This is a genomic window from Streptomyces sp. NBC_01260 (assembly GCF_036226405.1).
Classification (GTDB): Bacteria; Actinomycetota; Actinomycetes; order Streptomycetales; family Streptomycetaceae; genus Streptomyces; species Streptomyces laculatispora.
In genome coordinates, this window is the sequence record NZ_CP108464.1 from 6,000,491 (window position 1) to 6,226,342 (window position 225,852).

At 70.7% G+C, this 225,852-nt stretch carries 212 protein-coding genes, 1 other RNA gene and 7 pseudogenes (2 of these 220 only partly in view); 84 read left to right on the plus strand and 136 right to left on the minus strand.

Annotated features, from left to right (window positions below; translation table 11 throughout):
• Positions 1-244, minus strand: partial view of an HNH endonuclease family protein gene (locus tag OG322_RS26715; RefSeq protein ID WP_123470574.1) — the beginning only. 401 nt of this gene lie to the left of the window's left edge; the window shows 244 of its 645 coding nt (coding positions 1-244); it begins with the start codon at positions 242-244; its stop codon lies off the left edge, out of view.
• Positions 245-546: 302 nt separating this feature from the next.
• On the opposite strand from OG322_RS26715, the gene OG322_RS26720 reads away from it, so the two are divergent.
• Positions 547-1,308 carry an ABC transporter permease gene (locus OG322_RS26720; protein WP_123470572.1) on the plus strand — a complete coding sequence of 254 codons (762 nt, stop codon included), beginning with the start codon at positions 547-549 and terminating at the stop codon, positions 1,306-1,308.
• Here OG322_RS26720 and OG322_RS26725 read toward each other — a convergent pair.
• Together OG322_RS26725 and OG322_RS26730 are read right to left on the minus strand one after the other, a co-directional pair.
• Positions 1,295-1,957 carry an HAD-IA family hydrolase gene (locus OG322_RS26725; RefSeq protein WP_123470570.1) on the minus strand — a complete coding sequence of 221 codons (663 nt, stop codon included), beginning with the start codon at positions 1,955-1,957 and terminating at the stop codon, positions 1,295-1,297. The two genes, OG322_RS26720 and OG322_RS26725, sit on opposite strands and share 14 nt — an antisense overlap.
• A gap of 235 nt (positions 1,958-2,192) precedes the next feature.
• Positions 2,193-3,263 (minus strand): peptidoglycan-binding domain-containing protein, encoded by a 1,071-nt coding sequence (locus tag OG322_RS26730; protein WP_329307053.1) that lies wholly within the window; start codon positions 3,261-3,263, stop codon positions 2,193-2,195.
• A gap of 137 nt (positions 3,264-3,400) precedes the next feature.
• Between OG322_RS26730 and OG322_RS26735 the strand changes: the two genes are divergently transcribed.
• Positions 3,401-5,446 carry an MDR family MFS transporter gene (locus OG322_RS26735; protein ID WP_123470565.1) on the plus strand — a complete coding sequence of 682 codons (2,046 nt, stop codon included), beginning with the start codon at positions 3,401-3,403 and terminating at the stop codon, positions 5,444-5,446.
• 12 nt (positions 5,447-5,458) lie between these two features.
• Here OG322_RS26735 and OG322_RS26740 read toward each other — a convergent pair whose 3' ends face one another.
• Positions 5,459-5,950 (minus strand): GNAT family N-acetyltransferase, encoded by a 492-nt coding sequence (locus tag OG322_RS26740; RefSeq protein WP_123470562.1) that lies wholly within the window; start codon positions 5,948-5,950, stop codon positions 5,459-5,461.
• Positions 5,951-6,010: 60 nt separating this feature from the next.
• Here OG322_RS26740 and OG322_RS26745 point away from each other — a divergent pair, with 60 nt between their 5' ends.
• Positions 6,011-7,111, plus strand: coding sequence for a serpin family protein (locus tag OG322_RS26745; protein ID WP_329307054.1), 1,101 nt, complete (start codon positions 6,011-6,013; stop codon positions 7,109-7,111).
• 30 nt (positions 7,112-7,141) lie between these two features.
• Here OG322_RS26745 and OG322_RS26750 read toward each other — a convergent pair whose 3' ends face one another.
• Positions 7,142-8,233 (minus strand): DUF2330 domain-containing protein, encoded by a 1,092-nt coding sequence (locus OG322_RS26750; protein ID WP_266413198.1) that lies wholly within the window; start codon positions 8,231-8,233, stop codon positions 7,142-7,144.
• Between the two features lie 265 nt (positions 8,234-8,498).
• On the opposite strand from OG322_RS26750, the gene OG322_RS26755 reads away from it, so the two are divergent.
• Positions 8,499-10,607 carry a bifunctional glycosyltransferase 87/phosphatase PAP2 family protein gene (locus OG322_RS26755; RefSeq protein ID WP_329307055.1) on the plus strand — a complete coding sequence of 703 codons (2,109 nt, stop codon included), beginning with the start codon at positions 8,499-8,501 and terminating at the stop codon, positions 10,605-10,607.
• 133 nt (positions 10,608-10,740) lie between these two features.
• Here OG322_RS26755 and OG322_RS26760 read toward each other — a convergent pair whose 3' ends face one another.
• Together OG322_RS26760 and OG322_RS26765 are read right to left on the minus strand one after the other, a co-directional pair.
• Positions 10,741-11,688, minus strand: coding sequence for an AEC family transporter (locus OG322_RS26760; RefSeq protein WP_241199951.1), 948 nt, complete (start codon positions 11,686-11,688; stop codon positions 10,741-10,743).
• 106 nt (positions 11,689-11,794) lie between these two features.
• Positions 11,795-13,045: a cytochrome P450 gene (locus tag OG322_RS26765; protein ID WP_124283923.1), complete on the minus strand. Its 1,251-nt coding sequence runs from the start codon at positions 13,043-13,045 to the stop codon at positions 11,795-11,797.
• Between the two features lie 303 nt (positions 13,046-13,348).
• On the opposite strand from OG322_RS26765, the gene OG322_RS26770 reads away from it, so the two are divergent.
• Positions 13,349-14,518: a steroid 3-ketoacyl-CoA thiolase gene (locus tag OG322_RS26770; RefSeq protein WP_123470550.1), complete on the plus strand. Its 1,170-nt coding sequence runs from the start codon at positions 13,349-13,351 to the stop codon at positions 14,516-14,518.
• Positions 14,519-14,626: 108 nt separating this feature from the next.
• Entirely contained in the window at positions 14,627-15,922 is a 1,296-nt protein-coding gene (locus OG322_RS26775) for an alpha/beta hydrolase (RefSeq protein ID WP_124283922.1), read from the plus strand.
• 136 nt (positions 15,923-16,058) lie between these two features.
• On the opposite strand, the gene OG322_RS26780 is transcribed toward OG322_RS26775, so the two are convergent.
• From OG322_RS26780 to OG322_RS26820, 9 genes are all read right to left on the minus strand, one after another.
• On the minus strand, positions 16,059-16,886 hold the full coding sequence (locus OG322_RS26780) for an ECF transporter S component (protein WP_123470545.1): 828 nt from the start codon (positions 16,884-16,886) through the stop codon (positions 16,059-16,061).
• On the minus strand, positions 16,883-18,607 hold the full coding sequence (locus OG322_RS26785) for an ABC transporter ATP-binding protein (protein ID WP_329307056.1): 1,725 nt from the start codon (positions 18,605-18,607) through the stop codon (positions 16,883-16,885). Before OG322_RS26785 ends, OG322_RS26780 begins: the two co-directional genes overlap by 4 nt.
• On the minus strand, positions 18,604-19,773 hold the full coding sequence (locus tag OG322_RS26790) for an energy-coupling factor transporter transmembrane component T (protein ID WP_123471471.1): 1,170 nt from the start codon (positions 19,771-19,773) through the stop codon (positions 18,604-18,606). The genes OG322_RS26785 and OG322_RS26790 overlap by 4 nt, the downstream gene beginning before the upstream one ends.
• A 32-nt stretch (positions 19,774-19,805) precedes the next feature.
• Positions 19,806-20,495, minus strand: coding sequence for an SCO2322 family protein (locus OG322_RS26795; protein ID WP_123470540.1), 690 nt, complete (start codon positions 20,493-20,495; stop codon positions 19,806-19,808).
• Positions 20,492-21,751 carry a prenyltransferase/squalene oxidase repeat-containing protein gene (locus tag OG322_RS26800; protein WP_124283921.1) on the minus strand — a complete coding sequence of 420 codons (1,260 nt, stop codon included), beginning with the start codon at positions 21,749-21,751 and terminating at the stop codon, positions 20,492-20,494. The genes OG322_RS26795 and OG322_RS26800 overlap by 4 nt, the downstream gene beginning before the upstream one ends.
• A gap of 362 nt (positions 21,752-22,113) precedes the next feature.
• A complete protein-coding gene (locus OG322_RS26805; RefSeq protein WP_329307057.1) occupies positions 22,114-23,160 on the minus strand; it encodes a hypothetical protein in 1,047 nt (348 codons plus the stop codon).
• 275 nt (positions 23,161-23,435) lie between these two features.
• Positions 23,436-25,070, minus strand: a complete 1,635-nt coding sequence (locus OG322_RS26810; protein ID WP_241199947.1) for an MFS transporter — start codon at positions 25,068-25,070, stop codon at positions 23,436-23,438.
• Positions 25,071-25,459: 389 nt separating this feature from the next.
• The gene (locus tag OG322_RS26815) at positions 25,460-25,915 is read right to left on the minus strand and encodes a hypothetical protein (protein ID WP_123470532.1); all 456 of its coding nucleotides are present in this window, start codon (positions 25,913-25,915) and stop codon (positions 25,460-25,462) included.
• Entirely contained in the window at positions 25,912-26,391 is a 480-nt protein-coding gene (locus tag OG322_RS26820; protein ID WP_123470530.1) for a hypothetical protein, read from the minus strand. The genes OG322_RS26815 and OG322_RS26820 overlap by 4 nt, the downstream gene beginning before the upstream one ends.
• A 63-nt stretch (positions 26,392-26,454) precedes the next feature.
• Here OG322_RS26820 and OG322_RS26825 point away from each other — a divergent pair, with 63 nt between their 5' ends.
• Complete coding sequence (locus tag OG322_RS26825) at positions 26,455-27,408, plus strand: helix-turn-helix transcriptional regulator (RefSeq protein WP_123470528.1); 954 nt, start codon at positions 26,455-26,457, stop codon at positions 27,406-27,408.
• 104 nt (positions 27,409-27,512) lie between these two features.
• On the opposite strand, the gene OG322_RS26830 is transcribed toward OG322_RS26825, so the two are convergent.
• Both OG322_RS26830 and OG322_RS26835 read right to left on the minus strand, forming a co-directional pair.
• Complete coding sequence (locus OG322_RS26830) at positions 27,513-28,553, minus strand: MBL fold metallo-hydrolase (RefSeq protein ID WP_123470526.1); 1,041 nt, start codon at positions 28,551-28,553, stop codon at positions 27,513-27,515.
• Between the two features lie 101 nt (positions 28,554-28,654).
• Complete coding sequence (locus OG322_RS26835) at positions 28,655-29,026, minus strand: VOC family protein (protein ID WP_124283919.1); 372 nt, start codon at positions 29,024-29,026, stop codon at positions 28,655-28,657.
• A gap of 211 nt (positions 29,027-29,237) precedes the next feature.
• Between OG322_RS26835 and OG322_RS26840 the strand changes: the two genes are divergently transcribed.
• The 3 genes from OG322_RS26840 to OG322_RS26850 all read left to right on the plus strand — a co-directional run bounded on the left by OG322_RS26840 (position 29,238) and on the right by OG322_RS26850 (position 31,924).
• Complete coding sequence (locus tag OG322_RS26840) at positions 29,238-30,701, plus strand: aldehyde dehydrogenase (RefSeq protein WP_123470522.1); 1,464 nt, start codon at positions 29,238-29,240, stop codon at positions 30,699-30,701.
• Positions 30,701-30,934 (plus strand): ferredoxin, encoded by a 234-nt coding sequence (locus OG322_RS26845; RefSeq protein WP_123470520.1) that lies wholly within the window; start codon positions 30,701-30,703, stop codon positions 30,932-30,934. Before OG322_RS26840 ends, OG322_RS26845 begins: the two co-directional genes overlap by 1 nt.
• A 108-nt stretch (positions 30,935-31,042) precedes the next feature.
• Entirely contained in the window at positions 31,043-31,924 is an 882-nt protein-coding gene (locus OG322_RS26850; protein ID WP_241199946.1) for a hypothetical protein, read from the plus strand.
• A gap of 10 nt (positions 31,925-31,934) precedes the next feature.
• On the opposite strand, the gene OG322_RS26855 is transcribed toward OG322_RS26850, so the two are convergent.
• From OG322_RS26855 to OG322_RS26870, 4 genes are all read right to left on the minus strand, one after another.
• A complete protein-coding gene (locus OG322_RS26855) occupies positions 31,935-32,579 on the minus strand; it encodes a response regulator transcription factor (RefSeq protein ID WP_123471469.1) in 645 nt (214 codons plus the stop codon).
• A gap of 53 nt (positions 32,580-32,632) precedes the next feature.
• Complete coding sequence (locus OG322_RS26860) at positions 32,633-33,970, minus strand: sensor histidine kinase (protein ID WP_123470516.1); 1,338 nt, start codon at positions 33,968-33,970, stop codon at positions 32,633-32,635.
• Positions 33,971-34,106: 136 nt separating this feature from the next.
• Positions 34,107-36,083: a helix-turn-helix domain-containing protein gene (locus tag OG322_RS26865; RefSeq protein WP_123470514.1), complete on the minus strand. Its 1,977-nt coding sequence runs from the start codon at positions 36,081-36,083 to the stop codon at positions 34,107-34,109.
• A 39-nt stretch (positions 36,084-36,122) separates the two neighbouring features.
• Positions 36,123-36,944 carry a 3-hydroxybutyrate dehydrogenase gene (locus tag OG322_RS26870; RefSeq protein ID WP_123470512.1) on the minus strand — a complete coding sequence of 274 codons (822 nt, stop codon included), beginning with the start codon at positions 36,942-36,944 and terminating at the stop codon, positions 36,123-36,125.
• Positions 36,945-37,200: 256 nt separating this feature from the next.
• On the opposite strand from OG322_RS26870, the gene OG322_RS26875 reads away from it, so the two are divergent.
• Positions 37,201-38,703 carry an extracellular catalytic domain type 1 short-chain-length polyhydroxyalkanoate depolymerase gene (locus OG322_RS26875; protein WP_123470508.1) on the plus strand — a complete coding sequence of 501 codons (1,503 nt, stop codon included), beginning with the start codon at positions 37,201-37,203 and terminating at the stop codon, positions 38,701-38,703.
• Positions 38,704-38,760: 57 nt separating this feature from the next.
• Here the strand turns inward: OG322_RS26875 and OG322_RS26880 are convergent, their stop codons facing one another.
• The 7 genes from OG322_RS26880 to OG322_RS26910 form a co-directional block, all read right to left on the minus strand.
• A complete protein-coding gene (locus OG322_RS26880; RefSeq protein WP_329307058.1) occupies positions 38,761-39,645 on the minus strand; it encodes an alpha/beta fold hydrolase in 885 nt (294 codons plus the stop codon).
• Positions 39,642-40,784, minus strand: coding sequence for a branched-chain amino acid ABC transporter permease (locus OG322_RS26885; RefSeq protein ID WP_123470503.1), 1,143 nt, complete (start codon positions 40,782-40,784; stop codon positions 39,642-39,644). Before OG322_RS26885 ends, OG322_RS26880 begins: the two co-directional genes overlap by 4 nt.
• Positions 40,781-41,668: a branched-chain amino acid ABC transporter permease gene (locus OG322_RS26890; RefSeq protein WP_124283915.1), complete on the minus strand. Its 888-nt coding sequence runs from the start codon at positions 41,666-41,668 to the stop codon at positions 40,781-40,783. Before OG322_RS26890 ends, OG322_RS26885 begins: the two co-directional genes overlap by 4 nt.
• Positions 41,668-42,414 (minus strand): ABC transporter ATP-binding protein, encoded by a 747-nt coding sequence (locus OG322_RS26895; RefSeq protein ID WP_123470499.1) that lies wholly within the window; start codon positions 42,412-42,414, stop codon positions 41,668-41,670. Before OG322_RS26895 ends, OG322_RS26890 begins: the two co-directional genes overlap by 1 nt.
• Positions 42,411-43,205: an ABC transporter ATP-binding protein gene (locus OG322_RS26900; RefSeq protein WP_123470497.1), complete on the minus strand. Its 795-nt coding sequence runs from the start codon at positions 43,203-43,205 to the stop codon at positions 42,411-42,413. Before OG322_RS26900 ends, OG322_RS26895 begins: the two co-directional genes overlap by 4 nt.
• 3 nt (positions 43,206-43,208) lie before the next feature.
• Positions 43,209-44,489 carry a substrate-binding domain-containing protein gene (locus OG322_RS26905; protein WP_329307059.1) on the minus strand — a complete coding sequence of 427 codons (1,281 nt, stop codon included), beginning with the start codon at positions 44,487-44,489 and terminating at the stop codon, positions 43,209-43,211.
• A gap of 136 nt (positions 44,490-44,625) precedes the next feature.
• Positions 44,626-45,237 carry a TetR family transcriptional regulator gene (locus tag OG322_RS26910; RefSeq protein WP_123470492.1) on the minus strand — a complete coding sequence of 204 codons (612 nt, stop codon included), beginning with the start codon at positions 45,235-45,237 and terminating at the stop codon, positions 44,626-44,628.
• 229 nt (positions 45,238-45,466) lie between these two features.
• Here OG322_RS26910 and OG322_RS26915 point away from each other — a divergent pair, with 229 nt between their 5' ends.
• The 3 genes from OG322_RS26915 (at position 45,467) to OG322_RS26925 (ending at position 48,730) form a co-directional block, all read left to right on the plus strand.
• A complete protein-coding gene (locus OG322_RS26915) occupies positions 45,467-46,807 on the plus strand; it encodes a glycosyltransferase family 4 protein (RefSeq protein WP_123470490.1) in 1,341 nt (446 codons plus the stop codon).
• A gap of 70 nt (positions 46,808-46,877) precedes the next feature.
• Complete coding sequence (locus OG322_RS26920) at positions 46,878-47,660, plus strand: class I SAM-dependent methyltransferase (RefSeq protein ID WP_123470488.1); 783 nt, start codon at positions 46,878-46,880, stop codon at positions 47,658-47,660.
• Positions 47,657-48,730, plus strand: a complete 1,074-nt coding sequence (locus OG322_RS26925) for a prenyltransferase (protein ID WP_123470485.1) — start codon at positions 47,657-47,659, stop codon at positions 48,728-48,730. Before OG322_RS26920 ends, OG322_RS26925 begins: the two co-directional genes overlap by 4 nt.
• 39 nt (positions 48,731-48,769) lie before the next feature.
• On the opposite strand, the gene OG322_RS26930 is transcribed toward OG322_RS26925, so the two are convergent.
• A complete protein-coding gene (locus OG322_RS26930; protein ID WP_123470483.1) occupies positions 48,770-49,060 on the minus strand; it encodes a hypothetical protein in 291 nt (96 codons plus the stop codon).
• A 140-nt stretch (positions 49,061-49,200) separates the two neighbouring features.
• Between OG322_RS26930 and OG322_RS26935 the strand changes: the two genes are divergently transcribed.
• The 3 genes from OG322_RS26935 (at position 49,201) to OG322_RS26945 (ending at position 51,701) form a co-directional block, all read left to right on the plus strand.
• Positions 49,201-49,755 carry a hypothetical protein gene (locus tag OG322_RS26935; protein WP_329307060.1) on the plus strand — a complete coding sequence of 185 codons (555 nt, stop codon included), beginning with the start codon at positions 49,201-49,203 and terminating at the stop codon, positions 49,753-49,755.
• A gap of 41 nt (positions 49,756-49,796) precedes the next feature.
• The gene (locus tag OG322_RS26940; protein ID WP_329307061.1) at positions 49,797-50,573 is read left to right on the plus strand and encodes a maleylpyruvate isomerase family mycothiol-dependent enzyme; all 777 of its coding nucleotides are present in this window, start codon (positions 49,797-49,799) and stop codon (positions 50,571-50,573) included.
• 87 nt (positions 50,574-50,660) lie between these two features.
• Positions 50,661-51,701 carry a PHP domain-containing protein gene (locus tag OG322_RS26945; RefSeq protein WP_123470476.1) on the plus strand — a complete coding sequence of 347 codons (1,041 nt, stop codon included), beginning with the start codon at positions 50,661-50,663 and terminating at the stop codon, positions 51,699-51,701.
• Here OG322_RS26945 and OG322_RS26950 read toward each other — a convergent pair.
• From OG322_RS26950 to OG322_RS26985, 8 genes are all read right to left on the minus strand, one after another.
• Positions 51,691-52,701, minus strand: coding sequence for an LLM class F420-dependent oxidoreductase (locus tag OG322_RS26950; RefSeq protein ID WP_123470474.1), 1,011 nt, complete (start codon positions 52,699-52,701; stop codon positions 51,691-51,693). The genes OG322_RS26945 and OG322_RS26950 overlap by 11 nt on opposite strands.
• Positions 52,702-52,814: 113 nt before the next feature.
• On the minus strand, positions 52,815-53,606 hold the full coding sequence (locus OG322_RS26955; RefSeq protein WP_123470472.1) for a hypothetical protein: 792 nt from the start codon (positions 53,604-53,606) through the stop codon (positions 52,815-52,817).
• A gap of 220 nt (positions 53,607-53,826) precedes the next feature.
• Positions 53,827-54,774, minus strand: coding sequence for an N-acetylmuramoyl-L-alanine amidase (locus tag OG322_RS26960; protein ID WP_123470470.1), 948 nt, complete (start codon positions 54,772-54,774; stop codon positions 53,827-53,829).
• A 41-nt stretch (positions 54,775-54,815) separates the two neighbouring features.
• A complete protein-coding gene (locus OG322_RS26965; RefSeq protein WP_329307062.1) occupies positions 54,816-55,496 on the minus strand; it encodes a class I SAM-dependent methyltransferase in 681 nt (226 codons plus the stop codon).
• A 99-nt stretch (positions 55,497-55,595) separates the two neighbouring features.
• On the minus strand, positions 55,596-57,212 hold the full coding sequence (locus OG322_RS26970) for a chitobiase/beta-hexosaminidase C-terminal domain-containing protein (RefSeq protein WP_266412118.1): 1,617 nt from the start codon (positions 57,210-57,212) through the stop codon (positions 55,596-55,598).
• Between the two features lie 242 nt (positions 57,213-57,454).
• Complete coding sequence (locus OG322_RS26975; protein WP_123470467.1) at positions 57,455-58,783, minus strand: M20/M25/M40 family metallo-hydrolase; 1,329 nt, start codon at positions 58,781-58,783, stop codon at positions 57,455-57,457.
• On the minus strand, positions 58,780-60,177 hold the full coding sequence (locus OG322_RS26980; RefSeq protein ID WP_123470465.1) for a cytosine permease: 1,398 nt from the start codon (positions 60,175-60,177) through the stop codon (positions 58,780-58,782). Before OG322_RS26980 ends, OG322_RS26975 begins: the two co-directional genes overlap by 4 nt.
• The gene (locus OG322_RS26985) at positions 60,177-61,130 is read right to left on the minus strand and encodes a DUF1177 domain-containing protein (RefSeq protein ID WP_123470463.1); all 954 of its coding nucleotides are present in this window, start codon (positions 61,128-61,130) and stop codon (positions 60,177-60,179) included. Before OG322_RS26985 ends, OG322_RS26980 begins: the two co-directional genes overlap by 1 nt.
• A gap of 152 nt (positions 61,131-61,282) precedes the next feature.
• On the opposite strand from OG322_RS26985, the gene OG322_RS26990 reads away from it, so the two are divergent.
• Together OG322_RS26990 and pepE are read left to right on the plus strand one after the other, a co-directional pair.
• Positions 61,283-62,104, plus strand: a complete 822-nt coding sequence (locus OG322_RS26990; protein WP_123470461.1) for an IclR family transcriptional regulator — start codon at positions 61,283-61,285, stop codon at positions 62,102-62,104.
• A 62-nt stretch (positions 62,105-62,166) separates the two neighbouring features.
• Positions 62,167-62,895, plus strand: a complete 729-nt coding sequence (pepE, locus tag OG322_RS26995; RefSeq protein ID WP_124283909.1) for a dipeptidase PepE — start codon at positions 62,167-62,169, stop codon at positions 62,893-62,895.
• Here the strand turns inward: pepE and OG322_RS27000 are convergent.
• The gene (locus tag OG322_RS27000; RefSeq protein WP_266412123.1) at positions 62,858-64,651 is read right to left on the minus strand and encodes an MFS transporter; all 1,794 of its coding nucleotides are present in this window, start codon (positions 64,649-64,651) and stop codon (positions 62,858-62,860) included. The genes pepE and OG322_RS27000 overlap by 38 nt on opposite strands.
• A 260-nt stretch (positions 64,652-64,911) precedes the next feature.
• Between OG322_RS27000 and OG322_RS27005 the strand changes: the two genes are divergently transcribed.
• The 3 genes from OG322_RS27005 to OG322_RS27015 all read left to right on the plus strand — a co-directional run bounded on the left by OG322_RS27005 (position 64,912) and on the right by OG322_RS27015 (position 69,858).
• Positions 64,912-67,092 carry an acyl-CoA dehydrogenase gene (locus tag OG322_RS27005; RefSeq protein WP_123470455.1) on the plus strand — a complete coding sequence of 727 codons (2,181 nt, stop codon included), beginning with the start codon at positions 64,912-64,914 and terminating at the stop codon, positions 67,090-67,092.
• Positions 67,093-67,127: 35 nt separating this feature from the next.
• Entirely contained in the window at positions 67,128-68,324 is a 1,197-nt protein-coding gene (locus OG322_RS27010; RefSeq protein ID WP_123470453.1) for a lipid-transfer protein, read from the plus strand.
• A 112-nt stretch (positions 68,325-68,436) separates the two neighbouring features.
• Complete coding sequence (locus OG322_RS27015) at positions 68,437-69,858, plus strand: MFS transporter (RefSeq protein ID WP_329307063.1); 1,422 nt, start codon at positions 68,437-68,439, stop codon at positions 69,856-69,858.
• A gap of 22 nt (positions 69,859-69,880) precedes the next feature.
• Here OG322_RS27015 and OG322_RS27020 read toward each other — a convergent pair whose 3' ends face one another.
• A complete protein-coding gene (locus OG322_RS27020; RefSeq protein WP_329307770.1) occupies positions 69,881-70,513 on the minus strand; it encodes a response regulator transcription factor in 633 nt (210 codons plus the stop codon).
• A 303-nt stretch (positions 70,514-70,816) separates the two neighbouring features.
• Between OG322_RS27020 and OG322_RS27025 the strand changes: the two genes are divergently transcribed.
• A complete protein-coding gene (locus tag OG322_RS27025; protein ID WP_329307771.1) occupies positions 70,817-71,533 on the plus strand; it encodes a hypothetical protein in 717 nt (238 codons plus the stop codon).
• A gap of 211 nt (positions 71,534-71,744) precedes the next feature.
• Here the strand turns inward: OG322_RS27025 and OG322_RS27030 are convergent, their stop codons facing one another.
• The 3 genes from OG322_RS27030 to OG322_RS27040 form a co-directional block, all read right to left on the minus strand.
• Positions 71,745-72,074: a hypothetical protein gene (locus OG322_RS27030; RefSeq protein WP_329307064.1), complete on the minus strand. Its 330-nt coding sequence runs from the start codon at positions 72,072-72,074 to the stop codon at positions 71,745-71,747.
• 459 nt (positions 72,075-72,533) lie between these two features.
• The gene (locus OG322_RS27035; protein ID WP_329307065.1) at positions 72,534-72,737 is read right to left on the minus strand and encodes a hypothetical protein; all 204 of its coding nucleotides are present in this window, start codon (positions 72,735-72,737) and stop codon (positions 72,534-72,536) included.
• Positions 72,734-72,994 carry a hypothetical protein gene (locus OG322_RS27040; protein WP_329307066.1) on the minus strand — a complete coding sequence of 87 codons (261 nt, stop codon included), beginning with the start codon at positions 72,992-72,994 and terminating at the stop codon, positions 72,734-72,736. The genes OG322_RS27035 and OG322_RS27040 overlap by 4 nt, the downstream gene beginning before the upstream one ends.
• Before the next feature lie 104 nt (positions 72,995-73,098).
• Here OG322_RS27040 and OG322_RS27045 point away from each other — a divergent pair, with 104 nt between their 5' ends.
• Together OG322_RS27045 and OG322_RS27050 are read left to right on the plus strand one after the other, a co-directional pair.
• A complete protein-coding gene (locus tag OG322_RS27045; RefSeq protein ID WP_266412125.1) occupies positions 73,099-73,929 on the plus strand; it encodes a helix-turn-helix domain-containing protein in 831 nt (276 codons plus the stop codon).
• Positions 73,926-74,135, plus strand: a complete 210-nt coding sequence (locus OG322_RS27050) for a DUF397 domain-containing protein (protein WP_266412126.1) — start codon at positions 73,926-73,928, stop codon at positions 74,133-74,135. The genes OG322_RS27045 and OG322_RS27050 overlap by 4 nt, the downstream gene beginning before the upstream one ends.
• Positions 74,136-74,207: 72 nt before the next feature.
• Here the strand turns inward: OG322_RS27050 and OG322_RS27055 are convergent.
• From OG322_RS27055 to OG322_RS27065, 3 genes and pseudogenes are all read right to left on the minus strand, one after another.
• A pseudogene (locus tag OG322_RS27055) lies at positions 74,208-75,426 on the minus strand (sensor histidine kinase).
• 11 nt (positions 75,427-75,437) lie between these two features.
• Positions 75,438-76,160, minus strand: coding sequence for an ABC transporter permease (locus OG322_RS27060; RefSeq protein ID WP_266412128.1), 723 nt, complete (start codon positions 76,158-76,160; stop codon positions 75,438-75,440).
• Positions 76,160-77,077: an ABC transporter ATP-binding protein gene (locus OG322_RS27065; protein WP_329307772.1), complete on the minus strand. Its 918-nt coding sequence runs from the start codon at positions 77,075-77,077 to the stop codon at positions 76,160-76,162. The genes OG322_RS27060 and OG322_RS27065 overlap by 1 nt, the downstream gene beginning before the upstream one ends.
• Before the next feature lie 326 nt (positions 77,078-77,403).
• On the opposite strand from OG322_RS27065, the gene OG322_RS27070 reads away from it, so the two are divergent.
• From OG322_RS27070 to OG322_RS27080, 3 genes are read left to right on the plus strand one after another with little or no spacing between them, the layout of a single operon-like run.
• Positions 77,404-78,276, plus strand: coding sequence for a MaoC/PaaZ C-terminal domain-containing protein (locus OG322_RS27070; RefSeq protein ID WP_329307067.1), 873 nt, complete (start codon positions 77,404-77,406; stop codon positions 78,274-78,276).
• Between the two features lie 31 nt (positions 78,277-78,307).
• The gene (locus tag OG322_RS27075; protein WP_123470423.1) at positions 78,308-79,384 is read left to right on the plus strand and encodes a Zn-dependent alcohol dehydrogenase; all 1,077 of its coding nucleotides are present in this window, start codon (positions 78,308-78,310) and stop codon (positions 79,382-79,384) included.
• A 48-nt stretch (positions 79,385-79,432) separates the two neighbouring features.
• On the plus strand, positions 79,433-80,374 hold the full coding sequence (locus OG322_RS27080; RefSeq protein WP_124283904.1) for a 3-oxoacyl-ACP reductase: 942 nt from the start codon (positions 79,433-79,435) through the stop codon (positions 80,372-80,374).
• 343 nt (positions 80,375-80,717) lie between these two features.
• On the opposite strand, the gene OG322_RS27085 is transcribed toward OG322_RS27080, so the two are convergent.
• The gene (locus OG322_RS27085; RefSeq protein ID WP_329307068.1) at positions 80,718-82,217 is read right to left on the minus strand and encodes a hypothetical protein; all 1,500 of its coding nucleotides are present in this window, start codon (positions 82,215-82,217) and stop codon (positions 80,718-80,720) included.
• 197 nt (positions 82,218-82,414) lie between these two features.
• Between OG322_RS27085 and OG322_RS27090 the strand changes: the two genes are divergently transcribed.
• From OG322_RS27090 to OG322_RS27105, 4 genes are all read left to right on the plus strand, one after another.
• Complete coding sequence (locus OG322_RS27090) at positions 82,415-83,458, plus strand: ABC transporter substrate-binding protein (protein ID WP_123470419.1); 1,044 nt, start codon at positions 82,415-82,417, stop codon at positions 83,456-83,458.
• Positions 83,459-83,543: 85 nt separating this feature from the next.
• Positions 83,544-84,380 (plus strand): Nif3-like dinuclear metal center hexameric protein, encoded by an 837-nt coding sequence (locus OG322_RS27095; protein WP_123470417.1) that lies wholly within the window; start codon positions 83,544-83,546, stop codon positions 84,378-84,380.
• Positions 84,377-85,120: a zinc ribbon domain-containing protein gene (locus OG322_RS27100; RefSeq protein ID WP_185095738.1), complete on the plus strand. Its 744-nt coding sequence runs from the start codon at positions 84,377-84,379 to the stop codon at positions 85,118-85,120. The genes OG322_RS27095 and OG322_RS27100 overlap by 4 nt, the downstream gene beginning before the upstream one ends.
• A complete protein-coding gene (locus OG322_RS27105) occupies positions 85,120-86,367 on the plus strand; it encodes a bifunctional RNase H/acid phosphatase (RefSeq protein ID WP_123470413.1) in 1,248 nt (415 codons plus the stop codon). The genes OG322_RS27100 and OG322_RS27105 overlap by 1 nt, the downstream gene beginning before the upstream one ends.
• A gap of 219 nt (positions 86,368-86,586) precedes the next feature.
• Here OG322_RS27105 and eda read toward each other — a convergent pair whose 3' ends face one another.
• Together eda and yaaA are read right to left on the minus strand one after the other, a co-directional pair.
• Positions 86,587-87,207, minus strand: a complete 621-nt coding sequence (gene eda, locus OG322_RS27110) for a bifunctional 4-hydroxy-2-oxoglutarate aldolase/2-dehydro-3-deoxy-phosphogluconate aldolase (RefSeq protein ID WP_123470410.1) — start codon at positions 87,205-87,207, stop codon at positions 86,587-86,589.
• Positions 87,208-87,280: 73 nt separating this feature from the next.
• A complete protein-coding gene (gene yaaA / locus OG322_RS27115; protein WP_124283902.1) occupies positions 87,281-88,081 on the minus strand; it encodes a peroxide stress protein YaaA in 801 nt (266 codons plus the stop codon).
• 177 nt (positions 88,082-88,258) lie between these two features.
• Here yaaA and OG322_RS27120 point away from each other — a divergent pair, with 177 nt between their 5' ends.
• A complete protein-coding gene (locus tag OG322_RS27120) occupies positions 88,259-89,701 on the plus strand; it encodes an RNB domain-containing ribonuclease (RefSeq protein WP_329307069.1) in 1,443 nt (480 codons plus the stop codon).
• On the opposite strand, the gene OG322_RS27125 is transcribed toward OG322_RS27120, so the two are convergent.
• Together OG322_RS27125 and OG322_RS27130 are read right to left on the minus strand one after the other, a co-directional pair.
• Entirely contained in the window at positions 89,652-90,512 is an 861-nt protein-coding gene (locus tag OG322_RS27125; RefSeq protein ID WP_329307070.1) for a hypothetical protein, read from the minus strand. The two genes, OG322_RS27120 and OG322_RS27125, sit on opposite strands and share 50 nt — an antisense overlap.
• A complete protein-coding gene (locus OG322_RS27130; protein WP_123470403.1) occupies positions 90,509-91,279 on the minus strand; it encodes a MerR family transcriptional regulator in 771 nt (256 codons plus the stop codon). Before OG322_RS27130 ends, OG322_RS27125 begins: the two co-directional genes overlap by 4 nt.
• Before the next feature lie 175 nt (positions 91,280-91,454).
• Here OG322_RS27130 and OG322_RS27135 point away from each other — a divergent pair, with 175 nt between their 5' ends.
• Both OG322_RS27135 and rnpB read left to right on the plus strand, forming a co-directional pair.
• The gene (locus OG322_RS27135; RefSeq protein ID WP_123470402.1) at positions 91,455-91,982 is read left to right on the plus strand and encodes a TetR/AcrR family transcriptional regulator; all 528 of its coding nucleotides are present in this window, start codon (positions 91,455-91,457) and stop codon (positions 91,980-91,982) included.
• 56 nt (positions 91,983-92,038) lie between these two features.
• Positions 92,039-92,440, plus strand: an RNA gene (gene rnpB, locus OG322_RS27140) — RNase P RNA component class A.
• Between the two features lie 246 nt (positions 92,441-92,686).
• Here the strand turns inward: rnpB and OG322_RS27145 are convergent.
• The 3 genes and pseudogenes from OG322_RS27145 to OG322_RS27155 form a co-directional block, all read right to left on the minus strand.
• Complete coding sequence (locus OG322_RS27145) at positions 92,687-93,880, minus strand: DUF6907 domain-containing protein (protein WP_329307071.1); 1,194 nt, start codon at positions 93,878-93,880, stop codon at positions 92,687-92,689.
• Positions 93,881-94,312: 432 nt separating this feature from the next.
• Positions 94,313-95,499, minus strand: a pseudogene (locus OG322_RS27150) (dihydrofolate reductase family protein).
• Positions 95,500-95,528: 29 nt separating this feature from the next.
• Positions 95,529-96,956 carry a helix-turn-helix domain-containing protein gene (locus tag OG322_RS27155; RefSeq protein ID WP_329307072.1) on the minus strand — a complete coding sequence of 476 codons (1,428 nt, stop codon included), beginning with the start codon at positions 96,954-96,956 and terminating at the stop codon, positions 95,529-95,531.
• Positions 96,957-97,246: 290 nt separating this feature from the next.
• Between OG322_RS27155 and OG322_RS27160 the strand changes: the two genes are divergently transcribed.
• From OG322_RS27160 to OG322_RS27200, 10 genes are all read left to right on the plus strand, one after another.
• Entirely contained in the window at positions 97,247-97,855 is a 609-nt protein-coding gene (locus tag OG322_RS27160; protein WP_329307073.1) for a hypothetical protein, read from the plus strand.
• A 247-nt stretch (positions 97,856-98,102) separates the two neighbouring features.
• Positions 98,103-98,318 (plus strand): DUF6302 family protein, encoded by a 216-nt coding sequence (locus OG322_RS41655; protein WP_443066560.1) that lies wholly within the window; start codon positions 98,103-98,105, stop codon positions 98,316-98,318.
• 44 nt (positions 98,319-98,362) lie between these two features.
• On the plus strand, positions 98,363-98,566 hold the full coding sequence (locus OG322_RS27165; RefSeq protein ID WP_329307074.1) for a DUF5999 family protein: 204 nt from the start codon (positions 98,363-98,365) through the stop codon (positions 98,564-98,566).
• Positions 98,563-99,216, plus strand: coding sequence for a hypothetical protein (locus OG322_RS27170; protein ID WP_329307075.1), 654 nt, complete (start codon positions 98,563-98,565; stop codon positions 99,214-99,216). Before OG322_RS27165 ends, OG322_RS27170 begins: the two co-directional genes overlap by 4 nt.
• A gap of 188 nt (positions 99,217-99,404) precedes the next feature.
• Positions 99,405-99,584, plus strand: coding sequence for an FxLD family lanthipeptide (locus OG322_RS27175; protein ID WP_028444064.1), 180 nt, complete (start codon positions 99,405-99,407; stop codon positions 99,582-99,584).
• A 115-nt stretch (positions 99,585-99,699) separates the two neighbouring features.
• Positions 99,700-102,789, plus strand: a complete 3,090-nt coding sequence (locus OG322_RS27180) for a lantibiotic dehydratase (protein WP_329307773.1) — start codon at positions 99,700-99,702, stop codon at positions 102,787-102,789.
• Complete coding sequence (locus OG322_RS27185) at positions 102,786-104,051, plus strand: lanthionine synthetase C family protein (protein ID WP_329307076.1); 1,266 nt, start codon at positions 102,786-102,788, stop codon at positions 104,049-104,051. Before OG322_RS27180 ends, OG322_RS27185 begins: the two co-directional genes overlap by 4 nt.
• A gap of 21 nt (positions 104,052-104,072) precedes the next feature.
• Positions 104,073-106,142, plus strand: coding sequence for a methyltransferase, FxLD system (gene fxlM, locus OG322_RS27190; RefSeq protein ID WP_329307077.1), 2,070 nt, complete (start codon positions 104,073-104,075; stop codon positions 106,140-106,142).
• 89 nt (positions 106,143-106,231) lie between these two features.
• A complete protein-coding gene (locus tag OG322_RS27195) occupies positions 106,232-107,362 on the plus strand; it encodes a hypothetical protein (protein WP_329307078.1) in 1,131 nt (376 codons plus the stop codon).
• A 196-nt stretch (positions 107,363-107,558) separates the two neighbouring features.
• Positions 107,559-108,068 carry a topology modulation protein gene (locus tag OG322_RS27200; protein WP_329307079.1) on the plus strand — a complete coding sequence of 170 codons (510 nt, stop codon included), beginning with the start codon at positions 107,559-107,561 and terminating at the stop codon, positions 108,066-108,068.
• 82 nt (positions 108,069-108,150) lie between these two features.
• Here OG322_RS27200 and OG322_RS27205 read toward each other — a convergent pair whose 3' ends face one another.
• From OG322_RS27205 to OG322_RS27235, 7 genes are all read right to left on the minus strand, one after another.
• The gene (locus tag OG322_RS27205; protein WP_329307080.1) at positions 108,151-108,654 is read right to left on the minus strand and encodes a DUF6924 domain-containing protein; all 504 of its coding nucleotides are present in this window, start codon (positions 108,652-108,654) and stop codon (positions 108,151-108,153) included.
• A 180-nt stretch (positions 108,655-108,834) separates the two neighbouring features.
• On the minus strand, positions 108,835-109,689 hold the full coding sequence (locus OG322_RS27210; protein ID WP_329307081.1) for a hypothetical protein: 855 nt from the start codon (positions 109,687-109,689) through the stop codon (positions 108,835-108,837).
• On the minus strand, positions 109,686-111,206 hold the full coding sequence (locus OG322_RS27215; protein ID WP_329307082.1) for an ATP-dependent nuclease: 1,521 nt from the start codon (positions 111,204-111,206) through the stop codon (positions 109,686-109,688). The genes OG322_RS27210 and OG322_RS27215 overlap by 4 nt, the downstream gene beginning before the upstream one ends.
• Positions 111,207-112,539: 1,333 nt before the next feature.
• A protein-coding gene (locus OG322_RS27220; RefSeq protein ID WP_266411293.1) for an IS5 family transposase occupies positions 112,540-113,471 on the minus strand; the annotation gives its coding sequence in 2 pieces (ribosomal slippage) (positions 112,540-113,121 and positions 113,124-113,471; 930 coding nt in all).
• Positions 113,472-113,526: 55 nt separating this feature from the next.
• Positions 113,527-114,705: a cytochrome P450 family protein gene (locus OG322_RS27225; RefSeq protein ID WP_329307083.1), complete on the minus strand. Its 1,179-nt coding sequence runs from the start codon at positions 114,703-114,705 to the stop codon at positions 113,527-113,529.
• 19 nt (positions 114,706-114,724) lie between these two features.
• Complete coding sequence (locus OG322_RS27230) at positions 114,725-115,891, minus strand: MAB_1171c family putative transporter (protein ID WP_329307084.1); 1,167 nt, start codon at positions 115,889-115,891, stop codon at positions 114,725-114,727.
• On the minus strand, positions 115,888-116,430 hold the full coding sequence (locus OG322_RS27235; protein ID WP_329307085.1) for a regulator component: 543 nt from the start codon (positions 116,428-116,430) through the stop codon (positions 115,888-115,890). Before OG322_RS27235 ends, OG322_RS27230 begins: the two co-directional genes overlap by 4 nt.
• A gap of 344 nt (positions 116,431-116,774) precedes the next feature.
• On the opposite strand from OG322_RS27235, the gene OG322_RS27240 reads away from it, so the two are divergent.
• Positions 116,775-117,617: an MmyB family transcriptional regulator gene (locus OG322_RS27240; RefSeq protein ID WP_329307086.1), complete on the plus strand. Its 843-nt coding sequence runs from the start codon at positions 116,775-116,777 to the stop codon at positions 117,615-117,617.
• A 42-nt stretch (positions 117,618-117,659) separates the two neighbouring features.
• On the opposite strand, the gene OG322_RS27245 is transcribed toward OG322_RS27240, so the two are convergent.
• Positions 117,660-118,106 (minus strand): Secondary metabolite protein, encoded by a 447-nt coding sequence (locus OG322_RS27245; protein WP_093798523.1) that lies wholly within the window; start codon positions 118,104-118,106, stop codon positions 117,660-117,662.
• A 440-nt stretch (positions 118,107-118,546) separates the two neighbouring features.
• On the opposite strand from OG322_RS27245, the gene OG322_RS27250 reads away from it, so the two are divergent.
• From OG322_RS27250 to OG322_RS27290, 9 genes are all read left to right on the plus strand, one after another.
• Positions 118,547-118,873: a transcriptional regulator gene (locus tag OG322_RS27250; protein WP_329307087.1), complete on the plus strand. Its 327-nt coding sequence runs from the start codon at positions 118,547-118,549 to the stop codon at positions 118,871-118,873.
• Position 118,874: 1 nt separating this feature from the next.
• Entirely contained in the window at positions 118,875-119,861 is a 987-nt protein-coding gene (locus tag OG322_RS27255; RefSeq protein WP_329307088.1) for a hypothetical protein, read from the plus strand.
• Complete coding sequence (locus tag OG322_RS27260; RefSeq protein WP_329307089.1) at positions 119,861-120,565, plus strand: ATP-binding protein; 705 nt, start codon at positions 119,861-119,863, stop codon at positions 120,563-120,565. The genes OG322_RS27255 and OG322_RS27260 overlap by 1 nt, the downstream gene beginning before the upstream one ends.
• Before the next feature lie 116 nt (positions 120,566-120,681).
• Complete coding sequence (locus tag OG322_RS27265; RefSeq protein WP_329307090.1) at positions 120,682-121,248, plus strand: WhiB family transcriptional regulator; 567 nt, start codon at positions 120,682-120,684, stop codon at positions 121,246-121,248.
• The gene (locus OG322_RS27270) at positions 121,245-122,288 is read left to right on the plus strand and encodes a DUF2637 domain-containing protein (protein ID WP_329307091.1); all 1,044 of its coding nucleotides are present in this window, start codon (positions 121,245-121,247) and stop codon (positions 122,286-122,288) included. Before OG322_RS27265 ends, OG322_RS27270 begins: the two co-directional genes overlap by 4 nt.
• Before the next feature lie 102 nt (positions 122,289-122,390).
• Positions 122,391-122,615 carry a hypothetical protein gene (locus tag OG322_RS27275; protein ID WP_329307092.1) on the plus strand — a complete coding sequence of 75 codons (225 nt, stop codon included), beginning with the start codon at positions 122,391-122,393 and terminating at the stop codon, positions 122,613-122,615.
• Positions 122,612-123,268, plus strand: a complete 657-nt coding sequence (locus OG322_RS27280) for a plasmid mobilization protein (RefSeq protein ID WP_329307093.1) — start codon at positions 122,612-122,614, stop codon at positions 123,266-123,268. Before OG322_RS27275 ends, OG322_RS27280 begins: the two co-directional genes overlap by 4 nt.
• Entirely contained in the window at positions 123,268-125,037 is a 1,770-nt protein-coding gene (locus OG322_RS27285) for a relaxase/mobilization nuclease domain-containing protein (RefSeq protein ID WP_329307094.1), read from the plus strand. Before OG322_RS27280 ends, OG322_RS27285 begins: the two co-directional genes overlap by 1 nt.
• A 106-nt stretch (positions 125,038-125,143) precedes the next feature.
• Positions 125,144-125,548: a hypothetical protein gene (locus tag OG322_RS27290; RefSeq protein ID WP_329307095.1), complete on the plus strand. Its 405-nt coding sequence runs from the start codon at positions 125,144-125,146 to the stop codon at positions 125,546-125,548.
• A gap of 71 nt (positions 125,549-125,619) precedes the next feature.
• On the opposite strand, the gene OG322_RS27295 is transcribed toward OG322_RS27290, so the two are convergent.
• From OG322_RS27295 to OG322_RS27325, 7 genes are all read right to left on the minus strand, one after another.
• Positions 125,620-125,853 carry a hypothetical protein gene (locus OG322_RS27295; protein ID WP_329307096.1) on the minus strand — a complete coding sequence of 78 codons (234 nt, stop codon included), beginning with the start codon at positions 125,851-125,853 and terminating at the stop codon, positions 125,620-125,622.
• Positions 125,854-125,889: 36 nt separating this feature from the next.
• On the minus strand, positions 125,890-126,117 hold the full coding sequence (locus tag OG322_RS27300) for a MarR family transcriptional regulator (RefSeq protein ID WP_329307097.1): 228 nt from the start codon (positions 126,115-126,117) through the stop codon (positions 125,890-125,892).
• A gap of 105 nt (positions 126,118-126,222) precedes the next feature.
• On the minus strand, positions 126,223-126,552 hold the full coding sequence (locus OG322_RS27305; RefSeq protein WP_329307098.1) for an esterase: 330 nt from the start codon (positions 126,550-126,552) through the stop codon (positions 126,223-126,225).
• 89 nt (positions 126,553-126,641) lie between these two features.
• Entirely contained in the window at positions 126,642-126,854 is a 213-nt protein-coding gene (locus tag OG322_RS27310) for a hypothetical protein (RefSeq protein WP_329307099.1), read from the minus strand.
• A 51-nt stretch (positions 126,855-126,905) separates the two neighbouring features.
• Complete coding sequence (locus OG322_RS27315; protein WP_329307100.1) at positions 126,906-127,166, minus strand: hypothetical protein; 261 nt, start codon at positions 127,164-127,166, stop codon at positions 126,906-126,908.
• A gap of 37 nt (positions 127,167-127,203) precedes the next feature.
• Positions 127,204-127,374, minus strand: coding sequence for a hypothetical protein (locus OG322_RS27320; protein ID WP_329307101.1), 171 nt, complete (start codon positions 127,372-127,374; stop codon positions 127,204-127,206).
• A 78-nt stretch (positions 127,375-127,452) separates the two neighbouring features.
• The gene (locus OG322_RS27325) at positions 127,453-127,800 is read right to left on the minus strand and encodes a DUF317 domain-containing protein (protein WP_329307102.1); all 348 of its coding nucleotides are present in this window, start codon (positions 127,798-127,800) and stop codon (positions 127,453-127,455) included.
• Positions 127,801-128,018: 218 nt separating this feature from the next.
• On the opposite strand from OG322_RS27325, the gene OG322_RS27330 reads away from it, so the two are divergent.
• Positions 128,019-128,285, plus strand: coding sequence for a hypothetical protein (locus OG322_RS27330; protein WP_329307103.1), 267 nt, complete (start codon positions 128,019-128,021; stop codon positions 128,283-128,285).
• Between the two features lie 4 nt (positions 128,286-128,289).
• Here OG322_RS27330 and OG322_RS27335 read toward each other — a convergent pair whose 3' ends face one another.
• From OG322_RS27335 to OG322_RS27360, 6 genes and pseudogenes are all read right to left on the minus strand, one after another.
• Entirely contained in the window at positions 128,290-128,778 is a 489-nt protein-coding gene (locus tag OG322_RS27335) for a hypothetical protein (protein WP_329307104.1), read from the minus strand.
• 125 nt (positions 128,779-128,903) lie between these two features.
• A complete protein-coding gene (locus OG322_RS27340; RefSeq protein WP_329307105.1) occupies positions 128,904-129,716 on the minus strand; it encodes a hypothetical protein in 813 nt (270 codons plus the stop codon).
• Positions 129,713-130,150 (minus strand): hypothetical protein, encoded by a 438-nt coding sequence (locus tag OG322_RS27345; protein ID WP_329307106.1) that lies wholly within the window; start codon positions 130,148-130,150, stop codon positions 129,713-129,715. Before OG322_RS27345 ends, OG322_RS27340 begins: the two co-directional genes overlap by 4 nt.
• Complete coding sequence (locus OG322_RS27350; protein ID WP_329307107.1) at positions 130,147-131,238, minus strand: hypothetical protein; 1,092 nt, start codon at positions 131,236-131,238, stop codon at positions 130,147-130,149. Before OG322_RS27350 ends, OG322_RS27345 begins: the two co-directional genes overlap by 4 nt.
• A complete protein-coding gene (locus OG322_RS27355; protein ID WP_329307108.1) occupies positions 131,231-131,989 on the minus strand; it encodes an ATP-binding protein in 759 nt (252 codons plus the stop codon). Before OG322_RS27355 ends, OG322_RS27350 begins: the two co-directional genes overlap by 8 nt.
• A 298-nt stretch (positions 131,990-132,287) precedes the next feature.
• Positions 132,288-133,565 (minus strand): annotated as a pseudogene (locus OG322_RS27360) (Mu transposase C-terminal domain-containing protein); the annotation flags it as partial.
• A 154-nt stretch (positions 133,566-133,719) separates the two neighbouring features.
• On the opposite strand from OG322_RS27360, the gene OG322_RS27365 reads away from it, so the two are divergent.
• Positions 133,720-134,535 carry a GIY-YIG nuclease family protein gene (locus OG322_RS27365; RefSeq protein WP_329307109.1) on the plus strand — a complete coding sequence of 272 codons (816 nt, stop codon included), beginning with the start codon at positions 133,720-133,722 and terminating at the stop codon, positions 134,533-134,535.
• A gap of 168 nt (positions 134,536-134,703) precedes the next feature.
• Entirely contained in the window at positions 134,704-135,537 is an 834-nt protein-coding gene (locus OG322_RS27370) for a recombinase family protein (protein ID WP_329307110.1), read from the plus strand.
• Positions 135,538-135,540: 3 nt separating this feature from the next.
• Here the strand turns inward: OG322_RS27370 and OG322_RS27375 are convergent, their stop codons facing one another.
• The 16 genes and pseudogenes from OG322_RS27375 to OG322_RS27450 all read right to left on the minus strand — a co-directional run bounded on the left by OG322_RS27375 (position 135,541) and on the right by OG322_RS27450 (position 148,287).
• Positions 135,541-136,647, minus strand: a complete 1,107-nt coding sequence (locus OG322_RS27375; protein WP_329307111.1) for a hypothetical protein — start codon at positions 136,645-136,647, stop codon at positions 135,541-135,543.
• 149 nt (positions 136,648-136,796) lie between these two features.
• Complete coding sequence (locus OG322_RS27380; RefSeq protein ID WP_329307112.1) at positions 136,797-137,762, minus strand: hypothetical protein; 966 nt, start codon at positions 137,760-137,762, stop codon at positions 136,797-136,799.
• A 167-nt stretch (positions 137,763-137,929) separates the two neighbouring features.
• A complete protein-coding gene (locus OG322_RS27385) occupies positions 137,930-138,874 on the minus strand; it encodes a DUF317 domain-containing protein (protein WP_329307113.1) in 945 nt (314 codons plus the stop codon).
• Between the two features lie 118 nt (positions 138,875-138,992).
• A complete protein-coding gene (locus OG322_RS27390) occupies positions 138,993-139,274 on the minus strand; it encodes a hypothetical protein (protein WP_329307114.1) in 282 nt (93 codons plus the stop codon).
• Positions 139,268-139,834 (minus strand): winged helix-turn-helix transcriptional regulator, encoded by a 567-nt coding sequence (locus OG322_RS27395; RefSeq protein ID WP_329307115.1) that lies wholly within the window; start codon positions 139,832-139,834, stop codon positions 139,268-139,270. The genes OG322_RS27390 and OG322_RS27395 overlap by 7 nt, the downstream gene beginning before the upstream one ends.
• Positions 139,835-139,857: 23 nt before the next feature.
• A complete protein-coding gene (locus OG322_RS27400) occupies positions 139,858-140,685 on the minus strand; it encodes a large ATP-binding protein (RefSeq protein ID WP_329307116.1) in 828 nt (275 codons plus the stop codon).
• A complete protein-coding gene (locus OG322_RS27405) occupies positions 140,682-141,350 on the minus strand; it encodes a hypothetical protein (protein WP_329307117.1) in 669 nt (222 codons plus the stop codon). Before OG322_RS27405 ends, OG322_RS27400 begins: the two co-directional genes overlap by 4 nt.
• The gene (locus OG322_RS27410) at positions 141,347-141,823 is read right to left on the minus strand and encodes a hypothetical protein (protein ID WP_329307118.1); all 477 of its coding nucleotides are present in this window, start codon (positions 141,821-141,823) and stop codon (positions 141,347-141,349) included. Before OG322_RS27410 ends, OG322_RS27405 begins: the two co-directional genes overlap by 4 nt.
• Positions 141,820-142,368, minus strand: coding sequence for a hypothetical protein (locus tag OG322_RS27415; protein ID WP_329307119.1), 549 nt, complete (start codon positions 142,366-142,368; stop codon positions 141,820-141,822). The genes OG322_RS27410 and OG322_RS27415 overlap by 4 nt, the downstream gene beginning before the upstream one ends.
• Before the next feature lie 221 nt (positions 142,369-142,589).
• Positions 142,590-143,198 carry a DUF4913 domain-containing protein gene (locus OG322_RS27420; RefSeq protein WP_329307120.1) on the minus strand — a complete coding sequence of 203 codons (609 nt, stop codon included), beginning with the start codon at positions 143,196-143,198 and terminating at the stop codon, positions 142,590-142,592.
• Positions 143,199-143,291: 93 nt separating this feature from the next.
• Positions 143,292-144,191, minus strand: coding sequence for a DNA cytosine methyltransferase (locus OG322_RS27425; RefSeq protein WP_443066601.1), 900 nt, complete (start codon positions 144,189-144,191; stop codon positions 143,292-143,294).
• A 115-nt stretch (positions 144,192-144,306) separates the two neighbouring features.
• Positions 144,307-144,489, minus strand: a pseudogene (locus OG322_RS27430) (DNA cytosine methyltransferase); the annotation flags it as partial.
• A gap of 1 nt (position 144,490) precedes the next feature.
• Entirely contained in the window at positions 144,491-145,066 is a 576-nt protein-coding gene (locus OG322_RS27435; RefSeq protein ID WP_329307121.1) for a hypothetical protein, read from the minus strand.
• 39 nt (positions 145,067-145,105) lie between these two features.
• Positions 145,106-146,275, minus strand: a complete 1,170-nt coding sequence (locus OG322_RS27440; protein ID WP_329307122.1) for a DnaB-like helicase N-terminal domain-containing protein — start codon at positions 146,273-146,275, stop codon at positions 145,106-145,108.
• Positions 146,272-146,502 (minus strand): hypothetical protein, encoded by a 231-nt coding sequence (locus tag OG322_RS27445; protein ID WP_329307123.1) that lies wholly within the window; start codon positions 146,500-146,502, stop codon positions 146,272-146,274. The genes OG322_RS27440 and OG322_RS27445 overlap by 4 nt, the downstream gene beginning before the upstream one ends.
• Positions 146,499-148,287 (minus strand): annotated as a pseudogene (locus tag OG322_RS27450) (type IV secretory system conjugative DNA transfer family protein). Before OG322_RS27450 ends, OG322_RS27445 begins: the two are co-directional and overlap by 4 nt.
• 647 nt (positions 148,288-148,934) lie before the next feature.
• Between OG322_RS27450 and OG322_RS27455 the strand changes: the two are divergent.
• From OG322_RS27455 to OG322_RS27470, 4 genes are all read left to right on the plus strand, one after another.
• A complete protein-coding gene (locus tag OG322_RS27455) occupies positions 148,935-150,437 on the plus strand; it encodes an ATP-binding protein (RefSeq protein ID WP_329307124.1) in 1,503 nt (500 codons plus the stop codon).
• 62 nt (positions 150,438-150,499) lie between these two features.
• Positions 150,500-153,268 carry a Z1 domain-containing protein gene (locus tag OG322_RS27460; protein WP_329307125.1) on the plus strand — a complete coding sequence of 923 codons (2,769 nt, stop codon included), beginning with the start codon at positions 150,500-150,502 and terminating at the stop codon, positions 153,266-153,268.
• Complete coding sequence (locus OG322_RS27465; protein WP_329307126.1) at positions 153,265-154,284, plus strand: PD-(D/E)XK motif protein; 1,020 nt, start codon at positions 153,265-153,267, stop codon at positions 154,282-154,284. The genes OG322_RS27460 and OG322_RS27465 overlap by 4 nt, the downstream gene beginning before the upstream one ends.
• On the plus strand, positions 154,277-156,286 hold the full coding sequence (locus tag OG322_RS27470; protein WP_329307127.1) for an AIPR family protein: 2,010 nt from the start codon (positions 154,277-154,279) through the stop codon (positions 156,284-156,286). The genes OG322_RS27465 and OG322_RS27470 overlap by 8 nt, the downstream gene beginning before the upstream one ends.
• 48 nt (positions 156,287-156,334) lie before the next feature.
• On the opposite strand, the gene OG322_RS27475 is transcribed toward OG322_RS27470, so the two are convergent.
• Positions 156,335-156,523 (minus strand): AbrB/MazE/SpoVT family DNA-binding domain-containing protein, encoded by a 189-nt coding sequence (locus tag OG322_RS27475; RefSeq protein ID WP_329307128.1) that lies wholly within the window; start codon positions 156,521-156,523, stop codon positions 156,335-156,337.
• A gap of 56 nt (positions 156,524-156,579) precedes the next feature.
• On the opposite strand from OG322_RS27475, the gene OG322_RS27480 reads away from it, so the two are divergent.
• Positions 156,580-157,047, plus strand: coding sequence for a very short patch repair endonuclease (locus OG322_RS27480; RefSeq protein ID WP_329307129.1), 468 nt, complete (start codon positions 156,580-156,582; stop codon positions 157,045-157,047).
• Positions 157,048-157,154: 107 nt separating this feature from the next.
• On the plus strand, positions 157,155-157,784 hold the full coding sequence (locus tag OG322_RS27485) for a hypothetical protein (protein WP_329307130.1): 630 nt from the start codon (positions 157,155-157,157) through the stop codon (positions 157,782-157,784).
• A gap of 8 nt (positions 157,785-157,792) precedes the next feature.
• Here the strand turns inward: OG322_RS27485 and OG322_RS27490 are convergent, their stop codons facing one another.
• The 12 genes from OG322_RS27490 to OG322_RS27545 all read right to left on the minus strand — a co-directional run bounded on the left by OG322_RS27490 (position 157,793) and on the right by OG322_RS27545 (position 170,523).
• Positions 157,793-159,625, minus strand: a complete 1,833-nt coding sequence (locus tag OG322_RS27490; protein ID WP_329307131.1) for a DNA cytosine methyltransferase — start codon at positions 159,623-159,625, stop codon at positions 157,793-157,795.
• Between the two features lie 436 nt (positions 159,626-160,061).
• Entirely contained in the window at positions 160,062-160,559 is a 498-nt protein-coding gene (locus tag OG322_RS27495; protein WP_329307132.1) for a hypothetical protein, read from the minus strand.
• A 73-nt stretch (positions 160,560-160,632) separates the two neighbouring features.
• Positions 160,633-161,349, minus strand: a complete 717-nt coding sequence (locus OG322_RS27500) for a hypothetical protein (RefSeq protein WP_329307133.1) — start codon at positions 161,347-161,349, stop codon at positions 160,633-160,635.
• Positions 161,350-161,446: 97 nt separating this feature from the next.
• Positions 161,447-162,235 carry a hypothetical protein gene (locus tag OG322_RS27505; protein ID WP_329307134.1) on the minus strand — a complete coding sequence of 263 codons (789 nt, stop codon included), beginning with the start codon at positions 162,233-162,235 and terminating at the stop codon, positions 161,447-161,449.
• 127 nt (positions 162,236-162,362) lie between these two features.
• Positions 162,363-163,070, minus strand: coding sequence for a hypothetical protein (locus OG322_RS27510; RefSeq protein WP_443066561.1), 708 nt, complete (start codon positions 163,068-163,070; stop codon positions 162,363-162,365).
• Between the two features lie 32 nt (positions 163,071-163,102).
• Positions 163,103-164,737, minus strand: a complete 1,635-nt coding sequence (locus OG322_RS27515) for an ATP-binding protein (RefSeq protein ID WP_329307135.1) — start codon at positions 164,735-164,737, stop codon at positions 163,103-163,105.
• 27 nt (positions 164,738-164,764) lie between these two features.
• Positions 164,765-165,217 carry a DUF6238 family protein gene (locus OG322_RS27520; protein ID WP_329307136.1) on the minus strand — a complete coding sequence of 151 codons (453 nt, stop codon included), beginning with the start codon at positions 165,215-165,217 and terminating at the stop codon, positions 164,765-164,767.
• 25 nt (positions 165,218-165,242) lie between these two features.
• The gene (locus OG322_RS27525) at positions 165,243-166,709 is read right to left on the minus strand and encodes an SCO6880 family protein (RefSeq protein ID WP_329307137.1); all 1,467 of its coding nucleotides are present in this window, start codon (positions 166,707-166,709) and stop codon (positions 165,243-165,245) included.
• Between the two features lie 132 nt (positions 166,710-166,841).
• Positions 166,842-168,260 (minus strand): SCO6881 family protein, encoded by a 1,419-nt coding sequence (locus tag OG322_RS27530; RefSeq protein ID WP_329307138.1) that lies wholly within the window; start codon positions 168,258-168,260, stop codon positions 166,842-166,844.
• 30 nt (positions 168,261-168,290) lie between these two features.
• Positions 168,291-168,980, minus strand: a complete 690-nt coding sequence (locus OG322_RS27535; protein ID WP_329307139.1) for a hypothetical protein — start codon at positions 168,978-168,980, stop codon at positions 168,291-168,293.
• On the minus strand, positions 168,980-169,288 hold the full coding sequence (locus OG322_RS27540; RefSeq protein WP_329307140.1) for a DUF6112 family protein: 309 nt from the start codon (positions 169,286-169,288) through the stop codon (positions 168,980-168,982). The genes OG322_RS27535 and OG322_RS27540 overlap by 1 nt, the downstream gene beginning before the upstream one ends.
• Before the next feature lie 89 nt (positions 169,289-169,377).
• Positions 169,378-170,523: a C40 family peptidase gene (locus OG322_RS27545; protein WP_329307141.1), complete on the minus strand. Its 1,146-nt coding sequence runs from the start codon at positions 170,521-170,523 to the stop codon at positions 169,378-169,380.
• Positions 170,524-171,101: 578 nt separating this feature from the next.
• On the opposite strand from OG322_RS27545, the gene OG322_RS27550 reads away from it, so the two are divergent.
• On the plus strand, positions 171,102-171,848 hold the full coding sequence (locus tag OG322_RS27550; protein WP_329307142.1) for a DNA-methyltransferase: 747 nt from the start codon (positions 171,102-171,104) through the stop codon (positions 171,846-171,848).
• Positions 171,849-172,057: 209 nt separating this feature from the next.
• Here the strand turns inward: OG322_RS27550 and OG322_RS27555 are convergent, their stop codons facing one another.
• The 10 genes and pseudogenes from OG322_RS27555 to OG322_RS27600 all read right to left on the minus strand — a co-directional run bounded on the left by OG322_RS27555 (position 172,058) and on the right by OG322_RS27600 (position 184,454).
• Complete coding sequence (locus OG322_RS27555) at positions 172,058-172,930, minus strand: IS3 family transposase (RefSeq protein ID WP_329307143.1); 873 nt, start codon at positions 172,928-172,930, stop codon at positions 172,058-172,060.
• Positions 172,927-173,238, minus strand: coding sequence for a transposase (locus OG322_RS27560; RefSeq protein ID WP_443066562.1), 312 nt, complete (start codon positions 173,236-173,238; stop codon positions 172,927-172,929). Before OG322_RS27560 ends, OG322_RS27555 begins: the two co-directional genes overlap by 4 nt.
• A 54-nt stretch (positions 173,239-173,292) precedes the next feature.
• Positions 173,293-173,919 carry a DUF5655 domain-containing protein gene (locus OG322_RS27565; protein ID WP_329307144.1) on the minus strand — a complete coding sequence of 209 codons (627 nt, stop codon included), beginning with the start codon at positions 173,917-173,919 and terminating at the stop codon, positions 173,293-173,295.
• Between the two features lie 235 nt (positions 173,920-174,154).
• A complete protein-coding gene (locus OG322_RS27570) occupies positions 174,155-174,691 on the minus strand; it encodes a hypothetical protein (protein ID WP_329307145.1) in 537 nt (178 codons plus the stop codon).
• 96 nt (positions 174,692-174,787) lie between these two features.
• Complete coding sequence (locus tag OG322_RS27575) at positions 174,788-175,402, minus strand: DUF6262 family protein (protein ID WP_329307146.1); 615 nt, start codon at positions 175,400-175,402, stop codon at positions 174,788-174,790.
• A complete protein-coding gene (locus tag OG322_RS27580) occupies positions 175,399-177,267 on the minus strand; it encodes a tyrosine-type recombinase/integrase (protein WP_329307147.1) in 1,869 nt (622 codons plus the stop codon). Before OG322_RS27580 ends, OG322_RS27575 begins: the two co-directional genes overlap by 4 nt.
• Before the next feature lie 753 nt (positions 177,268-178,020).
• Positions 178,021-179,199: a tyrosine-type recombinase/integrase gene (locus tag OG322_RS27585; RefSeq protein WP_329307148.1), complete on the minus strand. Its 1,179-nt coding sequence runs from the start codon at positions 179,197-179,199 to the stop codon at positions 178,021-178,023.
• Positions 179,200-179,319: 120 nt separating this feature from the next.
• Positions 179,320-179,547 (minus strand): annotated as a pseudogene (locus OG322_RS27590) (DUF5655 domain-containing protein); the annotation flags it as partial.
• Positions 179,548-179,891: 344 nt separating this feature from the next.
• On the minus strand, positions 179,892-180,515 hold the full coding sequence (locus OG322_RS27595) for a hypothetical protein (protein ID WP_329307149.1): 624 nt from the start codon (positions 180,513-180,515) through the stop codon (positions 179,892-179,894).
• Between the two features lie 201 nt (positions 180,516-180,716).
• On the minus strand, positions 180,717-184,454 hold the full coding sequence (locus OG322_RS27600; RefSeq protein WP_329307150.1) for a hypothetical protein: 3,738 nt from the start codon (positions 184,452-184,454) through the stop codon (positions 180,717-180,719).
• 198 nt (positions 184,455-184,652) lie between these two features.
• Between OG322_RS27600 and OG322_RS27605 the strand changes: the two genes are divergently transcribed.
• Positions 184,653-184,847, plus strand: a complete 195-nt coding sequence (locus OG322_RS27605) for a hypothetical protein (protein ID WP_205083772.1) — start codon at positions 184,653-184,655, stop codon at positions 184,845-184,847.
• 414 nt (positions 184,848-185,261) lie between these two features.
• On the opposite strand, the gene OG322_RS27610 is transcribed toward OG322_RS27605, so the two are convergent.
• Entirely contained in the window at positions 185,262-187,307 is a 2,046-nt protein-coding gene (locus OG322_RS27610; protein ID WP_329307151.1) for a hypothetical protein, read from the minus strand.
• Between the two features lie 361 nt (positions 187,308-187,668).
• On the opposite strand from OG322_RS27610, the gene OG322_RS27615 reads away from it, so the two are divergent.
• Both OG322_RS27615 and OG322_RS27620 read left to right on the plus strand, forming a co-directional pair.
• Entirely contained in the window at positions 187,669-187,947 is a 279-nt protein-coding gene (locus OG322_RS27615) for a helix-turn-helix domain-containing protein (RefSeq protein WP_329307152.1), read from the plus strand.
• A gap of 127 nt (positions 187,948-188,074) precedes the next feature.
• Positions 188,075-189,328 carry a tyrosine-type recombinase/integrase gene (locus tag OG322_RS27620; RefSeq protein ID WP_329307153.1) on the plus strand — a complete coding sequence of 418 codons (1,254 nt, stop codon included), beginning with the start codon at positions 188,075-188,077 and terminating at the stop codon, positions 189,326-189,328.
• Positions 189,329-189,567: 239 nt separating this feature from the next.
• Here OG322_RS27620 and OG322_RS27625 read toward each other — a convergent pair.
• A pseudogene (locus OG322_RS27625) lies at positions 189,568-189,824 on the minus strand (ABC transporter permease); the annotation flags it as partial.
• 676 nt (positions 189,825-190,500) lie between these two features.
• Here OG322_RS27625 and OG322_RS27630 point away from each other — a divergent pair.
• From OG322_RS27630 to OG322_RS27645, 4 genes are read left to right on the plus strand one after another with little or no spacing between them, the layout of a single operon-like run.
• Positions 190,501-190,899 carry a peptidase inhibitor family I36 protein gene (locus OG322_RS27630; RefSeq protein ID WP_123470400.1) on the plus strand — a complete coding sequence of 133 codons (399 nt, stop codon included), beginning with the start codon at positions 190,501-190,503 and terminating at the stop codon, positions 190,897-190,899.
• 24 nt (positions 190,900-190,923) lie between these two features.
• The gene (locus OG322_RS27635) at positions 190,924-191,346 is read left to right on the plus strand and encodes a peptidase inhibitor family I36 protein (protein ID WP_185095701.1); all 423 of its coding nucleotides are present in this window, start codon (positions 190,924-190,926) and stop codon (positions 191,344-191,346) included.
• Between the two features lie 25 nt (positions 191,347-191,371).
• The gene (locus OG322_RS27640; protein ID WP_266412139.1) at positions 191,372-191,785 is read left to right on the plus strand and encodes a peptidase inhibitor family I36 protein; all 414 of its coding nucleotides are present in this window, start codon (positions 191,372-191,374) and stop codon (positions 191,783-191,785) included.
• Entirely contained in the window at positions 191,782-192,753 is a 972-nt protein-coding gene (locus tag OG322_RS27645) for a hypothetical protein (protein WP_329307154.1), read from the plus strand. The genes OG322_RS27640 and OG322_RS27645 overlap by 4 nt, the downstream gene beginning before the upstream one ends.
• 193 nt (positions 192,754-192,946) lie before the next feature.
• Here the strand turns inward: OG322_RS27645 and OG322_RS27650 are convergent, their stop codons facing one another.
• From OG322_RS27650 to OG322_RS27660, 3 genes are all read right to left on the minus strand, one after another.
• Positions 192,947-193,708 carry a nucleotidyltransferase domain-containing protein gene (locus tag OG322_RS27650; RefSeq protein ID WP_329307155.1) on the minus strand — a complete coding sequence of 254 codons (762 nt, stop codon included), beginning with the start codon at positions 193,706-193,708 and terminating at the stop codon, positions 192,947-192,949.
• Positions 193,709-193,888: 180 nt separating this feature from the next.
• Positions 193,889-194,278: a VOC family protein gene (locus OG322_RS27655; protein ID WP_123470390.1), complete on the minus strand. Its 390-nt coding sequence runs from the start codon at positions 194,276-194,278 to the stop codon at positions 193,889-193,891.
• 146 nt (positions 194,279-194,424) lie between these two features.
• Positions 194,425-195,087: a ScbR family autoregulator-binding transcription factor gene (locus tag OG322_RS27660; protein WP_123470388.1), complete on the minus strand. Its 663-nt coding sequence runs from the start codon at positions 195,085-195,087 to the stop codon at positions 194,425-194,427.
• Between the two features lie 125 nt (positions 195,088-195,212).
• Here OG322_RS27660 and OG322_RS27665 point away from each other — a divergent pair, with 125 nt between their 5' ends.
• Together OG322_RS27665 and OG322_RS27670 are read left to right on the plus strand one after the other, a co-directional pair.
• Positions 195,213-196,277: a ScbA/BarX family gamma-butyrolactone biosynthesis protein gene (locus OG322_RS27665; RefSeq protein ID WP_329307156.1), complete on the plus strand. Its 1,065-nt coding sequence runs from the start codon at positions 195,213-195,215 to the stop codon at positions 196,275-196,277.
• The gene (locus OG322_RS27670) at positions 196,274-197,206 is read left to right on the plus strand and encodes an NAD-dependent epimerase/dehydratase family protein (protein WP_123470386.1); all 933 of its coding nucleotides are present in this window, start codon (positions 196,274-196,276) and stop codon (positions 197,204-197,206) included. The genes OG322_RS27665 and OG322_RS27670 overlap by 4 nt, the downstream gene beginning before the upstream one ends.
• A 39-nt stretch (positions 197,207-197,245) precedes the next feature.
• On the opposite strand, the gene OG322_RS27675 is transcribed toward OG322_RS27670, so the two are convergent.
• From OG322_RS27675 to OG322_RS27685, 3 genes are all read right to left on the minus strand, one after another.
• Complete coding sequence (locus OG322_RS27675; protein ID WP_123470384.1) at positions 197,246-198,130, minus strand: PhzF family phenazine biosynthesis protein; 885 nt, start codon at positions 198,128-198,130, stop codon at positions 197,246-197,248.
• A 62-nt stretch (positions 198,131-198,192) separates the two neighbouring features.
• The gene (locus OG322_RS27680) at positions 198,193-198,660 is read right to left on the minus strand and encodes a lamin tail domain-containing protein (protein WP_123470382.1); all 468 of its coding nucleotides are present in this window, start codon (positions 198,658-198,660) and stop codon (positions 198,193-198,195) included.
• Between the two features lie 186 nt (positions 198,661-198,846).
• Positions 198,847-199,620: an SDR family oxidoreductase gene (locus OG322_RS27685; RefSeq protein WP_123470380.1), complete on the minus strand. Its 774-nt coding sequence runs from the start codon at positions 199,618-199,620 to the stop codon at positions 198,847-198,849.
• A 371-nt stretch (positions 199,621-199,991) separates the two neighbouring features.
• On the opposite strand from OG322_RS27685, the gene OG322_RS27690 reads away from it, so the two are divergent.
• Positions 199,992-201,626, plus strand: coding sequence for an alkaline phosphatase D family protein (locus tag OG322_RS27690; RefSeq protein WP_124283898.1), 1,635 nt, complete (start codon positions 199,992-199,994; stop codon positions 201,624-201,626).
• Between the two features lie 46 nt (positions 201,627-201,672).
• Here OG322_RS27690 and OG322_RS27695 read toward each other — a convergent pair whose 3' ends face one another.
• Positions 201,673-202,671 (minus strand): Gfo/Idh/MocA family protein, encoded by a 999-nt coding sequence (locus OG322_RS27695; RefSeq protein ID WP_185095699.1) that lies wholly within the window; start codon positions 202,669-202,671, stop codon positions 201,673-201,675.
• Positions 202,672-202,749: 78 nt separating this feature from the next.
• On the opposite strand from OG322_RS27695, the gene OG322_RS27700 reads away from it, so the two are divergent.
• Positions 202,750-204,075 (plus strand): multidrug effflux MFS transporter, encoded by a 1,326-nt coding sequence (locus tag OG322_RS27700; RefSeq protein WP_123470374.1) that lies wholly within the window; start codon positions 202,750-202,752, stop codon positions 204,073-204,075.
• 57 nt (positions 204,076-204,132) lie between these two features.
• On the opposite strand, the gene OG322_RS27705 is transcribed toward OG322_RS27700, so the two are convergent.
• Entirely contained in the window at positions 204,133-205,458 is a 1,326-nt protein-coding gene (locus OG322_RS27705) for a hypothetical protein (RefSeq protein ID WP_123470372.1), read from the minus strand.
• Positions 205,459-205,610: 152 nt separating this feature from the next.
• Between OG322_RS27705 and OG322_RS27710 the strand changes: the two genes are divergently transcribed.
• On the plus strand, positions 205,611-206,612 hold the full coding sequence (locus OG322_RS27710) for a small ribosomal subunit Rsm22 family protein (RefSeq protein WP_329307157.1): 1,002 nt from the start codon (positions 205,611-205,613) through the stop codon (positions 206,610-206,612).
• Here the strand turns inward: OG322_RS27710 and ddaH are convergent.
• Positions 206,609-207,424 carry a dimethylargininase gene (ddaH, locus tag OG322_RS27715; protein ID WP_185095698.1) on the minus strand — a complete coding sequence of 272 codons (816 nt, stop codon included), beginning with the start codon at positions 207,422-207,424 and terminating at the stop codon, positions 206,609-206,611. The genes OG322_RS27710 and ddaH overlap by 4 nt on opposite strands.
• 183 nt (positions 207,425-207,607) lie before the next feature.
• Between ddaH and OG322_RS27720 the strand changes: the two genes are divergently transcribed.
• Together OG322_RS27720 and OG322_RS27725 are read left to right on the plus strand one after the other, a co-directional pair.
• Positions 207,608-208,222, plus strand: a complete 615-nt coding sequence (locus OG322_RS27720) for a TetR/AcrR family transcriptional regulator (RefSeq protein WP_123471464.1) — start codon at positions 207,608-207,610, stop codon at positions 208,220-208,222.
• A 143-nt stretch (positions 208,223-208,365) separates the two neighbouring features.
• Positions 208,366-209,112 carry a bifunctional DNA primase/polymerase gene (locus OG322_RS27725; RefSeq protein ID WP_329307158.1) on the plus strand — a complete coding sequence of 249 codons (747 nt, stop codon included), beginning with the start codon at positions 208,366-208,368 and terminating at the stop codon, positions 209,110-209,112.
• A gap of 133 nt (positions 209,113-209,245) precedes the next feature.
• Here the strand turns inward: OG322_RS27725 and OG322_RS27730 are convergent, their stop codons facing one another.
• From OG322_RS27730 to OG322_RS27760, 7 genes are all read right to left on the minus strand, one after another.
• Entirely contained in the window at positions 209,246-210,178 is a 933-nt protein-coding gene (locus OG322_RS27730; protein ID WP_329307159.1) for a hypothetical protein, read from the minus strand.
• Entirely contained in the window at positions 210,111-211,082 is a 972-nt protein-coding gene (gene efeU / locus OG322_RS27735) for an iron uptake transporter permease EfeU (protein ID WP_123470363.1), read from the minus strand. Before efeU ends, OG322_RS27730 begins: the two co-directional genes overlap by 68 nt.
• Positions 211,083-211,121: 39 nt before the next feature.
• On the minus strand, positions 211,122-212,426 hold the full coding sequence (efeB, locus tag OG322_RS27740) for an iron uptake transporter deferrochelatase/peroxidase subunit (RefSeq protein ID WP_123470362.1): 1,305 nt from the start codon (positions 212,424-212,426) through the stop codon (positions 211,122-211,124).
• 23 nt (positions 212,427-212,449) lie between these two features.
• The gene (efeO, locus tag OG322_RS27745; RefSeq protein ID WP_123470360.1) at positions 212,450-213,586 is read right to left on the minus strand and encodes an iron uptake system protein EfeO; all 1,137 of its coding nucleotides are present in this window, start codon (positions 213,584-213,586) and stop codon (positions 212,450-212,452) included.
• A gap of 190 nt (positions 213,587-213,776) precedes the next feature.
• Complete coding sequence (locus OG322_RS27750; protein WP_329307160.1) at positions 213,777-214,616, minus strand: heme ABC transporter ATP-binding protein; 840 nt, start codon at positions 214,614-214,616, stop codon at positions 213,777-213,779.
• Positions 214,613-215,713 carry a FecCD family ABC transporter permease gene (locus OG322_RS27755; protein ID WP_123470356.1) on the minus strand — a complete coding sequence of 367 codons (1,101 nt, stop codon included), beginning with the start codon at positions 215,711-215,713 and terminating at the stop codon, positions 214,613-214,615. The genes OG322_RS27750 and OG322_RS27755 overlap by 4 nt, the downstream gene beginning before the upstream one ends.
• Positions 215,710-216,789, minus strand: coding sequence for a heme/hemin ABC transporter substrate-binding protein (locus tag OG322_RS27760; protein WP_329307161.1), 1,080 nt, complete (start codon positions 216,787-216,789; stop codon positions 215,710-215,712). Before OG322_RS27760 ends, OG322_RS27755 begins: the two co-directional genes overlap by 4 nt.
• A 135-nt stretch (positions 216,790-216,924) precedes the next feature.
• Between OG322_RS27760 and OG322_RS27765 the strand changes: the two genes are divergently transcribed.
• The 3 genes from OG322_RS27765 to OG322_RS27775 all read left to right on the plus strand — a co-directional run bounded on the left by OG322_RS27765 (position 216,925) and on the right by OG322_RS27775 (position 220,790).
• Positions 216,925-218,346: an HtaA domain-containing protein gene (locus OG322_RS27765; protein ID WP_329307162.1), complete on the plus strand. Its 1,422-nt coding sequence runs from the start codon at positions 216,925-216,927 to the stop codon at positions 218,344-218,346.
• A 96-nt stretch (positions 218,347-218,442) separates the two neighbouring features.
• Positions 218,443-220,038, plus strand: coding sequence for an HtaA domain-containing protein (locus OG322_RS27770; RefSeq protein ID WP_329307163.1), 1,596 nt, complete (start codon positions 218,443-218,445; stop codon positions 220,036-220,038).
• An 80-nt stretch (positions 220,039-220,118) separates the two neighbouring features.
• The gene (locus OG322_RS27775) at positions 220,119-220,790 is read left to right on the plus strand and encodes a PhzF family phenazine biosynthesis protein (RefSeq protein WP_123470348.1); all 672 of its coding nucleotides are present in this window, start codon (positions 220,119-220,121) and stop codon (positions 220,788-220,790) included.
• A gap of 104 nt (positions 220,791-220,894) precedes the next feature.
• On the opposite strand, the gene OG322_RS27780 is transcribed toward OG322_RS27775, so the two are convergent.
• Both OG322_RS27780 and map read right to left on the minus strand, forming a co-directional pair.
• A complete protein-coding gene (locus OG322_RS27780) occupies positions 220,895-221,560 on the minus strand; it encodes a biliverdin-producing heme oxygenase (RefSeq protein WP_329307164.1) in 666 nt (221 codons plus the stop codon).
• 254 nt (positions 221,561-221,814) lie between these two features.
• Complete coding sequence (gene map, locus OG322_RS27785) at positions 221,815-222,672, minus strand: type I methionyl aminopeptidase (protein ID WP_124283892.1); 858 nt, start codon at positions 222,670-222,672, stop codon at positions 221,815-221,817.
• Positions 222,673-222,822: 150 nt separating this feature from the next.
• On the opposite strand from map, the gene OG322_RS27790 reads away from it, so the two are divergent.
• Positions 222,823-223,056, plus strand: coding sequence for a hypothetical protein (locus OG322_RS27790; RefSeq protein WP_123470342.1), 234 nt, complete (start codon positions 222,823-222,825; stop codon positions 223,054-223,056).
• Between the two features lie 39 nt (positions 223,057-223,095).
• Here OG322_RS27790 and OG322_RS27795 read toward each other — a convergent pair whose 3' ends face one another.
• The gene (locus OG322_RS27795) at positions 223,096-224,406 is read right to left on the minus strand and encodes an MFS transporter (RefSeq protein WP_329307165.1); all 1,311 of its coding nucleotides are present in this window, start codon (positions 224,404-224,406) and stop codon (positions 223,096-223,098) included.
• 100 nt (positions 224,407-224,506) lie between these two features.
• The gene (locus OG322_RS27800; RefSeq protein WP_123470338.1) at positions 224,507-225,109 is read right to left on the minus strand and encodes a hypothetical protein; all 603 of its coding nucleotides are present in this window, start codon (positions 225,107-225,109) and stop codon (positions 224,507-224,509) included.
• A gap of 139 nt (positions 225,110-225,248) precedes the next feature.
• Here OG322_RS27800 and npdG point away from each other — a divergent pair, with 139 nt between their 5' ends.
• Positions 225,249-225,852, plus strand: the 5' portion of a protein-coding gene (gene npdG, locus OG322_RS27805) for an NADPH-dependent F420 reductase (protein ID WP_123470336.1). 107 nt of this gene lie beyond the right edge of the window; only the first 604 of its 711 coding nucleotides appear in the window; it begins with the start codon at positions 225,249-225,251; its stop codon lies off the right edge, out of view.

Consider the following 225,852-nt stretch of genomic DNA (forward strand, 5'->3'; position numbering starts at 1 on the left):
CCACCTCGCGGGTGTTGCAAGCGCCCGACTGGGTGATCCAGTGCGGGAACTTGTCCCTGCTGTAACCGGTCGAGGAGCCCTCCGCCTGCACGGTCAGCTGGCTCAGATAGGTGCGGGCGGTGGACGCGGCCACCGGGGTGGGCATGGCTGCCTGGGCGCTGGGAGCGGTGAGCAGCCCGGTGGTTGCGGCGAGGGCGGCGGAGGCGGCGAGGACGGCTATGCGACGCGCGTAGATACCTGACATGCGAACTCCCTTGATGTGGGGGGACCTTGGGCGGGTCGTCCGAAACGGCCCGGCCATCGTGGCGGCGCAAGGTTTCCGTGGGGTGGGCGCCAGGTAACAGAGTGGCGACATGGGCACGTCACATCAAGGGGTCTGACGAAGAGGTTCGGGGTGCGGGGGCGTACGGAAGTGTGTGCGCGGGCGTACGGAACTGATGAGACGGCAGTTCCGCGCTGGGGGGACGGGCCGGAGACCCGGTCGCGCCGGCGCCGGGGATTCCGGTTCGCGGCAGGGGATCGGCCGCGGGGTCTTAGGGTGGCCGCGTGCTGCTACCGGTCAACATCACACTCGGGGTCGTCCTCGCCCTGCTGCTCGCGGCGGCCGCCGGCGTCTCCGCTTTCGCCTCGCTCGGCCGGTCGCGGCAGATCGTGCTGGCCGGGCTGCGGGCGGCGGCGCAACTCGCCGCGGTCTCCTCGCTCATTGGCTGGGTGGTCCACGCCGTCGCGCCGACGCTCGCGTTCATCGCGTTGATGTTCGGCGTGGCGGTGTGGACCGCGGGTCACCGCGTCACCGACAACCGCACCTGGCGGTGGGTGGCCCTGCCGATCGGGGTGGGGGTCGTGCCGGTGGTCGCGATGCTGCTGCTCACCGGGCTGGTGCCGGTCCGGGGCATCGCGCTGATCCCGGTGACCGGCATCCTCATCGGGGGCGCCCTGACCGCGACCGTGCTCGGCGGGCGGCGGGCGCTCGACGAGCTGGCGACCCGGCACGGGGAGGTGGAGGCGGCGATGGCGCTCGGCTTCCCGGACCGTGACGCGCGGCTGGAGATCGCCCGGCCCGCGGCGTCGGACGCGCTGCTGCCTGGGCTCGACCAGACCCGGACGGTGGGGCTCGTCACGCTGCCCGGGGCCTTCGTCGGCATGCTGCTGGGCGGCGCCTCACCGGTGCAGGCGGGCGCCGTACAGCTGTTCGTGCTGGTGGCGCTGATGGCCGTACAGGCGACGGCCGTCGCGACCGTGCTGGAACTGGTGGCGCGGGGACGGCTTCACCGCGACGGGGGAGGGGCCTCGGCTATCGGGCGCTGATGTGGAGCAGGACCGAGCCGTCGGCCGCCGCCTCCACCCGGATCTGCGTCAGGTCCTCGACGTGCGCGTCCGGGGAGAGCGCCGCCGCGCGCGGGCCCACGCCCACGACGCGCATGCCCGCCGCCCGGCCCGCCGCGATGCCCGCTTCGGAGTCCTCGAAGACGATGCAGTCCGCCGGTTCGAAGCCCAGCCCGGCGGCGCCCTTGAGGAAGCCCTCCGGGTCCGGCTTGCTGGCGCCCACGCCCTCGGCGGTGACCCGGAGCTCGGGCATCCGCAGTCCGGCCGCGGCCATCCGGACCTGCGCCAGCGCCCGGTCGGCCGAGGTGACCAGGGCGTGCGGGAGCGCGGCGATCGCGTCCATGAAGACGTCGGCGCCGCCGATCGGGACGACGCCGGCGGTGTCGGCGGTCTCCTCGGCGAGCATCACCCGGTTGTCCGCGTGGTTCTGCTCCATCGGACGGTCCGGGAGGAGCACCGCCATGGTGGCGTACCCCTGCCGGCCGTGGACCACCTTGAGCGCGGCCTCCGGGTCCAGGCCGTTCCGCAGCGCCCAGCGCCGCCAGCAGCGCTCCACGACGGCGTCGGAATTCACCAGGGTCCCGTCCATGTCGAGCAGGAGGGCGCGGGCGGTGAGAACGGTGGCCGGCATGGGCGGGCTCCAGAGCGGGGAGGCGAACTGCGCGGAACGCGGGCGACGCGCGAAGGCGTGCGACGCGGCAGAGCGGGCAGTGCGGTGCGACGCCGTAGGACGGGCAACGCGGGAAAGAGATCAAGCGGCCCCCGCCCGCCGGTCAGGGAGTGCGTTTGGGGGCCACTTTGTTCCATCACGATACAAAAACCTGCCCGGGAAAGCCAATCCCTCCGCGGATCCGGCCCCGTGTGGATCAGCCGCGCCCCCGACCCGTGGTGACCGCCTCCAGCGCACGCCGGGTGTTCGGTCCGTAGACCCCCTCCGCATCGCCCTGGATGTACATCGAGGACTGGAAGTTGCTGACGGCCCGCTCGACCCGGTCGGTGAAGTCGGCGTCGGCGGGGCCGCGGAACAGCCAGACCTCCTGGAGCCGGCGTTGCAGTTCGGCCACCTCCGGGCCGTGGTCGCCGCGGCGCAGCGTGGCACCTTCCTGCGGCTGGGCGGGCGGGGCCACCGACTCCGGACCCCCGGCGTCCGCCGTGGCCGCCGGGGAGGACGCGGCGGCGGAGCCCGACGGGCCGGCGGACGCGGAACGGGACGCCGAGGCGCTGGCCGTCGGCGACGCGGATGCGGACGTGGATGCGGACGCGGAGGCGGACGGTGACGCCGTGACCGACCGGGACGGCGACGCGGAGGCGGATGCCGTCGTGGAGGCCGACGGTGCGGCGCTCTCCTCGGGGAGGCTGGTGACCGTGGAGGGCAGGACCGGATCGAGGTCGGCGTCCCCGTTGCCGTCCCCGTTGAACAGCCCGCCGACGAAGGCCGCGGTGCCCACCACCGCGACGACGGCCGCCCCCACGGCCAGCGCGGCGAAGGGTCTGCGGCGGCGCGGCTGCACGGGGTCCGGTCCCGTCGTGAGGACCGGGGCGCCCGGGTGGCCGTCCGGACCGTCCGGCCCGGCGGCGTCCGACAGCGGGCCCGGCCCCGCCGGGTCCAGGAACAGCGGCATCGTGGTGGCCGCGTCCCCCGCATGGCCGTCCGTCACGTACCCCTTCGGCTCGTCCCGGCCGGCCGCCGTCTCCTCGCCGCCCAGCGTCACGTACGGCCGGATGCGCAGCGGGTCGAAGTCCTCGGCGGCCGCGAACTCGGCCGACCGCTCGGCGTGGTGCTCCTCGACGATGCGGTGCTGCTCGGCGGTCCGCTGCTCCTCGGTGACGTGCTGCTGTCCGGCACTGTGCTGAGCCGCGCCTTGCGCGCAGCCGCAGCCCGGACCGGCGCCAGGTCTGCCGTCCGTACCGCACTCCGGGCATATATGTCCGGTCATTGTGGGTCCCCTCCCCTTGAACTGCCTGCGATTATGCAGCCCGCCGCCGGGAAGCCCAATCATGCGGCCCCTCGGCAGGCCATAACGGTGCAAAACAGACAGGATGGGTGCGTAGAGCGGATCCGAGGAGATGTTTCATGGCCCAGCAGTTGAGCCCTCCGGCCCCGGCCCCCGGCGAAAACCGCTCCACGCGGTCTGTCCTGGTGGCGATCGGCGCCCTGCTTCTCGGCATGCTGCTCGCCGCACTCGACCAGACCATCGTCTCCACCGCACTGCCGACCATCGTCAGTGACCTCGGCGGCCTGGAGCATCTGTCGTGGGTGGTCACGGCCTACCTGCTGGCATCGACCGCCGCGACCCCGCTCTGGGGCAAGCTGGGCGACCAGTACGGGCGCAAGCGGCTCTTCCAGATCGCCATCGTCATCTTCCTGATCGGCTCCGCGCTCTGCGGCATCGCCCAGAACATGCCGCAGCTGATCGGCTTCCGCGCCCTCCAGGGGCTCGGCGGCGGCGGACTGATCGTGCTGTCGATGGCGATCGTCGGCGATATCGTCCCGCCGCGCGAACGAGGCAAGTACCAGGGCCTGTTCGGAGCGGTGTTCGGCGCGACGAGCGTGCTCGGACCGCTCCTGGGCGGCTTCTTCACCGAACAGCTCAGCTGGCGCTGGGTCTTCTACATCAACCTCCCCATCGGTGTCGTCGCCCTCGCCGTGATCGCCGCGGTGCTGCACATCCCGGTCCGCCGGACGAAGCACACCATCGACTACCTCGGCACCTTCCTCATCGCCGCGGTCGCCACCTGTCTGGTCCTGGTCGCCTCGCTCGGCGGCACCACCTGGGCCTGGGGCTCGACGCAGATCGTCGGTCTCGCCGTGGTCAGTGTGCTGCTGCTGATCGCCTTCGTGTACGTGGAGCGGCGCGCCGCCGAACCCGTACTGCCGCTGAAGCTGTTCCGGATCAGGACCTTCAGCCTCGTCGCCGTGATCAGCTTCGTCATCGGCTTCGCGATGTTCGGCGCGATGACCTATCTGCCGACCTTCCTGCAGGTGGTGCACGGCATCACGCCGACGATGTCCGGCGTCCACATGCTCCCGATGGTGTTCGGCCTGCTCATCACCTCGACCGGGTCCGGCCAGATCGTCAGCCGGACGGGCCGCTGGAAGATCTTCCCGATCCTCGGCACCGGCATCACGGCGATCGGCCTGCTGCTCCTGCACCGGCTCACGGAGCACAGCAGCACGCTGGAGATGAGCCTCTACTTCTTCGTCTTCGGTGCCGGACTCGGTCTGGTGATGCAGGTCCTCGTCCTGATCGTGCAGAACGCGGTGAGCTACCAGGACCTCGGCGTCGCCACCTCGGGGGCGACCTTCTTCCGTTCCATCGGCGCCTCGTTCGGTGTCGCCATCTTCGGCACCATCTTCACCAACCGGCTCACCGACAAGCTCGGTGCGGCGCTCGCGGGCCGGACGCTGCCGCCCGGGGTCAGCGCGCACGGACTGGCCTCCGACCCGCGCGCCGTCAGCCGGCTGCCGCCCGCGATCCGCCAGCCGGTGCTCAGCGCGTACTCGACGTCGATCACCGATGTGTTCCTGTACGCGGCCCCCGTCGTCCTGATCGCCTTCGTCTTCGCCTGGCTGCTCAAGGAGGACAAGCTGCGCGGCTCGGTGACCGCCCCCGACACCAGCGAGACCCTGGCGTCGAACCCGGTCGAGCGGTCCTCGTACGACGAATGCGCCCGCGCACTCTCGGTCCTCGCCACCAGGGAGGGCCGCCGCGAGGTCTACGTGAAGATCACCGAGAAGGCCGGACTCGACCTGCTGCCCGCGGCGAGCTGGATGCTGCTGCGCATCAAACGGCACGGCACCGTCGAGCCCGCCCGGCTCGCCGAGGTCGCCCCGGTGCCGCTGCGGGTGATCAGCGAGGCGGGCCGGGAGCTGGAGGAACGCGGCCTGGCCCGCCGGGTGGGGGTGCAACTGGTGCTCACCGAGCCCGGCGCGGAGGCCGTGGTGAAGCTCTCGCACGCCCGGGAGGAGTCGCTGGCGGAGTTGCTCGGCGACTGGTGGGGTCCGGACCGGCCGACCGACCTGGTCGCCCTGGTGTCGGAGCTGACGGCCGAGACGAGCGGATCGAGCAAGGAGCGCCCGCACAGCCCGGAGCCGAAGCGGGACCACCACGCCCCCTGAGGACGGGGCCGGTCAGACGGTGGTGCGGAGCTCCTTGGCGAACCAGTGCTCGGCGTACTGGTTGCGGTGGTGGAACGCCGGGACCTCCCGGTAGCCGTGCTTCGCGTACAGCCCGCGCGCCTCGACCAGGTCGCTGCGGGTGTCGAGGCGCAGCTGCCGGACACCCAGGGCCCGCGCCCGGCCCTCGATCGCCGCGAGCAGCAGCCCGCCGCCTCCCGTGCCGCGCACCTCGGGGCGTACGAACACCCGGGTCAGCTCCGCGACCTCCGGGTCCGTCACGACCAGCCCGGCGCAGGCCGCCGCCCGTCCCCCGAACCGGCCGACGACGAACTCACCGGTCGGCGGGACCAGCAGCTCGGCGCCGTCGTCGGTGAGCCCCTCGTCCAGCTCCTCGACGGTCGCGGGCCGCCCCCAGTAGCGGCTCGCGACCTCGTCGTAGTAGTCCCGGCGCAGCAGGGCGGCGTCGGGGGAGTCGAAGCGTTCGGGGGTCACGGTCCACGTCATTGGTTCATTCTGTCTTGCGCACAGCTGTGCGGAGAAGCGAATTGCTTGCAGGGGGCATCGGTGACGCGGGAGACGGGATCGACGACGAGGGCCGGGGCGGTCCAGCGGCTCGGCGAGAGGTGGATACGGGAGCTGGCCGGGCCGGGCGGCGGGAGCTTCGTGTGCTCGCCGGCCGGGCTCTGGCTGGCCCTGGCGGTGGTCGCGGCAGGGGCGCGCGGGGAGACCGCCGACGAGCTGCGGGCGGTGCTCGGGGTGGCGGAGCGGCAGGCCGCCGACGCGGTGGCGGCCGGGGTGCGCGAGCTGGCGGCCACCGACGCGCTGGGGGTGGCGACCCGGGTGTGGACCCGGGTGCCGGTCTACCGGGAGTACCGGGAGGCGCTGACTGACGTCGGGTTCGGGCCGATGGACGCCACCGGGGTCGACGCCTGGGTGCGGGAGGCCACCGGAGGGCTGATCGAGCGGCTGCCGCTGGACATCAGTGCCGAGATGCTGCTGGTGCTCGTCAACGTGCTGGCGCTGAAGGCACGGTGGGACGAACCGTTCGCACCCGAGGACACCAGGGACCTGCCGTTCACCGACGCGGCCGGAGTGAGCCGTGCGGTGCCGACCATGCACGCCACACGTGGGCCGTGGGACGGCTGGACGGTGCGCGGCGCCCACGTCGTCGAGCTGCGCTGCCGCACCGAGCGGGCCGGCGGGGTCCCGGCCCGGGTCCGGCTGGTGCTGGGGGAGCCGGGCGCGGGAGCGGCGGACGTACTGCCCGCGGCCTGGGCGCCGCAGGCGCTGCGCACCCCGCTGGACGCGGACGTCCTGAGCATCGCGGTCCCGCGATTCACCCTGCGTACGAACGTTCAGGTCACCGATCAGTTGCCGGCGCTCGGGATCCGGGTCGCGACGAGCGCCGCCGCCGACTTCGGGTGGATGTCGCCCGAGCCGCTCCTGATCTCCCAGGTGGTGCAGGAGGCCGTGGTGAAGGTCGCCGAGGAGGGCGTGCAGGCCGCGGCCGTGACCGTCATCGCCGCACCGGGGGGCGCGGCGCCCGTGCAGCAGCGCTTCCGGCGCATCGCCTTCGACCGCCCGTTCGGGATCGTGGTCCTGGACGGCAGCGGCGAGGTCCCGCTCTTCACCGGCTGGCAGGCGGACACCCCGGTGGAGGGCTGAGCCCCGCAGGGCGTCCTGGGGCGCCCGCGCTCACCGCGGCGGTGGCGGCGCGGTGACCGGCGGCGGGGGTGCGACCGGTCGCCGCCGCCTGGTCCGCACCAGCAGCAGCACCGCCGCGACCGCCACCGCCGCGGCGCCGAGCAGCGACAGCACCCAGGCCGGAACGGGCCCCACGCTCAGCAGCTCGTCGTGGTAGTACGTGGTCCGGTACGGGGTGTCGGCGGCCGCCGCCCGGAGCTCATGGTCCCCGTCGATCAGCTCCGGCCGCGGGAACGACTGGTCGATCGCCGTGACGAACACCGGCTTCCCGCCCGTCAGCGCCCCCAGGGCCGGGTACTCGCCCTTCTCCTGCCCGGCGTCGACCCGCCCCGCATAGGTCACCTCGGGCGGCTCGCCGCCGATCGCGCCGCGAGGCTCCATCCGGTCCGCCGCCAGCACGTACAGCCCCAGTGACTGCGGCGTCGTGGCGAGCCGGGACAGCCGCATCGGGTAGACCGGCCGCTCGCTGGCGAAACGCAGCCGCAGCGGGTCGAGCCGGCCGAGCAGCGGACCGCCCTTCTCCCGAGGGGCGAGGCGGATCGCCACGTACTCCCACTTCTGATCGACGTAGGGCCGCAACGCCGTCGACAGCCGGTCCGGGAGCTCGAAGCCGTTGTCCGTCAGCCAGCCCTCCAGGGCCGCGGGGTCGGTCGCGGTCAGCCGGGCCACGTCGAACGGCCCGAGCCGCTCCCGGCCGACCACGCCGACCGGTGCGACCGCCGCGGGGGCCGCGCCGGATCCGGATGCCCGGTCCGAACCGCCGAACGGCCAGTCCTTCGCACGTGGCCAGAAGTAGTGCCGTATCTCGTGGACCGGCGCGGTGAGGGTTTCGAGCTCGGAGAAGAGCGAGGCGTCACCCAGCCCGACCGTGGCCCGGTGCGGCACGGGCATGATCCACGCCGCCGCCGGGGCGTTCCCGCGGACGGTGAGCCGCATCACGATCTGCTCGCTGCCGCCGGACCAGCTGACCACGGAGGTCTCCCGGTCGACCGTGACCCGGCTGTCGCGGTCCACCACCATCGCCCCGCAGCCACAGGCGTACGCCGGTGCGATCAGCGAGCCGAGCTGCAGCGACACCAGCATCATGACCAGGGAGAGCGCGCGCACCGCCCACGTACGCGATCCGGCCCGTTTCCCTTGATCCGTCCCCGCCCACCCCATGCGCCGGCTCCTCCCCCGTTGGCCCTGGTCACGGGCACAGACGTGGCGGCGGCCCGGCCGGTTCCGGCCGCCCGGTCCCGGTCCGATCGAACGGGCGGGCATTCTTTCGGACAAAAGCCGGGTGACAGTCAGGCGAAGAGGGGGTTGATTGTGTCTACCTCATAGCGCAATGCGAAGGTTTCACAGCATGCCCGGATCGAGGGCCGGCACAAGACGGCGGGAGGGTCGGCGCAGCGTGGCGAATGCGGAGCACAGTGTGCGCGGAGATGCGACGGCAGGGACGAGGACCGGGGCGGCCCGGGCGGTTCTCTGGCTGGTTGTGGCCGCGTTGGCCGTACGGCAGATGGCGGTGGTGCTGCGGCAGCCGCCTGGCGAACGGCTCACCGATCTGGAGACCTGGATCGGTGAGAACGGTGTGCTTCATGTGACGGGCTCGCTGTACGACACCGACCGGTTCACCGGCACCCCCTTCGCCGGGATGGTGCTGAAGCCGCTCACCCGGACCGCCGAACAGAGCCTCGGGGTCGCCTGGACCTTCGGTTCGCTGCTGCTCGTCGCCGCGCTCGGCATCATCGCGGCGCGCGCCCTGCCCGGCCCGGTCAACCGGCGTACGGCGCTGCTCGCCGCGCCCGTCGCGATCACCCTGCTGATGCTCTCGCTGCCGGTCCGCAACGCCCTCTACCTGGGCCAGACCAGCATCCTGCCGGTCCTCCTGGTGCTCGTCGGCTGCTTCGTGGTCCGCGGGGAACGCGCCTCGGGCGTCCTGATCGGCGTCGCGGCCGCGCTCCAGCCGACCGTGCTGCTGTTCGCCGCGCTGCTCTGGCTGACCGGGAGACGCCGCGCGGCGCTGACCGGCGGCGCCGCGTTCGCCGCCTGCACGGCACTGGCCTGGGCGGCGATGCCGCACGACTCGTGGACGTACTGGGTGCACCACGTCGCCGGGGCCGGCCTCGGCGATCAGGCGGACAGCCTCGCCAACCAGTCCCTGCACGGCGCGCTGCTCCGGTTCGGGCTGGAGGGCCCGCTGGAGATCGCGCTCTTCCTGGTGCTGGCCGCGGCCGTCTGCTTCCTCGGTCTGCGCCGCGCCGTACGGTACGCGCGCGACGGCCAGCTGCTGCTCGCCGTGGCCGTGACCGGCTGCGTCGCGGTCGCCGTCTCGCCGACCGCCTGGCAGCACCAGCTGCTGTGGGTGCTGCTCGCGGTGGTCGGCCGGGTCGGCGCGCGCGCCTCGGACCGGATGGTGTGGCCGGCCGTCGTGGTCCTCGTGATCACGCTGCCCGGCAAGATGCTGCTGCCGAACATCGAGGCGGTGTTCCCGATACGCGACAACGTGCTGCTGATCGCCGCGCTCGGGGCCGCGTGCGTCGCCCCGTTCCTGCCGCGCACCTCGCCGTACTGGCAGCAGCCGATCCCCACCGACTACGCGGCCCCGGTCCCGGCCCGCTGGAGCAGGGTGCCGCTGCTGCCGTTCTGGCGGCGGGTGCTCAGCCGGCCCAACCTGCTGCTGGAACTCCTGCTGATCAGGGTCGTCTACTCGGCGTACCAGCATGTCAGGCTCGCCGCGACGGCCGGCCGTGCCACCGCCGAGCACCACGGCGGGCAGGTCCACTCGCTGGAGCAGTGGCTGCACATCGACATAGAGCACTGGGTCAACCACGCGGTCGTCGGGGTCGGCTGGCTGCGGGACTTCTTCGACTACTACTACTCGACGTTCCACTTCATCGTGCCGCTGGCCATCCTCGGTGTGCTGTACGTGCGCCGGCCCGCGGACTACCGCTGGGTCCGCAGCTCCATCGGCTTCGCCACAGTGCTGGCCCTGGTCGGCTTCTGGCTCTACCCGCTGGCCCCGCCGCGTTTGATGCCGGGGCTCGGCTTCATCGACACGGTCCACGGCGTCCAGGACTTCGCGAAGCCCGACTACGGCACGCTGACGGGGGTGACCAACCAGTACGCCGCGATGCCCTCGCTGCACTTCGGCTGGTCGCTGTGGTGCGGTGTGGTGATCGTGATGCTCGCGCCGAAGACCTGGATGAAGCTGCTGGGGGTGCTGCACCCGCTGTTCACGGTCTCCGCGATCGTCGCGACGGGCAACCACTGGGTGCTCGACGCGGTGGGCGGTGCGCTGGTGGTCGCGCTCGGCTTCGGCCTGACCTACCTGCTGTCCGGACCCCGCCGGCTCCAGGAGCCCGCGGTGAAGGCCGCGCAGCCCCCGGCGGCCGGGCGGCCGCCGGACAGGGCGGCGGTGCCGGAACGGGTACCGAAGGCGGAGGGTGAAGCGGTGGCCGGCAAGTCGTAGCCGCCGGCGGCCGCCCGCGGACGCGGGCCGAAGGGGTGGCGGGGGCGTCAAGGCGTCCCCGCCACCCCTTCGGCAGGTGGATCGTCGCGCTCCCAGCATCCGCCCGCCGGGCACCGCCCGCCACTCGAACGGCTCAGCGGGCCGGCCCCAGAGCCCACGTGGCGAAGGACAGCGTGAGCATCGACACCACCGTGGAGGCCACCACGGCATTGCGGGCGAGGCCGGTGTCCAGGCCGTACTCCCGGGCGTAGATGAACGCGTTCTGAGCCGTCGGGAGCGCCGAGCAGAGCACCACGGCCAGCACCTGGTGGTCCGGCAGGCCCAGGAGCGGACCGGCGACGAGGAAGGCGGTCAGGGGCTGCGCCAGCGTCTTCAGCGTGACCGCGACCCCGACCTCCGCCCGGCCCCCGACGCGAGCGGTCCCGCCTGCCGGGCCCCCGTGCAGGGACAGGCCCAGCGTGACCAGGGCCGTCGGCACGGCCGCGGCGCCCAGCAGATCGCAGGAGTGGGTGAGGGCGGCCGGCAGCCGCAGCCCGGCGGCGGAGACGGCGACGCCGAGCAGCGAGGCCATGATGACCGGATTGCGGACCGGCATGGTGAGCATCCGCCGCAGCCCGCCGCCGGGACCGCCGGCCGCCCGGGTCCCCGAGTCCAGCAGGGTCAGGATCACCGGTGAGACCAGCAGCACCTGGAACAGGATGACCTGCGCGACGAACGAGGCGTCACCGAGCACCTGCACCGCCACCGGGATGCCCAGGTTGGCGGAGTTGACGTAGCCGGAGGCCATACTGCTGATCGCCCCGTCGGCCCTCCCGCGGCCGAAGAGCCGCCGGGCCACCACGTATCCCAGACCGGACACCAGCGCCGTGGCCGCCGCGAACGCCACCACCGGCAGATGGGCGAAGCCGGCCGGCCGGGACCCCGACACCATGCTGAACAGGGCTGCGGGCATGGCGACATGGAAGACGAAACGGCCGAGCACGGCCTCGGCCTGCGCCCCGAGGAGGCCGCTGCGGCCGACCGCGTACCCGGCGGCCGTCAGCATCCAGATCGGCCCGAAAGCGGAGAGCAGGGCGTGCATACCCGCCATGATCCCGCCACGCCCGCCCGCCATTCGTACAGGGGTGCGGACGGGCGTACCGCAACAGTCGGACAGGTCCTGCCCGGCGTCGCGTTCCGGGCCGTGCTCAGCCGCTCGTCGTGCTCACCTGGAGCTGCTTGATGCCGTTGAGCCAGGCCGACCGCAGCCGCCGCGGATCGCCGACCAGCCGCAGGTCCGGCAGCACGTCCGCGATGGCGTTGAAGATCAGGTCGATCTCCATCACGGCAAGGGACTTGCCCAGGCAGAAGTGCGGACCGCCGCCACCGAAGCCGAGGTGCGGGTTGGGATCGCGGGTGATGTCGAACTTCTCCGGGCTCTCGAAGACCTCGGGGTCGTTATTGGCCGAGGAGTAGAACATCCCGACCCGGTCGCCCTTCTTGATCTGCTGACCGCCCAGTTCGAGGTCCTGGGTGGCGGTCCGCTGGAAGGAGACCACGGGCGTCGCCCAGCGGACGATCTCCTCGGCGGTCGTCTCCGGCCGCTCGCGCTTGTAGAGCTCCCACTGCTCGGGATGGGTGAGGAAGGCGTGCATGCCGTGGCTGATGGCGTTACGGGTGGTCTCGTTTCCGGCCACGGCGAGCAGGATGACGAAGAAGCCGAACTCGTCCGACAGCAGGTTGCCCTCGCCCTCGGCGGCGACCAGCTGGGAGACGATGTCCTTGGCCGGGCACTCCTTGCGCGCCGCCGCGAGGTTCATCGAGTACGAGACGAGCTCCATGGCCGCCTCGGCGCCGATCTCCTCGGTGATCGCGTACTCCGGATCGTCGTACGAGGCCATCTTGTTGGACCAGTCGAAGATCCTGGTCCGGTCCTCCTGCGGTACGCCGATCAGCTCGGCGATGGCCTGGAGCGGCAGCTCGACGGCGATGTTGTTGACGAAGTCGAACGAGCCGTCGGCGTCCGCGGCGGCCAGCGCCGTCTCGACGATCGAGCGCGCCCGGCTGCGCAGCGCCTGTTCCAGGGAACGGATGGCGCGGGGGGTGAAGCCGCGCTGGACGATCTGGCGGACCCGGGTGTGCTCGGGCGGGTCCATGTTCAGCATGATCAGCTTCTGGACGTCGATCTGGTCGCGGCTGATCGTCTCGTTGAAGCGGATCACCGCGGTGTTGGTGTTGGACGAGAACAGCTCGGGACGGGTCGAGACGTACTTGACGTCCGCGTGCCGGGTGACGACCCAGTAGCCCTCGTCGTCGAAGCCGGAGATGCCGGCGGGCTGGGTGCACCACCAGACCGGTGCGGTCTCGCGCATCCGGGCGAACTCCGGGTGCGGTATGCGGGCTTGGAGCAGATCGGGATCGGTGAAGTCGAACCCTTCGGGCAGATGGGGGCAGGGCATCGGCAACTCCAGGTCGGTCCGAGAGCCGCCCGAGCAATGTCTGACGACCCATCAGATGTTGCCCGAAAGGTAGTAACGAGTTCTACAACTGACAAGAGGCGTGGCCGGATCTGTTGCGTGAAGCATCCGTGAACCAGGCCGGATTGTGGTGGGTGCTGACGGTGAAGCATGGGCAAGGTCCGTGCAAGCCCCTTGCGTACCGGGGGTAATCCTCATAAGACTGCACGCAGAACTAGAACGCGTACTAGTTCCTTCCGTGGGCGCCGGGACGCCTCTGCGGAAGTGCGAGGAGAGGACGAGCTCATGGCCGCGGAACCCGTCATCGTCGAAGCCGTACGCACTCCCATCGGCAGGCGCGGAGGCGCGCTCGCCAATCTGCACCCGGCCTATCTGCTGGGTGAGACCTACCGTGAACTTCTCGGCCGGACCGGCATCCAGGCCGACTGCGTCGAACAGATCGTCGGCGGCACCGTCACCCATGCCGGCGAACAGTCCATGAACCCCGCGCGCAACGCCTGGCTCACCGTGGGGCTTCCGTACGAGACCGCCGCGACGACCGTGGACTGCCAGTGCGGCTCCTCGCAGCAGGCCTCCCACATGGTCGCCAACATGGTCGCGGCCGGGGTGATCGACGTCGGCATCAGCTGCGGGGTCGAGGCGATGTCGCGGGTGCCGCTCGGCAGCGGCTCCAAGCACGGGCCGGGCAAGCCGTGGCCCGACGAGTGGAACGTCGACCTGCCCAACCAGTTCGAGGCCGCCGAGCGCATCGCCCGCAAGCGCGGCCTCACCCGCGAACACGTCGACTCGCTCGGTCTGATCTCGCAGCAGCGGGCGGCCGCCGCCTGGGCCGAGGAGCGCTTCAAACGGGAGACGTACGCGGTCCAGGTGCCCACCACCGAGGCGGAACAGGCCGCCGGGCAGGGCATGTGGCGGCTGGTCGACCGCGACGAGGGGCTGCGCGACACCACGATGGAGGGGCTCGCCGGGCTCAAGCCGGTGATGCCCACCGCCATCCACACCGCGGGCAACTCCTCACAGATATCCGACGGCGCCTGCGCGGTCATGTGGGCGTCCAAGCGCATGGCACGGGCGCTCAAACTCAAGCCGCGGGCCCGGATCGTGGCCCAGGCACTGGTCGGCTCCGACCCGCACTTCCACCTCGACGGACCCGTCGACGCCACCCGTGCGGTGCTCGGCAAGGCCGGGATGTCGCTCAAGGACATCGACATCGTGGAGATCAACGAGGCCTTCGCGTCGGTCGTGCTGAGCTGGGCCCAGGTCTTCGAACAGGATCTGGAGAAGGTCAACGTCAACGGCGGTGCGATCGCGCTCGGCCACCCGGTCGGCGCCACCGGGGCCCGGCTGATCACCACGGCGCTGCACGAACTGGAGCGCAGGGACAAGGAGTTCGCGCTGATCACCATGTGCGCGGGCGGAGCGCTGGCCACCGGAACGATCATCCAGCGGCTGTAGCCGCGCAGGGTGGTGGGACGCCCCGGCCCGAGGGTGCTGCCAGGTACACCCCCGGGCGGGGGTGTACGCGGATGTCGGCGCCGGCCGCGGTTGCCTAGCGTCGGGGTCATGGAAAACAACGCGAGCAACTCCACCCGGGCGAACGGGACTCGACGACTCCTGGCCGCCGCCACCGTGGTGGTCCTCGCCGCACTGAGCACGGTTCCGGCCGCGGCGGCCGGGCACTCGGCGCCCGGCCGCCAGGCCTCCGCGCGGCACGCGGCCCTGCCCGCCGCCGCCCAGCGGCACGACGCGCGCGGCGGACTCCTCGCCCTCACCCCCGTCGCCCGCGTCGGCCGGGCCGGCGTCGCGGACTTCCTCGCCACGGCGGGCATGGACACGGCCACCGTCAGACACGGCGTCCGGGCCTACCGCCTCACCTACCGCACCGTCACCCCGCAGGGCGGTCCCACCACCGCCACCGGGCTCCTCGTGCTCCCCGAGGGCGGCGCCCACCGGCTGGACCTGGTGTCCGACACCCACGGCACGATGGTCCACCGCGACTACGCGCCCTCGGTCGGCGAGGACTCCGGCCGCTACGCCGCCTACCTCCACGCCTCGGCGGGGCGGGCGGTCGCCGCCCCGGACTACCTGGGCCTGGGCAGGGGCCCCGGATTCCATCCGTACATGGACACCCGGTCCGCCGTCACCGCATCGCTCGACATGCTCCGCGCCTCGCGCACCGCCGCCCTCCGGCTGGGCCGCCCGCTCACCGGTGACGTGTACGCGAGCGGCTTCTCGCAGGGCGGCCAGGTGGCCATGGCGCTGGGCAGGGCGCTGGAGAGAGGCGCCGACCGGCGCCTCACCCTGCGGGCCCTGGCCCCCGTGTCGGGACCGTACGACATCGAGCACGCCGAGGCCCCCGGCACCTTCGACGGCAGCATCAACCCGACGAGCGCGATCTTCTACATGACGTACTTCCTCACCGCGCAGAACCGGCTCCACCCGCTCTGGAAGGACCCCTCCGAGGCCTTCCGGGAGCCGTACGCGGACATCGTCGACGGTCTCTTCGACACGAACCACACGGAGGAGGAGATCTTCCGGGCCCTCCCCGCGACGCTGAAGGAACTGCTCACCGACGACTACTACCGGCAGATCCAGCACCCGAGCGGCGCCCTGCTCGCCGCGTACCGCGCCCAGGACGGCAACTGCGCCTGGAAGCCGGACGTCCCGGTACGGCTCTACTCCTCGTCGGGCGACACCGACGTGCCGATCGCCAACGCCCGTCACTGCGCGGCCGACCTGGCGAAGCGGGGCGTCGAGGCGCCGGTGACCGACCAGGGGCCGGTCAGTCACAACGAGACGTATCTGAAGTCGGGTCCGCAGATCGTGCGCTGGTTCGACGCCGCGGCGGCGCGACGCTGACCCCGGGCGCGGACGCCGACAACCCCGACCGCACCGCGGTCGGGGTTGTCGGTCACTGCCGGACGGGAGTCCGGGCCGGCTCGGTACCAGCTGTCGGACTGCCGTTTCGTACGGGACGAAGGTCCTGTGGGTGCCCTCACTCGTCCGGGACGTCGAATGTGACCTGGGCCCCGAAGGCGGCGCGCCGGGTGGCCCTGCGCAGCGCCTTCAGGAGCGCCGTCCCGACGGTCAGCGTCAGTACGACGGTGAGCACGGCCCGGCCCAGGTCCCAGCCGGCCGAGGTGGCCGTGCAGTACGCGAGGAAGCGCACCAGGTTCTCCGGCAGCGGGTCTCCGGGATGGAAGGAGATGCCCGAACCGAGGCCCGGCACGATCGTCCACCCGTACAGATTCATGACCGTCCCGTACGCGAACGCCGCCACCGCCCCGTACGCCGCCAGCATCAGCAGCTCGGCGCGCCCGCGCAGCCGGTCCGGCCCCGGCAGCAGCCCCGCGCCCATCGTGAACCAGCCCATCGACAGCATCTGGAACGGCATCCACGGGCCCACCCCGCCGGTCAGCAGCGCGGACGCGAACATCGTCACCGAGCCGAGCACGAAGCCGAAGCCGGGCCCCAGCACCCGCCCGCTCAGCACCATCAGGAAGAACATCGGCTCCAGCCCCGCCGTGCCCGCCCCCAACGGCCGCAGCGCGGCGCCGACCGCGGCCAGCACCCCCAGCATCGCCACCGCCTTCGCGTCGAGCCCGGCGTCCGCGATCATCGCGACCACCACCCCGACCAGCAGCGGCAGCAGCGCGGCGAACAGCCAGGGGGCGTCCTGCGCATGGGCGAGACCCGAGTCGGGCCCGGCCAGCAGCGGCCAGCCGAAGGCGACCACGCCGATCGCGCTGATCAGCACCAGCGCCGCGACGGCCCGCGGCCCGAGCCGCACCGGCCGCGTCCCGCGCCCGGTCGTTCCGCTCATGCGACGCCCCCCAGCGCCTCGCGCACCTGCGTCACGGTCAGCCACTCCTGAGGGGCCAGGACCTTGGCGATCTGCGGGGCGAACGCCGGGGACGACACCACGACCTGCGCGGTCGGCCCGTCCGCCACCACCTCACCGTCGGCGAGGATCACCACCCGGTGCGCCAGCTCGGCGGCCAGCTCCACATCGTGCGTGGCCAGCACGATCGCATGGCCCTCGGCCGCCAGTGCGCGCAGCACCCCGACGAGCCGGGCCTTCGCCGCGTAGTCCAGGCCCCGGGTCGGCTCGTCCAGGAGCAGCAGCGGGGGCCGGGCGGTGAGCACGAGGGCGAGCGCCAGGGCGAGCCGCTGCCCCTCGGAGAGATCACGGGGGTGGGTGCCGTCCGGTACGCCGGGCAGCAGCTCGGACACCAGGGCCCGGCAGCTGCCCGGCGCGGCGCCCGCGTCGGCGTCCGCCGCCGCGCACTCGGCGGCGACCGTGTCCGTGTACAGCAGATCGCGCGGCTCCTGCGGTACCAGGCCGACCCGGCGCACCATCTCGCGCGGCGGCGTGCGGTGCGGGGTCCGGCCGCCGACCAGGACGCTGCCGGAGGTCGGCTCGACCATGCCCACGAGGGCGGCGAGCAGCGTGGACTTGCCCGCGCCGTTACGCCCCATCAGTGCGACGGTCTCGCCGGGCGCGACGGTGAGCGTCACCCGGCGCAGCGCCTCGATCCGGCCGCGCCGCACCCCGAGGCGCTCGATCCGGGTGGTGGCGTCGGTGACGGGCTCGGGCACGGCGCTCTCCCGCGGATCGCGGCCGAACAGTCTGGCCAGGGCGCCCCGCCGAACGGCGGGGCGGGGGGCGGCGACCACCTCGGCCGGCAGCCGCGGCCCGTCCGCACCGGAGACCGGCCCCGGCCGCTCGCCCGCCAGGGACGCGCGCATCCCCGAGGCCCGCCGCCGGGCGTCCCGCACCGAGAGCGGCAGCGGGTCCCAGCCCGCCAGCCGCCCCAGGGCCACGACCGGCGGGTGCACCGGCGACACCGCCATCACGTCGGCGGGCGGCCCCATCACCGGGGCGGCGCCCGGAGCGGGCAGCAGGACGACCTGGTCGGCGTACTGGACCACGCGCTCCAGCCGGTGCTCGGCCATCAGGACCGTCGTCCCCAGGTCGTGGACGAGCCGCTGGAGCACCGCGAGGACCTCCTCGGCCGCTGCGGGGTCCAGCGCGGACGTCGGCTCGTCCAGCACCAGGACCCGGGGATGCGGGGTGAGGACCGAACCGATCGCGACCCGCTGCTGCTGACCGCCGGAGAGCGTGGCGATCGGCCGGTCCCGCAGCCCGGCGAGGCCCAGCAGGTCGAGGGTCTCCTCGACCCGCCGCCGCATCACGTCCGGGGCCAGGCCCAGCGACTCCATGCCGTACGCCAGCTCGTCCTCGACCGTGTCGGTCACGAAGTGGGAGAGCGGGTCCTGACCCACCGTGCCGACCAGATCGGCCAGTTCACGCGGCTTGTGCGTACGGGTGTCGCGCCCGCCGACGGTGACCCGCCCGGTCAGCCGTCCCCCGGTGAAGTGCGGCACCAGCCCCGACACGGCACCCAGCAAAGTCGACTTACCGACCCCCGACGGCCCGACGAGCAGCACCAGTTCACCCTCCGGAACGGTCAGATCGACCCCCGACAGGGTGGGGCGCCCGGTCCCCTCGTACTGCACCGAAACATCGTCGAACCGGATCACACCTGCTCCTCGAAGCCTGTGGGGGAAGGCGGGACGGGCGCGACCAGCGCGGGCAGCAGACCGATCAGCACCGCGGCGGCGGGCCACAGCGGCAGCACCGGCGCGGTCAGCGGTACGACCCCGGGGTGCAGCGCCGCCGGATCGGCGCTGCCCGCCCAGATCATCGCCACCGCGACCGCCGCACCGGAGCCCGCGACCAGCCAGGCCCGTACGCCCCACCGGTCGGGCCGGTAGCGGGTCCGCACCGAACGCGCCCCGCCGAGGCGCAGCCCGGCCATCGCCGCGACCAGACCGGCGATCAGCAGCGGCAGCCCGTACACCGCACCCTGCGCGGCCAGCAGCCCGTACGTACCGGCGCAGACACCGAGCAGCCCGCCGAGGGTGAGGACGTTCGTGGTGTGCCGTACGGCCGCCGGCACCCGCGCGGTGCGCCCGTAGCCGCGCGCGTCCATCGAGGCCGCCACCGCGACCGACCGCTCCAGCGCCCCCTCCAGGACCGGCAGCCCGATCTGGAGCACGGCCCCGACCCCGCCGGTCGCCCGGCCGCGCAGCCGACGGGCGGTGCGCAGCCGCACCACGTCGGTGACCATGTTCGGCGCGAACGTCATCGCGACGACGACGGCCACCCCGGCCTCGTACAGCGCACCGGGCAGCGACTTCAGCAGCCGGGCCGGGTTGGCGAGCGAGTTCGCCGCACCGACGCAGATCAGCAGGGTGGCCAGCTTCGCCCCGTCGTACAGCGCGAAGAGCAGCTGCTCGGCGGTGACCCGGCCACCGATCCGGACGCCCTTCGCCCAGTCCGGCAGCGGCACCTCGGGCAGGGTGAACAGCCCATGCGTGCCGGGGACCGGCGATCCGAGGAAGACCGAGAAGAGCAGCCGCACCCCGATGACGAACAGCCCGATCTTGATGAACGCCCCGTACGACCGGGCCCACGGCGCGTCCGTCCGGCGCGCGGCCACCACATAGCCGGCCACGCCCACCAGCAGCCCGAGCAGCAGCGGGTTCGTGGTCCGGGACGCGGCGGTGGCGAGCCCCAGCGCCCACAGCCACCACGCCCCGGCGGGCAGCGCGTTGCTCCGGGTCGCGGCGGGCGCGCGCCAGGCGGGGGCCGGGGAGGGGCCGGTGCCGCGGCCGGGCGCCGTGCGGCCCGTGGCGCCGGTCACCGGGCTCTCCCCGATGCCGGCCGTCGAGCCGTTCATCCGCGGCGGCGGCGGGCCTGCGCGACTGCGGCGATGCCGAGCAGAAGGACCGCGCCGACCCCGACGAGAACCCCGGCGGACGGCCCGCCGCCGTCGGAACCACCGGTACCGGCGGCAGCGGACGTCGGAGGGGACGCGTCCGCCGTGGCCGGTCGGCCGCTTTCGGCACCGGTGGTTCTGGAGACCTGCTCACCGCACCCCGTGGCCGGGTAGCCGGTGATCGCGCAGAGCAGCGCGTCACTCCCGTAACGCAGCGGCTCGGCCACCGACGCGAGCGCCTCGGCGCTGCTCGCGTCCTTCGGGATCTGCGCGCACGCGGTACGCGGCGGGGGCGGGGTCTCCCCCTCCGGCGCATCGGCGGCGGTGCCGGCGTCGATGACGAGCGCGACCCGCTTGGTGCCGTGCCGGGCCGGGGTGGCCGCGCAGATCTTCGAGAAGTCGGGGGAGCGGCGCGGCTTCGCCGCGTCCTGGGAGTCGGCGCTCACGGCGAACCGGAAGCCCTGCACCGAACCGTCGTCCGGCCGGACCAGGGACGGCCCCTGGGTGGCGTACGCCCACCCGCTGCCGGACCCCTCCCAGAAGGACCAGTAGCGGTAACCCGCCGCCTGGGCCGTGCCCGTGCCGAGCACGGCCAGGACGGCGCCCAGGACCACCAGCAGCGCGGTGGTCCTGCCGGCACGCCTCACAGCTGCTGGTTCTTCCGGCGGCCGCTGATCAGGAATCCGGCGCCCGCGCCGACGGCGAGCCCGATCCCGACGAACCACCAGACACCGCCGATGCCGTCCCCGTCGCCGCTGTCCTTCCGCTCCTCCTCGGTGGCGCTCGCGGTCGGCTTCTTCACGGCGGCGGGCGCGGGCCCGGTCGCGTTCAGCCGGGCGACGAGGTCGGCGCCGCCGAAGTCGTGCACGTCGGCGCCGGTCGAGTGGGCGGCCATGACCAGCTGGGCGTAGGCGGCTGGGCCGCTCTGCTCGGCCCAGCCGGCGGAGTTCTTCGCCAGCCAGTCGACGGACGCGGCGGCCTTGTCCTTGTGCCCGGAGGCGGACAGGGCGACGACCGCGTCGGCGGTGTTGCCGAAGTCGGGCTGCGGGGCGCTGTCCTCGGCCCCCGGCATCGGCGGCTGGTCGAGGTGACCGGTCTTCGCGAGGGCCCCGGCGAGGTAGTAGGCGCCGTTCTGGGCGGCCTGCTCCGGCTTGAGCGGGGTGTCCTTGTGACAGCTGGGGTCCTTGACCGCGGCGTTGTTGCCGACGACGAGCCCCTTGCCGAGCGAGCCGAGCACGCCCGCCGCGGTGGCGTCCCCGTTGGCGACGAGCTTGCCGGCCTTGTCGGGCTGGTAGGCGAAGGCGCCGCCGTCCTTGCCGCCGCAGGGGATGGCGAAGGCCAGCAGGGCGTCGTACGGGGTCTTGCCGCCGTCCGTCGTCACGTCGCCGAGCTTCTCCCCGGCGCGGGCGAGGGCGCCGATCACGATCGAGGTGGAGTTCGCGTCACTGGCCCCGCCGGCGGTGTACCCCCAGCCGCCGTCCTCGTTCTGCACGGACTTCAGCCAGTCGACCCCGGTGGCGACGAGGTCCGCGTGCCCGCCGACCTCGTGGAGCGCCTGCACGGCGGCCGCCGTCGCATTGGTGTCGATCATGGTCTTGGCGTCGCACGGCACGGAGGAGTCGGGGCGGTACGCGGGAAACGCCCCGCTGTCGCACTGCTGCCCGATCAGCCAGTCGACCGCCTTCGCGGCGGGCGTGACACCCACGGCACGCTGCGAGACGAAGGCCAGCGACTGCCGCCACACCCCGTCGTACGTCGGGTCCGTCGTGCCGTACAGCCCCGAGGGCAGCGCCGCGGACGGCGAGGGGGAGGGGGACGGCGCGGCTACCGCGGCCGGGGCTGCGGCCGCACAGAGCACGGTGGCGGTGGCGGCGAGCGCGGCTGCGCTGCGGCGTACGGTCATGGCGGGCGGGGCCTCTCCTGCGGGAAACCGGGCACAGGCACACTCAGGCACCAGGCTCCGGCTCCGTATACCTCGACGGTGCCGGCCACCGGGGTCCCGATGGCGCGAGCCGGTCACGACACGGACAGGGCATTCCGGCTCGCCGCCGGTGACGGCGGTTCACGGGACGGGTCTCCCCCGCTCGAACGGAGTCGAGGGCTTGGGGAAGGGTCAGCGCCGGATTCGCACCGGCTTCCCCCTGAACGGGCGTGATGACGACTCGCACACTCTACCGGGCGGGTACAACGAGAGCCCTGGCCGGTCGCTGTCGCCGGGGCGGGATACGGAGGGGGCGGCCGGGCCGGGCTGTTGGGAATCCGCCGTCACCCCTCAGTGACCGGCCTGTGGCTCGGGACTACCCGGTGGGGGCGGGTCCGCAGCCAGTACGAGCGGGCAGCGGCAGTCAGCGCGGCCCCGTATACGGCGAACGCGGCCATGCCGATCCAGGCGACCAGCAGGGCGTCGCCCGAGGCGTGGAAGTCGCCGCGCCGCATCGTCACCACACCGGCCGTGCACAGGGCCGTGTAGCCGATCCCGAACACCCCGTACGGAGCCAGGGTGGCGGCGCCGACGAACGCCGGGGCCAGGGGGAGCCAGCGAGGGACCCGTCTGCCGCGCAGCCACGGCGTCCAGCGCGGGAAGACCTGGCCCCACGGGCGGACCAGGCCCCACAGCAGGAAGACGCCGAGCGCGGCCAGCAGCACGGTGCCGTCCAGGCCCCAGGACTCCAGAGTGAGCCAGATTCCCGACGCACCGTTGCGCCGGGAGACCGCGAGCATCTCGTCGCCGCTCACCCCCGCGAAGGTGCCGCCGGACACCCAGACGAGCTTCATCCCCGCGTAGGGGAGAAAGGCCGCCGTCCCGGCACGGGCGGCGAGCTGGACCGGCCTGGAGGCCGCGGAAGGGGCCCGCACCGCGGCCGCGGCGGCCGGGCCGCGGCCGGACTGTGCCGTGGCCGCGAGCAGCAGGGCCCCGACGGCTGCCAGCGCGTGGTGCGCGGCGGCCACCGCACTGTCCACCCCCTGGCCGAAGACGAGGGTGATGACGTCCATCAGCAGGCCGAACGCGGCGATCCCGGCGAGCGCGCAGACCACCCGCAGCAGCCCCCGTACCGCGGGCCGCGGGCCGTACCGCACCACCGCTCCACAGGCCAGGACCGCCAGCGCCCCCACCGCCGTGAACCCCCAGTCCAGCGCCGAGGCCCCCGGGGCGCCGCCCAGGTGGAGCAGCGGCGTCCCGGTCAGCGCACATGCCAGGGCGAAGCCGGTGTACGTCACCGCCCACGCCATCGCGGCCCGGTCGGCCCAGTACGGCCACCGCTGCCACCACACGCGCCGAGGCGCCCTCGTCGTTCCTGCCGCACCGGTCATGCACTGAACATCGCAGGGACGCGGTGCCGCGACATCAAGCGCGGGGACGAGCTCCTCCGTCGGTCGGGTGAGTACCTTCTACGACCCAGGTATGCCGCGCACGGCGGCTCGTACATGAATGGCCCGGCGAGAATGGATCAGCGCCCTTCGGCCGGCATCGCATGCGTGGACACCGGAACCGAAAGCACAGGGGCCCGTGATTCCAACCGGAATGGGCGAGGTGTAAGCGAAGACCGGGACAGGGCGTCAGGGAATTGTTTCCCGTTCCCGACGGGTCAGTGGCTGCCCGCGTCATCGCCCTCGTAAGCAAGTTGGCTTTTCGCTCCGGAATGGGGCGCCGCCCCGGTTGTGGAGCGGATGCCTCCCCGGCCGGGGTCCGGCTCCTCGGCCCGTCCCATGGGTTTTCCGGCGGGACGCAGGGAAATCGCCAGCACAGCCGCTCCGAGGAGTGCGATGAGCATGACCCAGACCGCGCCGACGTGCATGGCGTGAACGAACGCGTCATCGGCGGCGTGCGCGAGGGCGGGCCGGTGCATCGCGGTGGCGACATGCCGGGCCTGTTCGGCGGAGATCCGCGCCCGGTCCTGCGCCGGCCCGGGTACCTCGCTCAGCGCGGGTTCGATCGCACGCCGGTACACGATCGACATGATCGTGCCGCCGACCGCGATCCCGATCACGCTGCCGGTCTGTCGCACGGTATTGGTGACGGCCGACCCGGCCCCGGCCCGGTCCAGCGGCAGGGAGCTGATCAACGCCGCCGTCACCGTGCCGATCACCATGCCGATCGAGAGGCCCTGGACGAACAGCAGGATCTCGATCCAGGCGAGTGGGGTGTGCAGTCCGAGGAACCCGTACGCGCCCATGGCGAGCGCCGCCGCGGTGAGCGTCGGCACGGTGACAGGGCGCAGCGACCAGCGGCGGACCAGACCCGCGCCGAGGGGCGCCCCCAGGAGCGCGCCGAGCGCGGTCGGGAGGCTGGCCAAGCCCGCCTCCATCGGCGAGAAGCCGCGTGTGCCCTGCAGGTAGAACGCGCTGTAGAAGGTGACGGCGGCTATGGCGAAGAAGAGCAGTCCGAGCGCCGCGTTGCCGCCGCCGAACGCACGTTGCGCGAGCAGCCGGGGATCGAAGCCGGGCATCCTGCTTCGCAGCTCGACGAGCACGAAAGCGGCCAGCAGGCACAGCCCGACAGCGATCGGCGCCCAGACGTCCGTACGGCTCCAGGCGGCCATCTGACCCGCGCGGATCAGCCCGTAGGCCAACGCCGCGAGCCCGCTGATCGACAGCAGCATCCCGGCCGGGTCCAGCGGCCGCCGGACGGGGCTGCGGAAATTCGGGACCAGTACGGCGATCCCGAGCAGCGCCAGGACCACGACCGGTGCGTTGACCAGAAAGACCGAGCCCCACCAGAAGTGGTCGAGGAGCAGCCCCGCCAGCACCGGGCCCGCAGCCATTCCGACACCGGCGGCTGTCGAGGAGATGGCGATGGCGGTGGCCCGCGCGGGACCGGTGAAGGTCCACATGAGGATGGCCAGGTTGGCGGGCACGATCAGCGCGCTGCCCACACCCATCACGGCCCGGGCGGCGATCAGCTGGCTCGCGTCGCCCGCGTACGCCGCCCACACCGAGGACCCGGCGAAGACCACCAGGCCGGTCGCGAGCACTGTCCGGTGACCGAAGCGGTCACCCAGTGCGCCCGCGGTGAACATCAGGGTGGCGAAGGCCAGGGTGTACGAGCCCGTGGCCCATTGAAGCTCGGCCGGTCCGGCGTCCAGTCCGCGAACCGGGTCGGCGAGGGTCTCCAGGGTGGTGCTCAGGACGGTGTTGTCGAGCCAGATCAGCAGCAAACACAGCATGAGAACGGCAAGGATCAACTGCTGCCTGGACTTCGGCAGCGTCGGGGACGCAGTCATGAATACCCTCGGGTGCGATCGGTAAAGACCTGACGACCGGACCGTAAGTAATCATCACGCCTCTGTCAATTCCCAAGTGCCTTAAAAAACAAAGGTTTTGACGATTGATGGAGGGCACGGCTCCGAGCCCCTGTCAATTCCCGAGTGCCGTGAATGGGATGCCGATTAAAGATAATTCGGTGGGCATGAATTAACGCCTCCTGTCAATTTCCGGGCCCGCTGTTCCGCCTCGCACGTCGTCCGGCCTGCTGAGGCGGCGCTGTCGCCGGGCCGTGTGTCCCTGGCCTGACGCGGGCCCGGCGAGGCCGAGGAGGTCCAGCGGCCGGCGGAAGGGCCCGCAGGAAATCTCGGGCGGCCGGCCGTGGACGGTTTCCGGGCGGAGCCGGGTCTCACGCCCGGCGGGTGAAGTCCATGGTCCAGTTCGTCGTCCAGTTGGCCCCGCCGTCGACGGAGAAGGCCTGCTCCCAGCGGGCGGTCCTGTCGGTGATGCCCGACCACAGGAAGCGCACGCGCACCGCCCTGCCCGCGTAGGTGTCGTCACCGTGGAACTCGCCGACCCCGTCGGCCCGGAAGCGTCCCCGTACCGGAGGGTCCAGGCGCCCGACCGTGCTGTTGGACCAGTTGAGGGACCACTCCTTGGTCTCCCGGTCGAACAGGCGGAGTGTCAGGCCCTTGAAGCCCTGGTCCGGGCAGTCGGCCTCATCGACGTTCGCCGCCCCCGCGAACAGGCTCCAGCAGCGGCTGACCCCGCTGAACCGCTGCCGGCCGCTGTCCGGATCGAGGAAGTCGACCAGCCTGTCGTGGGCCACGTCCCACTCGCCGACGAGGAAGTCGAAGTCGTTCACGCGCGTCCTCCCGTCGTGCCCTCGGCCACCGAGTCGGCGAGGTATCCGTCCAGATCCGGGTGCTCCGGCGCGAGCATGTGCCGGACCCAGGCGTCGCGTTCGTGGGTGAGCGGCGGGAGCTCCCACACACAGCCGATCCACGGCCGGCTCTGTACGGCGAAGTGCGCCGGGTCCAGGTCGGGGCAGTCCAGGGCCGGCTGGCCCGCCGCCGCACCGCGGAAGTGCAGCACGTTGTCCCAGACCCAGCTGTACGCGTTCAGGTACGCGCCGGTGTCGCCGCCCCGGTGCAGCACCACGAAACCTGCCGCCGGGGTGCCGTCCCGCGCGGGCAGCAGCTCGGGCAGGACGGCGTACGCCGCCCTCTCGACCTCGGGAGCGATGCCGGCCGGGTCGGCCGTCACGTGGTAGCGCTTGATGCGGCGGCCGTCCACCTCGATCGGTGGCGGAGTCCTCAGGAACTTCTCTTCGAAAGCCATGCCCGCACGCTAGGACCGGTCCACTGACATCTTCTGTCAGTGAAGTGCGGGAGAATTCTCGTCATGCGCGCCAGCCGACTCGTCTCGATCCTGCTGCTGCTCCAGACCCGGGGCCGGATGACCGCCGCCGAGCTCGCCGGTGAGCTGGAGGTCTCGGTGCGGACCGTCTACCGGGACGTGGACGCGCTGCACGCGGCCGGTGTCCCGTTGTACGGGGACGCGGGCCACCGGGGCGGCTACCGGCTGATCGAGGGCTACCGCACCCGCCTGACCGGTCTCAGTACGCAGGAGGCGGGGGCGCTGTTCCTGTCCGGCATCCCGGGACCGGCGGCGGAGCTCGGGCTCGGCTCGGTGCTGGCCGCGGCGCAGCTGAGGGTGCGCGCGGCCCTGCCGCCCGCACTGCGGGAGCACGCCGGCCGGATCCAGGAGCGGTTCCACCTCGACGCACCCGGCTGGTACGCCGGGGCGGACCCGGTCCCGTTCCTGCCCGCCGTGGCCGACGCGGTGTGGAACGGCCGTGCGCTGCGCCTGCGTTACCGGCGCTGGCGGGAGCCCACGGACGTGGACCGGAGGCTGGAACCCTACGGACTGGTCCTCAAGGCCGGGCGCTGGTACGTGGTCGCGGGCCCCGGACCGCGTACGTACCGGGTGGACCAGATCCTCCGACTGGAGTCCCTGGAGGACGACTTCACCGTTCCCGAGGGGTTCGACCTGGTCGGCTACTGGCAGGCTCGCCAGACGGAGTTCCATGCCTGGCTGCACACCGCGGACGCCGTCGTCCGGGTGTCGCCCGAAGGCGCCGCCCGGTTGACGGGTGCGGCGGCGCGGGCGCTGCACGCCACCGGCGAGGTCCAGCCCGACGGCTGGACCCGGGCCGCTCTCCCGGTGGAGTCCATGGACCGGGCCTGCCGTGAGTTCCTGGCCCTGGGCGCCGAGATCGAGGTCCTCGAACCGGCGGAGCTGCGTGCCCGGATGGCGGCGACGGCTCGCGCGATCGCCGCGCTGAACGGCGGCTGACTCTCCGGTGGGAGGGCCGCTGGGCTCAGCCCGGGTGGGGCGCTGCCCGGTGCTCCAGGAGGGTGGCAGGGCCACGTCGGCCGGCGGGGCGGGCGCGCCCGTCGTCACACCGCCACGAACGTCACCGGCCCGCTGCCCGCGACCGCTTCCGCGCGGCCCAGTTTCACCAGTCGGCGCAGATGTGCCTCGGCCTCGGAGACGGCGATGTTCCGTGACCCGTAAGGGATCTGCTCCCAGGGGCGGTTCCACTCCATCCGCTCTGCCAGCTGCCACGGCGTGAGCGGTTCGGCGAGGAGGCCGAGGAGGCCGGTGAGGCGTTCCTCGTGGTGGTCGAGGAGTTCCCGCACGCGGCCCGCCGCGTCCGGGAACGCGTACTGGTGGGCGGGCAGCACCTCGGCGACCCCCAGGCGGCCGATCCGTTCCAGTGAGGCGAGGTAGTCCCCGAGCGGATCGGTCTCGGTCGCGCTGTCCGGGTCCTCGTAGAGGCCGACATGCGGGCTGATGCCGGGGAGCAGGTGGTCGCCGGAGAAGAGGCGGCCGCGGCCGGGCAGGTTGGCCGGGTGGTCCTCCTCCAGGTGGAGGCAGACATGGCCGGGGGTGTGGCCCGGGGTCCAGATCGCGCGCAGTCTGCGGCCCGCCAGGTCGAGGAGTTCGCCGGGCACGATCTCGCGGTCCGGGAGCGCGGCCCGCAGGCCGGGCAGGGTGCGCATCCGGCCGCCCTTCTCGCGGGCGGCCAGGAGCGGGGCGATGTGGTCCTCGGGGGCGCCGACCGTCGCCAGCTTCGCCGCGAGGTACGACAGCCAGGTGCCCGGTTCGGACTCCCGGGTGCGGCGCACGATCGCCGTGTCGGCGGCGTGCATCGCGATCCAGGCCCCGGACGCCTCGCGCACCTGGCCGGACAGTCCGTGGTGGTCGGGGTGGTGGTGGGTGATGACCACGCCGTGGATGCCGGTGATGTCCACGCCGACCGCCGTGAGACCGGCCGTCAGGGTGTCCCAGGCCTCCGGGTCGTCCCAGCCCGTGTCGATCAGGACCGGACCCCGGCCGGTGTCGAGGACATGGACCAGGGTGTGGCCCAACGGGTTGTCCGGGATGGGGACTTTGATGCTGTGGACGCCTCCACCGTGGTTCATCACCTGCGTCATGGGCTCCCCATCTCTCCGCGGTCTCGGCGGCGTGCGGGGTACGGCCACGACGCGCCGCGTCCACTGTAACGAGAACTTGTTCCAGTGGTAGCCCCGGTCGACTATCCGATCAGGGTGGCCTTCGGCCGCACGACGCAGAACTCATTGCCCTCCGGGTCCGCGAGTACGGTCCACGACTCCTCGCCGGTCTGTCCGATCTCCACCCGGCGCGCGCCCAGCGCGAGGATGCGCTCGATCTCCGCCTCCCCCTCGGAGGGTTGCGTGGTCAGGTCGAGGTGCAGACGGTTCTTCACGGACTTCGTCTCGGGCGCGGGCATGAAGCAGATGCCCACCGGGGCTGCCGCGTCCGGCCCGATCACCACCTCCCGCTCCCGCTCGGACAGGATGCGCCACTTCAGTACGGCCGCCCAGAAGCGGGCCAGGGCGGGCAGGTCGTGGGTGTCGATGACGATGTGGTGCAGGGAGGCGGTCATGGAGGCCAGTCTGCCCGGTGGGCCGCGCCGCGGGAGTGGTCCCGGAGGCGTCCGGCCACGCTTCGGCCATGTCCCGGCCGTGGACTCCTGGAACTGGAACTGGTATCAGTTCTGACATGTAGTCAGCTGTTGTTCGGATGCATGCCGGACGCAGAACGAAGAATTCAGTCAACGAGTCGGGTCACGTGCCGCGTCGCGGGAGGCAGCAGCCATGAGCGAGCTTGTCGAACACGGAAAACTGTTCATCGGCGGGGAGTTGGTCGATCCGCTCGGGCGGGAAGTCATCGAGGTCATCTCCCCGCACACCGAGCAGGTCATCGGCCGGGTGCCGCACGCCGCCGAGGGGGATGTGGACCGGGCGGTCGCCGCCGCCCGGCGGGCGTTCGACGAGGGGCCCTGGCCCCGGATGACGCCGGCCGAGCGGATCGCCGTCGTCACGCGGATCAAGGACGCGTTCGCCGTGCGGTACGAGGAGATCGCCCGGGTCATCAGCTCGGAGAACGGCACCCCGTACAGCTCCAGCGTCATGGTGCAGGCCCTCGCCGCGATGATGGTGTGGGACGCGGCGATCACCGTCGCCCGCACCTTCCCGTACGAGGAGCGCCGGGACGGGGCGCTGGGGCCACTGCTCGTACGCCGGGAGCCCGTCGGGGTGGTCGCCGCCGTGGTGCCGTGGAACGTGCCGCAGTTCACCGCCGCCGCCAAACTCGCGCCCGCGCTGCTCGCCGGGTGCTCGGCCGTCCTGAAGGTGTCGCCCGAATCGCCGCTCGACGCCTACCTCCTGGCCGAGATCGTCGCCGAGGCCGGGCTGCCCGAGGGCGTGCTGTCGATCCTGCCGGCCGACCGCGAGGTGAGTGAGTACCTGGTCGGGCATCCCGGCGTCGACAAGGTCTCGTTCACCGGGTCCGTCGCCGCCGGGCGGCGGGTCATGGAGGTCGCCTCGCGCAACCTCACCCGCGTCACCCTGGAACTGGGCGGGAAGTCCGCCGCCGTGATCCTCCCCGACGCCGATCTGGACGCCGCCGTCGCGGGCATCGTGCCCTTCGCCTGGATGATCAACGGGCAGGCCTGCGTGGCCCAGACCCGGATCCTCGTGCCGCGTTCCCGGTACGAGGAGATGGCCGAGGCGTTCGCCGCCGCCGCCGGCGCGCTCAAGGTCGGCGATCCGCTCGACCCGGCCACCGAACTCGGACCGCTCGTCGCGCAGCGCCAGCAGCAGCGCTCCCTCGACTACATCCGGATCGGGCAGGAGGAGGGGGCCAAGATCCTTACCGGTGGCGGGCGTCCGGCCTCTCAGGAGCGGGGGTGGTACGTCGAGCCGACGCTCTTCGGCGGGGTCGACAACTCCATGCGCATCGCCCGCGAGGAGATCTTCGGTCCGGTCATCTGCCTGCTGCCGTACGGCGACGAGGACGAGGCCGTGAGGATCGCCAACGACTCCGAGTACGGGCTCAGCGGCAGCGTCTGGACCGCCGACACCGAGCGCGGCATCGACATCGCCCGCCGGGTCAGGACCGGCACGTACAGCGTGAACACCTTCAGCCTCGACATGCTCGGGCCGTTCGGCGGCTACAAGAACTCCGGTCTGGGAAGGGAGTTCGGGCCCGAGGGCTACGGGGAGTACTTCGAGCACAAGATGATCCACCTGCCCGCCGGGTACGGGGGAGCGTCCTGATGGGGGACCGGTGGAGCGTCGAGGTCGACCGGAGCGTGTGCATCGGGTCGGGGATGTGCGTGAACCACGCACCGGACGGCTTCCGGCTGGACTCCGCCCGGCAGTCCCGTCCCGTCGACCCCGAGACCGACGCCAACGAGCGGGTCCTCGCCGCGGCCGAGGGGTGTCCGGTCGAGGCGATCACGGTCGCCCTGGCCGACTCGGGGGAAGTGGTGTTCCCCCCGGAGGACTGAGAGCCGTTGCGTGATGCCTGCCGCCCGCTCGGGGTGTGGCCTGCCATACCCCGAGCGGGCGGCGGACCGCAGTGACCGGGCGGGCGGTGGTGCGACAGAGTCACCAGCATGTCCACAACGTCACCACCCACCAGCCCGCCCGGACCGTCCCGTACCGCAGGTGTCCCCGCCCGCGCGGTCACCGTGCTCGCCGCTCTCGCCGTGGCTCTCGTCCCCGCCTTCGTACTCGCCCCCGGCCCGGTGGCGGGGAGCATGTCGGGCGGTGGCTACGGCGACCGGCGCGAGCTCGACGACCGTCTCTCCGCGTCGTTCGTCGACTACTGGGAATCCGGTGGGCGGAGTCTTCCCCCTGGTCTGCAGGGCGTCGTCGACTACTGGTCCCGCTACCACGTGGTCAAGGCCGTGGTCGCCGCGGTCCTGCTGGCCGTGCTCATCGCGCTCGGTGTTCTGCTGCGGAACGCGTTCCTGCGGGCCGGCGCGCTCACCGCGGGAAGGAGGGCCGCTCTCGCGTCCGCCGGGGTGTTCGTCGCGGCGCTCGCACTGTTCTCGCTGGCGATGGTGATGGCCAACATCCAGGGTGCGCTGGCGCCCTTCTCCTCGCTGATGTCGATGCTGCCGGTCCACGCGTCCCACGGAGAGCTCGCCGACGTGCTCGGTCAGATCAGGCGGCAACTGGCCGGCTACCCGGACGCGGGTGGCCCGACCCCGCCTCCCCTCGAGGTGATGGTCGGCGACTTCGGGCGTTACCACGCCGTGCTGGCCGTGGCCGCGACGGTGGTGGCCCTCTCCTTCGTCGCCATCAGCGCGGTGTCGTGGCGGAGGCTCGCCGGAACAGCGGCGTCCGACCGGCGGACCAGGCGCGTGTTCCGGGCGTCCGGCCTTCTCTGGGCCCTGCTGGCGGCGGCCGTCGCCGTGATCGCCGTGGCGAACACGGCCACCACGGCCGACCCGGCCCCGGCGCTCCTGGCCTTCTTCGAAGGCGGCTGGTGAAGGGACGCCGTCAGGCGTTGAGGTGGGCGAGGACGGCGAGCACCCGGCGGTGGCGCGTGTCGTCGGGCGGCAGGCCGAGCTTCGCGAAGACGTTGCCGATGTGCTTCTCCACCGCGCTGCCGGAGAGCACCATGCGCCGGGCGATGGCCGTGTTGGAATGGCCCTCGGCCATCAGCGCCAGCAACTGCCGTTCCCGCGCGGTCAGTTTCTCCAGCGGGTCGTCCCGTCGCTGCCGGGCCAGCAGCTGGGCGACGACCTGCGGGTCGAGCACCGTCGCGCCACCGGCGACGCGGACCAGGGCGTCCAGGAACTCCTCGACCTTGGCGACCCGGTCCTTCAGCAGGTAGCCGACCGCGCCGGCGCCGTCCGCGAGCAGATCGGCGGCGTAGGACACCTCCACGTACTGGCTGAGCACCAGCACGGGGGCGCCGGGCAGCCGGCTGCGGGCGGTGGCCGCCGCCCGCAGCCCCTCGTCCGTATGCGTCGGCGGCATCCGCACATCGACGACCGACACGTCCGGGCGGTGCGCGAGCACCGCCTCGACCAGAGCAGGGCCGTCACCGACCGCCGCCACCACCTCGTGACCGTCCTCGGAGAGCAGCCGGACCAGGCCCTCGCGCAGCAGCACCGCGTCATCGGCGACGACGATCCGCAGCGGCTCCCGGAACGCGGGGACCACCGGTGCTCCCGGCGCCGCGCCGTCCCCGGTCAGTGACATGGCAGCTCCGCCGTGACCGTCGTCGGGCCGTCCTCGGGACTGTCGACCCGCAGCCGGCCGCCGACCGCCCGCGCCCGGTCGGCCAGACCCCGCAGCCCGTGTCCCTCGGCCGGTGCGGCCCCGCCCACCCCGTCGTCCGTCACCCAGACCCGCAGGATCCCCCCGGTGTGGCGCAGCCCGACCGCGCACCGGCGGGCGTGGCTGTGCTTGGCCACGTTCGTCAGCGCCTCGGCGACCACGAAGTACGCGGCCGTCTCGATGCCGGGCTCCAGCCGGCGGCTCAGGGCAACGGCGTCCAGCTCGGCGGGGACGACGCTGCGCGCGGCCAGGGCGCGCAGCGCCTCCCGGAGTCCCCGGTCGGTGAGGACCGGCGGGGCGATGCCCCGTGACAGGGCCCGTAGTTCGTCCAGCGCCTCCTGGGTCCGCAGGACCGCGTCCGCGAGTGCGGCCCTGACCAGTTCCGGCCTGCTGTCGAAGTGGTGCTGGGCGCGGCCCAGTTCCATCGCCAGCCGGACCAGCTGCTGCTGGGGTCCGTCGTGGATGTCGCGCTCCAGCCGCCGCAGCGCGGCGGTCTCCGCCGTCACCGCCGCGACGGCCTGCGCACGGGCGGTGTCACGCTCCCGCTCCAGTCCGCTGATCCTGCGGTGCAGCGCCGACATGTTCGACAGGAGCGCCTGTCCGAGACCGGCCTGGGCGGAGACGCACACCCGGGTGACCAGCGGCAGGGACGACAGCAGCAGCAGGCCGACCGAGAGGGCGAACGCGATCCGCCCGGACGGTGACGTCAGGCCCAGGCTCAGCGCGACATGGGACCGGTCGCTGCCCGCGTACAGGGTCATGGGCCGCAGCGAGCCGGGCGTGACCTGGTTGCGCAGGGGGTACGTGGCGGTCGCGACCCCCACGAACCACCACAGCCCCGTCACCACCGAGGTGACCAGGACGACGGGGAGCACCAGCACCGCGTGCGCCAGGTCGAGCCACAGCTCCGGGTCGGCCGCGCCGTCCGGCTCCTTCGACCTCGGCCGCCGGCCCGCGCCGCGCGCCCCGCCGGTCCGGGAGCGCACCGCGCCGATCCGCCACCACTCCAGATCGCCGGGCCACCGGGCCAGTGCCAGGGCACGGGCCGTGACGGGCGACCCGCTCGGCACCAGCGAACCGGCCGTCGCGGCGCACAGGCCGCCGGCCGCCAGCAGCAGACCGGCGGCCGCGCTCAACGGCGCGGTGAGGAGATACAGGGATTCCACGAGCGTGCGACGCCCGACGCGGACGGCAGGACCGGCACCCGGCCGCCACCGGCCCGCGACCACGGAGGGCAACGACTCAGCCATGTCCTCAGCATAATCGCGCTCCACGGCAGCGCTCCGGCGCGATGGCCCGGCGGCGGGCGGCGGCATCGCCCGTTGCGCGCGGTGCCGGAACGGTCCGGCACGCAACAGCACAGACGGACACGGCGTGGCCGGGCCCTCAGCGGTCCGAGGCTCCCGACAGCAGGTGCAGGCGCAGCGCCAGTTGGAGTTCCAGCGCGCGGTCCGGCTCGTTCCAGTCCCGTCCCAGCAGCACCTGGATCCGGTCCAGCCGCTGCACCACCGTGTTGACGTGCACGTGCAGTTCGTCCTTGGCCCGGATCAGGCTGCCGCCCGCGCCGAAGTACGCGCCCAGCGTGCGCACCAGGTGGGTGCCGCGCTGGGCGTCGTACTCCAGCAGCGGCCCCAGCGCCGCCGACACGAATCCGTCGACGTCCTGCCCGTTGCCCAGCACCACGCCCAGGAAGCCCAGTTCGTCCACGCACGCGCCCTCGCCCGTACGCCCCAGTACCCGCATCGCCCGCAGGCAGCGCGCTGCCTCCGCGTACGCGGCGGCCAGCTCCCGCGCGCCCCGGGCCGGGCCCGTGGCGGCGACGGTGACCGGCGTCTGGGCCAGCTGGCCGAGCTGCGCCGCCGCCGAGCGGGCCGCGGTCCCGGCCGCCGGGCCGGAGCCGTCCGCCTCGATCAACAGCACCACCGCGCCCGCGTGTTCGGCGCTCACACCATGGATCTCCCCGCCGAACAGATAGCGCATCGCGGCCGGGGCCAGCCGTTCCCGGGCGCCGGTCTCCGCGACCAGCAGCAGATGCGGGCGGTCCAGGTCGATGCCGAGGCGCCGGCCGCGCTCGGCGAGGCCCGCCGGGTCGCGGCCGGTGTCCGTCAGCAGGTCGGCGATCAGTTCGCCGCGGATGCGGTTCTCCGTCTCGGCCACCGTGCGCCGCAGCAGCAGGAGGAGTCCGGTGACCACCGCCGACCGCTCGAACAGCCGGCGGTCGGAGTCGTCCAGCCGCCGGCTGCGGTGCAGCACCAGACCGGCGAGGAGCTCCTGTCCGGCGAGCACCGCGCAGACCACCCGCCCGTCGCGGTGCACGGCGCGGGCCCCCGTACGGGACTCCTCGGCCGCCTCCGCCAGCCACCCGGCGTCCATGCTGTCGGCGGCGAAGCCCGTACCGTCCGGGCGGACCGCCGCCAGCGGGCGACCGCCCGGGTCGTGGATGGTCAGGGGGGAGTCGAGCAGTGCGGCGACGGCCGCCGCCACGTCCTTGACGTCCCGGCCGCGCAGCACCAGGTCCGTCAGCCGGTCGTGCGACTCCTCGGCCCGCCGCATGGCCGCCGAGTGGGCCCGTACGGAGGCGTTGGCCTCGGCCAGTTCGGCGTTCGCCTCCGCCAGTTCGGCGAGGGCCGAGGTGGTGTCGGCCAGGGCGCGGGCGGTGTCGATGGCGATCGCGGCATGGGCGGCCAGCGAGCACAGCAGGGCGACCTCGTCGGGGCTGAAGACCCGGGGCGCCCGGTCGGCCGCGAAGAGGACGCCGATCACCTTCCCCGTACCCCCGCGGCTGGAGCCGAGCAGCAGCGGCACGCCCAGAATGGCGACCAGGCCCTCGTCCAGGACCCCGGCATTGATGTTGTGGGTGTGGCGGAAGCGCTCGTCGGTGCGGTAGTCCGGGGTCGCGTACGGGCTCGCCGTCTGCGCCACGAGACCGCCGAGCCCTTCGCCGAGTTCGAGGCGCAGCCGCTGGAAGAGCAGCGACACCGACCCGTCGGTCACCCGCATGTAGGTGTCGCCCGCCTCCTCGTCCGGGAGCGTGAGGTAGGCCGTGTCCGTCCCCAGCAGCATCCTGGCCCGCCGCACGATCGCCTTCAGCACGTCGTCCAGATCGCGGGAGGCCGCCAGGTCGCCCGCCGTGTCGAAGAGCGCGGTGAGCTGGAGCTCGCGGCGCCGGTGCTGGCGCAGGGCGCCCCTGATCCGCAGCGCGGTGGCCGTGGCCCGCTCCACCTCGGCCAGCTCTCCCGCGGGCACCCCGTCGGCCCGCGCCGTCGAGAGGACCGCGCCCAGCGCCTCGGCGGGGGCGTCGTCGGACAGCAGGTCGAAGAGGTGCCGGAGATGGGGCGCGGCGGAGGGGGACGGTTCAGACATGGCGGCCAGCGTTCGTAGGGGTCGGGTTCGGGCGGCCGGTCAGTTGGCGGTCCAGCCGCCGTCCATGGAGAGCGAGGTGCCGGTGATGTGGCCGGTACGCGGACCGCACAGCCACAGGACGGCCTCGGCGACATCCGCCGGCTCGATCAGCCGTTTGATCGCGCTGCGCTCCAGCATCACCCGCCCCACCACTTCCTCCTCCGAGATGCCGTGCGTACGGGCCTGGTCCGCGATCTGGTTCTCCACCAGGGGGGTGCGTACGTAACCGGGGCTGACGCAGTTGCTCGTCACCCCGTGCTCCGCCGCTTCGAGCGCCACCACCTTGCTCAGCCCCTCCAGTGCGTGCTTGGCCGTCACATAGGCCGACTTGTACGGGCTCGCGCGCAGCCCGTGCACCGACGAGATGTTGACCACGCGCCCCCAGCCGCGTTCGTACATGCCCGGCAGGGTCCGGCGCAAGATGCGGAACGGGGTCTCCACCATGACGCGCTGGATCAGCGCGAAGCGCTCCGGCGGGAACGTGTGGACGGGGGCGACGTGCTGGAGCCCCGCGTTGTTGACCACCACGTCCACGTGGGCCGGCAGCGTGTCGACGACTCCGGGGTCGGACAGGTCCACCACCCAGGCCGTCCCGCCGATCTCCCCGGCCAGGCTCCTGGCGGCCTCCCCGGCCTTGTCCACGACGTGCACATGGGCGCCGGCCGCCGCCAGCGCCTGCGCACAGGCCCGCCCGATCCCGCTCGCCGCCCCGGTCACCAGCGCGGTCCGCCCGGCCAGGAGCGGTGCTGCGGGTACCTGCGCCGGTCCGCCGCCGGGGGAGGGGACGGGGGGCTCGTGATCGGGTCTGCGGGAAGTCTCCATGGCCGTCACCGTAGGTACGCGGGGGCCCGTGTCACACGGGGCCGGTGCACACACCCTCCCGCCCCGGCATGGTGGCGGCGTACATGGTGCGGTGCGGCGCCGGGCAGCCCCGCCGCGCGGCCGCCGGCCTGCACAAGGGACCCGCCGCACACACCCCGCACCCGCGGGTGTCCGCCTGCCACATGGGCGCGGGGGGCGGCTGCTCATAGGTTCCCGCAGCAGCCAGTACCCGCATGTCACCACCCGGGAGGAACCCGTGCGCCCATCCGTCCCCCACCACCGCCCGCCCCGGACGCGCCGCGTCCGGCGCCTGTTCCGGCGCATCGCGTTCACCGCCGTCCTCGGCCTCGTCGCCGCGACGCCGATCGCCACGGCGGCCGCCCCGCCGGCCGCCGCTGCCGCCGGGGGCCTCCAGCAGGTCACCGGCTTCGGCTCCAACCCCGGCAACCTCCAGATGTACGAGTACACCCCCGCCGGCCTCCCCGCGAACGCCCCCCTGGTCGTCGCCCTGCACGGCTGCGCCCAGACGGCCGACGCGTACTACACCAACTCCGGCTGGCCGCAGTTCGCCGACCGGTGGGGCTTCGACGTCGTCTTCCCGCAGACCACGTCCGCGAACAACGCGCTTTCCTGCTTCAGCTGGTTCGACGCGGCCGAGGACAGCCGGGGCAAGGGCGAGGCCGCGTCGATCGTGCAGATGGTGGAGCACGCGAAGCAGAGCCGGGGCTCGGACGGCCGCCGGGTGTACGTCACCGGCCTCTCGGCGGGCGGCGGCATGACCGCGGACCTGCTGGCCGCCTACCCGGACGTGTTCGCGGGCGGCTCGGTGGCCTCGGGGCTTCCCGCGCAGTGCGCGACGAGCCAGGCGGCCGCGTCGGGCTGCCAGACGGGCCCGCAGAAGCTCAGCCCCGCGCAGTGGGGCGACAAGGTCCGCGGCGGCTATCCCGGGTACACCGGCCCGTGGCCCCGGGTGGCGATCTGGCAGGGCACCTCCGACTACACGGTGTACCCGGCCAACGCCACGGCGCTGCGCGACCAGTGGACGGACGTCTGGGGCATCGGCCAGACCCCGTCGTCCACCGACACCCTCCCCGGCAACACCACGCGCAGCGTCTACAACGACTCCGCCGGGCAGCCGGCCGTGGAGACGTACACCGTCTCCGGCATGGGCCACGGCCTTGCGGTGAGCCCGGGGCCGGGCGCGGAGCAGTGCGGGAGGGCGGCCGCGTACTTCCTGAACACGATCTGCTCGACGTACTACACGGGCGTGTTCTGGGGCCTGGACGGCGGCGCTCCGGGCGGCGGCGACCGGCTGCCGGCCCCGGCGGGCGTGACGGTCACGGGCGTCACCGATGCCACCGCGTCCCTGTCCTGGAACGCGGTCGCGGGCGCCGCCTCGTACGCCGTGTTCCGCAACGGTACGAAGACCGCGTCCCCGGCGGGCACGACGTACACGGACACCGGCCTGACCGCCGCTACCGCCTACCGCTACACGGTGGCGGCGGTCGACGGATCGGGAACGGCCGGCGCCGCGTCCGTCCAGGTGACGGCCACCACGACGGGCGGCGCACCCGCGCGGTGCTTCACCGCCACCAACTACGCGCAGGTGGCCGCGGGCAGGGCCCACACCACGGGCGGGTACGTCTACGCCAACGGCTCGGAGGCGAACATGGGCCTGTACAACGTCTTCGTCACGCACACCCTCAAGGAGTCACCGGCGGGGTACTTCGTGATCGCGGACAGCGGCTGCACCGGCTGATCCGGACGGCGGACGGGGCCCGGCGGAACTGCCGGGCCCCGCCCCCCCCGTCCGCCGTCAGGCGCGCGCGTACGCCACCAGGCGGTCGGCGATCTCCCGCCCGCCCCGATCGCCCGTGAGCACCGTGTAGTGGTTCACGTCCCGCACCGCCACCGGCTCCAGCCGGGTCCCGTCCAGGCCCGCCGCCGCCAGCCGCTTCTCGTCGTACAGGCCCTGCTCCTCGTCCATCAGGCCGCGTGCCGCCCACAGCAGCGTCGCCTCGACGGGCAGCTTCCGCACCGCCGAGAGCACCTCCTCGTCGAAGAGGCCGATGCCGTCCGTGCGGACCGCCTCGATCCGGCACGTGGAGTGCATGGCCGGTTCAGCGCCCGTCAGGTCGCGCTGGATGTAGGTGTCCACCTCGTCCGACCAGGCGCCCGCGAACGCCGGGTGCGCCTGCCAGAAGGCCCGGTAGGCGGCCCGGTCCGCGAAGGTCATCGACAGCCGGTCCATCGCCGGACCTATCACCGCCGTCATCAGCTCGTCCGGCGACAGGTGCGTGGGCGCCGGGAAGCCGATGCCGCCGTCGACGAGCAGCAGCGGTCCGAAGCGCTCCGGATGGCGTACCGCGGCGAGCACCGCCACGAACGCCCCCATCGAGTGGCCCGCCAGCACCACCCGGTCCAGGCCCAGTGCCTCGGTCAGGGCGGCGATGTCGTCCGCGTGGGCGGCGATGCCGTAGGGGCCGGGGAGCCCCGAACTCCCCGCCCTGCCGCGCAGGTCCGGGGCGACCAGGGTGACGCGTCCGGCCAGCAGCCGGGCCACCGCGCCCCAGGAGAGCGCGTTGGCGGTGATGCCGTGCAGCGCGACCACCACCGGCGCGTCCGGATCGCCGGCCGGCCAGCGCACGGCCGCCAGCTCGCCCCCGGCGACAGGGACCTTGATCTCTTCGTACGGAATCACGGGTTTCCGTTCTCCTTCCGGGGCGGGATCTCTTCGGCGGGCCCGCTTCGGCGCAGCGCGGCCAGTCTGGAGGGCAGCCGGGCCAGACCGCCCGGCAGCAGATGTACCACGGCCACGAACAGCACGCCCAGCAGGAACAGGGGCTGGGAGAGCGGGACGCGGAGCACCGCCGGGAGGCCGGCGACCGCGCCCGAACCGGCCAGGTCGCCGAGCCGGTGGTCCGCCCAGGTGTAGAGGATGCCGCCGGCCATCGGGCCCCAGCGGGTTCCGGAGCCGCCCAGCACCACCATCACCAGCAGCGACAGGGTGAAGTCGGACGTGGTCGTCTGGGGGGTGGAGCCACCGGTCAGGAGCAGGTGCACGATGCCGCCGAGTGCGGCGAGCGCGCCCGCGAGGACGAAGGCCGTCAGCTTGAATCCGTACGGCTTCAGCCCCAGCACCTCCACCCGGCGCTCGTTCTCCTTGATGCCCTCCCAGACGCGTCCGGTGGGGGAGCGGACCGCCCAGTGGACGACGCCGAGGGTGAGGACGAGGTAGGCGAGGGCGATCCAGTAGAGGTTCGCGGTGTTGTCGATGCCGACGAGCCAGGAGGGCAGCAGGTCCGCCGGCGCGGCCCGGCCCTCCTCGCCGCCGGTGACGCCACCGGGGTCGCGGGAGACCAGGATCGAGCCCGCCTGGGCGAAGGCCAGCGTCACCATGGAGAAGCCGATGCCGGTGACGCGCAGGCTCACCGACCCCAGGACCAGGGCCAGCGCGATCCCGAAGCAGAGTCCCAGGAGCGCGGCGGCGGCGAACGGGAGCCCCGCCTCCAGCAGGAACACGTTGGTGGCGTAGCTGCCCGCCGCGAAGTACAGGGCGTGGCCGAAGGAGAGCAGGCCCGTGCGGCCCAGCAGCAGGTCGTAGCCCGTGGCCAGGGCGCCGAACAGCAGGCAGGTGGCGATGAGTTGCAGGCTTCCCGCACTGCCGAGCGGGCCGTCCAGCAGACCCGGCACCGGCAGCGCGCTGTAGGGCGCCACGACCAGGACCAGCAGGACGGCGGCGGGCCACCGGTGCAGCAGTCGCCGGGACCTGCCGGGAGGCGCCGGTGCGGCGGGGGCTGCGCCGTCGGCGCGGTCGTGTGTCTCGGTGGCGGTGCTCACGCGAGCCTCCCCGTCAGTCCGCGCGGGCGGATCAGCAGCAGCGCGGCGAGCAGGACGACGACCGCCAGATCGCCGAGGCCCGCCGCGGTGTAGTAGTTGGCGAACTGCTGGACCAGGCCGATGACCACGGACGCCACGGCGGCGCCGGTCACCGAGCCCATGCCGCCGGTGACCACGACGACGAACGCGAAGATCAGCAGCGAGGTGCCCTGACGGGGGTCGACCGAACCGAAGTACAGCCCGCCGAGCGCCCCGCCGAGTGCGGCGGCGCAGCCCCCGATCGCGAAGACGAGGGTGAACGCCCTGCGGACGTCGATGCCGAGCGCGGTGACCATCGCCCGGTCCTCGACCCCCGCCCGGACGACGAGACCGTGCCGGGTCCGGCCCAGGAAGAGCCGCAGCGCCACCAGGACCACGACCGCGGCCGCCACCAGGACGAGGCGGTTGACCGGGACCCGCGCGCCCAGCAGCCCGAAGGTGCCGGACAGCGCCTGGGGGCCCGGGAAGGTCCGGGCGTCCGGGCCCCAGATCCCCGACAGCAGCGCGGGGACCGCGAGCCCCACCCCGACGGTGGCGAGCACCTGCTCGCGCGGCCGGGTGTAGAGCGGGCGGACGACGGCGAGTTCCAGGAGCACGGCGGCGACGGTGCCCACCGCCGTGCCGAACAGCACCGCGAGGACGAAGCCGGCCCCGCCGGGTCCCGCGCCGGGCAGATGGCCGGACGCCGCCCACCAGGTGCCGTACGCGCCGATGGACAGCAGCGCCCCGTGCGCGAAGTTGAGCACGTCCATCAGGCCGAAGATCAGCGAGAGTCCGGACGCGATGAGGAAGTACAGGGCTCCCAGACCGAGTCCGGTCATGGTGAGCAGCACGATGGTGGACATCAGGAATCCGCCTCCACAGAGGGTGCTTCGGTGGCCGGCCCGTGCCCCACGCCGAGCAGCCGGCGGGCCGCCTCCGCGTCGCCGAGCAGTTCGTCCGCCGGGCCGCGGTAGGCGGTCCGGCCGTCGGCCAGCACCACGCAGTGCTCGGCGAGCCGGCGTACGACGGCGAGGTTCTGCTCCACGAGCAGCACCGGTACCGCCTCGGCGGCCCGCTCCAGCACCTGCGCCACCTCGGTGACGACCTTCGGCGCCAGGCCCTTGGTGGGTTCGTCCGCGATGATCAGCCGGTTGGCGTTGAGCAGGGTGCGGCCGATGGCGACCATCTGCTGCTGGCCGCCGGACAGCGTCCCGGCCAACTGCCGTGCCCGTTGCTTGAGTTCGGGGAAGAGTTCATGGACCAGGGGGTAGTCGGGATCGCCCGCGCCGCGCCGCTCGGCCAGTCGCAGGTTCTCCGCAACGGTCAGCCCGGCGAAGACGCCGCGGTCCTCGGGGGCGTACCCCACACCCTGCCGGACCACGGCGTGGGTGGGCAGGGCCACGGTCTCCTCGCCGTCCAGCAGCACACTGCCGCTGCGTGGGACGAGGCCCAGGATGCCCCGTACGGTCGTGGTCTTCCCGGCGCCGTTGCGGCCCAGCAGCGCGGTCACGCCGTGCGCGGCGACCTCCAGGCCGACGCCGTGCAGGATGTGCCGGCCGCCGATCAGGACCCGCAGGTCCCGTACGGCGAGCAGGGTCCGCGCGCTCACAACCCCTCCCCGAGGTAGGCCTGTTGCACGGTCGGATCGGCGGTGACGGCCTCGGGGGTGTCCAGTGCCAGCAGCCGGCCGTGATGCATCACCGCGAGCCGGTCGGCCAGGCCCAGGAGTACGTCCATGTGGTGCTCGACCATGAGGACGGTGCGCCCCTCGTCCCGGTGCAGGGTGCGGATCAGCTCGGTCAGTGCCGGGACCTCCTCCGCGCTCACCCCGGCCATCGGCTCGTCGAGCAGCATCAGCCGGGGCTCGCCCACCAGCAGCACGGCCAGCTCCAGCTTCCGCTTCTCGCCGTGCGACAGCTCGGACGCGGTCGTGCCGGCCCGGTGGCCGAGACCGGTGCGCTCCAGCACGCCGGCCACCTCGGCGGGGTACGGGTCGGCGCGCCGCCAGAGCCGGTACGAGCCGCCCCGGGCGGCCTGCGCCGCCAGCCGGACGTGGTCGGCCACGGTCATGGCGGGCCAGAGGCTGGACGTCTGGAACGTCCGGCCGATCCCGCGCCGGGCCCGCACGTGCGCGGGCCGGTCCGTCATATCGGTGCCGTCCAGCGCGACCGTGCCCGCGGTCGGCATCACCGTGCCGCTGATGAGGTTGAACAGGGATGTCTTTCCGGCCCCGTTGGGGCCGATGAAGGCGAGGAACTCGCCCTGGCGGACGCCGAGCGTGATGTCCTGGACGATGCTCGCGCCACCGATGCTCCAGCCGAGTCCGTCGAGCCGGAGCACGGGGGCCTCGCTGTCCGGCGGCCGGCCGTCCCGGCGCCCGAGGGGGTGCGGTGCGGTCATGGTTCAGCCCGCCGAGGGCTTCACGGGCGGCGCCACGGCGTCCATCGGCTCGGTGTCCAGCAGTTCCGGCTTCGCGGCGGCGCCCTTGCCGGTCAGCCTGGCCACGAACATCGGCTGCACCAGGGCGTGGTCCTCGGCCCGGACCCGCGCCTTGCCCTTCACCCCGTCGAAGGTCCAGCCCTCCAGGGCCTTCACCATCGCGGCCGGGTCGGTGGCGCTGCCCTCGGCCACGGCGTGCACGATCATCTGGGCCGCGGTGAAGCCGTCCGGGGTGAACAGGTCGGGGGTGCCGCCGGCCTTCGTCACCGAGTCGAGCATGGCCTTCTCCGCCGCGTTGCCGCCGCCCGCGCCGGGGAAGTAGTGGGCGAGGAAGGACACCTTGGCCCCGGCCGTCCCGAAGACCGGGTACGAGGCCGTCCCGGCGAGCCCGGTGACGACCTTGCCCGCGCCCAGCACGCCCTGCTGGTCCAGCGCGGTCCACAGCGCCGGTGCGGTGGAACCGGCCCAGGCCACGAAGACCAGGTCCGGCCCGCCCGACTTCACCTGCCGGGCGAACGGTGTCAGGTCCGTCGCGCTGGGCGGCGCCAGTACCGAACCCACCTCGGCGCCCTTCGCGCCGAGTACCGCTTTCACCGCGGCGACGTTCGCCTGGCCGAACGTGGAGTCCTGGGCCAGCACCGTGACCTTCTTGCCCTTGGCGTCGCCGAGCATCGCCCCGGCCGTGAGGATGTCCTGGTAGGACTGGCGGCCCGAGCGGAAGGTGTAGCCGTTGGTCCCGGTCACCGCGTCGGTGGCCGCAGGCCCGCTGATGTACAGCACCTTGTTCTGGGCGGCGAGCGGCGCCATCTGGAGAGCGACGCCGGAGTCGGTGGTGCCGGCCAGCACCTTGTAACCCTTGCCGATCAGGTTTTTCGCCGCGGAGACCGCCTTGCCGGGGTCGCCCGCGTCGTCCTGCTCGGTGACCTCGATGCGGTGGCCGGCGACCTTGCGGGTGCCGTGGGTCGCGTAGTCCAGGCCCGCCATGAAGCCGTCCCGGTACTGCTTGCCGTAGTCCGCGAGCAGCCCGGTCCGGGAGTAGACCAGGCCCACCTTCACGGCCGCGCCGCTGCCGGACTTCCCGCTTCCGGAATCGGCGCTGCCCGCCTTGCCGGCGGCGCTGCACCCGGTCAGCAGCAGACCGGCGGTGGCCAGTACGGCGACGGCGGACAGGGCTGCGGGCCGGACGGTGCGGGTGGCCCCGCCGGCTCCGCTGGTTCTGCTTGCTCTGCTGGTTCTGCGACGCATGGCGACCGGCTCCTCGGCGTGTTCCTGTGATGTCGCCGAACCGTATGAACACCGTGCCGTCGTCGATATGGTGCAGGGCACCCCACCTGGCCGGGGAGGCGTGTGGGCGCCGCACATGGGCGGCGGCCCGGACGACTCAGCGGGCCTGGTCCTCGGCCGTCAGGTCGATCAGCCGGCACACCGTCTCGATGTCTATCTTCACCTGGGCGATCGACGCCCGGCCGGACAGCCAGGTGATCAGCGCCGAGTGCCAGGTGTGCTCGATGACCCGGACGGCCGAGAGCTGTTCCGGCGTCGGGTGTTCAAGCCCCATCGAGTCCAGGATGATCGTCGTGGTGAGGCGCGAGACGGTGTCCACCTCGGGGCTCACGCTGCGGTCCGCGAAGGTCAGCGCGCGCACCATCGCGTCCGCCAGATGCGGTTCGCGCTGGAGCGCGCGGAACGCCCGCATCAGGGTGTCGGCGACCCGGTCCGCCGCGTCGGCCCCGGCCGGCGGACGTTTGCGCAGCGTGCCGTGCATGTGCTGGAGCTGGTCCTGCATGGTGGCCACCAGCAGATGGACCTTGGACGGGAAGTAGCGGTACAGGGTGCCCAGGGCGACCCCGGCGGCCTCCGCCACCTCACGCATCTGGACGGCCTCGAAACCGCCCCTGCTGGCGAGTTGGGCGCTGGCGTGCAGGATGCGGCGGCGGCGGGCCTCCTGGCGTTCCGTCAGGGGCGGCGATGCCGGTCTGGCTTCCGCTGTCATGTGTCCCATCCCCGTGGCTTCTGTCCGCGACCGCGAGGAGGCGGCGGCCGGTCCGGCGGCGCACAGCATGCCAGGGTGTGTGTCGTGGCGCGAATCACCTGATCCGGCCGTTGCACCGACGCTACCTGCCGGTAGATTCGTAGCTCATTGAACGATCCGGTCTATAACTTGTTCTAGATTAGCGTGAGCGGTTACGCTCCGCGAATACGCAGTGAGAAGGGGGCCGAGTGTGACCGCTGAGGCCATAGAGTCGGGCCCCCGCACGGGCCCCGGTACGTCGGACACGGAGGCGGACCCCGCCGGCGACCGGCCGTTGCGCATCGCGCTCCTCACCTACAAGGGCAACCCCTTCTGCGGCGGTCAGGGCGTCTACGTGCGCCACCTCGCCCGCGAGCTCGCCCGGCTAGGCCACAGCGTCGAGGTGATCGGCGCCCAGCCCTACCCCGTGCTCGACGAGGGCGTCCCGCTCACCGAGCTGCCGAGCCTGGACCTCTACCGGCACCCCGACCCGTTCCGCACCCCGAAGCGTGGCGAGTACCGGGACTGGATCGACGCCACCGAGGTCGCCACCATGTGGACCGGCGGATTCCCCGAGCCACTCACCTTCAGTCTGCGTGCCCGGCGCCATCTCGCCGCCCGGCGAGGCGAGTTCGACGTCATCCACGACAACCAGACACTCGGCTACGGGCTCCTCGCCGACCTCGGCGCCCCCCTCGTCACCACCATCCACCACCCCATCACCGTCGACCGGCAACTCGACCTGGACGCCGCCCCGACCCGCCGCCGCCGCGCCTCCGTACGCCGCTGGTACGCCTTCACCCGTATGCAGAAGCGGGTCGCGCGCAGGCTGCCGTCCGTGCTCACCGTCTCCGGCTCCTCCAAGCAGGAGATCGTCGAGCACCTCGGGGTGAGCCCCGGCCGCGTCCACGTCGTGCACATCGGCGCCGACACCGACCTGTGGTCGCCCGATCCCGCGGTCGCCGAGGTCGAGGGCCGGATCGTCACCACCTCCAGCGCCGACGTACCGCTCAAGGGCCTCGTCCACCTCGTCGAGGCGCTCGCCGAGCTCCGTACCGGCCACCCGGCGGCGCACCTCGTGGTCGTCGGCCGGCGGGCCGAGGACGGACCCGTCGCGCAGGCCATAGAGCGGCACGGGCTCGGGGACGCCGTCGAGTTCGTCAAGGGCATCAGCGACGCCGAACTCGTCGACCTGGTGCGCAGCGCCCGGATCGCCTGCGTCCCCTCGCTGTACGAGGGCTTCTCGCTGCCCGCCGCCGAGGCCATGGCCACCGGCACCCCGCTCGTCGCCACCACCGGCGGTGCGATCCCCGAGGTCGCGGGCCCGGACGGCGAGACCTGTCTCGCGGTTCCGCCCGCGGATGCCGGGGCCCTGGCCGAAGCGCTCGGCCGGCTGCTCGGCGACGCCGAGCTGCGCGAGCGGCTCGGGGCGGCGGGCCGGGCACGGGTGCTCGCACGGTTCACCTGGAAGCAGGCGGCGATCGGTACCGCCGCGCTCTACCGGGAGGCCATCGCCGCCCGCGCCGCCACCGGACCCGACGGCCGTCGGTGACACCGCCCCACCCCTTGACGTCTTCGCTCTCCCGCCCTCTTCGAACCCCCGACCGCGAAAGCAGGCATTCGTGCTGACCGTGGACTTCACCCGCTTCCCGCTCGCCGCAGGCGACCGAGTGCTCGACCTGGGCTGCGGCGCCGGACGCCACGCCTTCGAGTGCTACCGGCGCGGCGCCCAGGTGGTGGCTCTCGACCAGAACGGCGAGGAGATCCGCGAGGTCGCGAAGTGGTTCGCCGCGATGAAGGAGGCGGGAGAGGCCCCGGAGGGCGCCACCGCCACCGCGATGGAGGGGGACGCGCTCAACCTGCCGTTCCCCGACGAGACCTTCGACGTCGTGATCATCTCCGAGGTGATGGAGCACATCCCCGACGACAAGGGCGTGCTCGCCGAGATGGTCCGGGTGCTCAAGCCCGGCGGCCGGATCGCGGTCACGGTGCCGCGCTACGGCCCCGAGAAGGTCTGCTGGACGCTTTCCGACGCCTACCACGAGGTGGAGGGCGGCCACATCCGCATCTACAAGGCCGACGAGCTGCTCGGCCGGATGCGCGGCGCCGGCCTCAAGCCGTACGGCACCCACCACGCGCACGCGCTGCACTCGCCGTACTGGTGGCTGAAGTGCGCCTTTGGAGTGGGCCGCGACGGCAAGGACGCAGCGCTGCCGGTGCGGGCGTACCACAAGCTGCTGGTCTGGGACATCATGAAGAAGCCGATGGCCACCCGGGTCGCCGAGCAGCTGCTCAACCCCGTCGTCGGCAAGAGCTTCGTCGCCTACGCGACCAAGCCGCACCTGCCCGCCGTGACCACCGACGCCCCGGCGAAGGCCGACGACTCCGCCAAGGCCGAGGCGTGACACTTCCCGAGCGGACCGAACACCTTGTGCTGCCCGGAGTGCTCACCGCCGGGCAGGCGACCGAGACCGTCGCCGCGCTGCTCGCCGTGCAGTGCGAGGACGGCGCGCTGCCCTGGTTCCGCGGGCACCACCTGGACCCGTGGGACCACACCGAGGCCGCCATGGCCCTGGACGCCGCCGGCGAGCACGACGCCGCGGAACGCGCGTACCAGTGGCTGGCCCGCAACCAGAACGGCGACGGCTCCTGGTACGCCGCCTACCACGACGGCGACCCGCAGCGGCCCACCGACCGCGGTCTTGAGACCAACTTCTGCGCGTACGTGGCCGTCGGCGTCTGGCACCACTACCTCGCCACCGGCGACGACGCGTTCCTCGACCGGATGTGGCCGACCGTCTTCGCCGCCGTCGAGTTCGTGCTGGGGCTCCAGCAGCCCGGCGGCCAGATCGGCTGGAAGCAGGAGGCCGACGGCACCCCGGTGCGGGACGCGCTGCTGACCGGTTCCTCCTCCATCCACCAGGCGCTGCGCTGCGCGCTCGCCATCGCGGAGTGCCGCGAGGAGCCGCAGCCCGACTGGGAGCTCGCCACCGGCTCGCTCGCCCACGCGATCCGCAGCCACCCGGAACGCTTCCTGGACAAGAGCCAGTACTCGATGGACTGGTACTACCCGGTCCTCGGCGGCGCGCTCGACGGACCGGCGGCCACGAAGCGGATCGAGGAGGGCTGGGACCGCTTCGTCGTCCCGGACCTCGGGGTGCGCTGTGTGCTGCCCAACCCATGGGTGACGGGCGGCGAGAGCTGCGAACTCGCCCTGGCGCTCTGGGTGATGGGCGAGTCCGACCGGGCCCTGGAGGTGCTGCAGTCCATCCAGCACCTGCGGGCCGGGGACGGGCTGTACTGGACGGGGTACGTCTTCGAGGGCAACCGGGCGTTCTGGCCCGAGGAGCGCACGGCCTGGACCGCCGGTTCGCTGCTGCTGGCGGTGGCCGCGCTCGGCGGGGACGAGGCGACCACCGCGGTCTTCAGCGGGGAACGGCTGCCGAAGGGGCTGGAGCCGGACTGCTGCGGCTGAACCGCGGCGGTTCCGGTGTGCCGGCCGGGCCCGTCGGCCTCAGTGGCGGATGCGGCCGGCGACCGCGTGCCCGATGAACAGGTACACGACGGCTGCGAGGCCGTAACCGGCGACGACCCTGGCCCACGCCTCGTCGAAGGTGAACAGGTCGTACGACCAGCCGGCGAGCCAGCGGGCGGTGTGCCGCACGAACTCGACCAGGTCGTTGTCCCGGTTGGCGTCGAGAAGGTACATCAGAATCCACAGGCCGAGGATGAAGGCCATGATGTCGGCCACGACGGCTATGACACGTGCTGCGGTGTTGCTTCCGTTGCCTGTTCTGTAGGACATGCCATCCGGGTTGCCGCATTCCGCCGGGTGAAACCCGGACGGCGTACCCGGGTGGCGAGCCGTCCGGGCCGGGGCAAGCCTTGCGGGGGAGCGCCGGGCCCCGGCGCCCGTCGTGATGTGCCCGGTCAGGGAGGCCCGCCGTGCCCCGTTCCGTACCGCTCCACCGGCTGCTCATGGCGCTGCTGCTGACCTGCGCCGTGCTGGTGGGCGCCACCGCGTGCGGCAGCGACGGCGACAGCGGGCCGAGCAGTAGTTCGGCGTCGCCCACCGGCACCTCGTCGGCCGAGGCGCAGAAGTTCGCCAAGACCCGTTTCGTCACCAACGCGGGGCTGGCCGCGGGCGCCACGTACCAGTGGGTCGTCAAGCCGTACCGGGCCGGCCGGTTCAAGAAGGGCGGGGACGGACGGACCTTCGCGCTCGTCAGGGCCGGGCTCGCGGGCGGCTTCGCCTACAACAGGCTCAAGGCCGCCTCCGAGAACGCCAAGGGCGACCCGCTGCTCTCGAAGGCCGTCGCACCGCTGAGCGCGGGCATCGCCTCGCTCAAGGGCCTCGCCACCAAGCTCCGCAACGGCGAGGCGGGCGACGGCGACATCGGCGCCTTCGAGAGCGTCATCGACAGCGTCAAGGACGCGGGGAAGAGCGCGGGCGCCGAGGTGAAGGACAAGGTGCCGTCCACCTCGCAGCTCGGCGGATAATCCGTGGGGTACGGCTGCGGGACAGGCCTTAGGGTGCGCGCATGAGCCTTCTTCCCCATGAGCGCTACTGCGACGAGATCGTCCTGAGGACCGAGGCGTTGAGGGCCGCGGTGAACGGCGCGGACCTCGACGCGACCGTACCGACCTGCCCCGAGTGGACGCTGCGCGACCTCGCCGTCCATGTCGGCGGCGCCCACCGCTGGGCCGGTGAGATCGTGCGCACCCGGGCCACCGAGGCGCTCCCGGAGGACCGGGTGCCGCACTTCACCCCCGACGGCGACGACCCCGCCGTGCTGGACGCCTGGCTGGCGGACGGCGCGGCCAGGACCGCCGAGGTGCTGCGTGAGGCGGGTCCCGAGCTGAAGGTCTGGTCCTGGTACCGGGACCGCAGCGCGGGATTCTGGGCCCGGCGCATGGCGATCGAGACCGTCGTCCACCAGGCGGACGCGGCCCTGACCGCGAAGGTGCCCTATGCCATGGCGCCCGACCTGGCCGCGGACACCATCGACGAATGGCTGGACATCGTCGCCTTCGCCCAGGCCGAGGGGGAACCGGAGGCCGCTGAGCTGCGCGGCGCCGGGCGCTCCCTCCATCTGCACGCCACCGACGCCCCCGGCGCCGAGTGGCTGATCGAGTTCGGCGAGGACGGCTTCACCTGGCGCCGCGCGCACGACAAGGCGACCGCGGCGCTGCGGGGGCCGCTCACCGATCTGATGCTGGTCTTCAACCGCCGCCTCGCCCCGGACAGCGACCGGGTCGAGGTCCTGGGCGACGCGGAGCTGCTGGACTTCTGGCTGGCGCGGTCGTCCTTCGGCTGACGGGCGGGGGCTCCGGCCGGTGTGCGGGGCGGGCGCCGCTGGGCCAAGCTGGAACGGCAGCCCGTCCCGTCCGGTGAGGAGGTGCCGATGGACCCGGTCCGGGCCCTGGAGCGGATCGCCTTCCTGCTGGAGCGCGGCGGGGCCGGCACCTACCGCGTCCAGGCCTTCCGCACGGCCGCCCGCACCGTCGCCGCGATGGCCGACGGGGAGGCCGTCCAGCGAGTGACGAACGGCTCGCTGGAGCGGGTCAAGGGCATCGGCCCCAGAACCGCACAGGTCGTCCGCGAGGCGGTGGCCGGCGAGGTGCCCGGCTATCTGGAGCGGCTGGAGACCGAGACCGAGGAGAGCGGACCGCTGGCCGAGGGCGGCGAGCGGCTGCTCGCGCTGCTGCGCGGCGACTGCCATCTGCACTCCGACTGGTCGGACGGCGGCAGCCCGATCCAGGAGATGGGCCGCACGGCGGCCGCCCTCGGGCACGACTGGGCGGTGCTCACCGACCACTCGCCCCGGCTGACCGTGGCCAACGGACTGTCGCCCGAACGGTTGCGCCGGCAGCTGGCCGAGATCGCCGGACTCAACGAGCGCTGGGCGCCGTTCAGGCTGCTGACCGGCATCGAGTGCGACATCAACCTCGACGGCTCCCTCGACCAGGAGGACGAACTGCTGGCACAGCTGGACCTGGTGGTCGTCTCCGTCCACTCCAAGCTGCGGATGGACCCCGGCCCGATGACCCGGCGGCTGCTCGCGGCCGTCCGCCATCCGCGGGCGAACGTCCTCGGGCACTGCACCGGGCGGCTGATCACCGGCCGGGGCCGGCCGGAGTCGCGGTTCGACTCGGACGAGGTCTTCGCCGCCTGCGCGCAGGCGGGCACGGCGGTGGAGATCAACAGCAGACCCGAGCGGCTGGACCCGCCCCGGCGGCTGCTGCGCCGTGCCGTCGAGGCGGGCACGCTGTTCGCGGTCGACACCGACGCGCACGCGCCCGGACAGCTGGACTGGCAGATCCGCGGCTGCGCCCGCGCCGAGGAGTGCGGGGTCCCGGCGGAGCGCGTCGTCACGACGTGGACGGCGGACGAGCTGCTGGCCTGGACCCGCGAGGGAAGGCTTCCTGCCGGTTCTACTGGTTGAGCTCCGCCAGCACCCGCAGGGTGTGCGGGTCGGGGGCCGTTACCAGCAGGTCGGTGACCGGCCCCTTGCGCCACAACTCCAGTCGTTCCGCGATGCGTTCACGCGGGCCGACCAGCGAGATCTCATCGGCGAACGCGTCCGGCACGGCGAGGACCGCCTCCTCCTTGCGGCCCTCCAGGAAGAGCTGCTGAATCCGCCGCGCCTCCTCCTCGAACCCCATCCGTGCCATCAGATCCGCATGGAAGTTGCGGGCTGCGGCGCCCATGCCGCCGATGTAGAAGCCGAGCATCGCCTTCACCGGCAGCAGGCCCTCCGCGACATCGTCACAGACCTGTGCGCGGGCCATCGGTGCGATCATGAACCCCTCCCGGAGGCCGGTGAGTGAGGCCTCGTACACATCGGTGCGCAGCGGCGACCAGTACAGCGGCAGCCAGCCGTCCGCGATCCGGGTGGTCTGCGCGATGTTCTTCGGCCCCTCCGCGCCGAGCAGCACCGGGAGCCCGGCCCGCAGCGGATGGGTGATCGGCTTCAGCGGTTTGCCGAGCCCGGTGGCGTCCGGGCCGTTGTACGGATGGGAGTGGAACCGGCCGTCCAGCTCAACGGGCGCCTCACGGCTGAGCACTTGGCGCACCACGTCGACGTACTCGCGGGTGGCGGTGAGCGGGCTGCGGGGGAACGGCCGCCCGTACCAGCCCTCGACGACCTGGGGACCGGAGAGCCCGAGGCCGAGCATCATCCGGCCGCCGGAGAGGTGGTCGAGCGTCAGGGCGTGCATGGCGGTCGCGGTCGGGGTGCGCGCGGCCATCTGCGCGATGGCGGTGCCCAGCCGGATACGGGAGGTGTGGGCGGCGATCCAGGTCAGCGGGGTGAAGGCGTCCGAACCCCAGGCCTCCGCCGTCCACACCGACTCGTAGCCCAGGTCCTCGGCCTCGCGGGCGAGGTCCAGATGGGCCGGGTTCGGGCCGCGGCCCCAGTATCCGAGAGCGAGTCCGAGCCGCATTCCGCTGCCTCCCAGCATTTCTGACGATGCATCAGATATAGCCGGAGGGTACGACAGCGGCCCCCCGCCCGGAAGGGGCGGGGGGCCGCTGTCACGTGTCCGTGCGCCGCGGGTCAGCCGCGCTGGATGCCCGTGGTGTCCTGGAGCACGCCACGACGGCCGTCCTGGGTCTGCGCGATGAGGCCCGGACCGTGCTGCTCGACCGCGAGGTACCAGGTACCCGGAGCCAGTTCGGCGATCGGGGCCGGCGAACCGTCCTCGCCGTACAGCGGACGGGCCACCGGAACCGCGAACCAGAACGGCGTGAAGTCACCGGCCGGCGCACCGCCGGCCGCCGGGGCCTGCTGCGCCGGCGCGCCGGCCTGCTGCGGCTCGGGCTGACCGGGCTGCTGGGCGCCGTACGGCTGCGGCTGGCCCGGCTGCTGGCCGCCGAAGGACTGCTGCGCGCCCGGGTAGCCGTAACCCTGGCCGGGCTGCGGCTGGCCGCCGTACGGCGGGTGCACGGCCTGCGGCTTCGGGGCGCCCGCGAGCGGGGCCTTGAGCGCGGGAACCAGCGGGGAGGCGACCGCACCCGCCGCCAGCACCAGAGAGGCGATCATGCCGAGGACCAGACCGGCACCGGCGTCGATCTGGCCGAGGTCGATGATCGTCCAGAACAGGTGCCACGCGGTGACGACCGTGGCGGCCACGCCGAACTGGGCGAGATCCACACCGGCGACCTTGCGCGGCTGGGGCTGCGAGCGGGAGAACACGATCAGCGCGGCACCGGCCACCCCGACCATGAAGACACCGATCGCGATGCCCAGCGAATCCCAGGAGTTCGACGCGGCAATGTTGGAGTTTCCATAGGAGTAATAGGGGAGGAGAGAGGCGATGAACAGCACGACCGCTGCTCCGATCACCACGCCATCGCCTCGAGTGAGGGAGCGGATATTCACGTGAAGGTCCTTAGTCGGTCGTCTCGTCGGGGCGGTCGTCGCTGCCACCGGTACGGCGGGCACGGCGCGAAGCTCGGGGGCGGCTCCCCATCGTACGGATGAATCTATCGTCTGCCCGGTCGGGTTGTGTCCCCCGTCCGGACGTTGGGTGGGCATCCTCCCGAATTCATCGCAGAACCACCTCCTACTACCCGTTGAGGTAGCTGGTGATGCCGTCGGCGATGCCCTGCGCGGCCTTCTGGCGCCAGCTCGCGCTGGTGAGCAGGGCCGCGTCCTTCGGATCACGCATATTGCCGCATTCGATGAAGACTTTGGGCACCGTGGACAAATTCAGTCCGCCCAGATCCTTGCGGGTGTCCAGTCCGGTATTGCCGCCGATGTAATTGGAAGGGGCACTTCCGGTAGCGCGGACGAAGAGTCCGGCGATACGCGTACCGAGATCGCGCGACGGGCCGACGATCTTCGAGGTGTCCGCGTCACCGCCGCGCACCGACGCGGGAAGAATCACATGGAAGCCCCGGTTGCCGGCCGCCGATCCGTCCGCGTGGACCGAGACGACCGCATCGGCCCCGGCCTTGTTGCCGATCCGGGCCCGTTCGTCGACACACGGGCCGAACGGCCGGTCGTTGTCGTGCGTCAGCACCACCTTCGCGCCCCGCGCCCGCAGCAGCGTGCGCATCCGGTGCGACACGTCGAGGGTGAACTCAGCTTCCGCGTAACCGGAGTTGGTGGAGGTGCCGGTGGTGTCGCACTCCTTGTGCGTGGTGCCGATGTCCACCTGCCGGCCGATCTCGGCGGTGTGCAGGTGGTTGCGCGGATTGTGCCCGGGGTCGATGACGACCGTCTTGCCCGACAGGGGCCCGGACCTGGTGCCCGGCGCGGACGGCGGGGAGGAGGCCGGCCGCTCGGAGGGGGCCGGGCTGCTGTGCACCGCCGACGGAGCGGCCGGGGCCGATGGGGAGGCCGTCGCGGGCTCCGGCGACGTGGCCGTGCCGCCGTCCGGGCCGGGCCTGGCCTGCGCGGTGCCACTGCCGCCGCCGCAGCCGGCGGCGCCCAGGCACAGCACGGTCAGCGTCGCGGCGGCGAACAGGGCCGGGCGGCGCGGGGTGGGGGGAACGCTCTCGTCGTCACGCACCCGGCGATGCTATCCGGGAGCCCGCCCGGTGTCCGGAGGCCTCAGATCCCGGGCCCGGTGCGCCGCAGGACCCGCAGCGAGTCGGTGACCGCGATCTCGGTGAACGCCCCGGAGGCCAGCGCCCGCAGATAGATCCGGTACGGGGCCTGGCCGCCGTGCGCCGGGTCCGGGAACACGTCGTGGATCACCAGCAGCCCGCCCTCGGCGACATGCGGCGCCCAGCCCTCGTAGTCGCCGTTCGCGTGCTCGTCGGTGTGACCGCCGTCGATGAAGACCAGGCCGAGCGGCCCGCCCCAGACGGCCGCGACCTGCGGGGAGCGCCCCACGAGCGCCACCACGTGCTCCTCCAGACCGGCCGCGTGCAGCGTCCGGCGGAAGGTGGGCAGCGTGTCCATCCGGCCGACCTCCGGGTCCACCACGGTCGGATCGTGGTACTCCCAGCCGGGCTGCTGCTCCTCGCTGCCCCGGTGGTGGTCGACGGTGAGGGCCGTCGCTCCCGCGCCGCGGGCGGCGTCGGCGAGCAGGATGGTGGAGCGCCCGCAGTACGTGCCCACCTCCAGCAGCGGCAGCCCGAGCGCGGCGGCCTCGGCGGCGGCCGCGTACAGGGCCAGCCCCTCCACCACCGGCATGAAGCCCTTGGCGGCCTGGAACGCGGCAAGAATCTCCGGCTTGGGCTCGGCGGCCACGGGGTTCCTCCTGGTGGGGATGCGGGGACGGGGCATGTCGACGGCGCCCCATCGTGCCGCACGCCCGGGCCGGGGCCGCGCGCGGGGGTGTGTCCGGCCGCGGGGGCGGCGAGCGCCTCCCCCGCGGCCGTCGGGTCAGCCGGTGAAGGCCAGCGACACGGGCCGGGAGGCGTTCCCGTACGCGTCGACGGCGACGACCTCCGCCCGGTAGCGGTGACCCGCCACCGCGCCCGTGACCGGGATGTCCAGGGAGTTGGGGCGCGGCATGAAGTAGAAGTCGGACAGCACCTTGGACGAGACCGCCTTCGTGCCGGTCGTCGTGTCCGTGATGTCGACCGTGTAGTGGTGGACCAGTTGGTCGTCCTTCGCCTGCGCGACCCGCAGCGCCGTGGCGCCCCCGGCGCCGCGCACCGTCGTCAGCGGCTTGCGGGTGGTGAACTTCGGGGCCACCGTGTTGCGCCGGTCGGCGGTGTAGCGGAAGTTGTCCTTGATCTGCTGGTTCGTCGAGCCCTTCAGCCGCACGGTCCAGCCGGGACCGCTCAGCGTGCCGGCGCTCGCGTACGGCGGCTGCCAGCTCGCCGACCACTGGCCGCCGGTGTAGATGTCGTGCTTGTCGGCGGCCATGTTGATCCGGTCGATCTCGGTGCGGTCCTTGTAGACCTCCACGAACAGCGCCTGCGCGGTGGGTGCCTCGAAGCGGTCCGCGAGACCGTTCTCGGTGACCATCCGGTAGCCGTGGTCGACCTCCACGTACGACATCGAACCGTCGTTGACGGAGGTGAAGTCGCCCTGGTACATGGACCGGTCGTCGTTGTTGTTGAGGTGCGAGTGGCCGGAGAAGAGGATCGCCTGCGGGAAGGCGCTCAGGTCCGCGGCCAGCCCCGGGTTGCCGGCCTGCTGGCCGTCCATCGTGGTGCCGGTCGTGGGCCGGTGGCCCTGGACCAGGACCGGCTTGCGGGAGGCTCCCGGGGCGGTGGTGAGCGCGGTCAGCCGGCTCTTCAGCCAGGCGCGCTGCGCGGTGTCGCGGTCGTACGTCTCGGTGTTCACCGTGAGCAGGTGGACGCCCCTGACGTCGGACTCGTAGTAGCCGCCGCCCGAGTCGGGGAACCAGGCCTTCGGATAGCCGGCCCGGATCGCGGCGAGGCTGTCGTCGTGGTTGCCGTTGGACATCAGCACCTGGGTGCCGGTCATGCCCTTGCGCTTCAGGTTCGCCTGGAAGATGTCGGAGACGATGCGGTGGTCCGGGCCCTTGCCGTCACCGTTGTCGTTGATCATGTCGCCGTTCGACAGGATCGCGTCCGGGTGCGGGAAGACCGAGCCGATGGTGTCGAAGAAGCTCTCGTACTTCTTGTCGTTGTTCGCGTGGTCCCCGACATGGACGTCCGACATGACGACGAAGCGGGCGAGCGGCTTCTCCTTCGTCTTGATCAGATAGCCGTACGCGACCGGCACACTGGACCGCTCGCCCCGGAAGGCGACGGCCGTGACGTTGGTGTCCTCGGCGATCCGCAGCGGCCGGCCGGGGGAGTAGGCGCGGCTCTCCCGGGTCGGGGCCGAACCGTCCAGCGTGTAGCGGACGGTGGTGCCGCGCTCGGCACGGAACTTCAGCGTCACCGCGTGGTCGTACCGGCCGCCGGGGACGCTGACACCGGGCGCGGCCGGCGGGGCGGAGGGCTGCGGCCGGGCCTGGGCCGCGGCCGGGGCGGCGAGCGCCAGGCAGGACGCGGCGATCACGAGCGGGGTGAGTCTCACGGGGGGTTCCTTGTCTGCGCGATGTCGTGGTAACGGACCGGTAACCGGTCTGAACCATCGACGTTAGGCAGTGCGAACCAGGCGGAGGGGCGCCCTGGTTGGCCTTCCGGTGAAGTGCCCGTGAATGTCCGTGGGGCGGCACTGCCGGACGCCGTACGCCCCCGCCGACGGTATCGGCGGGGGCGTACGGGAGGGGTGAGCCCGGGTCGGGGCGGGCCCCTGGCGGAGCCGTGACGCAGCGGTCAGCAGCTCTGCCAGAGTCGGGTCATGACGCGGACGCCGAAGCGCAGGCCCTCCAGCGGGACGCGCTCGTCCACGCCGTGGAACAGGCGGCCGTAGTCCAGGTCGTGCGGGAGCTTCAGGCCCTTGAAGCCGAAGCAGCGGATGCCCAGGTGGGTGAAGGCCTTGGCGTCCGTACCGCCGGGGTTGCAGTACGGCACGGGGTGGCCGTCCGGGTCCTCTGCGCGCACCGCGTCGCACATGGCGTCGACGAGCGGGCCGTCGAAGGTGGTCTCCATCGCGATGTCGTGGTTGACCCACTCGCGGCTGACCGAGGGGAGCAGCAGCTTGTCGATCGTGTCGATCAGCTCCTGCTCGTGGCCGGGCAGGAAGCGGCCGTCGACGCGGGCGGTGGCCTTGCCGGGGATGACGTTGGTCTGGTAACCGGCGTTGAACATGGTGGGGTTCGCCGAGTTCCGGAGCACCACCTGCATGAAGTCGGAGACCGGGCCCAGCTTGGCGAGGCTGCCCTCGATGTCGTTCTCGTCGAACTCCACGCCGTAGAGGCGGGCGGCCTCTTCGAGCAGGGCGCGCACCGGCTCGATCAGCCGGATCGGGAAGGTCTCGCGGCCGATCCGGGTCAGCGACTCGGCAAGGTCGGTGACCGCGTTCTCGTCGTTGGGCGACGAGCCGTGGCCGGCCCGGCCGGTGGCGGTGAGCTCCATCCAGGCCATGCCGCGCTGGGCGTTCTCGATCGGGTAGAGGCGCCGGGTGTCGTCGATCGCGAAGGAGAACCCGCCGCCCTCACCGATCGCCTCGGTGACCCCGGCGAACAGCTCCGGGCGGTGCTCGACCAGCCAGTGGGCGCCGAACTTGCCGCCCGCCTCCTCGTCGGCGAGGAAGGCCAGGACCAGATCGCGCGAGGGCCGGGTGCCGGTGCGGGCGAAGTGCCGGGCGGTGGCCAGCATGACGGCCACCGTGTCCTTCATGTCGATCGCCCCGCGGCCCCACAGATAGCCGTCCCGGATCTCGCCGGAGAACGGCGGCACCTGCCACTCGGAGGCGTCGGCGGGGACCACGTCCAGATGGCCGTGGACCATCAGGGCGCCGCGCTCCGGATCGCGGCCGGCGATCCGGGCGATGACGCTGGCCCGGCCCGGGGCGGACTCGATCAGCTCCGAGTCGATGCCCACCTCGGCGAGACGGCCCACCACCCAGTCGGCACTGGCACGCTCGTTGCTGGTGGGGTTGGAGGTGTCGAACCTGATCAGTTCGGCGCAGAGGTCGACAACCTCCGCCTGGGCCTCGTCGGAGGCCGGTACCAGGGGTGCGGTGGGTTCGGTGGTGCTCATGCTGCTCCCACGGGGGTGCTGGTGCGGGCGTCGGGGGCTGCGTTGTCCTCGCCGCCCTCGTCGTCCAGGGCGGAGGTGCCGTACGGCTTCACCCAGCCCAGCAGGCCGAGCACGCTGTACAGGACGAAGGCGGTGGCCAGCGAGTTCAGGGCCGGTATGCCGCCGTCGTAGAACTTGCCGACGCAGAAGGCCGCGATCCAGATGGCGATCGACATCGGCACCCAGGTCGGAGAGGACTTCGGCAGGGTCTCGGATTCCCGGGTGTCGTCCAGCGGCTTGCGCATCTTCTTCACGACCCAGTACTCGGCCACGATGATGCCGCCGATCGGCGGGATGGCGACGCCGAGGATCGTGAGGAACTCGGTGAAGTGGGTCATGATCCCGACCGCGGACAGGAGCGTGCCGGCGATGCCGAGGACGATCGTGACCGCGCCGCGGTGGACGCGCTTGCCGAAGACGACCTGGAAGAAGTTGACGACGCCGAGCGAGGAGCCGTACAGGTTCCAGTCGTTGATCTTGGCGGTGGACATCAGGACCACGATCACACCGAAGGCACCGGAGGTGGAGAGCACGATGTGCGAGACCTCGTTGCTCTTCACCAGGTGGCCCAGGAGCACGCCGGTCAGTCCGACGATGTACTCGGAGAGGATCATCGAGGAGGCGCTCTGCAGGAAGACGTGCGAGCCCTTGCGGTTGTAGCGGGTCATCTCGGGGGAGACGATCGCACCCGTCATGTAGCCGCCCGCGATGGCGGTGGCGGCGACGGCCAGCGGGATCGTGTCGCCGGGCGGCGGCGAGTGGATCAGGTCGCTGAACGAGTGGTCCTTGAGCGTGTTGATGACGGACCAGGCGACCATCGCGAAGAAGAGCGGCGTGACGATCTTCGCGAAGTTCGCCATGTACTTGAAGCCGAAGATCACCAGGGCGGTGATGGCGATGCCCGCTATCACGCACCACATCCAGGACGGTCCGCCGACCAGCGCCGAGACGCTGTTGCCGAAGATCGTGTTCTGGACGCCGAACCAGCCGACCAGGCTGACCGCGATGACGAAGCTGACCAGCGCGGAGCCGTTGCGGCCGAAGCCCACCCAGCGGGTCAGCATCGGGGTCGCGAGGCCCTCGCGCATACCGGCCAGGCCGATCGCGAAGATCACGATCTCCAGGATCACGGCACCGAGCGTGAAAGCGAGGAAGGCGTTGCCGAAGGTCATGCCGACGCCGATGGTGGCGCCGAGCGTGAACTGCGAGATCGAGCCGGACTGGGCCAGCCACTGGAGCAGCATGGACCAGAAGCCGAACCGCTTGTCGCGCGGGACGCGCGAGAGCGAGTAGTCGTCGCTGCCGATGCTCTTGGTCTCGTGGACCGCGGCGTCGGCCGGAGGTGCGGCAGCCATCAGGACTCCTGGGGTGTGCGGCCGAAGGTCTGCAGGTGGGACAGCGACCCGTAGCGGTTGACGAGGTTGTCGAACTCCACGGCGTCGTGGAATTCCAGGTGGCCCGCGCCGTAGGCCTTGGCGACCTCCACGGCGTAGCGGGCGGCGGACGCGATGTCGCTCTCGTGACTCGCGCCCGTGCCGCAGCCGGGCACCGCGGCGGCCGAGGTGATGGCCAGACCGATGACGGGGGCGGCCGTCGCGGTGGAGGGCTGGAGGATCGAATTGATGTGATGTGCACCGTTACCGTACGGCGTAATGTCCTGAGTCGTCACGGGGTACGTGACCAACGGCTCACCGGTCACCACGGCCAGCAGCTCGCCGAGCTGCTCGCTGACCCGGAGCACCCAGCCCTCCTTGACGGTGGGCGACAGGGCCAGGCCCTTGTGGTTGATGATCCGGTTGCCCTTGGTGGTGTCGATGGAGAGCACGGCCTCCATGGCGTCGGTCACCTCGTGGCGGTTCATGGTGGCGATGTCCACGGGCGAGCCCATGAACGGCACCGGGTCGTGCGGCTCGGTCGGTGCGTCCGGGCAGATGTGGGTGGCGACGATCACATCACCGGGCAGCACATCGCCGCGGCGGCGCATGTCGAGCAGTTTCGCGGCGGTGGCGACGGCGGAGACGGCTCCGTCGGCGTCGGAGACCAGTCCGGTCACCTCGGGCCGGGCGCCGATGCCGCCGAGCCGGCCGACCACACCGAGGGTGCGGGCGGTGCCGCCGGCGGTGCGTCCCCGTGAGCCCGGGATGCGGACCATCACGAAGTCCGTCGAGCCCCGCTCGCCGGCGACCGTGGTGACCTCCGCGGACGAGCCCTCGGCCCCAGCCACGGAGTCGAGGTACTCGACGACCGTCTTCCCATTGGCCTGCGGGTCGTCGAGGAGGTCGACGATGTCCAGTACGTACTTCAACATGGGGGGCCTTTCTCGCGCATCCATCACACCCGTCCGGCGCCCGGCAGGGAGTGGGACGCCGGACGGGGTGCTGAGAGCAGATTCGGGATCGGATAGCGTTGAGCGCAACCATTTCCCGTTATTTGCAACTCAGGTCTGAATGGTGAGATCACATGGCGGACTTCGATCTGGACCGGCGCACACCCGCCGGAGCCCTGCAAACCGTCGACCGGGCGCTCCTCGTGCTGCTCGCGTTCGAGCGGACCAGACCCGACTGGGGCGTCACCGAGGTCGCGGAGGAGTTCGGCTGGGACACCTCGGTGGCCCAGCGGCTGCTCGCCACCCTCGCGGGTCGCGGCTTCCTGGTCTCGGACCCGGCCACCCGCCGTTACCGCATCGGCCCCGCCGTGCTGCGCCTGGGCAGGCTCTGGGAGCGCTCCGGATCGCTGGAGCTGCTCGCCGGACCGGTCCTGGAGGAGTTGCGCCGGGTCACCGGCGACACCGTGCTGTTCTGCCTCCCGGACAGCTTCCACATGCGGTGCGTGGCGGCCGAGGAGGGCGAGACCGGGCCGCTGCGCTACTACCCCCTGGTCGGCGAGCTCTACCCGGCTCATGCCGGGGCGACCAGTAAGTCGTTCTACGCCTACCTGCCGGACGAGCAGCGCCACCGGCTCTTCCGGGGGCGCCCGATGGCCCGGTTCACCGAGCGGACGGTGACCGATCCGGATCTGCTGGAGCGGGAGCTGCTGAAGGTGCGCGCCCAGGGGTACGCCTGGACGGTCGGTGAGTACGACGCCGGCGTCGCGACCGTCGCCGTACCGGTCTTCCTCGGGCGCGAACCGTACGGAAGCCTCAGCCTGGGCGGCGCGGCGGAACGGTTTGAGGGGGCGCCGGAGAACCGGCTCGAAGCGTTGCGCAAGGCGGCCGAACTGCTGGAGAGGCGCCTCACTCATCCGCCGCAGCGCCCGAAACCCCGGTCCCGCCGCACCACCTGACCGGCTGCCGGGCCCCGCTCCACCCGCACGACCTGCCCCGAAGAGAACCCAAGAGGAACCCCGTGAATCTGCTCCTGCTCTCCAACTCCACCCAGCACGGCTGCGGTTACCTGGAACACGCCCTCGACACGGTCAGCGCGTTCCTGCCCTCCGGCGCCCGCCTCGCCTTCGTGCCGTACGCGCTCGCCGACTACACGACGTACACCGCACGGGTCCGCGACGCCCTGGAGCCGGCCGGCATCAGCGTCCGCGGCGTCCACGAGAACGCCGACCCGGTCGCCGAACTCGCCGCTTCCGACGCCGTGTTCATCGGTGGCGGCAACTCCTTCCGGCTGCTGAGCGCGCTCTACCGGACCGGCCTGCGCGACGCCGTGATCGAGGCGGTGCGCGACGGACTGCCGTACATGGGAGCCAGCGCGGGGACGAACATGGCCTCGCCCACCCTGCGCACCACCAACGACATGCCGATCGTGCAGCCGCCGTCCTTCGAGACGCTCGGCCTCGTCCCGTTCCAGATCAACCCGCACTACCTGGACCCGGACCCGGACAGCACCCACAAGGGCGAGACCCGCGAGGAACGGCTCACCGAGTTCCTGGAGGAGAACGACGTGCCGGTGCTCGGCCTGCGCGAGGGCTCATGGCTGCGGGTCAACGGGCGCCAGGCCCGGGTCCAGGGTGCCCGCCCCGCGCGGCTGTTCACCCGCGGCGCACAGCCGCAGGAGCTCCCGGCGGGGACGGACGTCTCTCATCTGCTCACGACCGCACCGAGGTTCGACGCGCCGGTGCGCTGACGGTCAGCACCAGATCGGTCTCGGCGGGCCGGCCGCTCGCCGGGTGCGCCGCCGGGTAGGCGCGCGGCGCGTATCCGGCGGCCGATCCGGCCAGGACGAAGCTGCCGCCGGGCGGGGCGGCGAGCGCGTACCGGCCCTCCGCGTCCGTCGTGGTGAGCCCGGCCTGCCGGCCCTGCCGGTCGATCAGGGTGACATTGGCGCCGGCCACCGGGGTCCCGTCCGCTTCGAGGACCCGGCCGCGGAAGCCGGAGCCGGGGAGCGGGAGCGGGAGGCCGGACATCCGGGCCGTCGCGTCGCCCGCGCTGCTCGCCAGCAGGACCGGCGCGGCGGCCGCCCGCTGCGACGGCAGGAACGCGGCCAGTACCAGACCGACCAGCACCGCACCCGTAGCGATCATGAACGAGGTGCGGAACCCCTGCATGCTGGGCACCGCGACCGACCCCATCTGCGTCGAGGTGTGCGCCAGCACCATGCCGATCACCGCGCTGGACACCGAGGTGCCGATCGAGCGCATCAGGGTGTTGAGCCCGGTGGCCGCGCCCGTCTCCGAGGCGTCGACGGCCCCGATGATCAGTGCGGGCAGCGAGGAGTAGGCGAGCCCGATGCCGGCGCCGAGGACCACCGAGATCACGATGGTCTGCCAGGCGGCGCTCATCAGGCCGAGCCCGGCCCCGTACCCGATCGCGATGACCGCCATGCCGAGCATCAGTGACACCTTGGGGCCGTACCGGGCGGACAGCCGGGCGTACAGCGGGGCGACGAGCATCATCGTCAGGCCCAGCGGCGCCACGCACAGCCCGGCGACCACCATCGACTGGCCGAGGCCGTATCCGGTGGACCGCGGCAGCTGGAGCAGCTGCGGCAGGACCAGCGAGACGGCGTAGAAGGCCACCCCGACCATGATCGAGGCGAGGTTGGTGAGCAGCACCTCGCGGCGGGCGGTGGTCCGCAGGTCGACCAGCGGCGCGTCGCTGCGCAGCTCGAACACGCCCCACAGCAGCAGCACCACCAGGGCGGCGGCGATCAGCCCGAGCGTGGTGGGGGAGGTCCAGCCCCAGTCGCTGCCCTTGGTGACGGGCAGCAGCAGGAGGATCAGTCCGGCCGAGAGGCCGAGCGCTCCGGTGACGTCGAACCGGCCGGGGGCCCGCAGCGAGGTCTCCGGCACGGCGAGCACGATCAGCCCCATGGCCAGCACGCCGAGGCCGGCCGAGCCGAAGAAGAGGGTGTGCCAGTCGGTGTGCTGGGCGACCAGGGCGGCGGCGGGCAGCGCGAGTCCGCCGCCCACCCCGATCGAGGAGCTCATCAGGGCCATGGCCGAGCCGAGCTTCTCGCGCGGCAGCTCGTCGCGCATGATGCCGATGCCCAGCGGGATGGCGCCCATGGCGAAGCCCTGGAGCGCACGGCCCACGATCATGATCACGAGGTCGTCGGTGAAGGCGCATATCAGGGAGCCGACCACCATGACGGCGAGGCTGGCCAGCAGCATCTTCCGCTTGCCGTTGAGGTCTCCGAGCCGCCCCATGATCGGCGTGGAGACGGCTCCGGCGAGCAGCGTCGCCGTCATCACCCAGGTGGCGTTGGACGGGTCGGTGTGGAGAAGGACGGGCAGGTCCTTGATGACGGGGACGAGCAGGGTCTGCATCACCGCCACGGTGATACCCGCGAAGGCGAGCACGGGGACGATCCCCTTGCCCGCCTTCGACGTCCGCGGATCGGGAAGCTCCGCGGGCTGCTGTTCGTGCGTCGTCTGTGGCATACGTGCGGCCTCCGGGCAGCGGAAGAGGAAAGAGCGGGAAGGCGTGCGGGCGGTGCGGCGGCCGGCACCGGCCACCAAGTGTGTGCAGGGTGAAACCTTCCGCATGTCCGAGGTATTCCGGTGAACGCGGTACGAACAGGACACGGTCACGGCCCGGAACGTCCGTCCGGCCGGAAACAGATGCCCATCTGACCTTCCGTCAGATTGGAACGTGTTCTACTCTTGCGCCGTTCCAGTGGCTGCGACCGGCGAGGATCCGCATGGGCATCGGAATCACCGAAGAACACAGGGAGCTCGCGCAGGCCGTACGAGGGTGGCTCGCGCGGGCCGTACCGCCCGGGGAAATACGCAAACTCCTCGACGCGGACGCCCCCACTGCCACCGGCGCACGCCCCGAATACTGGGACGGGCTGGCGGAACAGGGCCTGCTCGGCATCCATTTGCCCGAGGAGTACGGGGGAGGAGGCGGCGGACTGCTCGATCTCGCCGTCGTCCTCGAAGAGGCGGGACGGGCCGCACTCCCCGGCCCCTACCTGGCGAGCGCCCTCGCCTCGGCGGTGCTGCACGCGTCGGCGCCGGAGGCGTCCGGGCTGGCGCGGGACCTCGCCGCCGGCCGGCGCATCGGCGCCGTCGCCCTCGGCCCCGGCAGCCTCACCGCCGTCGAGCAGGAGGACGGCCATCTGCTCGACGGCGAACTCCCGCCGGTGCTCTGCGCCGACGGGGCGGATCTGCTGCTGCTCCCCGCCGCCTCGGTCACCGGCACCCGCTGGTTCGCCGTCGACACCGCCGCGCGGGGACTGTCCGTCCGCCCGCACCGCAGCGCCGACCCGACCCGCCCCACCGCCGAGGTCCGGGCCGAGGGGGTCCTGGTCCCCGCCGGGCGGCTGCTGCCCACCGACTCGGGACTCGTCCGCGACCTCGCCGCCGTCCTGTTCGCCGCCGAGGCGTGCGGCACCGCGGCCCGTTCGCTGGACACCGCCACCGAACACGCCAAGGTGCGCGAGCAGTTCGGCCGCCCCATCGGACAGTTCCAGGGCGTCAAGCACCTCTGCGCGGACATGCTCGTCCGGGTCGAACAGGCCCGCGCGCTGGTCTGGGACGCCGCCCGCGCGGCCGACGAGGCACCGGAGGTGCGGGGCATGGCCGCGGCCCTCGCCGCGTCGAGCGCCCTGGACGCCGCGTACGGCTGTGCCAAGGACGCCATCCAGATCCTCGGCGGAATCGGCTTCACCTGGGAGCACGACGCCCATCTGTACCTGCGCCGGGCCCTGGTGGCACGGCAGTTGCTGGGCTCCGGGGACGTCCACCGGCAGCGCGCCGTCCGGCTGGCCGCGGCCGGGGCGCGCCGCGGGCTCACCCTGGAGCTCCCGGCGGAGGCCGCCGCGCACCGGGCGGCTGCCCGCGAGGCCGTCGCCGCCGCCCGGGGCCTGGACCCGAAGGCAGCCCGCCGTGCCCTCGCACCCACCGGCTACGCCGCCCCGCATCTGCCCGCGCCCTACGGCCTGGACGCCGGCCCCGTACAACAGCTAGCCGTGCAACAGGAGTTGCGCGAACAGGGGGTGAAGCTGAGCGACCTCCAGATCGCCACCTGGGTGGTGCCGTCCCTCATCGCCCACGGCACTCCCGAGCAGCAGGACCGCTACCTCCTGCCGACCCTGCGCGGCGAACTCCTGTGGTGCCAGCTGTTCTCCGAACCCGGCGCGGGCTCCGACCTCGCCTCGCTGCGCACCCGGGCCGAACGGACCTCCGAGGGCTGGCGGATCAACGGCCAGAAGGTGTGGACGAGCGCCGCCCAGTGGGCCGACCACGGCATCCTGCTCGCCAGGACCGACCCGGACGCCCCCAAGCACCGGGGGCTCGGCTACTTCCTCGTCGACATGAAGAACACCGAAGGCATCGACATCCGCCCGCTCAAGGAGATCACCGGCGACTCCCTCTTCAACGAGGTGTACTTCGACGACGTGATCCTGCCCGCCGACGCACTGGTCGGCGAGGCCGACGGCGGCTGGCAGGTCGCCCGCAACACCCTGGGTAACGAACGCGTCCACATGGCCGACCAGATGACCTTCGACACCGGTCTGGAAGCCCTGATCGAGCGCTCCGCCGGACTCGACGGCGCCTGCCGGGCCCGGATCGGCGCACTCGCCGCCGAGGCCCACGCACTGGCCTGCATCGGGCTGCGCACCACCCTGCAACAGGTCTCCGGCCTCGAACCGGGCGCGGGCGCCTCCGTACGCAAGCTCGTCCAGACCGCCCACCAGCAGAAGGTCGCCGAACTCACCCTCGAACTGCTCGGCCCCGCCGGTGCGGTGGCCGAGGGGGCCGGGGAGCGGGCCGTGCACGGATTCCTGATGTCCCGCTGCCTGACCATCGCGGGCGGCACCACCCAGGTTCAGCTCAATGTCGTCGCCGAGCGCATCCTCGGCCTGCCGAGGGACTGAGAGGGCCCCATCAGCCCCCTCCGAAAGGACACACCATGAAGGCATACATCGTCGGCGTCGGGATGACGAGGTTCGAGAAGCCCGAGACCCGCGACTGGCAGTACTGGGACATGGCGAAGGAGGCCGGCACGGCGGCGCTCGCCGATGCCCGCGTCGCGTACGAGGACGTTCAGCAGGCGGCCGTCGGCTACTGCTTCCAGCCCTCCACCGCCGGACAGCGCGCCGTGTACGAACTCGGCCTGACCGGGGTACCCGTCTACAACGTCAACAACAACTGCGCCACCGGCTCCACCGCGCTGATGATGGCCCGGCAGTTCGTCGAGGGCGGCGGCAGCGACTGCGTCCTGGCGCTCGGCTTCGAGAAGATGGCGCGCGGATCGCTCGGCGGCGGCGGATCCGACGGCGGCGCGGGTGATTTCAAGACGTCCCCGGTCGCCCGGCACTACGGGATCATGGCCGCCGCCCACGGCTTCGAGATGACCCCGCCCACCGCCCAGATCTTCGGCAACGCGGCCCGTGAGCACATGCAGAAGTACGGCACGACCGAGGCGCAGCTCGCCGCCGTCGCGGCCAAGAACCACCGCCACTCGGCCGGCAACCCGTACGCCCAGTTCCAGGACACCTACACGGTCGACGAGGTCCTCGCCGCCAAATCCGTTCACCGCCCCCTGACCCGGCTCCAGTGCTCGCCGACCTCCGACGGGGCGGCAGCAGCGGTCGTCGTGTCGGAGCGCTTCGTCGACCGGCACGGGCTCGGCGAGCGGGCCGTCGAGATCGCCGCCCAGGCCATGACGACCGACACCGAGGCCTCCTTCGCCTCCGGCACCTGCATCGACGCGGTCGGACTGCCCATGTCGCGGGCCGCCGCCCAGCAGGTGTACGCGGCCTCCGGTCTCACCGCGGCCGACCTCGACGTCATCGAACTCCACGACTGCTTCTCCATCAACGAACTCCTCACCTACGAGGCGCTCGGGCTGTGCGGCGAGGGCGAGTCCGGGGCACTCGTCGAGTCCGGCGCCACCACCCACGGCGGCCGCTGGGTGGTCAATCCCTCCGGCGGCCTGATCTCCAAGGGGCACCCGCTCGGCGCCACCGGAATCGCCCAGGCCGCCGAACTCACCTGGCAGCTCAGGGGCGAGGCCGGTGCCCGCCAGGTGCCGGACGCCCGCACCGCACTCGCCCACAACATCGGGCTCGGCGGCGCGGCCGTGGTGACACTCCTGCGCCGCTGAGGACGGGCGGGTCCGCGGGGCCCGGTGGGGCGCCGGTCCTGCGCGCCGGACCGCACCCCGCACGGTCCGGAAACCGATGTACGGGGCGCGGGGCGGCTGCGAGTATGACGCCATGGTTGACGTCTCGACGCCCACACGCCGCAGCGCCCGGCCCCGTACCCGCACGTGGGCGGTGGTGCTCGCCGCCTGCGTCGGCCAGTTCCTCGTCGTCCTCGACGTGTCCGTCGTCAACGTGGCCCTCCCGTCCATGCGCACCGACCTGGGGCTGAGCGCCGCCGGACTCCAGTGGGTGCTCAACGCCTACTCGATCGCGTTCGCCGGATTCATGCTGCTCGGCGGGCGGGCCGCCGACATCTACGGCCGCAAGCGGATGTTCCTGGTCGGCCTCGGACTGTTCACTGCCGCCTCCCTGGGCGGCGGACTCGCCCAGGAGGGCTGGCAGTTGCTCGCCGCGCGCGCCGCGCAGGGGCTCGGCGCCGCCGTGCTCGCCCCCGCGACCCTCACCCTGCTCACCGCGGCCGTTCCCGAAGGGCCCGCCAGGACGAAGGCCATCGGCACCTGGATGGCGGTCGGTGCGGGCGGCGGCGCGGCCGGCGGACTGATCGGCGGGGCGCTCACCGATGCACTCTCCTGGCGGTGGGTGCTGCTGATCAACGTGCCGGTCGGCGTCCTCGCCCTCACCGGCGCCGCGATCTGGCTCGCCGAGGGGCGCACGGCCGAGCGGAGCCGTATCGACTTCCCGGGCGCACTGCTCGTCACGGCGGGCCTGGCCTCCGTCGCGTACGGCATCGTGCAGACCGAGGAGTCGGGCTGGACCGCGGCCGCGACCCTGCTGCCGCTGCTGGGCGGACTGGCGCTGCTCGCCCTGTTCGTCCTGGTGGAGGCCCGCACGGCGAAGCCGCTGATGCCGCTGAGGGTGCTCGGCGCGCGGGCGGTGGCCTCGGCGAACGTGGCGATGTTCGTGATGGGCTCGGCGACGTTCTCCATGTGGTACTTCATGACCGTGTACGCGCAGAACGTGCTGGGTTACACCGCGCTGGAGGCCGGACTCGCCCTGATGCCCACCTCGGTGGCCGTCGTGGTCGGCTCCACGTGCGCCCCGCGGCTGATGGCCCGGGTCGGAGCGAAGAACCTGGCGCTCGTCGGCACGGTGGTCGCCGCCGCGGGCTTCGGCTGGCAGTCCACGATGACCGCCGACGGCGGCTACCTCACCTCAATCTGCCTGCCCGGCGTCCTGATGATGGCCGGCACCGGCCTCGCGGCCACCCCGCTCGCCTCGCTGGCCACATCGGGCGCGGCCCACGGCGAGGCCGGGCTGGTCTCCGGACTCGTCAACACCTCCCGCACGATGGGCGGCGCGCTCGGCCTGGCCGTGCTCTCCACGGTCGCCGCCGCCCGCACGGACGGCGGAGCGGGCCCGGCCGACCTCACGGCCGGCTACGCCCTGGCCTTCCGGACGTCGGGCTCGGTACTGCTGGCCGGCCTGCTGCTGATGATCTTCTGGCTGCCGCGCCACCGGCCAGTACAGCACTGAGCCGGCCCCACGGGTCCGGCCCTCAGAGCCAGCCCTGCTGCCGTGCGGCCCGGACCGCCTCCATCCGGTTACGGGTGGAGGTCTTGCCGATGGCCGACGACAGGTAGTTGCGTACCGTCGACTCCGACAGATGCAGCTTCAGCGCGATGTCCGCGACCGTCGCCCCGTCCACCGAGGCCATCAGTGCATCACGCTCCCGGGCGGTCAGCGGACTGGGGCCCGCGCTCAGCGCGGCGGCGGCCAGCGCCGGGTCGATGACGGTCTCCCCGGCCAGCACTCGCCGGATCGCCACCGCGAGCTCCTCGACCGGCCCGTCCTTCACCAGGAACCCCGCCGCCCCGGCCTCCATCGCCCGCCGCAGATACCCGGGCCGCCCGAACGTGGTGAGGATCAGCACCCGGCAGTCCGGCACCTCGTCCCGCAGATCGGCGGCCGCGTCCAGACCGCTGCGCCCCGGAAGTTCGATGTCCAGCAACGCCACATCGGGCCGCGCCGACACGGCCGCCGTCACGATCTCGTCCCCGGCCCCCACCTGGGCCACCACCTCGATGTCCGGCTCAAGACCGAGCAGCAGGGCGAGCGCGCCCCGCATCATCCCCTGGTCCTCGGCGAGCAGCACTCGTACGGACTTGGACGGCCGGTGATCCTGCGGCATCTCGTTCACGGGGGACAGGGTATGGCCGGTGGCCTGTCGGGGTGATGCGACGCGGGTCCGGGGCACGCGAAAGCCCGGTGATCGCGAAGCCCGCCGGCCCCACGGCGGCCGACCTGTGATCGCCATGATGGTCCGTCACCGACAGGCCGCCTGAGCTGCTGTTGATGCGATTCGTCGCCGCCTGATGGAACCGATTCGCTGCAACAGAACCTGGACATTCACGCGATCATTTCAGGATCGACGCGGCCCTAATGTCGTCGGTGTCAGCAGGAAACACCGCACCGACACTCGCTGGAGTTCATGATGCGCTCGCGTCTCGCCGCCCGTTCCGCCCGTCTCGTCCTGGCCGCCGCCGCGGTCACGGCACTCGCCGCCACCGCCACCGCCTGCGGACCCGAGGACATCACGGGCTCCGGCAGCACCGCGGCCCCCTCCGCCGCGGCCTCCGAGGGAAGCGGTGGGAGCCAGAGCCCCTCCAACAACAGCCCCTCCGTCAACGGCAACAACGCCTCCAAGGTCACCGAGGACTCCGACCCCGGCGAGTCCGGCAGCGAGTCCAGCGGTGAGTCCGGCAGCGAGTCCACCTCCGACAGCGGCGACAAGAGCGGTTACGGACAGTCCTGCGGCACCAACGATCTGGACTTCACGGTCACCTGGGAGGCCCAGCCGATCAGCTACTACCTCGTCACCGCCAAGGCCAAGCCCGGCATCACCTGCTACCTCGACGTCAACACCCCCAGCGTGTCCTTCGGCTCCGGCGCCGACGGCGTCGCCTCCCCCGTCGGACAGGGCGGCGAAGACCCCATCAAGCTCTCCGGCTCATCCGTCGCCTTCGCCGGCATCAACCCCAAGACCACCGACGGCGACGGCGGCAAGGAGTTCGACCACGTCATCATCGCCACCACCGAGGACGACCCCAACCCCGCCGATGTCGAACTCCCCGACATGGCCACCGTCGACAAGCCCATCGTCACCAACTGGTCCACCAAGCGCGACGAGACCATCCCCCGGGTCATCTGACCAACCGGACCGTGACCGGCGACGTCGCACTCCGCACCACGCCACCGGTCGACGCGTCGCCCCGGCGCCACCGCTGTGCTCGGAACGAGGGCTGGGCCCGGCCCGTGCATCGTGCAGGCCCGCCTGCCGTCCGAGCCGAACAGGAACGAGCCCCTTCCGCAGCGTGCCCGGCAGCGACCCGCGTCGGCAACCGCTGCTCCTGACGCGGTCCCTAGTCGTGCAAGAGGTCTTCGAACTCCCAGGAGTGTCCAGGCGCGTGGCCGACGAACAGCGTGCAGGCCTGCTGCCGTTGAGCGGCAAGTGCAGGGTCGACCCTTTCGCACGGTTCGGCACAGACGTACGTGAAGTGGTCGCCGTCCCAGCGCACCCATACGTCAAAGGTGCCGCGCCCCATGTCCTCCAGATGGCCGGCGTGCTCGTCGGTATGCCCCTGGGCCAGTTCGCAGACGAGCCAGTGGGGCAGCCCCGGACTACCCGCTTGCTGATGAGCTTGCGCGGTCTCGGACCAGGGCGGACAGGCGCGGGAATTGCAGTGGATCACCGTTGGGCCTCCGGTTGAGGGGACGTGGCACCCGGTCCGTGCGGCGAGCGGCAGCACACGGACGGGGAGGGGGCTCGGGAGCGCCGTACCCGGCCACGGCACGGCGTGACTGGACGGGCCACCCGGCGAGTGTCAACAGCAGGCCGGCAGTCGGGTCGAGCACGGTGAGCACGTCAGGTCCCCCGCCCTCCAGCCGCGCCATCGCGTGGTCCTGCTGGTCCGGGTCGTGTGCCCACGCCCGTAGCCCGTTCGGGACGGCGGGGCTCTGAAAGCCGATCGGCCGGACGTCCCGCGTGCCGGACGGTTGGGGCTCGGGCGCGCCGAGCCCGTCCGCGAGCCGATGCGCCTGCCGTCGCAGCCACCGGAGCGCGAGCCGGCGGTTCGGCAGGGTCGCCCTGCCGAGCGAGACGGCCCTCCCACCGGTCGTCGCGGTGATCTCCGCCAGATAGCGCACGCCGTTCACGCGGCGTGCTCCCCGGCCGGGAGCTGGACCACCGCTCGCAGCGCTTCGGCTGCCGCTTCCGTGAACGCCGCCGACTCGGCCGATTCCGCGAGGTGTTCGGCAAGCGCGCGGTCCAACTCGGCGCGGAACAGCACGCGGGTTTCGGGGTCCGACGCGATGCGGTCCAACTCGGCGTCCAGGCCGTGCTCCGGGACTCTCACAGCACCTCACCCCGACTCCGCGCGTTGCACCGCGCGTTCTGGGCTCGCAGCCGCTCTGTGGCATCCGCGGGACGTACGTGCTCGGGCTCGGCCTCCCACTCCTGCCCGCCGCACATCGGTCGCAGTGACCAGTACGGGCCGGCGAGCCCTCGGAACTCCCCGATCCTGTTCGCGTGGGCCGTGTCCACCATGAGTGTGCCGGGGGCGGGTACGTGGGCGGGTTCCTGTCCATCCGTGGGAACGATTTGCGCACTCATCGCCGCTCCTCTCCGTAGCGGTTTCGCTACTCAGGGCGTTCAGAGTGACCTAGAGTTGGAGTGTCCTCAACTTGGCTGTTTTGCTTGATGAGTTAGGAACTCACGTGGTCAACCGGAAGGCATTGGACCCCGAGACTTCGCCGGCGCAGGCGTTTGGTCAGCGCTTACGGCAAGCGCGGGACGAGCGCGGGTGGACGCAGGACGAGCTGGCCGTACGCATGGGCCTGACCGGGTCGCATGTTTCCGCCGTCGAAACTGGCCGCCGCCCACCAACTAACCGCTTCGCGCGTAGTGCTGACAGGGCACTCGGCACCGGAGACAAGTTCGAGCGAATGACCCGCGCGCTCAAGAACACCTCGCTCCTGGAGGGGTTCACGGACTTCGTCACCCACGAGGTACGAGCCGTAGAGATCAGGCTGTTCGAGCTCGGGATCGTTCCGGGTCTTCTCCAGACTCCGGAGTACGCGGCAGCGATCACTACGGGTGCCGTGCGGCGCGGAGCGATCACGGAGCAGCAGGCGGAAGAACGGCTGACGCTCCTCACGAAGAGGCAGGCATCCCTGGAGCGGACGCCCCCACCGCTTGTGTACGTCGTCCTTGACGAGAGCTGCATTCGGCGGGTGGTGGGCGGCCCCCGTGTCATGGCGGAACAGCTTGACCGGCTCGCCGCGTTCGCCGAGCTGCCGTCCACCGTCGTGCAAGTCGCTCCGTTCGATCTTGGTGAGCGGCGGTCGTTCGACCTGCCGGTAACACTGGTCGCCCTCCCCGACCGATCGCACATGGCATACGCGGAGTCTGCGCAGCAAGGGCGGCTGGAGCGCGATATGCGGTTCGTGCAGCCCCTGTTGACGGCATACCATCAACTACAGGCCGAAGCGCTGTCCCAAGCGGCATCCGTGGCCATGATCGAGAAGGTAAGAAAGGGCACCCCGTGATGACCGAATCCCCCCGCTGGTTCAAGTCCTCCTACAGCAGCAATGGTGGCCAGTGCATCGAGGTCGCGGCCAACTTTGCCGTCTCACGCGGCGTGGTACCCGTCCGCGACTCCAAGGATCTGAGCGGTCCCACGCTGTCCTTCCCCTTCGCCTCCTTCGTCTCCTTCGTGGCGGGCGTCAAGGCCGGAGGCTTCGGCACCGTCTGAGCAATCGATTCAGCGTCGCCCCATCGTGCCCGGCAGGGTGGGGCTTCGCTGCGGCGCGAGTCCTACGACCGTTCAGTGGTTCTCGGCTGCACCGGCCCAGTCGTCCGACGTGCCCGACGCGTCCGCCGGGAGCTTCGCCGTCACCACGAAGCCGCCGGACGGCCCCGGGCCCGCCTCCAGGGAGCCGCCCGCCGCCGCCAGGCGTTCGGTGAGGCCTTTCAGGCCGGTGCCGCCGATGCCCGGGGTGGGCGGTGCGGCCGGGTTCCGGCCGTCGTCGGTGACCGTCAGCCGGACCCGGTCCGAGGTTCCGTCGATCACGAACGCGCAAGCGGTGGCGGCGGAGTGGCGCAGGACATTGGTGACGGCCTCCCGAGCCACCCAGCCGAGCAGCGCCTCCGTCTGCGGCGAGAGCGGCGGCCCGGAGCGGCGGACGGTCGGCTCTATGCCGGCGGCGGTAAGCGCGGACCTGGCGCGGTCGAGCTCGGTGGCCAGGCTCCCCTCGCGGTAGCCGGTGACCGCCTCACGGATCTCGGTGAGCGCCTGCCGCCCGACCGACTCGATATCGGTGACCTGCCGGAGCGCCTCGTCCATGTCGTGCGGCGCGATCCTGCGCGCGGCCTCCGACTTGACGACGATCACGGAGATGGTGTGGCCCAGCAGATCGTGCAGATCACGGGAGAAGCGCAGCCGCTCCTTCTCGACGGCGGCGCGGGCCAGTTCCTGCCGGGTGGAGCGCAGTTCCATCACCGTCTCCGACAGGGTGAGCAGCGCGGCCGTCACCGCACCGGAGATGAACGTGCCGTAGGCCAGCGTCCACGGCGTCGACGCGCTGTCCCCCCCGCCACACCGCGACGACGCACGCGGCCACGGCGAGCACGAGCAGACCGACCGCCAGCCACTGTTTGCGCAGGACCGTCCCACAGGCCAGCGAGAGCAGCGGGAAGAACAGCAGCCAGCTGCCGCCGTACCCGGCCGCGAGCCCCAGCGTGACGGCTGTCAGCGCGGCCAGCAGCACGTACGTCAACGGACTCTCGCGCGCCCGCTTGTTGAAGCCCCGGACCACCACCGAGATGTAGAGGGAGTTGAAGGCGAACAGGCCGATGCCGCCGATCCAGGGATTGGGGGTGTCGCCCTGGAACAGATTGGAGAAGGCGCCCAGGCCCAGCAGCAGCCAGGGGAGCAGGACGTAGGGTCCGGGAGGTCCCGGACGCCGGTGCTCCTTGCGCCACTGCCGTCGCTCCGCACGCCGCCTGCGCCGTACCTCGCGCGCTTGCGATCCGCTCCCGAACATGTTCACTCCCGTCACACGGTCCTCGCGGACCGACGGTACGAGACCACGGCGTACGTGCCGAACAGCAGCAGCCACCCTGCGAGTACGCCGACGGTCGTGGCGCTGGGTGCGCGGCCGTCGGTGGCCGCCCAGCCCAGTTCCGCGAACCGGTTGGCGGGGGTGAACCCGCCGAGGGAGCGCAGCCAGCCGGGGAGCAGCTCCAGTGGGAACCACAGCCCGCCGACGATCGCGAAGCCCATCAGGCACGCGACGTTGACCACGCCGGTGCCCTGCGGGGTCAGCCGGTAGCCGTTGCCGATTCCGAGCAGGGTGAAGGGCAGGGCGCCGATCCACAGGAGCAGGACGAGTGCGGCCCACTGCCAGGCCGCCAGGCGTACTCCGTTGAGCAGCCCCCCGGCCAGCAGTACGGTGAGGATCGTCGGGAGCACCGTCACCGAACCGCTGATCGCGCGGCCCACGACCGCCTGCGACGAGGAGAGCGGGGTGACCCGCAACTGCTGGAGCCAGCCCAGCGACTTGTCGGAGGCGACCCCCGTACCGATCGACATCGCGGAGCCCAGTGCCCCGTACGCGGCCATGCCGACCATCGCGGTGGTCTTCCAGCCGTCGACGCCCTCGCCGCCGCCGATGTTGGTGAACAGCAGATACATCATCACCGGCATCCCGGTGCCGAAGATCAGGAAGAAGCCGTCGCGCAGGGTCCGGCGGATTTCGAGCACGATGTACTGGAACATCAGACGGTCTCCTTGCGGTCGGTCCGGCTCTCCGGAGCAGCCGTAGAGGTGAGGGAGAGGAACGCGGCCTCCAGCGTGGCGGGGGAGACCTGGAGGCCCCGGATCAGGCCGAGGCGGGCGAGCTCCACGACGGTGGCGTCCGAGTCGTCCGTGTGCAGCAGCGCCCGGTCCCCGGTCACCTCGACGACGGCGACGCCGGGCAGCAGATCGAGGCCCTCGGTGGGCCGGCCCGCCAGGTCGAAGGAGACCAGGTGGTGGCCGGCCGAGCCCTTGATGGATTCGCCGCTGCCGTCCGCGACGATCCGGCCCCGGTCGATGACGACGATCCGGTCGGCGTTCTCGTCGGCCTCCTCCAGGTAGTGGGTGGAGAAGATCACCGTGTTGCCGCGCCGGGCGTAGGCCCGCATGGAGTCCCAGAAGGCGCGGCGTCCGTCCACGTCCAGGGCCGCGGTCGGCTCGTCCAGCACGATCAGCTCCGGGTTGCCGGCCAGCGCGACGGCGAACCGGACCCGCTGGATCTGGCCGCCGGAGAGCTTGTCGATCCGCCGGTTCGCGTACTGCGCGACCCCCGCCAGCTCCAGCGCCTCGACGATCGGCATCGGGCGCGGATAGGTGGAGGCGACGAAGGCGATCAGTTCGCGGACGGTCACTCGCTGGATGGGCCGCCCGTCCTGGAGCATCGCGCCGACCAGGCCGGCCCGGACCGCCTGTTCCGGGGAGCGGTCCAGTACCCGCACACTCCCGTCGTCGGGCTCGTTCAGGCCGAGCAGCAGGCTGATGGCCGTGGACTTCCCCGCGCCGTTGCGGCCGAGCAGAGCGACGGTCTCGCCCCGCTGGACGGTCAGGCCGATCCCGTCCACGGCCCGCACGCTCTGTCCGGCCCGGCCGAAGGTCTTCACCGCCCCGGTGAAGACCACCGCGGCCCCGTTCCCCGTTGTCTGTTTCATGGACATGACGCTACGGAGCCGGGGCCCCGTCCCGGCAGAGGCGCATGTACGGACTCCGTGATGACAAATGTCACCGCGCGGCCGGACGGGAACCGGGTGGCCGGATCGCGATCCGCCGAGTGATCTGACACAACGTCAGGAGTCTTCACAACTGCTGGGCGCTGCGTTATACATAGGGCCACCGGCTAGAACGCGTTCTAGAACGGACGCGGCTTCCGGTCCCGCACGACCTCGGTGCGGCCGACGGTGCGGACGGCCGCGCCGAGGTCTTCCCACCATCAAGGAGCAGCTTTCCCATGCCCATTGATGCCGCAGAGGCGGTTGCCGCCGAACCCCGCTCGACCTCGGTCAGCTGGGACCACAAGGACATCCAGCTCTACCATCTGGGCCTCGGAGCGGGGACGGCCCCCGGCCGGCCCGACGACGCCACCGATCCGGACGAGCTCCGCTACACGCTGGAGTCCCGGCTCCACGTCCTGCCGAGCTTCGCCACCGTCGCGGGCGCCGGCCTCGCGACGGGCGGCGGCCTCGCGGCGCCCGGGGTCGACGTCGACCTCGCCGCCGTGCTGCACGGCGGTCAGTCCGTACGCCTGCACCGGCCGATCCCCGTACGGGGCAACGCCGTTCAGAGCTCGAAGGTCGCCGCCGTGTACGACAAGGGCAAGGCGGCGGTCCTCGTGCTGCGCACCGAGGCCACCGACGACGACGGCCCGCTGTGGACCAACGACGCTCAGATCTTCGTACGCGGCGAGGGCGGCTTCGGCGGCGAGCGCGGCCCCTCCGAACGGCTCGCCCTGCCCGACCGCGCCCCGGACCGGGTGGTGGAACGGCCGGTCCGGCCGGACCAGGCGTTGCTCTACCGGCTCTCCGGGGACTGGAACCCACTGCACGCCGACCCGGAGTTCGCCAAGCTGGCCGGCTTCGACCGGCCGATCCTGCACGGGCTCTGCACCTACGGGATGACGCTCAAGGCGGTGGCCGACACCCTGCTGGACGGCGAGGTGTCCCGCATCGGCTCGTACCGCACCCGGTTCGCCGGGATCGTCTTCCCGGGCGAGACCCTCCGTATCCGGATGTGGGCCGGTGACGGCCGGGTCCAGGTGGTGGTGACCGCCGTCGAACGCGACGACGCCCCGGTCCTCGCCGACACGCTCGTCGAACACTCCTGAAGCACGTACCGACCCCGAGGGGAGCCGCACCATGCGCGCAGCCGTACTGCACGAGATAGGCCAGGACAAGCTCGAAGTCCTCGACGACGTCGAGGCGGTGGGCTTCGGCCCCGGCAAGGTCAGGCTCCGCATCCGGGCCACCGGACTGTGCCACTCCGATGTCTCCGCGATGAGCGGGGTGCTGCCGCAGCCCGCCCCCTTCATCCCCGGCCACGAGGGCGCCGGTGAGGTGCTCGACGTCGGCGACGGGGTGAGCGGGCTGAGCGCGGGGGACCGGGTGCTGGTCTGCTGGCTGCCCGCGTGCGGGGAGTGTCCTTCCTGCAAGCGCGGCCAGACCCAGCTCTGCCTCGCCGGGTTCATGAACGCGGGCACCCCCAACTTCAAGCGCCCCGGCGGCGATGTGTTCGGCTTCGCCGGTACCGGCACTTTCACCGAGGAGGTCGTCGTCGGCGCGGGCTGCGCGGTGCCGATCCCCGACGACGTGCCGTTCGAGATCGCCGCGCTGATCGGCTGCGGGGTCACCACCGGCCTCGGCGCGGCCATCAACACCGCCAAGGTGGAAGCCGGTTCGTCGGTCGCCGTGATCGGCTGCGGCGGCGTCGGCATCTCCACCATCCAGGGCGCCAGGGTGCAGGGCGCCGCCCAGATCATCGCCGTGGACCCGGTGGCCTCCCGGCGCGAGGCGGCGCTGCGGTTCGGTGCGACCGAGGCCGTCTCGCCCGACGAGTTCGCCGACGCCAAGCAGCGGATCACCGCGGGCGAGGGCTTCGACTACGTCTTCGAGGTCGTCGGCAAGTCGGTCACGGCCCGCACGGCGTACGAGAACACCCGGCGCGGCGGCACCCTCTGCATCGTCGGCGCAGGCGCCATGGACGACAACTTCCAGGTCAACATGTTCGAGCTGTTCTTCGACGAGAAGCGGATCCTGCCCTCCATGTACGGGGGAGGGGACGTGCTCCGGTCGTACGAGCGGGCCATCGCGCTCTGGCGGGCCGGCCGCATCGACCTCGAATCGATGATCACCCACCGGGTGCGGCTCGACGGCATCAACGACGCCCTCGACCAGATGCGGACCGGCGAGTCGCTGCGTACCTGCATCGAACTCTGACCCCCCGCGGCACCGCCCCGCCCCCTCCCGAGAGGACCCCGAGATCCGATGTCACTCCCCCTGGACGGACTGTCCGCGATCGTCACCGGCGCCGGCCGCGGCCTCGGGCGCGCCGAAGCGCTGGAACTGGCGCGGCTCGGCGCGGCCGTCGTCGTCAACGACTACGGGCAGCCGGGCCGCGACGGCTCCGGCGAGGCGTCCGCCGCGCCCGCCGAGCAGGTCGCCGAGGAGATCCGGGCGGCCGGTGGCCGGGCGGTCGCGCACCTCGGCGACGTGTCCGACCACGAGCAGGCCCGCGCCCTGGTGGAACTGGCCGTCGAGACGTACGGACAGCTCGACGTCCTGGTCAACAACGCGGGCATCCTGCGCGACCGGATGATCTTCTCGATGACCGAGGACGAGTGGGACTCGGTGATACGGGTCCACCTCAAGGGCCACTTCAACACCACGCACTTCGCCGCCGCCCACTGGCGGTCCCGGTCCAAGGCCTCCGGCGGCCCGGTCTACGGCCGGATCGTCAACACCTCCTCGGAGGCGTTCCTGGCCGGCTCGGCGGGCCAGCCCAACTACGCGGCGGCCAAGGGCGGCATCGTCGGGCTGACCACCTCCACCGCGCTGGCCCTGGCCAAGTACGGAGTCACCGCCAACGTCATCTGCCCGCGCGCCCGGACCCGGATGACCGAGGACGTCTTCGCGGGCTTCCAGGAACCGCAGGACGGGCGGCTCGACGCGCTCGCCCCCGAGCATGTCTCGCCGCTCGTCGGCTATCTGGCGTCCCCGGCGGCCGCCAAGGTCAACGGGCAGCTGCTCGTGGTGCACGGCGGGATGGTCGCGATCGTCGAACGCCCCAGGGTGGCGGCGAAGTTCGACGCGGAGAAGGAGACGTTCTCCTTCGACGAGCTGGACGAGCTGATCTCCCCGTACTACGCGGACCGCCCGCCGAACGAGACCTTCGCGGCGGCGGAGGTGCTCGGCCTGAAGCGGGGCTGAGCGGCCGACCCGCACGGGGGAGGGCCCCGAAGCCGGTCGGCCGCGGGGATCAGTACATGGGGATCAGTACATGGAGAGGGCCCCCGCGGCGGTCGGCCGCGGGGGCCCTCCCTTCCCCGTTTCCCTCGTTGATGTCCAGGCGGTCAGGCCGCCCTGCTGCCCCCTTCGGAGGTGCGGCGGTGGCGGCCGAGCGGTTGTGCTGCCGAGTCGTCCGGCGCCACACCCCCTCGGTGCTTTCCGGAGCCGCCGGCGTCGGCCCGTTCCGCGTCCGCCCCCGGCGGACGCGGCTGGGTCGTGTCGGTTCGGGCTTCAGGCATGTGGGAAGTCACCCCGTTGTGATCGCTTACGTGTTTGTCTCCGGGGCCATCACGCCACCGTCAACCGGGAAACGGTCACCGTCGGCGACCTCGGTGCGCGAATGCGTGAGCCCCCGGTCCAACTTTAGACCGGCCGGCACCTGGAGGGCGGTACGCCCCACGAGAGGCGCCTGCCCCAATGGAACCGGCTTGCACACAGAAGGAGGCGCCGCGGCCGCGGACGGTTGCATACCGCTTCCCGGGTATCCGGCCGGGTACCGTCCCGCGGCCGGTTCCACATCGGCCGGTGCCTCCAGGAGCGCGACCGCGCAGGCCGTCTCCCCGTTCGCGTACGGAAGCCGGAGTACGCCCTCGCGGGACCAGACACCACTGCCCGCCAGCCATCCCCCGGGCACCGGGAGCTGGTGCAGCATGCGGCCCGCGGGACGCCACACCCCCACCCAGCTGCCCGCCGCCCCGTCGATCCGCAGGGCGACCGCGCAGCTCTCCGGCATCAGCATCTGCCCCGGCTGCACGGCGAACGGCGTCATCGCGGCGTCCGGCAGCCGCAGGCACTCCGGGAAGCGCACCGGCAGACAACTGCCCAGCACCCCCCAGCCCAGCCGGTCGTGCCCGGGTGCGTCCGAGCGGATCAGCAGGAGACCGCTGTCCGGATCGGCGAGCAGCAGCCGGTCGTTGCTGTCCGGTGCGATCTGGAGCAGCGGTGTCATCTCGGCGCCCCGCCCCAGGTCCACCGCGACCGCCTTCACCGGGCCGCCCCCGGCCGGCTCCCGGTCCAGGGCCAGCAGCCGGCCGGCCCGGTCCAGCCAGACCCCGCCGGAGCAGCGCCCCGGCAGTTCCGCGATCTGCTGCGGCCCGGACGGACCGCCCGCCACCAGCCAGAGCCCGGTGGAGTACGCGCCGGCCGACAGGGCGTACGCGCTGACGCCGTCCGGTGAGGGCGGCAGCAGGGTCAGCTCCGCGCACTCGACCGCGCCCAGCGGCAGTTCACCGGTGCCGGGGCCGGTCGGGTAGAGCAGCGAGAGGGTGTGCCGGTCCGCGACCCGGCGCCGGATGAGCACCCGCCCGTCGGCGAGCGGCAGCACCTGCGAGTCGGCCTCCTCCGGCTGGTTGAGGGGGAGCGGCACGGCGTACGGCTCGGGCCCGTCCAGCGTCCAGCGCTCCGGGTACCAGGCCGTGTCGGTGGTGGCGTCGGCGCCCGCCTCGCCGGTTCGGTGCGCCTGGACGCGGGCGGCCGTGAGCCGGGCCGCGTACGCGCCGTCCGCCGTGATCGTGAACGCGGGTGTCGGCAGGACCGTTTCGGCAGGGACTCGCGCCGGTGCGGGCAGGGCCACCGGTACGGGTGGAACCACCGGCTCCCGCGGATCAGCTGCGTCCGCCGGTGGATCCTTCGCGGGATCCTCCGTCGCGTCCGCCGCCGGATCCGGGGGCTCCGCGGCCCCGTCCGGCTCGTCGGACCCCGGCTCCACCGGCTCACCGGCTTCGACCGCCACCGCGGTCCCGTCCTCGATGGCACAGGCAGTCATCGACTCGTCACCTCCGGCCATCGAAGCTAGTTTTCGCACTTCCTGCCGAACAACACGAGACCCGCCACTTCACACATATGGGTGGCGATGCCCGTATTCACCTGAGAGAGAGGGGGTGGTTGTGCTTCGCGACAGACGCGTGGCTAAGGTAAGGCATTCCTAAGTGTTGCCTGTGTGATCCACAACTGGAGCAAGTGATGTCCCTTCGACGCCGCGGCACCGCCGCAGTCGGCCTGGCCGTAGTCGCCGCCCTGTCCCTCTCGGCCTGCGGGAGCGACGACGGTTCGTCGGGCGGCTCGGCCAAGTCCGAGGCCGGTGGCGAGAAGAAGGCCGCGGTCGCGACGGGCGGCAAGGACTTCGGCGACGCGGCGAAGAAGACGGCGGAGTACGGGACCGACGCCCCGGCGGGTCAGTTCCCGCGCACACTCACCCACGCCATGGGCAAGACCGAGCTCAAGGCCGCTCCGAAGCGCGTCGTCGTGCTCGACGTCGGCGAGTTCGACAACGTGGTGTCGCTGGGTGTGAAGCCGGTCGGCTACGCCCCCTCCGAGGGCGACGCGGCCATCCCCTCGTACCTGAAGAAGCGCGCCGGCGACCCATCGAGCGTCGGCACGATCAACAACCTCAACCTTGAGGCGATCGCCGGGCTGAAGCCCGACCTGATCCTCGGCAGCCAGCTGCGCGCGGCCGACAAGTACGACGAGCTGTCCAAGATCGCGCCGACCGTGTTCTCCATCCGTCCGGGGTTCACGTGGAAGGAGAACTACCTCCTCAACGCCGCGGCGCTGGACAAGACGGCCAAGGCCGAGTCGGAGCTGGGTGCCTACGAGGCGAACGCGAAGAAGCTGGGCGAGGACGTCGGCCCGAAGAAGCCGACCATCTCCATGGTCCGCTACCTGCCGGACAAGATCCGCCTCTACGCCAAGGCCTCCTTCATCGGCACGATCCTCGACGACGCCGGCCTGCCGCGGCCCAAGAACCAGCAGATCAACGAGCTGGCCGCGGAGATCAGCCCGGAGAAGATCGACGAGGCGGACGCCGACTGGATCTTCACCGGTGTGTACGGCGACGTGAAGGCCACCAAGCGCGACACCGCCCAGTCCAACCCGCTGTGGAAGAACCTCACGGCGGTCAAGGAGGGGCGGGCCAAGAACGTCTCCGACGAGACCTGGTACCTCGGCCTCGGCGTCACGGCCGCGAACCTGGTCCTCGACGACCTCCGCGCCGACCTGGTGAAGTAACGATTCATGACCGGCCGCCGGTCCGTCCCCACGGGCCGCGGCGGCCATGGACCACGGGGCACGGAGGACAGGTAGCCTTTCCTCCGTGCCCCGTCTGTCTGAAGTCATCGCCGAGCTCGACGCCCTCTGGCCGCCCGAGTGGGCCGAAGGATGGGACGCGGTCGGCACCGTCTGCGGTGATCCGGACGCCGAGGTCGACCGGGTGCTCTTCGCCGTCGATCCCGTCCAGGACATCGTCGACGAGGCGCTGAAACTCGGCGCCCAGCTGATCGTCACCCACCACCCGCTCTATCTGCGCGGCACGACGACGGTCGCGGCCGGCACCTTCAAGGGCCGGGTCGTGCACACGCTGATCAAGCACGACATCGCGCTGCACGTGGCCCACACCAACGCCGACTCCGCGGATCCCGGCGTCTCGGACGCCCTCGCCGGCGCCCTCGACCTGCGCGTCGAGCGGCCCCTCGTACCGGACCCGACGGACCCCACGGGCCGCCGGGGCCTCGGCCGGATCTGCACGCTCGACCACCCGCAGACCCTCGGCGAATTCGCCGCCCGGGCCGCCGCCCGGCTGCCCGCCACCGTGCAGGGCATCCGGCTGGCCGGCGACCCGGACGCCCTCGTGCGCACCGTCGCGGTGAGCGGCGGATCGGGCGACGGCCTCTTCGACGCGGTGCGCGCCGCGGGTGTGGACGCCTTCCTCACCGCGGACCTGCGCCACCACCCGGCCTCCGAGGCCGTCCAGCACTCGTCGCTCGGCCTGGTCGATGCCGCACACTGGGCCACCGAATGGCCGTGGTGCGAACAGGCCGCTGCCCAGCTCGACGCGATTTCCGACCGCCACGGATGGGACCTGCGGGTCCATGTCTCGAAGCAGGTCACCGACCCCTGGACCACCCACCACTCTTCTGGAGCCCCCAACTGAACGCCGCGCCCGCCGACCAGATCCGACTCCTCGACGTCCAGGCCCTCGACCAGCGCCTCTCTCAGATCGCGCACAAGCGCGACACCCTCCCCGAGCACGCCGAGATCGAGTCCCTCACGACCGACCTCGCCCAGCTCCGCGACCTCCTCGTCGCCTCCACGACCGAGGAGAGCGACACCGCCCGCGAGCAGATCAAGGCCGAGCAGGACGTGGACCAGGTGCGCCAGCGCGCCGCCCGCGACCAGCAGCGGATGGACTCCGGCAGTGTCACCTCGTCCAAGGACCTTGAGAGCCTGCAGCGGGAGATCGTCTCGCTGGCCAAGCGCCAGGGCGACCTGGAGGACGTCGTCCTCGAGGTGATGGAGCGCAGGGAGTCCGCGCAGGAGCGGGTCACCGAGCTGACCGACCGGGTCTCCGCCGTCCAGGCCAAGGCCGACGACGCGACCGCCCGCCGGGACGCCGCGACGAACGAGCTCGACGAGGAGACCGCGACGCTCACCAAGGAGCGCGAGGTCGTCGCCGGTTCCGTCCCCGCGGACCTGCTCAAGCTGTACGACAAGCTCCGCGCCCAGCAGGGCGGGGTGGGCGCCGCCCGCCTCTACCAGCGCCGCTGCGAGGGCTGCCGGCTGGAGCTCAACATCACCGAGGTCAACGACGTGAAGGCCGCGTCCCGCGACACGGTGCTGCGCTGCGAGAACTGCCACCGCATCCTGGTCCGCACCGCGGACTCGGGTCTGTAGTGACCCCGCCGCGCCAGTTCGTCATCGAGGCCGACGGCGGCTCCCGGGGCAACCCGGGGCCCGCCGGGTACGGTGCGGTCGTCATCGACCCGGTGACGGGGGAGACGCTGGCCGAGGCGGCCGAGTACATCGGCGTCGCGACGAACAACGTCGCCGAGTACAAGGGCCTCATCGCCGGTCTGCGGGCGGCGAAGGCACTCGTGCCGGACGCCTCGGCCGACGGCGGTCCGCGGGTGCACGTCCGGATGGACTCCAAGCTGGTCGTGGAGCAGATGTCGGGCCGCTGGAAGATCAAGCACCCGGACATGAAGCCGCTCGCGGCCGAGGCCGCCCGGATCCTTCCGGCGTCCGCCGTCTCCTACGAGTGGATCCCGCGCGAGAGGAACAAGCACGCGGACCGGCTCGCGAACGAGGCGATGGACGCGGGCAAGCGGGGCGAGCAGTGGGAGCCGTCGTCCTCGACGGCCGTCCTCGACACCCCGAAGTCCTCGGTGGCCGCCGCCCTGCCGCCGGTCTCCGGTCCGCCGGGCGACGCGGCGGCCGGTGCGGCGAGGGCCAGGGCCGCACTGAACCGGCCCGCCGCCGGGACCCCGCAGGTCGGCTGGGGTGCCGCCCCCGACCTGGGCGCGCCCGCCACCTTCCTCCTGCTGCGGCACGGTGAGACCGCCCTCACCCCTGAGAAGCGGTTCTCCGGCAGCGGCGGCACCGACCCCGAGCTCTCCGCCGCCGGCCGCAGGCAGGCCGAGTGCGCCGCCGAGGCCTTCGCCGCCCGCGGCACGGTGCAGGAGATCGTCAGCTCCCCGCTGCTCCGCTGCCGCGAGACGGCCGACGCGGTGGCGGCCCGGCTGGGCCTGGAGGTCCGGATCGAGGACGGCCTGCGCGAGACGGACTTCGGCGCCTGGGAGGGGCTGACGTTCGGCGAGGTCAGGGAGCGTCACCGCGCGGACCTGGACGCCTGGCTCGCCTCCGCGAAGGCGGCGCCCACCGGTGGCGGCGAGAGCTTCGCCGAGGTCGCCCGCCGCGTCGCGGCCGCCCGCGACCGCCTCATCACCCGCTACGCGGGCCGCACCGTGCTCGTGGTCACGCATGTCACGCCCATCAAGACCCTGGTCCGGCTGGCGCTGGGCGCACCGCCGGAGTCGCTCTTCCGGATGGAGCTCTCGGCGGCGTCCCTGTCGACCGTGGCCTACTACGCGGACGGCAACGCCTCCGTACGGCTGCTGAACGACACGTCCCACCTGCGGTAAACCCACCCGGGCGCACCGGCCCCGGACAGCACAGGGCCCCATCGGCGGGGGGAGGCCGATGGGGCCCTGGCGGTTCCGGCGAGGCGGGGGATACCTGCCGGAACCCGGGTCACCCGGAGTCCGGGTTCACGTCCCTGAAGGGTCTCGTGCCCCGGTTGCCGGGAAGCATGCACGCAAGCCGCGGGAGTTCGCCGCGATCCGCCGCGCGGTCCCCGGGGATCAGCCGCGCAGCGCCGCGGCTTCGGCCGCCAGCCGCTCCACCCGCGCCCAGTCCCCGGCCGCCACCGCGTCGGCGGGCACCATCCAGCTGCCGCCCACGCAGCCGACGTTCGGCAGGGCCAGGTAGGAGGGTGCCGAGGCGAGCGAGATGCCACCGGTCGGGCAGAACCGGGCCTGGGGGAGCGGGGCGGAAAGGGCCTTCAGACAGGCCGTGCCGCCCGCCGCCTCGGCCGGGAAGAACTTCATCTCGGTGACCCCGCGCTCCAGCAGCGCGACCACCTCGGACGTCGTGGAGACGCCCGGCAGGAACGGCACCCCCGACGCCTTCATCGCGTCCAGGAGGGTGTCCGTCCAGCCGGGGCTGACCAGGAACCGGGCCCCTGCGGCCACGGTGTCGGAGACGTTCCGCACGGAGATCACCGTGCCGGCGCCGACCACCGCGTCCGGCACCTCCGCCGCGATGGCCTTGATCGCGTCCAGGGCCGCGGCGGTCCGCAGGGTCACCTCGATCGCCGGGAGCCCGCCCGCGACCAGGGCACGGGCGAGCGGCACCGCGTCGGCGGCGTCCTCCAGGACGACGACGGGCACGACGGGGGCAAGGTCCAGCACGGATGAGGTCATGACCTCATCCTGCCGCGAAGACCGCACTCCACGCAACGAGCGTTGCGTATGTTGCAACGCGAGTGCTCCGGGGTCAGTGAATCTCCGTCACCACGACATCGAGCTCCCACGCCCGCCCGGCCCGCGCGGGCGCCCCGGCCTCCACCACGTACCCGAGATCACGCAGGACCGTCACCAGCTCCGCGGGCCCCTTCGGCGCGGCGCCCGACCGCAGCAGATCGCGGACCATCCGGCCCTTCGTCGCCTTGTTGAAGTGGCTCACCACCGACCGCTTCTCCACCCCGTCCACCAGCTGGGAGTGCAGCACCCGCACGCTCGCCGTGCGTTCCGCGACCGCGCCCTTCGGCCGCCACGCCGCCGCGTACGCGGACGACCGCAGATCCAGCACCAGGCCGTCCCCGGCCGCCTCCGGCATGACCTGCGCCATCGGCTCGCGCCAGAACGCGCCGAGAGCCCCCAGCCCCGGCAGCTTCACCCCCATCGAGCAGCGGTACGAAGGAATCCGGTCGCCCACCCGCACCGCGCCCCACAGCCCGGAGAACACCAGCAGCGACTTCCCGGCCCGGCGGCGGGCGGCGGTGTCCAGGGAGGCCAGATCCAGCGCGTCGTACAGCACCCCGGTGTAGATCTCGCCGGCCGGGCGCGTGCCCGCCGTCCGGAGCTCGACGTTCTTCGCGATCTCGCCGCGCAGGCCCTCGCTCAGCCCCAGTACCACGCGGGCCTTCTCCTCGTCCGCCACGGACAGCTCCACGAGCCCGTCCAGCACGGCGGCCCGCGCCGCGGCCAGGCCCGGAAGCGACAGCGACTCGGGCTTCAGAGGTGCTCCCCGGCCCGAGGCAGCCTTTCCTTCGGAGGGCGGCAACAGCACGAGCACGGCGGTTCTCCTTCGTACGTACGGAAAGGGGGCGACCGGCGGTGCGGACCGGTCCACGGTCCCCGGCGGTGTCGCCCGGGTCCGCGAAAACCCCTCGCGCCAGCGTACGGGGCAGTCCCGCCCCGCCCCTCCGCCACCCGGGATGCCGCCCGCCCCGCCCGGCCATACGCTCGGTCCATGCCCCGCCGCCATCTCCACCTGACCGGCGCAGCCGGCTCCCCGCTGCGGGCGGCCCTGCGCGGGCTGCGCACCGAACTCGGGCTCCCCGACGGCTTCCCGTCCGACGTACTCGCCGAAGCGGCCGACGCGGCGAGGAACCCGGCGGTCGCCGGACACGAGGACGCCACGGAACTGCCGTTCCTCACCATCGACCCGCCCGCCTCCACCGACCTCGACCAGGCGATGCACCTCGAACGCCGCGCCCACGGCTACCGCGTGCACTACGCCATCGCCGATGTCGCCGCCTTCGTCCGCCCCGGCGGCGCACTCGACACCGAGGCGCACCGCCGGGTGACGACCCTCTACTTCCCCGACGGCAGGGTGCCGCTGCACCCCGCATCGCTCTCCGAGGGCGCCGCCAGCCTTTTCCCCGGGCAGACCCGCCCCGCCGTGCTGTGGGAGATCGACCTCGACACCGAGGGCCGTGCCGTCGCCACCCGGGTGCGCAGGGCCCTCGTACGCAGTCGCGCCAAGCTCGACTACACGGGTGTGCAGCAGCGGATCGACGCGGGCACCGCCGAGGAGTCCCTCGCGCTGCTCAGGGACATCGGCACCCTCCGCGAGGAACAGGAGGTCGCCCGCGGCGGTATCTCCCTCAACGTGCCCGAGCAGGAGGTCGTCGAGCGCGACGGCGGTTACGGGCTGGAGTACCGCGCCCCGCTGCCCGCCGACGGCTGGAACGCCCAGATCTCACTGCTCACCGGCATGGCCGCGGCCCGGCTGATGACCGAGGCCGGCACCGGCATCCTGCGGACGCTGCCGGTCGCCCCGGACGGCGCCGTCGCCCGCCTCCGGCGCTCGGCCGAAGCCCTGCACATCGACTGGCCGCACCACGTGCCGTACGCGCAGATCGTGCGTTCGCTCGACCCGAGGATGACCAGCCACGCCGCCTTCCTCCAGGACTGCACCACGCTGCTGCGCGGCGCCGGGTACACCGTCTTCGAGAACGGCGAACTGCCCACACCGGCCGTCCACGCCGCCGTCGCCGACCTCTACACGCACTGCACCGCGCCGTTGCGCCGCCTCGTCGACCGGTACGCCGCCGAACTGTGCGTCGCCGCCGCGGCGGACCGTGAGCCGCCCGAGTGGGTCCTGGCCGCGCTGCCCGCCCTGCCGAAGGAGATGGCGGACGGCACCCGGCGGGCCAACACGGTGGAACGCGAGTGCGTGGACCTGGTCGAGGCGGCGCTGCTCAAGGACCGGATCGGTGCGGTCTTCGACGCGTACGTGGTGGACGTGAAGGAGCAGGATCCGACCACCGGCACCATCCACATCGACGACCCGGCGGTAGTCGGCCGGATCGAGGGCGGCAGCGCGTCGCTCCCTCTCGGGGAACGGCTGCGGGTGCGGCTCACGCAGGCAGATCCCGGCTCGGCGAAGGTGCTGTTCGCACCGGCGTGAGTGCGGCGACGACGGACCGCGGGTCATCGGCGTGGAAGCGGACCGTGTGCGCCTGCCCGCGTCCACCGAGCGGCCGCACGAATCCGGCCGGTGCGGTCAGCTCCACGGTCACCGTCGTCTGGCCGCCCACGGCGAGGTCCAGTACGCCGTCAGGGTGCAGCCGCAGCGACTTCCCTTCGGGGTAACGCCGTTCGACCCGGACCGAGGCGATCGCGGCAGCCGGGACCCGCAGATCGAACAGCGCCCCGTAGCGAATCCGCAGGGAGCCGTCCGCGCCCACCACATGCGGCCGGACCACACACGAGGCGTGCAGGGCGAGCACCAGCAGCACCCCGTACACATCCACCACGAGCAGAATCCGGTGCACGACCGGCCAGGGAATCAGCAGCGCGAGCATCACCGTCTCCACCACGGAGACGAAGAGCAGCCCGTACATCATCGCCGTCTGCGGCCCGGTGTACGGGGCGGCCAGCGCACCCTCCGGCACGGCGTGCCGCCGCCGCAGCAGCCACAGCCCGAGGCTGTGCAGGGCGCGCATCTCGTGCCCGACGAGCCGGTGCACCCCCTCCGGTACGACGGTACGCAGCGCCGCACCCATCGCCTCCCGCCGCCCGGCACCCGCCCGCCGGCCCGCGCGCCAGAGCCGCCCCAGCACGACTGCCTCCAGGACCAACGCGGCCAGGACCGCCGCCTCGGCGCCGATCAGCACGGCGGCCGGTATCCGTACCCCGGCCAACAGGCAGATCCCCAGAGCCAGTTCGGCGGGCACCACCCCCGCGACCACCAGCCGCGCACCTCGCACCCCGCTCATTCCGTCCCCCGCCCGTTGCCGTCCCCGTCCCTGCTCCTGCTCCTGCTCCGTCCGGTCAACGCGACCATCACCCGGCGCACCACCTCGGCCTGTGCGGGCGGGTAGTCCGCCAGCAGGGCCTCCCCGAACCCGGTCATCACCGGTCCGCCGGCCGGGATCGCGTCCAGCACCTCGTCGGGCGCGAGGGCGGCCATCCGCTCGGCCAGCGGTCCGATCCGGGGATCGTCGGGGGACGCCGCCGCGAGCGCGTCCAGCTCTTCGTACAGCGCGAGCACGGCCGGATCGCCCGCCAGCGGCCGCAGCACGGCATAGATCTCGCTGCCGCCACCGATCGTGTCCAGCAGCATCAGATGCTCCCGGTCCTTGGCGGCGGACGGGGAAGCGGTGACCGGTGCGGCGGCCAGCAGTTCGGCCAGCGCGGGCGACACGGACTCCGCACCCTCCACCGGCCCGTCCAGCAGGCCGGCCAGCCGCAGCCGCCGCTCCCGGATCTCCCGCTCCTGCCGGGCCAGGTCGGTATCCAGCTCACGCAGTACGTCACCGAGTTCGCGCCCGGCGTCACCGGCGAGCACCTCCCGCACCTCGTCCAGACCGAGCCCCAGCTCGGTGAGCCGCCGGATGCGCGCCAGCAGCACGGCGTCGCGCACGCCGTAGGAGCGGTAGCCGTTGGCCCGGCGCGCGGGCTCGGCCAGCAGGCCGATGTGGTGGTAGTGCCGAACGGTCCGGGGGGTGACCCCGACGAGCGCGGCGATCTCTCCGATGCGCATGGCGCCAAGTAGAAACCCTGACGCTGCGGCAAGGTCAAGCCGCCCGGCCATCCGCCCCTGCTCGTCCGCGCACCTGGCCGCATCTCGTACGATCGCGCCTTCGGCCCGGTGCTCGTGCGCTGTGCCCGTGCCACCCGTGTCCGTGCCCCGCGCCTCGTACGAAGGAAGGACCGGCGTGACTGACCTCGCGGCCCCGCCCGCCACCGACCGCCCCCGGCAGATCGTCACCGCCGCGCGCACGCTGCTGGAGCAGGAGGGCCCGGAGGCGCTCACCATGCGCCGCCTCGCCGCACGCGTGGGCATCACGGCGCCCTCGCTCTACAAGCACTTCCCGGACAAGTCGTCCGTGGTGAACGCTCTGGTCGAGGTGATGCTGCGGGAGACGGCCGAGGCCCTCGAAGCGGCCGAGTCCCGCGCCCCGGGCTCCTTCCCGGCCCTGGCCGCCGCCTACCGCACCCACGCCCTCGCCCACCCCCACCTCTACCGCCTCACCACCGGCCGCCGCCTCCCCCCGGACCTGGAGGAACGCGCCGCGGCCCCGCTCTTCCGCGCCCTCGCGGGCGATGAGAACCGCGCACGTGCGGCCTGGGCCTTCGCCCACGGCATGGTCACGATGGAGCTGAACGGCCGCTTTCCCGCGGGCTCCGATGTGCCGGGGGCCTGGGCGGCCGGGATCGCGGCCTTCGGCGCGGCCCGCGCCTGACGCCTCCGCGCGGTTCCGCGCCACCACGGGGCAGGTAGCATGGGCGCCACGGCAGACGAGCCGGGCGGACGGCCGCGTGAGGATCTTCGGACCCTCCCGAGGAACGTCCGGGCTCCACAGGGCAGGGTGATGGCTAACGGCCACCCGGGGTGACCCGCGGGACAGTGCCACAGAAAACAGACCGCCTTGGACTTCGGTCCTCGGTAAGGGTGAAACGGTGGTGTAAGAGACCACCAGCGCCTGGGGCGACCCAGGCGGCTAGGTAAACCCCACCCGGAGCAAGGTCAAGAGGGGCCGTCGCAAGAGGGCCCTGCGCGAACGTTCGAGGGCTGCCCGCCCGAGTTCGCGGGTAGACCGCACGAGACCGGCAGCAATGCCGGTCCTAGATGGATGGCCGTCTCCCCGGCCGCCGCGAGGCGACCGGGAGACAGAACCCGGCGTACAGCCCGACTCGTCTGCCGCCACCTGCGGCTATGCCTGGGAAAGGGCCTCCGACCTGCGTCGGAGGCCCTTTCCGATCTTTCGGGGGCTTACCGCGTTAGGCGGCGGAATGTCCCCCGGAAGTCCCTCAGACAGCGCTGAAAGTCCCTGAAAAGTCCCTGGGGCAGGTGGGTGGCGGGGGGTCCTCGGCATAGCGATTGCGACGCTCGTCGGAGTGTGACGTTGGCACTGTAGGACTTGCGGTGACTCCTGAGGAGGCGGGATTACGCGGTCTCGGTGCTGGTCGTCGGATCGGTCCGCGTGGCCCATTCGGCGCGGGCTTCGGTGAGCCGAGAGTGCATCACACGCAGCTCATCCAACTGCCCGGCCACCGTTTGGATGAACTCGGCCAGCTGGTCCGGATCCATTGGGCGGGTGTACGTATCGGCGGCCACTTCGACCAGAACGTGCGGGGCCCGGTAGGCCGGGCTGACCGTCGAGTTCGGGCTCACGCCGAGGGTTGCGCAGAGCAGCGGCCAGGACTCGTACTCCTCGTAAGCCTCGCTGTATTCGGCGCTGGCCTCAGCGCCGTAGAGCTGGTGGTAGACGTCGGCCGGGTGGCGATTGCGGTCCAGGTCGTCGGTGTGGGTATTCGAACACCAGGACGGGCAGGTGACGGTGTGCTGGGTGCCGTGCCTGTCGTCGTACGTCCAACTGCGCTGGGGTGTTGCGCACACTCGGCTGGTCCTCCGCCTGGACATCAGACCTGCGAGTTGCGCACGCGCCGCCCACAGGTTCGTCAGGTGCAAGCTCATGTCGCTGATCAGTTCATCTACTTCTTCGAGGGGCAGCGTCGGCCAGCCACCGTCGGCGACGAAGTCCAGTCCGGGTGTCTCATCGTTGATCTGGGACAAGTGGAAGGCCATGATGCCGTTCCCGTGCTGGCCGGCATAGGAGCGGCGAGCGCCCATGGCGGTGAGCGGGCCGTGGTGGTAGTGCTCGTTCGGATACTTGTGGTCCTCTGAGTCCCCTGTGCAGAAGGAGACGCCGCCGGGGCAGGAGGCAACGTCCGGGATACTTGGCTGCTCGCTGCTGGTGGTGGCGTCCATCATGTCCGCGAGGGTCTCAAGGTCGTCGGCGAACTTGCGGAAGTCCTGAGCCTTCGCGCGGGCCTCGGCCGCGTCCGTATCCGTTTCGCCCAGACCGATGACCGGCTGCGAATCGGAGAAGTCCAGCAGGCGCGCGTCAAGAAGTTCACGGCCGTCGTTGCCCATGACGACATGCCTGGCTCCGAGGTGTGCGTCGTGAACACCGGCCTCAGTGCACCAGTCAGGATGGGCCGTGCACGGTTGCTGGCGGTCGTCTTCACGTCTGCCGCCGGGTGGGAGCGCCGAAGGGGTGCCAGCAGGATGGGAGGTCAGGGTGGTGAGGCTCTTGGTGACGGTACTGCCTGCGGTGGTCGCTACGGTGATGCTCACGCTGATGCTCCTCGTCGCAGATCGAGCGGGTCGGAGGCTGCGCCTGGTGGGCGTAACAACTGCTGGTCTCGCGACCCGTGGTGCTTGGACCCCCGTTGTTGTTCAGCCTTGCTCAGTGGGAGCAACCCGTTCGCTGTTCGAACAGCACTGGCTCAGGGCTGGCCGCTCAGCGGTATACTCCGCGCTTTGCTGCCGGGTGGTGTTATTGGCAGCGCTTGAGGCGGGTTGTACACCCGGTGAGCGATGGCACGGAATACTTGGATGACGGCTTTTCGTGCCCGCCGAACGGTGCGACGTGTCTTGCCGTTGCGGCCCTGGGCGGTATGCCGAGCATGTATTCCATGTCGAGATGTCCGCCGGAACGCTGCTCGGGCCCGTCTTCCCACACGATGAGGTCCCCGGGGACGATCAAGGGGGTCCAGCCTTGGGTTGTCAGAGCAGGTGCAGGTTAGGGGCCTGTGCTGCGCTCGCGTACTCAGGCAGTGCGACGACCGTGACGCCGGCGTCTTCAAGGGTCTCGACGCCATCGGCGCCGACGACGAACGTATCCGGTTCGCGCCAAGCGGTGACGACGCGGCGGAGGCCCACGTCGCGGATGAGCTGGGCGCAGGGGCGAGGTCGGGATGCCCGTCTGGCGCACGGCTCCAGGGAGCTGTAGATCGTGGCGGTCGCGAGCCGGGCGTCCTCGGCGGGGAGCTTGGCGAGGGCCCCTTCCTCGGCATGGTCGTGGGGATCGTTCTCGCGGGAGTAGCCGCGGGCGAGCTCGGTCCCGTCGGCCGCGACGACGACGGCCCCCACGCTGAAGGCGGTCTGCGAAGGTGGGCAGAGGGCGGCCAGCTCACAGGCGAGGGTGAGCCAGTTCCGGTCTGCGGTGTTGGGCTCGCGGCCGGTGCCGGGGGCGCCGGCTGAAGAGGTGGTGCTCATCGAGGCTCCGTGGAGGTGTCCTTGGGGGCGTACCTCAGGAGTACCACGTCACCGATCTGGTGGGTCTCCAGGAGCCGGAGGCGGGCGGCGGGGCCGCCAGGGTAGCTCGCGGAGCCGAGCATCCTTACCGCATCGAACTGGCCGACCAGGAGCGGGGCGATGACGAGTTGGAGTTCGTCGGCAAGAGCGGCTTGGAGGAGCTGTGTGTGAACGGTGCCACCCCCTTCGACCATGAGCCGCTTGACGGCGTACTCGTGGCCGAGGATGTCGAGCGCGGCCGGCCATACGGCCTCCTCGGGGACGCTCTGAACGGTAGCCAGGTCGCCGAGGTTGGCGCGAGCTTTCGTGGTGGCCTCGTGGCCCACGGCGAGGACGAGCTTGTCTCCGCCGTGGTGCCAGAACTTCCAGTCGGGATCAAGGTTGCCCGTTCCTGTGATGGTGACCTTCAGCGGGTACTCCGGCTGGCCAGCGGCGACCCGGGACGCCCTGCGTTCCGTCGAGTTGACGAGGAGGCGGGGGTTGTCGGCGCGGAGTGTGCCGGCGCCGACAAGGATCGCGTCGACACTGGCTCGTACGGAGTCGACGCGTTCGAAGTCCTCCTTGTTGGAGAGCAGGAGCCGGTTCTCGCCCGGGCGGGTGTCGAGGTGGCCGTCGATCGATACAGCTGCGGACAGCAGGACGTACGGGCGGGGCACGGTATCTCCAGGCGGTGTGCGCGGGTGAGTCAGGCGGGATGAAGAACGATGCGGTCGAGTGAGGCGCGGAACTCGGCGACGCCGTCCTCGCCGGTTGCGGGGGCCAGTGCCTGGTCGAGCCGGTCGAGCTGTCCGAAGATGCGCGCGGATCCGGTCTCGGCGGCGATCCCGACGGCCTGCCCGCCGATTCGGGCAGCGAGGGTCACGTTGCCTGTGCCAGCGTGGGCGCGTGCAGCGCGAGCGAGGTAAACGCCGCGGTCCCGGCGATATGTGGGCGGGAGTAATGCGAGGGCGCTGTCGAAGCCTGCTGCGGCCTGCGCATACTCGCCGAGTGCGGCGAGGGAGCGGGCTCGGGCGGTGCTGATGTACGCCGCATCGAGCCAGGAGCCCCAGACGCCATCGGAGCCCGCGCGAACGAGAAGAGTCAGCGCGGTCTCGTACGCCCTGTGGGCTTCGCCGCCTTCACCGAGTACGGCATGCGCGTGGGCCTCGTGCAGAACGGCGATGACTTCGAGACGGCTTCCGGGCCGGGCGGTGCGTCGGGCAGCTGCGGCGAGGCCGAGAGCGTCGACAGGATGACCGGTGTCGACGGCGAGCTGGGCCTTACGGCCGAGGATGTACGCGGTGAGATCGGTGTCGCCGGTGATGTGGGAAGCGTCCAGTGCTTTCGCAGTGTGGCCGTGGGCGGTGCGCTCGTCGCCGATGTCCTGGGCGAACCAGCCTGCCAGCTCTTCGTATCGCGTTTCCAGGGCGAGAAGCTTGATGGCGTCGGTGCCACGAGCGGCTCGGCGTCTTGTAGCAAGGGAGACGAGGTGTTGTTGCAGGGCGGGCAACACGTGCCGGGGGCCGATGAGGTTGTCGGTCTGGATCATGACCCGGCGGAGTTGCGCGAAGTGCTCGAAGGGAGACCCCATGTCGGCGAGTTCGGTGGCAGCCGCCGGCGTCGCGGCCGGCATGGCTGTCGCAGCCAGGCCGGCGATCCCTGATGCGAGAACAACGCGGCGGGGCACGGGCACGAAGAGGATCCTTCCATCGATGCGGGCGGGGACGACGACCGTGTCCGTGTCGTCTCCAAGCGAGCCTGCCCGCACGACCGTGTTCATGGCCAGGGTCTCCGGGGAGCTGGCTCCATGGCCCCGTGCGCTGGCCCCATGAGTCGCTGTCCCGGCTCTGGACACCGGGGCGGAGCAGTCCTGGGGAGCCTCGCGCTCCGCGCTGTCCCAGCCACGAACCAATGCACCGGCGGCATCGAGGATGTCGTCGAGAGTGATGGCCGCATGTTTCGGGACGGGACGTTCAGCGCGCTCGAAGCGCCCGAGATGTGAACGGTCGATCAACGCCCTGCGAGCCAGAGCCTGCTGCGACAGCAGACGGGCCTCGCGGAACTGGCGTAGCTCGTAACCCCAGCGGTGCCATGGGCCGGCGTCCGGAGTCAGCTCGTTCGGCTGCTGCCCCACGCTTCCTCCTCCACCGTGGACTTTCGTTCACCCGCGGTCGATGTCAGCGACAGGGGCGGCTCTCCATGGGGCCTGCGGAGCCAGCGTGTGAGGCTCCATCCAGGGCCTGCCCACCGGGGTTCCGTACCGCTTTCATCGTCGGTACGAGCTGATCACACGGTATCCGAACGGCGCCTGGCACGGACCTGATTCACGTCAGTAGCGAACGTAGTGGTCGGTCGGACCGAACGCATTGCGCAACCGTCGGATGAGCCCTGCGCGGGCTGAGCGCGATCTAGGGGAAGGCGACCATGAAGACACGTAGAAGCCTGGGCGACATGATCGCCGTCTCCAGTCCACGGATCAGCCTGATGGGATCCCGGGACCGAACGGACACCGACACTGCTCGAACCCAGGAGTGGCACCGCAAACCCGCCCCGCTGGAGCGTCCGGCGCGCAGCGGCGAGCTCGTCCGGCTCCGTCAGCAGTTCCGTCGCGAGGCGACCGAAAGGTGCGACCGCCGCTCCGGTGATCGCCGTCTCCGGGTGTTGGCGTACAGCTTGGTGCTTAGCAGGAGTGCCAGGCCGGATGAGGACTGGAACACCCTCCAGACCGAGGCTGAGCAGCGTGGCTACGCAATGGGAGCGAGGTTTCACGACGTAGCCGTTCCCGTGACCACGACGTGCCTCCCCAGCTCGGGTGCCGGCTGTGGCGTCTACACGCCGCCCTGGAAGCGCCCTGGCTGGGGGGAGGTCGAGCGACTGATCCGAGGCGGCTTCGCGGACGGCGTGATCGTCCTCGACCGGCACAACATCAGCTCCGATGACGACGAGTATCGCGCTGTGATCAAGGAGCTGGGTGAGCGGTACCAGGCATTCATTCACCTCGTGATCCCCGAGGAGCTGTCCGGTCCGACTTGAAGGCGACCGTTGCGGTGGATGGATGCGAAGGGCTGGGGCTGGAGACAGGCCAGCGCTCAGGTTCTCCTCGTCGTCACCGTGTTCGCAGTGCTCGTCACCGTCTCCCAATCCGCCTGATCGGAGGGCCGTTTTGACGTTCGAGGGATACACCAACCAGACAACACATTTCCTGCCGCTCCGTGAGGTGGGACTCGACCTTTGCATCGTGCCTGCAGGTGACCCGCAGGGCGCGGCATGACCGCGATCAATGAGACCTGCGCGTGCAGTGGTCATCTCACCCGGATCCCCGCTTCGTTGTCGAGTGGGGGGAGAGAGACCACTCACGCTCGAGGGCGACCGCACTGCCACCACCCTGGGGCGCTTCTACGGCTACAGCGAAGCAGCCATAGCGGCCTTCATGGGGCGGTGCCACAAGTCCCCCTCTTCGGCCGTGCCCGAACCGTGTTCCCCCACGGCACCGTAGCTGGCCGAAGAGGGCCCAACTTCCCACCCGAGAGGACGAGCACCATGTGTGCGCACAACCCGCCGTGCCCCACGGCCATGGCTCCCGACAGGGAGGCCGCGCGACCCGTCGCGCACCGCCCTGAGCAGGGCTGGAGCCTGCTGTGCAACGGAGTGCTTGTCTGCGAGGACACCGGAGAACTCCTCCCCGACGGCCGTGTCGTCGCCCCCCACCGGCCGCTCGCGCTCACGGTCGGAAGCGCGGCATGACGATCACCGCAGCCGACCTGGTCGTTCCGTACATCACCGCCCGTGAAGGCGAAGAGGCGGACTCCCTCCTCAACCTGAACGTACGCATCGGTCCTGACCGGCGCCCGCGGCTCGGGTACAAGGACGAGGCAGGGCCCGACCGAGATCTCCGCGGCGTGCTGTGGGCCCGGTACTCCATGTCACTCGGCTTCGCGGGACAGCCCACCGGGAACCCGAGGTGGCGGCTGGTGCACCCGCTCCGCCAGCGCATCACGATGGCGCTCCTGCGCTGCCAGGTGTGCACGGTCCCGCTGAAGCGTAGCGACGGCATCCTCTTCGTAGAGACGGCCGACGACGGCGACGACCACACCGGGCCGGTGAAGACCGCGCAGCCGCCGGTGTGTCTGGAGCACGCCCGGATGGCGGCCCGGCGGTGCCCCCGGCTCAGGGGCAAGGGACACGTCGCCCTGCTGGCCACGCGGTTCCCGCTCTACGGCGTCATCGGCACCCCGTACCAGTACACCGCCGACGGCATCCAACCCCTCGCCGCCTCGGATGCTCCCCTGCCCTACAACCACCCTCAGATCGGCTGGTTCCTCGCCTCTCAGCTCGTACGCGAGCTGCGGGACTACGAGGTCGTCAGCCTGGACGATGTTGTGCCCGCCGCATAGACGGCTGCTCGACGGTCCTGGGCAAAGGACCGGACCGTCGAGCGGCACCCCAGAGCTTCCCGGCCCGACCATCGGACCGGGATGGCCAGAACCTGAACCCATGGCGCAGCCCCGTCGCTACGCCACGGTCCTCAGTGCGCTGGCAAGCACCACCTGTCCTACACACCAACGAATCACCTGGAGTTGTCATGACGCGAATCGTCACCAAGAGCACCACCCAGGTCCAGGAGCCGACGGCCGGCGGCCAGTCGGACGGGTTCGACCTGAACGTCTCCCTCCTGGAGGTGTCCGACGCGGCCGGGCTGACCGTCCTGACCGACGACGGGTGCGGCAGCTCCTGCGGTGCCTGCGTCACCTTCACCGACTGACCCTGACCGTCTGAACCCGTCATCAGGTCATGAACCGCGGTCGGTGCTGTCGCGCTACTCGGCGCGTCGGCTCCGACCGCCCCTCCAGACGCACGAAGGGACACGTCACGTGGCTATGCCCCCAGCGTTCAAGGCGGGCACGACCGCCCTGGTGCGCGCAGCCGCTCGACCGTCGGTGACCGAGCTTCCCCTACCGGACTTCGACGACCGGTCCTTCCGAGCCGAGGAGTTGGAGGAGGTCACCACCGGACGCCTCGCCTGGATTCGCAGCATCTGGCACGACCCGGGCATCGCACAGGCCCTCCGCCATGCCAGCCCGGTTCTCGCCGCCGAAGTCGAGGCCCTGGAGAGTGCTAACTCCCCTTCTGCTCGCGAAGTCCGCCGCGTTGGAGTGTCGGTGGCGCGCTACCTCCTGCGCGCGCTGCACCGGCCCACACCGTTCGGACTGTTCGCCGGAGTCACCACGGCCACCTTCGACGCCGAGCCCCACTCCCGCTGGGGCCAGAACCACGAGGTCGTGGCCCGCGCCGGTGCGGAGTGGGCGGGGAGGCTGATCGAGCAGTTAGAAAGGAGCGGAGAGCTGCTGCCGCTCCTGTCGGTCGTCGTCAACAACACCACCTTCGAGCGCGACGGCAGTCTCGTCGTCCCCTACCAGGACGACGGGCCGACTGGTCAGCGGCGAGCGGTCGAGGCGTCCGTCGAGCTGTCGGCGCCGGTCCGGCGTATCCTCCGCGCGGCTGACGCGCCGATCCGGATCGGGGAACTCGCCGAGAAGCTGATGGCCGAGTTCCCGGCCGTGGCCCCGGAGCGCGTCAAGCGGCTCCTCGCAGGCCTGGTGCGGCGGCGCGTGCTGATCACCAACCTCCACGCGCCGGCGACCGAGACCGACGCGCTCGGTCACCTCGTCACTCAGCTCGACGCGGTCCATGCCGAGGACATTCGTCTCCTGGCTCCCGTCGTCCGGGAGCTACGCGCCGTCCACGCCGGGCTGGAGCAGTGCGGCACCACAGAGGGCCGGGACGCCGTAGCGACCCGGATGCGCGATCTGGTGCCGGGCCTCCGGCGTCACCCGCTCGCCCTGGACCTGTGCCTGGACGCCACCGTGGTGCTCCCCGATCTGGTCGCCCGCGAGGTCGAGCGCGCCGCCACGATCCTCACCCGTCTCTGCGCCCGCCCGTACGGTACCGAGCCGTGGAACGAGTACCACCAGCGGTTCTATGAGCGGTTCGGCGTCGGCACCATGGTGCCGCTTATGGAAGTTGTCGCAGACAGCGGCGTCGGCTACCCGGACGGGTACCCGGGCAGGCCGACCGGCGAAGGCCGCCGGCGCCTGTCGCCGCGGGACGATGTGCTGCTCCGCCTCGCCCAGGCCGCGGCGCTCGACGGCCGCGACGAGGTCGTGCTGACCGACGAGATCGTGGCCGCCCTGGACCGAGGCCCGCAGGAGCCGCGGATACCGTGCCACCTGGAGGTGGGCGTGCGGCTGCACGCGGCCACCCTCGCCGAAGTCCGCCGCGGGCGGTTCACCGTGGAGTTGACCAGCGTGTCACGCGGAGCCGGGGTTACCGCCGGACGCTTCCTCAGCGTCCTCCCGGCCACACAACGCGATTGCCTGCAAGCGGAGTTGGCTGACCTACCCACGGCCGACGACGGCACGGTGGCGGCGCAGCTATCCTTCCCCGCGCTGTTGCCCGACACCGCACACGTCACCCGAACCCCGCGCGTGCTGCCGCTGGTGGTCAGCCTGCAAGAGCACCGCGCCCCCGACGCCGCAGTGCTCACGCCGACGGACCTGGCACTGGCGTGCGACGGCCGCCGGATGTACCTGGCGGCCCCGAGCCGCGGCGTGCGCGTCGAGGCCGTCGGCATGAACGCGCTGAACCTCGCCGAGCACACTCTGCCCCTGGCGCGGTTGATCACCGAGGTGTCCCGGGCGCAGAACGCTCAGGTCACCCGGTTCGACTGGGGTGCCGCCGCAGCAATGCCGTTCCTCCCCCGCCTGCGGTACGGCCGCATCGTGCTGGTCGCGGCCCGATGGCGGCTGGAGGCCGGCGACCTCCCCGACCGCCACCGCCCCGGCTCGGACTGGGACGCGGCGCTGTCCGGCTGGCGGGAGCACCGGCGCCTGCCGCAGCACGTGTACCTCGTCCAAGACGACCGGCGCCTGCCGCTCGACCTCGATGAGCCCGGCCACCGGAGCCTGCTGCGCCAGCACCTCGACCGCGCCGGTACGGCTCTGCTGACGGAAGCCGCTCCTCCCGGGGCGGACGGCTGGACCGGGGGCCGGGCCCACGAGATCGCGGTGCCCCTCAAAGCGGTCCGGCCTCCGGCCTGGCCTGCCCTTCCCACGCCGACCACCGCCCGCGCGCTGTCCCCAGCCCAGATCCAGACCCCGTCCACCTCCCCAATGCTCCTCGTGGCCCTGTACGGTGACCCGCGGCGTCAAGACGCCCTGCTGGCCCGGCACGTGCCCGACCTGATGCGGCGCCTCTGCTCTCCTCCCTGGTGGTACGTCCGCTTCCGCGACCCCCGGCAGCACCTTCGCCTGCGGATCGCGCTGCCCGACCCGGGCGACTTCGCCGACACCACCCACGCGGTCAGCGCCTGGGCCGACGAGTTGCGGACCGCCGGGCTGCTGGCGGACCTGCGCTATCCCACCTCCTACCGCGAGACGGGCCGGTGGGGCTCGGGAACGGCGTGGGACGCGGCCGAGGCCGTGTTCCGCGCGGACTCCCTGGCCACGGTGGCGCAGCTCGCCCAGCCCGTCCGGCCCGCGCAGCGCACGCTCGTGGCCGCGCACTTCTTCGCCATCGCCTCCGCCCTTCTCGGCGGCCCGGACACCGGCGCGCGCTGGCTGATCGACCACATCGAGCCGACCGCGCCCAATCCGGTCCCACGCTCGCAGTTCACCGACGCCGTGCGGCTGGCAGATCCACGCGATGACTGGGCGGCCCTGCGGTCAGAGCCCGGCGGCGCCGCGATCGTGGACGCCTGGGCCGAGCGCACCGCTGCGCTCGCCACGTACAGGCCGCACCTGTCCGGCCCGCACGCCGATGGCATCGTCGTGGACGGGGTGCTGACCTCCCTGCTGCACGTCCACTTCGTACGGCACATCGCGGTGGACTTCCCCGAGGAAGAGGTCTGCCTATATCTGGCCCGCGCCGCCGCCCTGGCCTTCACCGCCCGCGCCAGGAGGCGACCGTGACCCACACAGCAGCCGCGGTGGCCGCCGCCATCGCCGACCGGCTCGCCCACCCCGACCAGGCGCCGACGGCGGCCACTGACGACGCCAACCGGCAGCACCTCGCCTACGGCCCGACAGGCATCGCCCTGTTGCACATCGAACGCGCCGCGGCCGGGCTTGCCCCCTGGCAGCGCGCCCACGACTGGCTGGCCGCCTCGACCCGCGAGCCCTTCACCGGCGGCCCGGACAGCCACCCCTTCTACGGCGCCCCGGCGCTCGCCCATGCCGTGGCGTGCGCCGCCGACCAGCTTCCGGACTCCTACCGGCGCGGCCTCGATGTGCTGGACCGGCAGGTGACGGCAGACGCCCGGCGGCGCCTTGACGCCGCGCACCGCCGGATCGAAGCAGGGCAGCTTCCGGCACTCGCCGAGTTCGACGCCATCCGGGGCTTGAGCGGGTACGGCGCCTACCTGCTGCGCCGCGACCCTGCGGGCCCGGTGACCCGGGCCGTTCTCGACTACTGTGTGCGCCTGACCGACCCGGTCACCGACAGCGGCGAACGCCTGCCGGGCTGGTGGGTTCCGACCGGGCCGTCCGGCAGGCCGGACGACCGCTTCCCCGGTGGGCACGCCAACCACGGCATGGCACACGGCGTCGGCGCGGTCCTCGCGCTGCTGGCGCTTGCCGCCCGCCGCGGCACCACCGTCACCGGCCACCATCAGGCGATGCGCACCATCCTTGCCTGGCTGGAGCAGTGGAAGGCGCCCACCGGGCGCGGCACGGCTTGGCCGTACTGGATCAGCCGTGAGGAACTGCGCAGCGGCCGGCCCGCGGCCGCGGCACCACGGCGGCCGAGCTGGTGCTACGGCACCGCGGGCTTGGCCCGTGCCCAGCAGCTCGCCGCGCTCGCCCTCGGCGACAGCGACCTCCAGGTCGAGGCCGAGGCCGCCCTGCTGGACGCGCTGAGCGACCGCGTGCAGCTTCGCGTCACCACGGACAGCGGCCTGTGCCACGGCATCGCCGGTTTGATCCACATCGCGGCGCGTGCCGCCGCCGACGCCGACCGGGCCACCGCCGGCCAGCTCCGCGCCATCATCCCCGCCCTTCTCACCATGCTGGTCCTGCCCGGCACCGCCCCGGACGACGCCGCTGCCCTGTTGCTGAAGGACGCGGCGGGCGCCGGTCTCCTCGACGGCGCCGCCGGAACCGCGCTGGGACTGCTCACCGCGGACAGCACGGACCCGCCCCGCACTGCCTGGGACGCCTGCCTACTCACCGCCTGAATCCGACCGAAGGACTTCTCGATGCGCCCCGACCGCTGGCAGCAGCACAGCATCACCTTCCCCGACCGGGACACGGGACAGCGCGCCGTCACCGAACGCCTCGCCCCGGCGCTGCTTGCCGCCGAGGCCGACGGGCAGCTCAGCGGCTGGTGGTTCATGAACAAGCAGCCCTGGCGCCTGCGGTACGTCGCCGACGAGCCCGCCCCGATCGTGCTGGCCCGGCTGGACGATTGGGTGGCCGACGGCACCGCGCAGTCCCACACGACCGGGATCTACGAGCCGGAGACCGAGGCGTTCGGCGGGGCGGACGCCATGACGGCCGCGCACGCCCTCTTCCACGAGGACAGCCGCCACCTCCTCACCTACCCCGTCCACAACGAGCACCTGGGGCGACGCGAGACCGCCATCCTGCTGATGAGCAGCCTGATGCGCGCCTCGGGTCTCGACTGGTTCGAGCAGGGCGACGTGTGGGCGAAGGTCTCCGTACTGCGCCCCGGTACCGGCACGCCCGGGTCCCCGCGCCAGACCTCGGCAATGCGGACCCTGATGACCACCGAAGCCCGCAGCCTGTGCCGCGAGCGCGGGCCGCTGGACGGCCACGGCGACTGGATCGCCGCCTTCGAGCGTGTCGGCACCACGCTCGCCTACCTTGCCGCCCAGGGCGACCTGACCCGCGGACTGCGCGCCGTCATCGCGCACCACGCCATCTTCCACGCCAACCGTGCCGGTCTGCCGTCCGCCGACCAGCACACCCTGTTCAACATCGCACGAGAGGCAATCATGGGTTCGAGTGAAAACACCGCGTCAGCAACAGAATCAGGCTTTGCGGCCCATAGCGTCAGCACGGTGAACACCGACACACTCACCGCCCCCGGGGCCAACGCCGAACAGCTCCGCAACGCCCTGGTCGACCAGATCAAGGCCGACGGCCACGCCCGCACCCCCGCGGTCGAAGCCGCCCTGCGCACCGTGCCCCGGCACCTGTTCGTCCCTGACACCTCGCTGGCCGACGCCTATGACAACAGCCCGGTCAACGTGAAGTACGACCCCGAGGGCACCTCGATCTCCTGCGCCTCCCAGCCAGCCGTCGTCGCCCTCATGCTGGACCAGCTCGAAGCCCAGCCGGGCGAGCACATCCTCGAACTCGGCGCCGGCACCGGCTACAACGCCGCCCTGATCGGCCACCTCGTCGGCCCGAGCGGACACGTCACCACCATCGACGTCGATGACGACCTGGTCGAAGGCGCCCGAGCCCACCTCGCCGCCGCTGGAGCCACCAACGTCGAGGCCCTGACGCGCGACGGCGCCCTCGGCCACGCCGAAGGTGCCCCGTACGACCGGATCATCGCCACCGTCGGCGCGCACGGCATCCCCCACGCCTGGCTCGACCAGCTCGCCGAGGGCGGCCGACTCGTCACCCCGCAGCGAATCACGGGCAGCGTCTCGCGCTCCATCATCTACGTGGCGCGCGAAGGCCGGTGGCATTCGGTCGGCTCGGAGATGAACACCTTCATGCCGCTGCGCCGGGGCATCGCCGACGACGACCGCCGCGCCGTGCCGCTCAGCACGGACGGCGCCGTGCGCCTCCAGGCCCCGGCCAGCCTGGCGCTCGACGCCGACGCCCTTGCCGGTGTCCTTGATGAGCCGCGCGTCGAGGAGTGGACCGGGATGACAGTCCGCGCGGGGGAGTCCCCGGAATGGATGGAGCTGTTCGTCTCCTGCGTCCTGCCATCCGGGCTGATCCGGATGCTCTTCCCTCAGTCCGTCAAGGGCACGGTGCTGACCGATGACCCCTACCCCTCGGCCACGGCCGCCGTCGAGAAGGGCGCCGTCACCTATCTCGCACGGCGTCCCTCGGAGCAGAAGACCCCCGAGGGCGACAAGCTCTGGGAGTTCGGCGTCATCGGCCACGGCCCCGGGAGCGACGAGCTGGCCGCCAAGGTCGCCGAGGCCGTCCGCGCCTGGGACCGCGAGTACCGCGGCCGGGTCGCCACCTTCGAGATCCTGCCGCTCGACGCGCCCGCGGACGAGCAGCCCGGTGTCTTCGTCCTCGGCACCCCGCTGAACCGCGTCCGCGTCACCTGGCAGTAGCTGATCCGCCTGCGTGGTGCCCGCCGACCGGCTGGCGGGCACCACGCGGCCCTTCCCGCTCCTCGTCGTCTTCACCCCCGGGGGACCTCATGGACCTGAACGGACCCATAGCGCAGCGCTTCCCGCTCATCTACCGATTCCGACCCGCCTGTCTGCCCCTGCCCCGGCGCGTGCACGGCTTGGCCGAACTCGCCGACGCCGCAGCCGCAAAGGCTGACCAGGGCCTCGCCTCGGCCGTCTACAACCAGGCCGCCCTCATCGCCTCCGACCTAGAGCTGCCCGACCTCGCGCGGAAGATGTGCCACCAGCACGCCGCCGCCTACCTCCACGCCACCCCCCTGCCCGGCATGACCGCGATCCGCGCCCTCGAACCCGTGGTGAACCTCGCCCGCCTCCAGATCCGCGCGGGCGCCGCCGACGACGGGCGCCACCGTCTGCTGCACCTCTTCGACGCCGTCACCAAAGGCACCAGCGCTCAGTTCGAAGGGGTCCACGTCCCGGCCGACCTCACCCTCACCGACAGCGACCGCCACGAGGTGCGCACCTGGCTGTGGAAGGTAGTCCTGGCCGACGGCACCCGCACCCTGACCACGGCCGGCCGCTGGGCGGAGGCGCTGGCCCACATCGAGGAACACCGGGGCATCGGGCAGCGCATGCTGGACGGCCGCCAGGTCGCCGTCCTGGCCGCACTCAGCCACACCCCCACCGACGCCGCAGCGCTCATCACCATGACCACACCCGGAGAACGCTGGGAGAACGCCGTCACCGGCTGCCTCGACGTGATGTGCAGAAAGGCCCTTCGCGGCCCGGCCGTACCCCTCCTCGACACGCTGGTCGAGGACTACGTCGCGCACCAACCCGACCAGGGCATGACCGTCTTCGATACGCGCCTCGGCCTGACGATCCTGGGCCTGCTGGAGCCGCACGAGGAAGACGCAGCGCACCGGATGGTTGCAGAGCTCCACCGCCGGGCCGCCGCGGCGACCGACGGCTACGCCGCCCGTGAGTGTTTGGCTGACCACCGGTTCACCAGCCTCGCCGAGCCGCGCCAGCTCGAGGCGGCCCAACGGCTTGTCCGTGCATGCGCGCTGGGCAGCGGCAGCCTCCCCGAGTCCTGGCTCGCGAGGATGACAGAGGCATTGCGGGGCAGCGACGAGGTGATCCGCGCCAGCGTCGGGCGCTCCCACCCTCAGCAGGAAGGGACTGGTGCACAGGTTTGAGGTGTAGCGCTTGGGCAACCAGAGCAGCCCACCCTGCACGGCGTCGAGAAGCAGGGGAGCCAGGGGCGCGTGGCAACGCTCATCGTCGGTAGAGGGCTTTCTGAGCGCCGAACTGAACAGGCAGGAGAGAGGCCAGACACAGCATGTCCTGCGAGTTGGCTCGCCGATCACCTCAACCTCTCTACGCTGGAGCACCATGAGGAAGGTCGCCGTCGTCGGCTGCGGAGGCAGTGGCAAGTCCCACGTGGCCCGCGAGCTGGGAAGGATCCTCGACGCCCCGGTGACGCACCTGGACGCCGCGTTCTACGACGACGAGTGGAACGCGTTGCCCATGGACAAGTTCAACGACGTGCAGCGCGAGCTGGTCTCGCAGCCGCGGTGGGTGATCGACGGCAACTACAACTCGACGCTGCAGGTACGGCTCGAAGCCTGCGACACGGTGGTCCTGATGGACGTGTCGACCGTGGCGGCCCTGTACGGGATCTTCTCCCGCCAGCTCCGGCACGGGGCCGGGCACAAGGGCAACGGAGTGCACAACCGCATCCACTGGGGCGTGATCAAGTACGTCGCCACGTACCGGCGCAAGATGCGACCCCGCGTGATGGCGAAAATCGAGGAGTTCGGCGCCGGCGCCGACGTGGTGCTGCTGGCCAACCGGCGCCAGACGCTCCGCTGGCTGCGGAAGGTGGCCGCCGAGCAGACCTGACCGGCTCGCGCCCCGGTCAGGGGGTGCGGGATGAACGAGCCCAACCCGTCCTCTGCCGAGGAAACGGCCACCGCTGTTGCCGTCAGATGGGCCGCAGTACCTGATCAGGCTCTGCGGAAGCAGCCGCAGCGTACTCTGCGAAGTCCACGTTGCCGAGCGCCAGGTCAGCCTGGACGCCGTGTACCGCGGCGGGCACGGCTCGAAACTCACGGGGCTCCGGCGACTCGATGAGTTCCTGGTAATAGACGGGGTCGAGGCCACTCACGTCCTCCCAGAGTGTCGACAGAGCCAGCAACGCCTGCTCCGGCGACTTCATCGTGTCGCGGTCAGCGAGGAAGACGAAAATCAGGTCCCCATCCACCACGGCGGCAAGAACCTCGTCGGGCGTTGCTCCTGACCAAGCGGGCGCTTCGACCAACTGCACTGTTGCGGCAGTCTCACCGCTTGGCCCCCACGGGCGGCGCAACTCCCCAACCACCGCATTCCACGCCTCGTCGTCGCTGAAGTCGGTCCTGATGACGAGAACGTCGAACAAGTCGCGTCCAATCTCAGGCAGCATTCGCGCAGGGCCCTCCGGCATCGTCATGCCCAGCACTCTCACACGCCGCACTGATCCAGACCCTGGCAAGGAGCCACAGCCAAGTGTCGGGATCGGGAAGGCATCTTCTGACCCGCTGGCTGGCGGGCAACCGGCCCTGGAGATCGAGTCGATGCATCCGCACAGGTGCCGATAGGCCGATGCGTCGCGACGCACAAGCGTGGCGTGTTATGGGTTCTGGTTGACTCCGTGGTGGAGGTACCAGTTGCTGTCGGCAAGGCCGTAACGCAGCGCTGTGTCCCAGGTGTTGAGTCCATGGGTGCTGGCGTGCTGCTCAGCGTCCTCTTGCAGGTGTGCAGTCAGGGCCGAGAGGCCACTCTCGCGTCGGATCTTTTGGTGGAGCCACTGGTTGGCGGTCAGCACGGATATGCAGAACTCGGCATAGCGCTGTGCCAGGTTGAACGTGACGAAATGGTGCTCGACACGAGCACGCAGCTCAGCGTCCCATACAGGTAGGGCCTGAATGCGGAACTGCACGGGCCAGCTTGTGATGTCGGCGAAGAGGTAGCGTCCGGCCTGGCCGGGGCGGTCGTAGTAGGGATGGAGAGTGCGCTGGCCGGCTGTGGCGCCGATCCGGTCGCCTTTGGCCTGGTTGCACTTGCTGCATGCCGGCACCAGGTTGACCGGGCAAATCGTGAAGAGAGGCAGCGTGTCCTTGGGCAGGTGATGGTCGAGCGAGCCGATCTCACTGTTGCCGCACAGCAGGCAACGCCCGAACGGCGCGCGGGCCTTAAGTTCGTCGTACTTCTCTCTCCCGTGCTTGCGCCCGACAAGCCCAGCACTGTAAAGATTCCTGAGGTGCTCCCCGTCGCGGTCGGGTATCTGCTCCTCAGCATCCCGCGCAGTCACGGCTAGCGCGTAGAGGGCGTTGTGCTCGGCAGCGTCGGTATAGGTCTTCTCGGCAGCAGACAGGTCCTTCTCACGGGCCAGGAGCCGTAACCTCAAGACGGAGTTCTGCATCCGCCCGCAGGCAGCGGTCAGTGTGTCTTTGACCTTCATCGCGGGGGGATCGAGCGGAATCATGAGGCGTTCCCGTCCCGGCTGAGAGTGAGGACGCGCAGCAGGCCGCGGGCTTCGCTGCCCAGGGATTCGAAGTCCGCCAGGATCTCTCTATAGCTGCGCCCCTCGGCGACCTCCTTGGCCAGGGCCGCATAGAAGCCGGTGGCAGTGGACTCCAAGCCGAAAGCTTCGTGGGTGAGTGCGCTGACGTTCTCACCGTAGGTCTCCATCAGCGGCCGCTCGGCTGTCACGACGTCGCCATAGCGGCGCAACTTGTAGACGCACGCCTTCGGTACTTCCTGCAGGACCACCGGTGAGTGCGTGGCCACGACCGCCATCCCGTTGACGTCGGAAAGGAAGTCAGACAGCGCACGGATGAACGCTGACAACAGGGGGGGCTGTAGATGCGCTTCGGGCTCGTCCATGAAGACGACCGTGCGCTCGGTTACCTCCTGGACCAGTCGTGTCAAGGTCAGCAAGGCGATCTTGTGGCCAGAACTCAGCGGTGCAAAGAGCCGCCCTGCAGCGGCCTTGAACCGACGGTCAGAGCCCTCGGACAACAGATCTTCGAGATCGCCTGCATAGTCATCCAAGAATCCGGACTCCGGATAACTGAGCGTGCTCAGAATCTGCTCCCACCGGCTACGCCGGGAACCGATTCGAGCCGTAGCAAGACTGTCGGCGAATTCTGCGGACAGGTCTTCGCTCGTCTTCAAACGCTCTGGCTCCTCACCGTCACGCAGCCCGATGTAGGCGAACCCCGCAGGAGCATCAGGATGATGAAGGAGTTCGTCAAAGGCACTGAAGGACACCAATACCACGTTCGGTGTGCTCGTGGCTGTGCGTTCAGCGAGCTGGGTGACCTCGATACTCCCCGACGCCACGCCGCTAGCCATGGCGCGCATCATGCTGGTCTTGCCCACTCCATTGCGGCCGATCAGAGCATGCACGTTGCTCGGCGGCAGCGAGGCAGGACTGGCACGGAAGCCCAGTGTAGGTGGTTCGTACGCTGAGCCATGAGACTTGGGAGGCACATAGTCCCACTGGAAATCAACAACGCGATCGCGGCCGCGGGCAATGAGGTGGAGACGCTCCAGCTCCGTGCGCGGATGGCGGACATCGCGCATCAGAGATTTTTTGAAGACTCTCAGGTCCCAAACACGTTCCACTACATCCATGCTGTAGTCGTAAGCCACATCCCGCAACGCAGCCAGAACGTCGACTCTGGCGCGAGCACCCAGTTCGCTTAGTGACTCGTAGTATGTGTCCTGGACTCCCAGGCTAAAGAATCCTTCAGGGAGAGTCTCGAAGCGGCGTGGCAGGCGTTGCTCTGTCCGAAAGAACTCATCCTGGCGACTTGACCCCATCTCAAGATGCCCAATCCGAACGCCGCCAATGGACTTCGGTCGTCGCCCACGGCGCTTGATGCCCAACTCGTACATCGTCACGTAGCCGTAGTCATTCCAGTTATCTGGAATGAGGTAAGCGCCCCTGTAATCCTCAGGCAGATCCTGCGCCCCCTCCACCACGATGAACTGCATGATGTCACCTCACCCCTCCCCGGGAAGCCGGAGGCCATACCAGCACGAGATCACACTGTAGTTCCAGTGCCGCGATCTGCGACGAGAACCATGGAACGTGAGAAGCGCAGTCGTGCGCGGGCCAGCGCGACAGTGCCCCGTAAGATCCGGTCCCTCCGAAGCGCACTGCCAGGAGGGCCGGCCCGCTGACCGTCGTTAAGAACGCCGTGGCCATCCGTGCAGGCCGAGGATGCGAAGTTCACCGGCACGACGCTGGCAGAGCGACTCGGCTGCTCCGTACGGTCCGGGTATCGGTACCTCGGCGGAGTCCAGGGCTGCCTGACCCGCTGAACGCGCGAGCCCCGTCGCCGACAGACGGCAACGGGGCTCGCAGGATTGCGGCGGCGTACGTGTGGCTCGTGAGGGAATCGTCAGTGCCCCCTCTCTAGCATCCGAAGGATGCGTTCAGCGAGAAGGCGGGCATCGCGGCGTCGGGCGGGCCTCTTGGACCAGACGGCCGGCATGAAAATGCCGACGAGCACAAGCAGAGGCATGCCGACTGCGGCGACGGCAATCCAGGGGCTGACTGCGACCGAGGCTGAGGTAGCGGCAAGCGCACTCAGGGCGATCGGCAGCCTGCGACTCACGGGTCAAGGTTGCTGGCCATCGCAAAATCCTTCCGATTGGAACCGGGTTTGGCGGGAACCCCGGTTCGGGTGGGTAGTGCCTCGCTCCCGTTTGGCGCCGGGGGTGAGGGACAGGCCAGGGACCAATAGCCAGAGACAGCGCAGCGCCGAAGGTGGGGGACTGGCCTGTCCTCCGGGCCCGCAGCGATGCGTCCGACACTCTAATTGCGGCCGCTCTGCGTGGGGGTAGGGATGTTGGAGATGGAGAACGCGCGCGGGCCTCTGCCGTTAGGTGTAAGCACTTCGCTGCACATTCTGGCACGCCCGGAAGGCCCACGGAGGGGGTGCAACCGCCCGCTGTGACAATGGTGTTGCTGACACGAGGTGCGCGCTGATCGACCTCGGAATCGTGGCAAGTCCGAGCGGCTAACGTGGCGGTGTGGCTTCTGGTACGCCGGGGGACCCCCCACGCCCCCTATGTCCACCCGTGTTCGGTTTGCCTGCACGGAGGCAGGCCACGGTGGCGCTTCTGGTCGAGGGCGACGAGTGCAGCCGTCCTCACCAGGCCCGGAGCCCGTACCGCTGCGGCAAGGCCTCCCACCCTGGAATGGCAGGCGCTGATCGCTTGAGCCGACGTCCAGCCCTGCGTCGGAGCGCAGAGTGGCGTCTCCGCAGGCCGACGAGAGGTAGCGCTACTTGACGACACGACTTAGGTCCTGTTTCTCGGATCATGTACGGAGCCAGATCATGAGTGCTGCGAGTGTGACGGTGCCGAGGTAGATGTAGGCGCGTTTCTCGTAGCGGGTCGCGACGGCGCGGAAGCCTTTGAGGCGGTTGATGGTGCGTTCGACGGTGTTGCGCTTCTTGTAGAGCTCGCTGTCGAAACCGGTAGGCCGACCGCCGCGTGAACCTCGGTTCTTGCGGTGTCTCTGCTGGTCGAGACGTTCGGGGATGGTGTGCCGGATTCCGCGTCGTCGCAGGTAGCGGCGGTTCTTCCGGGACGTGTAGGCCTTGTCCGCCAAGACATGGTCGGGCCGGGTGCGTGGCCGGCCGACTCCGGCTCGCGGCACCAGAACCTGTTCCAGCACCCGCTCGAGCTGGGGTCCGTCTCCGTAGTGTCCGGGTGTCAGGACGAAGGCGAGGGGCCGGCATCGTCCCTCGGCAACGAGGTGGATCTTGGTGGTGAATCCTCCGCGGGAACGTCCCAGACATTCGCCGACCTGACCACCTCCTCCAGGCGGATGGTCAGTCTCCGCAGTACCGGATCGACCTGGTTCGTCCCCCACTTGGCCCCCCTTTGAGGGACGGCGGCCGGGGGCGCTTTCCTCGCACCGGCGGCGTGCTGGTGGGCTCGCACGGCTGTCGAGTCCACCGACACGTCCCAGTCGATGCCGCCCTCGGCGTCCTCGGCTACCTGGATGCGAGACAGCAGCATCTGCCAGGTTCCATCGGCTGACCAGCGACGATGTCGTTTATAGACCGTCTCCCATGGCCCGAATCGCTCCGGCAGATCCCGCCACTGCACGCCGGTCCGCACCCGGTAGAGAACCCCGTTGATCACCCGGCGGTGATCGCTCCACCGACCTCCACGCGTACCACCAGGAGGTAGGAACGACTCCAGCCGATCCCACTCCGCATTCGTCAGATCCCCACGGCCCATGAACCCAGCCTGGCCCCAACACCCCTCGCAGGTCAGGAGATCCGAGAAACAGGACCTAGTACAGGACAGGAAGCGAGGTCAGACCGCGTACAAGACGGGCGTGCCGCCACTGAAGCTGGTCGGGCGGTACGGCGAGCCGGAGGCCCGGGAACCGTGTCAGTACCGCGCGCAGCGCGATTTCGGCCTCGGCCTTGGCCAGGGGAGCGCCGACGCAGCGGTGGATACCGTGCCCGAAGGCGAGGTGGCCGGCAGCGTCCCGGTTCGCATCGAGCTGGTCCGGTGACGGGAACCGTTCCGGGTCGCGGTTGGCGGCTCCGAGGGCGACCAGCACCGGTGCGCCTGCCGGGATGTCGGTGCCGCCGAGCGTGATGGCCTCCGTGGTGTACCGGAAGGTGGCCGTGCTGACGGGGGAGTCGAATCGAAGCAGCTCGTCCAGCACCGTAGGGATGTCGTCCGGGTTCTGGCGGAGGCGGTCGAGTTCGGCCGGGTGCTGGAGCAGGGAGAGGGTCGCGTTGCCGAGGAAGTTGGTGGTGGTCTCGTGGCCGGCCACGAGTAGGAGCACCGCGAGGGAGACCAGTTCCTCCTCACTGAGCCGGTCGTGGCCGTCGCGGGCCGAGATCAGGCGGTCGAGGAGCGATTTGCCGGGGTGTCGGCGCTTGGCGGCGATAAGGTCTGTCATGTAGTCGGCCAGGGAGTGCGAGGCCGCGTCGATGACCTCTGGCTGTCCGGCCGCGAACAGTTCGCCGGACCAGCGCCGGATGTCGGGCCGGTCTTCCTCCGGTACTCCGAGCAGTTCGCAGATCACGATGACGGGTAGCGGGACGGCCAAGCCGGTCACGAAGTCGAAGGGCTCACCGACAGGCCACTGGTCCAGCAGGTCTTCGGTGACCCTGGCGATGAACGGGCGCAGTTCCGCGACCGCCCCGGTCGTGAACGCCTTGGTGACCAGCTTGCGCAGCCGGGTGTGCTCGGGCGGGTCGCTCGACAGCATGTTGTGCGCCACCGCGGGGTGGAGGCGCCGCTTTGATTCCTTGCCCGCGAAGAACCCGGCGGTGTCCTTCGAGAGCCGGGCGTCGGCGAGCGCTTCCCGGGCTTCGGCGTATCCGGTGACCAGGTAGCTCAGGCGCCCGCCGGACCCGCTGGGTACGGCCTGTACGGGGCATGCCGAGCGCATGGCCGCGTAAGTGGGGTAGGGGTCTTGGAGAAAGCGGGGGTCCTGAGTCGGGTCGGTCATGTCTTCAGGTTCCAATCGTTCATGGCCGGCCGTCGACGCCGACACGCCCGACGTGGGCGTAGGCGTCGGCCACCAGGAGGAGCCACTGTGTGTCGGCCCGAAGATCCTCGCGGGCGGCGGCGTCTACCGACGGAGGTGCGACGTCGTCCGCGTACCGGCCAGCCTTCGAGTCCGCCAGTGCAGCTCGTACGACAGCTGCCTCCACGGCGGCAGCGCCCTGCTCGGTAGCGGTGTGGAGGTTCGACGCCGCGCTCTCCTGCACCCTGCGCGACCGGTACGGCCGGAGGGCGAGGATGCCGTCGCTGATCTCGATGACGCGCCGCTGCAGTCGGAAGTCGGAGTCGTCGGAGATGCCTTCGACGTCCTCGGCCGGCGACAGGACGATCTGCGGCATCGCGGCTGACAGGTCCTGCCAGAGGGGGCGGAGCGTCTCGAAGGACCGGGTTTCCCAGCGACGACGACGGGCTTGGTTGATCGGGTAGAGGACAGCAGGCCACGTGAGGCCGAGACAGATCAGCAGGACGGCGAGCGCCGGCGAGGTGACGCTGAAGGCGCACGTCGAGGTCACGAGCGATGAGCACTGCGCGTGCGTTTCGTCGCCCAGCCCCAGACCAAGGCCTACGGTGCGCGTCAGCTTGTAGACGACGTAGACGAGAGCGAACACGCAGCCTGCCGCTGCCACCCGCAACCCGCCCCGGATGCTGTCGCGCCGAGTCGCCTTCGACTGGCGTACGGCTTGCCTCAGGAAGTCGACCACGGAGAACCCGAGGAAGGAGGTATAGGGGAGTAGGTAGAGCGCGTAGACCTGCGGAGAACGAGCTGTCAGCTGCTCGTAGGCGAACAGCGCGGTCATGGTGACGACCGACGCGGTGAGCAGGGCGAGACGGACCCTGATGCGTTGCCGCGCCTCGTAGGGTTCGAGGTTGAGCTGGAAGGAAACGGCCAGGACCGCTGTGGCGGCACCCAGAGAAGCGCAGTTACTCAGCAGTCGGCCGACGTGCGGCACGATCGACTCCGCGACGTTCCTGAACAGCGGCGCATAGGAGGCGAAGGCCATGGCGAAGGAGCCGAGAAGCGTGCCCATGGCCGACGTACCGGTCGGCCGGGGCGTTCCGCGTCCGAGCACCCAGTAGCTGGCTATGGACGCGAGCAGCAACGCCATCCCGAGGAAGACAGCATTCGTCATGCGCGGAGGCGACCTCTCCTGATGGGCTGGGCGAAGAGAGCTTCCCAGCTGTCCGGGCCCCTCTCGGGGCGGTGCGGAGGGGCCTCACGTTCGCGGTAGATGCGTTGGCGGACGACCGTCGCCATCATCTCCGCCTCGCGCTCATCAGCAGTCGAGTAACTCGTCCGCCCGGACATACGCATCACCAGCGTCGGGTTGACCCCCAGGGAGCGGGCCGTGTCCGCGTTGACCTCCAGGCTTCCCGGATGGTCGCAGTACACGTGGCACAGCTCGTGCGTGAGGATGTGCCGCTGGTGGTGGACGGACGTGCCCTCCTCGTAGAAGAGGAGATCGGCGTCCGGGGTCTCGATTCTCATTCCGCACGGCGCTTCGACCGCGCCGAGCGTGCTCAGCGGCTGCAGGACGATGGGCTTCCCGCGAAGCCCGGCTATGGCCTCGCTCAACTGGCGGGTGGTGAATCGGTGCGGCAGACGTAGGAGGTCGATCTGCTCTTCGCACGATGCGCGCAGTCGACGCGTGTCGACTTCTGGCAAGGACACGGTGCTCCCCTTCGGCCTCGGCGGTGCGTCAACTTGTGGGTGGACGGAAGCCCCGAGGATGCCAAGAGAAGGCAGGAACTCACTCTTCCTGGAAGTGGCGGTTCCGATTACGCATGGTGATTGACGGAGGGGGGTGAGCCTTCCCGGTCGCACCTCCTCACCGTTTGCCGGAAACGCAGGGGGCCGGTGATTCGGGCGCGAGGCGGTCCGCACTCTGAGTAGTTGATTACTTGATTATCCGTTATGTCTGACTACGCTGAATGACTGAACCATGATCGACCGGATGGGAGGTTGGACTCCCTATGGCGCATGTCACCCGGTGAGCGCATCCTAGGCTCGCCCTTATGGACGTGCGGGGCGGGCGGGTCGCGGGTGGCGAAGGTGGCGGCGAGTCGCTGCCTGAGCTGCTGCGATCGTGGCGGCGGCGGGTGAATCCCGATGAGATCCCCGGGTTGGCCTCTCCGGGCCGTAGGGCGAAGGGTCTGACGCAGCGTGACGTGGCTCGACTGACCGGGGTGAGTGAACGCTGGTACGGGGCGCTGGAGCGGGGCATGGAGGCCAAGTACTCCGCTGACTTTCTCGATCGACTCTCGTCGGTGCTGGGGCTGAGTCGCGCTGAGCGCGATGCCCTGTACCTGATGGCGGTGGGCCATCCGCCGGTGGTCGCCGCGGTTCCGGAGGCTGGTGCGGCGGCGGAAATGGACGAGGTGCTGCAGCGGTTTCTGGACGGCCAGGCCCCCGATCCCGCCTTCGTGACGGACCTCGCCTGGAACGTGATCGGCTACAACGAGCCGCTGCTGGACTGGTTTCCGTGGGCGGCTCACCAGGCGAATCAGATGCGGTGGGCGTTCCTGAGCCCGGAGGCCCGCGAGCAGCTCGTGAACTGGGAGCAGGACTGGGCCCGCTCCTACCTAGGGCAGATCCGCTACGAGCGCGCCCGCCATCCGGACCACGAAGCGCTGCAACAGCTGGAGCGCGACATCCTCACGAGTTCCCCGGCCGCACGGCAGATGTGGGACCGCCGCGAGGTGGTCGAACACGCCGACGGAGACCTGCGCAAGCTTCGACTTCCCCACCATCGGGGTCGAGTAGTCGGCGTGCGGATCATGGCCCTGCGGCCCATGCGCAGCGACCTCCTCCGGGTGATCGTGCTGATGGAAACCGACTCTGAACCTGCCGAGACGTGATCGACGGGAGCGGCACGCGCTGCTCTGTGTGCGGCCAAACCCTTACTTGTCGTCGAGCAGTCCCGACGCTTCCGACTCGTCGGGCATTCCTTCCAGTCTTCGGGCCTGGTCGATCACGGTGTTCACCATGTTCAGGCTCGAAGCGCTGAGACCGTTCGCGCGCAGAGCGACCCGACGCACCCCCTGGTCGCGCATGGCGGCGACCAACTGGATCTCGGCACGCTGGCGCTCCGCCTCCTCCTCGTCGAAGAAATAGCCCGGGTTCACGCCGAAGAAGCCGGCCAAGGCACGGATGGTCTGCATCTTCGGGTTCGAGTTGGTGCCGGTGCGAAGCTGCTGGATGGCGCTCGCGGAGATGGTGACGCCAGAGGTGTCACGGATGCCCTGTGAGACCTCCGCGTAGGTGTACGGGCCGCGGCCCTTCGGGTGCACCTCTCGGAACAGGTAGTCGAGCAACTCCGAGAAGGTGCGCTCGCGCGATTCGGTCATCTCCAGATCTCCGTCATGGCGGCCATCATATCCACCTCAGTGGTGATCAGGGTCAGCCAGGTCCAGCGTCTCGCCATTGCAGTTGACGAGATGACGTAACTGCAATGTACGTTGTCCATCGAAAACATCCATTGCAGTGTTCCACTGCTGGTGGGGGCTGGTCTATAGAAGCTGGACTTGAGCCGAGGGTCGCCATATGGTCCTGGTGCCCACAGGCGGAGATCACTGGCCGACGGAACAGTCAGGAGGGGAGGGAGACGAGCACGCGCGGCTCATGAAGACCGCAGGGTGCACAGGGATGGATGAGACCGGCGCCCGGGAGCTACCAACTCCCGAGCACCGGGCCGGCACCCCGAGGGGTACCGATCCACATCTCGCGGGCGGCGGGGCTTTTGCACGAGAACCGCCGCACCGCGTTCCTACGAACAACGGAGTATCACATGCTCGCCACGCCGAGCGTCAACCCAGCCTGCCCGGATGCCCAACGACAGCACCGTCTCGCTGCTCAGCTCGCAGAGATGATCCCGGGCGCGGTCACGATCCGAGTCAGCCTCACCGACCCGAGCCGGGCGTGGCCCCACCCGAGTGCCGCTATCCGGGACGAGGGCGGGAAGGCCCTGGAGGTGAGCCGGACGACGGCGACGGTCGCCGCCCGCTGGATCCTGCGGGTCTGGCCGGAGGCGGACTGGACCCGGCCGCACACCTTCGACATCCAGCGCGCCGCCCTCACATGCAGCGACCTGGTCGCCGCTGGCCGGAGCCGCTGACATGGCCCGGATACGCACCATCAAGCCGGAGGCGTTCTTCTCCGAGTCGCTCGCCGAAGTGAGCGTCGAGGCCGAGCGGACCTTCTTCGGCCTCCTCACGCAGGCCGACGACCACGGACGGCACCGCGACAACGCCGCGATCATCGCTGGGCTCCTGTGGCCCCTGCGCGCCGAGCACACCTCGGTCCACGTCGAGGACGATCTCCACCAGCTCGCGAGCGCCGGCCTGATCTGCCGGTACACCGGCTGCGACGGCCGTCGCTACCTCCACATCGTGACCTGGGCCGAGCACCAGAAGATCGACAAGCCAAGCCAGTCCCGCCTGCCATCGTGCCCGCAGCACCAGGCTGCCGGCCGGTGCGGCCCCTGCAAGGGCACCTGCGCCAAGCGGGCCGAGGCTTCTCCGAACGCTCCCCGAGCCCTCGATCTGCCCGCGCAGCCCGCCGCGACCCTTCGCGACCACGCAGGCGGGGCTCCCGAGGCCCAGCAGGATGCCTTCGACGAAATGGCCGGCACCCATAGCCGCGCAAGCGCAAAAGCCCCAGGTCAGGACGCATTCTCGGAGAGCTCTCCGAACCTTCCCCGAAACCCCGGGGAGGGCTCGGCGCCTGGATCTAGGATCTTGGATCCTGGATCTTCTTCTCCTACGGGGCGCACGGCGCCCGCAGCCAGTGTCTCGGCCAGCCAGCTTGTCGGCGAGTACGTCGCTGCCTGCGAGGAGCGTCCGCCCAGCGATGTGATCGGGCACCTCGGGCGGATCACCAAGAAGCTCCTGGGCGAGGGCATCGCCCCCGAGCACATCCGGGCCGGGCTGGCGAACTTCGCGGCCCACCCCAAGCACCCCAGCGTGCTGACCAGCATGGTCAACGAGGCCATGAACGCGCGCTGCGGCGGTTTGGCGCGGCCGGGGAACCGGCCTAACGTGCCCGCCCACCAGGCGTGGACCAACCCGGCCAACGCTGCCACCGCCTACGCCGAGGAGCTGTGATGCGCCCCCGTACCCGCGAACCGCAGACCCTCGGCGAGGGCACCCTGGAGCGGATGGCCCGGATTCTGGCCGCTCGCAACATCGACCCGGCCGCCGTCGCCGCACTGGCCGACGAGACCGAGCCGTTCTCCCCGCTGGACGCCTTGTCGGCCGGCATGCCCCCGCGCTACCAGGCCGCCGTCGCCGACCACCCCCAGGTCCTCGCCTGGGCCCGCGACGTCGCCGAAGCGGCCGTCGCCCCCAGCCAGGGAGCCCGGCGACAGGTCACCACCGGCCCCAGCCTGCTGATGGCCGGGATCGTTGGCGCGGGCAAGACGCACCAGGCGTACGGCGCGGTCCGGCAGCTGGTGCAGGACGGCGTCGGCGTGCGCTGGCGCGCGACCACCGCCGCCGACCTGTACGCCGACCTGCGCCCCCGGCCCGGGGCCGACAACGAGCGGGAGCTCGCGGCCGTCAGCCGCTGCCCGCTGCTGATCATCGACGACCTCGGCGCGGCCAAGGCCAGCGACTGGACCGAGGAGATCACGTACCGGCTGATCAACCGCCGGTACAACCACATGCTCCCGACCCTGATCACCACCAACCTGCGCATCAGCGACCTCCGGGCCTACCTCGGCGACCGCGTCACCAGCAGGCTCGCGCAGATGACCACCCGCGTCGAGTTCGAGCCGGTCGACCGCAGACGCCACCGCACCGCAGCCTGATTTACCGCAGACCGCCACGCCGGGCCGCGCCCCAGCGCGCCGCCCCGTGTGCCCCCTAAACCAGCGCATCTCTCCGCCGACGCCCCTGCGCGCGGAGAGCGATCGGAGCACCCCGCATGACCAACACGACGATCAGCCCTGCCCGCCACCGTCAGCTCGGCGACCACACCTGGCAAGCCGACGCCGTCTGCCAGGGCACCGAGTACAACCCGGTGGACCCCGAAATCTTCTTCCCCGAGCCCGACGAGACCGACAAGATCGCCACCGCGAAGGCCCTGTGCGGCCAGTGCCCGGTCCGCCGGACCTGCCTGGACGCCGCCCTGGAGAGCGGCACCACCGACGGCATCCGAGGCGGACTAACCGACGAGGAGCGCCGTCCACTGCACGAGAAGATCGCCCACCGCCTCGACTACAGCCGCGTCAACGACACCATCGACGGACGCGACGTCCACCTCACCAAGGCCGAGCGCCGCGCAGTCGTCTATGCCGCCTTCCGCCACGGGGTGAGCGAGCAGCGCCTGGCCTGGCTCCTGAAGATCACCGAGGAACACGCCCAAAAACTTTACCGCGAGACCCGCCGTGCCCTGCGCAACCGAGACCTGAACCAGACGGCGAAGGCCCCTTCGCCACCCGTGAACAGCGGCGAGCGCCTAGTCCGTGACGACTTCGGGACGGCGGCATGACCACCACGAGCCTGGCGAAGCCGGCGCACATATCCGGTTGGGACCGCGCGGTCGTCATCGCCCTGGGCAGCGCGGGATGCGCGTTGTCGTACGACGCCCTCCAGCAAATGGCCGGCGCCATCCACGTCCGCGGTTTCCTGACCTACCTCTTCCCCCTGGTGATCGACGGGTTCATCGCCTACGGCGTACGGGCCCTCCTGGTCCTGCGCGAGGCACCCCTGCGCGCCCGGCTCTACGTCTGGACGCTCTTCGGCACGGCCACCGCGGCCAGCATCTGGGCCAACGCCCTCCACGCGGTCCGGCTCAACGAAGAGACGGTCGCCGGCACCGGGCTCCGGCTCGGAGACACGGTGGTCGCCGTGCTGTCCACCATCGCCCCGCTCGCGTTGGCCGGGGCGGTCCACCTCTACATTCTGATCGCCCGGGGGCCGGTCAAGGCCAGTGCCCAGGAGAACCTCGGTCAGGCCGGTCACCCCGGTCAGGCGGACCGGAGCGAAGCCACCGCGGTCACCCGGGCTGACCGAGTCGGTCAGCAGCGGCTGGCGGCCGGTCAGGTCAAGCCCGGTCAGCCGGTCGTCACCCCGACCGACAGGCTGTCGCTGACCAGGCAGGCCACCACCCGGTCACTGACCGGGGACACGAACCCGGCGGAGAGCGGCCTGCCGGTCACCGGCGACCGCGACCGGGCGCCCGGAACCCCTGGCCTGCCGGGACAGACGGACAGGGCACGGCCGGTCACTGACCGCCCCGACGACGCAGCCTCGGTCGTTGGTGACGAGGACAGCCCGGCGGCGGTCACCGCCCCGCCGGTCACTGACCGGGACACCCGGACAGCCGGTGACCGGCGGTCTGACCCGGGCACCGAGGAGCTGCTGAAGATCGCCCGGTCGGCGGTCAGGGCCGAGGACAAGCTGACCCGCAAGGTGGTTGCCCAAGCGATTCGAGGTCAGCAGATCCCGCTGTCCAGCGACACCCTGACCGCGCTGATGGCCCAGCTCCGCGAGCAGCACCGCCAGCCGGTCACCTCCTCCCGGCCCTGACCGAACCTCCACGGAGCGGGGTGACCGAGCCGGTCACCCCGCCGGTGGCCCGCTCCCTACGCCCGCCCGGCGTCCCGCCACAGCAGAAGCGGAGAACACCCGATGCGTACCCACCCGGCCACGACCGCCGAAGTCGACTCCTGGCTGACCGTCCTGCATCAGCACGGACACCTCCACCGGGCCCAGTCCGGCCCTGACACCACCTGGATCGTGCAGCGCGAGCAGCACGACCGGCCCTGGACCCTGCACCACCCGGTCCTGGCCATGGACTGGATCGAGAAACTCGTCCGCGAACTGCGGCAGGAAAACCCGGAGACGAGCCGGTGACCACCAACGATCAGGTGGTTACCACGGCCGGACAGCAGCGTGACCCCACGACGGCTCCTGGCGGAGCAAGTTGTCGCGTACGACGGTCCTACGGCCCGTCGTACGCACTTGCCCCCGCCCAGGAGGGCGGGGGAAGTCCGGCTGGTCCCCGAGCGAGGGCGCTCGGGGACCAGCCGGGCAACCGGCACCAGGGGGCGCCGGTCACTGGAGGAGAAGCCGACCACCGCGAGCAGCCGAGCCCGAGCACGCCCGCCTTCCCGGGCCGCACACCGCGCCGCCGCAGCCGCAACCCGAGCCAGCGCACCAGCAAGACGACCACTCGCCTCTCCGACACCGAGAAAGCCGAGATCGCCGCAGCCGCCACGCAGCGCGGTATCACCGTCGCCCGCTTCCTTGCCACCGCCGGCCTCACCGCCGCCCGCGGTTCGACCATCCTGCACACCGACGAACGACTCGACACCGCCATCGATGAACTCGTCGCCCTGCGCACCGCGCTGGCCCGCATCGGCAACAACATCAACCAGATTGCCTACATCCACAACGCCGGCGGACAGCCCCGCCCCGGCGAACTCGACCACGCGCTCACCGTCCTGACCCGGCTCATGGCCCGTGTCGACGACGCAGCCGACGACCTAGTGAGGCGGCGAAGCTGATGGTTCCCAAGATCCGGCGCGGCTCGCGAACCCACGGCCTGATCGTCTACCTGTACGGCCCCGGCAGGCGTGATGAGCACGTCGAGCCCCACCTCGTCGGTAGCTGGGACGGCTTCGCCCCCGACCCCGGCCGCGACACCAGCCCCGACCCCGATCCGAAGGTCACCCTCGCCCGGCTGGCTGCCGCGCTGGACCTGCGCGTCAAGCAGGCCGGCACCAAGGCCCCGGCCGAGCACGTCTGGCACTGCTCGGTCCGCACCGACCCCGGCGACCGGACCCTGACCGACGCCGAGTGGAACACGGTTGCCCGCCGCCTAGTCCACGCCGTAAACCTCGCCCCCCAAGGCGACTTGGACGGCTGCCGCTGGGTCGCTGTACGCCACGCCGACGACCACATCCACATCCTGGCCACCATGGTCCGAGGCGACCTGCGCCGCCCCCGGATGAACTACGACTTCAAAAAGGCCCAGGCCGAATGCCGACGCATCGAGAAGGAGATGGGCCTGCGCCGGCTCAAGCCCGGCGACGGCACCGGAGCCAAGACCCCCACCAGCGCCGAACGCTTCAAGGCCGAACGCACCGGCCGACCCGAAGCCCCCCGCGAGACGCTCCGCGAAGCCGTACGCCAAGCCCTCGCCGGCGCCGCCACCGAAGAGGAGTTCTTCACCCGGCTACGCGAGGCGGGCCTGCGGGTCAAAATGCGCCACGCCCCGTCCGGCGACGCCCTCGGCTACAACGTGGCCCTGCCCGGCGACCGCAACCGCCACGGCGAACCTGTCTGGTACCCGGGTTCCAAACTGGCCCCCGACCTCTCCCTCCCGAAGATTTGCCTCCGGCTGGCCGACGGCACTGCCGAGCAGGCCGGGCCTCCGGCCGCCGACGGGCGGGCGGACTGGCCCCTGCCCGCCCGAGAGCGACGCAGCGCCACCGGCATCGCCGAGCGTGCTGCCGACCTACTCGACGGCGGCGATCACGAAGCCGCCGCCCAGCTCGTGGGAGTCGGAGAACTCCTGGACGCGGTCGCCCAGACCTCCCCGGCCGCCACCCGCGCCGAGCTGGCTGCCGCAGCCCGCGCCTTCGAGCGGGCAACCCGCAGCCACGTCCGCGCCGAACGCACCGACACCCGGGCGCTGCGCTCGGCCGCCCGGGGCATCGTCCAGGCCGGCGGCGCGCTCGGCAGGGGAGAGGACGGCGGCACCACCGCCATGCTCCTCTCCACTCTGGTTCTGGTCGCCCTCGCCGCCGCCCACTGGCACTCCGCCCGCGGCCACGCCCAGCAGGCCCACGCCTCCCGCCAGGCCGCCGCGCACCTGCGTACCGCCTACCAACAGGCCGCCGCCACGCCGATGCGCGTGCTGCATGACCAGGGCCGTGCGCTCCCCGAGGCCCAACGCCGGACACACCAGGCCACCCTCCATGCGGTTCTGCCGAAGCAGGGCGTACGAGCAGACGGCACACCGACGAGGACCGACGCCTTGGTCGCCACCCTCGCCCAGGCCGAGCAGAAGGGCCACGACCCCGAGGCGCTCCTGCGGCAGGCCGCCGCCATGCGCGAACTCGACACAGCCGAGGACGTGAACGACGTCCTGGTGTGGCGCCTGCGCCGCCTCGCCCAGCTCCCCGCCCACCCGGGCGAAGCTACGCGCCGCCCGCAGGCCGGCACCCGCCCGACCAAGACCCCGGCCAACTGCACCAGTGAACGCAACGCCCCCGAGGGGACGGTCCGCCCTGCCGTCCCCGACCCGCGCAGCCGCGCACCGCGCCGCTGATCGGTTCATCCGGAGGCCGATCACTGGCTGCCCGGACTCCATGAAACCCCCTGGACAGCCGGTTCAACCTGCTGTTAGGGATGGATACAGGACCTTCGACCGGGAGATGACGCTCGTGCCCAGAACCACCGACCGCATCACGGAGCCGGCACCCGCGCTGCCCGTCCTTCCCACCGGCGCCGACCCCCTGCTGCAGCTCCAGTACGAGACGCAGCCGGCCGACGGGCCCGGCGCGACACGCTGCGTCGGCCACCCACACGAGCTGGCCCTCGGCGGCATACCCGCGATGTGCTCGGCCTGCCGGGCCCGGCGCGACTGGCTGCTCATCAACCATGGCCGCAACGTCTGGATCCGCTGCCGGTGCGGCAACCAGTGGCTCGAGCCCGAGATCAGCCGCGCCGACTTCGACGCCCTGATCGGCGGCCCGAACGGGACGACCTATCCGAGCGTGGAGGAGGGCCTAGCCGCACTCGGCTTCGACGGCGTCTTCGCCGGCACCTACCTGGAGTAGGTGAGCAACAGACCAAACGCCGAGGGGTGCCACCGATGCGTCGGGTGGCACCCCTCGGCGTTCTGAAATGGTCAGCCGCGCTTGATGCCCTTTGGCAGCTCGCCCCGGAAGTCGCGTCCGGGGCACTCGTCCTCACCGTGGATGTGTCCCTCGTACCAGCTGTGGACCGCCGCGTGCAGGATGGCGCCCTCGACGGAGACCTCACCGCTGTGGACCGCCTTGATGGCGTTGCTGACGATCAACCGGAGCACGGCGTTGTCGGTTGAGGGGAACGGCGGGGAGGGCATCGGCGAGTCGGTCGTCATGGCCGAACCCTACGGGCGACTAAGGGTGTTGGTCAGTCAGACGGAGTGGTCTCCAGAGGAGCCGTGCAGGTCGCTGCGAAATCCCCGGCCGACCGGCTTCCAGCCCTGGAAGGTGGCCGGCTTCCAGCGGGGCCGGTCCGGCACGCTGTCGTCGTCGGGTACAGGCAGATTGCCCCGGCTCTTCCGGCTGCGAGCGGCGCCGACGCTGATACCCAGGTGAGCGGCGACCTCGGTGTAGCCCCAGAGCTGCTGGTCGTCGGCCATGGCGTCCTCCTCGTTCGTCGGGATGAGCGTACGCAACGCGCGGGCGGGCCCATGGCAAGGCCGCCCCTGGCTGATCGGCGTAGGGCGGCCTTCTGTGGTCCTGGGTCAGACTCCGGCGAGGCGGTTCGAGAGGTCGAGGGCGTTGGTGGCGAACGCGAGGGCGGAGCACAGACCGGTCACCTCATGGAGGGTCGGACGGACCAGGCGCGGCCAGTTGTCCGGGGCGGCGGGCCAGGAGGCGAGGTGCACCTCGGCAGTGGCCAGGCCCAGGTGGGCTGTGACGTTCCACCCGGTGAGGGAGCCGGGCTCCCAGTGCAGGCGGATGCGGCCGAGGGGGAGTCTGGACTCCCTGGTGGCGAGCCACGTGACGTCGAGCGGGCCGTCGGGCCGGGCGGTTACACGCTGGACCAGCGCGCCGCGCACGCCGTCCGGCATGGGGCGCACGGCGAGGCTGCGCAGCGGAAGGACGGGCGAGGGGTGGGATCGCGACGAGATGGAAGCCTCCGTGGTGTTGAGGGAATTGGTCAGGCCCAGGCGAGGGCGGCGCGCGCCTCCGGCGGGAGGTAGCCCTCCTGGCCGTCCTCGGCGATGAACGCCGTGCCCTCCCGGACGACGACGTCGGCCCTGACGTAGTGGGCGAAGGGGAAGTCAGGGTTGATGGCGAGGCGGACTGGCAGGTCGGGGTCGAGTCCTTGGAGCTGGCGGAGCACGTGGCCGACGGTCAGGGACTGGGGCATGGGACCTCCGAGAGCGGTACGGGAAGACGGGCTTGGGCTGGTGGCGGTGCGTCAGCAGGAGTCGAGGCGGAGCGGATCACGGAGGACCTTCGGCTCTCGGGCGTGGTCGGCGAGATGCCGCCTGCGGCACTCGTTGACGTATCCCTTGCCACAGTCCTTCTTCTCCCAGTCGCCGCATGAGCAGACGGCCTTCGTGTACGCACGGCCGGGGCGGTCGGGGTGGAGCGGCTTGCCGGAGCTGGTGTGCTTGTGGTCCGCCGGGCAGAGCGTGTCGTCGGCGTGGTGGTTGGTGAGCGGGGCGCGGAAAGACATGGTGGGCAGCTCCTTGCGGGTGGGGTGGGGCACACGGTCATTCAGTGAGGTCGCGCCGCCACAGGCGCGCTTCGGCGCGGCGGGCGGCACGGCGGCGGATGGTCTTGGCGCGGCGGCCGTACTGACCGGGCAGGTAGTAGCAGGTGCAGCGGCGGGCGTAAGCGCAGGTGCGGCGGTAGCCGGGGCGGGTGGCCAGGAGCATGCGCATAGGTGGGAACTCCCCGGTGGGCGGACGAGCGCGGGTTAACGGGGCGAGCCATCACCGGCCCGCCCAGTGGTTCGGCGGTCAGCGCGAGGAGTGGGTGACGAGGGCGGTGAGGAATCCGGCGACGGTCTCGGAGGGGGTGTGGATGCCGAACTCCTGGACCCACGCGTCACCGTGGGCGGGCTGTACCCGGACGTGCCAGACGATGCCGTGCTTCCAGGCGGTGGTGTCCTCCGGGAGCCAGCCGACGTAGACGCGGCCGTCCGGGCTGGCCGCGTGGACGTTGGCCTCCGGGGTATCGACGATCACCCAGCCGAGGCCGTCGAGGAGGTCGAGCACCGGGGCGGCGCAGTGGTCGGAGGAGAGCCAGTGGCGGTCTTCCACGGCGGGGCGGACGACGGCGGGCAGGAGGGTGGCGGAGGTGTTCACGGTTGGACGATCCCTTCGTTGACCTGCGGTTTTCCCGATACCCGTACTTTGACATGGGACATGCCGAAGTACGTAGTCGTTTCCCCGGGGGAGACGACTGCCGTGGGCGAACTGGAGATCGCCAGCGGGTGGCCGCAGGCCGGGGGAATGGATGGGTGAACGCGGTTGTTGTACCTGGGTTGCGGCGACGGGCCGCACAGGGCCGAAGGGGAGCGGGGATGGTTGAGGCGAGCAGACACTGGGACGGAGCCGGGCTGGAGCGCAAGATCCGTGCTGCCGGGCGGCCGTGGACCGTGGGCGACATCGCGATGGTCGCCGACGGCCAGTGGGGCGTCGGCGCACAGTCCGACAGGTGGCTGGAGGAGGAGACGGTGGTGGAGCGCCGGGCAACGGACGGCCTGCGTGTCGAGCTGACGCTGGAGGAGCTGGCCCGTGCCGTGGGCCCCCGTACCGAGGACGCCCACCGCGACGAGGACCTCGCCTGACCGTTCAGCGACGCCGCCCCGCAGCGGGCGTCGGCGGCCCGACGACGGCCGAAGGAGCGGGCGGGTCGGGTATCTGGACCGGGGCGTTGGGCGCGTGCCCGGAGCGGGCGACAGCGGCCTGGGCCAAGCGGTCCGCCGACGCCCGGCTCGCCGGCGCGGCGGCCTCACGGGCTTCGACCACGCCCCTGATCGCGTGCAGGTAGGTATGGCTTTCCGAGTGGGCGACGCGCAGTTTGACTGCCGAGTCGGTGATCCGGTCCAGTTCGTAGAAGGCCGGTACGTACCCGCGCCGGGTCAGGGCGTGCAGACGGTCCTGGTGGACGGCCACCGTGTTGTCGGTGACAGCCAGGGCTGTACGGGTGTGCACGGCCGCGCGCAGAAGCGAGTCCTCGCAAGGCCGGCGGACCGCGATGACTTCCAGGACTGCGATGGGCTGGCCCCAGGCTTTCTCGATCATGGCTGTGGCCTGGTCGAGCAGGGTGGCGGTGGGCATGGCGGAACTCCCTTTGTGCAAGGACGGTTTCGAGTGGGTGCGGTATCCCGGAGAGGTCCGGGGCGGAGTCAGCGGCCATGCCGTGGATGCCGTGCGCAGAGTAGATGTCAGCGGGATGCGCAGGGTTATGACAGTGGGATCGCAGAGTCCGTGTCAGTAGGCGGTGGCGGGTCGGAGAGCATCCGCAGGCTGTAGAGCACGTTGTCGTGGAAGCGGTCGATGATGTCGCCGCGCGTGACCATGTCGACGGCTGCGAGGTCTTCGAGGGCTTGACGCTGGGCGGCGTCGCCGGGGCCGATACCGCCGTCGACCCAGACGCGCAGGAGGACCTCGGCCTCGGCGGGCTGGATGGGGCCGCGGATATCGGGGCGGGGGTTCTTCCGCCCCGAGAGCGCGTCGACCTGGTGTGGGGCGAGGACGTCGAGGCGCGGGGTGGCGGTGTACGCCTCGGGCGGGACGTGGCGAAGGACGAGCGCACCGCCGGTGTCGGGGTGGGTGCGGGCGTGGTCGAGAGCGGCGTCGGTGCGGTGGCGGGTCCAGGACAGTGCAGCGGCGAGGCCGTCGTCGGTGAGGGGGCCGCCCGCGTGCGCGAGCGCGGTGATGACGGTGAGCGCGTCGTGTTCGGCGCCGGCCGGGCGGCGGTCGAGGACCTGGCGGTGGCGGGGCAGTTCGAAGAGGTCGTCGGCGCCGGGCATCAGGTCGGCCGGGTGCATGTCGAGGCGGCGGGCGAGTTCGAGCAGGACGCGGACGGGCAGGTCGAGGAGTTCGTCCAGGTCGATCTGGTGCTCGTGGACACCGAGGAGGTCTGCGAGCTGCCAGCCGGTCATGCCCGCGGCCAAGAGCCGGCGTTTGATGACGTGGGAGCGCTGTACCGACTCGCGGCGCCGCTGGGGGCCCTCGCGGCGGAGGGGGCGGCTGGAGGACGTCGGCGCGGTCACAGACGGCTGCGTACGTCGTCGCTGAGGGGGACGAGGTCCAGGCCCCGGTAGTGCATCCACCCGGCGGCCGCGGCGTCATGGCCGGTCTCGTCGCCGTGGCGGCAGTGGGAGCGGTGGAGCCAGGCCGGGTTGAAGTGGATGCGGTGGCAGGTGCGGATGACTGCTTCGCGCAGGTGGAGTTCCGGGCTCTTGTTGCCCGGGTCCTTGTCGTGGATGAACAGGGGGTCGGTGTCGGTGGCGCCCTGGCTGCGCCGGTAGGCGAGGTGGGCGGCCAGGAGCGGGGCGGCGTGCGCCGGCAGGAGGACGGGGTCGTCGGATTCGAGGTGGAGGACCTGGAGGGCGTTGAGCTCGTGCGGCATGTGGTGGTGGGACTTCCACCACCAGGGGACGCGGAGGTAGCGGGTCTCCTCGGCTTCGTACGGGCTGCCGGTCACCGGGAGGCGGATGCTGCTGCCGTCGGGGCGGTGTTGCCGCAGGTGATCAGGCCGAATCCGGTGGGTCCGTGGGAGAGGTGGATGGACAGGGCGGTCGCAGCGGCGGCTTCGGGGTTGGCGACGGTGCGGATCTTGTGGCAGAGGCGTTCGGTGAGCTGGCTGAGCAGGCGGGTGGTGGGGTCGGTGCCGAGGGTTTCGTACTGCCAGCGCAGGAGGTAGCCGCGCAGGAACAGGCCGACCTGGACGGCGCGGAGCCGTACGAGGGCGTGGGCCTGGTCGGGGGCGGGGCCGATGCGGTGGTCGCGCAGGTAGAAGGTGAGGCGGGCGCCGAGGGCACGGGTGTGCCGGACGCTGCCGGGTGCGTGGTGGTGTTCGGTCAGGCCGCAGCGGGCCAGCCACTGGTCGGCGAGGTGGACCTCGCGGCCGTAGACCTCGTGCAGGGCGGTGAAGGTGTTGCCGGGCAGCTTCGCGCGGCAGTGGGCGAGGAAGACGGGGAAGTCCTGCATGGGCAGGACGGGGCCGACGCCTTCGGCCCACGGGGTCTTCGCGTCGGCGCGCAGGGGGTTGGTGAGGGCGCGGGGCGAGGGCGGCAGTTCGCGGGCGAAGGCGGTGAGGTCGATCGCCTGGAAGCGGTAGCCGGCGTGGTGGAAGGCGTGCACGGGCGGTTTCAGGTACGCGTCGTCGTCGGTGTCGGGCCAGATGAGCCACACGGTGGCGTCCGCGCGGGTGCCGAGTTCGGCGAGCTGGTCGAGGGCGCCGTCGGGGAGCCGGTGGGCGCGCTCGATGACGAGGTGGCGTATCTGGTCGGCGGCGAGCTGGGCGGCGGCCTGACGCCATGCGTCGGGGGCCGGGGTGCGGTCGGCGAGCAGGGTGGTGGGGCTGCGGCCGGTGGCGGTGAGGATGTCGAGGGCGAGGTCGCTGGTACGGCCGGCGGGGGTGGGGCGGACGACGAGACGGCCGGGGCCTTCGATGGCGACCAGGCGGCGCACGATGCGGTGGTCGTCGCCGGGGTTGCGGACCATCACCAGGCGGGGGCCGGGTGGCAGGTCGCGGTTGACGACGTGGGCCGCGGGCTTGGTGTCAGGCATACACGCCGCCGCCGAGGAGGGTGAGGGCGTTGTCGATGACCTCGACGTCGATGCGGGGCCGTCCGGCGGCCTGGCACAGTCCGGCGGCGGTGTGGGTGAAGGCGGCCCAGTCGCGCATGGTGCCCTGTCCGTACAGCTCGTCGATCTGCCGCAGCAGGGCGTCGTCCGCGCCCGCGTAGATGGGGTGGTAGTCCCGCATGAGGGCGGGGATCTCGTCGGCGGACAGCGGGCGGAAGGGCAGGCGGCGGAAGACGCGGGAGCGGAGCATCGGTTCGCGGGAGAGGACTTCCCCGCAGCCGTCACCGCCGACGTAGAGGAGGGCGAACTTCGTCTTCGGGTCGTCGTGCAGGTGCCGCAGCAGTTCGATGCAGTCGCTGTTGAGGCGCTGGGCCTCATCCACGACGACCAGGCGTTTGGGGTGGGAGAGCAGGTCCAGGAGCCGGTTGGTGATGTGGAACCGGTTGCGGGACTTGGGGGCGACGGTGCCGGTGAGCGCGGCCAGGAGGTGGTCGGCGTCCAGGCGCATGGTGGGGCGGGCGGCGAAGGACAGCGCGCAGACGGCGGGGCCGCCGCGGTGTGCCTGGTCTTCCAGGGCGGCCTCGACCGAGTACGTCTTGCCGGTGCCGGCCGGGCCGTGGATGACGCCGGTGGCGTTGTTGGCGACTAGGTCGTCCACGACGCGATGGGCCAGCTGGAAAGTGCCGGTCGGCAGCGTCGCGGCGTCGGTCAGGTCGGCGAAGTGCCGGGGCATCGTCAGTTCTCCTCGTTCGTGGTGATCGGGGTGATGCCGAGCAGGGAGGTGGAGGCGCGGGCGCGCAGGGCGGCGTCGAGTGCCTGGCGGGAGGAGCCGCGGCGACCTTGTCCGCCACGAGCCGGGATTCGGTGGCCGGGGCGCCGTCGCCGGTCATCGGCGCGAGCTCACGGCGGGCCCGGCGCGATGCCCGGCGGCGTTCGCGGCCGAGCCGGGCGGCTTCGTCGCGCTGCTGGAGGCGGAAGGCGTCGGTCTGCTCGGCGGTGAGCGTTCCGGTCGGCAGCGCGGTGCACAGATGCTTGCCGCCCAGGTAGACCTCGATGGACCGGTCGTCGTGCGGCATGTAGCGGATCTGGACGACCTGGCCGACCCGGCCGTGGATCTCGGACGCGACGTAGGCGTGGCCGCCCAGGTGGATGCCGTCCTTCTGGATCGTGCGTTCGTCGCCGGCCAGCAGCAGGTGGCGCAGCTTGTCCGCGTCGATCCGGTGCAGGGGTGCCTCGTCCTCCTGCCAGGCGGCCAGCGGGGTGCGGCCGTCCAGCATCCGGTCGGGGCGCTCGGTGTTGTACCAGCGCACCCAGGCGGCGAGCCGCTCCACGAAGTCGTCGAGGAGCATCGGCCCGCCGGTCTTTTCGGCGGCGCGCTTGGCGGCCGGGCTGTCGCCGACCGGCCCGTACAGGCGGCCTGAGGCGTCGCGGGGGCCGCCGGTGAAGCCGGGCATCAGAGAGATGAGGGTCTGCTCGATGGTCAGGTTGACCCGCTCGACCTTGCCCTTGCGGTGCGGGGTGAACGCTGGGAGGCGGTGGACGGTGACGCACAGCGCGGCCATCACGTCCTTAACGGCGGCGGCGAACTCCAGGCCGCGGTCGATCCGTACGCGGGCCGGTACCGCGCCGAACGGCGAGACGTCGGGGTCGTGGACCAGCGCCATGCGCATCGCGGTCAGGACCGTACCCGCGTGCGGGCTCACCGCCAGCGACCAGCCCAGCAGGGCGCGGGTGCCGTCGTCGACGATCGTGGTCATCCACGGGGAGAGCGGCTTGCCCTTGGGCGGGTGCACGAGGATCGGCAGCTGCTTGTGGTCCATCTCCCACACCCGGCCCCGGGCCTCGTCCGGGCGCCGCAGGTACACCGACTTCGCCCGGCGACCGGACTCGCCGACCTTCCACGCGGCCCGCTCGGCCGGGGTCAGCTCGCGGTTGAACGCCACCTGCATCGTGCGCAGCGCGACCGGCGCGGCGCCCGCCCAGCCCTCACGCAGGAAGTCGGGGACCGGGGCGCCGGCGGTGGTGCCGTCGCCCTCGACCACGGCCTGGCGGGCGCGGTGCACGGCGGCGACGTTCCCCCGGTACAGGGCGTACGCCTCCCGGTCCGTCTCGCTCAGCACGTACGGCTCGGGCCCGCGGTGTTCGGGGACCCGAGCGGGCGCGGCCAGCCACCGCCACACCGTGCGCTCGCTGACACCCAGGCCCTCGGCGGCCAGGCGCACGTGTGCGGCCGACAGCTGCTCGGCGTCGCGCGGCTGGTTCAGCCGGGCCACCGCCGCAGCCCGTTTCGACTCGCCCGCCCCCTCCATGATCGGAAGTCTCCGGCAGCGTCCCGAAACTTGTTCGGGACACCTCTCCCGTTCACCCGTGCGAGTGAACGGGAGAGGAACGGCGGGCAGGCTTCCTCATCACGTTCACGCTGATCACGGCAACCGCCGTATCGGTAGAAAGGAAACCGGCGACATGGGTAGCGAAGAGTTGCGGTACCTGCTGGGTGGTCCTCATGAGGCGGGCGAGGAGGTGGTGTACCTCCTGCGTGCTCATGATGTCGATGAGTTCAGGACGCCAGGTCGAGGGCGCAGCAAGTGCAAGATCGGCACAACGAGCGACCTGGGCACCCGCCTGCCGAAGATCTACAACGGATCGTCGGATCCGCTGGAGCTGATGGCGACTTACCCGGGAGGCGAGGAACTGGAGCGGGCGCTACACGTCTGGTTCGACCTCTTTCGAAAGCACCTGGAGTGGTTTTACTTCTTCGACGTGGAGCCGAAGCCGCTGGTGGACCGCGCGGTGGAAGTGATCCGCGAGCACGGCCTGGAGTGGAAGAGCGTGCCACAGCGGAAGAAGGAGATCGCTCAGGCTGTCCGGAGCACGAGAAAGGCTGGGCAGCACCTGGGGTCCCTCGGTTCGGAGATCCGACGTATCCAGGATCTGGGGCAACGAGTCCGCGCCGAGGCCGAACGAGTGCTCACGTGGGATTTCGTCCCACGCACAGAAGAGGACGAGGCATTGGCCGACCGCGCCCGCCAAGAGCACGTCCACCTCCTCCACCTCCTGTCAGACCACCTCGGACGGCTGCTGGAGGACATGAAGAGTTCCATCACCTCCGCTGCTCGGACTGGCGTCCTACCGATGACCGATGCCAAGGCCGCGTCCGAACTGGACAGCGAGACGGTGGAACAGATCATGCACAAGCCGAAGGCGCCGAATCGAGGCCCGTGGAAGCTGATTGAGCAGTGGCAGGCGCCGCTGAACAACTCGAACGCCTTGAGGCCCTGACCTCTTTCGGCCGTCCCGGAAACGGTCGATTCCGGGACGGCGGCCCGCTGCGGCGCCGAGGTCGGCGGAGGCGTCCCGAAAGGCGTCCCGGAACTCGCGGACGCGCTGGAGAAACGGGAGGGACATTCGGGATTGTCCGTGTCGAGCGGACAAGCGGGAGGAGAACACATGGACGGCGACCTGGACGAGATCACCCGAGCCGAGCTGATCGAGCGCGAGCCGTGCCCGCGGTGCGGGGCACCGCCCGGCTCCGGTGTCGTCGCCGTCGACTACCACACCGGGCGCTACGCGAAGATCCCCATGCTGAAGTCCAGGCCCGCCGCCCGCGGCCCCGGCCGCACCTGGCAGCCCGGCCCCGAGCCCGACCTCGACACCGAGCTCCTCGCGAGGGCCGGCGACCGCATCGGGTACGCCCGCGTCTCCAGCAAGGGCCAGGACCTCGCCGGACAGGTCCGCCTCCTGAAGAACGCCGGCTGCGTACGCATCTACGTCGAGAAGATCGGCACCCGGGAGAGGGTCCGCCCCGAGTACAACGCCGCCCTCGCCGACCTCCGACCGGCCGACACCCTCACCGTCACCATGCTCGACCGCCTCGGCCGCAACATGGTCGAGCTCATCACCTCCGCGCAGGATCTCGCCGAACGCGACCACCGCCTGGAGATTCTCGGCGGCCCGCTCGCTGGGATGTACGACCCGCAGGGCGCGGGCAAGGTCCTCTTCGTCGTGTTCGCCGCGATGGCGGAGGTCGAGCGGGAGTTCATCCACGAACGGACCCTTGTCGGCCTGGACAGCGCCGCCGCCAACGGCAACCACGGCGGACGCCCGCCGGCCGTCGACGGCGACATGCTCGCCGTCGCGCTACGGCGCCGAGACGCCAACGAACCCGTCACCTCGATCGCCCGGCACCTCGGCGTCGGCCGCTCCACCCTCTACCGGACCCTGGCTGCGTACGACGAAGCCACTGAGACGGCTGCCAACCGCAGGGACAGCGGCGGCCACTGACAACTATTCCTCGCCCGACAACTTAGGCAGTCGGTCAAGGTAGCTGCGCACTGCATCGGCGATCAGGTCATAAGGGCCGATACCCAGGGACTTGGCGGCCATGATGAGCTTCTGATCCACCTCCGCACCCCATGCCTTCCGCATGTGCTCAATGTTCTTACGCTTGGTGATCCACCGACAGTTGTCAGGGCCGTACCCACGGTCGGGGTCGATACGGTCGCACTCCAGATCATCGGCGTATCCGTGATCCAGCGCCCATGTTCTGAACGTCTCGAAGTCAGCAGCCCACTCAGCACAGACAGTGATACCTCTGCCGCCGTAACGGCGATAAGCGGGGTTACCGGGCCGAGTGCATCGGTCCACCATGCCGCGAAAGATGCGATAAAGACGTGCCGTGACCGGATCATCCACCTTCCCTCGGAGAGCCCTCGTTGCTCCATGGGTCGTAAGCATCTCCGACATCATGTCGCGCTGGAGGCACCCGCAAGACTTCGAGTTTCCGTTCCTCAGGTTGGCTGCAGCCACCGTGCGTTCGGTTCCGCAGTCGCAGTGGCAATCCACTACCGACCATCGCCGCCCGTTTCCCCGGACCTCCATGTACGTCTCGCTGATCGTGACGAAACGGCCGAAGCGGGTTCCGATCGGTATCTGGGTGGTGGGGTAGTTCCCGGTCCTGGTGGTGCCGGCCAGTGCTGCAATGCTCTCGTCCCGGGCACAGCCACAGGAGCGGCTGCGATAGACGAGGTTGCGCTCCAACAGCATGCGTCGCGTGCCGCAGTCACACACGCACTCGTACAGGGCGCGCTCGGCGTAACGTGCTCCCAGCGTCGGTTCCCATACGGGGGCGCTAGCAACGGTCCACCGGCCGAAGCGGGTTCCGACAGCGATGACGCTCCGCTCCTTCCCCCCGCTGGACATCGCGCAGCCGCACGAGTTCGTGTGGCCGCTAGTCAGGTTGTTGAGCGATACGTCCTTCACCGTTCCGCAGTCACAGCGAACCGATATGTACCGCCGGGCCTTGCCGCTGCTGGAGGCTCGACTAACTGGCTCAGCCACGGTGGTGAGCTTTCCGTAGCGCGTCCCAACCGGGACCTTGAGGGGAGCTGGCATGAGCTCAAGCTATGTGCGCCAAGGTGTGACTGGAGGCACTTTTGGCTTAAGTCGTAAGGGCGGTACTGGGCAGGCCCAGGACACCACAACTCACTGACACACATCGTGTCGCCGAGCACTGACACTCTCGTGTCGTCCGACAGGATCCGTCAGCCTGCCGGGTGCGGCGGTGTGGACGGCAACGGAGCCCCGAACCAGCGGACGGGGCCGTCGGTGAGCCAGGAGCCGTCACCCAGGGGCTCCAGGTCGTAAGGGTGGGCCGCCTCGACGGCCATCTCGCCGCTGATCGTGCCCGTGTGCACGTCGATCAGGTGGTAGCGGAACCACTCCTCCCCGTCCTCGGTCTCACTGCCGAGGGTGACCACAGCCGTGTCCGCGGTCAGGTAGCCGCCGCTCCATTCCACGAAGGTCTCCTCCGCGTCGTACCCAAAGGCCACGACGGGGAGAGTGAAGAGCACGTCCCCGGTGGGGTGGCGGTGGAAGGCGATGTCCGCCTGCCCATGGTCGACGGTCATGAACTGCTCCCCGCTCGGCGCCAAGTTGATCAGGCAGCGGTCCGACCAGGGGTACGTCACGAACTCCACTTCGCCGTCGGCCCTGGCCATACCCCGGAGAATGACAGAGCCGTCCTGGCCCTCACCGATGTCCAGGTAGATGCTGCCGTCCACGGGGTGCAGGTGGTGGCCGGCGCCGTGCCCGACCGTCTCCAACTCCCGGCGGGCGAGGACCGCCCCGCTGGCGGCGTCATACACAACCCACTGGTCTTCGCCCCCGCGCCCCGCCATCGCGTCCGGCCGGTAGACCCACACAGTCCGCCCGTCCAGAGACAACGCACAGCCAGGCCGGTGGCCATGGCGCACCTCGGAGTGCGGCTCGAAGTCCGACGCCCACACCAGGTCACCGGCGCGCGTGAGGCAGACGACCCCGTTCAGAGTCGTATACACGACGCGCTCCAGATCGGGCCGAACCACCGACGCCACGACCTCGTCGCCGGACCGCGGCTGGAACACCGCGGCGGACTTCAGCGTCCCGAAAGCGCCGGAGTCGATCACGTAGGCATGGATCCGCCCGTCGCGGTGACGGGTGATGGCCTTCAGAGGCTGGGCAGGAATCATTAGCCGAGGCTAACGCCCAGCTCAGGCACCCGACGGGCGGGGCCGTCATGCACGATCCCGCCCATGACGGCTGCTTCCAACAGGGCGGGGAGGACGGTGTCAGCCATCGCGCTCAAGTGACAACAAGCGTGATCCGGCACTGACAAAACCCTGCGCTGCACTGACATCTACTCTGCGCACGACAGTGGAGCCAGCGAGTTGGCCGGGGGCCGGACGGTGGCTGCGGGCGCGAGGCTGCTCGGCCCGCTCTGTGCCGAAGAGGTGGTGCGGCTGCGCGCGGCCATGACCCGGAGGTCGGCTGCGGTGCGCGGGGCGCGCGTGGCGCGGTGGACGGCCTGGATGACCGCCGTGCGGCGCACGTCGAGAGGGGTCGGAGCGGGGGATACCTGGGGACCGGCGGTCGGGCCGACCGGGGCCAGCGTGACCAGGTGCTCCAACCTGCGGTCGATCTGGTGGCGTTCACGGATCACCGGGGCCGAATCGGCCATGACGGCCGCCGTCGCGGCGATCAGGTGGGACGGGATGTGAGCTGTGAAGACCGCCTGCGCCCGCGTGCCCCAGCCCGGTGGACCGGCCCATAGAGTGACGGTCTCCTCGTCCCAGCCGGAGAGACGGTTGTCGATCACGACACCCGCCTGCCTGTCAGGGGCGACGATCTCGACGGTGCCACGCTCGGCGCCGCCGTCGCGTGTCCAGCCGGCGTCGGTCAGCGGCCGGACGGCGTCGGCCCAGTAGAGCGAGGGATCGGCCAGGAAAGGGGCGTTGTCGTCGTAGGCGTCGGCTTCGGCGTAGTCGCGGGCCAGAGCGGTGGTGAGGCCGGCGACGATCTCGGGCGGGGTGACGTGGTTGAAGGTGGCCGTCCAGCGGGGTGCGGCGAGGGCGTCCTCAGAGGCGTTGATCTTCCACAGTTCGAAGTCGTCGCCGAACCAGCCGATCCGGATGCGGTGGTCGGGGCTGGTGACGAGAAGTTGGCATGGAGTGTCGCCGAGAGCGTGGTGCGGCCAGTGAGCAACCGGTGCGAAGCCGGCGTCTCCGGCCCCGCCGGTCCCAGCCAGGTACAGGGGACTGACCAGTACCTCCTGGTAGAGGTACGGGGCATCAGGGGCGTGCATGGTCGAGGCTCCGGGAGTGAGGGAGGGGGAGGCGCCCGCGTGCGCAGGAGGACGAGCGGTCGGAGCGCACGCGGACGTCGGGGCAGCAGTGAAACGGTTCCGGCTCTCACCACCCCGGTCACCGGCCCTGGCCCGGTGCCGACTGGATGGTTACGGCCACCGGCACCCGAGGTTGTGGCTGCGGCGCGTGGCTGAACAGGGCGTTCGGCGCGGCAGCGCTGCGGCGCAGGGCCGCCGCGGTCCGGGCACCGTCCGCCGACAGTGAGACGTTGGGGTGGGTGCGCGTGGCCGCCGCGACGGGGCGCGGAGACGATGAGGTCCTCCGCTCGGTGATGGGGCTGCTCCAGTGCTCGACGCTCGCGTAGACGGCTCCCAGCGCCTGGCCGGCGTCGGTCAGCACGTAGGGGTCGCCGTGGCGCGGGCCTGCGCGGGTGACCAGGCCGTCGGCCTGAAGCCGCAGGAGCCGCTGCCGGGCGTAGCTGTTGTCCAGTCGGCCTCCTCGGCGATGTGGACGAACCGCATCGGACCGCCCGCGTCAAGGACCTGGATCACGGCGGTCGAGTGCCGAAGATGCAGGCGGCACAGGGCGTCCTCGACGCATTCGGCTTCGGCCATTTGTCCGAGCGACAGGTGAGCATGGGACCAGTCCGACATGGTGCGGTGGACAGGAGCCAGCGATGTGCCGAGGGCGCTGAGCTGGTACGGGGCTCCGCGACGGTCGTCGGGCCGGATGACCAGCCCGTCAGCGTGCATCGTGGCCAGTCGCTTGCTGACGAACTGCTCGCTGATGAACGGGAGCCGGGCGGCGACGTCGCGTACCCGCATGGGGCGGTTCTCCTGGGCCAGGGTCATCGCCGACCAGGCGGTCCACTTCGGCCCGATCAGGGAAAGCGCGTCTTCGACCCGCTGAGCATCGATCGAGCCGATGGAGAAGACGGGAGGCTGTACGGGGGCAGGCATGGGAGTGTTCTTTCTGGAAGGGGTCAGCGGGAGCGGGAAGGCTTGCCGACCGCCGTGGTGACGGGGACGGCAGCCGGGTCGGTGAGAGGGCCGGGGCCCGCGGGGGCGTTGCTGCGGCGGAGGGCGGCGGACACGCGCGGCGTCGCCGTACGCGCGTCGCGGAGGGCGGCTTCGCCCTGCGGCGTGAGCGAGAGGAGCTGTCCGGGCCGGTACGGGTTCTCGCTGGTGTCCTGGCGCAGTAGCCCGTCGGCGACCAGCCGCTGCACGGTCTGTGGGAAGACCGTCGGGTCCTGCCGCTGGGCCTTCTCCCGTGAGATGAACGGGTCGTCGCCGATCGCGTTGCGACGAGAGCGAACGTCTCCGGCCGCAACGGCTTCGAGGGCTACCAGCCCGCGCTCCCCGGCGACGGCCCAGTCGTCGTCCCGGTCGGGCCTCGTCTTCTGGCTCTGCCCGTAGCTCTTGTTGGTCGCGCGTTGAGCAGGCTCGGGCGAGGAAAGAAGCCGGCGGTAGGCGGATAGGGACTCGACGAGCTGGCTGTACGCCCGGTCTTGCTGCGCCAGAACGTCTCCGAGTTCGGGGAGTGCGGTCCGCAGCAGCGCGTACGACACCTGGGCGCGGCCGACTTCACCGCGACCGATGCCTTCGAGCAGCTGCTGAGCCCGCTGGACCGCGTTGAGCACGCTCTCGTGTCGCTCGTCCAACACCGCTGCGGCTCCGATGACGCGCGTAGCGGCCTGGTGCAGCGGCTCCCCCGGACCATGCGCCAGGGCGGGCACGCTGACATCCCCGACACCGAGCACTTCGACGACGAGATGAGTCCCAGGGTGTGTGCCTGCGTCGTACGGGTTCACCGCGCCGCCTCCATCCGGGCAAGCAGGGAGCGGACCAGGGTGGGCAGGCTGTCCGGCCCGTCGCCGATCCAGGCATGGTCGGTTGCATCGTCGAGGACGTACGCGGCGTCTTCGAGCAGACCGCTGGAGATCTCCATGCAGGCGTCGGTGATCCGGGAGGCGGCGAGCAGCGACTGGGAGAAGACCTCGACGTAGTCGTCCGGGGCGAGGCCGGCGGCCTGGGCCGCGGTGCGGATCGCCGCCAGCTCCAGCGCGCTGAACGCGAAGTCGAACGTGTCGTCCTGCTCGGCGCCATGGGAGGCGGCGACGACCGGGCCGGGGGACTCGGTGGGGATGCCCACCCGGGTGCAGATCTGGTCGACAGAGGCGGTCAGCTCGGCGAAGGACTCGGCGAGCCACCCCAGTGCGGAGGCGTAGGAGGCCAGGGCGAACAGGCCCGCCGGTGTGGCGGGGCGTGGCTCGGCGGCCACGAACCCTTCGAGCCGGTCGTTCAGTTCGCCGAGCACCCGGGGCCCGGCGGACAGCGGGCCCAATACGGGGTGCAGGTAGGAGCGGCCGACGGTTGTCGGGTACTCGGCGGTGAGGATGCCGGAGACGATCTGCGCGGCATCGGTGAGGAGATCCGCCAGCTCGGTACGGGTCAGGGGAGCGCGGTCAGCGGTCATCGCTGGGGAACCTTTCGGGGAGCGGCGGCTGGGGGTGGGGCTGCTGTTGGAGCAGTTGCCGGGCCTGCTGTTGGCCGGTCGACGCTGAGCGTCGACCGGGACCGGGCGGCCCGCACGCGTGCCTGGGCTGCGGAGTCGGTCTCGGCGTCCTGCTGGGGGCCGGTGCGCAGGTGGGCCACGTGGTAGACCGCGTAGTCCTTCTGGCTTCCGGCGGCGACGAGGTAGACCTCGCGCTTGTGGGTTGAGGTCGGCGGGGCCGGGCGGAACTGGATGACCATCCGGTAGGCGACGGAGGGGTCGACGTAGACCTTGTGGAAGCCGGCGAGGCGGCCCTTCAACGGCAGGCAGTCGTCGCTGCCGTGCACCAGGTTCTGCAGTTCCAGCAGCGCCAGGTCACGGATGCTGTCGGGAAGCTCTCGCAGGTCGGCGATGGCGTCTGGATGTGCGGCGAAGGCGAAGCGGGCGCGGCTCACAGCAGCCGCCCCTGCTGTGCCGGGCGCTGGACCGGTCCCGGCGGCGGCGTGCAGTGGGCGTCGGGGCCGCCCTTCGGTACTGCGGCGAGACCGGCCGACCGGGCAAGGGCGACTCGGGCCCGGACGTCGGCGCTGTCGTGAGCGCTGTACTCAGGCGGTTCGGGCAATGGGCCGCTGCGGTCGTCCAGCCAGGAGCGTGCGGCGCCCACGTCGGCGAAGGCGCCCTCGCGCATCGTGTACGTGTGGGTGCTGAAGTTTCCCTCTTCGAGGAAGACACGGATCGGTGTCTGGCAGGCGCTGGAGTCCCAGGTCAACGTCCATGCCTCACACGGGTCGAAGTCCGAGGTCTGGCTGTCGAGGACCTCGTACCGAGGTCCCGACTCACGGATCTGCTGTTCGACCTGGAGGGTGAGGTCGTCGGCGGGCTTCATGAGGTCCCCGCCGGACTGGGTGATCCGCTCGGGCGGGCACCCGCGCTCGATCAGCCAGTTCTGGGCGAAGGACACGGTGGCGTGATAGGTCAGCTCGAAAGTGAACGTATTCACACTGAGGTCTCGCGCGACCTTGATCGCTGCTACCTGTGGTTCCCCCGGTGCACCCCACGTGGCTGATCCGTCGTGAGCGACGACGTAGCTGTGGGGGCCATCGGGAGGGGAGTGGTGTTCAGCCAGGACCGTAACGTCACCGGCCCAGAACTGTCGCTCCGCGGACTCGGAATCTGCGTCGGACGGGGCCAGATCGTCAAGGCGAAAGTCGAGTATGTCGCTCACGAGCCCGCCCCCGTCTGCTCGGGCGCGGGGTTGGCCAGCACGCGGTGGTTGGGCCGCGTGGGGCTCGTCGTACAGGCCGCGAAGGGCCCGTCGGGGGCGCGCAGATGCGCCAGCGTCTGGTCGAGGTGGTCGCGGTGCCAGGTCGACGGGCCGGACAGTCCGGCCTCCGTGTCGGTGAACTGCTGCCAGGCGAGCCAGAGCGCGTGGAGCCGGGCAACGGCCTCCGGGTGCTTGTGCCACTGCGCGCACCACGGACGATTCGTACTGATCTCCCGGCCGTAGATCGGGAGGAAGAGGTAGTTCACCCAGTCGCTGAGGGCGGCGAGTTCGGTGGCGTACGTCTCGCCGCCCAGGGCGACGATGAACACCGAGGTGGGGCCGTCGGCCTGCTCGGGGCCGGCCGCCCCGGCTGCCGGAGCGCCGTCCGCCTGCTGGTCGGCTGCGGGTAGGGGAACGGGTTCGGAGCCGAGGCGGTCCAGGGCGACGCCGTGCTGCCTGACCTCGGCGATGGTCTTGGCGAGGGTGCTGGCGAGGTCGTCGAGGTTTTCGTCGGGGAGGCGGAACAGCTCGGGGCCGGGGGTGGTGGTCGGGCTGGTGTCGGACATGAGGGCGTGCTCCATCTGTGAGACGGCGACATGCCCGAGAGGATCCGGAGAAACAGCGGTTTGGTCCCGCCGGGAAGATCCGGTAGTGGGGCGCTACCTGCCTGCGCAGCGAGGGCAGCGCGGGAAGGGCGGTGCCAGCAACTGCAGGGCCCGAGCCGCCTGTTGCGGGACGACGCCGTTGCCGAGCGCGGTGAGCTGCGCCGGCCGCCCGAGTCCCGGGGTGGCGGTGACCCAGCCCGGGGCGAGGCCCTGCATCCACTCGACGAAAGCGGGACGGAGCCGCCCGGCCGCGTCGGTGGGCTCGGGCGCGGGACGGGTGGACCTCTCCCATCGGGTGATGGCGGCTGCGTACGGCCCCCATCGCCGGTCCGCTCCTCGGCCTCCGATGATTCCTCCGTCCAGAGCGGCAGGACCACTGCCGACAAGGGAGGCCGCCACTCCTTCCCCGGGCGGCGGCCCGGGGTGCCCGTGTCGCTGGCCCTGGGCGTGGGCAACAGCGACGCCGCCGCACTGGGCAGGGTCATGTCGCCATTGCCGTGCCGTTGATTCGGCGAGCCCTTGGTCCCGTCCGACGCCTTCGGGGTCGGCAGGAGCCACTCGACCTCGTCGGCCAGATTCGGGCCGTGGCCCCCGCTCTTCCTCTTGGAAGGGTGTTGCGAGCCGCCGTTCTTGCCGATGTTGCTGGTCGGGGTCTTGAGCAGGGTGTCCGGTGGGCCAGGCTGTGAGGAAGGTGCGCTCGCGACGGTGCGGGGCCTCGATGTCGGAGGCGCGAAGCACGAGCCACTTCGCGTCGTACCCGAGGTCGGCCAGGGATCCGAGTACGGCACCGAGTGCCCGCAGAGGAGGCTGGCCTGGGGTGTCTCCCAGACACCGCGGGCAGGGTTCCACGTCGCCAGGGGAACCGGCGGGGGAGGTGAGGAGGCCGCGAACATTTTCGATCACTACCAGGCGAGGTCGGAGGGCTTCGACCGCACGGGCGACGTGCAGCCACAGCCCGGAGCGGGTCTGGGCGTTGAGTCCGGCCCGGCGGCCGGCGACCGAGACGTCTTTGACAGGGGAAGCCCGCCGTCAAGACGCACACCCGGGGGACAGCGGACCAGTCGACGGTGGTGATGTCGCCCAGGTTGGGGACGCCGGGCCAGTGGCGGGCCAGGATGCGCGAAGCGTTCGGGTCGACCTCGGCGTGCCAGGCCAGCGTGCCGCCGAAGACGGACTGCACCCCCAGGTCGAGCCCGCCGTACCCGGAACAGAGCGAGCCGATCAGCGGAGGGCGCATGACGTGAGTGGGCATGTCACCGGCTCCGTCGGACCACGCCCGCAGGAACTGCTGCCGTCTGAGCAGCGGGAGGCGGTGCCGCGGCAGAAGGGGCAGCCGCAGACCGGCTGAGAGCAGCCCGGAGCCGCACGGACGGAGGCGAAACGGTCGCCGACGCGGCACGAAGCGAGTCGGTGGCTTCACGCAGCGCCGTATCCGCCGTGCTGAGCGAGTCATCGATCACCTGCACAGCGGTCTCCCGCGCATCGTCGGCGCCGGGCTCATCGCGCAGGTGCTCGGTCCGGTCCAGGAAGGAGAGCTGGTGGGCGACCTCGCCGAGGGCGGATGCCGCCTGACCGGTGGGCCGCACCGTGGTAGCGAAGCCGGTGATGACCCTGGCGGTGTGGGCCTCGGGCTCCTGGGAGGCGCTGAAGCGCACCTCGTTGCCCAGGTCGGTGATCAGCTCACCGAGTGCCGAGATATGCCTGGCGACGTCGGCCACGTTGGGCGAGCGACGAGGATCTCCGAGAACGGGGAGCTTGCGACGCTGAGCGTCGAGGGCCGACGCCGTGGCGCGCATGGCACGGATGTCAGAGCTGGGGGTGCTGTTCATGTGATGTCCAGGAGGAGGGCAACGGGGGCCGGGGAGGGGTCAGATGTGGCCGCGCGAGGGCGGCTTGGAGGCGGAGGGGGCGGGCGCGGAGCCGGGACGGACCGAGGCCGGTGGGACGGGGCGCGGCGTGCTCCGGGCGAGGGCTACGTGCACCCTGGCCGGAGGCGGCCCGTCCGGCACGGGCGTCGGAGGCGGCGGGTTCGGGGCTGGGGTGCCGTTCGCGGTCTCCCAGCGGGCGCGCACCTCGTCGAGCGGGCCGAGGGCGTGCAGGGCGTAGTTGATCAACCGGCCAGGAACCAGGGCTTCGTCCTCGGCCAGAGCACGCACCGCACGCGCGGAGGCGGCTGCGGTATGAGCGAGGGAGGAGCGCATCACCCGTTCCCCGAGCCATTCGGCGCTGCCGGAACCCACGCCGTCGCAGAGGGCGGTCAGATGCTCGCCCGACAGGGTGCCGTCGGCCAGCAGGCCGCGCCGCTGGGTTTCCCAGAGCAGGGTGATCCGGTCGATAGGTTCGCCCCGGTGGTGCAGCGCACCGAGGCACCGGTAGAGCCCCCCGTGGGCCGGATCGGCGAAATCCCCCGGCCGCAGCCAGTCCACCACCTCCTCCACGGCCCTCGGCTGCTCGGCGAGGACGGCCAGCAGGAACCGCTCGTCCTCGGCGACCTGGTCGGCCCGGACTGGCGGCATGGCCGGGGCAGCAACCGGCGCAGTGGTGCGCGCGACCGGACGCGGTTCGGTCCCCCAGCGCCGTGCAAGATCCCTGAGCACCCCGGCCAGGACGTCTGCGGAGCGCAGCGCTCCCTTGACCTCACCCCGTAGGGCGTCGGCCCGAGCCACCTGGTGAAGACGGATCGCGTGCTGGGCGACGGTGCGATGGATCGCCCCCTCCAGCACCATGCGGCCGTACACCGGAGCGTGCGCGGAACGCGGGCAGGCCGAGATCAGGGTGTGGGCGTACACCACAGTCAGCCCTCGGACATGGCGGCCGGCCTCGTCGACCGCGTCGGTCACCCACGACAGCGGCACCGGCCCATCGGCTGAGAGCGCGGGGTGATCGTCGCTTCGGAGCTTGCGCAGCGCGGCGAACAGCGACCGATGAACGGGCCGGTCGAAGTGATCCGGCGCGAGCCAGTCCAGGTGCGCGAGCTGGCCCGGGTCGAGAAGCACGGCGCCGAGGACCGCCTGCTCCGCACCCAGCAGCGGGTTCATCGCACACCCCCTGCGCCGGAGCCGGAGGGGGTGTTCTGCCGGGCATGGAGGTCGGCGACCGCTTGGTCGGCAGCGGCTACCGCCGTGGCGAAGTCGTCCAGCGTGCTGGTGAATGCGGGATCGGTGGCGAGTATCGACCCGGCCCCGCTGACCAGCCACCACTGGCCGTCACGCAGCACGACCGGCGAGCGCGGCAGCCGCCCGGGACGCAGGGTGGGCGCGCTCATGCCGACAGCCCGAAGTCGTCGTGGCCGATGGTCTTCGCGAGGGCCCGTTCGGTGATCGCCTTCGTGGCGCGGGCCGAGGCCGGACCGACCACCTTGGCAAAGGGCTCCTTGTACCAGGGCTTGAGGTTGAGCATGGCGACCCGGATGCCGGTGGCCAGCAGCAGCACCTTGTTCTTGGGCAGGGCGCGGATCGCGTCGGGCGGCAGGATGCGTTCGGTGCGCATGCTCACCGAGGTGGACTTGCCGCTCTCGCTGGTGGAGACCGAGGTGGTCTGGACGTCGTGGTCACCGACCTGCCTGCTGAGACGGTCGGCGAAGTCCGCGTCGTCGATGCCCGATCCGATGATCTTGACGGTGGCGGCGGAGTACAGGGCGTCCATGCCGGCCTCGCCCCAGCACCGCTGGCCCTGTCGGTAGGACTGCAGGATCGTCATGGGGATGACGCCCCGGCTGCCCAGGTGGCTGTACAGGTCCGGGAGATCCGAGATGCGGCACACGTTCGCGGCCTCGTCGAGGACGCACAGGGCGGGCGGGTCGAGCCGCCCGCCGGAGCGCTCGGCGACGATCACGGCCGCGCGCATCACGGCGTCGGCCGCCGCCGCGATGATCGCGCTCGCGCTGCCGCCGCCGTCCTTGCTCAGCAGATACAGGGTGTCGCGGGAGGTGGCGAAGGCGAACGGCTGGAACTCGGGGAGGCCCTCGTTCGGGGTGACCCAGGCGGCGACATCGGGGTCGAGCAGGCAGCTCGCGTACTGCCGCGCCGTCTCGTAGATGCCGTCGCGGGTCTCGGTCGCACCGGAGACGGTGCCCTGGAGCTGGGCGGCGACCGCGTCGTGGCCGGCATCGGTGAGCAGGTCCACCGGGGTGCGGTCGGCCGGCATGGCGAGCCAGGCCAGGACGTCGGTGATCGGCCGTCGGTGGCTGGCGGCGGCAAGGAACAGGGCGCCGAGGGTGTTGCTGGCGGCGGTGGACCAGAAGTCGGAGCCGCTGGACTCGTCCACACTCGCGGTGACGAAGTGCCCAGCCAGACGTTTCGCACCGGCCAGGTCGCGGGCGTCGGCCAGGATGTCCCACCACATCTCGCGCGGCTGGTGGGCGATCTGCTGGGGGTCGAGGGTCCAGATGGTGCCGACCTCGGCGCGGGCGTCCACTGTCGCGGTGAAGGCGTCGTTCGCGGCCTTGTTACTGGTCAGCAGGACCGGACCAGGGGCCGAGAGGATCGCGGGTATCGCGAGCCCGGAGGTCTTCCCGCTTCGGGGAGCCATGATCGCGACGATCACGTCCTCCCATGACGCGCGGACCTCCGCACGACCGGGGTCGAGGGTGCCGAGCAGGATGCCGCGGTCAGCCGGAGCGACCTCTTTTCCCCTCCCGGCCGCCCAGGGACGGCCGCAGGCTCTTCGCCTTCGCGGTGATCTCCTTCTCCAGCAGCGGCGCCAGGTCGGCCTTGCGGGCGAGACTCGACTTGGAGCCGGCACGCCAGCGCATCCACAGCACCACGCCGGTGGTGGCCAGGGCCAGGGTGAGCAGGCCGGGCACGACGCGGGCGCCGACCAGCAGCGCGACGGTGCTCAGGGCCGGCCACAGCACCTCGGGGTGCAGCAGCGCGTCGGTGGCGTGGAACGGGGCCCAGGGCCCGGCGCCGAAGAAGGAATTACTGATGTTGCCGGTCAGCCAAGTCAGCGAGCCGAAGGCAAGCGCGATGCCGAGCAGACCGAAGAGGAGGTAGAGAAGAGCGTCCGAACTGGTGGTGGTCGAGGGTGCGCTGGTGCGGGGTGCAAGCATGGTGAATCCTGGGAGTGAGCGCAGGTGAGGGATAGAGGGCGGGGCGTGTGCGGCTCTTCTGCTGGTCATCGAGACGCTTCCTGTTCGGGAAGGGAGCTGGCGGCCGCGCTATCGGGGAGCTTGGGGCGGCTGGGCTCGTTGATGCCTCTACGGATCTGGCGTGCCGGTGGTGGTCGATCACGGCCTCTGCCTTGAAGGGGGAGTAGCGAACGGCAACCCGGTGCTCGGGCTGGCAGAAAGACGATCCACAGGATCCGCGATTTGGCCTGGCCGGAATCCGCTGGTAAGAGCCCGGGGCAACACCGTTGCGTCAGCTTCGTGAGCGGCTGTCGGGGCAGTGGTCGAGAACTTCCAAGGGGTGGCAGCAGGCCATAAGCCCAAGGAAGAACCGGCAGAGAGAGCCGTTTGCGGCATCTGGGACGGATCGGTTTATACCCAGCCCATCTGGCTTGAGAACATCCCACCGTCACCGCCGCGAGTCCGGTGAAACCCTGTCAACGTGTGTTGTTACTCCCGTAGCATTCGTCCCAGGTGGGGCGTGCTGTCCGGAGCGGGTGAGCGCACGTAGTGGTCCCTCTGAGTCGGGGAGCGCGTCCGCCCGGTTTCACCGAGGCGTCGGGACGGTCACGTTCCGGAGGAACGTCGTCTTGGGGAAGCAGAGCCGGGCACACATGAAGTACGACATCGCCGCCCCCGAACCTGCCGGAATGGTGGCCTCGCTCAGCTCTCTGGGTTACTCGTTGCCGGCCGCCGTAGCCGACCTTGTGGACAACAGCATCGCGGTCGAGGCCCGGACCATCGACGTGGAGTTCACCTGGGCCGGAGCCGACTCGTGGATGGCGGTGGTCGACGATGGCTGGGGCATGACCGTCAAGGAACTTGTCACCGCCATGACGGTGGCCGCCCGCGGTCCCGCGACTCCACGGTCAGCCACCGATCTGGGTCGGTTCGGCGTCGGCCTCAAGTCCGCCTCGTTCTCCCAGGCCAGACAGCTCACCGTGAGTTCGTCCAAAGCCGGCGGACAGTGGCACACGCGAACCTGGGACCTGGACGTCGTCGAACAGTCCGGACAGTGGCGGCTGCTCCACGGCGCGGACACCGACACCGCTGTCGTGCTGGACCGGCTCCGCAGGGATGCCGACCACGGCACGATCGTCCTCTGGCGGAGGCTCAACGGATACCACGCCGCCGACGTCAGCACCGGTGACGAGCGAACCCAGAGACAGTTCTACGCCGAGGCGGCGCGCACCGAGTCGCACCTCGGTATGGTCTTCGCCCGGTTCCTCACCGGTGCCCGGCGTCGTGACCTGAGGATCCGAGGCAACGCGGTGAGACCGTGGGACCCCTTCCTGCGTCACCACCCGTCGGTGCAACCCCTCCAGCCGGAGGAACTCCCACTGAGCGGCGGTCTGGTGAGGGTCGAGGCGTTCATCCTCCCAGGTGCCCACCGCCTCACTTCGGAGGAGTACGACCAGGCTGCCGGCCCTGAAGGGTGGCTTGATCAGCAGGGCTTCTACGTGTATCGACGTAACCGACTGATCCTGGCCGGTGACTGGCTGGGGCAACGTGGGATGCGCCGTGAGGAGAAATACAACCTTGCACGTATCGCCGTCGACATCCCGGCCGAGACGGACGCCGAGTGGAGCGTCGACGTGAGGAAGTCGAGCGTCGTCCCGCCCGTCGCGCTCCGGACGCATCTCAACCGCATCGCGCGTAAGGCCCGGGCGACCGCGGCGGACGTGCTCCGGTACCGGGGGCAGGTTGCCGCGCGCACTCACGGCGACCCTCTCTCGTACGCGTGGCTCGTACGCCGCTCCGAGGACAAGGTCACCTGCAAGATCAACCGTAGCCACCCACTGGTTCAGGCTGCCATACGGCCGGGTGGAAACAGCAGTACGGACGTGCGCGCCTTGATCCGTCTCCTCGAGGAGACGATCCCCGTCACCGCGCTGCGGGTGATGCACGAGACCGACAGCAGCGACGATCCGGAACCGTTCGGAGGCCCGGGCCCGGCCGACGACTCGGCGGTCGAGGTCGCGCAGCGCATCTACGAGTCCCTGGTCACGGGCGGCCGTTCGCCGGCCGCGGCCAAGGAACGTCTTCGGACCATGCCGCCCTTCGATCAACTGCAAGGCTTCTGGAGTAGGTGACAGGTTGTCAGTGACCATCCATAAGCTCTCAGTCACCGACTTCGCCCGACCGGAGGTTTTACATGAGCGACTTTCCCGACGACCCGATGGCCAAGGCCAGGCGCCTGGTTCTCAGTTTCCTGCCCCAGGATCGGCAGCCCAAGTCCGAGGAGATCCACAACGCGGTCAACAGCATCTACGGCATGCTGGCTGCGCAGGGTGCGCCCGTTGACCGGGATCAGCTGGTCAAGGAGATCGAGGCCCTGACAGTGGTGTTCCAGGAGCGTTCCCTCGCCCTCACCGAGCACGAGGGGCACGAACCCTGGCTGCCCGAAGCGAAGAACGATCGAGACTGGGACTTCTGGGAGCGCTACCGCAGGTACCTCGAGGACGTCGTCAGCCTTCCACCCGGGGTCGTACGTCGGCTGGACCAGAGCTCGGACGACGTACTGAGCCAGCTGGAGGATCCACGCCGTACCGGACCGTGGCGTCGCAGAGGCCTGGTCATCGGCCAGGTGCAGTCCGGAAAGACCGGGCAGTACATCGGGCTCACGGCGAAGGCGGTGGACGCCGGATACCGTTTTGTCGTGGTGCTCGCGGGTATCCACAACGACCTCCGAAGCCAGACACAGCTACGGATCGACGAGGGGCTCTTGGGCTTCGACACCCAGAACCAGAGCCGATCGGACGAGAACGGGCGGTCTCGCGCCATAGGCGTGGGCAGGATGCCGTTGGTGAAGAAACTCAAAATCGCCTCACCCACCAACAGCGGTGAGAAGGGGGACTTCGGTCTGGCGACGGCGAAGGCGATCAACTTTCCCCTTGGGGACTTCCCCGTAGTTCTCGTCGTCAAGAAGCACTACAAGATCCTCGAATACGTACGCCAGTGGGTGCTGGACGTGCACGGCGTCGAGGACGAGAACGGCGCCAAGGTCATCAGCGACCTGCCTCTGTTCGTCATCGACGACGAAGCCGACAACGCCTCCATCAACACCGTGCGTGACCCGGAGGCTGACCCGACCAAGACCAACGCGGCCATCCGGAAGCTCATGAAGAGCTTCGACAAGTCGGCCTACGTGGGCTACACGGCCACGCCGTTCGCCAACATCTACATCGACCCCGAGGCAGACAACTCGGAGGCGGGCGAGGACCTCTTCCCCGCCAGCTTCATCCGCAGCCTGCCGTCCCCGTCGAACTACCTCGGTCCCGAGCGGGTTTTCGGACTCCAGGTGGAGGACGAGGACGAGGCCGACGTTCAGGCCCTCCCGCTCGTTCGGCACGTGGACGACAGTGACGCCTGGCTCCCCTCCAGTCACAAGTCGGGCGACGCTCCCACCGGAGACCTCCCTGACTCCCTACGTGAAGCGATCCTCTCGTTCGTGCTCACCTGCGCCGCTCGCCGGGCCCGGGCGCAGACGAAGGTCCACAACTCGATGCTGGTGCACGTAACCCGTTTCACCGCCGTCCAGCACCTGGTGCAGGAGCAGGTGCTGGACTACCGGCACCTCATCGAGGACATGATGCGAGATCGCTACGGAAAGGGGCCGCAGATCCGTGAGGAGTTCCGCGCCCTCTGGGAGCGGGACTTCATCCCCACCACGGGCTGCTTCGAACCCGAGCAGGCCGAGCGCCTGACCTGGGAGCAGGTTTCCGACCAGATCCTTCCGGCTCTTCGGAAGATCCAGGTCAAGACCGTGAACGGTTCCTCCAAAGACGCACTCGACTACTACGACAACCGCAGGAGCGGCCTTTCGGTGATCGCCATCGGAGGGCAGAAACTCTCCCGAGGTCTCACTCTGGAGGGCCTGACGGTCAGCTACTACCTGCGGCCGTCGAAGACGTACGACACGCTGTTGCAGATGGGCCGGTGGTTCGGGTACCGCCCCGGTTACGAGGACCTGTGCCGCCTCTACACCATGCCGTCCCTCGAGGACGCCTACGTGGAGGTCACGGCCGCCACGGACGAACTACGCAGGGAGGTCGAGGAGATGGCGACGCTCGGACTCACTCCGACGCAGTTCGGCCTGAAGGTGCGGTCCTCCTCTCTCAAACTTACCGTGACCGCACGCAACAAGATGCGGAACAGCACGAAGGTCACACTGAGTTACTCCGGTGAGGGGCCGGAAACCGTGATCTTCAAGCTCGCCAAGAGCACCGTCGAGCACAACTTCCAGGCCCTGGAAACGCTCATTCACCGCATGGACGCGATTGCCGAGCCAGTTCCGGCTGAGACGCCGAACGGCAAGGTCAGGTGGAACGGTGTGCCGGCAGAGATCATCTCCGAGTTCCTGAGCACCTACGAGACCGACCGTATGGCCCAGCGCGTCCGGCCGAGGCTGATCGCGAAGTACGTGGATCAGTGCACGAAGGTCGGAGAGCTCGGCAGTTGGACGGTCTGTCTGGTCGGCAGCACGAGGTCAGAGCTGCCACCTCACGAAATCGCCGGGCACACGGTCGGCCTCGTTAAGCGTGGGTCGCTCAACCCCAAGTACAGGGCCGAGGGCCGTTACACGATCCGCAGGGTACTCAGCCCGCCGGACGAGATGATCGGCCTCGACCCCGACCAGAAGGATGCGGCCCGCAAAGCCGCTGAGCGGGCGGCGAAGGAGAAAGAGACGCCCAAGACGCCAGCCGGGCCGTACATCCGACGACAGCGGCGCACCGACCAGGGGCTGCTGCTCGTCTACCCCATCGCGGTGCCGGACGCCTCCGAGGCCGGCCAGCCGACGCCGCTCGTGGGATTCCAGCTGAGCTTTCCGCACTCCGAGTACCAGTCCAAGACCGAGTACGAGGCCAACTCCGTCTGGCTGCAGGAGGACATCTACACCAAGGACGAGGAGGACGACGCGTGACGATCACCGGGGTCACCGAGGACGAATGGCGGGAGCTGGAGAGTCCGCAGGACACCCCGGGTCGCTCCAGTATCCGCATGTACCCGGACTCCCCCCTCGACATCTTCCTCTCGGTCGCCCACCCAGGTCGACAGCGCATGCTGGTACTCCGTACGGACGCGCGTTCCGCGGATCCCGTGGTGCGGTCGGTCGGCCGCCTGCCCCGGGCCGCCGGGATCGAGATGAGCCTGAGCGCGGTGTCCCGCCTGGAGTACGAGCTGCAGGTGATCCTGACCGAGAAGGCCCTGCGGGAGGTGTTCAACCCGCTGGTGGCCGACGTGGCCGCCACCGCCCAGGCGGCGTCAGGAGCCGCTGACGCCCTGGGCGCCGCCGTGGCACGCTTCGGCAGGTGGCAGGACCTGTTGCGTGCCGTTGGGACGGACGGCCTCGGTGTCGAGGCACGGCGCGGGTTGTACGGTGAACTCCTTCTGCTTGGGGACACCCTGATCGCGGAGCTCTCCCAGTCCGAGGCGGTCGACGCCTGGACCGGCCCCGCAGGGGCGAACCAGGACTTCCAGCTGTCGGGCGTGGCCATCGAGACCAAGGCCAGCACAGCCAAGCGGCCCCGGAACATCGCGATCGCGAGTGAGCGACAGCTGGATGACACCGGCACCCCGGCCCTGCTTCTCGCCCTCGCACAGCTGGACGAGCGGCGGGGAGGTTCTGGCGAGAGTCTGAACCGACGCGTCGAGCACATCCGGCAACAGCTCACCAACTCCGCAGCTCGTGTCCGGTTCGACGGCCTGCTCATCCAGGCCGGATACCTGCCGGCGCACCGGGACCACTACGACGAGCCCCGGTACACCGTGCGGGACCTGCGCTTCTGGCACGTGCGGGAGGGTTTCCCCAGACTGACCGAGTCCGACCTTCCCGAGGGAGTCGGTGACTGCTCGTACCACGTGAGTACCTCGGGACTGGACGCCTTCCGTGCCCAGATCGACGAGGTACGTGAGCTGATCGGTGGGACCGATGCCTGAGCTGGACCTGGAGGGGTTCTCCCGCAGCCTGGTCGCCGACGTCCAGGCGACGGCGGACGCCGAGGGGACGACGACCCCCGAGGCGTTCACTCGGCAGGTCTTCGAAGACCTCGAGCAAGCCGGTGTCGTGTCCAACACCTTCACCGCCTATCACAAGGCGCACGGACATGAGGTCCACGGCTACGGAACCGGGGAGTCGGGCGCGTCCCTGGACCTGTTCGTCACGGACTTCCATCTGGCACCGCTGGAGAGCAAGCTCACCAAAGCGCAGACCGAGGCGTTCTTCAGACGACTGCTGACCTTCGCGGTCCGGTGCGGTGACGGGCTGCAGCAGCACATCGACGAGTCGTTCGACGTGTACGACATGTGCGTGGCGGTGGAGAAGTCGCTCACCGAGGTACAGCGGATCAGGCTCTTCCTGCTCAGCAACCGTGTCGGCACCTTCACCGAGGTACCGGCGTCGGAGCTTGACGGCCTTCCGGTGACCCACGAGGTGTGGGATCTGGCCCGCCTGCACCGCCACGCGACGTCGGGCTCGCTCGGTGAGCCCATCGTGGTTCCCTTCCTCCCGCCTCTTCCCTGCGTCTCCGCGCCCTCCTCGGAGGAGGACCACTCCGTTGCTCTGGCCGTGGTACCCGGGCAGATGCTCGCGGAGCTGTACGCAGAGCACGGCACACGGCTCCTGGAGCTGAACGTCCGTTCCTTCCTCCAGACCCGCGGCTCGGTCAACAGAGGAATCCGGGAGACCCTCCTGCACGCCCCTGGCCGGTTCCTGGCTTACAACAACGGGATAACCGCGACGGCGTCACAGGTCGACTTCGTGACCGGCCCGAACGGTGTGCCCACCCACATCTCAGGGATCCACGGTCTGCAGATCGTCAACGGGGGCCAGACGACCGCTTCGCTCCACTACGCGCTCACCCGCGACAAGGTCGATCTGTCCGACGTGCGGGTGCAGATGAAGCTGACGGAGGTGGCCCCTGACCGCCTCGCCGAGATCGTTCCGAAGATCTCGGAGTACTCCAACACACAGAACCGGGTGACCCAGGTCGACTTCAGCTCCAATCACGACTACCACGTGGAGGTTCAGCGGATCACCCGATCGCTGTGGGCCCCGGTGGCGGGCGGCAGTGGTCAGGAGACCCACTGGTTCTACGAACGCGCACGTGGCCAGTACACGGACGAGCTGGCCAAGGCCCGGACTCCCGCGCGCCAGCGCCAGTTCAAGAAGCTCAACCCGACGAGACAGAAGTTCACCAAGGCAGACCTCGCCAAGTTCGTCCACTCCTGGCACCGGCTCCCGTACCTGGTCAGCCGTGGCGCCCAGAAGAACTTCGTGGAGTTCATGCTGCGCATCGAGGAGGCTCCACCCCGCGTGGACCTCCAGTACTGCCAGAGGGTGATCGCCATGGCGATCCTGTTCAAGGCAATTGACCGCATCGCCGCGATCCAGGGGGCCGGCAGCCACAAGAGCATGATCACCACTTACACAGCGGCGCGCCTCTCCCTGGCTACGGACCGCCGGATCGATCTGGACCGGATCTGGCGCGACCAAGCGATCACTCCCGTCCTGGAGGCCGCCATCCACGACCTGTGCCCTCGGGTCATACGGGCGGTCACGACCCCCCGGGAGGGGAACCACGTCGGGGAATGGGCCAAGAAAGCGGTCTGCTGGGACGCGGTCTCCACAGTCCGCTGGACGGTGCCACGTGCTCTGTCGGCGGAGCTGCTCGACAGCCCTCTGGACGAAGCCGCACTCTCCGGGGGTACCGGAACCGAAACGGGAGCAGCCGAGGAGGCGGCGCTGGTTCCGGCCGACGAGTGGTACGCGATCGAACGCTGGGCCAAGGAGACACGCGCACTCGAACCGTGGCAGCGTCAGCTGGCACAGTTCGTAGGCAGGCGACTCGAACTGGAACAGGAGATCCCCGAGGCTCATGCGGCCCAAGCGATGCACACCCGTACCGAGGCGCTGCGCCTGGGCTTCAATCCCGTCCCGTAGACGTCGGGTTCGGGTGCGACGCTGCCCCGAACCCGACATATCACGGGTTCAGAGCGTCCCCTTCTCGACCAGGTCCCGGATCGCGTCCTCGGCCCGCCTCAGCACGATGCGCCCGTCACCGTCGCTGAAGGCGACCAGCCCGGTCCCCGGCGAGAGGCCGGCCTCTGCCAGCAGCCCCAGCGGCAGCTCGACACGTCCCTGGTCATCAACACTGACTTCGACTGGTTCACGGAGCATGGGGAGAGTGTGGCACTCTCGCCACCGAAGGACGCCAACAGGCTGGGGATCGGATCATGGCCAGAGAGGCTGGAGGACGGTCGACGGGCCATTGGGTCTCGACCACGAAGAGCGAACACCTTCGCGGTCGACGGACAAGGGACACCGGGCCCGAAGTAACTCTCAGGAAGGCCGTGCACCGGCTGGGCCTGCGATTCCGTCTTCAGCGCCGGGTCGCGCCACGTTGCACCGCCGACTTCGTGCTCCCTCGGTACCGAGTCGCCGTCTTCGTCGACGGCTGCTACTGGCACGGCTGTCCGGAGCACTGTCCCGACGAGTTCCGGGGTCCCAACGCCGCGCTGTGGCAGCAGAAGATCGCGGCGAACAGAGAGCGGGACAGGCGTAACACTGCAGAAGCCGCCGCAGCCGGTTGGACCGTGGTGCGTGTCTGGGAGTGCGAGATCCGTCGTGACCCCGCCGCCGCCGCTCGACGAGTGATGGCCGCGGCTCACGAACACCACGGCTCCCTCAAGTTACTCCCTTGACAGTGTGCCTCGACAGCGTGTTCTGGAACGCCAGGGTTCCGGACCTCGCCGACCGCCGAATTCGCCGACGACGCCCGCGCGAGAGCCCCGTCCGACATCATTGCTCCATGGTTCCCGAATTCGACGTGGAGATCCGCCACCGTCACGAACTGAGCGACCTGCTCAGCGGTCTGACGGCTGCAGACGTGGCCGGCGGATTCACAGAGCACCACGACTACCACTGCCTCGGCCTGCCAAGTTGGGCGGAAGTAGAGGAGTGCCTTGCCAGGGAAGCCGCGGTCCTTGAGGAGGCGACCTCGTCGGACGCACCTGACGGTGTAGAGGTGTTCCTGGAAGCGATCCTCGAGAGTGACGACCTGGGGTACTTCGACCTCATGTGCGTACTGCAAGGAAACGATGTCGGAGTCGCCGGCCTGAGCCTTGCCCTGAGCGCAGCGCGGACAGCTACCTTCTACTCGTGTTCCGGGGGAGTCGACAACAACCACCACGCCAGCTATCCGATGGTGGGTGTGGTTCCCGACGCACTGCGCGGCGCGCTGATCACCGAACTTGTGAAACTCGCCCACTGCGGCATTGACCAACAGCGGGGTCGCTGGTATCTGTACGGCCGCTCAGTGACTGCTCTCCACGCCTTGGGACAGGCGATCGTGAAACACCGAAGTGCCTTCGACGCCATGCCGGACCCAGCGTGGGTCGGCGGCCTCGACGAGGAACTCAAGAGGCTCAACGACTCCTGACCGAGGAGTCACTCCCCTGCGACGGCCAGCGTCAGCAGATCGTCGGACAGCTCTCCGCGACGGGCACAGTGGGCGACGAGCGGGCAGTCCGAGCAGACGGGTTGAGTGTCCCGGCACAGGTCGCTACCGATGAGACGGATCGCTGCCATACGCAGCGGTGCGTCCTTTCCGGCACCCACCAGTTTCACCAGGTTGACACGCCCCTCACTGAGACGGTTCACGTGACTGTCGTCGGCTCCGTTCACCCTTGCCGCGACCCGCAGGTTTCCCGTGCCGACGAGCATGAGGTCCTCCCCGATCAGCAGCAGGTACAGGGCCTCTTCGGACGGCTTCATGGACAGCTTGGCGGGTACCTTGAGCTTCTGGTCCGCCCGCCAGGCGTTCGGCTTGTCGACCAGTGGCAGCAGACGGTCCACTCGCGCGCGGGCGGGCTTTGTGGGTGCCGCGTCGATCAGCTTCTCGAACAGTGTCGAAGACAGCGTTCTGGACTTCCTGACCGTCTCCATGATCTCCGCCATGGCCTCCGGCCTCACCTTGGTGCCGGACAGTACGGCCACGACTGCGGCGTGGAGTGGCACGGGCTCCTCGCTCGGGAGCTGGAACCAGTTCCCGCCGGCGCGTCGTCGCTCCGCCCAGTCGGTGAGCTCCTGCCGGACCTCTCGCCATCTGGGCTGGAGGCCGGGGGTGTCGTCAGAACCCTCCACGGGCTTCAGTACCTCTGCGGCAGCCTCGCCCAGCAGCGGCGGTACGGCGTTACCGATCTGCCGAAACGCGTCACTCCGTGTACCTGCGAACCGGAAACGGTCCGGGAAGGTCTGTACGCGCGCGGCCTCGCGCACGGTCAGGGTCCGCAACTGCTCCGGATGGATGTACCAGTAGCCGTCCTTGGCGATGTGCGCCGTGATGGTTCGGCTGAGTTCGTTCCAGGCCAGCTTCTTGTACTTGTCGGTGTACTTGTCCGGGCTGTACCGCTGGTACTGCTTCTCGTCGTCGCCCAGCTTTTCCTGCAGTTCGGAGTACTTTGTGGAGGAGTCCATTACCTGGAAGATCCGGTGGTCGTCCGAACGGACCCGTCGGGTCATGTGGTCCCAGATGACACCGCGTGTCGCTCCCTTCCGCATCTCCTCCGCGAACTCCGAGATCCCGCGGGGCTTGCGGTACGTGAGCTTGCGCTGCCCGACTCGCTCGGTGGCGACGACCTCCAGCTCCGGGAGGTCCCCGATCGCGTCACGCAGCGTGGTGCGCTGCGGGTCTGGCTCGCGCCAGGTGAAGTCGTCGACATCCCGTCTGGCCAGGAGAATGAGGCGCTTCCGGTGCTGCGGGACTCCGTAGTTCCACGCGTCGACGAGCCGCACCTGGGTCGCGTAACCGAGCTCCTCGAGCTCCTCCTCGATCGTGCGGATCACGAAGAAGTCGTCGTGAAGCCCCATGTCGGGAACGTTCTCCATGAGAACCACCCGCGGCCTGATCCGCTTGACCATGTCCAGATAGGCGCTCCACAGCTCCTTCCGGCGGTCCTCCGGGTCCCGGCCGTGGTTCTTCACGAGGTCACGGATCTTGTTGCGCCCAGCTCTGCTGAAGGGCTGACACGGGGGGCCTCCCGCTACGAGGTCGATGTCTGCAGGCGCCAGGATCGCCTCCAGCCTGTCCCGCTCCTCGGGGTCACCAAGATCTATGCGCAGGCTCAGGCCCGGGAAGTTCGCTCTGTGGGTCTCGAGTGCACGCTCGTCGGCGTCCACGGCGGCAGCCGTAGTCCACCCGGCCCGCTCGACTCCGGCGCTCAGCCCGCCGGCACCGGAGAAGAGGTCGACCGCAAGGCGTTTCCCCTTACCAAAGCCCACCAGCCAGTCCTGGAAGGACTCCGTGGTGCAGCTGTGAGGGTGAGACGGCAGCTCAAGGCGGTCACTGCGTTCGAGAGGTACGCCATAGTGCCCCTGACTCACAGCGCAACCTCCGTAATGCATGACATGAACGAGCACCAGGAGAACACAGACGCGCTGGTGGAAGCAAGGTTTTCGGTAGATCGCCCAACCAGTTCAGCAGAGCTGACCGCCAGCGTCTCCCCAGCGTGAGTCATAGCCTGGTAGGTTCTCCGACCTGCGACTTCGAACCGCTGTTCTGTGTCCCAAGACGATCGATCATAGTGGAATCCACTGCCATCGCGTGCGTCTCGGGCGAGTGCAATGCGCCAGGTCCCGCCCGGCACCTTGACGAAGAGCTTAGTGGCCTGGAAACGCCGTTCGAACCAGTGCCTCGCCGTAGCGGGACACCGGACGGTCAGAAATAAGGATTCTCGCTGGGCCGGTCGGCCTCGGTGGCGGCCTGGAGCAGCTCGGGGAGGTCGTCCGGCTGGGAAGAGCGTTGCTCGATCCACCACCCGGCGCGGGTAACGGCACGAGCGCTCTCCTCGATGCCCTCCCACTCCGCCTCGCTGGTTTTGCCTTCGGTGACCAGGGCGGTATACGCAGCGGCCAGGACTTGGTGGCGACAGCGCACACCCCAGGCGACGGCCCGCTCGGTTCCCTCAAGAGGCGGCATCAGGTATTGCTCGGACCAGGCTTCGGACTCGGCCTGCTCCTCGGCCCGCTTGGCCTTGAGCCAGGCGGCCTTGTCCTGCTCGTCGTCCTCTTTGGAGGCACGCCAGCAATCGGTGCACGACTGTTTGGCGAGCCACTCGGCGAAGCCCGCCCGGCGGTCGGCGGTCCGGCCGAACAGATCGCGGTCGGCCTGGTGACCGCAAGCGAAGGTAATCGACCAGAGGGTCTTCACGGCCATGGAATTGGCTCCTTAGGGGAGTTAGATCAACGAGGGCGGGAGAACGCGATGCGGGGGTCGACCGGCCGGGCCGTCACAGACGGAGTGACGGGGTCGGGGGCCGGTGGCTTGCCCGGGAGGCCGGCGCGGGCCGGGCTGGCGGCGAGCGCGGCGGCGCTGACCGGGGATGCACGGCGGGCGTCCTGGCCGCGTACAGGGATGCGGTCGTTGCGGCGGCAGGTCGGGGGCGTGCTGCTACGTCCTGAGCGAGGCGAGGGTGCACTGCGACCTGAACGCCGGACCGGTGCAGGGCGAGTGTGGCGTCGGCGACTGTCCCCAGCGCCTCGCCACGGCCGGTGGTAGCGGGCAACGTGTAGACATCCAGGATCGGGTTGTGCCGCCAGCCGTGCTCCACCAGGGCAAGTCCGGTGAGGCCGGAGGCACGGTCGTCGATGGCCGCGACGATGCCAAGCTGCGGATGTTCGGCGAAGGCAACATCGGGCTCGCCGAGCGGGCCCCGGTCGCGGGCAGGTGCTGCGTCGGATGCCACGGAGGGATCGAGCGTGGCGTCTACGTCGACCCGGTAGCCGGCCTTGCGCAGCAGTTCGACTGCTCGGCTCGCACGGCCTTGCCCGTCACGTTCCTGGTTGGCCAGCGCGTACAGCGTCGGCTGGTCCGGAACGGGGTGGAAATCGAACCCTTTCAACATCCACGTGCTGGCCGCGAGGTTCTTCGGGTTCGCGGCGACGATGCCGTAGAGGGGGTGGTGGCCGAAGGCGAGATCGGGCAACACGTCGTAGTGGCTGGGCATGACGGATCCATCCGGGGTGGGCTCGGGTGCAGTGGTGGGCGGGGGACGGTTCGCTTCTGCCGGTGCGGTACACGAAGGTCTCCGAAATGGTGGATGGTCAGCGACCGGGGGTGGACGAGGGACGTGTGGGTGGCAGTGCGGCGCGTGCGGACGACTCCGTCGGCGGACCGTCCGGGAGTGCGTGCTGTCCGGCCGACGGCGAGGGGGCGAGAGCGGCGCTCACGCGTGGTGAGGCTGAGGTCGGAGGGGAGGTCCTGCCCGTCTGTGTCTGGGCCGGGAAGCCCTCGGCCTGCAGCATGTCGAAGGCCCGGGTCACCGCCAGTCGCTGTTCGGCCGGGTCGGTCATGGCCGAGGGCAGCCGGTAATAGTGCGCACCGCCGAACGCCACCGCGGGGACGAAGCCGGCGCGGTGGAGCACGGCGCCGGCGGTGTGCTCCTCGGCGGTTGGCCCCCGCTCCTGGCGCGGCGGCACGCCGAGCCGGTCCAGGCGGGCGTCGACGGCGGAGAGGAGATGAGGGACGCTGCCGCCGTTCCGGGCGTCGGGGCCGTCGGGCTCGGAGTCGTAGATCACTTCGTACACCGCGGGGTCGGCGGACCGGTGACGGGTCGCCATCCAGCTCTCGGGGGTCTCGGGGTTCTCGGAGGGCGGTTCCTGGGGTGGCGAGATGATCAGTGAACTGCCGTCGGGGAGTTCGGCGTGGACGATGTAGTCGCTGAGCCCGTACTCGACGGTGCACTCCAGGCCGCGCTGCCGTAGGGCAGAGGTGAGGGTGGCGTACCGGTGGTCCTGTTCGGAAGCCGCAGGCGGGGAGGACGATGCGCTGATCCACGCGCGGACGTGCGAGCCCTCCCGCTCGAAGGTGACGAGGACGTTGTCGGAGTGCATGGGATTTCTCCGTGGCCGGATGCCCCGGGCCGTGGCGTGAGCCGCAGGCCCGGGGCTGGAAAAAAAGAGGGGCGGTGGTCCATGAGGTTCCGGCGATGGGCCGGTTTGGCACTGCCGTAACTCGGTGCTAGGAGCGTTCGCGGTGGCGAGCGGGGGCCACCGGATTCGCCACCGGGGGAGCGGATGGCGAAGCAGGCGGAATACCGCGGGCGCCGGGCGTGGACCGGGTCAGGGCCACGCGCGCCCGTTCGGTCTGCGCGGGCCGTTCCGCCTCCGCCCGGCCGACCAGGTACTCACCAGCCCGTACGAGTGCCGGGCCCTGGTAGGACAGCTCGTGCGCGTAGTGCCAGCCCTCGGAGTTGCGGTGCTCCTCCGCGCGCTCCTGGTAGAGCTGGAGCGAGCCTGGTTGCGAGCCGTCCATGAGCGCCATGACCCGGTCCCACTCATGCCGAAGCTGATGCGCTCGGGCCAGAGTGGTGTCGATCCCGCGCAGTCGGCGCAGGTCGTCGCTGATCGGTCCCTCGACATGGTCGGGGCCGTCGGCGGCGGCGCGGACCCCGGCCAGCACCTCGGGCCCGTGGTCGAGGAACACCTCGGCGTGCTTCCACGCTGCGGCGTCTCGCTTGACCTTGCCGTCCGCGTACACCTCGTCGTCCAGCGGCCAGCCGTCCGCGTCGCAGAGGGAGTCCGAGACCGCCTCCCAGGCGTCGCACGCCTCATTGATGCCGGCGGCGGCCGAGGCCAGTGCCGGGAGATGCCGCCGCCACGCCAGGGGATCGTTGGCCGTGGGCGGCTGGTCCTCGCCGGAGGCGGGAGAAGCGGAGGAAGCAGACATGATCGATCCTTGTTCCTGTGCCGGTCGTTGGGCTAGGCCTCTACTCCCGCGGGTTCGATCCCCGCGGGCACGCTGAGGTGACCTGCAGGTGCAGGTCGGCAGGGGCCCACCACCCTTGGGTTCACGGGGATCGGGGCGTCGGTATTCGTGAACTCACGGACCTTGGCCGACATGCGGGCGTCGGTGTCGAACAGTTCGCGTTCGGCCGGGTGCAGGATGTGCTGGGTGATGAAGGAGCGGCCGGCGACCTTCCACAGGCCACGGCCCTTGGTCAGGGCGGACACCGCCTGGGTCTCCACGCCGGTCAGGCCGAGCAGGGAAGCGGCGGCGGCGAGCTGATCGGGCTCCTGGCGGTAGATGATGCGGGTGGAGCAGTCGGCCAGGAGTCCCTCGGCCAGCACCCGGCCGCGCGAGCCGGCATCACCCGCGCTGAGCAGGTCGCTGAGGCGGTGGATGACCATGAGGTTCGCGATGCCGAGTCCTCGGGAGAGCTTCCACTGGCTTTGCATGCGTTCCAGCAGGCCGACGTGCCGCATCAGCCGCCAGGCTTCGTCGTAGATCACCCAGCGCCGGCCGCCGTCGGGGTCGGCGAGGGCGGACTCCATCCACGCTGAAGCGCAGGTCATCGCGAGGACCAGGGCGGTGTCGTCGCCGCTCCCTCCGAGCCGGGAGAGGTCGATGGACAGCATGGGGGTGGAGGGGTCGAAGGCCACTGTGGAGGGGGCGTCGAACATGCCGCTGAGGTCGCCGTGCACCAGGCGGCGCAGGGCGTGTGCGAGGTCCTGAGCGGCAGAGCCGAGGCGTCCGGTTTGGGGGCCGAGGGCCCGGTTGAGGTGTTCCGGAGAGCCGAGGGCGTGGGCGATCTCGCCGAGCAGGGGCACCGTGCCACGGTCGGCAGCGTCAGCGACGATCAGGTCGAGGGCGAGATCCAGGGCGGTGTGCTCCATCGGCAGCAGGTCGCGCTTCAGTACGGTGCGGGCCAGGCCGGCCAGGAGGAGCAGGCGGCGCTTTCGGATTTCGGTCGACCAGTCGTCCTTGCTGACGGAGGCGGGCCGGGCCGGGGCGTCCAGCGGGTTCAACCGGCCGGGGAGTCCCGGGCCCAGGGCGATGCTGTAGCCGCCGAGGGCTTGCGCGACGCCGGTCCACTCTCCTTTGGGGTCGCACGGGATGTAGATGCGGTAGCCGTGGGCGATCGACCGGGTGGCGATGGACTTTGCCAATGCTGACTTGCCCATGCCGATGATTCCGGCCAGGACGGCGTTCGGGTTCGTGAAGCCCTCGATCCGTCCGCTGTTGTACAGCGAGAAGGGGTCGAAGCAGAAGGCGGCCTCGGCGTGGACATCGCGGCCGATGAACACTCCCTCCGCGCCCAAGCCGCCCTCGGCCACGAAGGGGTAGGCGCCGCTGGCTGTGGCGGTGGTCATCCGGTGGGCAGGCAGGCGGAGCTTGCTGCCCCGGGCCGAGGCCGGGCCGGGGCGACCGGCCGGCGGGTAGGTGGGCCGCAGTTCCGGGTCGAGGGTCTGCTCGGCGCGGTGCTTGGGCGGTGTGCCGGCGAGGCGGGCCTTGTGGCGGGCCTCGGTGAAGCCGGCTCGGGCGGCCCGCTGCTCGGCGCGCGAGGTCTTGCTGGGCACGAACAGGAGGGAGGCGCTGGCGCGGGTGCGGGGCATGAACGTTTCTCCAGACAGGGGGACGGGTCAGCGGCGGACGAGGCCGGTGAACGGCGCGTGCAGGTCGGCCCGGGTGGTGCGGCGCCGTACCAGGTGCGCGGTGCGCTGGTGGCGTTGGCAGATGGTCAGCTCCGGTACCCCTTCGGGCAGCCCGGCCTGGCATGCCTCGGGTTCGGGCACCTCGCCCGAGTCGGGCCTGGGTGCCGCGTGGTAGGCGGCGTGGAGGTGGTCAGCGGCCTGCCAGATGCGGATGCGGGCGGTGCGGAGCTGGTCACCCTCGGCCGCAACGAGCTGACAGGTGCGGGCGGCGTGGGCGTCGAGCAGCCCGTACAGCGAGACGAGGTGCGCGTGCAGGGCGTCCAACTCGGCGCGGCTGGTGACGAGCGGGCCGCCGGGGATGTTGAGTGCGCGGTGGAAATCGAGCGCCGCGGTGGCGAAGGGCACGAAGTCCTGCGCGGTCGGGCTGGCGGTGCGGGACATAAGGGTGCTCTTCCGAAGTGGGAGGTCAGGCTGCGAGGGCGAGCGGCAGGGCGGCGGCGGTGAACGCCTCGGCCTGCTGCCAGGTCAGCGGCCGGAGGTCGAGCTGGGCGCCGACGGCGGCGGTCTCCACCACTGCGCAGGCGGTGCGCAGTTCGTCCTCGGAGTCGGCCGAGACGGTCAGCAACCCGGTCAGGGCGACGTCCGCGTGCCCGGCGATGAGCTGGCGCTCGCGGGACTTGATGTCCTGGTACTCGATCGAGTCGGCCTCGGAGTCGACCTGGCCGCGCCTGGCACGCTCGGCGGCATCGGCGATCACGCTGGACTTCTTGCGCTGGACGTCGCGCAGGGCGGCGTCCAGGCCCTTCGGCTCGTAGGACAGCGACAGCGTGCGCCTCACCCCGCCGGTGAACAGGAGCTGGTGCAGGAAGCCGGCCGACGTCTCGGTGCGCGGCCAGTTCTCCACCCAGTACGTGGCGTGGACCGCGGAGTCGGTCGCGATGTGGTCCGCCTTCTCGACGACCACGACCGGTCCGGCAGCGGCGGGCTCGACTTCGGGGCGGCCGGTGGTGGACCACCGGTCCAGCGTCGGAAGGGCCTTGGGGTCGTAGGCGGTGCGCACGACGGCGGCGATTTCGCGGGCGGTGAGCCAGCCGGCCGGGGAGAGTCCGGCGGTCCGCGCGGCCTGGTCGAAGGTAGAGGTGAGCTGCGCCAAGACACTGAAGGCCCCGGTCAGGCCGCCGCCGGCCTGGTTGATCAGCCGTCGAGCCGCCTTGGCGTCCAGGGACACCGCGACGTACGCCTCGTGCGGGGCGGCTGCGGGGCCGGCGCTCTGAATCAGCTCGTTGTAGACCGCTCCGGCCATGGGGGCGCCCGGCCGGCCGTGCTCTTCCCAGTAGCGGCGCAACGCGTCGCCGGAGTCGGGGACGGTGCGCTCGATCACCTGGATGCGGGCGATCTGCCCGGTGCGGGCGAGCGCGGCCAGCGCGCGGCCCCACCCGCCCACGTTGGCCTGCTGGGTGCCCGGGTCGAGCAACGCGTAAGCACGGGAGGAGACCTTGACCACTGCGGTCAGCGTGCCGCTGTGCGGATCGTGGACGGCACCGTACCGGCCGTCGGGAGCGGTGACCACGCGCAGACTGGCAGCGGTGCCGGGCAGGTGAAGCAGCCCTTCGGGGGTAGGCCGGCGGGAAGGCCGGGTGAGCCAGAGGAGCTGGCCGCGCATCCGGCGCAGGGCGTACTGGCCGACGATCGGAGCCCAGTCAGCCAGGGCGCGGCCCCGGTGGCGGACGAAGATGAGCAGGGCGACGACGGCCCACAGCGGAATGAGCTGCAGGGCGCCGACCACGCCGCGGGTCAGAATCACGCCGAGAAGGAGCAGGCCGGTGAGGCCGACGACGGTCAACTGCGGGACGGTCAAACCGAGCAGAACGCCGCGCCTGCTGCGGTGGGGGAACTTCACGGTGGCTGTAGGGGCTTGGTGCTTGCCGGACATGGTGGCTCCAGACGGTGGGAGCGGTTGGAGGACGGGGCGTGCTGCGCTCTTCTGGAGGTCATGACGGAACCTCTCTGCTGGCGGGGGCGGGGGCGGGTTGAAGAGTGCAGCCCGCCCCCTGGGTGTGGTGGGTCAGGAACCCGACGGAGGCTGGGTGGGGAACACCCAGTTGGTCGGCGTTGAAGAACCGGCAGCCGCCGGTCCGGCGGGGGACGGCGGCACGGCCGGGGGGCCGGAGGCCGAGGGCGCCGGACCGACAAACGGCATGGAGGACAGGTTGCCGCCGGTAGCCGATGCGCCGGCGAGGTGATCGGATCCGCCCGTGACGCTTTGGGCAGTCACCCCGGCCCCTTCCGGTTCGTCCTCGCCGGGGTGGGTGATCAGCGGCGGAATCCCCGGGCGCTGGATCAGGGCCCGACCCTTGTCGCCAGCGCCGTTCGGGTCCTCGCCGTAGCGGAAGCTGGTCTGCGGCTTGGGCGGACCGGCGTCTATGCCCTCCTTGCTGAGGTTGCCCCCAGTGGGGTCGATGCCGGAGCCGACCCCGTCGGCATCCGCCCCGGGAACCTGGCCCGGACCCTGCGGGGCGGGGCTTCCGGTGCCGACGCGCATCGCCATGCTGCCCGCGGTCTTCGCCGCTCCTGCGGCGACCGCCATACCGGCGACGCTGGTGCGGTGCAGGTCGTCGTGGCCACCGCCGTCACTGGCCCAGTGCACGAACTTGTACGTCGCGTACGGGCACAGCAGGACGAGCACCATCACGACGATGCCCGCCATCGCGTCGGACAGGGCCGACATGCCGTCCGTGGCATCCGACTTGCCCATCGCCGAGACGCCGATCAGGAACACGACGGTCATCAGGAGCTTGGATACGACCAGGGTCGCGGTGGCCTCGATCCACCCGCGCCGCCAACGCTTCGCCACCTCCCAGCCGCCGCCGGCCCCGGCGAAGACCGCGAGAGCGACCATGACCAGGACGCCGACCTTCCGCGCGACCATCACACCCCAGTACAGGAACGAGCCGATCGCGCACCCGAAGGCGACCAGAGCCGGAACACCCCAGCCCAGGCCGTACATCGCCCCGATCTGGTTGACCTTCACCACACGGCGGATCGCGTCGTCGACCGAGGTGTTGGCCGCTTGGAACAGACCGTCGGACAACGCGTCGACCACGGTGATGGCGACGGACGTGAACGCGATGGCACAGAAGCTGAACAGGACACCGGTCATGGTGCCGATCACTGCTTGCGCCAGGGCGCGTTCGTCCCGCCGCCAGGCCGCGAACATCAACTGGATGCAGAACGTGCCGACGGTCAGGATGAGCCCGATGGGCAGCAGCAGCTCGTAGTTGTCCCGGAACCACCCGGCATCGAGGTCGATGGCAGTGGTTGCGTTGACGGCCTTGGCGGCGAGATCCGCCGCACTCGCGGCCAGTTCGCCCGCCGACTTCGCGATCCACGCGCCGATGCCGTCGGTGACAGCTCCAGCAGGGTTGGTGGCGAAATCGACGGTGCCGCACACCTTGTCCATCAGCGGGAAGTCACAGACGCCCATGGCGGTACCTCCTTCCTTCTTATGAGGGGGTCAGGGCGCGACGGACGGCAGGACACCGACCAAGGCGCAGGGATGGTCGGGCCGGCACTGCACGGCCAGGGTGGTGGAACGGCTCTCCGCACCGCCGGCGGGCGAGCCCTTCCAGGAGATCGACTGCCTCCCGGAGACTGTGACCGCGTACACGTACGCCTGGGTGATCGCGCCGGGGTCTTCCTGAAGGGCCCGGGTGAACGCGTGCGGGAAGTGCCCCTCGTTCACCGTGGCGGTGGCGAACTGGCCGTTGGCGGCCATCTCCTTCCACAGCACGGGCGAGGGAACGACCTTGTCGACCGAGGCCGGATCGGCGTACTTCGACTCCGTGGTCAGCCACCCACGCAGAGCCTTATGCAGCTCGCTCTGCGAATACGCACGGGTGTCGTAGGACCACAGCGCTGCCGCGGCTGCCTTCCCGAACTCGACCGGATCGCTGGTCTTCGGCGGGACCGGGAGAGCACCGGAATGGGCGCCGGGCGTGGGCGGCCCAGGGGGTACCGCGGCGGAGGAGGATGCCGTGGGGGAACTCGATGGTGGAGCAGGGGTTTCGGAGGGACTCCTGCTATCGCGGGTGAGGTAGGCGGCCAGGCCGGCGAGGGCGATGAGGACCACCAGGACGGCGGTGCCGAGCAGCGCCCGGCGGCGCCCGCGAGATGCGCCGCCGGGACGGGTGGAGTGCTGAGCCATTAGTGAACCTGCGTTCCCAGCGTGCTGAAGAACGCCACCACGCCGTTGGCCGCGCCGAGCAGGAGGGCCGCGCCGGCACTGACCAGTACGCCCTTCTTGCCGTTCGCCTCGGCCTGGTGACCGCCGGAGTGGTGGCCCCAGGCCCACACGCCCGCGCTGACGGCCAGGGCGCCGACCACGGCGACGAGTCCGAACAGGTTGATGGAGCCCATCACCTGCTTGAGGACGGACAGGCCCGGCAGGCCGCCCTCGTTCGGCTTGATCCCGGGATCGTAGGCGAGCTGGATGACATGGTCAGCGAGATACATTCACGAACTCCAGTTCGGTTGAAAGCACGCCGAAGCCCGCTGGGGCGTAGCGACGGTGCGAAAAAGGGGATGGGGAGGAGAAGCGCCGGTCAGACGACTCGACGGGCCGCGAGAATCCGCGGCTTCCAGGACGCGAGGGTCGTGATGCGGACCACGTCGCCGGTGTGCGGGGCGTGGACGATCAGGCCCTGCCCGATGGCCATTCCGACGTGCTCGGGCACGGCGGCCGTCCCCTCGGTGAAGAGGAGGTCGCCCGGCTGCAGGGCGTCGACCGACACGGCTTTGCCCACCTTGACCTGCGTGTACGTGGTGCGCGTCAGAGAGACCCCGGCGGCCTTGTACGCCTGTTGCATCAAGGACGAGCAGTCACACCGGCCCATGGGGTTCTTACCGTGGGAGCCGGTGCAGCTCCCGCCCCACTGGTACGGCGTACCGAGCTGGCCGAGCGCCCACCGGATCGCCGTCTGCACCTCTCGCGGAGCATCGGCGGGGATCTTGTACTCGTCCGGCAGCGCGCCGGCCGGGATGGTGCCGAAGTCCGTCCCGTCCCCGTCCGCCGAACAGCCGCCCGCGGTACCGGATGAAGGGCTGCTGGTTCCGGCCGAGCCGGACGGCGAAGGACTCGGCGACTCGTCGCCAGCCTTCTGCAGCAGGGGGTCGATGGCCTCCTGCAGAGCGGTGGCCAGTGGCTCCCACTTGGCGTACGCATCGGGGAAGCCCGACCGTTGTACCGCCTGGGCGGCCTGGGTGACGGACAGGGACTGCCAGCCGGAGACCTTCTTGAGCTCCTCGTAGAATTTGGTCGAGGCATGCACCGGGTCGAGGATCTGGTTCGCCGTGCCCCAGCCCTGTGAAGGCCGCTGCTGGAACAAGCCCAGCGAGTCGCGGTCGCCGTAGGTCAGGTTCCGCAGACCGCTCTCCTGCAGGGCGGTCGCCAGGGCCACGACCTGCCCTCGGGCCGGGATGTTCATCGCGACGCCGGTGGCCTGGATCGTCTTGGCGTTGGGCACCTGATCGGCCGGGTCGTCCAGGCCCGGCACGGAGACCGAGCCCTTGTCGCCGCCGTCCAGGATGGCCTTCACCTGCGTGGCGACGGCGGCGCTGCCCACACCCTGTGCACCGTCGGTCGAGCAGGAAGCCGAGGCGGTCCCGGCGCCGATGGCGAGGATCGGAACGGCCAGCAGCAGCGGTCCGGTCGCGCACAGACCGACGAGGGCTCCAGTGGTCTTCTTCATCGCCGTCGCCATTCACCGGGGCGGCGGTGCCCGCCGGACGACGGCGACGGAGGATCAGGGCGTGGGCGTTTCAGGGCATGCTGCATCGCAGCGGCTCCTCGGTGTTCGTAGGAGACGCGGTGCCGACTTCTCGTGCAAAGCCGTCGGCACCGCGCCGATGTGCATCCGCCCTCGGGCGGGCCCGATCAGGGGAGTTGGTAGCTCCCGGACGCCGGTTTCAAGACATGCGCGGCAGCCAGCCGCGCTCGTAATCTCAGGCAGTGCACGGGGCCCCCGGATGTCAGGGAAATCGTTGTGGGCGACATGCCCCCCGTACTGCTCGCCTGGACGAGACAGCACGGATAAGCACAGGTCAGCGGGGGTGGAGTGAGGCTCCTGCCCGGTGACACGGCGAGACAGTAGACCGGGATTCCGGCCGCACCAAACGACTCCTGCCCCGGGCCCCCAGCGGGCGTCACCTCGTTAGGTGCGGCCGGAAAACGCCGTTAACCTCCGGTGCAACCTCGCCCGAGACGAACGCCGTTGAGCACGGTCCGGAGCAGGTCCAGATCCGACGTGCCCTGAAAGAGGCCCTTCCTATGAGCTACACGCTGCACCGAGGCGACGCCCTGACCGTGCTGAAGTCCCTTCCCGACGAGAGCGTCCAGGCCGTGATCACCGATCCGCCGTACAACTCCGGCGGACGCACCAGCGCGGACCGCACCGGCCGCACCGCGCGAGCCAAGTACGTCACCAGTAATTCGGCGCACGACCTCGCCAACTTCCCAGGAGAGAACCGCGACCAGCGCTCCTACCGCTCCTGGCTCACCGAACTGCTCACCGAGTCCTACCGGGCCTCGACCGAACACGCGGTCGTCATGGTCTTCGCCGACTGGCGACAGGAGCCGACCACCTCCGATGCCCTGCAGATGGCGGGGTGGACCTGGAGTGGCACCATCCCGTGGATCAAGCCTTCCAGCCGGCCTCGGAAGGGCGGACCGAAGCAGGACTCGGAGTTCATCCTGTGGGGAGTCAAGGGCTCCCTCGACAACACCCGCGACCTCTACCTGCCCGGCCACTACATCGCCTCCCAGCCCCGCAAGGGCCGGGTTCACATCACCCAGAAGCCGGTCGAGGTCATGCAGCAGCTCGTCCAGGTCTGCCCCGAGGGCGGCACCGTCCTCGATCCATTCGCCGGCAGCGGCTCCACCGGGGTCGCGGCCCTGCGCGAGGGACGTCGCTTCGTGGGCGTCGAGCTGTCCGCGCACTACGCCGACGTCGCCGAGCAGCGGCTGCGCGCCGAACTGACGAATGACGACTTCGAGCTGGCCGGACCGGAGGCATGAGCATGAGAACGGGGAGTCCGGAACCGACCGGACACAGAACGCCGAAGGGCGGCTGGCGCATCGAATGGTCGATACACCAGCCGCCCTTCTCATTGCCTCAAGCTGCTTCGAAAGCCCGCCGGATGAGCGGCGCCGCCTTCTCCAGGCTGGCAGCCGAGACCACGCGCACTGAGCTTGTTCCGCTTTGACGGACACCATTGGTGTGGTGGTCAGGCTGTGAGTGCGGTCTCGTACTCGGCTGGGCTGAGGTAGCCGAGGCTGCTGTGCAGTCGGTGCAAGTTGTACCAGCCTTCGATGAAATCGAAGATCGCGGTGTGGGCGGCGGCCCGGCTGGGCCAGGCGGAGGTGCCGAGCAGTTCGCGTTTGATGGTCGAGAAGAACGACTCGGCGAGCGCGTTGTCCCAGCACTGGCCGGTGCGACCGACCGAAAGTCGGACCCCGAACTGGGCTGCCAGGGAAGCGAATTGCTGGCTGGTGTATTGACAGCCGCGATCCGAATGGAAGATCACGGGGTGGGTGGGGCGACGCTGCCGGCAGGCGGCTGTCAGCGCCTCGGCCACCAGCTCGGTCCGCAGGTGATCTGCGGTTGCCCAGCCGACTACGCGCCGGGAGGCGATGTCGATGACCGTGGCCAGATAGAGCCAGCCCTCCTCGGTCGGGACGTACGTGATGTCGCCGCACCAGCGGGCATCGAGCCCGGCGCGGTCGGGCTGGAAGTCCCGGACGATGAGGTCGGGACGGAAGGCAGCCCTGGGATCGGGGATCGTGGTCACGTGCCGTCGTCTGCGGTGCCGGCCCTGCAGCCCGGCGGCCCGCATCAGTCGTGCGACACGACGACGGCCACACCCGGCACCCTCGCGCTTGAGCACGGCATGCACGCGCGGGGACCCGTAGGTTCCGCGGGACTTCGCATGGGCCTCGAGAATCTGCTCGGTCAGCTCGGCATCCCGCAACGCGCGGGGTCCGGGCAGGCCGGAGCGACGGGCATAGAAGGCGGTCCGGGAGACCTTCATCAGCTCACACGCCCGTTTGACGCTGTGACCTGCGCGTTTCTCCGCCTCGATGAACGGGTGCACCGTCACCGGGTCTCCATCGCGAAGAAAGCTGTGGCCCGCTTGAGGACGTCGACATCCTCACGCAGCCGGCGGTTCTCCCGCCGCAACGCGGCCAGTTCCTCGCGCTCACTGCTGGTCAGCCCGTTGCGCTCGCCCGCGTCGACCTCGGCCTGCTTCACCCAGTCCCGCACCGCCGTCTCGGTCAGTTCGAAGTCTCTGGCGACCTGCCCGACCGAGCGGTCACCTCGTCGGCACAGACCGACGATCTCGGCCTTGAACTCCGGCGTGAACGAACGACGAGGGCGGCGAGGCTTCTTCTTCCCCATGCTCTCCATGATGGACATCCTCCCGGGGCAGAACCCCAGATCTCGAATGTCCGTCAAAGCGGATCAAGCCCACACCTCTAGGTCCCCGGTTCCCAGGTGCCCGATGCCGCGCATGTCCCGGGTGAAGCCTTCCTCCAGCTCGACCGAGTCTGGGTCGAGTCTGAGATAGACCAGGATCGCCTGGTGCTTCGGGCGGAAGATCACCGATGCCACGTTCACCAGCCGCCGGTAGGCGATGTAGTGCCGCAGGGCCGCGACCTCGACCTCGCCCCACGCCGTGAGCGCCTCGTCCAACTCCCCGTACAGGTCCCGCAAGCACTCCGGAACCAGGCCGCCACCCGTCGGCAAAGGAACCACCGGTGCCGCCAACCTACTGCCGACCACAGCGTCCCGACCCCGACTCGGCCGGGACGACGCAACGCTCGGCGAGCCGGGCGAGGAGTCCACGAGCAGCAGACTCAGCAAGCCGCCCTCGAAGACCCGGTAGCGCACCAGGTCGATCCGCTCGGGCAGCCGCTGCACGGCCACACGGTCGTGGTGCGAGAAGCCAGCCGCGATACAGATCATCCGCGGACGCCGCCAGTCGATCGAATCGGCCACATCCACGCCCAGCACCGTCCGCACGAGCGCCTCGAACTCGTGCTGCGCCGAGCGCAGCCAGGTCAGATACGAAACGGCCTGCGACAGCACCCCGCTGTCGGAGCCCTTCTTGAACTCAACTTTACCGACCGCCGGAGCTCGTGAACCGGCTCTGAACTGGGACGATACATAGACTACATGTTCGCGACGGCGGGCTGGGGCCGTTTCTGTAGCTCTTCCTGGTTGTCTTATGGGACGGCCCGTCCACCGGGACGGTGGACGGGCCGTGGAACTGAGACGGAGCGTCAGTTCTCTGACCCCGCGCCGATCGAAGGCGATTGGGCTTTCAACGCGCTTCGGCCCAGGTCTTGTCGAACCAGACGAGGAAATCGGTCACGCTGCCGACCTTCGCGATCCGCTCGTGGATGGCGCGCTGATCGTGTCCAGCAAGGAAGTCACGCCGGACGGGAACAGGTTCGCCGCACCCGCATCCACAAGTGCGCGAGTCGAGTGGCGAGTCGAAGTAACTGATGGGGTTTCGGTTGCCGGTCACCGGGGAGTTGTGGCCCACATGCGTGTCATGCACGGGGTGTCCGCAGGTCAGAACCGTCCCCTGGAGGGTGCGACGGCCATCGTCGTCTCGCTCGTCTCTGCCGTTCGAGGCGCGGATCGCGCTGATCTCGACGGCGAGCCGCACCTGGCCTCCAGCGCTGAACAGGACATAGCGTTCACGGTCGGCCCGCTCTCCGAGAACCCATCGGCCGCGATTGATGTTATAGATCTGCTCTTCGCTCATCCCTTCGCGCCAGCCGTTGTAACTGCGCCCCATGGGGCAGGTCTCCGGGTCGAGTTGATTGATCGGCCCGAGCGTGATGTGCAGCAAGATTCCCCCAAGCATCTCCCGGGATAGTCTATTATCCCGGCCTGTACATGTATCTTAAGCGCAGTGATTCGATAACCGCAACCCCGGGATGTATGACTATCCGGGCGGTGTTCGGGAGTCGATCACAGTTGGTGGCCCTAGATCGGCGATGCACGCTTCGAGGTCGGCGACGCGCCGGTCCTGGAAGCGTAGGTTCGAGCGAGCGGCCTTGAGTCGTTCGTCGAGGGTGCGGTTGTCGGTGGTGAGCTGGCGGACGCGCTTTTTGAGGTTGGTGTTCTCGGCGGTGATCCGCTGGATGGTTTCCTCGGTCCACTCAACTTCCAAGTCGCGTATGTGGCCCAGTAGTTCGCCGATGCGGGTGCGTTGGGTGAGTATCTCGGTGTGAGCGGCTTTGAGGGCGTCCTCGGCATTCAGGGCGCGCTCGCGCCAGGTCGCCTCGCGTTCGTCGTTTTGTTCAGCGAGCGTGCGGGCTGGGTGTTCGCCTGCCTGCGTCATCGCCGCGGCGACTGCGGCTCTGGCCTCGACGTTGTCGTAGAGAAAGGTGCGTGAGACGTCGGCTCGGCGGGCGACAGCGGCGACGCTGATCTGGGCTTTCTCGCGTCGGATCCGGGCGATCGCCTGGTGGATGCGCTCAAGGGCGGCTTGGGTCTTGCGGCGTCGGGCGGCCAGGGCCGCCGCGGTGCGGGGCTTGGGAGTGGTGGCGGTGTTCATGCGGCATCCTGTTCGGGGTCATCGCCGTCAGCTGTGCACATATCGCTGTACTCGTCAGGCTCGTCGCTGCCCCCGTCGGCGAGGTCGGCGGCGCGGAAGGCGGTGGACCACACCCGGTGGAAGTAGTCCTGGGGTTTGCGCAGGTCCAGAGCGAGGGCGTCGTCGAGAAGGCCGAGGCCGGCGAGGGCCTTCTCCAGGCCGTCGATGGCGCGGGCGGTGGGCTCGAAGTAGCGGTGGAGGTAGTCGGCGGTGGCGTCGTCGGGGGCGCCTTCGGCCAGCAGTTGCCACTGCTCACGTTTGCGGCGCCAGTAGAGGAGGTCGGCGCCGGACAGGACGAACTTGTCGCAGTTGTGGCAGTCAAGGTTGAAGGGGCAGGCGCCGCCGTTCACGACGGGCTGGAAGGTGCAGAACCCGCCCTCGGCGGGGGTGCTGCGGCGAGAGAGGTCGATTGCCAGTGCCTGGGCCTGCTCGTGGCTGAGCGGGGTGGTGTCGCTGGTGAGGACTTGGCCGGGGTGGGCGGTGCCGGGGCCGGCGACCCACACGTGCTGGAGGACGTCGTCCAGGTCCGACTGGGTCAGGTGGACGTAGTGCTCGGCCATGCGGTCGGAGATGTGGCCGAGGTAGCGGCGGATGTGTGTCAGGGTCGCGCCGTGCCGCAGCAGCCGGGTGGCCAGCGTGTGTCGGGCCTGGTGGGCGACGTAGCGACCGCCGAGGTCAAGCCCGGCGAGCCAGCTACGGAAGCCGGTGTGGAACCAGGTGTAGGACAAAGCGCGGCAGCCGTCGGGATTGACGATGTCGGTGGGGAACAGCGCCAGGTGGGCGCGCTCGGCAGCAGTGGGTGGGCGGCCGGCGTGCCGGTCGGCGAAGTGGGCCAGGGTCTTTTGGCGGCGTTCTTCGAGCCGGTTCAGGAGATGGTCAGGGATGCGGACGGCCGCGTTCAGGTTGCCGACCTTGGTCTGGTCGTGCCAGAGCAAGGGCAGTCCGCCGTAGCGGCCGACGCAGTCCAGGCGGAGCTGGATGACCTCGCTGGCGCGTCGGCCGGTGACGATGATGGTCTCCCACATGTCCCTCAGGCCGCGGTCGTGCGGATCGTAGCCGTCTGCGAGTTGCTGCAGGTTGGCCTCGTCCGCAAGCGCCTGGGCAACGTCGTCGGGGAAGGGGTTGCGGCTGCGGGGCGTGCCCGGGCCGCCGACCGGCATGGCGGCGATGAAGGCGCGGTCCAAGCCGATTCTCTCGGCGCTGCCGCTGTCCAGCGCGCCACGCAGCAGGGACCGGCCGTAGTTGAACACCATCCGGCGCGAGTTCTCGGTGACCTTCGCTCTTTTGCCGTCCAGGCGGGCCTGGCCACGGAAGGCCAGGCCGAGACGTTCGCGGTTGCGCAGGTCCGCGACGAAGCGGTGGACGTGCTCGCCGCGCAGAGCGGACGGGTCGTGGCCGCCACCCGGCGCCTCCGCCTCCAAAAACGCGGACAGTTCGGCGCCGGCGCGGCGCACGAAGTCCACCGGCTGGGCGCTGCGCGGGCAGGTGGGTGAGCGCAGAACGTCCGCGATGTGGTCCCACAACAGGTTGCGCAGCCACCGCTGGGTGATGCAGGTCAGGTCGACGTAGCTGGAGCGGCCCGGGAAGCGGACACCGAAGTGCTCGGTCTCGATGTAGCCGGCATCCCGGGTGTCGGAGGGGGTGAAGTAGATCTTCCGCAGGGCCTGTTGGATTTCCTGGACCATGCGCTGGTGGTAGGCGCGGCGGAAGACGGACGCCTCCAGGCCGGCCAGGGAGTCCACGTCGCGGCGTTGGCACTCGTCCGCGAGCGACTGCACCCACGTCAGGTTCCACACGGCGACGGGCTGCAGGCCGTGGACATACATGCCCCACTGCAACTCCGCCCTCAGCAGGGGCCGCAGCCCGCGCAGGGTTGACCGTTCCGGTGCGGTGCACCGGCAGCTGTGCGCGGCACCAGGAGCGGAAGGCGACTTCGTCCTGGCAGGTCACCGGGACAGGGCGATCACGGCGCTCGTAGGTGGCGAAGAAGTTCTTCGGCGGCTTCGCCCCGCCCGGCCGCGCGGCCCGGATGTACCCGCGCTCGTGCGCGCCGCACAACCCCAGCGGTGAGGCGGCCAGTTCGTCACAGACGTCCGCGCGGCACTCACCGTAGCCCGGCAGCGACGGCTGGTCGGCCAGCCACCGTTCGAACTCCGTCTCGCCCCCGCCGGGGTGCCGTTTCAGGTGGCTCAGCCACCGGTTGCGGTGCCGGAAGCACAGCACCAGCTGCAGGCTGAACGCCGGCCGCTGCGGGCAGATCCGGCACAGCAACGCCTCCGGCATTTCCGTGGCCGGCAGCGGCTCCGCGGTCCGCAGGAACTGAGCCCGGTTCATGCCGCGCGCCCCCGCCTCCTGCCACTGCCCGGCGTGCACCGAGCACATCGCGTAGCGCCGCCAGCGGGGCCGCTCGCAGTCGACGATCGTGCAGCTCCACGGATAGACCGGGTGCATCGGCGGGATCTTCAGCACACCGCCGCGCAGCACCTGGTCGAACTCGGGCCCGTTGATCAGCGCGGTGAGTACCTCCAGCCGGTCCCGTCGCGTGCGGGCATCTTGCTGCGGCAGCAGCGACAGTGCCGTCACTTCGTCTCACCCCAGACCGAGCGCAGGGCGGCGTCGAACACCGGGCCGTGGACATCGACGTGTCCGTAGACCTCATCCACCATCGCTGCCGACGCCCAGCCGCCGGCGTCCCGGGCGATCAACACGTTGCCGTCGGCGGCGTCGAGAACCGCGGAAGTGAACGAGTGCCGGAAGGCATGGGGTTTCACGGTCCCGAGCCCGGCGCGCTTCCCGGCCCGGCCGAGCATCCGCCGGGCCCCGACCGGCGCCCACGGCTGCCCGGAATCGGCGCCGTGCAGCTGGACCATGAGCATGCCGTGCCCAGCCCCGCGCGGGTACTCGGCGGTGACGTACTCGAAGTAGGTGTGCACCATCGCGGGGCTGACCCGTTTGATCAGCCCGCCGGTCACGATGCCGTGCTCGACCCGCCAGGGGTGCTTGCTTTTGGCTTCGGCGCGGTTCGGATTACCGGGCCGGTGGCAGATGTGCAGGTGAGGGGCGCGGCACTCGCCGCAGGCCGCGTTCTCGCGCAGGTGCAGGTCGACCAGGTGGAGTCCGCAGAGCTCGCCGATGCGAAGCCCGCCGTCGGCGAGCCAGGTGACAACCAGCCGGTCGCGGGCGGCGTTCACCGTTTCCAGTAGCCTCTCCCGTGCGCCGTCCGGAAGCATCTTCGGATGCCGGCGGTGCGGCCCCTTCGGTGCCAGCGGGTTGGTGGGCAGCGACGACTTCACATGCCCGAGGAACGAACGGCGCCGGTCCACCCGCGATGGCAGCCGCGACTTATCGAGCTTCTTGCCGAGTTCGCCGTTGATGCCAAGGGAGGACTGGTGCAGGTAGAAGCCCTTCAGGCAAGCCGCCGCGGTCGACAACGCGGGGCGGCCGTAGGGGCGCTTGCCGACCCGCCACGGCTCGCCGAGCGGCATGCGGACCTCGGCACCGAGGATGCCCATGTACCGTTCCAGGTCCCGCAATTGGACCTCGGCGAAGGCCAGGCACTCCCGCTCCAGCCACCGCAGATGGTCCACCAGCAGATACGCGTACGTCCTCTGCGTTCCCGAACCGTCATGCAGACGCAGGAACCGGTCCGCCTCCGTGTGCACCGTCCCCTCGGGCCACACGATCGTCCACGACCGCCGCCCATCCTTCCGCTCGATCCGCTGGACCCTCAGGTCCCCGACCACCACGTGCCGTGCCACTCGTCCTCCGTACCGACTCCAGAACATGACAGACGTCCCGGACACGGTCGGTAAACAAGTCAGGGACGTGCTGGTCACAGTCCCAGACGGACATCACGGACAGCACAACTGGCGGTCGGTAAACTCGATCACCACCGGGCTGCCGTTCTCGTCCAACCCCAGCGTGTCGATCCGCCCCCGGTGCCACGGGCCGGTCGCGTACTCCGACGCCACGAACCGGATGCCCAGCATCTGCTCCAGCCCGGCCTCGACCCGCCGCTGCAGCTCCACCTCCAGCGCCACCGTCGAACCCGGCAGCTCCACGTCCCGCCCGTCCGCATCCCGCCGGAACAACATCAGCTCAGCCACCGCACCCCCACCCACGATCTATGCAAGGAGACCAATCGAACGGACGCGCTGGATATTCCTTCTGGGGATAGCAGGGAGCCGTGGCCAGTGTGAAGGCCCCGGAACATTACCCCGGATAGCGGATCGACGTGTGCCATGAATCCTCGCGAACGCCGGACCCACGGCTGCGGTCCTGGCCTTGGCACGGAACTGTCGTGGTGATACTCGGCAGGCAGCGCGGAGGGGCATCCTCCGTGAATCGGCCCCAGTCTCCTGTCTCTGACTCACGGTGCAACGTGGCTGTGAGGGCATCGGCGATGTGAGTCCGGCTACAGCTTCTTCCGAGTGCGTGCCGGTACCGAGATTTAGCCTGGCTGGTGCCCCACTTCCTGACCGGCGGTTACTTCTGACCTCGGCTTGCGTCGGGGGACAAAGCGGCGCCACCCGCGCTGGGCGCGTCGCCTGGCTTCCCACTCCGTTCGTTCTGTGAGCAACGTGTCGACTTCCGGATCGCTTCTAAGTGCCTCAAGCAGGGAGTCCAAGCTGGCCGACACGCCCTTCGACGCACGCTGAGTGAGGAAGAGCTGGTCGTTGAAGTCGTCGCTCCGCTGGGGCAGCCGCCCGCCTCGTGCGATAGCCGCCAGAGCGTCGAGGGCATCCTGTATCCACACGTTTTGCCTGTCGCGCGCCGAGCCGCCTCCCAATGGGAGGAACCAGATAGTGCCCAGGTCGTGCAGGTCTTCCGTTACGCGCATCCGAAGCTTGGCGTGCTGTAGGAAGGCCGCCTCGCTCTCCAGTGCGGTGGCGGCCCTTGCAACTTCGCGACCCTCTAGCTCCGAATCTCTAAGCTCGACGAGCCTCATATGCAAGTCCTTCATGAGTGCTCTGTCGTCATCTTGTCGTTGCTTCTTGCGGGTGTACGTCTCCTGGAGGACGTGCGCGTAGTAGCCGCCCACCAAGGTCACCAACCCCACCCAAATTTCATTCATGAGACCGCAGTATCGCGTAGTTGCTACTCCCGAAGGAGGCGTGTCGGGGCCCCGCCATGCCCGAGCGCAGACATCGCGTCGACCACCCGACAGGAGCCCATCAGCGACGCCTCATTGCCTCAACCGAAACGGTGAGGCTGGTCGGCTACCCATAGGCGGACGATGTGGTCGTCCACCAGGCTTTCTCACGGCCGCGTGGTCTCAGCCCGCCTTGAGTTGACGGTGGGCGAAGACAATGTCTCGTACCCGCAACACGGCTGTCGGGGCGATTAGTGACAGGACAGGTAGGGCGTAATGCCAGCCGTCGCCTGCGAGCACGTCCGTGCTGAGACGCATGGCTGCCTCTGTTGTTTGTGCGGCGTCGGGGGGCAGTTGCGCCAAGGCCAGGGTGTGGAACGTCTGGATGAAGGCGGTGCTGGCGGATTCGTTCACCATGCGCAGGCTGGGCGGCGTGCCGGTCAGGTAACCGGCCACGGCCGCGAACGCCTCTGCTCGGTCGTACGGGGCACTGAAGCCGTCCGCTGACGCCCGGGCTGCGGCCAGAGCTCCGAACGCCGCGTGGGCGACGGCGATGGCTGCGGTGGGCAGTTCCCAGGGCGGGATGCCCTGCCAGCTGCTCTCCCGTGCCAGTAATACCCTCTCAGCGTCCGCCTGTCGTCCAGGGGCTCTAAGGAGGAGCAGGACTAAGAGGTCTTCAACTCTCCACTGCCTTTCTGATGCTTTGAGTGTCTTCCACGCCTGCTCTACGGCCTCGCGAACCCGCTCGGCGCACTGCTGGTCTGCGTCCCCAATGGCCGCTAGAAGTTCAGCAAGATCGGCAATGTGTTCTCTCAGCTGTAGGGGTGAAGTGTCCGCGGTCCTCAGGTGCTCAAGCTGACGGTCGATGATGCTTGCGGCTTCGGCAGGGTCATGGGCGCGTAGGCCCGCCGCGACCGCTACGAGTGCGCGGCGCCTTCTGTCACTGTTCTCGTCGTCCGTCTCCTTCGCGAGCATCACGGCTCGCTCGCGCTCGCCGGCGAAGGCCAAGGCTTGGGCTGCGGCACCTTTGGCATTGCTCACGATGATGCCGGGAGCGCCGGCGAAGAGGGAGAAGTCAAGGGCTCCTTCAAAGCTGCTGGTGGCATCGGCGGCCTCGTGCGCCAGCCGTCGTGCGTCGGGGAGATGTCCTGCTGCGGCAGCTTCAACAGCGGTTGCTGCAAGGGCTTGAATCCGATCGGCCGGATCTCGGAGGCTGCGGGCCAGCAGCGCACCATCCGGATGCCGCCCCATGGCCGCCAGTGCCGTGCAGAGGGTGATCAGCCACCCTTCGCGAAGCGCGGCGGCACCCTGGGATGATCCGACCGCTTGCAGGGCCTGGTGCAGCCGTCGGTGCGCCTCATCGGGGTGGTTCTGCTCGGCTAGGTGGCATGCCTGCCTGGCCAGCACCTCGGCGGACTGTTCCTCCTTCGCGGGCTCGTGCGCGTGAGTGAGTACGGCACGGGCCTCGGCTCGGACGTCCCAGCCGAAGGCGGTGTGTCTGTCCTCAGGCACACTGGTCTCAAGGTCGCGGGCTTCGTTCGCGCAGCCGACGTCTACCAACGCGCGTGTGACTTGAGTGAGCATGGGGCCCAGGAGCATCGTCAGATCGCCGGCGTCTCTCTCCGGCAATGCTTCAGGATGGGTCAGGGCAGCCTTGAGATGTTGTGCCGCTTGCTGGGCCAGAGCATGTGCTTGTTCGGGCCATTGTGTGGACAGGGCCGAAGCTGCCGCGGCGTCGACGACGCAGGTGGTGAGCCCGGGGGGAAAGCTTCGTGCGTAGTCAGTGATGCGTTCATACAGCCGGGTCGCGCGCGGTGGGTCGGCCACGGAGGCGACGAAGGCCCATGCCCTTACGGGCGCGCCGGGGTCGGCCGGGTCTCTGGATGCCACGTCGTGAGCGTGCTGTTCGGCCTCCGCCAACAGTTCCTCTGCCAGCATGGCACTGTGAGGACGAGCTGCGGCGGCTGCTCGCGCCGTCGTCTCGGCGAGCAGTGCGACATCCTCGTACGACGACACTGAGCGCAGCGACTCAAGAAGTGCGCGCCCTTGCCCGCATTGGCCGATGGTGAACAGCGCGACGGCGGCCTCTGCGACCGCCGCTTCAGCCTCATACTCGTCCCCGTTCGGCGGAGATGATTCCGCACGAGCGCGGTCGGCCCACCACACCGCGTTCTTCGCCACATCGGCCGCCTGACTGGCGTACTGGTCACCGGCACCGGCCAAGGCCCGCGCCACGCTTGCCAGACGAACCGCCTTTTCAGCAGCATGCGGTGCCAGCAGGGCGAACTGCCGTGCTCGCTGCGAATGTCCCAGCCAGGCGAACGCCACAGCGAAACTTGCCGGCAGGGACCTGGCCTGCTCAGTCAGCAGGGTCCGAGAAGCAGCGAGCCCGGCCAGGGCCACCACGTCGACCGGACGGCGTTGGCGGATCATGTGGGCGCTTAACTCGATGTCGGACAGCGCCACATCAGGTGACGCACGCCCAAGCAGGGCTTGTTGGCGTTGCGGGTCGAGGGCTATGGCGGTCAGCCGCTCCCCATTCTTGTTGCCCGCCAGCATGTGTGGATAGTCGTACAGCAGGTAAGTGGGGGTGTCGGCCGGCCAGCCCCGAGCCTGGTACTCATCCGCCCAGGCATATAGCCGGTCCTCGAACTCGCTCACGTCCCCGAGGCGGTTAAGGGCGCGATTACGTAGTTCGGTATGTCCCAGCGCGAGGGGATGAACGCCCACCGGCGTATCCGGAAGGCGCATCTCGCCATGGGCGCCGGGGACGAGACTGCGACCGGTGACCCCACGCAACTGCCGTTCGACGTTGAAGGGCCGCACTCCGACAAGCTGGGTCAGGTCTGCTGCCGTCAGACTGCCTCGCGCCGCTACCAGAAGTCCAAGGAGAGGGACCCCAACCTGCTCATTCTGCAACAACTGGTCGACCTCACGCCCGGCCATGCGGCTGATGTCAGCTGCATGTGGCGAGGGGGCGAGGGAGCGGACGATATGCCGAAGGCGCAGCGGGTGGTCGCCGGGCACGTCGTCAGGGATTAGCGGATAGGGCCGACCGGTGACCACCACGCGCATGCCTGCCGGAGGGTTCCGCGGCAGCAGCGCGGCAATGCTCGGTTGGCCAGCTCCTGCGGCGTCCTCGTCCAGGCCATCCACTACGAGCACTAGGCGCCGACCGCGGTCCCGGCAGGCCTGCGCGGCTGCCTGACACAGACTAGGGAAGTCTTCCGGGCGCGCACCGGCGGCTGAGGGATCCTGCTCCCCAAGCGACGCCAGCTGCCGCATTACCGATTCCAGGAAACCCTTTTGATCGTTGCGCCCCAAGTAGTCGGCGATGAAGTACGCCACCAAGTCCACATCGTCTGGCCGGTGCCTTAGGACGAACTCTGACAGCAGCGCCGATTTCCCCGCCCAGGGGCCCGCCTGCCACCACATGTACCCGGTAGCACCCGGCAAATCCTCGCCGCCGCAGAACGCGGCCAACTCCCGAAGCTCACTGTCCCTGTCCAATAGGCGAGCAGGCAGAATCCTCTGCTCAATCCAAGCGCCGTACCCGGAGGCCTTGACCGGCTCCAGCACCGTCGCTGTCTGGCGCCGCGGCCGGGCAGGTTGAGCCTGCTCCAGCTTGGTCCGCCACCAACGCTCATCGCATGGCTCTCTGGCCCACTCGCTCCACACCTGCACGACGGCGATCAACCGCTCGTCGCTACCTTCATAAGGGACCTTTGCTTTGCTGAAGTCGTCGTGCAGCCAATCCCTGAGACGCCGGTCAAGCGACGAGCCGTGCCCCTCGGCCGTCTTGGCTGCTATGCGACGCGAATACTTCTGTCCACCCTGGGCGTCATAGGCTGTTTTCGCCCTTCCTTCCAGTGCCCGCAGGGCGTCGTACAGCTCACGGGCAGCCTTGGACGTCTTCCCCATCCCCGCTCCATCCCCATCTGCCCGCCGCGCCGGGCTGCCCGCACTGGGCCCGGCGGGCACGCCCATGACCAGCAGCGTAGAGCCAGTTTTCCCGCTGTACCCGCTCTTTCGGACACCTGCCTCCCGAGCCCGGCACTGTCGTCCTGTCCGGCAGACGAGCCGGCAACGACAACATCGCATCACTCGCCGGAGGCCGCTATGACCATTACCCTCGCACTCTCCATCGCGCTCATCGTCGCCCTGGCAGTGCTGGCCGCCACCGCAGCCGCCGTTCTCGCCCGCGTCGACGGAGCCACCTTTCCCATCGCTCTCAAGGCCGCCGCCACCGTGTTCGCCGCAACCATCACCCTCGCCTGTGCCACAACCGCAGCCCTAGCCTCCGTGCTCCGCTGAATCGGATCCAGAGAGCAGGACTGACCGCGATGGCCGCCGGAAGAGGGCAAAGATCGTCACGGGTTACCCATGTCTGCGCGAGGCAGGTCTCCGCATGAAACCCCATCGAAGAGGACCTGAGGTCCGACGACTCGATGCCCTCCCCGTCGAGCCAGGTCAGCTCGCGCGAGGAGTCCGCGGTCTGTCCGCCTCCCCGGTGATCTGAAGCGCTGCCACTGATCAGGGCTGTCCAGGCGCGAGCCGCCTTACCGTCCTGGGACCCGAGCCGTGCCCGCGATGCCGAACCGACCACCGGCACGTTCACCAGGAACACCGACCGCCAGCCCGCGCTCTCGCCGAACACCGACGACAGCGGGGCGGCGGAGACGAGGACGCCACCAGCGCCAGACGGAATGATGTCCACCTGTGGTGGCCTCAGACGGCAGAGTTCTCGAGCCCTGTAACCCAAGGTAGGCGAACTGGCATGTGCCGCCGTAGGGTCCGCTCCGCCGGCACGAACTCGTGGACGAGTTCGTAGGGGGGAGAGTCCCTCAGCCGGTGGCAGTCTCCGGCAAGAACTGCAGCGAAGGCCAGCAATCTGCGGTCGGCCGGGCTCTTCAGCAGGCGTGCTGCAGCCCTGGCGCCTTCGCTGACCAGCCGCGCGGTCTTAACCAACTCGTCCTTGGCGGCTGGATCACCGTGTGCAAGGGCAGGCGACAGGCGGTCTCGTTCACCGACTGCATGAGCAGCTGCCAGGACGAGAACCGTTGATGCTGCTGTCGCGGCGAGTTCGCCCGCATTGGTCATGGCGTTTGCCAGCAAGGGGAGAGAAGCGAAGGGGAGGGGGTCGGCGATCTCCCAGAGAGACTCCGCGACTTGGAGCCCGGCATTTACTCCCGTACGGTCCACGCGCAGCGGCGGCCGGTCAGGAGAAGTCTGACGCAGTTCCCAGCGCTCGACGCTGGGGTCCGCGATGCCGGCTCTCAGGATTGCCCGAAACGCCTCTCTCAGGCTCTCAACGGTGATGTCGGGCACGTCCAGCCGCACGAGACTGCCCTGGCGTCTGATGTCCAGCACCGGGAATCTAGCTTCTCCGGCTGCCTGAACTATCGAGAGGTCTCGGCCGACGTAGTTCGAGTCCTCCGCGTCCGAGACGACCAGCGATGCGTTCTGCGCGTAGGCCACGGCGACTCCGTGCTCGAATCCACGGCAAATGGCGCGCGCGCGGATTGCTGCGTCCAGTACCTCCTCCAGATCGGCCGACTGTCCGCCCAAGAGGAGTGTGCTGTTGACAGGATCCCAGCGGAAGTCCTCGTGTGCGTTCGCGTTACGCCACTCAGAGCGGATGGTTGAAGCAAGGATCTTGCACAGGGGGTGACTGACTTCGGCTGCAAGCAGATCCCGGATGGTGGAGAGCGAGGGCCCCTGCGGAATCGGCTTGCCCAGCAGTTGCATGACCACAACAGCGGTGCGCTTGACGTCTGCTTCCAGCACGGCCCGGTGCAGGTCCATGACTGCACGCGCCCTTTCCTCCTGGTATTCCGCACGGTTGTAAGCGTCAAGGTAGGCGACCTGTCCGCGATGGGAGGACAGCAGCTCCGGTTCTCGGGCGACGTGTCGTGCGATCACTGAGCACGCCAGCTCCGGTTCGGACTTCAGAAGGGACGCCACCAGGTCGCGTGCCTGGAGGGCAGCCCGGTGAGTCACCAAGGGCCGATCGGACAACGCGAGAACGGCAAGGTGATGGAGGAGTGTCGCCGTCAGTGGCAGCGAGTCATCAATCAGATGTCTCATGCTTCGACGCAGCCGACGATCGAGCGCATCCGGGGCTTCCGCCCACGCGGCAAGAAGACGGGCCCGTGACGCCACCCCCGAGCCGGGACGCAGTTGTTCGGCTGATACCCCGAGCGTTCGACGGTAGATGTCCTCGTCGGTATGGCCGGCGTGATCAGACCAGGCGGCAGCCTCCAGAGCTCGCCCGGCTGCCTGGGCCGCGAGGGCGTACCTCCGTACTGCAGACCAAGCGGACTCCGCCCAGCCCTGTTCCAAACAGGCGAACAGCGCGTGGACCTCGCTCCGATTCGCTCGTGCCAGATCAGTCGCCAAACGTCGCTCGGCAGCGCTGGTCCGGGACGGACGGAACCAGGACACTTCCTCCGCGGCGGCACTCATGGCGACAACCGACGCGCGAAGACACCGCAACAGCTCCGGGAGCTGTTTCCCGACGGCCCGGCCAGAAGCGGTCCGTAAGCGCAGGATCTCCGCGGCGATCTCGTCGGTCTCCTGCTGAAGCCCGGGCAGGTCGGCGTCCCTCAACACGGACTTCCACTGAGCGCGGGTCACTGGCACGAAGGCGACGTCCTGCTGGCCTGTGATCTTCTCAGGAGGCGCGGAGAGATTCAGTTTTCGGACCACCGCTGGCGCCGCGGCACTGGACTCTCGGCCGACTGCGCCCAGTTGGTCGGGCAGGGATACGTCCATCAGCACAGGATGGCACCAGTGGCCTGCCCGAAGCCCGTCGTCTCACCGTATTCACCCGTGCCTGCGGACGCTGACAGTGCGGGCGTGGTGACTTCCCTCTAATCGGCAGGTCTGTGTGCGAGGGGCGAGGACTTGGTGCGACGCAGGCCGCCACGGGACGGATCGGCTATCAGGTGATGCCTCGCTGAGCAGGGAATAGCCGTCTACCTCCCCCGCTACCACGACAAGGCAGCTGCACCAAATCGCTGATTCTCCGGATTCTGATCCCGCTCGCCAGCATTTTGGCTGTGCGGCTTCGCCGCGTGGTAGGCGAAAGAACGGAAATCCGCTACTTCAGCGGTGATCACCCAGGAGACACGCGATGTGTAACCAGTCCAAGCCTGCCGTCGAGGCTGCCTTCCTGAACGTCCAGGGCGCCGCGAAGTACATGGGCATCTCGGTGAACACTCTCTACGTCTGGCGCCATCGCCGGCAGGGGCCGCCCAGCTTCCGGATGGGGCCCGGGGGGCGGGTGATGTACCGCCGAGAACTGCTCGATGCGTGGCTCAACGACCAGCAGCAGGCGGACTCGCGGTCGAATCCGGCTCTCAACCCCCTGAACGCAGCGCCGCGGCAGCGCGAACGGCGCCGTGCTGCTTGACCTGGAGAAACGGTTCCGGAGGGAAAAGCAGTATCCGGAATTTCATGCACGCGGAGATCGTCTGTGTGTCTGATCGCGACGCGACTCGCGCCGCGCGAACCGTGACCAGGCCAAGGAGAAGGTGCGCATGGCGGGCTACATCGAGGACCGGTGGCTCAAGAAGCGGCCGAACAAGGAGACGGGCAAGCGCGAACGCACGGGACTGTGGGGTAAGTGCACGCGGTACCGCGTCAAGGGGATACCGGGCGTCCGGGACCGTTCGTTTGACACGGTCACGGATGCCAAGGCGTGGCTGGCCGAGACGCAGACCGACGCACGACGAGGGGACTTCGTCGACGCGCGCGACGGCGCGATCAGCCTTCGTGAATATGTCGAGAAGCACTGGTGGCCGTCCCAGGTGCATCCCGCTCAGACGATGGAAAGCATGCGGCACCGGATTTGGGGACACGTGCTGCCGCAGCTCGGAGAGCTGGCGCTCAAGGACATCGGCGTCGCGGAGCTGCGTAGGTGGTCGGCCGATGTGCAGCGGTCACTGGCCTCAAGCACGGCGTATGTCGCATGGGTGTACCTCAAGGCGATCATGCAGGCTGCGGTCGAGGACAAGCGTCTGTTCCGCAACCCGTGCAAGGGCAGCAGCTCGATCAAGCCGCCGAAGAAGCCGGAGCGCAAGGCTCGCGCCTGGCAGCAGGATCGCGTTGATGCCGTACGCGAGGCGCTGGCCGACCGGTACCAGATCGCACTTGACCTCGGGGTCGGGTGTGGGCTCCGACAGGGTGAGGCGTTCGGGTTCAGCCCAGGCGACGTTCGTGGTGACTCGGTGCACGTAGAGCGGCAGATTCTCATGCATAAGTCGCAGCTCTACTTCGGTCCGCCCAAGGGCGGCAAAGAGCGCGACGCGCCCCTGCCGAAGGTTCTCGCGAAGCGGCTCCTCACGCACCAGGAGCGTTTCGAGTCGATCGACGTGACACTGCCTTGGCTGGATCCCGAGGAGCCCGACCTCGCACGCGGGGACCGGCGCAAGGTGACCGTCCCGCTGCTCGTCTACACCGGGCGTTGCGGTGCGATCAACCGCACCACCTGGAACACCAAGGCGTGGAAGCCCGCGCTCGCCGGCGCCGGAGTCATCCCGCCGCTGCCCAAGCAGCAGCCCGGCGAGAAGCCGTCGCGAGTCTGGGAACCCAGCCGCGAGCACGGCTTTCACGTCCTTCGTCATACATATGCTTCGGTGATGCTCGAAGCCGGAGAGTCGATCGTGTCGCTCGCGAAGTGGCTGGGGCACTCCGATCCGGCGTTCACACTCCGGACCTACACTCACTTCATGCCGCAGGCCGGCGCTCGTGGGCTGTCCGCGATCGAGGCGTGGTTCACGGATCTTGGCTGAAAGTCCCTGAGAAGTCCCAGAGGGCGAAAGAAGCCAGCCGGGTGCCGGTATATATGCAGGTCAGAGCGCGATCGCTCCGTGAGCAGGACAGAACCCGGCGTACAGCCCGACTCGTCTGCCGTTTCTTGCGGCTTTGCTTGTGGAAGGGCCTCTGACCTGCGTCGGAGGCCCTTTGCGGTCTTTGTGTCGTCGCCACGCAGCGCCGCCTGCGGGGACTTCGGCCGGGTTCCGGTCGAGCTTCAGCGCCGCAGCGCTTCCACCGGCTGGATACGGCTGGCCCGCCAGGCCGGATAGAGCCCGGCGACACCCCGGTCAGCAGACCGATGACGGGGGCCGCCACGACGGTGGCGGGGTGAATGACCGGGGTCCACTCGCGCGCTGTCGCGGTGCCGATGACGGCGAAGGTGCCGAGACTGGTGCCGACCGGCCCGCCGAGGGTGCCCAGCGCTCCCGACTCGGCCAGGAACTGGAAGGTGATGCGGAGGCCACGGGCACCCCTGACTGTCGCCGCCTGCGCTGTGTCCGAGACCGGCGAGGGCCTTCTGCGGCTGCCGTACGTCTTCCCCGTGGGCGCCGGGCTTGAGATTCCGGTACACCGGCAGTGTTCCGGTCAGTACGAACACCGGCCGGCCGGATATCTCCATGAGGACCCGGCCGGCCTTGAAGGTCTTGCCGGCCTGGACCAGAACCTTGGTGACGACCGGCTTGCCACCCTCGGCCGCGGACGCTGCGGGGGCGATGTCAACGGTCTGCGAGGCGGAGACCGTTCCCCGGGTCACCACGGTGTCGGAGAGGACCCGGCGCTCGACGGGCGCGGTCAGGACGTCGGGTTCGGGAGGTGCGGCTTCCACCGCAGCCTGCGCCGGTGACTGCACGAGGGTGGCGCCCCACAGACCGGCCCCGGAGAGCGCGAAGCCGCCCACCGCGAGGACGGCCACTGCTCTGTGCCGACGCGCGATGCCGCCCTTCCGGACTTCGTCCAACACGCCGACTCCCTCCCGTTCGAACGTAGTTGAGCTACCTGTAGGCGGCATGAGCGCCCATCAGTTGAACACCCCTCCTGACGATCGTCAACAAACTTTCACTTCCCGCCACGTTGACTCAAAGTGGCCCTTGAGCAGTGGGATTGTCGACTGATCTACTCGATCGCCGATCCATAAGGAGATGAGTTCATGCCAAGAATGCGGAGTGTCGGCCTCGTCGCAGCAGCCGTGGGTGCACTGCTTTTCGGCGGCGCTAGCGCGGCCGGCGCGGGCAGCTACAACGGCTCCTGCGAGAGCGCCGGCGGCGAGATCTGCCTGTACCGCAACTACGAGTTCGCCGGCGGGCTGTACGACACGGTCTACAGCAAGACGAACTACGACGGCTCGACCTACTACGGCACTTCCACGCTGATCGACAACACCCTGTCGTCAGCCAAGAACATGGACATGGTCAACAACGTCGGGTTCTACGCCGGCAAGAACTACACGGGAACCCTGGAGTACCTCCCGGCCGGCCTGTGGCTCCGCTCCGGCGACGACACCGCGTCGTCGCACTGCTTCAGCAGCAACGCCTACTGCCCGATCTGACCGATCCGACTGAAGGAGTCCACTGTGAGGAACTTCAAGAGAACCGCGGCGGTCCTGGCTGCCGCGGGTGCGCTGCTCGCCGGTGCCGCCGGGACCGCCAGTGCCGGTAGCTACAACGGCTCCTGCGAGAGCGCGGGCGGCGAGATCTGTCTGTACCGCTACGCGAACTTCGGCGGCAGTCTCTACGACACGGTCTACAGCAAGACGAACTACAGCGGCTCCACTTACTACGGCACCTCGGTGCTGATCGACAACACGATCTCCTCGGTCAAGAACCGCGACTACATCAACTCCATCGATGTCTTCACCGGCCAGAACTACACCGGCCTGCAGGTGCACGCCGACCCGGGCCTGGACCTGTGGGACATGGCGGTCTTCTGGGACGGCGCCACGGACGACGCGATCTCCTCCCACTGCTTCAGCAGCAACGCCTACTGCCCGTCCTGACCCGTCTGACGAGGAGGAATCCACTGTGAGGAACTTCAAGAGAACCGCGGCGGTCCTGGCTGCCGCGGGTGCGCTGCTCGCCGGTGCCGCCGGGACCGCCAGTGCCGGTAGCTACAACGGCTCCTGCGAGAGCGCGGGCGGCGAGATCTGTCTGTACCGCAACGCGAACTTCGGCGGCAGTCTCTACGACACGGTCTACAGCAAGACGAACTACAGCGGCTCCACTTACTACGGCACCTCGGTGCTGATCGACAACACGATCTCCTCGGTCAAGAACCGCGACTACGTCAACTCCATCGATGTCTACACCGGCCAGAACTACACGGGCGCCCGGACGCACGCCGGCCCGGGCCTGGATCTGTGGGACATGGCGGTCTTCGGGGACGACAACGCGGTCTCCTCCCACTGCTTCGAGAACAACGCCTACTGCCCCGGATGATGATCACACGGAACAGAACGGGCGGGCTGCTGCTCGTCGCCGCTCTCGTCTGGACGGCCGCGGGGTGTTCGTCCGGCGACAACCCCGGGGTTTCCGCCGCCAACGCGCAGGCGTACACGTCGCAGCCGTCGAAGACCTGGGGCGGCGTGGCGATCAGCCTGCCCGTGAACTCGTACACGGTTACCGCCCAGGAACGGGAGGTGCTCAGCCAGGCCGTCGCCACTCTGGCGAACGACTGCATGAAGGAGTACGGCTTCGACTGGCCGGCTCCGCTGCCGCCGTCGCCCCGGAACCTGAACGCCAACGCCCGTCTCTACGGGGTGACCGACCCCCAGTCGGTGGCCGTCTTCGGCTACCATCCCCCGCTTCCGAAGGGGATGACGGCCCGCCAGGCCGAGCAGGAGACCGTCAAGCAGCGCGCACACTACGCGAACGTCTCGCCAGCCGCGATGACGCTCTACAAGGGCGACGGCCCGTCGTCGGTGAAGGGCAAGAACGTCCCCAAGGGCGGCTGCCTCGGTGAGACGCGCCGGAAGCTGGGCCTGAGCGATGCTGCCACCATCGACGCCACTTTCAACAAGGTGAACCTCCAGGCCTCGCAGCAGGCGGCCAACAGCGCCCGGGTCAGCAGCCTCAACCGGCGCTGGGCCGCGTGCATGAAGGAGTCGGGGTACCACTACGAGGACCCGCTGGCGGCCGCCGGTGATCCGGCGTGGACGGCGGGCGAGGGGGGCGAGGGAAGCCAGGACAGCGACGCCGCGGGAACGGCGAAGCCGCGGGAGATCACCGTCGCCTCCAAGGATGTGAAGTGCAAGCAGCGGGTGGACTACGTCCGCGTCCACTCGGCGGTGGAGGCCGAGTTCCAGAACAAGCTGATCGAGAAGAACGTCACGGCGCTGTCCGCGGCCCGTGACACCTGGAAGTCGGCGCTCACCAAGGCGAACGAGCTCATGGGCAAGAGGGGCTGACGGCCCTGGGGTGAGAACCGCGCCCCAGACCGTTTCGCTCACCGGCCTCTGCGCACGACCGACCAGCCACGTCGGATCGTCCGGAGCACCGTGCCGGTGAGCGGCCCCCGTCGACGCATCGGGCCTTCGCGGTCCGCACCGCGCTACGGCGGCCCGCGATGACCTTCGTCGCGGACACACCCTCGGCCAGGGCTCAGGCGGAGCCTTCGTCCATCGCGAGCGTGCTCCGGATGCCGTGCCGCACGAAAGCGCGTGCCTGTTCCCCCCGCCGGACGCGCTCCGCCTGGCTGATCGGCACGGGAACCGCGTACCGGCGCTCGCGGATGTCGCGGACCAGGTCCGTGGGCGCACCGAGGTCCAGCAGTTCCGTCAGTGCCTCGCCCTTCGTGATCATCCGCCCGTCGCGCAGCGTGACCGCGGCGCGGGCCAGGACCAGCGGGCCGAGGTCCACCCAGATGTCCTGGAGCCAGAGGTGCGGTCTGCCGGTGGCCGCGAGCCAGTACTCCCGCAGGTCGCGCCGGATGTAGTCCTCCAACTGCCCGGGGAGGAGCGGCGGGAGCAGCTGAGCGGGTGGCGGTCCGTGGAGGGCGAGTCCGCCGTCGAGCAACTCCCGGCGGGTGACCGGGGTGACCGGGCGCTCCAGGATCATGCCGTGTGCCCAGGTGACATGGTCCGCCTCGGCCTCGGCGAGCGATGTCCTGGGCATGTACGAGCAGTGCAGCCTGGCCGCGGCCGGCTCCTCGTCCAGCAGCCGCTGGTGAACCTCCGCCAGCCGCTCCCGCTGCGCCGCCTCCAGCGGGCTCTCGACCACGGCGATGAGGTCGAGATCGCTCCGCCCCTCCTGGAAGTCGCCGAGCGCGAGCGAGCCGTGCGCCCAGACGGCCACCGCCGCCACCACCGGCCGTACATCGGCGACGAACCGCTTGAGCACCTGATCCGTTTCGGTCGCCGTCATGACCGGGATTCTCGCAGGGCGCCCTGCCGGACGCCACGGTTCCGCGCGATCACGACCCGCTGCCGGAAGGTCCCTGACGTACCGTCCGGACGCGGCCCCGTTGCCCGTAACCGTGTTGCGCCGCTGTGCCCGGTTCCGCGACAGCTGCGGACCCAGCGCCTTTTCCCACTGCCGCCGGGGTCAGCGACGGTTCGGGCCATGGCTCAGGACATTGATGACGCGGCCGTTCGGATCACGTACGAAGAAGCGGCGCACGCCCCATTCCTCGTCGTGCGGGCCGTACACGATCTCCGCTCCGGCGCTCACCAGCGCTGTGTGCGCCGCGTCCACGTCCGTCACCTCCACGCTCATGTCCGGGGTGACCGGTGCGGTCTTGTCGGCGGTCATGACACTGACCTGGGCGGCGGGTTGCGAGGGTGAGGCGAGCGTCATGATCCAGCCCTGGTTCATGACCTCCTCGAACCCCAGCAGCCCGTAGAACGCGGCATTGGCCCGCATGGCGTCGGCCTCGCCGTCGGGACCCGGGCCCGCTTCGACGGGGATGTTGGGGACGACACGCTGGACGGCCATCGGCTGCTCCTGTCACGTAACTGACTTCGTGTCACCGACAGTACGGGCGGCGTGGACGGGCTGTGTACCTCCGCACCAGCAGGGCCGCACGGCCCATTCCCGACCGCCCGGTCTGCTTTCGGCCGCCAAGCAGCCGGTTCAGGCGTTCAGTTGAGGGTGCCGACCTGGCTGGGTACGGTTTCGAGGGTGCGAAGCAGACGCTCACCGCGATCTTCGGCCATATCCAGAGTGGCCAGAACGGCCGGTGTCGAGATGCTCGGCAGGACGTAGTGCAGCAGGACCGAGATGCGCCGGCCGAGGTCCTCGCGGTTGGACAGGACCTGGGACATCACCTGGATCCCCGAGAAGGAACCGGCCAGCATCTCGGCGGTTTCGCCCGGGTCGACGTGCGGCAGCAGCTCGCCCTGGCCCTTCGCGGCCCGCAGCAGATGTTCGAGCCGGTCTATCCAGGCACGGAAGGGCGTGCCCCGGTCGAGCCCCTCCACGGCCTGGTCCATGGCCAGGCCGACACTGGCCCGTACCAGCGGCTCATGGCGCAGACGGTGGGCGAGGATCATTCCCTGGTCCACCAGCTCCTGGAGCTTGGTCAGCTGCGCGGGCAGCGGGTCGCTGTGCAGCTGTATGTCCATCACCCCGAGCGCGAGATCCTCCTTCGAGGCGAAGTGGAAGTAGAGCGCGCCCTTGGTCACCCCCGCCCGCGCGAGGATCTCGCTGATGGTGGCGCTGCTGTAGCCCCGCTCGTCGAACACCTCGGCGGCCGCCACCAGGATCGACCGTCGGGTCTGGATCGCGCGCGCCTGTTGTGCCATCAGCTTCTCTCTAGTGGTGGCGGGGTCGGTGTCTCATGGGGTTGGCTGGAAAGTAAAACCGGGCTGTCAGTATCTTACTGCGGGGCGGCTCGGCTCTATGACTCGGATCCTCCTGGGGGAACTTCATGGTTCAGATCACCTCACGCAGTGCTTCGGTGCCGGCCGGGATCGTCGGGGCCGAGGGGACCACTGGTCACGCCGAGGCCCCCGGCGGAGCTCCGGACTCCGCCACCGCCGCCGGAATGGAGCAACCGGTGCGAAGAGGGAGCTCCCAGGAACGCCTGAGACAGCTGGTCCACCGGCCCGACGCGCAGGACGTCTTTCCCACCGGACTGACCAGGCTGACCGACTCCCAGTTCTCGGTGTCGGCCCACTGGCCGCGGTCCCACCGCTTCTTCGCCCCGGTCGCGGGCCGCCACCAGGACCCCCTCCTGATCGCGGAGACCATGCGGCAGACCACCATGCTGATCGCGCACGCCGAGTTCGGTGTACCCCTCGGAGACGCCTTCGTGATGTGGGAACTGCGCTACGTCTCCGAGGCCGAGCGCCTCGTTCTGGGCGAGGAACCCTGGGACATCACGGTGGACGTGTCCTGCTCCCGGATACAGCGCCGCGGCCGGAGCCTGGGCTCCATGCACCTGGAACTCCTCCTGCACCGCCGCGGCACCGTACTGGCCTCCGGCGGCGGGCGGATCAGCTGCACCTCGGCGAGGGCGTACCAGCGGGTGCGCGGTGACCGCGGCGCCATGCTCGGCGCGCGCATACCCCTCCTGCCCGCCGTCGCTCCCCGCACGGTGGGCAGGACCTCCGAGCAGGACGTCGTTCTCGCGCCCGCGGCGGCCCCCGGCACCTGGGCGCTGCGGCTCGACACCCGGCATCCGACACTGTTCAGTCACGCCAACGACCACGTGCCGGGCATTTTGCTGCTGGAGGCCGCCCGGCAGGCCGCCCAGGCCGCCTCTCCCGGCCGCACCTTCCTCCCGACATCGATACAGGCCGACTTCCTCCAGTACGTGGAACTCGACCGTCCCTGCTGGATCGAGGCCCTGCCCGTCCCCGCCGACGGCACCTCGCCCGCCGGGGTACGCATACGGGCCGTCCAGAACGACGAACCCGCCTTCATCTGCACCCTCCGCACGCCGGATCTCCTTCAGGCCGGCCTCAGCGACACCCGGAGCCGCCGCCCATGACCACGCGCATCCTCATCACCGGCGCGGCCGGATTCGTCGGCAGCCGGGTGGCCGCCGCCGCTCGCGCCACACCCGGTGTCAGCCTCCGGCTGATGACCCACCGGACCGAGCTCGACGCCTCGGCCGCCGGCCCCGGCGTCGAGACGGTCCACGGGGATCTCGCCGATCCCGGGACGCTGCGCGGCAGCTGCGAGGGCGTCGATGCCGTGATCCACTGCGCGTCACACATCGGCTCCGGTGAGCAGACCGCCCGGACCGTCAACGAACACGGCACCCGGGCCCTGGTCGACGAGGCCGTCCGCAGCGGCGTCGGCCGGATCGTCCAGCTGAGCACCGCGTCCGTCTACGGCCGGGGCCCCTTCACGGCGCTGCTCCCCGGTATGGCCGAACCGGCCCCCGCCTCGGCCACCAGCCTGACCCGGGCCGCCGCCGAACAGCACGTCCTCGCGGCCGGGGGGGCCGTCCTGCGCCCGCACATCGTCCACGGGGCGGGGGACCGGTGGGCGATCCCCGGACTGGTCGCCCTGCTGCGTTACCTGTCGGCCGGGCCCGTCGGCTGCGACGCCCGTCATTCGATGATCGACGTGGGGACGCTGGGCCGTGCGCTGCTCGGGGCGGCGCTCTCCCCGAAGCAGCCGGCCGGCGTCTACCACGTGAACCATCCGCAGCCGGTGACCTGTTCGGAGCTGCTGTCGGAGGTCCTCACCGGACTCGCGCTGCCGTGGGCGCGGACGGAGATCGGACTGGACGAGGCCCGCGCCCGGCTGGCCGGTGTCCCGTACGCCAAGCACCATTTCGAGATGCTCACCGTGGACCACTGGTTCGCCGACGAGCGGGTCTGGGGGGACTTCGACTGCGCACCAGGTCCGGACTTCCGTACGTCCTTCGCCGAACACGCCCCCTGGTACCGGAAGTTCCTCAGCCGCTGAAGGGCCGCCGGTGGGCGGGCACGCACCCCGGCCGGTGCCTCACGCCCCGGCCGGTGCCGGGATCCTGGTGCCCGTCCCGCTCACCCGTACCCGGGTGTCGCCCGCCCGCAGGGTGACGGTGAGCGTGCCGGGCCGGCCCATGTCCTCGCCCTGGTGGAGGGTCAGCCCGGCGGCGTCCGGGACCAGGGACAGGGCGCGCAGATACGCGCCGAAGGCGGCGGCCGCCGCACCCGTCGCCGGGTCCTCGACCACCCCGCCGACCGGGAACGGGTCGCGGACGTGGAAGACGCTGTCCGAGGCCCGCCACACCAGTTGCAGCGTGATCAGGTCCAGCCGGTGCATGAGGGATTCGAGGCGCGCGAAGTCGTAGTCGAGCGCGGCCAGCCGCTCACGGGTCGCGGCGGCCAGCACCAGATGCCGGGCACCCGCGTAGGCGATACGGGGCGGCAGGGCCGGGTCGAGATCGGCGGCCGGCCAGTCCAGGGCGGCCAGCGCCTCCGTCAGATCGTCCGGGGCGATGTCCGTGACATGCGGTTCCACGCTGGTGAGGGTGGCCCGCAGCTCGGTGCCCTCGCGGACGACGGTGACCGGCACCGGTCCGGCGGCGGTGGCGAACTCCAGGTCCCCGGGGCCGTCCCGTTCGGCGAGGGCCAGGGCTGTCGCGACGGTGGCGTGCCCGCAGAAGGGGACCTCGGCCTTCGGGCTGAAGTAGCGGATCGCGTAGCCGCGTGCGCCCGGCGCCGCCGCCTCGGTCCGCCCGGTCAGGAAAGCCGACTCGCTGTAACCGAGATCCGCCGCCACGGCGAGCATCGCCGTCTCGTCGAGACCGGACGCGTCCAGCACGACGCCGGCCGGATTGCCGCCCTCCGGGTCGGCGGAGAAGGCGGTGTAGCGCAGGACCGGGGAGTGGGAGGGCTCGCTCATGTGCCGCACAACCGTGGCGCGGTCCGGGGTATTCCCACAGGTCCCGGACCGCGCCGGCCGGCTCAGTGGCAGTTCTTGGTGCCCTTGCCCGACTTCGTCCAGGAGCAGGAGTCCAGCAGCTTGCCGTTCGGCTTGATCAGCCGCGCCTTGTCACCGGTGTTGTTCCAGACGTACGAACCGCGGTTCCAGTACACATGGCCGGAGCTGACCTTGCCCCTGCCGGTGTGGACCTTGACGGTCTTGCCCGCGCTGACGTTGTAGCTGCCGAAGGTGAAGGTGTAGCCGGTGTTGTCCTTGAGCTTGTAGCCCTTGAGCTGCACCTTCGACTTGGTGTTGTTGTGGATCTCGACCCATTCGGCGTTGAGCGAGCTGTTGGAGCGGGTGTCCTTGCCGGGGCTGTCGTACTGGATCTTGCCGAGGTGCACTCCGCCCTGGTGCGCGGCGGCCGAGGCCGGCGCCGCGACGAGCAGCGAGCCGGCGAGGGCGGTGGTTGCGGCCAGAGCGAGAGGCGCCGCGGTGCGTATGCGCATTCCGTGTTCCTTATGTGGAGTTCCGGTGAAGAGCAGTGAGCATAAGGGCAGCGCGCGCTTGCCGGACCGGCTGGGGAGTCTTTCCAGCCGATTTTGGTCGCTTCGACGTGATGGTTGATCAGTTCTGTTTCTTTTGAGGGCTGTTCTCGACCGGTTCAGCTGAGTCTGGCCGGCTCCGGTCGACGGTCAGCCTCGGCCCACGTACGGCATGGCCGTCGCCAGTACCGTTGCGAACTGGACGTTCGCCTCCAGCGGCAGCTCCGCCATGTGGACCACGGTCCGCGCCACGTCCGCGGCCGCCATCACCGGCTCCACGGCCAGCTCGCCGTTGGCCTGGAGGATTCCGGTCCGCATCCGCTCGGTCATCTCGGTCGCCGCGTTGCCGATGTCGATCTGCCCGCAGGCGATCCGGTACGGGCGCCCGTCCAGCGACAGCGACTTCGTGAGGCCGGTCAGCGCGTGCTTGGTCGCGGTGTAGGCGACCGAGTGCGGGCGCGGCGCGTGCGCGGAGACCGAGCCGTTGTTGATGATCCGTCCGCCCTGCGGGTCCTGCTCCTTCATCTGGCGGTACGCCGCCTGCGCGCACAGGAACGCCCCCGTCAGGTTCACGTCGACCACCGTGCGCCAGTCGTCGTACGCGAGGTCCTCGACCGGCACGCCGCCCGGACCGAAGGTGCCCGCGTTGTTGAAGAGCAGATCGAGACGGCCGAAGGACTCGCGCACCGAGGAGAAGAGCGCGTCCACCTCCCCGGGGTGCGAGACGTCGGTGGGAACGGTGATCACCCGGGCGTGCTCACCGGCCAGTTCGGCGGTCCCGGTGAGCGGTTCGGGGCGGCGGCCCGCCAGCGCCACCGACCAGCCGGCGCCGGTCAGGGCGAGGGCCACCGCACGGCCGATCCCGGAGCCCGCGCCCGTGACCACGGCCGTCTTCGTCTCGGAGTTCAACAGTTTGTTGCTCATGGTGCGGCAGCGTACGCCCGGGGTCCGGGCCGGGCGAAGGGTCCCGGCCGTCCTCCCTTCCGGCGGCCGTCCCCTCGTCCGGCGGCCGTCCGGCCGCCGGACGGCCGCCGGTGCGGTCCGGTCGAACGGTGCCTCCGGATGGCTGGTTCGCGCTCCCCGGAGTGATTCCGGCACGGGCACCGGCGATTCCCCGGCCGTCCGGCCCGGAGTTAATGATCATGGTCCTGGGTGCATATGCGGAGTTTGCCCCCGGGGACCCATTCCTGCCGCATTCCTCATCCCGGCGACGCCCGCACGACGCGAGCACGACAACCGCTGGATGTGCTGGGCCGGTGGACTTCCCCTCACATCACCAGTCAGGGGAGGGACAGATGACGCACTCATCGCACCAGCAGGAGCAGGAGCTGCGCGACGCCGCCCGGCACACGGGCCGCCGTCGTTTTCTCACCGTCACCGGTGCCGCCGCCGCGCTCGCCTTCTCGGTCGGGCTGCCGACCGCGGGGGCCGCGGGCGCCGCCGAGCTGGACGCCCGGCAGATCGGCGAGGACCCGTTCACCCTCGGCGTCGCCTCCGGCGACCCGCTGCCCGACTCCGTCCTGCTGTGGACGAGGCTCGCCCCCCGACCGTACGAGCCCGACAGCGGACTGCCCCGCGCCCGCGTCGAGGTGCGCTGGGAGCTGGCCCGCGACGAGCGCTTCACCCGTGTCGTCCGGCGCGGTTCCGCCACCGCCCACCCGGAGTTCCACCACAGTGTCCACGTGGCGGTCAGGGGCCTGGACGCCGACCGCGTGCTCTACTACCGCTTCCGCGCCGGCAAGTGGACCAGCCCGGTGGGCCGGACCCGCACCGCGCCCGCCCACGGGGCCCGCAACAGCGAACTGCGCCTGGCCGCCGTGTCCTGCCAGGCCTACCACGACGGCTACTTCACCGCCTACAAGCACCTCGCCCAGGAGGACGTCGACGTCGTCTTCCACCTCGGTGACTACCTCTACGAGTACGCCGTGACCGCGACCGGCGGGGCCCGCAACTACACCGACCGCACGCTGCCCGCCCTCTTCAACCGGGAGACGGCCACGCTGGAGGACTACCGGCTGCGGTACGCCCTCTACAAGTCCGACCCCGATCTGCGCGCCGCCCACGCCGCGCACCCCTTCGTCGTCACCTGGGACGACCACGAGACCGAGAACAACTACGCCGGGGACATCCCCGAGAACGACGTGCCGCCGGAGGAGTTCCTGATCCGCCGGGCCGCCGCCTACCGCGCGTACTGGGAGAACCAGCCGCTGCGCGCCCCGCAGCGGCCGACCGGCCCGGACATGAGGCTCTACCGGCGCCTGCAGTTCGGCAGGCTCGCCCAGTTCGACATCCTCGACACCCGCCAGTACCGCAGCGACCAGGCGTACGGCGACGGCTGGCAGACCCCCGGACCCGAGTCCGAGGACCCGGCGCGCACCCTGACCGGCGCCGCCCAGGAACGCTGGCTGATCGACGGCTGGCGCCACTCGCGGGCCACCTGGAACGTCGTGCCGCAGCAGGTCACCTTCGCCCAGCGGCGCGACGTACCGACCGACGCCTACAAGCTCTCGATGGACTCCTGGGACGGATACCCGGCGTCCCGGGACCGGATTCTCAAGGGCGCCGAGTCCGCCGGGGTGGACAACCTGATGGTGCTGACCGGCGATGTCCACGTCGGCTACGCCTTCGACCTGAAGCGGGACTTCGACGACCCCTCGTCCCGCACCGTCGGCACCGAGATCGTCGCCACGTCCATCACCAGCGGCAAGGACGGCTCGGAGAAGCCGGCCAACTGGAACAACCTGACGCAGGCCAACCCGCACCTGAAGTTCTACAACGGACGCCGCGGGTACGCCGTCGTCACGCTCCAGGAGCGGCAGGCGCGGGCCGACTACCGCACGGTGGCCGCCGTCACCAAGCCCGGTTCCCCCGTCACGACGGCCGCCTCCCTCGTCACGGAGGTCGGGAACCAGGGCCTCACCCCGGCCTGATCCGCACGAGCGGCCCTGGAGCGCGACCGCCGCCCAGGGCCTCTCGTCAGAGCGCGTCCACCGGGTAGCGGACGCCGATGCGCTCACGTACCGCATCGAGCGTCCGCATCACCGCGAGCGACCCGTCCAGCGGTACCAGCGGGGACTCCGTCTCGCCCGCCCGGATCGCCCGCATCACCTCGGCCGCCTCGAACTGCATCCCCGACAGGCCCTGCGGGCCCGGCCCGGAGGTGATCTCCTCGGGCTCGCGGTCCGCCCGGTGCAGCACGAAACGCTGCGGGTAGAAGAAGCTGTCCGGGAAGTCGATCCGCCCGGCCGTCCCGATGACCGTGGCGGCCGTCGGGTGGTGCCCGACGATCGAGCAGGCGAGCAGGGCGGTGGCGCCCGAGTCCCAGCCCAGCAGCATCCCGGTGTTCAGGTCGACGCCCTCCGGCGACAGCAGCGCGTCCGCCTGCACCCGGTCCGGCTCACCCAGCAGCAGCTGCGCGAACGACACCGGGTAGACCCCGAGGTCCAGCAGCGCACCGCCGCCCAGCGCGGGATCGCGCAGCCGGTGCCCGGCGCCGAAGTCACCGGTGAAGCCGAAGTCGGCCTGCACGGTACGGATCTCGCCGATCGCCCCGTCCCGCACCAGCTCGGTCATCCGCCGGATGACCGGGTTGCAGTACGTCCACATGGCCTCCATCAGGAAGAGGCCGCGGTCCCGGGCGAGCTTCACCAGGTCCAGCGCCTCGGACTCGTTGAGCGTGAACGCCTTCTCGCACAGCACGTGCTTCCCGGCCTCCAGCGCGAGCGTGGCCGCCTCCCGGTGCGCCGAGTGCGGCGTGGCCACGTACACCACGTCGACCTCGTCGTCGGCGACGAGTCCGGCCCAGCTTCCGTACGCCCTGGGTATCGCGAACCGCTCGGCGAACGCCTTCGCCGAGGTGTCCGTACGGGAGGCGACGGCCACCACCTCCGCATCGGGCATCGCCAGCAGGTCAGCGGTGAAAGCCGCCGCGATGCCACCGGTCGCCAGCACGCCCCAACGGACAGTCCTGCTCATGCACGCTCCCAAAAAGGTATCGACCATTCCCGCTGAGCTGAGAGCATAGAGGCGGATTCAACAACAATGGAGATGAGAATGCCGGAGAGCGGCGTCAGCCGGGCCCAGCACGCACACATAGCCGACACCGGCGCCGGGACCGGACTTCCCGGCGGGCCCGTCACCTCTCCATCCCGGCAGGCCGCCACGGCGGCGGCCCGGCGCACCGGACTTCTCGTCACCCTGGTCCTCGGCGGTCTGACCGCGCTGCCGCCGCTGTCCATGGACATGTACCTCCCGGCGCTGCCCGCCGTCACCGACGCGCTGCACGCACCCGCCTCGACCGTCCAGCTCACCCTCACCGCCTGCCTCACCGGGATGGCGCTCGGCCAGGTCGTCGTCGGACCGATGAGCGACCGCTGGGGCAGGCGCCGTCCGCTGCTCATCGGCATGATCGTCTACGTCTTCGCCACCGCGATCTGTGTCTTCGCCCCGACCGTCGAACTCCTCATCGGCTTCCGGCTGCTCCAGGGCCTCGCGGGCGCGGCCGGTATCGTCATCGCCCGTGCGGTGGTGCGTGACATGTACGACGGCATGGAGATGGCCAGGTTCTTCTCCACACTCATGCTGATCTCCGGCGTCGCCCCGGTCATCGCCCCCGTCATCGGCGGACAGGTCCTGCGGATCACCGACTGGCGGGGCATCTTCGCCGTCCTCACCGTGATCGGCATCCTCCTCACCCTGGTCGTCTGGAAGTGGCTGCAGGAGACCCTGCCGGCCGGGGAACGGCACACCGGCGGCATCGGCGACGCGCTGCGCACCATGCGCGGGCTGCTCGCCGACCGCGTCTTCACCGGCTACATGATCGCGGGCAGCCTGGCCTTCGCCGCCCTCTTCGCGTACGTGAGCGCCTCGCCGTTCGTCGTGCAGGAGATCTATGGCGCCTCGCCGCAGACCTTCAGCCTGCTCTTCGGCGTCAACTCGGTCGGCCTGATCGTCGTGGGCCAGATCAACGGCAAGATCCTCGTCGGGCGGATCAGCCTCGACAAGGCACTCGGCTTCGGGCTCGGTGTCATCGTGCTGGCCGCGACGGCGCTGCTGCTGATGACGTCCGGGGTCTTCGGCGACGTCGGACTCCTCCCGGTGGCGTCCGCACTCTTCGTCCTGATGTCCGCGATGGGTCTCGCGATGCCGAACACCAACGCGCAGGCCCTGATGCGCACCAAGCACGCCGCCGGGTCCGCCTCCGCGCTGCTCGGTACGTCGTCGTTCCTGATCGGCGCCATCGCCTCGCCGCTCGTCGGGATCGCGGGGGAGGCGACGGCCGTACCGATGGCCGTCGTGCAGCTCGTGTGCGCGGTGGGCGCGATGACGTGCTTCCTGGTGCTGTGCCGGCCCTGGCAGCAGGTGGCCGCGAGGCCGTGACGGGCAGCGGGCCGGGCCGTGGCGCGTGAGGCGTACGGCCCACCCGCGGGCCGGCCGTCAGTCCGCCGGGACCGACTCCGCCCGCGGATAGCCGATCAGGTGGAGCCGCTCCTTCTCGTCCGTCCAGCGGAACAGGCCGACCCCCTGTGCCCCCTCCGCGGAGGGCACCCGCACATTCGAGGACAGCGCGTCCGTCGTGCCGGCGGTGACCTCGACCTTGACCGGGAAGCCGACACCGGCCAGTACGTCCGCCGCGTTGCGCACGCTCGTCGCCCCGTACGCCGTGCCGTCGTCGGTCACCGACGCCAGCGTCAGCGCCTTCGCGCCCGCGCCGTTCTCGAAGCAGTAGCCCTTCCTGGCGCTCAGGTCGAACGCGAGGTTCCCGGCCACCAGATAGCTGCCCGAGGGCGAGACGACGGCCTGCGGGTACTGGCCCGGCTCTATCGCCGGTTTGTGGCACTCCACCGAGACCAGCGGCCTGCCCGTCTCCGAGTTGTGCACCGTCCACAGATCATGGGTCGCGGCGCTCTTCGACTTCTTGTCCAGCTGCCACTTCGCCAGCACCACGCCGCGGGCCACCGATGTCGGGATGCCGCTCTGCCGGTCGGTGCCCTTGGGCGCGACGTTCCGGCTGAACCAGCCGTTCTGCACCCAGAACTCCCGCGCACCGCTCACCAGCAGGCCCTTCGAGGTGAGCCCGCGCACCTCGGTGAGCTGCTTGCAGGACCCGCAGCCCTTCGGGTACTTCAGCGACTGGGCCGGGACCTTGCTGATCCTGCCGGTCTTCGGGGACACCACCACGCTGTTGCTCCGGCCGTCGGTGATCAGGATGCCGGGACCGGTCGCGGTGATGGTCGGAACCGTGTTCCACGGCACCTCGACGCGCTGCCGGGCGCCGTCCTCCACGCTGTACACATCGAGGGAGACGATCGTGTCGGGCGGGGTGAGCGCGTTCTCGCCGATCTCCCCGTACGCCCAGGTCACGAAGTACTCGTGATCGTCCGCGGTGACCGTGAGCAGCTTCGGGAAGTGGTTCGCGGCCGGCGGCCGCCACTTCTCGCCGCTCCAGCCGGCCCGCCCGGTATCCGCGTCGATGGTCCGTATCCGGTACTGGCCCCCGGCGGCCCGCACCAGGTACGCCAGCCGCCCCGTCGTCCTGGAGAGCGCGTAGTCGGGTGAGGTGCCGACGAGCTCCCAGCCGCGCTGTGTCGTGTACGCGGACGGGACGGGCAGCCGCGTCGCCGGACCGGTGCTCTTCTTCACCGGCTTCTTCGCCTTGCCGTCGTCCTTGCCGCCACCGCCACCGCAGGTGGCCAGCAGAAGCAGCAGAGCGAGCACCAGCACTCCGGCGACCAGGGTCAGGCGCACGATCTTCTGTCTCATGGTCCCCCCGATGAGCAATTCCCGACGTCGCGCCGGTCAGCGTAGCAACTGGCCGGTGACTGTCCGAAGTTCGGTTCTGCGGACGTTCTGTCCCCGTTCTCACGGAGTACGGGAGTGGGTGGAGCCCGGCCCGCTCCACCTACAATTCGTCGGTGAACGTCACCCTCCCCACCGCGGACGCCCTGCGTGCGGCACTGGCCGGACTCCTCGACGGGCTGCCGCCCAAGCAGGCCGCCCAGGCCGTCGACCGGCTCATCGCCAGCTACCGGGGGACCACTCCCACCGACGCCCCGGTGCTCCGCGACCGCTCGGATGTCGCCGCGTACGCCGCCTACCGGATGCCCGCCACCTTCGAGGCGGTCCGGTCCGCCCTCCACGCCCTGCGCGAGGCCGCCCCGGACTGGGTGCCCGCCACCCACACCGACGTCGGCGGCGGCACCGGAGCGGCGAGCTGGGCGGTCGCCGGGGCCTGGGAGGGGCCGCGGACCACCGTCCTGGACTGGGCCGAACCCGCGCTCGCGCTCGGCCGCGAACTGGCCGGCGCCTCCGGCGTCCCGGCGCTGGACTCCGTCGAGTGGCAGCGGGCCCGGATCGGCGAGGACCTCGATCTCGCCGTCACGGACCTGGTGACCGTCTCCTACGTACTCAACGAGCTGACGCCGCAGGCCCGCACCGCACTCGTCGACGCCGCGGGCCGGGCGGCGCAGGCCGTGGTGATCGTCGAGCCCGGCACCCCCGACGGCTACGCCCGCGTCATCGAGGCCCGGGACCGGCTGATCGCCGCCGGGTTCACCGTCGCCGCGCCCTGCCCGCACAGCGACGCCTGCCCCATCGTGCCGGGCACGGACTGGTGCCACTTCTCGGCCCGGGTGAGCCGCTCCTCGCTGCACCGGAAGGTGAAGGGCGGCTCACTGCCGTACGAGGACGAGAAGTTCAGCTACGTGGCGGCCACCCGCTTCACCACGTCGCCGGTGGAAGCCCGGGTCACCCGCAGACCGCAGATCCGCAAGGGCCAGGTGCTGCTGGAGCTGTGCACCCGGGACGAGGCCCTCCAGCGGGCCACGGTCACCAAGCGGCACGGCGAGCTGTACCGGGCCGCCCGGGACACCGACTGGGGCGACGCCTGGCCGCCCCCCGCGCAGGATGCCGGCTAGCCGCGCAACTCCTGGGTGCAGCACTTCACGCTGCCGCCGCCCTTGAGCAGCTCGCTCAGGTCCATCGGCACCGGCTCGAAACCGCGCGCCCGCAGCGGGTCGAACAGGCCGCCGGCGGCCTGCGGCAGCAGCACGTGGCGCCCGTCGCTCACCGCGTTCAGCCCGAGCGCGGCGGCGTCCGCCTCGTCCGCGATCAGCGCGTCGGGGAAGAGCCGGGCCAGCACCGCGAGGCTGCCCGGTGAGAAGGCGGCCGGGTAGTACATGATCTCGTCGGTCGCGTCGTCGAGCACGCTCAGTGCCGTATCCAGGTGGTAGTAGCGCGGATCGACCAGGTCCAGGCCGATCACCGGCCGCCCGAAGAACTCCTGGGCCTCGTTGTGCGAGAGCGGGCTCGACCGGAAGCCGCGCCCGGCCAGCAGATACGAGGAGGTCACCGCGAAGTCGCCCTCGCCCTCGTTGACATGGGCCGGCTCGTGGATCTCGGTGAATCCGTTGTCGCGGAACCAGTCGCGGTGGGCGGCCGCCTCGGCGAACCGCTCCTGGTACGCGAACCGGGCGCCCAGCACCCGGCCGTCGACCACGGTGGCCCCGTTGGCGGCGAAGACCATGTCGGGCAGCTCGGGGTGGGGGGCGAGCAGTTCGACGGTGTGGCCCAGCGCGCGGTAGCGGTCGCGCAGATCCTCCCACTGGGTCTGCGCCAGCGGGAGGTCCACGGGTTTGGTGGGGTCCATCCACGGGTTGATGGAATACGTCACCCTGAAATGTGCCGGGGCGCACATCAGGTAGCGGCGGGGTGTGGCTTCACGAGGCAACTAGGGCTCCTCACGAATCGTCGCGGCGGCATTGGTGGCCGCTGCGGCCGGTGCGTCGCACGGGTGTGTGCGTGAGCCCATGGTGCGCCGTCCGGGGCCCGGCGCACAGTGAACCGATCGGGTTGTTCCCGAGGAGTAATGAGACGATACGTATCGGCTCGTACCGCTGTTAGATTGGCCGGCATGGCAGAGAACCGGCCCCCCGACTCCAGTCGCCGCAGCGAGCGGTCCCGCCGAGCGATCCACGACGCGGCGCTCGGCCTGGTCGGCGAGGTGGGGTACGGGCGGACGACCATCGAGGCCATCGCCGCCCGCGCGGGTGTCGGGAAGCAGACGATCTACCGCTGGTGGCCCTCCAAGGCGGCCGTGCTCCTGGAGGCGTTCATCGACCTCGGGAACCGGGCGGCGCAGGACGCGGGGGAGCAGGCCGCCGGATTCCCCGACACCGGGGACCTCGCGGCCGACCTCAAGCTCGTCCTGCGGGCCACCGTGGACGAGCTGAACGAGCCGGCCTTCGAGGCGCCGACACGGGCCCTCGCCGCCGCCGGAATCGTCGATCCGCAGCTGGGCGCCGAATTCGTGCAGAAGCTGCTGGACCCCGGGCTCCAGCTCTACGCCACCCGGCTGCGGGCCGCGCAGGAGGCGGGGCGGGTACGGGCCGACATCGACCCGCGGATCGCCCTGGAGCTCCTCGTCGGCCCACTCACCCACCGCTGGCTGCTGCGGACCCTGCCGCTCACCCACGCGTACACGGACGCCGTCGTCGACTACGCCCTGCACGGACTCGCGACCCCCTGAACCGCATCCGTCATTTCATGACAAGAGGTGTGATAGTGCTCACCTCATGCCGTCGATCTCCGCACCTCGCTTCGGGACTCTGGCCACCCGAGGCGCAGGATGGTGGGACCATGGGCAGGAGCAACGCTGAGGTAAGGGGATAGATGGGCGCCGATTTCGGCCGTGGTCGCGGCTCAGAGAGCAAGTTTTCCCACTGGCTGCGCCGACGACCCAAACCGCAGCAGAGCGAGGTCGACGGCACCGCACGGGAGGCACTGCTCCTGGCTGTCGCCGAGGCCGGAATGCCGATTGCGCCCGCCGCCCATCCGGTCGGCTACCGGTGTTCGTGCGAACGCATGGGCTGTCCCACTCCCGCCAGGCATCCGATCTCGTTCGCCTGGCAGACGCAGTCCACCACCGACCGGTCCCAGATCGAGCGCTGGGCCGGCAGCCAGCCGCAGGCCAACTTCATCACGGCGACCGGCATGATCCACGATGTTCTCGACGTCCCGCTGTCGGCCGGTGCGCAGGCGCTGGAACGGCTGCTCGCCGCCGGTATCGAGGTGGGCCCGGTGGCCCGGTCCGGCGACGACCGGATGCTCTTCTTCACGGCGACGCGGGGTACGCCGGAGGACGAGGACGAGTGGTGGCCGTGCGAGCTGGACTGCCACCCCGAGACGATGGACGAGCACCCCGGGCTGCGATGGCACTGCCGTGGCAGCTATGTGCTGCTGCCGCCCGCGCGGCTTCCGGGTGAGCTGGATGTGCGGTGGCTGCGGGGGCCGGAGAATCCGCTGCCGGATCCGCTCACGCTGCTGGAGACGCTGACCGATGCGTGTGCGCGGTTCGTCGGCTCCGCGGAGCAGAGTGATGTCGACCATGAGTCGGTGGCCTGGCCGCTGAGCCGGTAGGCGGTGGCCTGGGCGGGGACCGGGTGCCGGGCGTCCGGCGGTCGGCTTCGTCCTCAATCGCCGGACGGGCTGACGGATGCCCTCAATCGCCGGGTGGGCTTGGTTTGCCGGTGGGCTCGGTTTGGTTCGGGGGTTATGAGCCCTTGGCCGATGTCAGGCCCGGCAGGCGGTTCAGGACGGTCACCTTGCCCGTTTTCGCACCCTTCTTCGGGACGTACACCAGCTGGCCGGAGACCCGCTCCTTCGTGAGGGTGCTCTTCACCTCGCCGGACAGCAGCGCCCGCACGTCCGGGGTGACCGCCGGGCGCAGCCCCTTCGCCGCGGTCTGCCGTTCGAAGTGCTTGCTGCTGAAGAAGACCAGCGCCCCGCCGTCTTCCGTCTTCAGGCCGAGCGGGCCGAACGCGCCGCTGTCCAGCGGCTGGTCGATGTACTGGTACGAGAACCCCGCCCGCCGGGTGTTCTGGCGTGTGGTGCGCCACAGCGAGGTGGACGGCCCGGGGGCGAACACATCGGGCGTGCCCTTTTGCAGGTAGCCCGTGTACTGCTCGCTCAGCTTCTCCGGGGCCACCGCCAGCTCGGCGCTGTCCGCCTTCACCGGCTCGGCCCGGCCGTCGCCGTCCTTCGCGAATCCGGGCAGCTGCGACGGGGCGACGACCGACAGATAGACGGCCTTCCACCCGGCGCCGGGACCGGACTTGACGAAGACGATCAGCCAGCGGGTGTCCTGCTTGCCGTTGTCCTGATCCCGGTTGGAGTCGGTGTCCGCGACGAACCACCGCGGCCAGCCCGCCTTCTTGGGGATGACGTAGGTCGCGTCGGTCAGCTCCAGCGTCCGGTGGTTCGCATTGCCGTTCGGGCTGTTCTTCTGCCGGGCCGTCAGACCCGCCTGATTGATCGCACCGAGCGAGCCGCCGACCTGGTCCTCGTCCAGCGCCGGATCGTAGGCCTTGTCCGCCGCGTTGTAGGCGGCGGTGAACTCCTTCAGGGCCTGCCCGGCCTCAGATCTCGTCGCCGCCGGCACGACTTCCAGCTCGCCGTGCACCGTCACGCACCCGCTCGCCGTCATGCTCAGGACCGTCGCCGCCGCGAGTCCCGTCGCCAGCCGAACCGGCCTCAGACTTCTCATCCGTTGCTTTCTGCGCCTTCTGATCCGTCGCCCCCACTGACCGTGCGAACCCTACCGGGGCGAGGAACAGTGCGAGTGTGGGGATCAGATACAGCGCCCACACCGTGATCTGAAGAACAGTCGGATCGGGCTGGAAGTTGAAGGTGCCCTTCAGCAGCGTGCCGTACCAGCTGTCCGGCGGAATCGTGGCGCTGATGTCGAACGCCCGGTTCTGCAGACCGCCGAGGAACTCGGCCTCCTGGAGATCGTGCACACCGTAGGCGAGCACACCCGCCGCGACGACCACCAGCATGCCGCCGGTCCAGGTGAAGAACTTCGCCAGGTTGATCTTCAGCGCACCGCGGTAGAACAGCCAGCCCAGCACCACCGCGGCGGCGATGCCCAGCACCGCACCGATCATCGGATGCCAGCCGTCGTCCGCCGCGTGCACCGCGCGCCACACGAACAGCGAGGTCTCCAGGCCCTCCCGGCCCACCGCGAGGAGCGCCGTGGCGACGAGTGCGCCGGTACCCATCGCGAGCGCCGCGTCGAGCTTGCCGTGCAGCTCCGACTTCAGGTGCCGGGCGGTGCGCCGCATCCAGAAGACCATCCAGGTGACCAGGCCGACCGAGAGGATCGACAGCGAACCGCCGAGCGCCTCCTGCGCCTTGAACGTCATCTCCTGGGAGCCGAATTCGAGCCCCGCGCCGAACGCCAGGCTGACGACGATCGCGATGCCGACACCGACCCAGATCGGCAGCAGCTTGTTCCGGTTGCCCGTCTTCACCAGATACGCGATGAGAATGCAGACGACCAGGCTGGCCTCAAGGCCCTCGCGCAGGCCGATCAGGAAGTTACTGAACACGATTCGGATCCCTTTCCGCTTCGGGGTACTTGAGAACGACTACGAGAACAGCGCACGGCCCCACCAGTCGTCCTTGTCGCGGACGCCCGGCGGGACGGCGAAGTGCGCCGAACCCACGTGCTGGATGTACTCGTTGAGCGCGTCGTGTGCCGCCAGCCGCCGCTGGAGCGGTACGAACGCTTTTCGGGTGTCGCGCTGGTAGGCGAGGAAGAACAGCCCGGCGTCGAGGCGGCCCAGGCCGTCCGTGCCGTCGGTGAAGGAGTAGCCGCGCCGCAGGATCGTCGCCCCGGCGTTGCTGTCCGGGTGCGCGAGCCGTACGTGGGCGGTCGGCAGCATCGCCTTCAGGAACGGCTCGTCGCGCTCCTTGGCCTTGCCGACCGGGGCGCCCTCGCCCTTGTCGCGGCCGAAGACGTCCTCCTGCTCCTGGAGCGGGGCGCGGTCCCAGGTCTCGATGTGCATCCGGATGCGCCGGGCCACCAGGTAGGAGCCCCCGGTCATCCACCCCGCCCGGTCCTTCCCGCCGACCCAGACGTGCTCGTCCAGGGCCGCGGTGTCGGTGCCGGCGATGTTCCGGGTGCCGTCCTTGAAGCCCATCATGTTGCGGGGGGTCTGTGCGCCGGGCGTCGTCGAGGACGTCTTGCCGAAGCCCAGCTGCGACCAGCGGATCGCGGTGCGGCCCATGCCGATCCTGGCCAGGTTGCGGATGGCGTGCACCGCCACCTGCGGGTCGTCCGCGCAGGCCTGGACGCACAGGTCGCCGCCGCTGCGGGCCGCGTCCAGGTTGTCGCCGGGGAACCTGGGCAGATCGACGAGCGCGTCGGGCCGCTTGTCCTCCAGGCCGAACCGCCCCTTGGCGAACAGCGAGGGACCGAAGCCGATCGTCAGCGTCAGCCGGGACGGTTTGAGACCCAGCGCCTCGCCCGTGTCGTCCGGCGGGGCCTCGGCCAGGCCGCCGTACGCCCCGTCGCCGACCGCGTGACCGGCCGTCATCCGCTCGGCGGCCCGGGTCCACTCCTTGAGCAGCGCGACGAGTTCGGCCCGGTCCTTCGTGGTCACGTCGAACGCGGCGAAGTGCAGCCGGTCCTGGACGGCGGTGGCGATTCCGGCCTGGTGCGCACCGTGGAACGGCACCGCCGCGCCACTGTCCGCGGCCGGGACCTGTGTGTCGTCGGAACGGACCGCGGCGACGGCACCTCCGGCCGCCACCGCGCCCAGTGCGAGTCCGGCGCCGCCCCAGCCGAGCAGCGCCCGCCTGGAGGGTGCGCCGCCGGGGCCCTGCGCCGCCGGGGCCCCGGAATCCGGGCCCTCGGCGTCGGCGGCCGTGTTCTGCGTCTCCTCGGACATGCCCGGATCCCCTCGCCGACTCGTTACTTGGTCACCGCGGCGGCGAGCCGGGACAGCGGCTCGGCCAGTGCGTTGACCGCGTCCGACAGTTCCTTGCGGTCCGCCTTGCCGACCTTCTCGTACGAGGTGAACTCGTAGGAGGTCTTGTCCTTGCGGTACGTGTCCAGCAGCTTGTTCAGCTCCGCGAACCGCTTGTCCAGGGTGGCCGACAGCGCCGCGTCGTTCTTCGAGGCGATCGGCTTCAGCAGCTCGTAGGACTTCTCGGCGCCCTCGACGTTGCCCTTGAAGTCGATCAGGTCGGTATGGCTGTAGCGCTCTTCCTCGCCGGTGACCTTGCCGGTCGCGACCTCGTCGAGGAGCTCCTTGGCGCCGTTGGCCATCGAGGTCGGGGTGATCTCCGCCGTGCCGACCCGCTTCTGCCAGTCGAGCAGGTCCTTGTAGAGGGTCGGCGCGAGGGCCTTCTCCTCGGCACCCAGCTTCTTGTCCTGCCACAGCGCCTTCTCCAGGCGGTGCCAGCCGGTCCACTTCTGGCCGTCCTCCAGGCCGTCCTCGCGGACATCGACCTTCGGGTCGATGTCACCGAAGGACTCGGCGACGGGCTCGGTCCGCTCCCAGCCGAGCCGCGAGTCGGCGTAGATCTTCTTGGCGGCCTCGACGTCCCCGGCGGCGACGGCGTCCGTGAAGAGCTTGGCCTTCGGCAGCGTCTCGTCGGCCTGGTCCTGGACGTAGGTGCGGTAGGCGGCGACGGCCTTGTCCATCTCGGGGCTGCGCTTGGCCGCGGTGCCTCCGCTGACCTCCAGCTTCTGCCGGATGCCGTGGCCCTTCATACCGGGCTTGCAGGCGATCTCGTACGAACCGGCCTTGATCTCCGCCGTGATGGTGGCCTTGGTGCCGGGGCCGATGTTCTCGCGCTCGGCGACGATGCGGTCGTCCGGGAACAGGACGTAGACCTCGGTGACCTTGGAACCCTTGTTCTGCACGGCCAGTTCGACGTGCCCGGCCGGCAGCTTCTTCTTCGACACCTCGCAGGCGTCGTCCTTCGCGACGACCTGGACGGCGCCGTCACCCTTGCCGTCGCTCTTCTCGGCGCAGCCCGTGACGGCGGTCAGAGCGGCCACGGTGGCGGCAGCGGTGACGACGGAGAAACGAACGGCTCGCATACGGGCTCCACGTGAGGACGAAGGAGAAGAAGGGAAAGGCTGGACAAAAGCAGGTGAGGCGGACCTAACTTAACCGAGCCTTACCTGACCGATACCCACCTGTGCAGTGATTCAGCTCTCACTGCACGGGTGCGGGAACGGAGTGATCACGACCGACCCATGAGCGAGCCAGGCAATGGCAAAGCAATGGTCAAGAGCTCCGGTCCGGTATGACGAGCGGCACTCCGGTCCGCGGATGCGGGAACACCTCGACCGGCTGCCGGTAGACCTCGCCGAGCAACGCACTCGTGAACACCTCGGCGGGCGGCCCCGCGACCGCGATCCGCCCGTCGTGCAGCACGGCGGCCCGGTCCGCGTACGCGGCGGCCAGCCCCAGATCGTGCAGTACCACGACGACCGCGTCACCGGCGGCGGCCCGCTCCCGGCAGATCCGCAGCACCAGTTCCTGATGGCGCAGGTCGAGCGCGGCGGTCGGCTCGTCGAGCAGCAGCAGCGGGGCGCGCTGCGCGAGCACCCGGGCCAGGGCGACCCGGGCCCGCTCGCCGCCGGAGAGTGCGGAGAACGGGCGCGCGGCGAATCCGGTCACCTCGGTGGCCGCCATCGCCGCGCGGACCGCCGGATCGTCCTCGTCCTCGCGTTCCGTACCGGCCCAGGGCGCACGCCCCATCCGTACGACGTCCTCCACCGGGAACGGGAAGGAGAGCGCCGCGGACTGCGGCAGCACGGCCCGGCGCAGGGCGAGTTCGGGCGCCGACCAGTCGGTGACGGGCCGCCCGTCGATCCGCACCGCACCGCTCCCGGCGGGCAGATCGGCGGCGAGCGCGGCCAGCAGCGTCGACTTCCCGGCCCCGTTCGGGCCGACGAGCGCCAGCACCTCGCCCGCGTGCACCGTCAGCTCGATGGAGTCGAGTACCTGGCGCCCGCCCAGCCGGACCCGCAGCCCGCGCACCTCGGCGATCGGGGCGCCGGGGGCGACCGGTGCCGGGAGCCGCCGGTCGCGTACCGCGAAGAGATTCCGCAGCGTCCTCATGCCCAACCACCTTGCTTGCGACGGGTCCTGCGCAGCAGCCAGAAGAAGAACGGGCTGCCGAAGAGTGCGGTCAGTACGCCGAGCGGCAGTTCGGCCGGATCGGCGACGGTACGGGCCGCGAGATCGCCCGCGACCAGCACCAGCGCACCGCCGAGCGCACTGCCGGGGACGAGGAAGCGGTGTCCGGGACCGTTCGCCATCCGCAGCAGGTGCGGCACCAGCAGCCCCACGAACGAGATGATCCCGGCGACCGCCACCGCGGCGGCGGTCAGCAGCGCCACGACGAGCACCAGCACGACGCGGAGCCGCTCCACATCGACGCCCAGGTGCCGGGCGGGCCGTTCGCCGAGCGCGAGCAGGTCCAGCTTCCGTGCGTAGAACGGCGCGAGGACGAGCCCGAGCACCGCGCACGGCAGCACGGCCAGCACCTTGGGCCAGGTGGCCTGGGCCAGCGAACCGAGTTGCCAGAAGGTGATCTGGGTGATCTGCGCGTTGTCGGCGAAGAAGATGAACAGCCCGATCAGCGCGCCCGCGAAGGCGTTGACGGCGATGCCGGTGAGGATCAGCGTCACCACCTCCGTCCGGCCGCCCGACCGCGACAACGCGTAGACGAGCAGCACGGTCAGCAGGCCTGCGGCGAACGCGCAGACGGTGATGGTCCAGTTGCCGAAGAAGCTCAGCCCGAGGGCGATCGAGGCGACCGCGCCGACCGCCGCGCCCGCCGAGATCCCGATGACGCCCGGCTCCGCGAGCGGATTGCCGAACACCCCCTGCATCAGGGCGCCCGCGCAGCCGAGGGACGCCCCGACCAGAACCGCCAGGACGACCCTCGGCAGCCGTACGTTCCACAGGACGCTCTCGCCGACCCGGTCCAGGGCGTGCCCGCCGAGTCCGATCCGGTGCTGCACGGAGGTCAGTACGTCGCCCAGCGGAATGCGGTAGGCGCCCAGTCCGGCGGAGAGCAGACAGCAGACGACCAGGGCCGCGACCAGCCCGACGGTCAGGGTGACGGCGGTGGAGCGCCGGGCGGGGGGCGCGCTCGCTTCCGGGGCCTCTGCCCCGGCCGGCCGGGTGCGTTCGTCGTACGGGGCGGTCACTTGGCCGCTCCGTCCTTCGGGTGGAGCTGGGCCACCAGATCGCTCAGCACCCGGTCGGTGCGCGGCCCGTAGTTCAGCAGCACCCCGTCGTCGATGGAGAGGATCCGGCGGTCCATGCCGGCCGGGGTCTCGGCGACGCCCGGGATCTTCACCAGGCCGTCGACACCGCCGACCGAGTCGAGCCCCTTGGACATCACCAGGATCGCGTCGGGGGCCGCCTTGGCCAGCGCCTCGCTGGTGATGGCGGTGAAGTCCCGCTTCAGCCCGGATGCCTTGCCGGCGTCGACGGCGCCCGCCGCTTCGAGCAGTGAACTCGCTCCCGACTCACGGCCGCCCAGCAGATAGACGGAGGCGGATCCGCGCAGATAGAGGAAGGCGACCCGCGGCTTCTTCGCCCCGTCGGCCGGTGCGGGCACGGACGTGCGGACGGCGTCGATGCGGTCCTGGGTGCGCTGTGCGAGCTCGCTGCCGGACTTCGGTACGCCCAGGGCGGCCGCCACCGTCTCGATCCGGCGGCCGACGTCGGCGAGTTCCGTGGCCGGTTCGACGACGACGAGCGGAATCCCGGCGTCACGGATCTGGCCGATGGCCTCGGCCGGGCCGGTCGTGGTGTCCGCGAGGACGACGGTGGGCCTCAGGGACAGGACGCTCTCGGCCGACACGTCGTGGGCGCGGGTCACCACGGGGAGCTTTTCGGCCTGCTCGAAGGTGGCGGTGATGTCGCGGGCCACCACCTGCTTGCCGAGGCCGAGGGTGAAGACGATCTCGCTCAGGCTGCCGGTCAGCGGCACGATCCGGTCGGCCGAGGTGATCGTGGTCCGCTCGCCGTCCGTCGACTTCACGGTGACGGGCAACTTCGTTACGGGCACGGTGGCCAGCGGTTCGATCCGGTCGGCGGCCGCGGCGGCGGTGGCCCCGGTGCCCGCCTCCTTCGCAGCGGGAGCCCCCGTACCTCCGCAGCCGGCCAGCAGCAGAGCCGTCGTCAGGGATATCGCGGCCGTCGCGACACCGGTGCGCCTGCGCCTCGGTTGCCCGGTGTCCCGGCCCGGCCGGGCGAAGTCCTGCGAGAAGCGCACTGGGGCACCGTCCTGTCGTTCTGCGGCGTGCAGTTGGGAGTGGATTGCGAGGAATGTGACGGAAGGGGGGTACCGACACAAGATGTGCATATCTTAGGTTAGCCTTACCTCATCTTCTAGGCCTCGGAGGGGTCCATGCCGCCGTTCAGACCTGCCCGCGCGCTCGCCGTCGCGCTTCTCGCGGTACTGCTGGGAGCCCTGCTCCCGGCCACCGCCGCGCAAGCGGCGGACCGAACGGTGCGGGGTGGCCGGCTGGACTGGGGCATCAAGTCCTCCTTCCAGAGCTATGTCACGGGCCCCATCGCCCAGGGCAGCTGGAGCCTGACCGGCGGCGCGGCCACGGTCGGCGGCAGCCAGTTCCGCTTCCACTCCGCCTCCGGTTCCTACGACCCGGCGAGCGGCGCGTTCAGCTCCGGCTTCTCGGGCGGTGTCCGCTTCACCGGTCACAAGAAGTCCGACGGCTCCAACGAGCTGGACCTCACGATCAGCCGCCCGGCCGTCCGCATCCAGGGCGGCAGCGGGACCTTGTACGCGGACATGGTCAGCAAGGACCGGGGGACCGGCCGGGTCACGTCCGCCTCCCGGGTGCCGCTGGCCACGCTCGGTCTGTCCGGGATCGACATGAGGGGCGGTTCCACCCCCATCGCCCTCAACAACGTCCCGGCGACGCTGACTTCACAGGGTGCGAAGTCCTTCGCCGGCTACTACACGGCCGGTACGCCACTGGACCCGGTCAGCCTCTCCGTGGACACCTCCGCCCCGGCGGGGAAGCCCGCCGCGTCCAAGTCCCCCGAGCGGCCCGGCAGCAGCGCGAAGCCGAAGGGGGCAGCGGGCCGCTTCGAGGACGCCGCCGTGGACTGGGGCGTGCGCCGCACCTTCCGGGAGTACGTCACCGGCTCGATCGGCCAGGGGAAGTGGACCCTGGCCGGCGGCGCCCAGGACGGCGGTGCGCTCTTCCGCTTCCCGAAGGGGCAGGGCACGTACGACGCGAAGAAGCAGGCCCTGGCCGCCTCCTTCGCGGGCAGCGTCCGATTCACCGGGGCCCATGACCTCGATCTGACGCTCTCCCGGTTCGCGGTGGGGCTGAAGTCGGGCAAGGGCACGCTCAGCGCCGACGTCCGGACCGGGGGCCACACCCGCGAGGCCGTGCCGCTCATCACCTTCACCGCGGAGGACTTCGTACCGAAGGACGGCCTCGCGGTCCTCACGGAGGCCCCCGCGAAGCTGACCGCCGGCGGCGCCAAGGCCTTCGGATCGCTCTACAAGGCGGGCACCGCGATGGACCCGGTCTCGCTCGCCGTGGCCGTCGACGCGAAGGCGAAGCTGCCCGCGCTCCCCGACCTGGGCAGCGAGCCCGCGCCCTCCGCGCAGCCGTCGGACACCCCTGGGCCGAAGGCCACCGAGGCCGCCACGCAGTCCGCTGCGTCCGTGGCGGACAAGGGCTCCTCGACCGGGCTCCACCTGGCCCTCGGCGGCGCCGGTGTGCTCGCCGCGGCCGCGGTCGGCGTGCTGTTCCTCGTACGCCGCAACCGCTCGACGCCGGGCACCCCTTCCTGACCCGGGCTGCTCCCTGCCCCCTGCATCCCCCCGCTTCACCCCCCCGCATCACCCCACCCCCGTTGATCCTGTTCATCCCTGAGGAGACCACCGACCATGGCAGCCACCCGCCGCCCCATAGCCCTCGCCGCAGCCGTCGCCACCGCAGCCGCCCTCGGGGCCGCCTTCGCCCTCCCGGCTTTCGCGGCCGGCCAGTCCACCCGGGACGGTGCCACCGCGGCCGCCCCGGCCATGGAGCTGAAGGACGGCACGCTGGACTGGGGCTTCAAGGAGTCCTTCCGCAAGTACATCGGCGCCGCGGGCAGGATCACGGTCAAGGACGGCGCCACCCAGGCCGCGGGCAACGGTGTGTTCACCTTTGTCAACGGCAAGGGCACGTACGACATGACCACCCACGGCACCGACACCGCCTTCGAGGGCGGCGTCAACTTCTCGGCCCACGGCGGCGTCCTCGACATCACACTCTCGGACGTCAAGCTGTCCACCGCCGGTACGGGCGGTGCGATCACCGCCGACGTGGCGACCCCGCAGGGCACGCAGAACGACGTGGCGGTCGCGGACCTCGACCTGTCGGCCGTGAAGCCCGGTCAGGGCGCGGGCGGGGCGATGGTCTTCAAGGACATCCCCGCGAAGCTGACGAAGGCGGGCTCCGACGCCTTCAACGGCCAGTACCAGGCGGGCGAGGTCCTCGACCCGGCCACGCTCACGGTGAAGGCGGCCGCGGCCCCGACGGAGAAGCCGACCGATCCGGGCGAACCGACCGAGAAGCCGACCGAGAAGCCGACCGATCCGGCCGAGCCGACGGAGAAGCCGACCGACAAGCCCACCACCCAGCCCACGCAGCCGACGCCGAAGCCCTCCCCGAGCGTCACGGCCACCGACAAGCCGGCCGCCGACCCGGGCGCCATCGTCGACGGCACCCTGAACTGGGGCGTCAAGGCCTCCTTCCGTGCGTACGTCACCGGCCCCATCGCCCACGGCAAGGTCGAGACGACGGGCGGCGCGACCGCGTCCGGCGACGGCTACCGCTTCCCCGACGCCACCGGCCACTTCGACGCCGGCAAGCAGACCCTGAACGCCGAGTTCGACGGCAGGGTCCGCTTCCTGGGTCACCGGGAGGACGGCGCGTACACGCTCGACCTCTCCCTGAGCAATCTGGAGATCCAGGCCGACGGGACCAAGGGCAAGCTCATCGCCGACGTGTCCACCAAGGACCGCGAGACGAAGAAGGTCACCGCCTACACCGGCCTCGCCGTCGCCGACCTCAAGCTGCCCGCCGGCGGACTCACCGCCAAGGACGGCGTGGTGACCCTCGCGGCCGTGCCGGCCACCCTCACCTCCGACGGCACCAAGGCCTTCGGCGGGCTGTACCGGGCGGGTGAGCAGCTCGACGCGCTGACCGTCTCGGTCGCCCTGGACAAGGACGCCGAACTCCCGTCCGGCGAGAGCTCGACCGGCGGCTCGTCCACCATGGGCGGCTCGTCCACCACGGGCGGTTCGTCCACCACGGGCGGTACGGGCGGTTCGACCACCGCCGGCACGGTGGGCGGCGGCGGTACGGTCGGCGGCTCGGGCGCCCTCGCCTCCACCGGCTCCGACATCCCGTCCGGCGCGCTGTTCGCCGCCTCGGGCCTCATCGTGGCGGCCGGCGCCGGAGCGGTCGTCGTGGCCCGTCGTCGCCGCACCGTCTGATCCCGCCGCACCGCGCGACACCACCGCCCGGGTACCGGCCCTCTTGGGGGCAGGCACCCGGGCGGTGCTTGAATGCGCGGGTGAGCGACTACGACGTACCCGCCGGCATCGACGTACTGCGCGTGTTCTGCGGCCCCGACGGCCGGCACGGCAACGCGCTCGGCGTCGTACGCGACGGGCGCGACCACCCCGACGTGGCCTCCCGGCAGGAACTCGCCCGGCGGCTCGGATTCAGCGAGACCGTGTTCGTGGACGATCCGGAACGCGGACACCTGGACATCTACACGCCCGGAGTCCGGCTGCCGTTCGCCGGGCACCCGCTGGTCGGCGCCGCGTGGCTGCTCGACCTGGAGGTCCTGGAGCTGGGGGTGGGGGAGGTCTTCGCCCGTCAGGACGGCGAGTTCAGCTGGATCACCGCCCGCCCCGAGTGGGCCCCGCCGCGCACGCTGGAGCGGTACGGCTCGGCAGCCGAGGTCGAGGCGCTGACCGGCCCGCCGCCCGGTGAGGGCCGGCTCTACGTATGGGCCTGGGAGGACGAGGCGGCCGGCCGGGTCAGGGCGCGGGCGTTTCCCCGGCGGGGCGACAGCATCGATGAGGACGAGGCGACGGGGGCGGCCGCGCTGCTGCTCAGCGCCCAGCTGAACCGCGCCCTGAACATCAGGCAGGGCCGCGGCTCCCAGATCCTCACGGCCCCCGCACCGGACGGCACGGTGGAGATCGGCGGCCGAGTCCTGCTCGCGGTCCAGGGGTAGCGCGTCGGCACATCGAGCCCGTCCGGCGGTTGCGGACAGAACGAAGCGGCGGAGCGGCCCCGGCCGACAACTCCGGTCACCGCCCCGCCGCCGAGCGCCAAGCGCTACGCGCTGAGCGGGAAGGCCTCCCCCAGCTCCCGGAACACCGCGGTGTTCAGCGCGAACGCCCGCTTGCACTCGTCCACGATCCGCTGCTTCTCCAGATCGTCCGCGTTCACCGCGTCCAGCAGCTCGCGGTATCCCCGCTTGAACGAGGCGAGGTTGGAGATCCCCTCGAAGACGTAGAACCGCACCCCGTCGCCCTTGCGCTCGAAGCCCCAGGTCCGCTCCGCCTTGTCGCGGATGATCTGGCCGCCCGAGAGGTCACCCAGGTAACGGGTGTAGTGGTGCGCTATGTATCCCGCGGGCCAGGTGCGGGCGCACTCGGCGACCCGGTCGGCGTACGCGGCCGTGGCCGGCAGCGGCTCCAGGCCCTCGCGCCAGTCCGCACCCCGCAGATGGGCCAGATCGCGCTCCAGCTCGGCGGTGCGCATCAGCTCGGGCTGGATGAACGGACCGGCGACCGGGTCGTTGCGCAGCGCCTCGGCGCCGTCCTCCAGGGCCTTGTACACGAACCACAGCTGCTCGGTGTAGCGCGTGTACGCGTCCACGCCGAGGCGTCCGCCGAGCAGGTCGCTCATGAAGGTCGAGGTCTCCGCCTCGGTGTGCTGCTCGTGCGACGCGGTGCGGATCAGCGTGGAGAAGGGCGTGGCGGTGACGGTTGCGTCCAAGGCGGGCCTCCGGGGACCAAAGGGGACGGGAAGTCCAGAAAGAGACGGAGATATCGGCCTGCCGCGGCTGTGTACCGCAGCGCCGGACGATGTGCCGATCTTCCTACTTAGGTTTACCTAAGTCAACTGCTTCCCGACGCTCTGTCGGTAAAAATGTACCCCGGTCCGGCCCGGACGCACGGATAACCGGAGGAGCGGACGCACGAAAAACGGCCGCCCGAGGGGGCGGCCGTTCCGGGCGGGGGACGATCCGGCTACGGGAGCGTGAGGATCTCGGCCCCCGTCTCCGTCACCACCAGGGTGTGCTCGAACTGCGCGGTGCGCTTGCGGTCCTTCGTGACCACGGTCCAGCCGTCGTCCCACATGTCGTAGTCATGGGTCCCGAGCGTCAGCATCGGCTCGATGGTGAACGTCATACCGGGCTTCATCACGGTGGTGGCGTGCTCACTGTCGTAGTGCGGAATGATCAGGCCGGAATGGAACGAGGAATTGATCCCGTGCCCGGTGAAGTCCCGCACCACCCCGTACCCGAAGCGCTTGGCGTACGACTCGATGACCCGCCCGATCACATTCACCTGGCGGCCCGGCCGGACCGCCTTGATCGCCCGCTTCAGTGACTCCTCGGTGCGCTCCACGAGGAGCCGCGACTCCTCGTCCACGTCGCCGCAGAGGTAGGTGGCGTTGTTGTCGCCGTGCACCCCGTTGATGTACGCCGTCACATCGAGGTTCACGATGTCGCCGTCGCGCAGCACCGTCGAGTCCGGGATGCCGTGGCAGATCACCTCGTTGAGCGAGGCGCAGAGCGACTTGGGGAAGCCCCGGTAGCCCAGCGTCGACGGATAGGCGCCGTGGTCGCACATGAACTCATGGGCGACCCGGTCGAGTTCGTCCGTCGTGACGCCCGGGGCGATGAGCTTCGCGGCCTCACCCATCGCCTGCGCGGCGATCCGCCCCGCGACGCGCATGCGCTCCACGGTATCGGCGTCCTGGATCTCCGGGCCGGTGTACGGCGTCGGAGCGGGCTTGCCCACATACTCGGGGCGCCGGATTTTTCCGGGCACGGAACGGACGGGAGTGAGCTCCCCTGGTACAAGCAGTGACTGGCCAGACATGCCAGCGAGTTTAGGGCCTGTCGTTTGGATCATGCGGGGCTCACGGGGTCCGGCACGCACCAGGCCCCGCTCCGTGGTCCGGCCTGGTCCGAACGACAGCCCCTAACCAGCGTGTCTGGGGCACCATGGCAGCGAGGAAAGGAGCCGACGATGGCCCTGTTCAAGAAGCGCACGGTCGGCAAGCCCGGCGAGTGGTACTACTGCCTGGAGCACAAAAAGGTCGAGGAGGGCCCCGAGTGCCCCGCCAAGGACCGCTTCGGCCCGTACACCTCCCGTGAGGAGGCCCAGCACGCCATGGAGACCGCGCAGGAGCGGAACCTGGAGTGGGAGACCGATCCCAAATGGCACGACCGCCAGGGGCCGGACGAGAACACGAGCGGCTGAGAGGCTGTCGGGCGAGGGGCCTGGGCCCGCGCCCCGGGCTCAGCCCGCGGGCGCCGCCTCCAGGCCCTCCTCGCGCTGTGCGCGCCTGCGCAGCGCGTCCGCGTCCGTCTCGGAGTCGTAGGTGAGGAGCTTCGGCAGGGCCGCCGCCAGCAGCGCCACCGAGGCGATGCAGGCCACGCCCCCGCTCCAGACCGCTGTGCGGGTCCCCGTCCACCCCGCCATACCGCCGGCCCGCACCTGGCCCAGCTGCGGGCCCACGCTGTACGAGAGCACCTCGATGCCCGCCAGCCGGCCCCGCAGCTCCTCCGGGATCGTCTGGTTCCAGATGGTCGAACGGCCGAGCCCGCTGAGCATGTCGCCCGCACCGGCCACCGCCAGGCAGACCAGCACCAGCCACACGTTGCCGAACCAGCCGGCCGCCGCGATGGCCAGCCCCCAGACGGCCGCGCCGAACACCACGAACAGCCCGTGCCTGCGCACCCGTGAGGTCCAGCCGCTGGTCAGGCCCAGCAGGAGGGAGCCGACCGAGCCCGCCGCATACATCAGCCCCAGCGACCACTCGGCATCCAGCTCGTCGCTGAGGAACGGGAAGATCGTGTTCGGGAAGGCGAAGAACATCGCCGCCATGTCGATCGCGTACGTCCCCAGCAGCACCGGCCGGCTCCAGGCGTAGCGCGCGCCCTCCGCGATACCGCGCAGCGACGGCTTCTGCCCCTTCTCGGCGGGCGGCGCGGGCGCGAGCCGGCGGCACAGGAGCACGGACACGGCGAACGTGACCACGGTGACCGCGTACGCCGTGGCGTGCCCGGCATAGGCCACCACCAGGCCCGCCAGCGCCGGGCCCATGATCGCGCCGGCCTGCCAGCGCAGCGAGTTCAGCGCGGCCGCCGCGGTGAGCTGGTCGTGCGGCACGATCCGGGCCATCAGCGAGTCCAGTGCGGGCCGCTGGAGCCCCGCGAGCGCGGAGACGCCCCCGGCCACCACATAGAGCGGCCACAGCATCGGGCCGGGCAGGGCCGCGTTCACCAGGAGGACGAGGGCGAGCAGCCCGAGCCCCGCCTCGGTGGTCAGGATGACCTTGCGGCGGTCGGCGGAGTCGGCGAGCGCACCGCCGTAGAGGCCGAACACGACCAGCGGCACGAGCTCGACCGCGCCCATGGCGCCGACGGCGAGCGGGGAGCCGGTGAGGTGCTTGATCTGGAGGGGCAGCGCGATCAGCGCCATGGAACTGCCGAAGAAGGTGACGAGCCCCTGCACCCACAGCAGCCGGAAGTCCGCCGAGGACCGCCAGGGCGAGAGGTCGGGAAGAAGCGCGGCAAGCCTGGCGGCGAGCTGGGGACGAGAGGTCACGAGGGGTCATGGTCCGCCCGGACGCGCGCCCGGTGCAAGTGCATTTGTGGGCCGCACGAGGTCCTGGGCACCGCCCGCGCCAGGGCGCCGCCCGCCCCCCTCACCAGCGCGGTGGCGGGGGCGCCGTCAGCTGGTCGGCGAGCCGGGACAGCCGGTCGCGCAAGCGCCGCCGGCCACGCAGCACGGGTGCGCTGTTCTCCCCGGCCGCCGCGCTGACCAGGTGCTGGACGGTGTCCAGGTCCACATCGTCGCCGCCCGCCACGGACAGCGCCTCGTGGGCCAGGCCCCGGACCTCCGGATCGCCGTTGTCCAGCGAGAGCACCGTCGCGCCCGCCCGGCGCGCGTCGTGCACCCGCTCCAGCAGGCCCTCGCCCGGCGACTCCGGCACCACCACGAGCAGGGTCTCGCCCCGCCCGGCCGCCTCGATCCGGCCCAGGCCGACGGCCAGGTGGGCCGGATCCCCGGGCTCCACCCGGTGGCGGACCAGCGTGGGCGTCAGCTCGGGCAGCCCCGACCAGGTGGACTCGTCGACCAGATGCGCGGCCAGGTGCCACGGCTCGTACACCTCGGTCCCCACCAGCAGCAGCCCGCCGCCGTGCGGGACGACGGACGAGCGCAGCGTCCCGGCGAACCGCCGGGCGGCGGCCGGCCACTCGGTCCCGGCGAGCACCTCACGCAGCAGCGCCACACGTACGGCATCCATGGCCCGGCATCCTGCACCACACGCCGGGTCCCCCGCGGGGGAACGGCCGCGGAACCATCCGAACGGGGCCGGGAACGTGATCCGGATCGCGGTCCGGCCGCGGGGCGTCCCTTCCCCGCCTGGAAGTACTGTCGGGGCCATGACTACGAATGACAGCGGCAGCGCGCCCAAGCCCCCTGCCAAGGACCCCTGGGACCTCCCCGACGTGTCCGGCCTGACCATCGGCGTACTCGGCGGCACCGGCCCGCAGGGCCGCGGACTCGCCTACCGGTTCGCCCGCGCCGGACAGCAGGTCGTCATCGGCTCCCGCGCGGCCGATCGCGCGCAGGCCGCCGCCGAGGAGATCGGCCACGGTGTCCGGGGCGCGGACAACGCCGCGTGCGCCCGCGACAGCGACGTCGTGATCGTCGCCGTGCCGTGGGACGGGCACGCCAAGACCCTGGAGTCGCTGCGCGAGGAGCTCGCCGGGAAGCTCGTCATCGACTGCGTCAACCCGCTCGGCTTCGACAAGAAGGGCGCCTACGCCCTGAAGCCCGAGGAGGGCAGCGCCGCCGAGCAGGCCGCCGCCCTGCTGCCGGAGTCCCGGGTCACCGCCGCCTTCCACCATCTCTCGGCCGTGCTGCTCCAGGACGAGGCGATCGAGGAGATCGACACCGATGTGCTGGTGCTGGGCGAGGCCCGCGCCGACACCGACGTCGTCCAGGCGCTGGCCGGCCGCATCCCCGGAATGCGCGGCGTCTTCG

Bases quoted from the DNA above. Each gene is read 5' to 3' on its own strand.
- OG322_RS26725 (WP_123470570.1), bottom strand. From the start codon at position 1,957: ATGCCGGCCACCGTTCTCACCGCCCGCGCCCTCCTGCTCGACATGGAC.
- OG322_RS26730 (WP_329307053.1), bottom strand. From the start codon at position 3,263: ATGACCGGACATATATGCCCGGAGTGCGGTACGGACGGCAGACCTGGC.
- OG322_RS26735 (WP_123470565.1), top strand. From the start codon at position 3,401: ATGGCCCAGCAGTTGAGCCCTCCGGCCCCGGCCCCCGGCGAAAACCGC.
- OG322_RS26740 (WP_123470562.1), bottom strand. From the start codon at position 5,950: ATGACGTGGACCGTGACCCCCGAACGCTTCGACTCCCCCGACGCCGCC.
- OG322_RS26750 (WP_266413198.1), bottom strand. From the start codon at position 8,233: ATGCTGGTGTCGCTGCAGCTCGGCTCGCTGATCGCACCGGCGTACGCC.
- OG322_RS26755 (WP_329307055.1), top strand. From the start codon at position 8,499: ATGCCCGGATCGAGGGCCGGCACAAGACGGCGGGAGGGTCGGCGCAGC.
- OG322_RS26760 (WP_241199951.1), bottom strand. From the start codon at position 11,688: ATGCACGCCCTGCTCTCCGCTTTCGGGCCGATCTGGATGCTGACGGCC.
- OG322_RS26765 (WP_124283923.1), bottom strand. From the start codon at position 13,045: ATGCCCTGCCCCCATCTGCCCGAAGGGTTCGACTTCACCGATCCCGAT.
- OG322_RS26770 (WP_123470550.1), top strand. From the start codon at position 13,349: ATGGCCGCGGAACCCGTCATCGTCGAAGCCGTACGCACTCCCATCGGC.
- OG322_RS26775 (WP_124283922.1), top strand. From the start codon at position 14,627: ATGGAAAACAACGCGAGCAACTCCACCCGGGCGAACGGGACTCGACGA.
- OG322_RS26780 (WP_123470545.1), bottom strand. From the start codon at position 16,886: ATGAGCGGAACGACCGGGCGCGGGACGCGGCCGGTGCGGCTCGGGCCG.
- OG322_RS26800 (WP_124283921.1), bottom strand. From the start codon at position 21,751: ATGACCGTACGCCGCAGCGCAGCCGCGCTCGCCGCCACCGCCACCGTG.
- OG322_RS26805 (WP_329307057.1), bottom strand. From the start codon at position 23,160: ATGACCGGTGCGGCAGGAACGACGAGGGCGCCTCGGCGCGTGTGGTGG.
- OG322_RS26810 (WP_241199947.1), bottom strand. From the start codon at position 25,070: ATGACTGCGTCCCCGACGCTGCCGAAGTCCAGGCAGCAGTTGATCCTT.
- OG322_RS26820 (WP_123470530.1), bottom strand. From the start codon at position 26,391: ATGGCTTTCGAAGAGAAGTTCCTGAGGACTCCGCCACCGATCGAGGTG.
- OG322_RS26825 (WP_123470528.1), top strand. From the start codon at position 26,455: ATGCGCGCCAGCCGACTCGTCTCGATCCTGCTGCTGCTCCAGACCCGG.
- OG322_RS26830 (WP_123470526.1), bottom strand. From the start codon at position 28,553: ATGACGCAGGTGATGAACCACGGTGGAGGCGTCCACAGCATCAAAGTC.
- OG322_RS26835 (WP_124283919.1), bottom strand. From the start codon at position 29,026: ATGACCGCCTCCCTGCACCACATCGTCATCGACACCCACGACCTGCCC.
- OG322_RS26840 (WP_123470522.1), top strand. From the start codon at position 29,238: ATGAGCGAGCTTGTCGAACACGGAAAACTGTTCATCGGCGGGGAGTTG.
- OG322_RS26845 (WP_123470520.1), top strand. From the start codon at position 30,701: ATGGGGGACCGGTGGAGCGTCGAGGTCGACCGGAGCGTGTGCATCGGG.
- OG322_RS26850 (WP_241199946.1), top strand. From the start codon at position 31,043: ATGTCCACAACGTCACCACCCACCAGCCCGCCCGGACCGTCCCGTACC.
- OG322_RS26860 (WP_123470516.1), bottom strand. From the start codon at position 33,970: ATGGCTGAGTCGTTGCCCTCCGTGGTCGCGGGCCGGTGGCGGCCGGGT.
- OG322_RS26865 (WP_123470514.1), bottom strand. From the start codon at position 36,083: ATGTCTGAACCGTCCCCCTCCGCCGCGCCCCATCTCCGGCACCTCTTC.
- OG322_RS26870 (WP_123470512.1), bottom strand. From the start codon at position 36,944: ATGGAGACTTCCCGCAGACCCGATCACGAGCCCCCCGTCCCCTCCCCC.
- OG322_RS26890 (WP_124283915.1), bottom strand. From the start codon at position 41,668: ATGTCCACCATCGTGCTGCTCACCATGACCGGACTCGGTCTGGGAGCC.
- OG322_RS26900 (WP_123470497.1), bottom strand. From the start codon at position 43,205: ATGACCGCACCGCACCCCCTCGGGCGCCGGGACGGCCGGCCGCCGGAC.
- OG322_RS26905 (WP_329307059.1), bottom strand. From the start codon at position 44,489: ATGCGTCGCAGAACCAGCAGAGCAAGCAGAACCAGCGGAGCCGGCGGG.
- OG322_RS26910 (WP_123470492.1), bottom strand. From the start codon at position 45,237: ATGACAGCGGAAGCCAGACCGGCATCGCCGCCCCTGACGGAACGCCAG.
- OG322_RS26930 (WP_123470483.1), bottom strand. From the start codon at position 49,060: ATGTCCTACAGAACAGGCAACGGAAGCAACACCGCAGCACGTGTCATA.
- OG322_RS26940 (WP_329307061.1), top strand. From the start codon at position 49,797: ATGAGCCTTCTTCCCCATGAGCGCTACTGCGACGAGATCGTCCTGAGG.
- OG322_RS26945 (WP_123470476.1), top strand. From the start codon at position 50,661: ATGGACCCGGTCCGGGCCCTGGAGCGGATCGCCTTCCTGCTGGAGCGC.
- OG322_RS26950 (WP_123470474.1), bottom strand. From the start codon at position 52,701: ATGCGGCTCGGACTCGCTCTCGGATACTGGGGCCGCGGCCCGAACCCG.
- OG322_RS26965 (WP_329307062.1), bottom strand. From the start codon at position 55,496: ATGCCCCGTCCCCGCATCCCCACCAGGAGGAACCCCGTGGCCGCCGAG.
- OG322_RS26975 (WP_123470467.1), bottom strand. From the start codon at position 58,783: ATGAGCACCACCGAACCCACCGCACCCCTGGTACCGGCCTCCGACGAG.
- OG322_RS26980 (WP_123470465.1), bottom strand. From the start codon at position 60,177: ATGGCTGCCGCACCTCCGGCCGACGCCGCGGTCCACGAGACCAAGAGC.
- OG322_RS26985 (WP_123470463.1), bottom strand. From the start codon at position 61,130: ATGTTGAAGTACGTACTGGACATCGTCGACCTCCTCGACGACCCGCAG.
- OG322_RS26990 (WP_123470461.1), top strand. From the start codon at position 61,283: ATGGCGGACTTCGATCTGGACCGGCGCACACCCGCCGGAGCCCTGCAA.
- OG322_RS27000 (WP_266412123.1), bottom strand. From the start codon at position 64,651: ATGCCACAGACGACGCACGAACAGCAGCCCGCGGAGCTTCCCGATCCG.
- OG322_RS27005 (WP_123470455.1), top strand. From the start codon at position 64,912: ATGGGCATCGGAATCACCGAAGAACACAGGGAGCTCGCGCAGGCCGTA.
- OG322_RS27010 (WP_123470453.1), top strand. From the start codon at position 67,128: ATGAAGGCATACATCGTCGGCGTCGGGATGACGAGGTTCGAGAAGCCC.
- OG322_RS27015 (WP_329307063.1), top strand. From the start codon at position 68,437: ATGGTTGACGTCTCGACGCCCACACGCCGCAGCGCCCGGCCCCGTACC.
- OG322_RS27020 (WP_329307770.1), bottom strand. From the start codon at position 70,513: ATGCCGCAGGATCACCGGCCGTCCAAGTCCGTACGAGTGCTGCTCGCC.
- OG322_RS27025 (WP_329307771.1), top strand. From the start codon at position 70,817: ATGCGCTCGCGTCTCGCCGCCCGTTCCGCCCGTCTCGTCCTGGCCGCC.
- OG322_RS27040 (WP_329307066.1), bottom strand. From the start codon at position 72,994: ATGAGTGCGCAAATCGTTCCCACGGATGGACAGGAACCCGCCCACGTA.
- OG322_RS27060 (WP_266412128.1), bottom strand. From the start codon at position 76,160: ATGTTCCAGTACATCGTGCTCGAAATCCGCCGGACCCTGCGCGACGGC.
- OG322_RS27070 (WP_329307067.1), top strand. From the start codon at position 77,404: ATGCCCATTGATGCCGCAGAGGCGGTTGCCGCCGAACCCCGCTCGACC.
- OG322_RS27075 (WP_123470423.1), top strand. From the start codon at position 78,308: ATGCGCGCAGCCGTACTGCACGAGATAGGCCAGGACAAGCTCGAAGTC.
- OG322_RS27080 (WP_124283904.1), top strand. From the start codon at position 79,433: ATGTCACTCCCCCTGGACGGACTGTCCGCGATCGTCACCGGCGCCGGC.
- OG322_RS27085 (WP_329307068.1), bottom strand. From the start codon at position 82,217: ATGACTGCCTGTGCCATCGAGGACGGGACCGCGGTGGCGGTCGAAGCC.
- OG322_RS27090 (WP_123470419.1), top strand. From the start codon at position 82,415: ATGTCCCTTCGACGCCGCGGCACCGCCGCAGTCGGCCTGGCCGTAGTC.
- eda (WP_123470410.1), bottom strand. From the start codon at position 87,207: ATGACCTCATCCGTGCTGGACCTTGCCCCCGTCGTGCCCGTCGTCGTC.
- OG322_RS27120 (WP_329307069.1), top strand. From the start codon at position 88,259: ATGCCCCGCCGCCATCTCCACCTGACCGGCGCAGCCGGCTCCCCGCTG.
- OG322_RS27125 (WP_329307070.1), bottom strand. From the start codon at position 90,512: ATGAGCGGGGTGCGAGGTGCGCGGCTGGTGGTCGCGGGGGTGGTGCCC.
- OG322_RS27130 (WP_123470403.1), bottom strand. From the start codon at position 91,279: ATGCGCATCGGAGAGATCGCCGCGCTCGTCGGGGTCACCCCCCGGACC.
- OG322_RS27160 (WP_329307073.1), top strand. From the start codon at position 97,247: ATGAAGACACGTAGAAGCCTGGGCGACATGATCGCCGTCTCCAGTCCA.
- OG322_RS41655 (WP_443066560.1), top strand. From the start codon at position 98,103: ATGAGACCTGCGCGTGCAGTGGTCATCTCACCCGGATCCCCGCTTCGT.
- OG322_RS27165 (WP_329307074.1), top strand. From the start codon at position 98,363: ATGTGTGCGCACAACCCGCCGTGCCCCACGGCCATGGCTCCCGACAGG.
- OG322_RS27170 (WP_329307075.1), top strand. From the start codon at position 98,563: ATGACGATCACCGCAGCCGACCTGGTCGTTCCGTACATCACCGCCCGT.
- OG322_RS27175 (WP_028444064.1), top strand. From the start codon at position 99,405: ATGACGCGAATCGTCACCAAGAGCACCACCCAGGTCCAGGAGCCGACG.
- OG322_RS27180 (WP_329307773.1), top strand. From the start codon at position 99,700: ATGCCCCCAGCGTTCAAGGCGGGCACGACCGCCCTGGTGCGCGCAGCC.
- fxlM (WP_329307077.1), top strand. From the start codon at position 104,073: ATGCGCCCCGACCGCTGGCAGCAGCACAGCATCACCTTCCCCGACCGG.
- OG322_RS27195 (WP_329307078.1), top strand. From the start codon at position 106,232: ATGGACCTGAACGGACCCATAGCGCAGCGCTTCCCGCTCATCTACCGA.
- OG322_RS27200 (WP_329307079.1), top strand. From the start codon at position 107,559: ATGAGGAAGGTCGCCGTCGTCGGCTGCGGAGGCAGTGGCAAGTCCCAC.
- OG322_RS27205 (WP_329307080.1), bottom strand. From the start codon at position 108,654: ATGACGATGCCGGAGGGCCCTGCGCGAATGCTGCCTGAGATTGGACGC.
- OG322_RS27210 (WP_329307081.1), bottom strand. From the start codon at position 109,689: ATGATTCCGCTCGATCCCCCCGCGATGAAGGTCAAAGACACACTGACC.
- OG322_RS27215 (WP_329307082.1), bottom strand. From the start codon at position 111,206: ATGCAGTTCATCGTGGTGGAGGGGGCGCAGGATCTGCCTGAGGATTAC.
- OG322_RS27225 (WP_329307083.1), bottom strand. From the start codon at position 114,705: ATGACCGACCCGACTCAGGACCCCCGCTTTCTCCAAGACCCCTACCCC.
- OG322_RS27230 (WP_329307084.1), bottom strand. From the start codon at position 115,891: ATGACGAATGCTGTCTTCCTCGGGATGGCGTTGCTGCTCGCGTCCATA.
- OG322_RS27240 (WP_329307086.1), top strand. From the start codon at position 116,775: ATGGACGTGCGGGGCGGGCGGGTCGCGGGTGGCGAAGGTGGCGGCGAG.
- OG322_RS27245 (WP_093798523.1), bottom strand. From the start codon at position 118,106: ATGACCGAATCGCGCGAGCGCACCTTCTCGGAGTTGCTCGACTACCTG.
- OG322_RS27250 (WP_329307087.1), top strand. From the start codon at position 118,547: ATGCTCGCCACGCCGAGCGTCAACCCAGCCTGCCCGGATGCCCAACGA.
- OG322_RS27255 (WP_329307088.1), top strand. From the start codon at position 118,875: ATGGCCCGGATACGCACCATCAAGCCGGAGGCGTTCTTCTCCGAGTCG.
- OG322_RS27260 (WP_329307089.1), top strand. From the start codon at position 119,861: ATGCGCCCCCGTACCCGCGAACCGCAGACCCTCGGCGAGGGCACCCTG.
- OG322_RS27265 (WP_329307090.1), top strand. From the start codon at position 120,682: ATGACCAACACGACGATCAGCCCTGCCCGCCACCGTCAGCTCGGCGAC.
- OG322_RS27270 (WP_329307091.1), top strand. From the start codon at position 121,245: ATGACCACCACGAGCCTGGCGAAGCCGGCGCACATATCCGGTTGGGAC.
- OG322_RS27275 (WP_329307092.1), top strand. From the start codon at position 122,391: ATGCGTACCCACCCGGCCACGACCGCCGAAGTCGACTCCTGGCTGACC.
- OG322_RS27285 (WP_329307094.1), top strand. From the start codon at position 123,268: ATGGTTCCCAAGATCCGGCGCGGCTCGCGAACCCACGGCCTGATCGTC.
- OG322_RS27290 (WP_329307095.1), top strand. From the start codon at position 125,144: ATGACGCTCGTGCCCAGAACCACCGACCGCATCACGGAGCCGGCACCC.
- OG322_RS27295 (WP_329307096.1), bottom strand. From the start codon at position 125,853: ATGACGACCGACTCGCCGATGCCCTCCCCGCCGTTCCCCTCAACCGAC.
- OG322_RS27300 (WP_329307097.1), bottom strand. From the start codon at position 126,117: ATGGCCGACGACCAGCAGCTCTGGGGCTACACCGAGGTCGCCGCTCAC.
- OG322_RS27305 (WP_329307098.1), bottom strand. From the start codon at position 126,552: ATGCCGGACGGCGTGCGCGGCGCGCTGGTCCAGCGTGTAACCGCCCGG.
- OG322_RS27310 (WP_329307099.1), bottom strand. From the start codon at position 126,854: ATGCCCCAGTCCCTGACCGTCGGCCACGTGCTCCGCCAGCTCCAAGGA.
- OG322_RS27315 (WP_329307100.1), bottom strand. From the start codon at position 127,166: ATGTCTTTCCGCGCCCCGCTCACCAACCACCACGCCGACGACACGCTC.
- OG322_RS27320 (WP_329307101.1), bottom strand. From the start codon at position 127,374: ATGCGCATGCTCCTGGCCACCCGCCCCGGCTACCGCCGCACCTGCGCT.
- OG322_RS27330 (WP_329307103.1), top strand. From the start codon at position 128,019: ATGGTTGAGGCGAGCAGACACTGGGACGGAGCCGGGCTGGAGCGCAAG.
- OG322_RS27335 (WP_329307104.1), bottom strand. From the start codon at position 128,778: ATGCCCACCGCCACCCTGCTCGACCAGGCCACAGCCATGATCGAGAAA.
- OG322_RS27350 (WP_329307107.1), bottom strand. From the start codon at position 131,238: ATGCCTGACACCAAGCCCGCGGCCCACGTCGTCAACCGCGACCTGCCA.
- OG322_RS27355 (WP_329307108.1), bottom strand. From the start codon at position 131,989: ATGCCCCGGCACTTCGCCGACCTGACCGACGCCGCGACGCTGCCGACC.
- OG322_RS27365 (WP_329307109.1), top strand. From the start codon at position 133,720: ATGGGTAGCGAAGAGTTGCGGTACCTGCTGGGTGGTCCTCATGAGGCG.
- OG322_RS27370 (WP_329307110.1), top strand. From the start codon at position 134,704: ATGGACGGCGACCTGGACGAGATCACCCGAGCCGAGCTGATCGAGCGC.
- OG322_RS27375 (WP_329307111.1), bottom strand. From the start codon at position 136,647: ATGCCAGCTCCCCTCAAGGTCCCGGTTGGGACGCGCTACGGAAAGCTC.
- OG322_RS27380 (WP_329307112.1), bottom strand. From the start codon at position 137,762: ATGATTCCTGCCCAGCCTCTGAAGGCCATCACCCGTCACCGCGACGGG.
- OG322_RS27385 (WP_329307113.1), bottom strand. From the start codon at position 138,874: ATGCACGCCCCTGATGCCCCGTACCTCTACCAGGAGGTACTGGTCAGT.
- OG322_RS27395 (WP_329307115.1), bottom strand. From the start codon at position 139,834: ATGCCTGCCCCCGTACAGCCTCCCGTCTTCTCCATCGGCTCGATCGAT.
- OG322_RS27405 (WP_329307117.1), bottom strand. From the start codon at position 141,350: ATGACCGCTGACCGCGCTCCCCTGACCCGTACCGAGCTGGCGGATCTC.
- OG322_RS27420 (WP_329307120.1), bottom strand. From the start codon at position 143,198: ATGTCCGACACCAGCCCGACCACCACCCCCGGCCCCGAGCTGTTCCGC.
- OG322_RS27435 (WP_329307121.1), bottom strand. From the start codon at position 145,066: ATGAACAGCACCCCCAGCTCTGACATCCGTGCCATGCGCGCCACGGCG.
- OG322_RS27440 (WP_329307122.1), bottom strand. From the start codon at position 146,275: ATGAACCCGCTGCTGGGTGCGGAGCAGGCGGTCCTCGGCGCCGTGCTT.
- OG322_RS27445 (WP_329307123.1), bottom strand. From the start codon at position 146,502: ATGAGCGCGCCCACCCTGCGTCCCGGGCGGCTGCCGCGCTCGCCGGTC.
- OG322_RS27460 (WP_329307125.1), top strand. From the start codon at position 150,500: ATGAGCGACTTTCCCGACGACCCGATGGCCAAGGCCAGGCGCCTGGTT.
- OG322_RS27470 (WP_329307127.1), top strand. From the start codon at position 154,277: ATGCCTGAGCTGGACCTGGAGGGGTTCTCCCGCAGCCTGGTCGCCGAC.
- OG322_RS27475 (WP_329307128.1), bottom strand. From the start codon at position 156,523: ATGCTCCGTGAACCAGTCGAAGTCAGTGTTGATGACCAGGGACGTGTC.
- OG322_RS27480 (WP_329307129.1), top strand. From the start codon at position 156,580: ATGGCCAGAGAGGCTGGAGGACGGTCGACGGGCCATTGGGTCTCGACC.
- OG322_RS27485 (WP_329307130.1), top strand. From the start codon at position 157,155: ATGGTTCCCGAATTCGACGTGGAGATCCGCCACCGTCACGAACTGAGC.
- OG322_RS27495 (WP_329307132.1), bottom strand. From the start codon at position 160,559: ATGGCCGTGAAGACCCTCTGGTCGATTACCTTCGCTTGCGGTCACCAG.
- OG322_RS27500 (WP_329307133.1), bottom strand. From the start codon at position 161,349: ATGCCCAGCCACTACGACGTGTTGCCCGATCTCGCCTTCGGCCACCAC.
- OG322_RS27505 (WP_329307134.1), bottom strand. From the start codon at position 162,235: ATGCACTCCGACAACGTCCTCGTCACCTTCGAGCGGGAGGGCTCGCAC.
- OG322_RS27510 (WP_443066561.1), bottom strand. From the start codon at position 163,070: ATGTCTGCTTCCTCCGCTTCTCCCGCCTCCGGCGAGGACCAGCCGCCC.
- OG322_RS27515 (WP_329307135.1), bottom strand. From the start codon at position 164,737: ATGCCCCGCACCCGCGCCAGCGCCTCCCTCCTGTTCGTGCCCAGCAAG.
- OG322_RS27520 (WP_329307136.1), bottom strand. From the start codon at position 165,217: ATGTCCCGCACCGCCAGCCCGACCGCGCAGGACTTCGTGCCCTTCGCC.
- OG322_RS27525 (WP_329307137.1), bottom strand. From the start codon at position 166,709: ATGTCCGGCAAGCACCAAGCCCCTACAGCCACCGTGAAGTTCCCCCAC.
- OG322_RS27530 (WP_329307138.1), bottom strand. From the start codon at position 168,260: ATGGGCGTCTGTGACTTCCCGCTGATGGACAAGGTGTGCGGCACCGTC.
- OG322_RS27535 (WP_329307139.1), bottom strand. From the start codon at position 168,980: ATGGCTCAGCACTCCACCCGTCCCGGCGGCGCATCTCGCGGGCGCCGC.
- OG322_RS27540 (WP_329307140.1), bottom strand. From the start codon at position 169,288: ATGTATCTCGCTGACCATGTCATCCAGCTCGCCTACGATCCCGGGATC.
- OG322_RS27545 (WP_329307141.1), bottom strand. From the start codon at position 170,523: ATGAAGAAGACCACTGGAGCCCTCGTCGGTCTGTGCGCGACCGGACCG.
- OG322_RS27550 (WP_329307142.1), top strand. From the start codon at position 171,102: ATGAGCTACACGCTGCACCGAGGCGACGCCCTGACCGTGCTGAAGTCC.
- OG322_RS27560 (WP_443066562.1), bottom strand. From the start codon at position 173,238: ATGGAGAGCATGGGGAAGAAGAAGCCTCGCCGCCCTCGTCGTTCGTTC.
- OG322_RS27575 (WP_329307146.1), bottom strand. From the start codon at position 175,402: ATGAACACCGCCACCACTCCCAAGCCCCGCACCGCGGCGGCCCTGGCC.
- OG322_RS27580 (WP_329307147.1), bottom strand. From the start codon at position 177,267: ATGTATGTCCACGGCCTGCAGCCCGTCGCCGTGTGGAACCTGACGTGG.
- OG322_RS27595 (WP_329307149.1), bottom strand. From the start codon at position 180,515: ATGAATGAAATTTGGGTGGGGTTGGTGACCTTGGTGGGCGGCTACTAC.
- OG322_RS27600 (WP_329307150.1), bottom strand. From the start codon at position 184,454: ATGGGGAAGACGTCCAAGGCTGCCCGTGAGCTGTACGACGCCCTGCGG.
- OG322_RS27605 (WP_205083772.1), top strand. From the start codon at position 184,653: ATGACCATTACCCTCGCACTCTCCATCGCGCTCATCGTCGCCCTGGCA.
- OG322_RS27610 (WP_329307151.1), bottom strand. From the start codon at position 187,307: ATGGACGTATCCCTGCCCGACCAACTGGGCGCAGTCGGCCGAGAGTCC.
- OG322_RS27615 (WP_329307152.1), top strand. From the start codon at position 187,669: ATGTGTAACCAGTCCAAGCCTGCCGTCGAGGCTGCCTTCCTGAACGTC.
- OG322_RS27620 (WP_329307153.1), top strand. From the start codon at position 188,075: ATGGCGGGCTACATCGAGGACCGGTGGCTCAAGAAGCGGCCGAACAAG.
- OG322_RS27630 (WP_123470400.1), top strand. From the start codon at position 190,501: ATGCCAAGAATGCGGAGTGTCGGCCTCGTCGCAGCAGCCGTGGGTGCA.
- OG322_RS27645 (WP_329307154.1), top strand. From the start codon at position 191,782: ATGATGATCACACGGAACAGAACGGGCGGGCTGCTGCTCGTCGCCGCT.
- OG322_RS27650 (WP_329307155.1), bottom strand. From the start codon at position 193,708: ATGACGGCGACCGAAACGGATCAGGTGCTCAAGCGGTTCGTCGCCGAT.
- OG322_RS27655 (WP_123470390.1), bottom strand. From the start codon at position 194,278: ATGGCCGTCCAGCGTGTCGTCCCCAACATCCCCGTCGAAGCGGGCCCG.
- OG322_RS27660 (WP_123470388.1), bottom strand. From the start codon at position 195,087: ATGGCACAACAGGCGCGCGCGATCCAGACCCGACGGTCGATCCTGGTG.
- OG322_RS27665 (WP_329307156.1), top strand. From the start codon at position 195,213: ATGGTTCAGATCACCTCACGCAGTGCTTCGGTGCCGGCCGGGATCGTC.
- OG322_RS27670 (WP_123470386.1), top strand. From the start codon at position 196,274: ATGACCACGCGCATCCTCATCACCGGCGCGGCCGGATTCGTCGGCAGC.
- OG322_RS27675 (WP_123470384.1), bottom strand. From the start codon at position 198,130: ATGAGCGAGCCCTCCCACTCCCCGGTCCTGCGCTACACCGCCTTCTCC.
- OG322_RS27680 (WP_123470382.1), bottom strand. From the start codon at position 198,660: ATGCGCATACGCACCGCGGCGCCTCTCGCTCTGGCCGCAACCACCGCC.
- OG322_RS27685 (WP_123470380.1), bottom strand. From the start codon at position 199,620: ATGAGCAACAAACTGTTGAACTCCGAGACGAAGACGGCCGTGGTCACG.
- OG322_RS27690 (WP_124283898.1), top strand. From the start codon at position 199,992: ATGACGCACTCATCGCACCAGCAGGAGCAGGAGCTGCGCGACGCCGCC.
- OG322_RS27695 (WP_185095699.1), bottom strand. From the start codon at position 202,671: ATGAGCAGGACTGTCCGTTGGGGCGTGCTGGCGACCGGTGGCATCGCG.
- OG322_RS27700 (WP_123470374.1), top strand. From the start codon at position 202,750: ATGCCGGAGAGCGGCGTCAGCCGGGCCCAGCACGCACACATAGCCGAC.
- OG322_RS27705 (WP_123470372.1), bottom strand. From the start codon at position 205,458: ATGAGACAGAAGATCGTGCGCCTGACCCTGGTCGCCGGAGTGCTGGTG.
- OG322_RS27720 (WP_123471464.1), top strand. From the start codon at position 207,608: ATGGCAGAGAACCGGCCCCCCGACTCCAGTCGCCGCAGCGAGCGGTCC.
- OG322_RS27725 (WP_329307158.1), top strand. From the start codon at position 208,366: ATGGGCGCCGATTTCGGCCGTGGTCGCGGCTCAGAGAGCAAGTTTTCC.
- OG322_RS27730 (WP_329307159.1), bottom strand. From the start codon at position 210,178: ATGACGGCGAGCGGGTGCGTGACGGTGCACGGCGAGCTGGAAGTCGTG.
- efeB (WP_123470362.1), bottom strand. From the start codon at position 212,426: ATGTCCGAGGAGACGCAGAACACGGCCGCCGACGCCGAGGGCCCGGAT.
- efeO (WP_123470360.1), bottom strand. From the start codon at position 213,586: ATGCGAGCCGTTCGTTTCTCCGTCGTCACCGCTGCCGCCACCGTGGCC.
- OG322_RS27750 (WP_329307160.1), bottom strand. From the start codon at position 214,616: ATGAGGACGCTGCGGAATCTCTTCGCGGTACGCGACCGGCGGCTCCCG.
- OG322_RS27765 (WP_329307162.1), top strand. From the start codon at position 216,925: ATGCCGCCGTTCAGACCTGCCCGCGCGCTCGCCGTCGCGCTTCTCGCG.
- OG322_RS27770 (WP_329307163.1), top strand. From the start codon at position 218,443: ATGGCAGCCACCCGCCGCCCCATAGCCCTCGCCGCAGCCGTCGCCACC.
- map (WP_124283892.1), bottom strand. From the start codon at position 222,672: ATGTCTGGCCAGTCACTGCTTGTACCAGGGGAGCTCACTCCCGTCCGT.
- OG322_RS27790 (WP_123470342.1), top strand. From the start codon at position 222,823: ATGGCCCTGTTCAAGAAGCGCACGGTCGGCAAGCCCGGCGAGTGGTAC.
- OG322_RS27800 (WP_123470338.1), bottom strand. From the start codon at position 225,109: ATGGATGCCGTACGTGTGGCGCTGCTGCGTGAGGTGCTCGCCGGGACC.